The organism is Nocardioides sp. NBC_00850 (assembly GCF_045207335.1).
GTDB lineage: Bacteria > Actinomycetota > Actinomycetes > Propionibacteriales > Nocardioidaceae > Nocardioides.
Map to the genome: position 1 here is coordinate 3,327,123 of NZ_CP108845.1, position 224,359 is coordinate 3,551,481.

General features: G+C 69.4%; 221 protein-coding genes and 1 riboswitch (2 of these 222 only partly in view). Of the genes, 134 read left to right on the forward strand and 87 right to left on the reverse strand.

Translation table 11 applies throughout. The annotated features are described in order from the left end of the window. The 3 genes in view from OH802_RS16125 to OH802_RS16135 are tightly spaced (each overlapping or abutting the next) and all read left to right on the forward strand, a layout consistent with a single transcriptional unit that may run on beyond the window. On the forward strand, window positions 1–247 hold the end of the coding sequence (locus OH802_RS16125) for a PPK2 family polyphosphate kinase (protein ID WP_406020071.1). 596 nt of this gene lie to the left of the window's left edge; only the last 247 of its 843 coding nucleotides appear in the window; its start codon lies beyond the left edge, outside the window; the stop codon is at window positions 245–247. Next, on the forward strand, window positions 244–1,056 hold the full coding sequence (locus OH802_RS16130; protein ID WP_406020073.1) for a HipA family kinase: 813 nt from the start codon (window positions 244–246) through the stop codon (window positions 1,054–1,056). Before OH802_RS16125 ends, OH802_RS16130 begins: the two co-directional genes overlap by 4 nt. Then, on the forward strand, window positions 1,056–1,466 hold the full coding sequence (locus tag OH802_RS16135; RefSeq protein WP_406020074.1) for a DUF3037 domain-containing protein: 411 nt from the start codon (window positions 1,056–1,058) through the stop codon (window positions 1,464–1,466). Before OH802_RS16130 ends, OH802_RS16135 begins: the two co-directional genes overlap by 1 nt. A gap of 85 nt (window positions 1,467–1,551) precedes the next feature. On the opposite strand, the gene OH802_RS16140 is transcribed toward OH802_RS16135, so the two are convergent. From OH802_RS16140 to OH802_RS16155, 4 genes are read right to left on the reverse strand one after another with little or no spacing between them, the layout of a single operon-like run. Beyond that, complete coding sequence (locus OH802_RS16140; RefSeq protein ID WP_406020076.1) at window positions 1,552–2,295, reverse strand: sirohydrochlorin chelatase; 744 nt, start codon at window positions 2,293–2,295, stop codon at window positions 1,552–1,554. A 46-nt stretch (window positions 2,296–2,341) separates the two neighbouring features. Further along, window positions 2,342–3,085 carry a phosphoadenylyl-sulfate reductase gene (locus tag OH802_RS16145; RefSeq protein WP_141792939.1) on the reverse strand — a complete coding sequence of 248 codons (744 nt, stop codon included), beginning with the start codon at window positions 3,083–3,085 and terminating at the stop codon, window positions 2,342–2,344. Beyond that, window positions 3,082–3,252: a hypothetical protein gene (locus OH802_RS16150; protein WP_350659041.1), complete on the reverse strand. Its 171-nt coding sequence runs from the start codon at window positions 3,250–3,252 to the stop codon at window positions 3,082–3,084. The genes OH802_RS16145 and OH802_RS16150 overlap by 4 nt, the downstream gene beginning before the upstream one ends. Beyond that, window positions 3,249–4,973, reverse strand: a complete 1,725-nt coding sequence (locus OH802_RS16155) for a nitrite/sulfite reductase (RefSeq protein ID WP_406020080.1) — start codon at window positions 4,971–4,973, stop codon at window positions 3,249–3,251. The genes OH802_RS16150 and OH802_RS16155 overlap by 4 nt, the downstream gene beginning before the upstream one ends. Before the next feature lie 463 nt (window positions 4,974–5,436). Here OH802_RS16155 and OH802_RS16160 point away from each other — a divergent pair, with 463 nt between their 5' ends. From OH802_RS16160 to OH802_RS16180, 5 genes are read left to right on the forward strand one after another with little or no spacing between them, the layout of a single operon-like run. Further along, a complete protein-coding gene (locus tag OH802_RS16160; RefSeq protein ID WP_406020082.1) occupies window positions 5,437–6,879 on the forward strand; it encodes a glycine hydroxymethyltransferase in 1,443 nt (480 codons plus the stop codon). Between the two features lie 4 nt (window positions 6,880–6,883). Next, window positions 6,884–7,420: a GNAT family N-acetyltransferase gene (locus OH802_RS16165; RefSeq protein ID WP_406020083.1), complete on the forward strand. Its 537-nt coding sequence runs from the start codon at window positions 6,884–6,886 to the stop codon at window positions 7,418–7,420. A gap of 5 nt (window positions 7,421–7,425) precedes the next feature. Then, window positions 7,426–8,196 carry a hypothetical protein gene (locus tag OH802_RS16170; RefSeq protein WP_406020085.1) on the forward strand — a complete coding sequence of 257 codons (771 nt, stop codon included), beginning with the start codon at window positions 7,426–7,428 and terminating at the stop codon, window positions 8,194–8,196. A 9-nt stretch (window positions 8,197–8,205) separates the two neighbouring features. Beyond that, on the forward strand, window positions 8,206–8,499 hold the full coding sequence (locus OH802_RS16175) for a hypothetical protein (RefSeq protein ID WP_378840331.1): 294 nt from the start codon (window positions 8,206–8,208) through the stop codon (window positions 8,497–8,499). Further along, complete coding sequence (locus OH802_RS16180) at window positions 8,496–8,810, forward strand: hypothetical protein (protein WP_406020087.1); 315 nt, start codon at window positions 8,496–8,498, stop codon at window positions 8,808–8,810. Before OH802_RS16175 ends, OH802_RS16180 begins: the two co-directional genes overlap by 4 nt. On the opposite strand, the gene OH802_RS16185 is transcribed toward OH802_RS16180, so the two are convergent. The 3 genes from OH802_RS16185 to OH802_RS16195 form a co-directional block, all read right to left on the reverse strand. Continuing rightward, window positions 8,780–9,523 carry a class I SAM-dependent DNA methyltransferase gene (locus OH802_RS16185; protein WP_406020089.1) on the reverse strand — a complete coding sequence of 248 codons (744 nt, stop codon included), beginning with the start codon at window positions 9,521–9,523 and terminating at the stop codon, window positions 8,780–8,782. The genes OH802_RS16180 and OH802_RS16185 overlap by 31 nt on opposite strands. A 63-nt stretch (window positions 9,524–9,586) precedes the next feature. Then, complete coding sequence (locus OH802_RS16190) at window positions 9,587–10,279, reverse strand: response regulator (RefSeq protein WP_406020091.1); 693 nt, start codon at window positions 10,277–10,279, stop codon at window positions 9,587–9,589. Next, the gene (locus tag OH802_RS16195) at window positions 10,276–11,880 is read right to left on the reverse strand and encodes an ATP-binding protein (protein ID WP_406020093.1); all 1,605 of its coding nucleotides are present in this window, start codon (window positions 11,878–11,880) and stop codon (window positions 10,276–10,278) included. Before OH802_RS16195 ends, OH802_RS16190 begins: the two co-directional genes overlap by 4 nt. 142 nt (window positions 11,881–12,022) lie before the next feature. On the opposite strand from OH802_RS16195, the gene OH802_RS16200 reads away from it, so the two are divergent. After that, window positions 12,023–13,372, forward strand: a complete 1,350-nt coding sequence (locus OH802_RS16200; protein ID WP_406020095.1) for a cation:dicarboxylate symporter family transporter — start codon at window positions 12,023–12,025, stop codon at window positions 13,370–13,372. A 58-nt stretch (window positions 13,373–13,430) separates the two neighbouring features. Here OH802_RS16200 and OH802_RS16205 read toward each other — a convergent pair whose 3' ends face one another. Next, window positions 13,431–13,778 (reverse strand): hypothetical protein, encoded by a 348-nt coding sequence (locus tag OH802_RS16205; protein WP_406020097.1) that lies wholly within the window; start codon window positions 13,776–13,778, stop codon window positions 13,431–13,433. Between the two features lie 257 nt (window positions 13,779–14,035). Here OH802_RS16205 and OH802_RS16210 point away from each other — a divergent pair, with 257 nt between their 5' ends. From OH802_RS16210 to OH802_RS16220, 3 genes are read left to right on the forward strand one after another with little or no spacing between them, the layout of a single operon-like run. Then, the gene (locus OH802_RS16210; RefSeq protein WP_406020099.1) at window positions 14,036–15,337 is read left to right on the forward strand and encodes an ABC transporter substrate-binding protein; all 1,302 of its coding nucleotides are present in this window, start codon (window positions 14,036–14,038) and stop codon (window positions 15,335–15,337) included. Then, the gene (locus OH802_RS16215) at window positions 15,334–16,332 is read left to right on the forward strand and encodes a carbohydrate ABC transporter permease (RefSeq protein WP_406020101.1); all 999 of its coding nucleotides are present in this window, start codon (window positions 15,334–15,336) and stop codon (window positions 16,330–16,332) included. The genes OH802_RS16210 and OH802_RS16215 overlap by 4 nt, the downstream gene beginning before the upstream one ends. Further along, entirely contained in the window at window positions 16,329–17,168 is an 840-nt protein-coding gene (locus OH802_RS16220; protein ID WP_406020103.1) for a carbohydrate ABC transporter permease, read from the forward strand. Before OH802_RS16215 ends, OH802_RS16220 begins: the two co-directional genes overlap by 4 nt. 71 nt (window positions 17,169–17,239) lie before the next feature. Here the strand turns inward: OH802_RS16220 and OH802_RS16225 are convergent, their stop codons facing one another. Further along, window positions 17,240–18,889 (reverse strand): acyl-CoA dehydrogenase family protein, encoded by a 1,650-nt coding sequence (locus tag OH802_RS16225; protein ID WP_406020105.1) that lies wholly within the window; start codon window positions 18,887–18,889, stop codon window positions 17,240–17,242. 38 nt (window positions 18,890–18,927) lie between these two features. Here OH802_RS16225 and OH802_RS16230 point away from each other — a divergent pair, with 38 nt between their 5' ends. From OH802_RS16230 to OH802_RS16240, 3 genes are all read left to right on the forward strand, one after another. Next, on the forward strand, window positions 18,928–20,022 hold the full coding sequence (locus tag OH802_RS16230; RefSeq protein ID WP_355227668.1) for a potassium channel family protein: 1,095 nt from the start codon (window positions 18,928–18,930) through the stop codon (window positions 20,020–20,022). A 201-nt stretch (window positions 20,023–20,223) separates the two neighbouring features. Then, window positions 20,224–20,508 (forward strand): DUF3263 domain-containing protein, encoded by a 285-nt coding sequence (locus tag OH802_RS16235; protein ID WP_160022554.1) that lies wholly within the window; start codon window positions 20,224–20,226, stop codon window positions 20,506–20,508. 327 nt (window positions 20,509–20,835) lie between these two features. After that, window positions 20,836–23,172 (forward strand): M4 family metallopeptidase, encoded by a 2,337-nt coding sequence (locus tag OH802_RS16240; protein ID WP_406020108.1) that lies wholly within the window; start codon window positions 20,836–20,838, stop codon window positions 23,170–23,172. A gap of 90 nt (window positions 23,173–23,262) precedes the next feature. On the opposite strand, the gene map is transcribed toward OH802_RS16240, so the two are convergent. From map to OH802_RS16255, 3 genes are read right to left on the reverse strand one after another with little or no spacing between them, the layout of a single operon-like run. Further along, on the reverse strand, window positions 23,263–24,036 hold the full coding sequence (gene map, locus OH802_RS16245) for a type I methionyl aminopeptidase (protein WP_406029317.1): 774 nt from the start codon (window positions 24,034–24,036) through the stop codon (window positions 23,263–23,265). Between the two features lie 48 nt (window positions 24,037–24,084). Further along, on the reverse strand, window positions 24,085–25,365 hold the full coding sequence (locus OH802_RS16250) for an RNA polymerase sigma factor (RefSeq protein ID WP_406020110.1): 1,281 nt from the start codon (window positions 25,363–25,365) through the stop codon (window positions 24,085–24,087). Next, window positions 25,362–25,805 (reverse strand): YciI family protein, encoded by a 444-nt coding sequence (locus tag OH802_RS16255; RefSeq protein ID WP_406020112.1) that lies wholly within the window; start codon window positions 25,803–25,805, stop codon window positions 25,362–25,364. The genes OH802_RS16250 and OH802_RS16255 overlap by 4 nt, the downstream gene beginning before the upstream one ends. Before the next feature lie 114 nt (window positions 25,806–25,919). Here OH802_RS16255 and OH802_RS16260 point away from each other — a divergent pair, with 114 nt between their 5' ends. Continuing rightward, complete coding sequence (locus OH802_RS16260) at window positions 25,920–26,693, forward strand: GNAT family N-acetyltransferase (protein ID WP_406020114.1); 774 nt, start codon at window positions 25,920–25,922, stop codon at window positions 26,691–26,693. Here OH802_RS16260 and OH802_RS16265 read toward each other — a convergent pair whose 3' ends face one another. Both OH802_RS16265 and OH802_RS16270 read right to left on the reverse strand, forming a co-directional pair. After that, a complete protein-coding gene (locus OH802_RS16265) occupies window positions 26,694–27,404 on the reverse strand; it encodes a transporter substrate-binding domain-containing protein (protein WP_406020116.1) in 711 nt (236 codons plus the stop codon). Next, window positions 27,397–28,347 carry a D-2-hydroxyacid dehydrogenase family protein gene (locus OH802_RS16270; protein ID WP_406020118.1) on the reverse strand — a complete coding sequence of 317 codons (951 nt, stop codon included), beginning with the start codon at window positions 28,345–28,347 and terminating at the stop codon, window positions 27,397–27,399. The genes OH802_RS16265 and OH802_RS16270 overlap by 8 nt, the downstream gene beginning before the upstream one ends. A 98-nt stretch (window positions 28,348–28,445) precedes the next feature. Between OH802_RS16270 and OH802_RS16275 the strand changes: the two genes are divergently transcribed. Both OH802_RS16275 and OH802_RS16280 read left to right on the forward strand, forming a co-directional pair. Beyond that, window positions 28,446–29,078, forward strand: a complete 633-nt coding sequence (locus tag OH802_RS16275) for a ClpP family protease (RefSeq protein ID WP_378840260.1) — start codon at window positions 28,446–28,448, stop codon at window positions 29,076–29,078. A gap of 79 nt (window positions 29,079–29,157) precedes the next feature. After that, window positions 29,158–29,763: a ClpP family protease gene (locus OH802_RS16280; protein WP_378840255.1), complete on the forward strand. Its 606-nt coding sequence runs from the start codon at window positions 29,158–29,160 to the stop codon at window positions 29,761–29,763. A gap of 25 nt (window positions 29,764–29,788) precedes the next feature. Here OH802_RS16280 and OH802_RS16285 read toward each other — a convergent pair whose 3' ends face one another. Next, window positions 29,789–30,109: a helix-turn-helix transcriptional regulator gene (locus OH802_RS16285; protein WP_355227684.1), complete on the reverse strand. Its 321-nt coding sequence runs from the start codon at window positions 30,107–30,109 to the stop codon at window positions 29,789–29,791. Between the two features lie 263 nt (window positions 30,110–30,372). Between OH802_RS16285 and OH802_RS16290 the strand changes: the two genes are divergently transcribed. Then, window positions 30,373–30,840, forward strand: a complete 468-nt coding sequence (locus OH802_RS16290) for a hypothetical protein (RefSeq protein ID WP_406020121.1) — start codon at window positions 30,373–30,375, stop codon at window positions 30,838–30,840. Window positions 30,841–30,950: 110 nt separating this feature from the next. Next, the gene (locus OH802_RS16295; RefSeq protein ID WP_406020123.1) at window positions 30,951–31,430 is read left to right on the forward strand and encodes a hypothetical protein; all 480 of its coding nucleotides are present in this window, start codon (window positions 30,951–30,953) and stop codon (window positions 31,428–31,430) included. Here OH802_RS16295 and OH802_RS16300 read toward each other — a convergent pair whose 3' ends face one another. Beyond that, on the reverse strand, window positions 31,431–32,114 hold the full coding sequence (locus OH802_RS16300) for an MBL fold metallo-hydrolase (protein ID WP_406020125.1): 684 nt from the start codon (window positions 32,112–32,114) through the stop codon (window positions 31,431–31,433). 150 nt (window positions 32,115–32,264) lie between these two features. Here OH802_RS16300 and uvrA point away from each other — a divergent pair, with 150 nt between their 5' ends. Together uvrA and OH802_RS16310 are read left to right on the forward strand one after the other, a co-directional pair. Then, on the forward strand, window positions 32,265–35,231 hold the full coding sequence (gene uvrA, locus OH802_RS16305; RefSeq protein WP_406020127.1) for an excinuclease ABC subunit UvrA: 2,967 nt from the start codon (window positions 32,265–32,267) through the stop codon (window positions 35,229–35,231). A 75-nt stretch (window positions 35,232–35,306) separates the two neighbouring features. Further along, a complete protein-coding gene (locus OH802_RS16310; protein ID WP_406020129.1) occupies window positions 35,307–35,735 on the forward strand; it encodes a Rieske (2Fe-2S) protein in 429 nt (142 codons plus the stop codon). Window positions 35,736–35,824: 89 nt separating this feature from the next. Here OH802_RS16310 and OH802_RS16315 read toward each other — a convergent pair whose 3' ends face one another. Next, entirely contained in the window at window positions 35,825–37,108 is a 1,284-nt protein-coding gene (locus tag OH802_RS16315) for a pyridine nucleotide-disulfide oxidoreductase (RefSeq protein ID WP_406020131.1), read from the reverse strand. A gap of 96 nt (window positions 37,109–37,204) precedes the next feature. On the opposite strand from OH802_RS16315, the gene uvrC reads away from it, so the two are divergent. The 9 genes from uvrC to OH802_RS16360 all read left to right on the forward strand — a co-directional run bounded on the left by uvrC (window position 37,205) and on the right by OH802_RS16360 (window position 46,102). Beyond that, a complete protein-coding gene (uvrC, locus tag OH802_RS16320) occupies window positions 37,205–39,181 on the forward strand; it encodes an excinuclease ABC subunit UvrC (RefSeq protein WP_406020133.1) in 1,977 nt (658 codons plus the stop codon). A gap of 3 nt (window positions 39,182–39,184) precedes the next feature. Continuing rightward, on the forward strand, window positions 39,185–40,051 hold the full coding sequence (gene rapZ / locus OH802_RS16325) for an RNase adapter RapZ (protein WP_091041005.1): 867 nt from the start codon (window positions 39,185–39,187) through the stop codon (window positions 40,049–40,051). Window positions 40,052–40,053: 2 nt separating this feature from the next. Next, window positions 40,054–41,034 (forward strand): uridine diphosphate-N-acetylglucosamine-binding protein YvcK, encoded by a 981-nt coding sequence (gene yvcK / locus OH802_RS16330; RefSeq protein WP_406020135.1) that lies wholly within the window; start codon window positions 40,054–40,056, stop codon window positions 41,032–41,034. 60 nt (window positions 41,035–41,094) lie between these two features. Then, window positions 41,095–42,081, forward strand: coding sequence for a DNA-binding protein WhiA (gene whiA / locus OH802_RS16335; RefSeq protein WP_045547796.1), 987 nt, complete (start codon window positions 41,095–41,097; stop codon window positions 42,079–42,081). Between the two features lie 185 nt (window positions 42,082–42,266). After that, complete coding sequence (gene gap / locus OH802_RS16340) at window positions 42,267–43,265, forward strand: type I glyceraldehyde-3-phosphate dehydrogenase (RefSeq protein ID WP_406020138.1); 999 nt, start codon at window positions 42,267–42,269, stop codon at window positions 43,263–43,265. A gap of 38 nt (window positions 43,266–43,303) precedes the next feature. Then, window positions 43,304–44,527: a phosphoglycerate kinase gene (locus OH802_RS16345; protein WP_406020140.1), complete on the forward strand. Its 1,224-nt coding sequence runs from the start codon at window positions 43,304–43,306 to the stop codon at window positions 44,525–44,527. Further along, window positions 44,527–45,336, forward strand: coding sequence for a triose-phosphate isomerase (gene tpiA / locus OH802_RS16350; protein ID WP_350840483.1), 810 nt, complete (start codon window positions 44,527–44,529; stop codon window positions 45,334–45,336). Before OH802_RS16345 ends, tpiA begins: the two co-directional genes overlap by 1 nt. A 43-nt stretch (window positions 45,337–45,379) precedes the next feature. After that, on the forward strand, window positions 45,380–45,610 hold the full coding sequence (secG, locus tag OH802_RS16355; RefSeq protein WP_008357155.1) for a preprotein translocase subunit SecG: 231 nt from the start codon (window positions 45,380–45,382) through the stop codon (window positions 45,608–45,610). Between the two features lie 132 nt (window positions 45,611–45,742). After that, entirely contained in the window at window positions 45,743–46,102 is a 360-nt protein-coding gene (locus OH802_RS16360) for an RNA polymerase-binding protein RbpA (protein WP_160022595.1), read from the forward strand. 107 nt (window positions 46,103–46,209) lie between these two features. On the opposite strand, the gene OH802_RS16365 is transcribed toward OH802_RS16360, so the two are convergent. From OH802_RS16365 to tkt, 5 genes are all read right to left on the reverse strand, one after another. Continuing rightward, entirely contained in the window at window positions 46,210–47,394 is a 1,185-nt protein-coding gene (locus tag OH802_RS16365; protein WP_406020143.1) for an endonuclease, read from the reverse strand. A gap of 117 nt (window positions 47,395–47,511) precedes the next feature. Beyond that, window positions 47,512–48,252 (reverse strand): 6-phosphogluconolactonase, encoded by a 741-nt coding sequence (gene pgl, locus OH802_RS16370; protein ID WP_406020145.1) that lies wholly within the window; start codon window positions 48,250–48,252, stop codon window positions 47,512–47,514. Continuing rightward, window positions 48,249–49,928: a glucose-6-phosphate isomerase gene (gene pgi / locus OH802_RS16375; RefSeq protein ID WP_406020146.1), complete on the reverse strand. Its 1,680-nt coding sequence runs from the start codon at window positions 49,926–49,928 to the stop codon at window positions 48,249–48,251. The genes pgl and pgi overlap by 4 nt, the downstream gene beginning before the upstream one ends. Then, a complete protein-coding gene (gene tal, locus OH802_RS16380) occupies window positions 49,925–51,031 on the reverse strand; it encodes a transaldolase (RefSeq protein WP_406020148.1) in 1,107 nt (368 codons plus the stop codon). The genes pgi and tal overlap by 4 nt, the downstream gene beginning before the upstream one ends. A 3-nt stretch (window positions 51,032–51,034) precedes the next feature. Then, window positions 51,035–53,089 carry a transketolase gene (gene tkt / locus OH802_RS16385; protein WP_406029319.1) on the reverse strand — a complete coding sequence of 685 codons (2,055 nt, stop codon included), beginning with the start codon at window positions 53,087–53,089 and terminating at the stop codon, window positions 51,035–51,037. A gap of 299 nt (window positions 53,090–53,388) precedes the next feature. On the opposite strand from tkt, the gene OH802_RS16390 reads away from it, so the two are divergent. Then, window positions 53,389–54,270, forward strand: coding sequence for a heme o synthase (locus OH802_RS16390; RefSeq protein ID WP_406029321.1), 882 nt, complete (start codon window positions 53,389–53,391; stop codon window positions 54,268–54,270). 153 nt (window positions 54,271–54,423) lie between these two features. On the opposite strand, the gene OH802_RS16395 is transcribed toward OH802_RS16390, so the two are convergent. From OH802_RS16395 to OH802_RS16405, 3 genes are read right to left on the reverse strand one after another with little or no spacing between them, the layout of a single operon-like run. Further along, window positions 54,424–55,326, reverse strand: a complete 903-nt coding sequence (locus tag OH802_RS16395) for a COX15/CtaA family protein (protein ID WP_406020150.1) — start codon at window positions 55,324–55,326, stop codon at window positions 54,424–54,426. Further along, window positions 55,323–56,114: an ABC transporter permease gene (locus OH802_RS16400; protein WP_406020152.1), complete on the reverse strand. Its 792-nt coding sequence runs from the start codon at window positions 56,112–56,114 to the stop codon at window positions 55,323–55,325. The genes OH802_RS16395 and OH802_RS16400 overlap by 4 nt, the downstream gene beginning before the upstream one ends. Further along, a complete protein-coding gene (locus OH802_RS16405; protein ID WP_406020154.1) occupies window positions 56,107–57,069 on the reverse strand; it encodes an ABC transporter ATP-binding protein in 963 nt (320 codons plus the stop codon). The genes OH802_RS16400 and OH802_RS16405 overlap by 8 nt, the downstream gene beginning before the upstream one ends. 247 nt (window positions 57,070–57,316) lie before the next feature. Between OH802_RS16405 and OH802_RS16410 the strand changes: the two genes are divergently transcribed. Both OH802_RS16410 and OH802_RS16415 read left to right on the forward strand, forming a co-directional pair. Then, entirely contained in the window at window positions 57,317–57,958 is a 642-nt protein-coding gene (locus OH802_RS16410) for a glyoxalase (protein ID WP_406020156.1), read from the forward strand. Further along, on the forward strand, window positions 57,924–58,394 hold the full coding sequence (locus tag OH802_RS16415) for a PPOX class F420-dependent oxidoreductase (RefSeq protein ID WP_406020157.1): 471 nt from the start codon (window positions 57,924–57,926) through the stop codon (window positions 58,392–58,394). The genes OH802_RS16410 and OH802_RS16415 overlap by 35 nt, the downstream gene beginning before the upstream one ends. Window positions 58,395–58,426: 32 nt before the next feature. Here the strand turns inward: OH802_RS16415 and OH802_RS16420 are convergent, their stop codons facing one another. Beyond that, on the reverse strand, window positions 58,427–59,023 hold the full coding sequence (locus OH802_RS16420; protein ID WP_406020159.1) for a methyltransferase domain-containing protein: 597 nt from the start codon (window positions 59,021–59,023) through the stop codon (window positions 58,427–58,429). A gap of 116 nt (window positions 59,024–59,139) precedes the next feature. Here OH802_RS16420 and OH802_RS16425 point away from each other — a divergent pair, with 116 nt between their 5' ends. The 8 genes from OH802_RS16425 to OH802_RS16460 all read left to right on the forward strand — a co-directional run bounded on the left by OH802_RS16425 (window position 59,140) and on the right by OH802_RS16460 (window position 65,896). Then, window positions 59,140–59,523, forward strand: a complete 384-nt coding sequence (locus OH802_RS16425) for a hypothetical protein (RefSeq protein ID WP_406020161.1) — start codon at window positions 59,140–59,142, stop codon at window positions 59,521–59,523. Between the two features lie 119 nt (window positions 59,524–59,642). Next, the gene (locus OH802_RS16430; protein ID WP_355227730.1) at window positions 59,643–60,374 is read left to right on the forward strand and encodes a metalloregulator ArsR/SmtB family transcription factor; all 732 of its coding nucleotides are present in this window, start codon (window positions 59,643–59,645) and stop codon (window positions 60,372–60,374) included. Beyond that, window positions 60,371–61,789 (forward strand): Fe-S cluster assembly protein SufB, encoded by a 1,419-nt coding sequence (sufB, locus tag OH802_RS16435; protein ID WP_091041037.1) that lies wholly within the window; start codon window positions 60,371–60,373, stop codon window positions 61,787–61,789. The genes OH802_RS16430 and sufB overlap by 4 nt, the downstream gene beginning before the upstream one ends. Beyond that, entirely contained in the window at window positions 61,789–62,973 is a 1,185-nt protein-coding gene (gene sufD, locus OH802_RS16440) for a Fe-S cluster assembly protein SufD (RefSeq protein WP_406020163.1), read from the forward strand. The genes sufB and sufD overlap by 1 nt, the downstream gene beginning before the upstream one ends. Then, entirely contained in the window at window positions 62,970–63,728 is a 759-nt protein-coding gene (sufC, locus tag OH802_RS16445) for a Fe-S cluster assembly ATPase SufC (RefSeq protein WP_406020165.1), read from the forward strand. The genes sufD and sufC overlap by 4 nt, the downstream gene beginning before the upstream one ends. A 1-nt stretch (window position 63,729) precedes the next feature. Next, entirely contained in the window at window positions 63,730–64,983 is a 1,254-nt protein-coding gene (locus OH802_RS16450; RefSeq protein ID WP_406020167.1) for a cysteine desulfurase, read from the forward strand. Next, the gene (gene sufU, locus OH802_RS16455; RefSeq protein ID WP_331907108.1) at window positions 64,983–65,435 is read left to right on the forward strand and encodes a Fe-S cluster assembly sulfur transfer protein SufU; all 453 of its coding nucleotides are present in this window, start codon (window positions 64,983–64,985) and stop codon (window positions 65,433–65,435) included. Before OH802_RS16450 ends, sufU begins: the two co-directional genes overlap by 1 nt. Window positions 65,436–65,560: 125 nt before the next feature. Then, window positions 65,561–65,896 (forward strand): metal-sulfur cluster assembly factor, encoded by a 336-nt coding sequence (locus OH802_RS16460; RefSeq protein WP_160028798.1) that lies wholly within the window; start codon window positions 65,561–65,563, stop codon window positions 65,894–65,896. A 60-nt stretch (window positions 65,897–65,956) separates the two neighbouring features. Here the strand turns inward: OH802_RS16460 and OH802_RS16465 are convergent, their stop codons facing one another. Then, complete coding sequence (locus OH802_RS16465; protein WP_160022637.1) at window positions 65,957–66,298, reverse strand: WhiB family transcriptional regulator; 342 nt, start codon at window positions 66,296–66,298, stop codon at window positions 65,957–65,959. Window positions 66,299–66,608: 310 nt separating this feature from the next. Between OH802_RS16465 and OH802_RS16470 the strand changes: the two genes are divergently transcribed. From OH802_RS16470 to OH802_RS16495, 6 genes are read left to right on the forward strand one after another with little or no spacing between them, the layout of a single operon-like run. Next, window positions 66,609–67,874 carry a dicarboxylate/amino acid:cation symporter gene (locus tag OH802_RS16470; protein ID WP_406020170.1) on the forward strand — a complete coding sequence of 422 codons (1,266 nt, stop codon included), beginning with the start codon at window positions 66,609–66,611 and terminating at the stop codon, window positions 67,872–67,874. Window positions 67,875–67,886: 12 nt separating this feature from the next. Then, the gene (locus OH802_RS16475; RefSeq protein ID WP_406020172.1) at window positions 67,887–68,537 is read left to right on the forward strand and encodes a maleylpyruvate isomerase family mycothiol-dependent enzyme; all 651 of its coding nucleotides are present in this window, start codon (window positions 67,887–67,889) and stop codon (window positions 68,535–68,537) included. A 25-nt stretch (window positions 68,538–68,562) separates the two neighbouring features. Next, window positions 68,563–69,408: a GNAT family N-acetyltransferase gene (locus OH802_RS16480; RefSeq protein ID WP_406020174.1), complete on the forward strand. Its 846-nt coding sequence runs from the start codon at window positions 68,563–68,565 to the stop codon at window positions 69,406–69,408. Window positions 69,409–69,433: 25 nt separating this feature from the next. Further along, window positions 69,434–69,982, forward strand: coding sequence for an ASCH domain-containing protein (locus tag OH802_RS16485; RefSeq protein WP_406020176.1), 549 nt, complete (start codon window positions 69,434–69,436; stop codon window positions 69,980–69,982). A 24-nt stretch (window positions 69,983–70,006) separates the two neighbouring features. Further along, on the forward strand, window positions 70,007–70,369 hold the full coding sequence (locus OH802_RS16490) for an MmcQ/YjbR family DNA-binding protein (RefSeq protein ID WP_406020178.1): 363 nt from the start codon (window positions 70,007–70,009) through the stop codon (window positions 70,367–70,369). A gap of 9 nt (window positions 70,370–70,378) precedes the next feature. Next, window positions 70,379–70,993: an acVLRF1 family peptidyl-tRNA hydrolase gene (locus OH802_RS16495; RefSeq protein WP_406020180.1), complete on the forward strand. Its 615-nt coding sequence runs from the start codon at window positions 70,379–70,381 to the stop codon at window positions 70,991–70,993. 10 nt (window positions 70,994–71,003) lie between these two features. Here the strand turns inward: OH802_RS16495 and OH802_RS16500 are convergent, their stop codons facing one another. Further along, window positions 71,004–71,432, reverse strand: a complete 429-nt coding sequence (locus OH802_RS16500; protein ID WP_406020182.1) for a hypothetical protein — start codon at window positions 71,430–71,432, stop codon at window positions 71,004–71,006. A 102-nt stretch (window positions 71,433–71,534) separates the two neighbouring features. Here OH802_RS16500 and OH802_RS16505 point away from each other — a divergent pair, with 102 nt between their 5' ends. Beyond that, on the forward strand, window positions 71,535–72,452 hold the full coding sequence (locus OH802_RS16505; RefSeq protein WP_406020184.1) for a phosphotransferase: 918 nt from the start codon (window positions 71,535–71,537) through the stop codon (window positions 72,450–72,452). A gap of 120 nt (window positions 72,453–72,572) precedes the next feature. Here OH802_RS16505 and OH802_RS16510 read toward each other — a convergent pair whose 3' ends face one another. Then, window positions 72,573–73,526, reverse strand: a complete 954-nt coding sequence (locus tag OH802_RS16510; RefSeq protein ID WP_406020186.1) for a neutral zinc metallopeptidase — start codon at window positions 73,524–73,526, stop codon at window positions 72,573–72,575. A gap of 63 nt (window positions 73,527–73,589) precedes the next feature. On the opposite strand from OH802_RS16510, the gene OH802_RS16515 reads away from it, so the two are divergent. Next, window positions 73,590–75,188 carry an ABC-F family ATP-binding cassette domain-containing protein gene (locus tag OH802_RS16515; protein ID WP_378820726.1) on the forward strand — a complete coding sequence of 533 codons (1,599 nt, stop codon included), beginning with the start codon at window positions 73,590–73,592 and terminating at the stop codon, window positions 75,186–75,188. Window positions 75,189–75,191: 3 nt separating this feature from the next. Here the strand turns inward: OH802_RS16515 and OH802_RS16520 are convergent, their stop codons facing one another. From OH802_RS16520 to OH802_RS16540, 5 genes are all read right to left on the reverse strand, one after another. Continuing rightward, window positions 75,192–76,424: a hypothetical protein gene (locus tag OH802_RS16520; protein WP_406020187.1), complete on the reverse strand. Its 1,233-nt coding sequence runs from the start codon at window positions 76,422–76,424 to the stop codon at window positions 75,192–75,194. A gap of 33 nt (window positions 76,425–76,457) precedes the next feature. Further along, entirely contained in the window at window positions 76,458–76,979 is a 522-nt protein-coding gene (locus tag OH802_RS16525; RefSeq protein WP_406029323.1) for a GTP-binding protein, read from the reverse strand. A 73-nt stretch (window positions 76,980–77,052) separates the two neighbouring features. Continuing rightward, on the reverse strand, window positions 77,053–77,412 hold the full coding sequence (locus OH802_RS16530; RefSeq protein ID WP_406020189.1) for a DUF742 domain-containing protein: 360 nt from the start codon (window positions 77,410–77,412) through the stop codon (window positions 77,053–77,055). A gap of 14 nt (window positions 77,413–77,426) precedes the next feature. After that, the gene (locus tag OH802_RS16535; protein WP_160022665.1) at window positions 77,427–77,813 is read right to left on the reverse strand and encodes a roadblock/LC7 domain-containing protein; all 387 of its coding nucleotides are present in this window, start codon (window positions 77,811–77,813) and stop codon (window positions 77,427–77,429) included. Further along, window positions 77,803–79,347 carry an ATP-binding protein gene (locus OH802_RS16540; protein WP_406020191.1) on the reverse strand — a complete coding sequence of 515 codons (1,545 nt, stop codon included), beginning with the start codon at window positions 79,345–79,347 and terminating at the stop codon, window positions 77,803–77,805. The genes OH802_RS16535 and OH802_RS16540 overlap by 11 nt, the downstream gene beginning before the upstream one ends. A gap of 230 nt (window positions 79,348–79,577) precedes the next feature. On the opposite strand from OH802_RS16540, the gene OH802_RS16545 reads away from it, so the two are divergent. After that, window positions 79,578–81,461 carry an ABC transporter ATP-binding protein gene (locus OH802_RS16545; RefSeq protein ID WP_406020193.1) on the forward strand — a complete coding sequence of 628 codons (1,884 nt, stop codon included), beginning with the start codon at window positions 79,578–79,580 and terminating at the stop codon, window positions 81,459–81,461. A 4-nt stretch (window positions 81,462–81,465) separates the two neighbouring features. Here OH802_RS16545 and OH802_RS16550 read toward each other — a convergent pair whose 3' ends face one another. Next, window positions 81,466–82,350, reverse strand: a complete 885-nt coding sequence (locus OH802_RS16550) for an SURF1 family protein (protein ID WP_406020195.1) — start codon at window positions 82,348–82,350, stop codon at window positions 81,466–81,468. Between the two features lie 66 nt (window positions 82,351–82,416). Here OH802_RS16550 and moaA point away from each other — a divergent pair, with 66 nt between their 5' ends. Continuing rightward, on the forward strand, window positions 82,417–83,436 hold the full coding sequence (moaA, locus tag OH802_RS16555; protein ID WP_406020197.1) for a GTP 3',8-cyclase MoaA: 1,020 nt from the start codon (window positions 82,417–82,419) through the stop codon (window positions 83,434–83,436). Between the two features lie 102 nt (window positions 83,437–83,538). Here the strand turns inward: moaA and OH802_RS16560 are convergent, their stop codons facing one another. The 3 genes from OH802_RS16560 to OH802_RS16570 are packed head-to-tail and all read right to left on the reverse strand — an operon-like array spanning window position 83,539 to window position 85,019. Then, window positions 83,539–84,477, reverse strand: a complete 939-nt coding sequence (locus OH802_RS16560; RefSeq protein WP_406020199.1) for a nucleoside hydrolase — start codon at window positions 84,475–84,477, stop codon at window positions 83,539–83,541. 24 nt (window positions 84,478–84,501) lie between these two features. Beyond that, on the reverse strand, window positions 84,502–84,696 hold the full coding sequence (locus tag OH802_RS16565) for an acetone carboxylase (RefSeq protein WP_141805036.1): 195 nt from the start codon (window positions 84,694–84,696) through the stop codon (window positions 84,502–84,504). Beyond that, entirely contained in the window at window positions 84,696–85,019 is a 324-nt protein-coding gene (locus OH802_RS16570) for a DUF3099 domain-containing protein (RefSeq protein WP_141805035.1), read from the reverse strand. The genes OH802_RS16565 and OH802_RS16570 overlap by 1 nt, the downstream gene beginning before the upstream one ends. A gap of 140 nt (window positions 85,020–85,159) precedes the next feature. Between OH802_RS16570 and fabG the strand changes: the two genes are divergently transcribed. The 3 genes from fabG to OH802_RS16585 are packed head-to-tail and all read left to right on the forward strand — an operon-like array spanning window position 85,160 to window position 87,194. After that, window positions 85,160–85,894: a 3-oxoacyl-ACP reductase FabG gene (gene fabG, locus OH802_RS16575; RefSeq protein ID WP_406020202.1), complete on the forward strand. Its 735-nt coding sequence runs from the start codon at window positions 85,160–85,162 to the stop codon at window positions 85,892–85,894. Window positions 85,895–85,896: 2 nt separating this feature from the next. After that, window positions 85,897–86,670 carry an enoyl-ACP reductase FabI gene (gene fabI / locus OH802_RS16580; protein ID WP_350658951.1) on the forward strand — a complete coding sequence of 258 codons (774 nt, stop codon included), beginning with the start codon at window positions 85,897–85,899 and terminating at the stop codon, window positions 86,668–86,670. Between the two features lie 17 nt (window positions 86,671–86,687). After that, the gene (locus OH802_RS16585; RefSeq protein WP_406020205.1) at window positions 86,688–87,194 is read left to right on the forward strand and encodes a SixA phosphatase family protein; all 507 of its coding nucleotides are present in this window, start codon (window positions 86,688–86,690) and stop codon (window positions 87,192–87,194) included. 32 nt (window positions 87,195–87,226) lie between these two features. Here OH802_RS16585 and serB read toward each other — a convergent pair whose 3' ends face one another. Both serB and OH802_RS16595 read right to left on the reverse strand, forming a co-directional pair. Next, window positions 87,227–88,471, reverse strand: coding sequence for a phosphoserine phosphatase SerB (gene serB, locus OH802_RS16590; RefSeq protein WP_355021359.1), 1,245 nt, complete (start codon window positions 88,469–88,471; stop codon window positions 87,227–87,229). A 34-nt stretch (window positions 88,472–88,505) separates the two neighbouring features. Continuing rightward, on the reverse strand, window positions 88,506–89,288 hold the full coding sequence (locus OH802_RS16595; protein ID WP_406020207.1) for a hypothetical protein: 783 nt from the start codon (window positions 89,286–89,288) through the stop codon (window positions 88,506–88,508). A gap of 53 nt (window positions 89,289–89,341) precedes the next feature. Between OH802_RS16595 and OH802_RS16600 the strand changes: the two genes are divergently transcribed. The 5 genes from OH802_RS16600 to OH802_RS16620 all read left to right on the forward strand — a co-directional run bounded on the left by OH802_RS16600 (window position 89,342) and on the right by OH802_RS16620 (window position 93,271). Then, window positions 89,342–90,139 carry an ABC transporter ATP-binding protein gene (locus OH802_RS16600; protein WP_406020209.1) on the forward strand — a complete coding sequence of 266 codons (798 nt, stop codon included), beginning with the start codon at window positions 89,342–89,344 and terminating at the stop codon, window positions 90,137–90,139. Between the two features lie 69 nt (window positions 90,140–90,208). Then, window positions 90,209–90,670 carry an NfeD family protein gene (locus OH802_RS16605; protein WP_406020211.1) on the forward strand — a complete coding sequence of 154 codons (462 nt, stop codon included), beginning with the start codon at window positions 90,209–90,211 and terminating at the stop codon, window positions 90,668–90,670. A 47-nt stretch (window positions 90,671–90,717) separates the two neighbouring features. Then, window positions 90,718–91,797 (forward strand): SPFH domain-containing protein, encoded by a 1,080-nt coding sequence (locus OH802_RS16610; protein WP_355021366.1) that lies wholly within the window; start codon window positions 90,718–90,720, stop codon window positions 91,795–91,797. Next, on the forward strand, window positions 91,798–92,559 hold the full coding sequence (locus OH802_RS16615) for a sulfite exporter TauE/SafE family protein (protein ID WP_406020212.1): 762 nt from the start codon (window positions 91,798–91,800) through the stop codon (window positions 92,557–92,559). A gap of 43 nt (window positions 92,560–92,602) precedes the next feature. Further along, window positions 92,603–93,271, forward strand: a complete 669-nt coding sequence (locus OH802_RS16620) for a nitroreductase family protein (RefSeq protein WP_378820679.1) — start codon at window positions 92,603–92,605, stop codon at window positions 93,269–93,271. Between the two features lie 74 nt (window positions 93,272–93,345). On the opposite strand, the gene OH802_RS16625 is transcribed toward OH802_RS16620, so the two are convergent. Further along, window positions 93,346–95,061 (reverse strand): BCCT family transporter, encoded by a 1,716-nt coding sequence (locus tag OH802_RS16625; RefSeq protein WP_406020214.1) that lies wholly within the window; start codon window positions 95,059–95,061, stop codon window positions 93,346–93,348. A 315-nt stretch (window positions 95,062–95,376) separates the two neighbouring features. Between OH802_RS16625 and OH802_RS16630 the strand changes: the two genes are divergently transcribed. Genes OH802_RS16630 through OH802_RS16640 form a run of 3 tightly spaced genes read left to right on the forward strand, consistent with a single transcriptional unit; the run spans window position 95,377 to window position 99,126 of the window. Then, on the forward strand, window positions 95,377–96,777 hold the full coding sequence (locus OH802_RS16630; RefSeq protein WP_406020215.1) for an ethanolamine ammonia-lyase subunit EutB: 1,401 nt from the start codon (window positions 95,377–95,379) through the stop codon (window positions 96,775–96,777). Continuing rightward, window positions 96,774–97,556 carry an ethanolamine ammonia-lyase subunit EutC gene (gene eutC / locus OH802_RS16635; RefSeq protein ID WP_406020216.1) on the forward strand — a complete coding sequence of 261 codons (783 nt, stop codon included), beginning with the start codon at window positions 96,774–96,776 and terminating at the stop codon, window positions 97,554–97,556. Before OH802_RS16630 ends, eutC begins: the two co-directional genes overlap by 4 nt. Before the next feature lie 40 nt (window positions 97,557–97,596). Then, on the forward strand, window positions 97,597–99,126 hold the full coding sequence (locus OH802_RS16640) for an amino acid permease (protein WP_406020218.1): 1,530 nt from the start codon (window positions 97,597–97,599) through the stop codon (window positions 99,124–99,126). A 16-nt stretch (window positions 99,127–99,142) separates the two neighbouring features. Here the strand turns inward: OH802_RS16640 and OH802_RS16645 are convergent, their stop codons facing one another. The 3 genes from OH802_RS16645 to OH802_RS16655 are packed head-to-tail and all read right to left on the reverse strand — an operon-like array spanning window position 99,143 to window position 102,866. Then, complete coding sequence (locus OH802_RS16645) at window positions 99,143–100,084, reverse strand: alpha/beta hydrolase (protein ID WP_406020220.1); 942 nt, start codon at window positions 100,082–100,084, stop codon at window positions 99,143–99,145. A gap of 12 nt (window positions 100,085–100,096) precedes the next feature. Then, window positions 100,097–101,512 (reverse strand): hypothetical protein, encoded by a 1,416-nt coding sequence (locus OH802_RS16650; RefSeq protein ID WP_406020221.1) that lies wholly within the window; start codon window positions 101,510–101,512, stop codon window positions 100,097–100,099. 1 nt (window position 101,513) lies between these two features. Then, window positions 101,514–102,866 carry a hypothetical protein gene (locus tag OH802_RS16655; RefSeq protein WP_406020223.1) on the reverse strand — a complete coding sequence of 451 codons (1,353 nt, stop codon included), beginning with the start codon at window positions 102,864–102,866 and terminating at the stop codon, window positions 101,514–101,516. Between the two features lie 315 nt (window positions 102,867–103,181). Here OH802_RS16655 and OH802_RS16660 point away from each other — a divergent pair, with 315 nt between their 5' ends. From OH802_RS16660 to OH802_RS16670, 3 genes are read left to right on the forward strand one after another with little or no spacing between them, the layout of a single operon-like run. After that, window positions 103,182–104,567 carry a condensation domain-containing protein gene (locus OH802_RS16660; protein WP_406020224.1) on the forward strand — a complete coding sequence of 462 codons (1,386 nt, stop codon included), beginning with the start codon at window positions 103,182–103,184 and terminating at the stop codon, window positions 104,565–104,567. After that, entirely contained in the window at window positions 104,564–106,024 is a 1,461-nt protein-coding gene (locus OH802_RS16665; RefSeq protein ID WP_406020226.1) for a condensation domain-containing protein, read from the forward strand. Before OH802_RS16660 ends, OH802_RS16665 begins: the two co-directional genes overlap by 4 nt. Beyond that, window positions 106,005–107,378, forward strand: coding sequence for a condensation domain-containing protein (locus tag OH802_RS16670; RefSeq protein ID WP_406020227.1), 1,374 nt, complete (start codon window positions 106,005–106,007; stop codon window positions 107,376–107,378). The genes OH802_RS16665 and OH802_RS16670 overlap by 20 nt, the downstream gene beginning before the upstream one ends. A gap of 12 nt (window positions 107,379–107,390) precedes the next feature. On the opposite strand, the gene OH802_RS16675 is transcribed toward OH802_RS16670, so the two are convergent. From OH802_RS16675 to OH802_RS16685, 3 genes are read right to left on the reverse strand one after another with little or no spacing between them, the layout of a single operon-like run. Continuing rightward, on the reverse strand, window positions 107,391–108,368 hold the full coding sequence (locus OH802_RS16675) for an ATP-binding cassette domain-containing protein (RefSeq protein ID WP_406020229.1): 978 nt from the start codon (window positions 108,366–108,368) through the stop codon (window positions 107,391–107,393). Window position 108,369: 1 nt separating this feature from the next. Then, on the reverse strand, window positions 108,370–109,179 hold the full coding sequence (locus tag OH802_RS16680; protein WP_406020231.1) for an ABC transporter permease: 810 nt from the start codon (window positions 109,177–109,179) through the stop codon (window positions 108,370–108,372). Then, complete coding sequence (locus tag OH802_RS16685) at window positions 109,172–109,993, reverse strand: ABC transporter permease (RefSeq protein WP_406020233.1); 822 nt, start codon at window positions 109,991–109,993, stop codon at window positions 109,172–109,174. Before OH802_RS16685 ends, OH802_RS16680 begins: the two co-directional genes overlap by 8 nt. 138 nt (window positions 109,994–110,131) lie before the next feature. Here OH802_RS16685 and OH802_RS16690 point away from each other — a divergent pair, with 138 nt between their 5' ends. The 3 genes from OH802_RS16690 (at window position 110,132) to OH802_RS16700 (ending at window position 112,741) form a co-directional block, all read left to right on the forward strand. Then, window positions 110,132–111,322 carry an LLM class flavin-dependent oxidoreductase gene (locus tag OH802_RS16690; RefSeq protein ID WP_406029325.1) on the forward strand — a complete coding sequence of 397 codons (1,191 nt, stop codon included), beginning with the start codon at window positions 110,132–110,134 and terminating at the stop codon, window positions 111,320–111,322. Continuing rightward, window positions 111,319–111,960 (forward strand): FMN reductase, encoded by a 642-nt coding sequence (locus OH802_RS16695; protein WP_406020235.1) that lies wholly within the window; start codon window positions 111,319–111,321, stop codon window positions 111,958–111,960. Before OH802_RS16690 ends, OH802_RS16695 begins: the two co-directional genes overlap by 4 nt. A 118-nt stretch (window positions 111,961–112,078) precedes the next feature. Further along, the gene (locus OH802_RS16700) at window positions 112,079–112,741 is read left to right on the forward strand and encodes a response regulator (protein WP_406020237.1); all 663 of its coding nucleotides are present in this window, start codon (window positions 112,079–112,081) and stop codon (window positions 112,739–112,741) included. A gap of 38 nt (window positions 112,742–112,779) precedes the next feature. Here the strand turns inward: OH802_RS16700 and OH802_RS16705 are convergent, their stop codons facing one another. Further along, a complete protein-coding gene (locus OH802_RS16705; protein WP_406020239.1) occupies window positions 112,780–113,307 on the reverse strand; it encodes a YbhB/YbcL family Raf kinase inhibitor-like protein in 528 nt (175 codons plus the stop codon). A 69-nt stretch (window positions 113,308–113,376) separates the two neighbouring features. Between OH802_RS16705 and cobA the strand changes: the two genes are divergently transcribed. Then, the gene (gene cobA / locus OH802_RS16710; protein WP_406020240.1) at window positions 113,377–114,603 is read left to right on the forward strand and encodes a uroporphyrinogen-III C-methyltransferase; all 1,227 of its coding nucleotides are present in this window, start codon (window positions 113,377–113,379) and stop codon (window positions 114,601–114,603) included. Window positions 114,604–114,606: 3 nt separating this feature from the next. Here cobA and OH802_RS16715 read toward each other — a convergent pair whose 3' ends face one another. After that, on the reverse strand, window positions 114,607–115,548 hold the full coding sequence (locus OH802_RS16715) for a LysR family transcriptional regulator (protein ID WP_406020242.1): 942 nt from the start codon (window positions 115,546–115,548) through the stop codon (window positions 114,607–114,609). Window positions 115,549–115,663: 115 nt separating this feature from the next. Between OH802_RS16715 and OH802_RS16720 the strand changes: the two genes are divergently transcribed. The 6 genes from OH802_RS16720 (at window position 115,664) to OH802_RS16745 (ending at window position 120,264) form a co-directional block, all read left to right on the forward strand. Continuing rightward, a complete protein-coding gene (locus tag OH802_RS16720) occupies window positions 115,664–117,016 on the forward strand; it encodes a CitMHS family transporter (RefSeq protein WP_406020244.1) in 1,353 nt (450 codons plus the stop codon). A gap of 22 nt (window positions 117,017–117,038) precedes the next feature. After that, a complete protein-coding gene (locus OH802_RS16725; RefSeq protein WP_406020246.1) occupies window positions 117,039–118,364 on the forward strand; it encodes an acyclic terpene utilization AtuA family protein in 1,326 nt (441 codons plus the stop codon). After that, window positions 118,351–118,665 (forward strand): hypothetical protein, encoded by a 315-nt coding sequence (locus tag OH802_RS16730; protein WP_406020248.1) that lies wholly within the window; start codon window positions 118,351–118,353, stop codon window positions 118,663–118,665. Before OH802_RS16725 ends, OH802_RS16730 begins: the two co-directional genes overlap by 14 nt. Before the next feature lie 135 nt (window positions 118,666–118,800). After that, on the forward strand, window positions 118,801–119,127 hold the full coding sequence (locus tag OH802_RS16735; protein WP_406020250.1) for a type II toxin-antitoxin system RelE/ParE family toxin: 327 nt from the start codon (window positions 118,801–118,803) through the stop codon (window positions 119,125–119,127). Between the two features lie 10 nt (window positions 119,128–119,137). Next, entirely contained in the window at window positions 119,138–119,458 is a 321-nt protein-coding gene (locus OH802_RS16740) for a helix-turn-helix domain-containing protein (RefSeq protein ID WP_406020252.1), read from the forward strand. A gap of 2 nt (window positions 119,459–119,460) precedes the next feature. Then, entirely contained in the window at window positions 119,461–120,264 is an 804-nt protein-coding gene (locus tag OH802_RS16745) for an RNA methyltransferase (protein ID WP_355021391.1), read from the forward strand. A 173-nt stretch (window positions 120,265–120,437) separates the two neighbouring features. Here the strand turns inward: OH802_RS16745 and OH802_RS16750 are convergent, their stop codons facing one another. Genes OH802_RS16750 through OH802_RS16765 form a run of 4 tightly spaced genes read right to left on the reverse strand, consistent with a single transcriptional unit; the run spans window position 120,438 to window position 125,235 of the window. Further along, a complete protein-coding gene (locus OH802_RS16750) occupies window positions 120,438–122,048 on the reverse strand; it encodes a glycoside hydrolase family 13 protein (protein WP_406020254.1) in 1,611 nt (536 codons plus the stop codon). 14 nt (window positions 122,049–122,062) lie between these two features. Then, window positions 122,063–122,941 (reverse strand): sugar ABC transporter permease, encoded by an 879-nt coding sequence (locus tag OH802_RS16755; protein ID WP_406020256.1) that lies wholly within the window; start codon window positions 122,939–122,941, stop codon window positions 122,063–122,065. Continuing rightward, window positions 122,925–123,923, reverse strand: coding sequence for a carbohydrate ABC transporter permease (locus OH802_RS16760; protein WP_406020258.1), 999 nt, complete (start codon window positions 123,921–123,923; stop codon window positions 122,925–122,927). Before OH802_RS16760 ends, OH802_RS16755 begins: the two co-directional genes overlap by 17 nt. A 43-nt stretch (window positions 123,924–123,966) precedes the next feature. Further along, window positions 123,967–125,235: an extracellular solute-binding protein gene (locus OH802_RS16765; protein WP_406020260.1), complete on the reverse strand. Its 1,269-nt coding sequence runs from the start codon at window positions 125,233–125,235 to the stop codon at window positions 123,967–123,969. A 208-nt stretch (window positions 125,236–125,443) separates the two neighbouring features. Here OH802_RS16765 and OH802_RS16770 point away from each other — a divergent pair, with 208 nt between their 5' ends. After that, window positions 125,444–126,433 (forward strand): LacI family DNA-binding transcriptional regulator, encoded by a 990-nt coding sequence (locus OH802_RS16770; protein WP_406020262.1) that lies wholly within the window; start codon window positions 125,444–125,446, stop codon window positions 126,431–126,433. Between the two features lie 41 nt (window positions 126,434–126,474). Next, a complete protein-coding gene (locus OH802_RS16775) occupies window positions 126,475–127,446 on the forward strand; it encodes a GNAT family N-acetyltransferase (RefSeq protein WP_406020264.1) in 972 nt (323 codons plus the stop codon). On the opposite strand, the gene OH802_RS16780 is transcribed toward OH802_RS16775, so the two are convergent. The 4 genes from OH802_RS16780 to OH802_RS16795 all read right to left on the reverse strand — a co-directional run bounded on the left by OH802_RS16780 (window position 127,433) and on the right by OH802_RS16795 (window position 131,297). Beyond that, a complete protein-coding gene (locus OH802_RS16780) occupies window positions 127,433–128,125 on the reverse strand; it encodes a Pr6Pr family membrane protein (RefSeq protein WP_406020265.1) in 693 nt (230 codons plus the stop codon). The two genes, OH802_RS16775 and OH802_RS16780, sit on opposite strands and share 14 nt — an antisense overlap. A gap of 22 nt (window positions 128,126–128,147) precedes the next feature. Next, on the reverse strand, window positions 128,148–129,734 hold the full coding sequence (locus OH802_RS16785) for an ABC-F family ATP-binding cassette domain-containing protein (RefSeq protein ID WP_406020267.1): 1,587 nt from the start codon (window positions 129,732–129,734) through the stop codon (window positions 128,148–128,150). Window positions 129,735–129,900: 166 nt separating this feature from the next. After that, a complete protein-coding gene (locus OH802_RS16790) occupies window positions 129,901–130,299 on the reverse strand; it encodes a YciI family protein (RefSeq protein WP_406020269.1) in 399 nt (132 codons plus the stop codon). 98 nt (window positions 130,300–130,397) lie between these two features. Next, a complete protein-coding gene (locus tag OH802_RS16795; RefSeq protein ID WP_406020271.1) occupies window positions 130,398–131,297 on the reverse strand; it encodes a patatin-like phospholipase family protein in 900 nt (299 codons plus the stop codon). A gap of 263 nt (window positions 131,298–131,560) precedes the next feature. Between OH802_RS16795 and lhgO the strand changes: the two genes are divergently transcribed. Further along, window positions 131,561–132,748, forward strand: coding sequence for an L-2-hydroxyglutarate oxidase (gene lhgO / locus OH802_RS16800; protein WP_406020273.1), 1,188 nt, complete (start codon window positions 131,561–131,563; stop codon window positions 132,746–132,748). 13 nt (window positions 132,749–132,761) lie between these two features. Here the strand turns inward: lhgO and OH802_RS16805 are convergent, their stop codons facing one another. After that, window positions 132,762–133,136, reverse strand: coding sequence for an ArsR/SmtB family transcription factor (locus tag OH802_RS16805; protein WP_406020275.1), 375 nt, complete (start codon window positions 133,134–133,136; stop codon window positions 132,762–132,764). A gap of 108 nt (window positions 133,137–133,244) precedes the next feature. Here OH802_RS16805 and OH802_RS16810 point away from each other — a divergent pair, with 108 nt between their 5' ends. Then, window positions 133,245–134,198, forward strand: coding sequence for an NmrA/HSCARG family protein (locus OH802_RS16810; protein ID WP_406020277.1), 954 nt, complete (start codon window positions 133,245–133,247; stop codon window positions 134,196–134,198). On the opposite strand, the gene def is transcribed toward OH802_RS16810, so the two are convergent. Next, window positions 134,195–134,809 (reverse strand): peptide deformylase, encoded by a 615-nt coding sequence (gene def, locus OH802_RS16815; protein WP_406020279.1) that lies wholly within the window; start codon window positions 134,807–134,809, stop codon window positions 134,195–134,197. The genes OH802_RS16810 and def overlap by 4 nt on opposite strands. 95 nt (window positions 134,810–134,904) lie before the next feature. On the opposite strand from def, the gene OH802_RS16820 reads away from it, so the two are divergent. The 4 genes from OH802_RS16820 (at window position 134,905) to OH802_RS16835 (ending at window position 139,034) form a co-directional block, all read left to right on the forward strand. Further along, window positions 134,905–136,269 carry an acyl-CoA dehydrogenase family protein gene (locus tag OH802_RS16820; protein WP_406020281.1) on the forward strand — a complete coding sequence of 455 codons (1,365 nt, stop codon included), beginning with the start codon at window positions 134,905–134,907 and terminating at the stop codon, window positions 136,267–136,269. Then, entirely contained in the window at window positions 136,269–137,483 is a 1,215-nt protein-coding gene (locus OH802_RS16825) for an acyl-CoA dehydrogenase family protein (RefSeq protein ID WP_406020283.1), read from the forward strand. The genes OH802_RS16820 and OH802_RS16825 overlap by 1 nt, the downstream gene beginning before the upstream one ends. A gap of 19 nt (window positions 137,484–137,502) precedes the next feature. Next, window positions 137,503–138,039: a nucleosidase gene (locus OH802_RS16830; RefSeq protein ID WP_355232513.1), complete on the forward strand. Its 537-nt coding sequence runs from the start codon at window positions 137,503–137,505 to the stop codon at window positions 138,037–138,039. Window positions 138,040–138,113: 74 nt separating this feature from the next. Then, window positions 138,114–139,034, forward strand: coding sequence for a patatin-like phospholipase family protein (locus OH802_RS16835; protein ID WP_406020285.1), 921 nt, complete (start codon window positions 138,114–138,116; stop codon window positions 139,032–139,034). Between the two features lie 13 nt (window positions 139,035–139,047). Here OH802_RS16835 and galK read toward each other — a convergent pair whose 3' ends face one another. From galK to OH802_RS16855, 4 genes are all read right to left on the reverse strand, one after another. Next, a complete protein-coding gene (galK, locus tag OH802_RS16840) occupies window positions 139,048–140,208 on the reverse strand; it encodes a galactokinase (protein ID WP_406020287.1) in 1,161 nt (386 codons plus the stop codon). A 47-nt stretch (window positions 140,209–140,255) separates the two neighbouring features. Beyond that, window positions 140,256–141,086, reverse strand: a complete 831-nt coding sequence (locus OH802_RS16845) for a hypothetical protein (protein ID WP_406020289.1) — start codon at window positions 141,084–141,086, stop codon at window positions 140,256–140,258. Continuing rightward, window positions 141,073–142,755, reverse strand: a complete 1,683-nt coding sequence (locus OH802_RS16850; protein WP_406020291.1) for a VWA domain-containing protein — start codon at window positions 142,753–142,755, stop codon at window positions 141,073–141,075. Before OH802_RS16850 ends, OH802_RS16845 begins: the two co-directional genes overlap by 14 nt. Window positions 142,756–142,880: 125 nt before the next feature. Next, a complete protein-coding gene (locus OH802_RS16855) occupies window positions 142,881–143,456 on the reverse strand; it encodes a LysR family substrate-binding domain-containing protein (RefSeq protein WP_406020293.1) in 576 nt (191 codons plus the stop codon). 104 nt (window positions 143,457–143,560) lie between these two features. Next, window positions 143,561–143,624: riboswitch (guanidine-III (ykkC-III) riboswitch) on the forward strand. Between the two features lie 10 nt (window positions 143,625–143,634). Between OH802_RS16855 and OH802_RS16860 the strand changes: the two genes are divergently transcribed. Both OH802_RS16860 and OH802_RS16865 read left to right on the forward strand, forming a co-directional pair. After that, window positions 143,635–143,949: a multidrug efflux SMR transporter gene (locus OH802_RS16860; RefSeq protein WP_355232519.1), complete on the forward strand. Its 315-nt coding sequence runs from the start codon at window positions 143,635–143,637 to the stop codon at window positions 143,947–143,949. 123 nt (window positions 143,950–144,072) lie between these two features. Further along, window positions 144,073–144,756 carry a helix-turn-helix domain-containing protein gene (locus OH802_RS16865; RefSeq protein ID WP_355232520.1) on the forward strand — a complete coding sequence of 228 codons (684 nt, stop codon included), beginning with the start codon at window positions 144,073–144,075 and terminating at the stop codon, window positions 144,754–144,756. 21 nt (window positions 144,757–144,777) lie between these two features. Here the strand turns inward: OH802_RS16865 and OH802_RS16870 are convergent, their stop codons facing one another. After that, window positions 144,778–145,602: a cation diffusion facilitator family transporter gene (locus OH802_RS16870; protein ID WP_406029327.1), complete on the reverse strand. Its 825-nt coding sequence runs from the start codon at window positions 145,600–145,602 to the stop codon at window positions 144,778–144,780. A 79-nt stretch (window positions 145,603–145,681) separates the two neighbouring features. Here OH802_RS16870 and OH802_RS16875 point away from each other — a divergent pair, with 79 nt between their 5' ends. The 3 genes from OH802_RS16875 to OH802_RS16885 all read left to right on the forward strand — a co-directional run bounded on the left by OH802_RS16875 (window position 145,682) and on the right by OH802_RS16885 (window position 148,343). Then, a complete protein-coding gene (locus OH802_RS16875) occupies window positions 145,682–146,539 on the forward strand; it encodes an isocitrate lyase/phosphoenolpyruvate mutase family protein (protein WP_406020296.1) in 858 nt (285 codons plus the stop codon). Window positions 146,540–146,547: 8 nt separating this feature from the next. Beyond that, entirely contained in the window at window positions 146,548–147,309 is a 762-nt protein-coding gene (locus tag OH802_RS16880; RefSeq protein ID WP_406020298.1) for an MOSC domain-containing protein, read from the forward strand. Between the two features lie 74 nt (window positions 147,310–147,383). Next, window positions 147,384–148,343: a lipid kinase gene (locus OH802_RS16885; protein WP_406029329.1), complete on the forward strand. Its 960-nt coding sequence runs from the start codon at window positions 147,384–147,386 to the stop codon at window positions 148,341–148,343. A 10-nt stretch (window positions 148,344–148,353) separates the two neighbouring features. Here the strand turns inward: OH802_RS16885 and OH802_RS16890 are convergent, their stop codons facing one another. The 10 genes from OH802_RS16890 to OH802_RS16935 form a co-directional block, all read right to left on the reverse strand. After that, window positions 148,354–149,247, reverse strand: coding sequence for an SMP-30/gluconolactonase/LRE family protein (locus tag OH802_RS16890; RefSeq protein ID WP_406020300.1), 894 nt, complete (start codon window positions 149,245–149,247; stop codon window positions 148,354–148,356). Between the two features lie 153 nt (window positions 149,248–149,400). Further along, on the reverse strand, window positions 149,401–150,588 hold the full coding sequence (locus OH802_RS16895; protein WP_406020302.1) for an ABC transporter permease: 1,188 nt from the start codon (window positions 150,586–150,588) through the stop codon (window positions 149,401–149,403). After that, window positions 150,585–151,466: an ABC transporter ATP-binding protein gene (locus OH802_RS16900; RefSeq protein ID WP_406020304.1), complete on the reverse strand. Its 882-nt coding sequence runs from the start codon at window positions 151,464–151,466 to the stop codon at window positions 150,585–150,587. The genes OH802_RS16895 and OH802_RS16900 overlap by 4 nt, the downstream gene beginning before the upstream one ends. An 86-nt stretch (window positions 151,467–151,552) precedes the next feature. Further along, complete coding sequence (locus tag OH802_RS16905; protein WP_350714919.1) at window positions 151,553–152,224, reverse strand: response regulator transcription factor; 672 nt, start codon at window positions 152,222–152,224, stop codon at window positions 151,553–151,555. After that, the gene (locus OH802_RS16910) at window positions 152,221–153,588 is read right to left on the reverse strand and encodes a sensor histidine kinase (RefSeq protein WP_406020306.1); all 1,368 of its coding nucleotides are present in this window, start codon (window positions 153,586–153,588) and stop codon (window positions 152,221–152,223) included. Before OH802_RS16910 ends, OH802_RS16905 begins: the two co-directional genes overlap by 4 nt. A gap of 216 nt (window positions 153,589–153,804) precedes the next feature. Continuing rightward, a complete protein-coding gene (locus OH802_RS16915; RefSeq protein WP_406020308.1) occupies window positions 153,805–155,103 on the reverse strand; it encodes a DEAD/DEAH box helicase in 1,299 nt (432 codons plus the stop codon). Between the two features lie 144 nt (window positions 155,104–155,247). Next, window positions 155,248–156,402, reverse strand: a complete 1,155-nt coding sequence (locus tag OH802_RS16920) for a zinc-binding dehydrogenase (protein WP_406020310.1) — start codon at window positions 156,400–156,402, stop codon at window positions 155,248–155,250. 27 nt (window positions 156,403–156,429) lie between these two features. Beyond that, entirely contained in the window at window positions 156,430–157,425 is a 996-nt protein-coding gene (locus OH802_RS16925; RefSeq protein ID WP_406020312.1) for a hypothetical protein, read from the reverse strand. A gap of 177 nt (window positions 157,426–157,602) precedes the next feature. Beyond that, the gene (locus OH802_RS16930; protein WP_406020314.1) at window positions 157,603–157,914 is read right to left on the reverse strand and encodes a DUF86 domain-containing protein; all 312 of its coding nucleotides are present in this window, start codon (window positions 157,912–157,914) and stop codon (window positions 157,603–157,605) included. A gap of 19 nt (window positions 157,915–157,933) precedes the next feature. Beyond that, a complete protein-coding gene (locus OH802_RS16935) occupies window positions 157,934–158,485 on the reverse strand; it encodes a nucleotidyltransferase family protein (protein WP_406020316.1) in 552 nt (183 codons plus the stop codon). Window positions 158,486–158,843: 358 nt separating this feature from the next. On the opposite strand from OH802_RS16935, the gene OH802_RS16940 reads away from it, so the two are divergent. The 6 genes from OH802_RS16940 to OH802_RS16965 all read left to right on the forward strand — a co-directional run bounded on the left by OH802_RS16940 (window position 158,844) and on the right by OH802_RS16965 (window position 166,941). Further along, window positions 158,844–160,079, forward strand: coding sequence for a PQQ-binding-like beta-propeller repeat protein (locus OH802_RS16940; protein ID WP_406020318.1), 1,236 nt, complete (start codon window positions 158,844–158,846; stop codon window positions 160,077–160,079). Between the two features lie 103 nt (window positions 160,080–160,182). Beyond that, window positions 160,183–162,171 carry a threonine--tRNA ligase gene (thrS, locus tag OH802_RS16945; RefSeq protein ID WP_406020320.1) on the forward strand — a complete coding sequence of 663 codons (1,989 nt, stop codon included), beginning with the start codon at window positions 160,183–160,185 and terminating at the stop codon, window positions 162,169–162,171. 195 nt (window positions 162,172–162,366) lie between these two features. Beyond that, window positions 162,367–163,362, forward strand: a complete 996-nt coding sequence (locus tag OH802_RS16950; RefSeq protein WP_406020322.1) for a diiron oxygenase — start codon at window positions 162,367–162,369, stop codon at window positions 163,360–163,362. A gap of 37 nt (window positions 163,363–163,399) precedes the next feature. After that, the gene (locus OH802_RS16955; RefSeq protein WP_406020324.1) at window positions 163,400–165,082 is read left to right on the forward strand and encodes an FAD-dependent oxidoreductase; all 1,683 of its coding nucleotides are present in this window, start codon (window positions 163,400–163,402) and stop codon (window positions 165,080–165,082) included. A gap of 41 nt (window positions 165,083–165,123) precedes the next feature. Continuing rightward, the gene (locus OH802_RS16960; RefSeq protein ID WP_406020326.1) at window positions 165,124–165,831 is read left to right on the forward strand and encodes a TetR/AcrR family transcriptional regulator; all 708 of its coding nucleotides are present in this window, start codon (window positions 165,124–165,126) and stop codon (window positions 165,829–165,831) included. Between the two features lie 57 nt (window positions 165,832–165,888). Continuing rightward, window positions 165,889–166,941 (forward strand): M36 family metallopeptidase, encoded by a 1,053-nt coding sequence (locus tag OH802_RS16965; protein WP_406020328.1) that lies wholly within the window; start codon window positions 165,889–165,891, stop codon window positions 166,939–166,941. Window positions 166,942–166,944: 3 nt separating this feature from the next. Here the strand turns inward: OH802_RS16965 and OH802_RS16970 are convergent, their stop codons facing one another. From OH802_RS16970 to OH802_RS16985, 4 genes are read right to left on the reverse strand one after another with little or no spacing between them, the layout of a single operon-like run. Then, window positions 166,945–167,709, reverse strand: a complete 765-nt coding sequence (locus tag OH802_RS16970) for a polyprenol monophosphomannose synthase (protein WP_406020330.1) — start codon at window positions 167,707–167,709, stop codon at window positions 166,945–166,947. Between the two features lie 36 nt (window positions 167,710–167,745). Further along, on the reverse strand, window positions 167,746–169,194 hold the full coding sequence (locus tag OH802_RS16975; protein ID WP_406020332.1) for a sensor histidine kinase: 1,449 nt from the start codon (window positions 169,192–169,194) through the stop codon (window positions 167,746–167,748). Continuing rightward, on the reverse strand, window positions 169,191–169,877 hold the full coding sequence (locus OH802_RS16980; protein WP_406020334.1) for a response regulator transcription factor: 687 nt from the start codon (window positions 169,875–169,877) through the stop codon (window positions 169,191–169,193). Before OH802_RS16980 ends, OH802_RS16975 begins: the two co-directional genes overlap by 4 nt. Further along, window positions 169,874–171,310, reverse strand: a complete 1,437-nt coding sequence (locus OH802_RS16985) for a hypothetical protein (RefSeq protein ID WP_406020336.1) — start codon at window positions 171,308–171,310, stop codon at window positions 169,874–169,876. The genes OH802_RS16980 and OH802_RS16985 overlap by 4 nt, the downstream gene beginning before the upstream one ends. A 221-nt stretch (window positions 171,311–171,531) precedes the next feature. Here OH802_RS16985 and OH802_RS16990 point away from each other — a divergent pair, with 221 nt between their 5' ends. Genes OH802_RS16990 through OH802_RS17005 form a run of 4 tightly spaced genes read left to right on the forward strand, consistent with a single transcriptional unit; the run spans window position 171,532 to window position 174,639 of the window. Beyond that, window positions 171,532–172,185: an MGDG synthase family glycosyltransferase gene (locus OH802_RS16990; RefSeq protein WP_406020338.1), complete on the forward strand. Its 654-nt coding sequence runs from the start codon at window positions 171,532–171,534 to the stop codon at window positions 172,183–172,185. Window positions 172,186–172,202: 17 nt separating this feature from the next. Then, the gene (locus tag OH802_RS16995; RefSeq protein WP_406020340.1) at window positions 172,203–172,643 is read left to right on the forward strand and encodes a glycosyltransferase; all 441 of its coding nucleotides are present in this window, start codon (window positions 172,203–172,205) and stop codon (window positions 172,641–172,643) included. Continuing rightward, on the forward strand, window positions 172,640–173,368 hold the full coding sequence (locus OH802_RS17000) for a polysaccharide deacetylase family protein (protein ID WP_406020341.1): 729 nt from the start codon (window positions 172,640–172,642) through the stop codon (window positions 173,366–173,368). The genes OH802_RS16995 and OH802_RS17000 overlap by 4 nt, the downstream gene beginning before the upstream one ends. Next, a complete protein-coding gene (locus OH802_RS17005; RefSeq protein WP_406020343.1) occupies window positions 173,365–174,639 on the forward strand; it encodes an MFS transporter in 1,275 nt (424 codons plus the stop codon). The genes OH802_RS17000 and OH802_RS17005 overlap by 4 nt, the downstream gene beginning before the upstream one ends. A 13-nt stretch (window positions 174,640–174,652) precedes the next feature. Here OH802_RS17005 and OH802_RS17010 read toward each other — a convergent pair whose 3' ends face one another. The 3 genes from OH802_RS17010 to OH802_RS17020 form a co-directional block, all read right to left on the reverse strand. Continuing rightward, complete coding sequence (locus OH802_RS17010; protein ID WP_406020345.1) at window positions 174,653–175,612, reverse strand: IS481 family transposase; 960 nt, start codon at window positions 175,610–175,612, stop codon at window positions 174,653–174,655. A 104-nt stretch (window positions 175,613–175,716) separates the two neighbouring features. Further along, window positions 175,717–176,379, reverse strand: a complete 663-nt coding sequence (locus OH802_RS17015) for a response regulator transcription factor (protein ID WP_045552031.1) — start codon at window positions 176,377–176,379, stop codon at window positions 175,717–175,719. After that, window positions 176,358–177,629 (reverse strand): sensor histidine kinase, encoded by a 1,272-nt coding sequence (locus tag OH802_RS17020; RefSeq protein ID WP_406020348.1) that lies wholly within the window; start codon window positions 177,627–177,629, stop codon window positions 176,358–176,360. Before OH802_RS17020 ends, OH802_RS17015 begins: the two co-directional genes overlap by 22 nt. A gap of 110 nt (window positions 177,630–177,739) precedes the next feature. Between OH802_RS17020 and OH802_RS17025 the strand changes: the two genes are divergently transcribed. The 3 genes from OH802_RS17025 to OH802_RS17035 are packed head-to-tail and all read left to right on the forward strand — an operon-like array spanning window position 177,740 to window position 181,035. Beyond that, the gene (locus OH802_RS17025) at window positions 177,740–178,531 is read left to right on the forward strand and encodes an ABC transporter ATP-binding protein (RefSeq protein ID WP_406020350.1); all 792 of its coding nucleotides are present in this window, start codon (window positions 177,740–177,742) and stop codon (window positions 178,529–178,531) included. A 29-nt stretch (window positions 178,532–178,560) separates the two neighbouring features. Next, window positions 178,561–180,444, forward strand: a complete 1,884-nt coding sequence (locus OH802_RS17030; RefSeq protein WP_406020352.1) for an FtsX-like permease family protein — start codon at window positions 178,561–178,563, stop codon at window positions 180,442–180,444. 54 nt (window positions 180,445–180,498) lie between these two features. Then, window positions 180,499–181,035, forward strand: coding sequence for an HIT family protein (locus OH802_RS17035; protein WP_406029331.1), 537 nt, complete (start codon window positions 180,499–180,501; stop codon window positions 181,033–181,035). A 182-nt stretch (window positions 181,036–181,217) separates the two neighbouring features. Here the strand turns inward: OH802_RS17035 and OH802_RS17040 are convergent, their stop codons facing one another. Further along, window positions 181,218–181,895 carry a TetR/AcrR family transcriptional regulator gene (locus tag OH802_RS17040; RefSeq protein WP_406020354.1) on the reverse strand — a complete coding sequence of 226 codons (678 nt, stop codon included), beginning with the start codon at window positions 181,893–181,895 and terminating at the stop codon, window positions 181,218–181,220. Between the two features lie 451 nt (window positions 181,896–182,346). Here OH802_RS17040 and OH802_RS17045 point away from each other — a divergent pair, with 451 nt between their 5' ends. Then, entirely contained in the window at window positions 182,347–183,744 is a 1,398-nt protein-coding gene (locus OH802_RS17045) for a helix-turn-helix transcriptional regulator (protein WP_406020356.1), read from the forward strand. A 9-nt stretch (window positions 183,745–183,753) separates the two neighbouring features. Here OH802_RS17045 and OH802_RS17050 read toward each other — a convergent pair whose 3' ends face one another. Both OH802_RS17050 and OH802_RS17055 read right to left on the reverse strand, forming a co-directional pair. Next, window positions 183,754–184,605: an inositol monophosphatase family protein gene (locus OH802_RS17050; protein ID WP_406020358.1), complete on the reverse strand. Its 852-nt coding sequence runs from the start codon at window positions 184,603–184,605 to the stop codon at window positions 183,754–183,756. A gap of 51 nt (window positions 184,606–184,656) precedes the next feature. Further along, entirely contained in the window at window positions 184,657–186,846 is a 2,190-nt protein-coding gene (locus OH802_RS17055) for an acyltransferase family protein (protein WP_406020360.1), read from the reverse strand. A gap of 191 nt (window positions 186,847–187,037) precedes the next feature. Here OH802_RS17055 and OH802_RS17060 point away from each other — a divergent pair, with 191 nt between their 5' ends. The 3 genes from OH802_RS17060 (at window position 187,038) to OH802_RS17070 (ending at window position 190,247) form a co-directional block, all read left to right on the forward strand. Beyond that, the gene (locus tag OH802_RS17060; protein WP_406020362.1) at window positions 187,038–188,156 is read left to right on the forward strand and encodes a sugar ABC transporter substrate-binding protein; all 1,119 of its coding nucleotides are present in this window, start codon (window positions 187,038–187,040) and stop codon (window positions 188,154–188,156) included. Then, complete coding sequence (locus OH802_RS17065) at window positions 188,153–188,902, forward strand: ATP-binding cassette domain-containing protein (protein WP_406020364.1); 750 nt, start codon at window positions 188,153–188,155, stop codon at window positions 188,900–188,902. The genes OH802_RS17060 and OH802_RS17065 overlap by 4 nt, the downstream gene beginning before the upstream one ends. Before the next feature lie 76 nt (window positions 188,903–188,978). Then, window positions 188,979–190,247 carry a sugar ABC transporter permease gene (locus OH802_RS17070; RefSeq protein ID WP_406020366.1) on the forward strand — a complete coding sequence of 423 codons (1,269 nt, stop codon included), beginning with the start codon at window positions 188,979–188,981 and terminating at the stop codon, window positions 190,245–190,247. Window positions 190,248–190,347: 100 nt separating this feature from the next. On the opposite strand, the gene OH802_RS17075 is transcribed toward OH802_RS17070, so the two are convergent. Beyond that, window positions 190,348–191,376 (reverse strand): LacI family DNA-binding transcriptional regulator, encoded by a 1,029-nt coding sequence (locus tag OH802_RS17075; protein ID WP_357354082.1) that lies wholly within the window; start codon window positions 191,374–191,376, stop codon window positions 190,348–190,350. Between the two features lie 159 nt (window positions 191,377–191,535). Here OH802_RS17075 and OH802_RS17080 point away from each other — a divergent pair, with 159 nt between their 5' ends. From OH802_RS17080 to OH802_RS17095, 4 genes are all read left to right on the forward strand, one after another. Further along, window positions 191,536–192,816, forward strand: a complete 1,281-nt coding sequence (locus tag OH802_RS17080; protein ID WP_406020369.1) for an ABC transporter substrate-binding protein — start codon at window positions 191,536–191,538, stop codon at window positions 192,814–192,816. Window positions 192,817–192,859: 43 nt separating this feature from the next. Next, window positions 192,860–193,801 carry a carbohydrate ABC transporter permease gene (locus tag OH802_RS17085; protein WP_406020371.1) on the forward strand — a complete coding sequence of 314 codons (942 nt, stop codon included), beginning with the start codon at window positions 192,860–192,862 and terminating at the stop codon, window positions 193,799–193,801. Next, the gene (locus OH802_RS17090; RefSeq protein WP_406020373.1) at window positions 193,798–194,649 is read left to right on the forward strand and encodes a carbohydrate ABC transporter permease; all 852 of its coding nucleotides are present in this window, start codon (window positions 193,798–193,800) and stop codon (window positions 194,647–194,649) included. Before OH802_RS17085 ends, OH802_RS17090 begins: the two co-directional genes overlap by 4 nt. An 86-nt stretch (window positions 194,650–194,735) precedes the next feature. Next, window positions 194,736–197,078: a glycoside hydrolase family 3 N-terminal domain-containing protein gene (locus tag OH802_RS17095; RefSeq protein ID WP_406020375.1), complete on the forward strand. Its 2,343-nt coding sequence runs from the start codon at window positions 194,736–194,738 to the stop codon at window positions 197,076–197,078. Here the strand turns inward: OH802_RS17095 and OH802_RS17100 are convergent. Continuing rightward, the gene (locus tag OH802_RS17100; RefSeq protein WP_406020377.1) at window positions 197,075–198,268 is read right to left on the reverse strand and encodes an ROK family protein; all 1,194 of its coding nucleotides are present in this window, start codon (window positions 198,266–198,268) and stop codon (window positions 197,075–197,077) included. The two genes, OH802_RS17095 and OH802_RS17100, sit on opposite strands and share 4 nt — an antisense overlap. Before the next feature lie 139 nt (window positions 198,269–198,407). Between OH802_RS17100 and xylA the strand changes: the two genes are divergently transcribed. The 17 genes from xylA to OH802_RS17185 all read left to right on the forward strand — a co-directional run bounded on the left by xylA (window position 198,408) and on the right by OH802_RS17185 (window position 214,283). Continuing rightward, window positions 198,408–199,562: a xylose isomerase gene (xylA, locus tag OH802_RS17105; protein WP_406020379.1), complete on the forward strand. Its 1,155-nt coding sequence runs from the start codon at window positions 198,408–198,410 to the stop codon at window positions 199,560–199,562. 10 nt (window positions 199,563–199,572) lie between these two features. Continuing rightward, window positions 199,573–200,967 (forward strand): xylulokinase, encoded by a 1,395-nt coding sequence (gene xylB, locus OH802_RS17110; RefSeq protein ID WP_406020381.1) that lies wholly within the window; start codon window positions 199,573–199,575, stop codon window positions 200,965–200,967. A 242-nt stretch (window positions 200,968–201,209) separates the two neighbouring features. Then, window positions 201,210–201,830: a phosphatidylinositol phosphate synthase gene (gene pgsA, locus OH802_RS17115; RefSeq protein ID WP_350658856.1), complete on the forward strand. Its 621-nt coding sequence runs from the start codon at window positions 201,210–201,212 to the stop codon at window positions 201,828–201,830. Beyond that, window positions 201,827–202,600 carry an inositol monophosphatase family protein gene (locus OH802_RS17120; RefSeq protein ID WP_406020383.1) on the forward strand — a complete coding sequence of 258 codons (774 nt, stop codon included), beginning with the start codon at window positions 201,827–201,829 and terminating at the stop codon, window positions 202,598–202,600. Before pgsA ends, OH802_RS17120 begins: the two co-directional genes overlap by 4 nt. Window positions 202,601–202,692: 92 nt before the next feature. Then, window positions 202,693–203,589 carry a pyridoxal 5'-phosphate synthase lyase subunit PdxS gene (gene pdxS / locus OH802_RS17125; RefSeq protein WP_160022862.1) on the forward strand — a complete coding sequence of 299 codons (897 nt, stop codon included), beginning with the start codon at window positions 202,693–202,695 and terminating at the stop codon, window positions 203,587–203,589. Next, complete coding sequence (gene pdxT, locus OH802_RS17130) at window positions 203,586–204,158, forward strand: pyridoxal 5'-phosphate synthase glutaminase subunit PdxT (RefSeq protein ID WP_406020386.1); 573 nt, start codon at window positions 203,586–203,588, stop codon at window positions 204,156–204,158. The genes pdxS and pdxT overlap by 4 nt, the downstream gene beginning before the upstream one ends. A 107-nt stretch (window positions 204,159–204,265) precedes the next feature. Continuing rightward, window positions 204,266–205,033: a YebC/PmpR family DNA-binding transcriptional regulator gene (locus OH802_RS17135; RefSeq protein WP_378829627.1), complete on the forward strand. Its 768-nt coding sequence runs from the start codon at window positions 204,266–204,268 to the stop codon at window positions 205,031–205,033. A 170-nt stretch (window positions 205,034–205,203) separates the two neighbouring features. Beyond that, window positions 205,204–205,728, forward strand: a complete 525-nt coding sequence (gene ruvC / locus OH802_RS17140) for a crossover junction endodeoxyribonuclease RuvC (RefSeq protein ID WP_355231131.1) — start codon at window positions 205,204–205,206, stop codon at window positions 205,726–205,728. After that, window positions 205,725–206,324 (forward strand): Holliday junction branch migration protein RuvA, encoded by a 600-nt coding sequence (gene ruvA, locus OH802_RS17145; RefSeq protein WP_160022872.1) that lies wholly within the window; start codon window positions 205,725–205,727, stop codon window positions 206,322–206,324. The genes ruvC and ruvA overlap by 4 nt, the downstream gene beginning before the upstream one ends. Window positions 206,325–206,329: 5 nt before the next feature. Further along, window positions 206,330–207,427, forward strand: a complete 1,098-nt coding sequence (gene ruvB, locus OH802_RS17150) for a Holliday junction branch migration DNA helicase RuvB (protein WP_406020389.1) — start codon at window positions 206,330–206,332, stop codon at window positions 207,425–207,427. 87 nt (window positions 207,428–207,514) lie between these two features. Continuing rightward, window positions 207,515–207,883 carry a preprotein translocase subunit YajC gene (gene yajC / locus OH802_RS17155; protein ID WP_406020391.1) on the forward strand — a complete coding sequence of 123 codons (369 nt, stop codon included), beginning with the start codon at window positions 207,515–207,517 and terminating at the stop codon, window positions 207,881–207,883. A gap of 7 nt (window positions 207,884–207,890) precedes the next feature. Continuing rightward, window positions 207,891–209,603: a protein translocase subunit SecD gene (secD, locus tag OH802_RS17160; protein WP_406020393.1), complete on the forward strand. Its 1,713-nt coding sequence runs from the start codon at window positions 207,891–207,893 to the stop codon at window positions 209,601–209,603. After that, window positions 209,603–210,844: a protein translocase subunit SecF gene (secF, locus tag OH802_RS17165; RefSeq protein WP_406020395.1), complete on the forward strand. Its 1,242-nt coding sequence runs from the start codon at window positions 209,603–209,605 to the stop codon at window positions 210,842–210,844. Before secD ends, secF begins: the two co-directional genes overlap by 1 nt. Beyond that, window positions 210,841–211,407, forward strand: coding sequence for an adenine phosphoribosyltransferase (locus tag OH802_RS17170; RefSeq protein ID WP_406020397.1), 567 nt, complete (start codon window positions 210,841–210,843; stop codon window positions 211,405–211,407). Before secF ends, OH802_RS17170 begins: the two co-directional genes overlap by 4 nt. 75 nt (window positions 211,408–211,482) lie before the next feature. Next, window positions 211,483–213,798, forward strand: a complete 2,316-nt coding sequence (locus OH802_RS17175) for a bifunctional (p)ppGpp synthetase/guanosine-3',5'-bis(diphosphate) 3'-pyrophosphohydrolase (RefSeq protein WP_355020150.1) — start codon at window positions 211,483–211,485, stop codon at window positions 213,796–213,798. A 15-nt stretch (window positions 213,799–213,813) separates the two neighbouring features. Next, entirely contained in the window at window positions 213,814–214,017 is a 204-nt protein-coding gene (locus OH802_RS17180; RefSeq protein WP_406020400.1) for a hypothetical protein, read from the forward strand. Window positions 214,018–214,121: 104 nt separating this feature from the next. Next, window positions 214,122–214,283, forward strand: coding sequence for a hypothetical protein (locus OH802_RS17185; protein WP_406020401.1), 162 nt, complete (start codon window positions 214,122–214,124; stop codon window positions 214,281–214,283). Window positions 214,284–214,426: 143 nt separating this feature from the next. Here OH802_RS17185 and OH802_RS17190 read toward each other — a convergent pair whose 3' ends face one another. After that, entirely contained in the window at window positions 214,427–215,665 is a 1,239-nt protein-coding gene (locus OH802_RS17190) for a DUF349 domain-containing protein (RefSeq protein ID WP_406020403.1), read from the reverse strand. A 188-nt stretch (window positions 215,666–215,853) separates the two neighbouring features. Here OH802_RS17190 and OH802_RS17195 point away from each other — a divergent pair, with 188 nt between their 5' ends. The 7 genes from OH802_RS17195 to OH802_RS17225 all read left to right on the forward strand — a co-directional run. Continuing rightward, a complete protein-coding gene (locus tag OH802_RS17195) occupies window positions 215,854–216,549 on the forward strand; it encodes an MBL fold metallo-hydrolase (protein ID WP_406020405.1) in 696 nt (231 codons plus the stop codon). Further along, entirely contained in the window at window positions 216,546–217,895 is a 1,350-nt protein-coding gene (hisS, locus tag OH802_RS17200) for a histidine--tRNA ligase (protein ID WP_406020407.1), read from the forward strand. The genes OH802_RS17195 and hisS overlap by 4 nt, the downstream gene beginning before the upstream one ends. Beyond that, complete coding sequence (gene aspS, locus OH802_RS17205) at window positions 217,892–219,676, forward strand: aspartate--tRNA ligase (protein ID WP_406020409.1); 1,785 nt, start codon at window positions 217,892–217,894, stop codon at window positions 219,674–219,676. The genes hisS and aspS overlap by 4 nt, the downstream gene beginning before the upstream one ends. Before the next feature lie 255 nt (window positions 219,677–219,931). Next, window positions 219,932–220,945 carry an ABC transporter permease gene (locus OH802_RS17210; protein WP_406020411.1) on the forward strand — a complete coding sequence of 338 codons (1,014 nt, stop codon included), beginning with the start codon at window positions 219,932–219,934 and terminating at the stop codon, window positions 220,943–220,945. Window positions 220,946–221,041: 96 nt separating this feature from the next. Continuing rightward, window positions 221,042–222,748, forward strand: a complete 1,707-nt coding sequence (locus OH802_RS17215; protein ID WP_406020413.1) for an ABC transporter substrate-binding protein — start codon at window positions 221,042–221,044, stop codon at window positions 222,746–222,748. Window positions 222,749–222,910: 162 nt separating this feature from the next. Beyond that, window positions 222,911–223,927 (forward strand): ABC transporter permease, encoded by a 1,017-nt coding sequence (locus tag OH802_RS17220; RefSeq protein ID WP_406020415.1) that lies wholly within the window; start codon window positions 222,911–222,913, stop codon window positions 223,925–223,927. Between the two features lie 14 nt (window positions 223,928–223,941). Beyond that, window positions 223,942–224,359, forward strand: partial view of an ABC transporter ATP-binding protein gene (locus tag OH802_RS17225; protein ID WP_406020417.1) — the 5' end (the start) only. It continues 668 nt past the right edge of the window; 418 of the gene's 1,086 nt are visible here — the first part of the coding sequence; it begins with the start codon at window positions 223,942–223,944; its stop codon lies beyond the right edge, outside the window.

Sequence of the window (224,359 nt, forward strand, 5' to 3'; positions counted from 1 at the left end):
CCCCGGCGACATCGACGAACGCCAGCTGTGGGACAGCTACCAAGAGGCGTACGAGATTGCGCTGGAGCGCACCAACACCGAGTACGCTCCGTGGTACCTCGTGCCGAGCGACAAGAAGTGGTACCGCAACCTGGCCATCGGCGAGCTGCTCCTGGAGACACTGGACCGGCTCGACCTCGACTGGCCCGCGCCTCGCTTCGACATCGCCGAGGAGAAGAGACGACTGGAAGAGGACACCATCTCGTGAGTCTTGAGACGGTGCGGGTGACGCGGTATGTCACCCCGCTCCGGGAAGGCGGTAGCCTGCCCGGCATCGTGGAGGCCGATGACCTCGGCACCTATGTCTGCAAGTTCCGTGGCGCCGGACAGGGGCTGCGGGTGCTGGTCGCGGAGGTGATCGTCACCGGCCTCTGCCGGGCGCTCGATATCCCCACGCCCGACCAGGTCGTGCTCGACCTGGATCCCGAGATCGCCCGCTACGAGGCCGACGAGGAGGTCCAGGACCTCCTCAACGTGAGCGCCGGGCTCAACCTCGGCATCGACTTCCTGGCGGGTGCCTTCGGCTACGACGCCGCTTACTCGCCCGACCCGTCGCTGGCCGGGCGGATCCTGTGGATGGACGCGCTGATCGCCAACGTCGACCGCTCCTGGCGCAACCCCAACATGCTGCTGTGGAACGGCGCGCTCTACGTCATCGACCACGGCGCATCGCTCTACTTCCACCACGTATGGCCGACGCGGAGCCCAAGGCAATCAGGACTGCCCGGCGGAGGCGGCGACCCGGCCCGCTATGCGGCGCAGCCGTTCGACACCTCCGAGCACATCCTGCGGGCCTACGCGGACGAGGCGATCGCCCAGAACGACGACCTCGCCGCGCGGCTCGACGACGCGGTGCTGGAGAAGGTGCTCGCCGACGTACCCGACGAGTGGCTCGAGCCCGTCCCCGGCTACGACACCCCGGAGTCGCTGCGCGAGCGCTACGTCGCGTTCCTGCGGGCGCGCCTCGACGGCGAGCGTCCGTGGCTGCCCGCGGCCGAGCCCGCCCAGGAGGCGTGATGGACGCCTACCAGTACGTCGTGCTCCGCTGCGTACCCCGCCCCGAGCGGGAGGAGTTCCTCAACGTCGGCGTCGTCCTCCACTGCCCCGAGCAGAAGTTCCTCGCCGCCCGGTGGGCCCTCGACGAGCAACGCCTCGCCGCCTTCGCCCCAGGCCTCGACCTGACCCTCGTACGGGCCGCCCTGGAATCGGTTGACCTGATCTGCGCCGGCGCCGCCCACGCCGGCTTCGGCGCGGGCGTCCGCGCCACGGCGTACGGCCTCCGGTCGCTCTCCGACAACGAGTCCGCCCGCTTCGGCCTCCTCAAGGCCCCGAAGAGCACGGTCCTCCAGCCCGGCCCCGTCCACGGCGGGGTGACGGCGAACGCTCCAGCCGAGCTGGACCGCGTCTTCAGCCACCAGATCACCTGAAATCCCGCCGAGTCGGCGCGTCATGACGCGCCGACTCGGCGGGGATTGTTGTCAGGATGCGCCGACTCGGCGCGGGCGGGTCGGATCAGACCGGGACGAGCTCGACGGCACCGACGGCGTAGCGGGCCAGGATGGTGCGGGCGACCTCGGGGTGGGCGCCCATCGGGTCGCTGACCGCGACGGCGCCGGCCTCGAGGGCGAGCTCCTGGGCTCGGTCGGGCAGCTGCCCGGGAGCCAGGAAGAGCATGCCGACGGCGATGTGGCGGCGGCCCTCGGCTCGGAAGGCACGGACTGCCTCGCCGGTGGCCGGCGGAGCAGCGGAGGCGTACGCAGCCACGACCGGGAGCTTGTGGTGGGCACCCCAGATCCGGGCCAGGCGGGCGACCGACTGGTTGGCCAGCGAGTCCGAGGAGCCGGCGGCGGCCAGGACGAGCGCGTCGAGCTCGCGCACCCGGGCGGCCTTCAGCGATGCCCGCAGCCGCTCGTCGAGCACCTGCAGGAAGACGCTCTCGAGGCCGAGGATCTCGCTGGTGTGGATGCGCAGGCCGGAGTGGCGCGCGGTGGCCTCGGCGATGACCGAGGGTACGTCGACGCGGGCGTGGAACGCCTCGGTCAGGAGCAGGGGAACGACGACGATCTCGTCGTGGCCGGCCTTGACCAGCTTGTCGATGACGGCCTGGAAACGCGGCCGGGAGTGGTCGAGGAAGGCGGCTTCGATGCGGAGGTCGGGGCGCAGGGCGCGTACCTCGGCAACGAGGGCGTTGATGGTCGCGGCGGACTGCGGATCGCGGCTGCCGTGAGCCAGGGCTACCAGTGCAGGAGCTGCCATTGTCTTCATCCTTCGGTGTTGCGGGGAAAGTCTGTGGTCTGGGGGATCAGGCGTGGATGCCGCACTCGGTCTTGCCGGTGCCGGCCCATCGCCCGCTGCGCGGGTCCTCGCCGGGGGCTACCCGGCGGGTGCACGGCGCGCAGCCGATCGAGGGATACCCGTCGTAGACGAGCGGGTTCACGAGCACTCCGTTGTCCTCGATATATCGCTCGACCTGCTCGTCGGACCATCGCGCCATCGGCGATACCTTGACCTTCTGGCGCTTGGCGTCCCAGCCGATGACCGGTGCGATGACCCGGTTCTTCGTCTCCGCGCGGCGAAGGCCGGTGGCCCAGGCGTCGTAGGAGGCGAGCGAGTCGGCCAGGGGCTTGACCTTGCGCAGCGCGCAGCACAGGTCGGGGTCGGTCCGGTAGAGGTCCTTGCCGTATTCGGCGTCCTGCTCCGCCACGCTCTGCACGGGCGTGATCGTGAGGAGGTTGACCGGCATCGTCGCCTCGACGGCGTCGCGGGTGCCGATCGTCTCGATGAAGTGGTAGCCGGTGTCGAGGAAGACCACGTCGATCCCGGGTACGACCTTCGAGGCGAGATGAGCCAGGACCGCGTCACCCATGGAGGACGTGATCGCGAACCGCTCGCCGAAGGTGGCGGCGGCCCACTCGATGATCGTCTCGGCCGGGGCGAGCTCGAGCTCGGCTCCCCAGTGGGAGACGATCTCGCGCAGTTCCTCGGGCGTACGTCCCTCGGTGTCCACCGCGCGGTTGGCCCGGGCAGCTGCTGTGCTGACGCTCATCGGTGCGCCTCCTTCGTGGTTGCCCGAGAGATCTGTCCAAGTGACTTCAGCTGGAAGGCGCGCAGGCAGGCGCGGCATTCCCAGGACCCGTGCGTGGCCTCGTGCGGCCACAGGTCGGTCTCGCCACAGAACGGGCAGTGGAACGGGGTGCTTGCGCGCTCGCTCATGCGGTCACCTCATCCAGGGTCTTCTCGCCGCGCAGCAGTACCTCGTCGGCCCGGGCGGTCCAGGCCGAGAAGGTCTCGCCCTGCTCGCGGTCGGCGAGGTAGTTGACGACCAGCGCGGAGATGTAGTCGTCGAGCCCGGCCGAGGTGACCTTGTGCGCGCGCAGCTTGCGCCCGAAGTTGGCGGTCAGCCCGGTCGCGCCGCCCAGGTGCACCTGGAAGCCCTCGACCTGGTTGCCCTCGTCGTCGAGGACCAGCTGGCCCTTGAGCCCGATGTCGGCGACCTGGGTCCGTGCGCACGCGTTCGGGCAGCCGTTGACGTTGACGGTGATCGAGGCGTCGAGCTCCGGGAACCGCGACTCGAGCGAGGCGATCAGGTCGCGCGCCCGGTCCTTGGTGTCCACGATCGCGAGCTTGCAGAACTCGATGCCGGTGCAGGCCATCGTGTTCTGGCGCCAGTTGGAGGGCCGGGCCGAGAAGCCGATGGCGTCCAGCGCGGCGACGAGGTCCTCGACGACCGCGGGGTCGACACCGATCAGCACGATCTTCTGGTACGGCGTGAGCCGGGCGCCCTCGACGGCGAACTTCTCCATGACGCCGGCGAGCTCGACCAGGTGGGTGCCGGAGATGCGACCGGCGATCGGTGCCAGGCCGACGTACTTCTTGCCGTCCTTCTGGTCGTGGATGCCGACGTGGTCGCGGTGGCCCACGGGCGACTCGGGCGAGGGGTTGGAGACGAGCTGACGGTCGAGGTACTCGTTCTCGAGGACCTCGCGGAACTTCTCCTTGCCCCAGTCGGCGACCAGGAACTTCAGCCGGGCCCGCGAACGGAGCCGGCGGTAGCCGTAGTCGCGGAAGATGCCCGCGACACCGGCCCACACGTCGGCGACCTCGTCGATCGGCACCCACACGCCGAGCTTCTCGGCCAGGCGCGGGTTGGTGGAGAGACCGCCGCCGACCCAGACGTCGAAGCCGGGGCCGTGCTCGGGGTGGACGGTGCCGACGAAGGCGATGTCGTTGATCTCGGGCGCCACGTCGTGGGACGGGTGGCCGGTCAGCGCGGTCTTGAACTTGCGCGGGAAGTTCGAGAAGGCGGGGTCGCCGAGGTAGCGGGACTCGATCTCGCGCAGCGCCGAGGTGCCGTCGATGATCTCGTCGGCGGCGACGCCGGCGACCGGCGAGCCGAGGAACGGACGCGGCGAGTCACCGCAGGCCTCGGTCGAGTGCAGCCCGACCTCCTCGAGGCGCGACCAGATCTCCGGGACGTTCTCGATCTCGATCCAGTGGTACTGGATGTTCTCGCGGTCGGTGATGTCGGCGGTGTCCCGCGCGAAGTCGACGCCGATCTGACCCAGGGTGCGCACCGCGGCGGGGGAGAGGAGCTTGCCGTCGGAGCGTACGCGCATCATGAAGTAGCGGTCGTCGAGCTCCTCTTCCTCGAGGATGGCGGTCTTCCCGCCGTCGATCCCGGGCTTGCGCTGGGTGTAGAGGCCGAACCAGCGGAAGCGGCCGCGCATGTCGGCCGGGTCGATCGAGTCGAACCCGCGCTTGGAGTAGGTGTAGAGGATCCGGTCGCGAACGTTGAGCGGGTCGTCGTTCTTCTTCGACTCCTCGTTCTTGTTCAGCGGCTCGGTGTAGCCGAGGGCCCACTGGCCCTCGCCCTTCTTGGGGCGGGGGATCTCGGTTCGGGTGGCGCGCTTGGCCTGAAACCGGTTGTCGCTCATGTCAGAGAAACCTTTGCGTCGGTCGTGGACGCACGGCGGAGCAGGGACGTGCTCGCGGCGGGCGCCCGGGATGTCTGTCGGGCGGCGGGCCAGCGGCTCGACGCGGGGGATGCGGAGCGCTGGGCGTCAGTGGCGCCAACAGATCGAGCTGCGGATGCGGCAATAGTCCACGTGGCGTCGAACCACGAGGTGCGCATGTGTTGCAGCAGTGACCATGTCAAGGAGTCTCAGGTAGCGGACGGCCCTCACGCAATCTGGAATCCCGATATATGAGACATCGGTCCGTTATATGGGACGTTCCCGCTTGTTCACGCGGGCGGTGTGGCCGAGGTCACCATCTGGTCACGGTCTCTTAACCAGGCTGAGCAGTCGGTCATTCCCGCGGGCGGTGATAGAGGACGTACGCAACGCACCGGGCGACCACGATGCTGCTCTCGTCCGCGCGGCTGACTACGCTGTGACCATGAGCGATCTGTCCGCCTTGACGAGTTCTGCCTACAACCAAGCCCTCGAGGTCATCGCCTCCGTGGAGCCCCGCATCGCCGAGGCGACCAAGCAGGAGCTCGCTGACCAGCGCGCCAGCCTCAAGCTGATCGCGAGCGAGAACTACGCGAGCCCCGCCACGCTGATGACGATGGGCACCTGGTTCTCCGACAAGTACGCCGAGGGCACCGTCGGTCACCGCTTCTACGCCGGCTGCCAGAACGTCGACACCGTCGAGCAGATCGCCGCCGAGCACGCCAAGGAGCTCTTCGGCGCGGAGTACGCCTACGTGCAGCCGCACTCCGGCATCGACGCCAACCTGACGGCGTACTGGGCCATCCTCGCCCACCGGGTCGAGGGCCCGTGGCTGGAGAAGATGGCCGTCAAGAACATGAACGAGCTCTCCGAGGCCGACTGGGAGACGCTGCGCGGCGAGCTCGGCAACCAGCGCCTGCTGGGCATGTCGCTGGACGCCGGCGGCCACCTCACCCACGGCTTCCGCCCGAACATCTCCGGCAAGATGTTCCACCAGAACCAGTACGGCACCGACCCGGAGACCGGGCTGCTCGACTACGACTCGCTGCGTGCCAAGGCCAAGGAGTTCCAGCCGCTGATCATCGTGGCCGGCTACTCCGCCTACCCGCGCCGGGTGAACTTCGCCAAGATGCGCGAGATCGCCGACGAGGTCGGCGCCACACTGATGGTCGACATGGCCCACTTCGCCGGCCTCGTCGCCGGCAAGGTGTTCCAGGGCGAGGAGAACCCGGTTCCCTACGCCCACGTCGTCACGAGCACGTCGCACAAGTCGCTCCGCGGCCCGCGCGGCGGCTTCATCCTGGCCACCGAGGAGTACGCCCCGAGCGTCGACCGCGGCTGCCCGATGGTCCTCGGCGGCCCGCTCTCGCACGTGATGGCCGCGAAGGCCGTCGCCTTCGCCGAGGCGAAGCAGGAGAGCTTCCAGATCTACGCCCAGGAGGTCGCCGACAACGCCAAGTCGCTCGCCGAGGGCTTCCTCAAGCGCGGCGCCAAGCTGGTCACCGGCGGCACCGACAACCACCTCGTCCTGCTGGACGTGACGAGCTTCGGCCTCACCGGCCGCCAGGCCGAGTCGGCGCTGCTCGACTCCGGTGTGGTCACCAACCGCAACTCGGTCCCGTCCGACCCCAACGGTGCCTGGTACACCTCGGGCGTCCGCCTCGGCACCCCGGCGCTGACCACTCGCGGCTTCGGCGCCGACGAGTTCGACCGTGTCGCCGAGCTCATCGTCGACGTGCTCTCGAAGACGACCCCGGGCACCACGAAGGCCGGCGGCCCGTCCAAGGCCTCCTACGCCATCGAGGACTCGGTCGCCGACAACACCAAGGCCGCCGCGGCGGAGCTGCTCGCGAAGTTCCCGCTGTACCCCGGTCTCGACCTCGCCTGATCCCGTGCCTGCTCCGAAGCGACCCAGCTCGATCCCCGGCGTCGGGGCCCCTGAGAAGGTGGTCCCGACGGCGCAGGTGCGTGTCGTCGTCGAGGACGAGTGGCCGGCGCTCAAGAAGGTGCGCCTCGCGGCTCTCCAGGACACTCCGCGTGCGTTCTGGGCGTCCTACGACGAGGTCGTCACCTGGCCCGACGAGCGTTGGCGCCTGTGGGCCGCCTCCGGCGCCGCCTACATCGCCTGGCTCGGCGAGAAGCCCTCAGGGCTCGCTGCCGGGATCATCCATGACGACGAGCACCACCTGATCAACATGTGGCTCGCCCCGGAAGCGCGGGGTCACGGCCTCGCCGAGGGGCTCATCCTGGCCGTCGCCGGCTGGGCGCGTCGTGACGGTGCCTCGGTGCTGACGCTGTGGGTCGTCGATGGCAACGAGTCCGGGCGCCGCCTCTACGAGCGTCTCGGCTTCGAGCTCACCGGTGAGACCCAGCCGTTCCCCGAGGGCGACCCGCGCACCGAGTCGAAGATGGCGCTCCGCCTCACCTGACCGCGATGGCCGACCCGCGAGAGGGCGTGACCCCCGACGGTCTGATCGTCACGGGGGCGCACCGCGACCGGGTGCCGTCCGCGTATGAGCCGGTCCTGGCGTACGTCCTCGGGCGGGTCGCGCCGGAGGTGTCGGTTCACGTCTACGGCTCGGTCGCCAACGGCACGGCCACCGTGCCCACCTCCGACGTCGACCTGCTGACGATCGGACTCCCGGTGGCCGACGCCTCCGCCCTGGGCGCCGAGGCGTCGGCGGCCTTCGCCGAGGTCTGCCGCGGCGTGGAGATCGCCGCTGTCTCCTCCGACGACTACACCGGGGAGGGCGACGAGGCCTACGGCAACCGGGTCTTCCTACGCCACTACTGCGCCCATCTCACCGGCCCCGACCAGGGCGCCGGCCTGCCCGGGTTCCCGGCGGACGCCCGTGCCGCCCGCGGCTTCAACGGCGACATCGAGCGTTCGCTGCGCAGGTGGCGCGCCGCCCTCGGCCGCGACGACCCGAGCGACCTCTCCCGCCGGATCGCGCGCAAGTCCCTCCTGGCCCTGGCCGGCCTGGTCAGCGTCCACGACGGCACCTGGACCACCGACCGCTCCGCGGCCGTCGCTCGTTGGAGCGAGATCGAACCGGTCCGCGCGCCCGAGTTGGCCAGGCTCCGGACTCTGTGCGACAGCGCCGGCGCGTCCGCCGACGAGACCGAGGCGCTGCTCGCCGCCGGGGGCCTGATCGAGACCATCGTCGCCCGGTTCGCGGCGGAGATCGGGCTGTGGCAGCCCTAGACTCGGCCCGTGACGAGTGATGAGGTCGAGGTCAGCGCCCTGGCGATCAATGTCGCTGTTCCCGAGGCACTGCAGTGGACGGACACCCGTCGCGACGTGGTCTTCCGGCTCAGCACCCTCAACGTACGTCTCCTGCCCGACGGGCGCCTCGCGGCCAAGGCCTACGGTCGTCCGGTCGAGGGCGGCCGCAGCGCCTACACCTCGTTCCCGGTCCCGGACCGGCCCGAGCTGACCGCGCTGATCGGCGAGGCCGCGCAGGTCGCTGCCGAGCGGTGGCGGACGGCGTACGCTCCGGAGGCATGACTCCGGACGAGGTCGACGCCTTCGTGTCCTCGCTGGAAGGCTGCCGCCACAAACCGCGCGGCTGGTACGTCCACGACCGCCTGGTCGCCAGGCTGGTCGACGCGACGACCTTGCTCGTCCGGGTCCCGATCGAGCGCCGCGAGGAGCTGATCGAACGCTGGCCGGACGCCTTCGGCATCCCGCCGAGGCTGGAGGCCCACCACAAGATCGAGGCCTACCTCGACCGCGCCCCGGCCAGGGCCGTGGAAGCGGCGATACGACTCGCCTGGGAGTTCCAGCGCTACTCCGGCTTGCGCCAGACCGACACGTGACTGGTTGAGTCGCTGGTGAACTCGGAGCGGTCCCAGCCGGCGTACCTCGCCTCCAGCGTCATCCCGGCCAACCGTGCCATCAGGTCGAGCTCGGAGGGCCACACGAACCGGAAGTTGTGTGGCCCGTACCGGAAGCGGCCGTCGGCCTCGCGGGTGTAGTGGTGCGAGATCGCCTGCTGGGTGACCAAGTCGTAGGTGTCGAACCCGAGATGCGCTGCGGAGACGTCGAACGGGATCGCCGGGCTGCCCGGGGGAAGCCGTCGCAGTCCGGGCACGCCGACCTCGACCAGGAACCGCCCTCCCGGCGCCAGATGACGAGCGGCATTGGCGAAGCAGGCGACCTGCTCGTCCTGCTTACGCAGGTTCCCGATCGTGTTGAAGACCAGATAGACCAACGAGTACGTCCCCACCCCGGGCACCTCGGCGGAGGCCATGTCGCCGATCACGACCGGGATCTCCTCCTCGGTGACCTTGCGCCGTAGGACGTCGACCATCGGCTGGGACAGCTCGATGCCGGTGACCGGCACACCCAGCTCCCGCAGCGGTACGCCGATCCGGCCCGTCCCGATGGCGAGCTCGAGCGCGGAGCCGCCGCCGGCGAGCTCGGCGAGGAAGCGCGCCACCGGCCCGGTCACCTCGGCTGCGTTGACCCAGTCGTCGGGGTCGTCGTAGCGCTCGGCGTCGTCGCGGGTCCACAGGTCGCTGCTGGTCATGGGCATCGACTCTGCCCGGCGACACATGCGGGGCGCGAACGATTTAAAAGCCTGTCGTCCTGTTCAGAGCCAGGAGTAGCCGACCTCGGGGCGGCCGCCGCTGGGCCCGTAACGGACCCCGCGGGCGGCCAGGCCCTTGTCGGCGAGGTGCTCGAGGTAGCGCCGGGCGGTCACCCGCGACGCGCCGACAACCGCGGCGACCTCGCTCGCGGACAGGTCGCGCTCGGCCTCGCGCAGCGCGGCCGTGACGGCCCGCAGGGTCTCCGCGCTCATGCCCTTGGGCAGCGGTGTGCTTCCGGTGGGTCGCAGCGACCCCAGCAGCTGGTCGACCTCGTCCTGGACGACCTCCTCGGGGGCGGCGTCCAAGCGGGCACGGTAGTCGGCGTACTGCTCGAGCTTGTCCCGGAACGTCGCGAACGTGAACGGCTTGAGCAGGTAGAGCACGACCCCCTGCACGACGGCCTGCCGCACCACCTTGGTGTCCCGTGCCGCGGTCACCGCGATCACGTCGCACAGATGCCCGGCGGCGCGCAGCCTGCTGAGCAGCCCGAGCCCGTGCCCGTCGGGCAGGTTCATGTCGAGCAGGATCAGGTCCACCGGAGTGCCTGCGTCGCGGGCCGCATCGAGCGCGCGAACAGCCTCGCGCGCCGACCGCGCGATCCCGGCCAGGGCGAAGCCCGAGACCCGCCCGACGTACGCCGCGTGGGCCTCGGCGGCGAGCGCCTCGTCCTCGACGACCAGCACCCTGACACTCATTCCGCCACCTCTGTCGCGAGGGTGACGATGAACTCGGCCCCGCCGAGATGCGAGCGGCCGATGACGACCTCGCCACCATGACGCCGGGCGATCTGCCCGACCAGCGCGAGACCCAGGCCGCGGCCCGTGCCGGGTTCGGCCTTCGTGGTCCAGCCGCGGTCGAGGACGCGCGCCGAGTCAGCGTCGTCCAGGCCAGGTCCGCTGTCGCCCACGCGCACCGTGAGGGTGTCGTGGTCACCGGTCAGGTGGACCTCGACCTGGCGGGACTCGAAGCCGGAGACGGCATCGAAGGCGTTGTCGACGAGGTTGCCCAGCACCGTCACCAGGTCGCGGGGCGGGATGCCCGTGCCTGGCGGAACCTCGCCGACGATACGGAACTCGACGCCCTGCTCGGCCGCCTCGGCCGACTTGCCGAGCAGGAGCGCGGCCACGACGGGATCCTCGACCGCGCCGACGACCCGGTCGGTGAGGAGCTGGGCGACCTGGAGCTCCTCGGTGGCGAACTCGACCGCGTCCTGCTCGCGGCCCATCTCGATGAGGGAGACCACGGTGTGGAGCCGGTTGGCGGCCTCGTGGTTCTGCGACCGGAGCGACTCGGTGAGGCGGCGTACGACCTCGAGCTCGCCGGTCACCGAGCGCAGCTCGGTGTGGTCGCGCAGCGTCACCACGGCGCCGACCTCGCGGCCGTCCCACAGCGCGGGCGCTGAGGAGACGACGAGGATCCGCTCGCCGGCGAGGTAGAGGTCGTCGGACTCGGCGGTGCGGCCGCGGGCGGCGGCGACCAGTCCGGGCGCCAGGTCGAGGTCCTCGATCCGGGTGCCGATGACGTCGTCCGGCAGCGCCAGCAGGCGCCGCGCCTCGTCGTTGACCAGCTGCACGCGCCCCTCCCCGTCGAGCAGGAGCAGACCTTCGCGGACCGAGTGGAGGACGGCGGAGTAGTACTCGTACATCCGGGCCAGCTCACGCTCGCCCATGCCATGGGTCAGCCGGTGCAGGCGTCTGCTCAGCAGCCAGGCACCGGTCAGCCCGACGGCCAGCATCAGCGCGCCGCACAGCAGCACGATCGTAACGTCGCGCCTGAGACCGCGGTTGATGTCGCTGACCGTGATGCCGACGGACACGAGCGCGACGACCTCGTCGCCGTCCTCGACCGGCACCACCGAGCGGACCGACGGGCCGAGCGTCCCGGTGTACTGCTGGGTGAAGACCTCGCCGTCGGGCGCGCCGCCGAGGTCGCCGACGAACTTTCCGCCGATCTGACGTGGATCGGTGTGGGTGTAGCGGGTGCGGTCCAGGTCCATCACCACGACGAAGTCGGTGTCGGTGTCGCGGCGTACCTGCTCGGTCCAGGGCTGGAGGGTCGCGGTCGGGTCCTCCCCGCGCAGCGCCGTGCTGACGGTGGGGGAGTCGGCGACCGTCTGGGAGACGGCCACCGCGCGCTGGGTGGCGCGGCTGTAGGAGTCGCGCTGGGCGTCGTAGGAGGCCATCAGGATGCCGGTGACGACGAGCAGCAGCACCGTGCCGAACTGGAGGAGAAGCACCTGCTGGGCCACCGGCCGATCGCGGAGAACGCGGGGGCGGAACGGGTGGACACGGGGCACGACAACATTCTGGACCACCACCGTTGCGTGGATGTGATCGCGGCCACGAACACAACGAACACAACAGTGACGGTCGTCACGTTCTCCCGGAGAGTTGCCCGAGTTGCCCCGGAGGGCAGGACACACCGGACCAGGAGGAACGATGAGTACGACCACCACTGAGACAAGACCCAAGAAGGACCGGACACACTATCTCTACATCGCGGTGATCGCTGCGGTGGTCCTCGGCATTCTGGTCGGGTTGATCGCCCCGTCGTTCGCGGTGGAGCTGAAGCCGATCGGCACGGCGTTCGTGAACCTGATCAAGATGATGATCCAGCCGATCATCTTCTGCACCCTGGTCATCGGCGTCGGCTCGGTCGCAAACGCGGCCAAGGTCGGCAAGGTCGGTGGCCTGGCGCTGGCCTACTTCATCGTGATGTCCACGGTGGCCCTGGCGATCGGCATGATCGTCGGCAACATCATCGACCCGGGCACCGGCCTCCAGCTGAGCTCGGACGCGTCCAGCGCGGGCCAGGAGGCTGCCTCGGAGGGGCACGCGAGCACGACCGACTTCCTCCTCAGCATCATCCCGACCTCGCTCTTCTCGGCGCTGACCTCCGGCGTCGTGCTGCAGACCCTGCTGGTCGCGCTCCTGGTCGGCTTCGCGCTGCAGCGGATGGGTGAGTCGGGCAAGCCGATCCTCAAGGCGATCACCATGATCCAGAACCTGATCTTCCGGGTGCTCGCGATGATCATGTGGGCCGCCCCGGTCGGCGCCTTCGGCGCCATCGCCGGTGTGGTGGGCGAGACCGGCATCGACGCCCTGAAGAGCCTCGCCGTCATCATGATCGCCTTCTACATCACCTGCGCGATCTTCGTCTTCGGCATCCTGGGCGTGCTTCTCAAGCTGGCGACCGGCGTCAACCTGTTCAAGCTGCTCAAGTACCTCGCCCGCGAGTTCCTGCTCATCCTCTCCACCAGCTCGTCCGAGTCGGCCCTCCCGCGCCTGATCGCGAAGATGGAGCATGCCGGTGTCGAGAAGGCGACCGTCGGTGTCGTGGTCCCCACGGGCTACTCGTTCAACCTCGACGGCACCGCGATCTACCTGACGATGGCCTCGATCTTCATCGCCGACGCGATGGGTGACCCGCTGAGCATCGGCGAGCAGATCGGCCTGCTGCTGTTCATGATGATCGCCTCCAAGGGTGCCGCCGGTGTCACCGGTGCCGGCCTGGCGACCCTGGCCGGCGGTCTGCAGTCCCACCGCCCGGAGATGGTCGACGGGGTCGGGCTCATCGTGGGCATCGACCGGTTCATGTCCGAGGCCCGCGCGCTGACCAACTTCGCCGGCAACTCGGTCGCCACCGTCCTGGTCGGCCACTGGACCAAGACCGTCGACCACAGCCAGCTCGACCGTGTCCTGGACGGTCAGGACCCGTTCGACGAGACGACGATGGTCGACGACCACGCAGCCCCGCCTGCGGCGGAGACCGACAAGGCGCTCGTCTAGACCCCACGACGACAGGCCGTACGCCGCGCGGACACGCGCGACGTACGGCCTGTCGTCGTCATCGGTTGCGGTAGAGGATCCGCGCCAGCTCGAACGGCGCGACGCGCCACGAGCCGATCGGCTCGTCGTCGAGCCCGATCCGGCCCAGGGCGGCGACGATCCAGGAGAACGCGAAGCAGCCGAGACCGGCGACGGCCCAGATCCCGACCGTACGCCAGGCCAGGTCGCCGCCGAAGGCACGGAAGATGCCGATGACGGCAGCGATCACGGCGATCGCTCCGATCAGCCAGAAGAGGATCGAGCAGATGACAGCGGCCAGCCGGCCGGCCACGGCCAGCGGGTCGCGAGGCGGCTGGTGATGGGGCCCTTGACCGGGGCCTTGATGGGGAGGGTGCGGATAGTTCATTTGGGCGCTGATTCTGGCCTAACTCCGCCGCCGGAGCCACACCGGGATGGCGGGTCGTCATGGTGCCGGAGTGCGTGACAGGTATCGTCCTGCGCGTTCTCGGGTGAGTGTTCGACAATTTGCCCGGGACATCGATGGACCATAACGACTAATGTTATGGAGATCACATAACGAGGCGCTGCCTCGTGGACCCGACGCGGCCTGCGTGGCACGACTCCGTGGATCAAAACGACGATGGAGGGTGCAATCAGATGCACGTGCGAAAGTGGCAAATCGGAGCAGTAGTCGCAGGTCTGCTCGCTGTGACCGGCTGCGGCGTTCCCGGTGGCGGAGGCAGCAACGATGCCGGCGACACCGAAGAGGGAGACGGCAGCATCCAGATCCTCGGCGCGATCCCCGAGGGCGAGGCAGTTGGGCTCAACGCAGCCCTCGACACGTTCACCAAGGAGACCGGGATCGAGGTGACCTACACACCCTCCACGGACTTCACCACCGAGATCCGCACCAAGGTCAACGGAAACGACGCGCCCGACATCGCGCTCTTCCCGCAGCCCGGTCTGGTCGGTGACCTGACCGAGTCGGGTGACACGCTCCCGCTCGACGACCTCATCGACGTCGGCTCGCTCGACGACACCATGATCCCGGGCCTGATGGACTCGGTCGAGATCGACGACAAGACCTACGGCGTCCCGATCCGCGTCTCGATGAAGTCGCTGGTCTGGACCCCGAAGAACTTCGAGCAGTCCGGCTACAAGGCGCCCGAGACCTGGGACGAGCTGCGGGGCCTCGAGGACCAGATGATCGCCAAGGGCCAGACCCCGTGGTGCCTCGGCGCCGAGGCTGGTGCCGACACCGGCTGGGTCTACACCGACTGGGTCGAGGAGATCGTCCTGCGCCAGGAGGGCCCGGAGTTCTACGACGAGTGGGTCTCCCACGAGGTCCCCTTCAACGACCCGAAGATCGTCGAGGCGATCGAGACCATGGGCGACATCATCAACAAGCCGAAGAACGTACGCGGCGGGGCCGACGGCACCCTGAGCGAGCCCTTCGGCGACTCTCCGCTCCCGCTCTTCGACGCGAAGCCGGGCTGCCAGATGCACCGTCAGGCCAACTTCATCACCACCTTCTTCCCGAAGGACGTCCAGCAGGACCTGGCCGGCAACGTCGGCGTCTTCGCGCTGCCGGGCAGCATGGAGGGCGGCTTCGAGGGCAACCCGGTGCTCGGCGGCGGTGACATGGCGACCGCCTTCACCAACGACACCGATGTGGTGGAGCTGATGGAGTTCTTCGCGTCCCCCGACTTCGGTGCCGAGTGGGCCAAGGCCGGCGGCTGGCTCTCGCCGAGCGTCGAGTTCGACAACTCCAACTACGCCGACCCGATGTTCGGAGAGATCGCTACCCTGCTGCAGGACGCCGACACCTTCCGCTTCGACGGTTCGGACCTGATGCCCGCGCAGGTGGGCGCCGGGACGTTCTGGAGCGAGATGAACGCCTACGTCGGAGGTGAGAAGAGCGCTCAGGAGGCGGCCGACGCGATCGAGGAGAGCTGGCGAGGATGAGCGATGATCCTTACCTGAAGATCCTCAACGGCCTGATAGCGATCGTCCTCGGGGTCGGCGGCACCGCCGCCCTCTACTGGCTGCTCAACTTCCTCTCGGGCCTCCTGCCCGGCAAGTGGGACAGGCGCGTCAAGCCGTACGTCTTCATCGGCCCGGCCATCCTGGTGGTCACCGTCTTCCTTGTCTACCCGGCCGTGATGACGGTGATCTACAGCTTCGCCGATGACAACAGCATCAACTGGGTCGGGTTCGGGAACTACACGGCGCTCTTCCGGGACGATGAGTTCATCGGCACGTTGGTCAACAACCTGCTCTGGATCCTCATCGTCCCGGCGGCCAGCGTCATCGTCGGCCTGCTCGTGGCGGTGCTGGCCGACCAGCTCAAGGCGTTCCCGGAGCGGGTCGCGAAATCGGTCATCTTCATGCCGATGGCGATCAGCTTCGTCGGGGCGAGCACGATCTGGGGCTTCGTCTACGCGACCAGGTTCGCGCAGGGCGACAAGCAGATCGGGCTCCTCTCGGCGATCTCGACCAGTCTCGGGTTCGAGCCGGTCGCCTGGCTCCGCATCCAGACCGGCAACCTCAACGACCTGCTGCTGATCGTCATCATGATCTGGTTGCAGGCGGGGTTCGCGATGGTGCTGCTCTCCTCAGCGATCAAGGGTGTCCCCGACGACACCGTGGAGGCCGCGCGCATCGACGGAGCCAGCGAGGTCCAGATCTTCTTCAAGGTCGTCGTACCGCAGATCTGGCCGACGGTGATCGTGGTCTTCGTGACCATCCTCATCCTGGTGATGAAGGTTTTCGACATCGTCTACGTGATGACCGGTGGTCGGTCCGGCACCTCGGTGCTGGCCAACACCTTCGTCCTCGAGCTCTTCGAGTTCGGTGACGCCGGACGTGCGGCCGCGGTGGTCGTGGTCCTGATGGTCGCCGTGATCCCGGTGATGATCTACCAGATGCGCCAGTTCAAGAAGCAGGAGGCCGGTCGATGAGGAGCTTCACCCTCGGCAGCGTCGCTGTCCGTGTGGGCATCGTCCTGCTGTGCGTCCTGTGGTTCATCCCGACGCTGGGTCTGCTGATCTCGTCGTTCCGCGACGAGGCCGACGTGAAGTCGTCGGGCTGGTGGACGGTCATCACCGACCCGTTCTCCCAGTGGACCCTCGACAGCTACTCGCAGGTCCTCGAGAGCGGGATGGCCAACGCCTTCGTGAACTCGATCGTCGTCTCCGTCCCCGCGACGGTGCTGCCGATCATGATCGCCGCGTTCGCTGCGTACGCGTTCACGTTCATGCGGTTCCCGGGGCGCAACGTGCTGTTCATGGTGATCGTCGGGTTGCTGGTGGTCCCGCTGCAGGTGGCGTTCGTGCCGCTGCTCAACCTGTTCGGGCTATACGACCTCAACGGCAGCTTCCTCGCGGTGTGGCTGGCCCACACGGCGTTCGGGATGCCGTTGGCGGTCTTCATCCTGCGCAACTACATGGCGACCCTGCCGCAGGAGATCATCGAGTCCGCCGAGATCGACGGGGCCTCCCACTACCAGACCTTCTGGAGGCTGATCGTGCCGATGTCGGTGCCCGCGCTGGCAGCGTTCGCGATCTTCCAGTTCCTCTGGGTCTGGAACGACCTTCTGGTCGCGCTCATCTTCCTCGGGGCAGGTGACAACGAGGTCGTCACGATCACGTTGCGCGACCTGATCGGCGACCGTGGCCAGGAGTGGCACCTGCTCACCGCGGGTGCGTTCATCACGATGACAGTGCCGCTGATCGTGTTCTTCTCGCTGCAGCGCTACTTCGTCCGTGGGCTCACGGCCGGGTCCGTCAAGGGCTGAGTTCGGTCCGCAAGCGGCGGGCGTCATGTCTCCTCCGGGGGCATGGCGCCCGTTTCGCGTCCGGGGGGCCTCTACAGGGTCGGAGTCGCGCGCTGTACGACCGCCAACTGGTCGCCGCCGGCGAGCATGCCGTATGTCCCGCCGTGGCCCGGCAGGCGGCTGGCGCAGAAGATGTCGGCCACCTCCTCGGGGCCGTGCTGGACCAGGAGGCTTCCCTGGAGGAGGGTCGCCATGCTGCCGGCCAGACGCCTGGCTGAGCGCTCCAGCTCCTCGGGACTGGTCATCGACTCGCCCAGGAGGGAGAGGGTTGCGTCGACGGCCCGGTCGTAGCGCCGGTCGGCGCCCTTGGCCTTGCCGACCTCGGTGATCCACGCGTCGAGGACCCCGGGTTCGCGCTGGATGGCGCGCAGGACGTCGAGGGCGTTGACGTTGCCGGAGCCCTCCCAGACCGAGTTGAGCGGGGACTCGCGGAAGAGCAGCGGCATCACCGACTCCTCCACGTAGCCGTTGCCACCCAGGCACTCCAGCGCCTCCGCGACCATCGCCGGGGTGCGCTTGCAGACCCAGAACTTCGCCAGCGGCAGGCCGATGCGGCGCAGAGCCCGCTCGTGCTCGTCATCCGGTCGGTCGACGGCGGCGGCCAGGCGCATCGCCAGGGTCGTGGCCGCCTCGGACTCGACGGCCAGGTCGGCGACCACGTTCTGCATCAGCGGCTTCTCGGCCAGGGTGGCGCCGAACGCGGAGCGGTGGGCGACGTGCCAGCTCGCCTCGGCCACGGCCCGTCGCATCAGGGCGGCCGAGCCCAGCACGCAGTCGAGGCGGGTGGCGGCGACCATCTCGATGATGGTGCGTAGGCCGCGGCCCTCTTCGCCCAGCCGGTAGGCGGTGGTGCCGCGGAACTCGAGCTCGGAGCTGGCGTTGGAGCGGTTGCCGAGCTTGTCCTTGAGTCGCACCACGTCGAGGCGGTTTCGCTCTCCCGAGGCAAGGACGCGGGGGAGGAGGAAGCAGGTGAGGCCGTTGGGCGCTTGGGCGAGGATCAGGAAGACGTCGTTCATCGGGGCCGAGGTGAACCACTTGTGCCCGTGCAGCTCGTAGACGCCGTCGCCGACGGGATGGGCCTCGGTGATGGTCTCGCGCACGTCCGAGCCACCCTGCTTCTCGGTCATCCCCATCCCCGCCAGGGCGCCGAGCTTCTCGGCGGGGTCGCGGAGACCGAAGTCGTAGGTCGTGGAGGCGAGCCTCGGCACCCACTCCTCGGCGAGGGACTCGTCGGCGCGCAGCGCGGGGACTGCGGCGTACGTCATGGAGATCGGGCACAGGTGGCCGGGCTCGGTCTGGGACCAGGCCAGGAACCCGGCGGCGCGGCGTACGTGGGCGTGCTCATCGCCCTTCTCGGCCAGCGTCCAGGGCGTGGCCGCCAGACCATGGCCGACGGCCCTGTCCATCAGCCAGTGCCAGGAGGGGTGGAAGGCGACCTCGTCGATCCGGTTGCCGTAGCGGTCGTAGGGGACCAGCTCGGGGTGGAAGCGGTTGGCGAGGCGGCCGTGCTCCTGTGCCTCGGCGGTGCCGGCCTCGGCGCCCAGGGAGACGAGCGAGTCGAGGGTCTCCTCGCCTGCGTGACGCAGGACCGCCGCCGACAGTGCGGCATCCCCGGTGACCACGTTGTGACCCGCGAGCGCGGGCGCCTGGTTGGTGACACGGCGGATGTCGGAGGCACTCATGCAACAGACGATAGAGCGCGGCGGATAGGGTCACAGATGTGTCCGAGACATCTGCATACGCCCCGAAGTGGGCCGGTGTCGAGCAGGTCGCTCTTCCCGAGACGGTGCGGTCGCCTTGGTGGCAGCTCGGGCGCCGGCTGCTGGCCGCGCTGGCGATCCTGGTCGGGACGGTCCTGCTGGTCTATCTCGACCGCGACGCGTACGCCGACAACAACGATCCCACCGGCCAGATCAGCCTGGTCGACGCGATCTACTACACGACGGTGACGCTGAGCACGACCGGCTACGGCGACATCGCCCCGGTCGAGGCGCACGCGCGGATGATCAACGCGTTCATCATCACGCCGGCCCGCATCGCCTTCCTGGTGCTGCTGATCGGCACCACCCTCGAGGTCCTCACCAAGCAGGGCCGAGACCTCATCCGAGTCGCTCGCTGGAGGAAGAAGATGTCCCAGCACATCGTCGTCGTCGGTTACGGCACGAAGGGCCGTAGCGCCGTGGAGACGCTGCTCACCAGCGGAGCGGATCCCGAGGAGTTCGTCGTGGTCGACCCGGACCCGGTGGCGCGCTCGGATGCCCACTCCGACGGGATCGCGGTGGTCACCGGCGATGCGACCCGGCGCGAGGTGCTGATGCGGGCGGGCGTCAAGGACGCCGAGCAGGTCATCATCACCACCAACCGTGACGACTCCAACGTGCTCACGATCCTGACGGTGCGGCAGATCAACCCCGAGGCGTGGATCGTCGCTGCCGCGCGCGAGCGCGAGAACGCGCCGTTGATGAAGCAGTCCGGAGCCGACTCGGTGATCACCTCCGCCGACGCGGTCGGCCGGCTGATGGGTCTGTCCACCATCTCGCCGACCCTGGGGTCGGTCATGGAGGACCTGCTCAACTCCGGCACCGGCCTGGAGGTCGCCGAGCGCGACCTGCTGGTCAACGAGGTCGGCAAGCAGCCGCAGCAACTGGCCGACCAGGTGATCGCGGTCGTACGCGACGAGAAGGTCTTCCGCTACTTCGACCCGGTCGTCGGCACCCTGTCGCGCGGGGACCGGCTGGTCGTCGTGCGGGCCGCGAGGGAGCTGCCCTGGGCGCCGCGTCCGGGGACGCACGGCGAGGACACCGCGGAGGCGTAACACCCGCCGAAATAGAAGTCAGCCGCTGGCGTCTCGGGTCACCAGCGGCTGACATGGAAGAGATTAGCGGACGGTCCGGTGGGCTTCAAAGAGTTGATCTGCACTTTTATGAAGATGGCCCAGATGGGCTATGCCGGGTAGTTCGAGGCGGTGGTGCGTGGCGGTTTCGAGGCCGCTCGTCATGCCTGGGATGATGTACGCATGACCGAGGCGCCCCACAGCCCCGGGTCTGCCGACGGGCAGCCGGGCCTTTCCGAGAACGAGAAGCAACTGCTGGACTTCGAGCGCTCCTGGTGGTCGGCCGGCACCGGCCGCGACGAGGCGGTCCGAGAGCAGCTCGGGATGAGCGCCGCCGAATACCATCGAGCCGTCAACGACCTGATCGACAAGCCCGAGGCGCTCGCCTACGACGGCGTCCTGGTGCGCCGGCTGCGACGGCAGCGCGACGCGCGGCGTACGCAGCGCTCGAAGAACCCGCGCTCATAGCCCTCTTGGGTGGTCTGAGTAGCCCGGTCGGGTCATTTGCAGTCTTATGCATTGCAGATGCTTGCACGTGTTCGGGTTCGTCGGCTAACGTTCTTCTTGTCAGCCGCTGGTGACCCGAGACGCCAGCGGCTGACTTCTGTTTTGCCGCGCGAACTGACGCATCCGTCATGTTCCCATGGGTATTCATATGTTGTCGTAAATACGACTCCGTGCATTGCGCGGTTATGAACCACTAACCTGATTGACCGGCTGCGCGGCCGATCGCCACTGTCCATGGGTCAGCATCGGCTGCTCCGCTTCGGCGGGGCCGGCTCAAGGAGAGTCTGCGTGAACAACAGACGCGTAGCGCAGGGCCTGACCATGGCCCTCATTTCGGCAGTGGCCGCCATCAGCATGCCCACAGGCGTGCAGGCGGCCAGTGACCCCAAGCCCGGCAAGGAAGCCGCGGCGTCCCAGGAGACCGACGACGGCCGCGCGGTCGTCAGTGGCAAGGAGGCCAGGACCAAGGCGGAGAAGTCGGCATCGGCCTTCGTCGCCGCCGACCCCGCGGCGCTGAAGCTCGGCGCCAAGGACCAGGCCGTCAGGCTGAAGACGTACCAGTCCTCCGGACTGCAGTATGTCTCCTACGACCGCAACCACCAGGGCCTGCGCGTCGTCGGCGGTGACTTCGTCGTCGCCGCGGACGCCGAGGGCAACCTGCTGGGCACCTCGGTCGCCCAGGACGCCCCGGTCAAGGTCTCCACCACGAAGCCCGCGATCACCGAGGCGAAGGCCGAGAAGGTCGCCAAGGGCCAGGTGACCAAGCCGGCGGTCGAGTCCAGCGAGCTGGTCATCGTCCAGGGCGAGTCCGGTTCGGACCTGGCGTACGAGACGATCGTGACCGGCACCCGAGCGGGCGAGCCCTCCCGGCTCTCGGTGTTCGTCGACGCCGCCACCGGCAAGGTGCTCTCCACCAAGGAGCACGTCGTCGAGGGCACCGGTAACTCGGGCTACTCCGGGTCCGTGTCGATCTCGACGCAGCTCTCCGGCTCGACGTACTCCATGACCGACCCGTCCGCGACGACGCTCAAGTGCCAGAACTCGAGCGGCAACGTCACCTACACCGGCACCGACGACTCCTGGGGCAACGGCGACCCGACCAACCGGGAGACCGGCTGTGTCGACGCGTTCTACGCCGCCCAGCAGGAGAAGGGCATGCTGACCTCGTGGCTGGGTCGCTCGGGCATGGACGGCTCGGGCGGCTGGCTCCCGATCCGGGTGGGTCTGGCCGACGTGAACGCCTACTACGACGGCACCCAGGTGCAGATCGGCCACTCGCAGTCCGGCTCGCGCTGGATCGGCTCGCTCGACGTCGTCGCGCACGAGTTCGGCCACGGCATCGACGACCACACCCCCGGTGGGATCTCGGGTGGCAACACCCAGGAGTTCGTCGCGGACACCTTCGGTGCGGCCACCGAGTGGTACGACAACCAGACCGCCAACGACACCCCTGACTACACCGTTGGTGAGGAGGTCGACCTGGTGGGCGCCGGCCCGATCCGCAACATGTACAACCCATCGCTGGTCGGTGACGACAACTGCTACTCGTCCTCGACGCCGGGCGACGAGGTCCACGCCGCGGCCGGACCGGGAAACCACTGGTTCTACCTGCTCGCCGAGGGCTCCAACCCGACCAACGGCCAGCCGACCTCGCCGACCTGCAACTCGTCCACCGTCACCGGTGTGGGGATCCAGAAGGCGATGAAGGTTATGTACAACGCGATGCTGCTGAAGACCTCGTCGTCGTCGTACCTGAAGTACCGCACCTGGACGCTCACCGCGGCCAAGAACCTGTACGGCACCACGACCTGCACCGAGTTCAACGCGGTCAAGGCCGCCTGGAACGCCGTCTCGGTTCCGGCCCAGACCGGTGACCCGACCTGCACCCCGGGTGGCGGCAGCAGCCCCGTCACGGTGGCCTCGCCGGGCTCGAAGACCGGCACTGTCGGCACCGCGATCTCGTCCTTCACGGTCACGGCCTCGGGCGGCACCTCGCCCTACACCTACACCGCGACGGGCCTCCCGGCGGGCGTCTCGATCTCATCCTCGGGCGCGGTCTCCGGTACGCCGACCACGGCCGGCACCTACACGCCGACGGTCACCGCGACCGACGCTGCCGGTGTGACCGGCAGCGTGCAGTTCACCTTCACGGTCTCCGGCACCGGTGGCGGCACCTGCTCGGGCCAGAAGCTGACCAACCCGGGCTTCGAGTCCGGCGCGACCGGCTGGACCGCCTCCTCGGGTGTGATCGACAGCTCGACCAGCGCGCCGGCGCACGCCGGGTCGTACAAGGCCTGGCTGAACGGCTACGGGTCGGCTCACACCGACACGCTCTCGCAGTCGGTCACCATCCCGTCTGGGTGTGCGGCGACGCTGACGTTCTGGCTCTACGTCGACTCCGATGAGACCACCACGACCTCGGCTTACGACAAGCTGACGGTCAAGGCGGGATCGACGACCCTGGCGACCTACTCGAACCTGAACAAGGGTTCGGGCTACGTCCAGAAGTCGCTCAGCCTCAGCGGCCAGGCGGGTTCGACGGTCACCCTCACCTTCACCGGTACGGAGGACTCCTCCCTCGGGACGAGCTTCCTGATCGATGACACGGCAGTGAATCTGTCGTAGGGGAGACAGAGCACGGCGCCCCGCCTCCTGAGAGGGAAGCGGGGCGCCGTCGCGTTCGTCGTACGTCAATCGCGCGCCGTGAGGCTCTGCTTATGCTGCTCCCCTGGCGGTGAGCACGAGCGGCCCGTCCTCGGTGATCGCGACGGTGTGCTCCATGTGGGCGCCGCGGGAGCCGTCGGCGCTGCGCAGGGTCCAGCCGTCGGGGTCGGTGAAGATCTCGTCGGTGGTGTGCAGGAACCACGGCTCGATCGCGATGACGAGACCGGGCTGCAGCTTGAAGCCGCGGCCGGGGCGACCGTCGTTGGCGATGTGCGGGTCGCCGTGCATGGTGCGGCCGACGCCGTGGCCGCCGAACTGGGTGTTGATCTTGAGACCCTTGGCGCGCGCGACGGTGGCGATCGCGTGGGAGATGTCGCCGACCTTGTTGCCGACGCGCGCGGCGTCGATGCCCGCGGCGAGCGCCTGGGTGGTGGTCTCGATCAGATCGAGGTCCTCCTGGCGGGGCGTGCCGACGACGACGGAGAGGGCCGAGTCGGAGACCCAGCCGTCGACGCTGGCCGCGAAGTCGACGCTGAGCAGGTCGCCGTCCTGCAGGTTGTAGTCGAAGGGCAGGCCGTGCAGCACGCCGTCGTTGACCGAGGTGCAGAGCACCTTCCCGAACGGCATCGCGCCGAAGCTCGGGTGGTAGTCGATGTAGCAGGACTCCGCGCCACGGTCCTTGATCATCTTGTGCGCCAGCTCGTCGAGCTCGAGCAGGTTGACACCCACGGCAGCGTGCTCGCGGAGTGCGGTCAGGACATCGGCCACGAATCGGCCGGCGGGCTTCATCTGCTCGATCTGGGTCGGGGTGCGCAGTTCGATCACAGGCACAGCGTATCCTGAGAACGGTTCTCACTAGAATTCAGCGGTGCGTCAGCAGCGAGCATCGCGCAGCGCGGCCGCCTTCGACGTCAGGAAACGGCGCTCGGCGAGGTTGGTGGCCCGCACCGAGGCCAGATCGTACGCAGCGGCAGCACCGTCCAGGTCGCCGGCGAGCTCCAGCAGATGAGCGCGCACCGCCGGCACCCGCGGATGGTCGGCGAAGCCGGCGGCGCCGTTCTGAGCACAGTCACGCAGGAGCTCGTCGAGCAGCGCGAGCGCAGGGCCCGGGCCGTCGGCGTACCCGACCGCGACGGCCTTGTTGAGCGTCACGATCGGCCCCGGCGCGACCTTCTCCAGCAACCCGTAGAGCGCGGTGATCTGCAGCCAGTCGGTCGCCTCCGCGGTGGGTGCGCGATTGTGGAGCGCGGCGACGGCGGCCTGGATCTGGTAGGTCCCCGGCCGGCCGGTGCCGATGACGGTGTCGACAAGCGCGATCCCCTCGCGGGTGGCCTCGTGGCGCCACAGACTCCGGTCCTGGTCGGCCAGCGGCACCACGGCGCCGTGCGAGTCGATCCGGGCGGGGCGGCGAGCATCGAGCAGCAGCATCAGTGCGAGCAGACCGCCGAGCTCGCCGTGCGCGCTCCCCGTCATCCGGGCGAGCGCGGTGCGGGCGAGGCGGGTCAGCCGGATCGCCTCGGCGCACAGGTCGACCCGCTGCAGCTGGTCGCCCTCGGTCGCCACGTACCCCTCGTTGAAGAGCAGGTAGAGCACCTTCATCATCGCCGGGATCCGCGCGGCAAGGTCGGCGGCGCCGTCGATCCCGAGCGAGCGCCCCTTGATCGTCGCCTTCGCCCGAGAGATCCGCTGCGCCATCGTCTTCTCCGGGACGAGGTAGGCGTTCGCGATCTCCCGGGTCGTGAGCCCGCCGACCGCCCGCAGGGTCAGCGCCACCGCCGAGGCCGGAGTCAGGCTGGGATGACAGCAGAGCAGGAGTACGTCGAGGGAGTCATCTGCTGAAGCGGGGCCCGAAGCGGTCGGGTCAGCTCCGGAGGCCTCCTGCCCCTCGGGCTCGGCGAGAAAGTCGGCCTGCTCGCGGTCGCGGCGGCGCGACTCGCTGCGCTTGGCGTCGACGAGGCGGTGCATCGCGGTGGCGATCAGCCAGCCGCGAGCGTTCTCCGGGACGCCGCGATCCGGCCAGGTGCGTACCGCCTCGACGAGCGCCTCCTGCACGGCGTCCTCCGCGGTGTCGAAGTCCCCGCAGCGCCGGGTGACGACGGCGACGACCTGCGGAGTGAGGTCGCGCAAGAGGTCACCCGGCAACGCCTCGGTCACTCGATGCTCGCCTCGCCGAAGGCGATGGTGTCCTCGACGGCGGAGCCGTCGGTGCCGTGGTACATCCGGCGCACCTGGATCGGCTGCTGGACCGGCCGCCCGCCGGCGCCAGGAGCCGCGGAGTAGAGCCCGGCGATCTCCAGGCCACGCTCCTCGGTCTCGGCGTCGATGATCATGTAGCCGGCGACCCACTCCTTGAACTCCTGGAACGGGCCGTCGGTGACGGTCTTGTCGGCGCCGTCGGAGGTCACCACGAACGCCTGGTTCGGCGGCGTCAGGGCCTCGAGGTGCACCAGCTCGCCGGACTCGGTCAGCGCCTTGTTGAGCGCTTCGTAGTAGTTGGCATGGCCCTGCAGCTCATCAGCGGTCCAGCCGGCCATTCCACCGGGAGTCTCGTCGACACCACCGGAGTAGTTCAGGATCATCAGGTAGCGAGGCATGTCCTCACCCTTCCATTTCGAGCGCTCCTTGTAAGCGCCATTCACGAAGGGAACGGAGCCGGCTGCCCGATAACTACATGCTTCGGCGTACGACTTCGGCGTAGGTTTCTCGCCGTGCTGAAAGCCTATGACGAGCAGTTGCGAACCGATGCCGAGACCACCCGGGCGGTGTCGGTGACCCGGCACGGGCCGCTGCGGCTGGCCACCTTCGACGGTGGTCGAGGATTCATCTCCTACCAAGACCTCGACGGGGCCGACGAAGCCGCGATCGAGGAGCTGGTCGTCGCGGCGGTGGCGCACTTCGATGCCGACCGGACGGTCGAGGAGGTCGAGTGGAAGACGCGCGGGCACGACCACGCCCCCGGACTGCACGAGACGCTGCTGCGCCACGGGTTCGAGCCCGAGGAACCCGAGTCGATCATGGTCGGCGAGGCCCGGCTGCTGGCCGTCGACGTCCCGCTGCCCGACGGGGTCGGTCTGCGCACCATCACCGGAGAGGAGGACGTACGCGCCGCCAGCACCATGCAGGACGGTGTCTTCGGCTCCCCGGTCCTGGAGGCACGCGTGGACAGCCTGCTGCGCGGGCTCGCGGCGGGCGAGTCCGAGATGTGGGTCGCGGAGGCAGGCGGAGAGATCGTCAGCGCCGGCCGGATCGACATGGTGCCGGGAACGGAGTTCGCCGGCATCTGGGGCGGTGCGACGCTGGAGAAGTGGCGCGGCCGCGGCATCTACCGCGCCCTCACCGCCGCTCGCGCCCGCACCGCCATCGCCCGAGGCAAGCGCTACATCCACAGCGACTCCACCGAGTTCTCCCGGCCGATTCTCGAGCGCTCGGGGCTGGCGAAGGTCGGCACCACGACGCCCTACGTCCGGCGCAGCCCTCGCTGATCAGGGAGCGACCGACGCGTCCTGCCCCGAGGTGGCCAGCGACTCGGCGATCCGGCCGCTGGCTTTCAGGTCCTCGACCAGCTCGTGCAGAAAGCTCACAGTGGCAGGACGATGGTCGCGCGCGATCGCCACGGCCTGGCGGATCTGCATGAACCGCGGTTCGACCAGCCGCAGGCCGGGGTCGGCGGCGACGTGCCGGCTGAGGGGCTGGCGGATCCCGGCGGCGACCTCGAGCCCGAGCTCGCGGAAGGCGTCGATCCCGTCGGTGCCTCGTACGACCTCGGCGTTCTCCAGTGTGCGGGTCAGGAAGAGGTCGTAGGCGGAGCCCTCCTTCACACCGACCCGCACGCCGGGGCGGTCGACGTCGTCCGCGGTCCGGATCGGGGAGTCGGCCGCGACGGCGTAGACCCCCTCGATGAGGACGTACGGCGCGGTGAACTCGACCTCGGCGGCCCGGGCGGGCTCGACCGCGAGGAAGGCGACGTCGGCGGCCCCGGTCCGCAGCGCCTCGAAGGACTTGCGGGCGGCGTCGAAGCACTGGAAGGAGACCGGTACGCCGAGCCGGCTCGCCAGCTCCCGGGCGATGTCCACGGTGACCCCGCTCGGCGCCTCGGGGGTGCCCTGGGCGAGGACGGGATTGCCGAGGTTGATCGAGGTGCGCAGGGTTCCGGTCGGTGCCAGATCGGCGGCGAGCTGGATCGGGTCAGGCATCAGGGTCCTTCGGCAGGAGAGTACGGATCGGGTCACCGGCCAGCCAGGCGGCGATGTCCTCGACGGCGCCACCGTAGAAGCGGCGGTAGTTGTCCTCGGTGACGTAGCCGAGGTGCGGCGTCGCGACCACGTTCGGGAGGTGGCGCAGCGCATCGTCGGCGGGAAGCGGCTCGACGTCGAAGACGTCCAGGCCCGCTCCGGCGATCGTGCCGGAGCCGAGGTGGGCGATGAGCGCCTCGGTGTCGACCAGGCCGGCACGCGAGGTGTTGACCAGGTGGGCGGTCGGCTTCATCGAGGCCAGATCGGCGTGTCCGACGATGTGTCGCGTCGTCTCCGAAAGCACGAGATGGAGCGAGACGATGTCGCTGGTCTCGAACAGGATGGCCTTGTCGACCGCGCGCACGCCGAGCGGCTCGGCGCGCTCGGCGGTGAGATGGGGGCTCCAGGCGATCACCTCCATCCCGAACGCCTGCCCGACGGCCGCGACCCGGGCGCCGATCTTGCCGAGCCCGAGCAGGCCGAGGGTCCGGCCATGGAGGTCGCTCCCGACCGTCCGCTGCCAGCCGTGACCGGTCGCCTCGGTGACGACGTGGCGGGTCAGCGCGTGGATCAGCGCCCAGGTCAGCTCGACCGGTGGGTGCGGGCTCGACGGGGTGCCGCACACGGTGACCCCGAGCCGGGCCGCCGCAGCGAGATCGATCGAGGCGTTGCGCATCCCGGTCGTGACCAGCAGCTTCAGGTCGGGCAGCCGTTCCAGGACGGCGGCAGGGAACGGCGTACGCTCCCGCATCGCCACCACGATCTCGGCACCATCGAGCGCCCGGACCAGCGCGTCCGGCCCGAGATGCTCGGTCAGCGAGATCACCTCGACCCCGTCGAGAGAGTCCCATGCGGCGTACGTCCTCGCCACGTCCTGATAGTCGTCGAGAATCACGCAGCGCACGATCGCAACCTATCGGGTGGCTGGTGTTCTGCTGTGGGCAGATCTGCCTGCGGCAGATTCGCTGGAATCCGGCGTACGCCTGGATCAGGCTCGACAGCATGACCCAGACACCCATCACGGCCGGGCCGCTCGATGAGCAGCTCACGGCGCGACTGCAGAACCAGAGGATCATCGTGCTCGGCCAGGAGGTGGACGACGCGATCGCAAACCGGATCTGCGCGCAGCTGCTCCTGCTCAGCGCCGAGGACCCGCACCGCGACATCTCTCTCTACATCAACTCACCCGGCGGCTCGGTGACGGCCGGGATGGCGATCTACGACGTGATGCACCTGATCCCCAACGACGTCTCCACGCTGGGGATGGGGATGGCGGCGAGCATGGGGCAGTTCCTGCTCACCGCCGGCACTCCGGGCAAGCGCTACGTCCTGCCGCACACCGAGGTGCTGCTGCACAAGGGGTCCGCGGGGATCGGCGGCTCGGCGGCCGACATCGAGGTGCAGGCCGCACGGCTGGCGCGGATGACCGAGCAGATGCTCCGGATCACCGCCGAGCACACCGGTCAGAGCGTCGAGCAGATCGACCAGGACTCGCTGCGCGACCGGTGGTTCACCGCCGAAGAGGCGCGTGAGTACGGATTCGTGGACGAGGTGCTCAACGACGTGCAGTCGGTGACGCCGGTCCAGCAGCGCAGTGCCGCCTTCGGTCTCTCCGCGGCTGGGGGTGCCCGATGAGCGAGCGTCAGCGAGCGAACATTGGATCTTTCATCGGGCCGCGTCCGTATTCTGGCGCTTGCGCTACGGAGGTGGCCCGATGAGCTCGTACACGATTCCCTCGGTCATCGAGAAGACCCCACGTGGCGAGCGGGCGCTCGACGTCTACAGCCGCCTGCTCTCGGACCGGATCGTCTATCTCGGTACGCCGATCGACGACGGGGTCGCCAACGTGGTCATCGCGCAGCTGATCCACCTGGAGTCGGACGCGCCCGACACGCAGATCGAGCTCTATCTCAACTCTCCCGGCGGTGACCCGACCGCGATGCTGGGTATCTACGACACGATGCAGTTCCTGCGTTCTCCGGTGGCGACCACCTGCGTGGGCCAGGCGGCGGGCTCCGCGGCCGTGCTGCTGGCCGCGGGGGAGCCGGGGCGGCGTACGGTCCTCCCGCACGCGCGGGTCGTGCTGCAGCAGCCGGGCCAGGACGGTCAGCGGGGCGATGTCACCGACCTGCAGGTCGCGGCGAAGGAGATCGGCCGGGTGCGAGCCGAGATGGACGCGCTGTTGGCGCGCCACACCGGTCAGAGCACCGACCAGATCCACGCCGACACCGAGCGTGACCTCGTCCTGGGGGCCGAGGAGGCGGTGGCGTACGGGCTGGTGGACGCGGTGCTGGAGAGCCGCAAGCTCGCCTCGGTGTGACCTGGGGTGACCTGGCCGGCGGAGGTCAGGCGGCGAGAGCCATGGGGCCGGACGGGCGGGCGCCCGCGCGCAGCGTGCGGGTGACCCGCTCGGTGAGGTCGACGAGGCCGAGGCCCAGCGCACCACCGACCGCCTCGAGCACCTCGGAGCTCGGCTCCTTGCGGCCGCGCTCGATCTCGGAGAGATACTGCGTCGAGACACCGGCATCGCCGGCGACGTCGGCGAGCGTGCGCTCCTGGCGGGACCGCTCGTCGCGGATCACCTGGCCGGCGGCCTCACGCCACAGCGGTGCCGGCTTGTCGTGGTCCGGCAGCGGATGGCCGGGAAACCTGATCACTTCGCCCATGCCAACACAGTAGCGCTCCACACGAGGGCCGAACGGGCCGTTCGCGCCGGGCGAACAGACCTCTTACCAGGGGTTATATCGGTCGAACGATAGATGACAAGGACTTGCCAGCGAGGCCCGACACCCCGATAGTGGTCGCACAGTTTCGATCTTTGTAGGTCTACTGTGCACGACCAGAGAACTTGTCGAGTCGTTGGTATCACGGGGGAATCGTGTTGCATCGCAAGCAGATCGCCTTGGCTGGAATGGCAACGGGGCTGGCCATGACGAGCATCGGGATTGGTGGCCTGATCGTCGGCAACGCCGGAGCGGAAGAGCCAGGACACAGCTACGCCACGGACGAGTCCGGGGTCAGCCTGATCTCGCCGGTCTCGCCGGTGGCACCGTTGGAGAAGTCGTCCTCGACGCCGTCGCAGGCCGGTCCACCCAGCCAGATGGGTCCGGGGAGCGAGGTTCCCGAGGTTGCCGAGCCGGTCCCGGCGAGCCCGCGGTCGGTCGAGGAGTCGGCAGACAGCTCGATGTCTCCGCTACCGGCGCGCCCCACTCAGGTGCCGTCGGAGCCGAGGCCTTCGGGCAGGCCGACCGAGTCGCCGAGCGAGCCCAGCCAGTCGCCGAGCGAAAGCCCGAGCGACCCGAGCGAGTCGCCGAGCGAGCCCAGCGAGTCGCCGAGCGAGCCGACCGAGTCACCGAGCGAGCCCAGCGAGTCGCCGAGCGAGAGCCCGACCGACTGACTCCGGCTCCTCGAGCGCCGGCCGCGATGCCCCCGGGTGGGTAACGCTCGCGGCGGCGCTGCCCTACGCTGTGCGCCACACCAGGCGCGGGGCGGGTACAGGGAGTCGAGTTGCAGAGCAAGCAGGTCGCCGTGGCAGGCATCCTGACCGGCGCGGTCATGACCGGTCTCGGGGTGGTCGTCCTACTCGCCGGCCTGGCGGAGGCCGAGCGACCCGATCGTGACCCGGTGACGGGTTTCGAGGACGTCGGGAACGCCTATCCCGATGTGGATCCGCTGCCGCCGGCGCCCGGATCGAAGCTGTCCGACGAGCCCTCGGACGGCTCGCCGGCGCGCCCGCCTGGTTCGGCGGCCGATCGTGACGGCGCGACGCACGAACCGGGGGAGGCCGAACCCTCCACGGCTGGCGACCCGGACCGGCCGACGGCGTCGCGTGAGCCGGAGGAGCCAGCCGAGACCAGTGGCTCGACGCCCACCTCCAAGCCCACGCTCACGACGGAACCGGAGCCGACCGCCGAGCCGACCGAGTCAGCCGATCCGACCACGGATCCGACGCCGACGGAGACCGCGACCCCGACTACGGAGCCGTAGTCACCATCCTCGCTCGCGCCACTCGGCGAGGTGCGGACGTTCGGCGCCGAGCGTGGAGTCGTCGCCGTGGCCCGGGTAGAACCAGGTCTCGTCGGGCAGGGTGCTGAAGATGCGCTCCTCGACATCGTCGAGCAGCTGGGTGAAACGTACGGGATCCTGCTGCGTGTTTCCGATGCCGCCCGGGAAGAGACTGTCGCCGGTCCACAGATGAGGCGTGCCCTCTGGGTCGCGGTAGACGAGAGCGACCGACCCGGGTGTGTGCCCGCGCAGCGCGATGACCTCGAGCGTGCAGTCGCCGACGGCGACCGTGTCTCCGTGGGAGAGCATGCGAGAGACCGGTACGCCGGTGGCCTCCGTGATCGCGGCGGCATCGGGCTCTCCGGCGAGCGTGGCGGCGCCGGTCGCGGCGGTGACGTCGGCCAGGGCTCGGTGGTGGTCCCAGTGCTGGTGGGTGGTGACGACGGTGGCCAGCTCCTCGCCGATGAGGGGGATCAGGGTCTCCGGCTCGGCCGCGGCGTCGATGAGAAGCTGCTCGCCGGTCGTTCGGCAGCGCAGCAGGTAGCAATTGTTGGACATCTGCGCGTCGACGGCGACCTTCGTGATGGTCAGCCGGCCGAGCTCGCGTACGTCGGCCGGGCCGCCCGGTTTCACCGCGCCTGTATAAGTGGTAGGTGCATCGCTCATACGTCTATGCAAGCACGTCGGACACGACTAGAAGTAAAATGTCGGTGCTCCGTGAGAGGGTGCCGTCTGGGAGTCTTCCCGGCGTCGTATGATGCGAACATCTGTTCGACGCAGTAGCGCGATGCGATAAGCACTGGACGAGGAAAGAACGTGGCGGAGCAGCAGCTGATCATCCGGGGAGCCCGGGAGCACAACCTGAAGGATGTCTCCCTCGACCTGCCTCGGGACTCGATGATCGTGTTCACCGGCCTGTCCGGAAGTGGCAAGTCGAGCCTCGCGTTCGACACCATCTTCGCGGAGGGCCAGCGTCGCTACGTCGAGTCGCTCTCGGCCTACGCTCGACAGTTCCTCGGTCAGATGGACAAGCCCGACGTCGACTTCATCGAGGGGCTCTCCCCGGCGGTGTCGATCGACCAGAAGTCGACCTCGAAGAACCCGCGCTCGACGGTCGGCACCATCACCGAGGTCTACGACTACCTGCGTCTGCTCTACGCGCGCGCGGGCCGTCCGCACTGCCCGACCTGTGGTGCGCCGATCGAGCGGCAGACGCCGCAGCAGATCGTCGACCACGTGCTCGCGCTGGAGGAGGGGCGTCGCTTCCAGGTGCTGAGCCCGGTGATCCGGGCGCGCAAGGGGGAGTACGTCGAGCTCTTCAGCCAGCTGCAGCAGCAGGGCTACTCCCGGGTGCGGGTCGACGGCGAGACCCACCAGCTCGACGCCCCGCCGAAGCTCGAGAAGCAGAAGAAGCACACCATCGAGGTGGTCATCGACCGGCTCGCGGTCAAGGAGTCCTCCAAGCGGCGGCTGACCGACTCGGTCGAGACCGCGCTGGAGCTCGCCGGCGGGCTGGTCGTCTTCGACTTCGTCGACACTGGCGAGCAGATGAAGTTCTCCGAGCGGATGTCGTGCCCCAACGACCACCTGCTCGACACCGACGAGCTCGAGCCGCGGTCGTTCTCCTTCAACTCGCCCTTCGGCGCCTGCCCGGCCTGCACGGGCCTCGGCACCCGGATGGAGGTCGACCCCGAGCTGGTCGTCCCCAACCCGGCAGCCACGCTGGCCGAGGGCGCGCTGCAGCCCTGGTCCCAGGCCCACGTCGCCGAATACTTCCTGCGCCTCCTGGAGGCTCTCGGCGGTGAGCTCGGCTTCGACCTGGACACTCCCTGGGACGACATCCCGGCCGCCGGGCAGAAGGCGATCCTCGATGGTCACGGACGCAAGGTGCACGTGGTCTCGGTCAACCGCTACGGCCGCCGCCGCTCCTACGACGCCGAGTTCGAGGGCGTACGCCGCTGGGTGGAGCGGCGCCACAAGGAGGCCGAGTCCGACACCACCCGGGAGCGCTTCGAGGGCTACATGCGCCAGGTGCCGTGCCCGACCTGCAAGGGCACCCGGCTCAAGCCGGTTTCGACCTCGGTGACACTGGGGGAGCGGAGCGAGGGCGGTCTCAACATCGCCGAGCTCTGCGCGCTGCCGATCAACGAGGCCGCGGAGTGGCTCGACCAGGTCGAGCTCAGCGGCCGGGAGCGGCAGATCGCCGAGCAGGTCCTCAAGGAGATCCAGGCGCGGCTGCGCTTCCTCCTCGACGTCGGCCTCGACTACCTCTCCCTGGAGCGACCCTCGGGATCGCTCTCCGGCGGTGAGGCGCAGCGGATCCGGCTGGCGACCCAGATCGGGTCCGGCCTGGTCGGCGTCCTCTACGTGCTGGACGAACCGTCCATCGGCCTCCACCAGCGCGACAACCACCGGCTGATCGAGACCCTCGAGCGGCTCAAGCGGCTCGGCAACACCCTGATCGTCGTCGAGCACGACGAGGACACGATCAAGGTCGCCGACTGGGTCGTCGACATCGGCCCCGGCGCCGGTGAGCACGGCGGCCAGGTGATCCACTCCGGCACGGTCGAGGAGCTGCTCGCCAACGAGCAGTCGGTGACCGGTCAGTATCTGGCGGGCCGTCGTGAGATCGCCGTCCCGGCCGTACGCCGCCCCCGCACCGCCGGGCGCGAGCTGACCGTCCACGGTGCCAAGGAGAACAACCTCAAGGACATCGACGTCACCTTCCCGCTGGGGCTCTTCCTCGCGGTCACCGGCGTCTCCGGCTCGGGCAAGTCGACGCTCGTCAACGACATCCTCTACACCGCCCTGGCCAAGGAGTTCTACCGCGCCCGCACCGTTCCGGGCCGGCACACCAAGATCTCCGGCCTGGACAACGTCGACAAGGTGATCCACGTCGACCAGTCCCCGATCGGGCGCACGCCGCGGTCCAACCCGGCCACCTATACCGGCGTCTTCGACCACATCCGCAAGCTCTTCGCCTCCACCCCGGAGGCCAAGATGCGGGGCTACCTGCAGGGCCGGTTCTCGTTCAACGTCAAGGGCGGCCGCTGCGAGGCCTGCTCGGGTGACGGCACGATCAAGATCGAGATGAACTTCCTGCCCGATGTGTACGTCCCGTGCGAGGTCTGCCACGGCGCGCGCTACAACCGCGAGACGCTCGAGGTGCACTACAAGGGCAAGTCGATCGCCGAGGTGCTCGACATGCCGATCGAGGAGGCGGTGGAGTTCTTCGCCGCGGTGCCCGCGATCGCGCGCCACATGAAGACCCTGGTCGAGGTCGGCCTGGGCTACGTGCGGCTGGGGCAGCCCGCGACCACGCTGTCCGGTGGTGAGGCACAGCGGGTCAAGCTCTCCGCTGAGCTACAGAAGCGCTCGACCGGGAAGACGCTCTACGTCCTCGACGAGCCGACCACCGGCCTCCACTTCGAGGACATCCGCAAGCTCATCGGCGTGCTCTCCTCGCTGGTCGACAAGGGCAACACGGTGCTGGTGATCGAGCACAACCTCGACGTGATCAAGACCGCCGACTGGATCATCGACATGGGTCCGGAGGGCGGCAACCGCGGCGGCACGGTGATCGCCGAGGGCACTCCCGAGACCGTGGCCGAGACCCCTGGCAGCCACACCGGTGGCTTCCTCGCCCCGCTGCTCGACGGCAAGGCCGCCGAGCAGCCGCCGGACAAGCCGGTGAAGGCGAAGGCGGAGCCGGCCAAGACCGCAGCCAAGAAGACGGCGGCCAAGAAGAAGCCGGCGACGCGGAAGAAGGTCAGCGCGTCCTGACCCGAGATCGAGATTTGCCCGAAGGTTTACACACGGCGAGGGACGCGTGTTGCCGACGTGCCTATTCTGGGCGGCATGAGTGAATCTCGAATCACCCGGCGGAAGGTCGTCACAGGCACCGCGATGACCGCGGTCGGCGTGCCTCTCCTGGCGGCCTGCGGCAGCGGTGACGGCGACACGGGCACCGGCTCCTCGGGTGACACCGGTTCAGGTGGCAGCGGCCCGCTGGTCGCGACCAGCGAGGTCCCGGTCGGCGGAGGCGTGATCGTCGCCGACCGCAACCTGGTCGCCACCCAGCCGACCGAGGGCACGTTCAAGGTCTTCTCCGCGATCTGTACCCATCGGAGCTGCCCGGTCACGAAGGTCGCCGGCGGCACCATCGACTGCCCATGTCACGGCAGCCGGTTCTCGATCGAGGACGGCTCGGTGACGCAGGGCCCGGCGACGAGTGCGCTGGAGGAGGTCGCCTTCGAGGTCACCGACGGCGAGATCGTCCCCAGCTGAGCTGGCCTGGTCGAGGCGTCGCCCCCGCAGGCCGAGGCGTCACGTGCTGCCCACTCGACCTGCAGAAGTGACGTTTCGGCAGGATTGGATCAGGCTCGCGCGAGGGCCTGTGCCCGCCACAGCTCGTCGCGCGGCGAGCGACGGCGGTCGAGACGAGCGTCGAGCAGCACCCGGGCCTCGTCCCAGCGGTCGGCGCGGAGCAGGGCGGCGATGCGGGCCTCCTCGATGATCTCCCGCTGCGCGTCGGAGCCGCCGAGGCGGCGGATCGACGGCGCGAGTGCCGCGAGCCGGTCGGCGGCGGCCGAGTTCTCGTCGCGAGCCATCAGCCCGAGCGCCTCGGCGAGCGGAGAGACGACGGTGGCCATGGTCGGATGTACGTGCCCGGCGGCCCACGACCTCAGCTCGTCAAGCGCACCGGCGTCACCGGTGGCGAGGTGAGTGACCGCGGTGTGCATCGCCAGGAACGGGGTGGCCGGCCGGATCATCGTCTCGCGGCCGGTGACGCGTACGACCTCGGCGATGTCGGGCACGTCGTGAGCACCCGGCGTGAGCGCCCACCGGAAGAGCAGCGAGCCGGAGTCGACCAGCGCCCGGCAACCCAGCGCATGGCCGGGCTGGAGCTGGGTCTCGTAGCGGCGGCGTACGGCTTCCAGGTCGCCCAGTGAGAGCTCGTGCAGCGCGGCGTGCCAGGAGAAGTGGGAGAGCGAGTCGATCTGGGCGCCGTCGCCGAGCACCCACGACGACATCCACGTGAGTCCCGCCTCGTGGTCGCCGGTCTCGTAGTGCGCGTGCGCACGGGCATGGGCGGAGTGGCCGGCGCCGGGCTCCACCGCCAGCGAGGCACAGGAGAGCGACATCGCGTCGTCGAAGCGGCGCTGCTCCTGGCGTACGAAAGCGAGCAGGCCGGCGAACCACCAGTCGTCACCGTAGGCGGGCCTGGCGCGTTCGACGATCGCCCACGCCTCCTCGGGCACCTCGGTGGCCCCGGCGAAGGCGATGGTCGGCACCGCGGTCGAGAGCAGCAGCGCGTCTCGCGGGAAGGCCGCCAGGTGGTCGATCAGTGGCCGCGGGTTGCCGCCGATGTGGGCATCGACCGCGTGGACGTGGCTGCGTTCGCGCTCGGTCGCCCGCCGGGCGTGCAGGCGAGCCTGCTTCAGGCGAGCGCCGACGTCGACGGGCGCGCACATCTCATGGCCGAGCAGTGCCAGCGCGGCGTGTCCGAGCGCGAACGTCGGGTCGAGGACGATCGAGGCCGCGAAGGAGGCGAGGGCGCCGTCCCGTAGACGGAGCACGTCGAGCAGCCCCTGGGAGTAGGCCAGGGCAGCTTCGTCACTGGTGGTCAGCGAGTATCCGTAGCGGTCACGACAAGGCACATAACCATACTAGACCACTAGACTTTAAAACCCAGGCCGGCGCGGCAGATTTCCCCAGACTCAGGGAGTGTCGGTGCCCGCCACTAGGGTTGGAACGTGCCCGATCCGCAGAGCTATCGCCCGAAAGCTGGGAGCATCCCCACCCAGCCGGGGGTCTACCGGTTCCGCGATCCCAAGGGGCGGGTGATCTACGTCGGCAAGGCGATCAACCTGCGTCAACGGCTCGCGAACTACTTCCAGCCGATCCCCAGCCTCCACCCGCGCACGGCCACCATGGTGACCACCGCGGCCAGCGTCGAGTGGACCACGGTCAACAACGACATCGAGGCGCTCCAGCTCGAATACACCTGGATCAAGGAGTTCGACCCGCGGTTCAACGTCAAGTACCGCGACGACAAGTCCTACCCCTGGCTCGCGGTCACCGTCGGCGAGGAGTTCCCGCGGGTCATGGTCGGTCGCGGGGCCAAGCGCAAGGGCACCCGATACTTCGGCCCCTACGGTCACGCCTGGGCGATCCGCGAGACCGTCGACATCCTGTTGCGGGTCTTCCCGATGCGCTCGTGCAGCAACGGCGTCTTCAAGCGTTCGCAGCAGATCGGCCGCCCCTGCCTGCTCGGCTACATCGACAAGTGCACCGCGCCGTGCGTCGGCAACATCTCGCCCGAGGAGCACCGCGAGATCGTCGACGACTTCTGCGACTTCATGGCCGGCCACACCGCGACCTTCACCAAGCGGATCGAGAAGGAGATGTACGCCGCGTCCGAGGCCCTCGACTTCGAGAAGGCCGCGCGGCTGCGCGATGACCTCGCCGCGATGCACCGTGCCCTGGAGAAGCAGGCGGTGGTGCTCGGCGACGGTGCCGACGCCGACGTGATCGCCCTGGCCGAGGACCCGCTCGAGGTCGGCGTGCAGATCTTCTACGTACGCGGCGGCCGCATCAAGGGCCAGCGCGGCTGGGTCGCGGACCGGATGGACGACGCCGACACAGCCGGCCTGGTCGAGCACTTCCTGCTCCAGCTCTACGCCGGCGAGGACGCCGAGGCGATCCCGCGCGAGATCCTGGTCCCTGCGCTGCCGCCCGACCACGAGACCTTCGAGGAGCTGCTCTCGGACGTACGGAAGGCGAAAGTCAGGATCCGGGTCCCTCAGCGCGGCGACAAGAAGACGCTCCAGGAGACCGTCGCCAACAACGCCAAGCAGGCCCTCGCGCTCCACAAGACCAAGCGCGCCAGCGACCTGACCATCCGCAACCGGGCGCTCGAGGAGATCCAGGAGGCGCTCGAGCTCGACGAGGTGCCGCTCCGGATCGAGTGCTACGACATCTCCCACCTGCAGGGCACCGAGATCGTGGCCAGCATGGTGGTCTTCGAGGACGGGCTGGCCCGCAAGTCCGAGTACCGCCGGTTCATCATCAAGGGCCAGGACGGCTCCGACGACGTGCGGGCGATGCACGAGGTGATCACCCGGCGGTTCAAGCGGCTTCTCGACGAGCAGTCGACGTCGATCGTGTCGACCGAGGTGGAGGGTGCCAGCGGTCCGATGCTGGTCGACCCGGAGACCGGCCGTCCCCGCAAGTTCGCCTATGCCCCCGGCCTGGTCGTCGTCGACGGCGGGGCACCCCAGGTGGCGGCCGCGCAGCGGGCCCTGACCGAGCTCGGCATCAACGACATCCCGGTCGTCGGTCTGGCCAAGCGCCTCGAGGAGGTCTGGGTCCCCGACGAGGAGGACCCGGTGATCCTGCCGCGCAGCTCCGAGGGTCTCTACCTGCTCCAGCGCCTCCGCGACGAGGCGCACCGGTTCGCGATCACCCACCACCGCGGCCGCCGGTCGAAGTCCATGGTGGAGAGCCTGCTCGACGACGTACCCGGCCTCGGCGAAGTGCGCCGCAAGACGCTGATGAAGCACTTCGGCTCGCTCAAGAAGCTCAAGGCGGCGACCGTCGAGGAGATCGCTCAGGTGCCCGGCATCGGCCCCGGCACCGCGACAGCGATCAAGACCGCTGTGGAGCAGACCGCGAAGAATGGCAAGGTTAGCGCCATCAACGTCACCACCGGCGAGATCATCGAGGAGTAGGTCATGCACAAGGGGGAGGTCGTCGTCATCACCGGCATGACCGGTGCCGGGCGGAGCACCGCCGCCAAGGAGCTGGAGGATCTGGGCTACTACGTCGTCGACAACCTGCCGCCGAGCCTGCTTCCGCAGGTGGTCGAGCGGGTCGACGCGGCCCGCGGCCCGGAGCAGCCGGTGGCGGTCGTGACCGACGTACGTTCCGGGTCCTTCTTCGCCGAGCTCGAGGAGATCGTGGCGAAGGGCGCCACCGGGCGGCGTACGACCCTGGTCTTCCTCGACGCCGCCGACGACACGCTGGTCCGCCGTCAGGAGGCCGCTCGGCGGCCCCACCCGATGCAGCGGGGCAACGAGCGGCTGCTGGACGCGCTCGAGCGGGAGCGGGTGGTGCTGGCCAACCTGCGTGGCGCCGCCGACCTGGTCATCGACACGACCCAGCTCAACGTGCACCAGCTCACCGCGAGGATCGCGGAGGCGTTCGGCACCCCGGAGCGCACCACCCTGAAGGTGTCGGTGGTGAGCTTCGGGTTCAAGTACGGGATCCCGGTCGACGCCGACTTCATGGCCGACATGCGTTTCCTGCCCAACCCCCACTGGGTGCCGGAGCTGAAGGACGGCAACGGACGGGACAACCCCGACGTCGCCGCCTACGTCTACTCGCGCCCTGGTGCGGAGGAGTTCCTGAGCGGGTATGTTCCGGTGCTCATCGGAGTGACCAAGGGCTACCTCCACGAAGGAAAGAGGTTCATGCGCGTGGCGATCGGGTGCACGGGCGGCAAGCACCGCAGCGTGGCGATGGCGGAGGAGATCTCCAGGCGGCTGCGAGATGCCGGCCTGGATGCGAAGGCGATCCACCGAGACCTCGGGCGGGAGTGAGAGTGGCCGGGGCCGACCGACCCGGGGCAGATGCCCAGGCCGTCGTCGCCCTGGGGGGAGGGCACGGACTGCATGCGTCGTTGAGCGCGCTGCGGCTGCTGGTCGACGACCTGACCGTCGACCAGCTCACTGCGATCGTGACGGTCGCCGACAACGGCGGCTCCAGCGGCCGGCTCCGACGGGAGTTCGGCGTGCTCCCGCCGGGCGACCTGCGGATGGCGCTAGCCGCGCTGTGCGGCGCGGACCGCTGGGACGACACCTGGGCGCAGGTGCTGCAGCACCGCTTCGCGGGCGAGGGCGAGATGCGCGGCCACAACCTCGGCAACCTGCTGATCGTGGGCCTGTGGGAGCAGCTCGGCGACCACGTCGAGGCCCTCGACTGGGTCGGCCGTCTGCTGGGCGCCAAGGGCCGGGTCCTGCCGATGGCGCTGGTGCCGATGGACATCGTCGCCGAGGTCAGCGGACTGGTCCCGGGCGACCCGGAGGCCAGGCTGGAGATCAGCGGGCAGGTCGAGGTCGCCACCACCGACGGCCGGATCGAGTCGATCCAGCTGGTCCCCGACAACCCGCCGGCCGCCCCCGACGCGGTCAAGGCGATCTGCGAGGCCGAGTGGGTGTTCCTGGGACCCGGCTCCTGGTTCACCTCGGTTTTGCCGCACCTGATGGTCCGCGCCCTGCGCGAGGCCCTGGTTGCGACCTCCGCGAAGATCGTCGTCGTGCTCAACCTCGGCGAGCAGCCGGGGGAGACGACCGGCTTCGGCCCCGCCGAGCACCTCTCCGTCCTCCTCGAGCACGCCCCCGACCTCCGCATCCACACCGTCCTCGTCGACTCCTCCCTCGACGGTCTCGACGAGCTGTCGAGGGTGGCCGAGACGTGCGGTGCGCAGGTCGAGGTCGCCGATGTCGCCGTCGGCGACGGGACTCCTCGCCACGACCCGGAGCGGCTGGCCGCTGCGTACGCGAGGGTGATCGGGGCGGGTTAGCGCGGGCTCCGACGTGGAACCGATTCGAGGGTCGTTGACATCAATGAAAGACTCTCCGGCATGGCGATGACGGGACAGGTGAAGGCCGAGCTGGCCTCCACTCAGATCACCAAGACATGCTGCCGGAAGGCAGAGGTTGCCTCGACGTTGAGGTTCGCTGGGGGGATCCACATCGTGGCAGGCAGGATCGTGGTCGAGGCTGAGCTCGACACCGGTCTGGCCGCCAGGAGATTGAAGCGAGACATCGCCGACGTCTTCGGTCACGAGGCAGAGGTGGCTCTCATCCAGGCGAGCGGGCTTCGTAAGGGCAGCCGCTACATCGTGCGCGTGGTCAAGGACGGTGAGGCGCTGGCGCGTCAGACCGGCCTTCTCGACCAGCGTGGCCGGCCGGTGCGGGGTCTTCCGCCTGCCGTCGTCTCGGGCGGAGCCTGCGACGCGGTGGCCGCCTGGCGCGGTGCCTTCCTGGCCCACGGCTCGCTCACCGAGCCGGGCCGCTCCTCCTCGATGGAGGTGACCTGCCCGGGCTCGGAGTCGGCTCTCGCCCTCGTCGGCGTCGCCCGTCGTATCGGCATCTCGGCGAAGCCGAGGGAGGTACGCGGCGTGGACCGTGTCGTGATCCGCGACGGTGACGCGATCGGCCAGCTGCTGACCCGCCTCGGCGCCCATGAGTCGCTGATGGCCTGGGAGGAGCGCCGGATGCGTCGCGAGGTCCGCGCCACCGCCAACCGGCTCGCCAACTTCGACGACGCCAACCTGCGCCGTTCGGCCCGTGCGGCCGTCGCTGCCGGCGCCCGCGTCGAGCGCGCCCTGGAGATCCTCGGCGAGGACATCCCCGACCACCTACGCCAGGCCGGCAAGCTCCGCCTGGAGCACAAGCAGGCCTCGCTCGAGGAGCTCGGACAGCTCCACGACCCGGTGCTGACCAAGGACGCCATCGCCGGCCGCATCCGCCGCCTGCTCGCGATGGCCGACAAGCGGGCCGAGGAGCTCGGCATCCCCGACACCGAGGCGTCGCTGACCGCGGAGATGCTCGCCGAGGACGCCTGAGAGCAACATCCACGACCTGAAACCGGCCCGAGCCCCTCGACTGATCGAGGGGCTCGGGCCGTTTGCTACTCGTCCGTCTTTTGGAACGATCCAACCCAGTCTCCCGCTGTTCAGAGGCGCTGGGTAGTGTCGGCGTCAGCGGGTGATCCCGCGCACAATCTTTTCGACGCGAACCAGGAGTCCACGTGACAGTTCGAGTAGGCATCAACGGATTCGGCCGGATCGGCCGCAACTTCTTCCGCGCGGTGCGCGCCTCCGACCTCGACATCGAGATCGTCGGGGTGAACGACCTCAGCGACAACGCAACCCTCGCGACGCTGCTGAAGTTCGACTCGATCCTCGGCCCGCTCGGCGCCGACGTGTCCGCCACCGAGGACGCGATCGTCGTCGACGGCAAGGAGATCAAGGCGTACGCAGAGCGCGACCCGGCCAACATCCCCTGGAAGGACCTCGACGTCGACGTCGTGATCGAGTCGACCGGCTTCTTCACCGACGCGACCAAGGCACGCGCCCACATCGACTCCGGCGGTGCGAAGAAGGTGATCATCTCCGCGCCGGCGAAGAACGAGGACGCCACCATCGTGATGGGCGTCAACGAGTCGATCTACGACCCTGAGGCCCACACGGTGATCTCCAACGCCTCGTGCACGACCAACTGCCTGGCGCCGCTGGCGAAGGCGCTCAACGACGGCGTCGGCATCAACCAGGGCCTGATGACGACGATCCACGCCTACACCGCCGACCAGAACCTTCAGGACAACATCCACAAGGACATGCGCCGGGCCCGTGCCGCCGCGCTCAACGTCGTGCCCACCTCGACCGGCGCCGCCAAGGCGATCGGTCTGGTGCTGCCGGAGCTGAAGGGCAAGCTCGACGGCTACGCCCTGCGGGTTCCGGTACCGACCGGCTCGATCGTCGACCTCTCCTTCGAGGCCTCGCGCGAGACCTCGGTCGAGGAGATCAACTCGATCATGGAGAAGGCCGCGGACGGGAAGTACCTCGTCTACTCGACCGACCCGATCGTCTCCTCCGACATCGTCACCAACCCAGCGTCGTCGATCTTCGACGCCCCGCTGACCAAGGTGATCGGCAACCAGGTCAAGGTCGCGGCGTGGTACGACAACGAGTGGGGCTACTCCAACCGACTCGGCGACCTGGTGGCGTACGTTGGCGCGAGCCTGTGACCCAGCGACCTGCCTCACAGGTTAGGGTCTAGCCCGTTATGTCTCTGAATCTCACGCAGCTCATCGAGCAGGGTGTCGCGGGCAAGCGAGTTCTCGTGCGCTCCGACCTCAACGTCCCGTTGGAAGGCACCACGATCACCGACGACGGTCGCATCCGTGCCTCGGTGCCCACGATCAAGGCGCTTGCCGACGCCGGCGCCAAGGTCGTGGTGGTCGCCCACCTCGGTCGGCCGAAGGGAGAGCCGGACCCGGCCTACTCGCTGGCCCCCGTGGCGACCCGCCTCGGTGAGCTGCTCGGTGCCGAGGTCGCCTTCGCGACCGACACCGTCGGCGACTCCGCCAGCTCGGTCGTCGGCGGACTCGCCGACGGCCAGGTCGCGCTGCTGGAGAACGTGCGCTTCAACGCCGGTGAGACGAGCAAGGACGACATCGAGCGGGCGACCTTCGCCGCCGAGCTCGCCGCCCTGGCCGACGCCTTCGTCTCCGACGGCTTCGGCGTGGTCCACCGCAAGCAGGCCTCCGTCTACGACGTCGCCAAGCTGCTCCCGAGCGCGCAGGGCGGCCTGGTCGCGACCGAGATCGAGGTGCTCAAGCGGCTCACCGAGACCCCCGAGCGCCCCTACGTGGTCGTCCTCGGCGGCTCGAAGGTCTCCGACAAGCTCGGCGTGATCGACAACCTGCTCGGCAAGGCGGACAAGCTGCTCATCGGGGGCGGCATGGTCTTCACCTTCCTCAAGGCGCAGGGCTACGAGGTCGGCCAGTCGCTGCTCGAGGAGGACCAGATCCTCACCGTGCTCGGCTACCTCGAGCGCGCCGAGGAGATCGGCGTCGAGATCCTGCTGCCGACCGACGTCGTGGTCGCCGACTCCTTCGGCGACGAGGCCTCCGCCCGCGTGGTCGCGGCCAACGCGATCCCGTCCGACTCGCTCGGGCTCGACATCGGTCCGGAGTCGGCCCAGACCTACGCCGCCGCGCTCGAGGGCGCCAAGACGGTCTTCTGGAACGGCCCGATGGGTGTCTTCGAGCAGGCCGCCTTCGCCGAGGGCACCCGCGCGGTCGCCCAGGCGCTCACCACGATCGACGGCCTCTCGGTCGTCGGTGGTGGCGACTCCGCCGCGGCGATCCGCCAGCTCGGGTTCGCCGATGACCAGTTCGGTCACATCTCGACCGGCGGCGGTGCCTCGCTCGAATACCTGGAGGGTAAGACCCTTCCGGGCGTCGCCGTGCTGGACGAGGCGACCGTCGTCGGGGGACTGGGCTGATGGCGGCCAAGAAGCCGGCCACGGGGCGCACCCCGCTCATCGCCGGCAACTGGAAGATGAACCTCAACCACCAAGAAGCGGTGGTCCTGGTCCAGAAGCTCGCCTGGACGCTCTCCGACAAGCGCCACGACTTCGCTGCCGTCGAGGTGGCGGTCTTCCCGCCGTTCACCGACATCCGTTCGGTGCAGACGCTGGTTGATGGCGACAAGATGCGCATCACCTACGGTGCCCAGAACGTCTCCACCCAGGAGTCCGGCGCCTACACCGGCGAGGTCTCGGCCGCGATGCTGGCCAAGCTCGGCTGCTCCTATGTGATCGTGGGTCACTCCGAGCGTCGTGAGCACTATGGCGAGACCGACGAGATCGTCGCGCTCAAGGCCAAGATCGCGCTCAAGCACAACATGATCCCGATCGTCTGCGTCGGCGAGGGCCTCGAGGTCCGCCAGGCAGGCAACCACCTCGACCACTGCACCGCGCAGGTCGAGGGCTCGCTGGCCGGGCTCACCGACGCCGAGGTCGGCCAGGTCGTGATCGCCTACGAGCCGGTCTGGGCGATCGGCACGGGGGAGACCGCCACCGCGCAGGACGCGCAGGAGGTCTGCGCCGGCATCCGGGACCAGCTCGAGAAGAGCTACGGCGCGGAGATCGCCGATGGCGTACGCATCCTCTACGGCGGCTCGGTGAAGCCCAACAACGTGGCCGCGCTGATGCAGGAGGCCGACGTCGACGGGGCGCTGGTCGGCGGGGCGAGCCTCTCGGTCGAGGACTTCGCGGCCATCTCGCGCTACTACGACCTGCCGGTCCTCTAGGCCAGTGCTGTAGGTTTCGGGCTCTCCAGATAGGATTTCAGACGTGGAACTTCTCTTCACCATCATCCTGGTCATCGCGAGTGCGCTGATGATCCTGCTCGTGCTGCTTCACAAGGGCCGCGGTGGCGGACTCTCCGACATGTTCGGTGGCGGTGTCTCGAGCTCGCTGGGTGGATCGTCGGTTGTCGAGCGCAACCTCGACCGACTCACCATCGGCATCGGTGTCATCTGGTTCGCCTGTGTGATCGCGCTCGGCCTGCTGATGGCCTACTGAAACATTCCCCTTCAGCGCACGCGCGATAGCGTCTAAACTCATCGACGCTGGACGGAGATTTTGCCGTCCGATTCCCCCAAAGTGGCCTCTCGGGGCTGCGAAATTTAAGTTGAGAGAGGACACCGCAGCACCATGGCAGGTGGAGGGAACGCGATTCGGGGCTCCCGAGTCGGTGCTGGGCCGATGGGTGAGGCGGAGCGCGGCGAGGCAGCGCCGCGGAAGGCCGTCACCTACTTCTGCACCAACGCACATCGCTCGGTCATCACCTTCGCCGTCGAGGCGACGCCACCGGACTCCTGGGACTGCCCCAAGTGTGGGCTCCCAGCCGGTCTGGACGAGGAGAACGCGCCCCCGGCGCCGAAGATCGAGCCTTACAAGACCCACCTCGCCTACGTGAAGGAGCGCCGCTCCGACGCCGAGGCCGAGGACATCCTGGAGGAGGCAATCGCCCTCCTCCGCTCCCGCCGCAAATCCGGCGAGATCATCTTCTGACACCCGCCGAGTCGGCGCATCTGCTCCAAGCAGAGGCGCCGGCTCGGCGCATTCTGACCAAAACCCGCGCCGAGCCGGCCCGTTATGACGAGCCGACTCGGCGGGGGTCAGCAGGCGGCGCCGAAGATGGACTCGGCGTACTCCGGGTGGTCGATGAACGGGTTCCGGTTTCGCTGGTAGGTCGAGTAGATGGTGTTGTTGCGGGTGCGTTCGGCCGTGGTGACCGGGTCGGCGTTGTGCCAGCCGAGCAGGACGCAGACCTTGCCGAGGTAGTTGGTCGAGCCGTTGATGGAGTTGTTGACCTCCAGGTCGGCGAAGCCGTCGTCACCGTTGTAGCGCACGGCCATGTAGAGGATGCCGCGGGCGAGGTCGCCCTTGACGCTGTCGCGCGGCTCGAAGGAGTCGGCGTCGGTCCAGCAGTCGCTGCACTCGGAGACTGCCGATCCGCCCAGGTCGAAGTCCTTGTTGCCGCGGGTGGAGTTGACGGTGACGTCCTCGGGCCGCAGGTGGTGCACGTCGGTGCCGGGACCGTTGCTGGTGCCGAAGTCGCCATGGCTCTGCGGCCAGGTGTGCTCACGGTTCCAGTTGTTGGAGTCGCCGCCGTTGTTGGTCTTCGGGGTGGAGACCCCCGAGTAGAACTCGATGACGTTCGCGGAGTTGTTCGGGTCCTGGTCGAGGACCTTCAGCGCCTCCCAGACCGCGCTGTAGGACAGCGTGGTGTGGCCGTCGATGATGTTGTGCAGCGCCGACTTCAGCGACGAGCCGGACAGGCCGGCGGCCGAGTCGTAGTAGCCCGCCGGAATGTTCGGGTCCGCGGTCGGGGTGGCTGTCGGAGTCGGGGTCGGGGTCGGCGTGGAGCCGGCGAACGCGAAGGCGGTGGCGTTCTTGTGGCCGGGATGGGAGAAGTACGCCGTCAGGGTGCCGGTCACGTCGATCTGACGCCCCTTGAGGCCCGGGTTGGACCGAAGGCCCCATGCGCTGCGGAACGCGTCGGGGATCTGCACGTAGAGCATCTTGGACGTGCTGGTCTCAGACGCCGAGTCAGCGATCGCGAGAGCGTAGTCGTTGGGGTAGTTGCTGGTCACGACCGTGCTGGTCGCTGTGGGCTGGCCGACGACGTAGCCGCGCACGGTGGCCGTCGAGCCGTTCTGGGTGGCGATCGCCGTGGTGACGTTGATCGTGGCCGCCTGGGCCGGGGCGGTCGTGATCACGACCGCCATGAAGCTCGCCAGGGCGAGGGCAACGAGGCTGGCCAGGGTCAGGCCGAGCCGCCGAGAGGCGCTGAAGGACATGCTCGGATGGTGGCAGGTCCGCAGGGGTGCGCGGCACCCGATGCGGGAAAGATTTACCCGGCGTTAGCATGCTGGGTAACTGAATTCCCGAGACGTTCGCGCCGACTCGGCGTTCGGTCAGAGCTTCGAGGCGGCGGCCCGGTCCAGGAACCAGGTGGTCTCGGTGGTGCCGGTGACGCCGGTGGCGGGGATCTCGGTGATCGGAGCGCCGGCATGTGCCTTGGCCACCGCTTCGGCCTTGCCCTCGCCGCTGACCAGGAACCAGACGGTCGTGGACCGGCGCAGCGCCTCGAAGGTGAAGGTGATGCGCTCGGGCGGGGGCTTGGGGGAGCCGGTGACTCCGACGGCGATCGCGTCCTTCGCCTCGAGCTGCGGGAAGCCGGGGAAGAGGGAGGCGATGTGGCCGTCGGGGCCGACGCCGAGCATCAGGATGTCGAAGCCGCCGGAGCCGTGGCTGCGTACGTCCTCGGAGAACTGTGCCGCGGCCTCGTCGACGCTCAGGCCGGAGTCGGTGGCGGGCATCTCTTGGATGCGGTGATCCGGGACGCCGACCTCGGTCAGGAAGGCGGCGCGGGCCTGGCCGGCGTTGCGGTCGGGGGAGTCGGCGGCGACGTAGCGCTCGTCGCCGAAGAAGAACTCGACCGCGCCCCAGTCGACACCCGACTCGGGTGCGAGACGGGCGATCTCGCGATGGATCGCCTCGGCGATCGTGCCACCGGTGAGGCCGATGGTGGGAACGTCGCCGGCCGCCTGCAGGTCGGCAAGGCGGCTGAGGAACTCTCCGGCGACCGCCGAGGCCAGGGCCTCAGCGGTGTCGTGGACCTCGATGAGTGACTCGGGATGACCGTCGCTGGTCACTTGCGCTTCTCTCTGTAGTAGGCGATGAGGGATTGGGTGGAGGTGTCCTGCTGCTTGGCGGTGTCGGCGTCACCGGAGACCGCCGGACTGATCTGGACGGCGAGCTGCTTGCCGAGCTCGACGCCCCACTGGTCGAAGGAGTCGATGCCCCACACCACGCCCTGGGTGAACGTGATGTGCTCGTAGAGGGCGATCAGCTGGCCCAGTACGCCGGGGGTCAGCGACGGCGCCATGATCGAGGTGGTCGGCCGGTTGCCGGAGAAGACCCGCGCGTTGACGATGTTCTCCGCGGTGCCCTCGGCGCGCACCTGCTCGGCGGTCTTGCCGAAGGCGAGCGCCTGGGTCTGGGCGAAGAAGTTGGCCAGGAACAGCTCGTGCACGTCGACGCTCTGCCCATCGCTGGCGTCCGCGAGCGGATAGGCGGGGTTGGCGAACGCGATGAAGTCGGCCGGGATCACCCGCGTGCCCTGGTGGATCAGCTGGTAGAACGCGTGCTGTCCGTTGGTGCCGGGCTCGCCCCAGAACACCTCGCCGGTGTCGGTGGTGACCGCGGTGCCGTCCCAGCGGACCGACTTGCCGTTGGACTCCATCGTCAGCTGCTGGAGGTACGCAGGGAACCGGTGAAGCAGCTGGGAGTAGGGCAGCACGGCGTGGGTCTGAGCGTCGAGGAAGTTGACGTACCAGACGTTCAGGAGACCCATCAGCGCCGGCACGTTCTGCGCGAGCGGCGTCTTCGCGAAGTGCTCGTCGATCGCGTGGAACCCGCCGAGGAACTCGGCGAACCCCTCCGGCCCGATGGCGATCGCCAGGGAGGTGCCGATCGCGGAGTCGACGGAGTAGCGGCCGCCGACCCAGTCCCAGAAGCCGAAGGCGTTCTCCGGGTCGATCCCGAAGTCGGCGACCTTGTCCAGAGCGGTGGAGACCGCGACGAAGTGCTTCTTCACGGCATCGGCGGAGTCGACCTCGCTGTGCCCGTTCTCGGCAAGCGCGTCGAGCAGCCAGGTGCGCGCGAGGCGGGCGTTGGTCAGCGTCTCCAGCGTCGAGAAGGTCTTCGAGGAGACGACGAACAGGGTGGTGGCGGGGTCGAGCCCCTTCAGCTTCTGGCCGGCGTCGGTGGGATCGATGTTGGAGATGAACCGGCACTCGATCTCCGGGTGACGGAACGGCTCGAGCGCTTCGTAGGCCATCACCGGGCCCAGGTCGGAGCCGCCGATGCCGATGTTGACCACGGTGTGGATCCGCTCGCCGGTGACGCCCTTCCACTCACCGGAGCGGACCCGGTCGGCGAAGGCGTACATCTTCGCCAGGGTCTCGTGGACGGCGGGCACGACGTCGGTGCCGTCGACCTCGAGGGAGGCGTCGGCGGGAAGCCGCAGGGCGGTGTGGAGCACCGCGCGGTCCTCGGTGACGTTGATGTGCTCGCCGGCGAGCATCGCGTCCCGCCGCGCCTCCAGGCCGACCTGCTCGGCTAGAGCGAGCAGGCTGGCCAGGAGGTCGTCGGTGATGAGGTCCTTGGAGAGGTCGACGTGGAGGTCGGCCGCCTCGAAGGTGAAGCGTGAGGCCCGGCCGGGATCATCGGCGAACCACGAGCGCAGGTCTGGCTCGAAGCCGGCCCGCAGCTCGGTGAGTGCCTTCCAAGCGTCCGTCGTCGTCGCGTCGACCGGGCCTTCACTCACTTCTTGACCGCCTCGATCTGGGCGACGACGGTGTCGACGAGCTCGGTCCAGGAGACCTTGAACTTGTCCACGCCCTCGGTCTCCAGCACCAGGAAGACGTCGTCGAGGTCGACTCCGACCGAGCGGAGCGACTCGAAGACCGTCGCGGCCTCGGCGCCCTTGCCGGTGACGACGTCGCCCTTGACCTCGCCGTGGTCGGCGAAGGCCTCCATCGTCTTCTCCGGCATGGTGTTGACCGTGTCGGCCACGACCAGGTCGGTGACGTAGAGGGTGTCGGGGTAGGCCGGGTTCTTGACCCCGGTCGAGGCCCACAGCGGCCGCTGGGCGTTGGCGCCCGCACCGGCCAGGGCGGTCCAGCGCTCGCTGGCGTGGACCTCCTCGAAGGCGGCGTAGGCGGCGATCGCGTTGGCCACCGCGGCCTTGCCGAGCAGCGCGCTCGCCTCAGGGGTGCCGATCGCCTCGAGCCGCTTGTCGATCTCGGAGTCGACGCGGGAGACGAAGAACGACGCCACGCTGCGGATCGTGGACAGGTCCTTGCCGGCCGCCTTGGCCTGCTCCAGACCGGTCAGGTAGGCGTCCATCACGGCCCGGTAGCGCTCGACCGAGAAGATCAGGGTCACGTTGACCGAGATGCCCTCGGCGATCGCGGCGGTGATCGCCGGGAGCCCCTCGACGGTCGCCGGGATCTTGATCAGCGCGTTGGGGCGGTCGACCGCGGCCCACAGCGCCTTCGCGGAGGCGATGGTCGCCTCGGTGTCGTTGGCCAGGGTGGGCTCGACCTCGATCGAGACCCGGCCGTCGTCCTTGGTGGACTCGGCCACCGGCGCGAGGATGTCGCAGGCGTTGCGTACGTCCTCGGTGGTGAGGCCGAAGATGACCTCGTCGACGGACTTGCCGTCGGCCACCAGCGAGCGCAGCTGCTCGTCGTAGCGCTCGCCGTTGGCGATCGCGGCGGCGAAGATGGTCGGGTTGGTGGTCACCCCGACGACGGACTTCTCCTTGACGAGGTCGGCGAGGTTGCCGGTCTCGATCCGTTCGCGGGAGAGGTCGTCGAGCCAGATGGATACGCCGGCCTCGGCCAGCGCCTTGAGACGGTCAGACATATTTCATGCTCCCTTGTTGATGGCGGCGAGGCTCTCCTTGGCGGCCGTGACGACCGCCTCGGGGGTGAAGCCGTACTCCTTGAACAGCAGCGCACCGGACGCCGAGGCGCCGAAGTGCTCGAGCGAGACGATCCGGCCGGCGTCGCCGACGTACTCCCGCCAGCCCTGCTTCACGCCGGCCTCGACGCTGACGCGCGCCTTGACGTTGGGCGGGATCACCGAGTCGCGGTAGTCCTGCTCCTGGGCCTCGAACCACTCCAGGCACGGCAGCGAGACGACGCGGGCACCGATGCCCTCCTTCGCCAACTCGTCGCGGGCGGCGACCGCGTACTGCACCTCGGAGCCGGTGCCGAGCAGCACGACGTCGACGGTGCCGGTGGGGGAGTCGAGGAGTACGTAGCCACCCTTCGCCACGCCGCTGGTGTCGGCCCAGTGCTCACCAGTTTCGGCGTCCTTCCCGCGGGGGAAGGTCGGCAGCGCCTGGCGGGTCAGGATGAGCGCCGAGGGGCGGTCGTGGTGCTTGAGTACCTCGAGCCAGGCGGCGGCGGTCTCGTTGGCGTCGGCGGGGCGGACCACGTCGAGGCCCGGGATGGCCCGGACCGCGGCGAGGTGCTCGACCGGCTGGTGGGTCGGACCGTCCTCGCCCAGACCGACGGAGTCGTGGGTCCAGACGTGGATGACCGGCAGCTTGGACAGCGCCCCGACGCGTACGGCGCCTCGCATGTAGTCGGAGAACTGGAAGAACGTGCCGCCGAAGGCCTTGGTCGGCGAGTGGGCCACGATGCCGTTCAGGATCGCGCCCATGGCGTGCTCGCGGATGCCGAAGTGGAGCACGCGGCCGGCGTAGGGGTCACCCTTCCACTCATCGGTGGAGCGGTCCTCCGGGACGAAGCTGGGCGCACCGGCGATCGTGGTGTTGTTGGAGCCGGCGAGGTCGGCCGAACCGCCCCACAGCTCGGGCAGCACCGGCGCCAGCGCGTTGATCACCTTGCCGGAGGCGGCACGCGTGGCGATGCCCTTGGCGTCGGCCTCGAAGAACGGCAGTGCGTCGGCGATGTCGGCGGGGAGTTCCCCGGCCTGCAGCCGCTCGAGCAGCTTGGCGCCCTCCGGGTTGGCCTCGGCCCAGGCGGCCTCGTCGGCGCGCCAGGCCTCCTCGGCCTTCTCGCCGCGCTCGATGAGCTTGCGGGTGTGGGCGAGCACCTCGGGGTCGACGTCGAAGGACTTCGCCGGGTCGAAGCCCAGGATCTCCTTGGTCGCCGCGACCTCCTCGGCGCCGAGCGCCGAACCGTGGGCCGCCTCGGTGTTCTGCGCGTTCGGGGCGGGCCAGGCGATGACGGTGCGCAGCACGATCAGGGACGGCTGGTCGGTGACCTCGCCGGCGGCGTTGATCGCGTCGAACAGCGCCGGGACGTCCTCGGAGTAGCCGGTGCCGTCGTGGGTCCAGTCGACCTCCTGGACGTGCCAGCCGTAGGCCCGGTAGCGAGCCGCGACGTCCTCGGTGAACGCGACGTTGGTGTCACCCTCGATCGAGATCCGGTTGGCGTCGTAGATCATCGTGAGGTTGCCGAGCTTCTGGGTGCCGGCGATCGAGCTCGCCTCGCTGCTGACACCCTCCTGCAGGTCGCCGTCGCCGGCCAGGACGTACGTCTTGTGGTCGAACGGGCTCGGCTGGTCGACCGGGGTGTCCGGGTCGAGCAGGCCGCGCAGCCGGCGCTGGGCCATCGCGATGCCGACGGCGTTGGCGACACCCTGGCCGAGCGGGCCGGTGGTCACCTCCACACCGCGGGTGTGGCCGCGCTCGGGGTGACCCGGGGTCAGCGAGCCCCAGGTGCGCAGGCTCTCCAGGTCGCCGAGCTCGAGACCGAAGCCGCCGAGGTAGAGCTGGATGTAGAGGGTGACGCTGGAGTGGCCGACGGAGAGCACGAACCGGTCACGACCGAGCCAGTCGGTGTCGGCCGGGTTGTGCTTCATCACCTTCTGGAAGAGCAGATAGGCAGCCGGGGCCAGGCTCATCGCGGTGCCAGGGTGGCCGTTGCCGACCTTCTGCACGGAGTCCATGGCGAGTACGCGGACGGTGTCCACGGCCTTGCTGTCCAGATCGGTCCACTCGAGTACAGGTTTGGTGCTCACGAGGTGCCTTTTCAAATTCGTAGAGTCCACTTGGGAAGTTCTTGGGCTGGCCGTGGGGGCTGCCGAATCCGAGCCTACTCACGCCCCGGGTTAGACTGCGAGCCGCATGCTGTGAACTGCCTGTATGAGCCGCATGTGAAGCCTCAACCCGATCGAGAAGGATCTTCTCAGTGACGCACGTCGAACAGCCGGTCCCCGACCTCGACCAGCGTAGCGACCGCGCGTCAATGCGCGATGTCATCTCGGCGTACGTCTCCTTGACGAAGCCCCGCGTGATCGAGCTGCTGCTGCTCACCACCGTGCCGGTGATGTTCTTCGCCGCCCAGGGTGTCCCGGGCGTCGGCCTGGTCGCGGCCACGGTCGTCGGCGGGATCTTCTCGGCCGGCTCGGCCTCGGTCTTCAACTGCGTCTACGACCGCGACATCGACGAGCAGATGAGGCGTACGCGACGCCGGGCGCTGCCGCGCCACGTGGTCACCCCGCGGGCGGCCCTGATCTTCGGGTCGGTCCTGGCGGTCCTGTCGGTGGTCGTGCTCGGCCTCTTCGTCAACTGGCTCTCCGCGGGCCTGTCGCTGGCCGCCAACGCGTTCTACGTCTTCGTCTACACGATGCTGCTCAAGCGGCGCACCACGCAGAACATCGTCTGGGGCGGCATCGCGGGCTGTTTCCCGACCCTGATCGGCTGGACCGCGGTCACCAACTCGGTGAACTGGGAGCCGCTGATCCTGTTCATGGTCGTCTTCTTCTGGACCCCGCCGCACACCTGGGCCCTGGCGCTGCGCTACCGCGAGGACTACGCGCAGGTCGACGTGCCGATGCTGCCGGTGGTCAAGTCCGCCCGCCACGTGGGCGCTCAGATCGTGGCGTACTCCTGGGTCATGGTCGCCACCTCGCTGCTGCTGTGGCCCCTCGCCTCCACCGGCTGGCTCTACCCGGTCGCAGCCATCGGCCTCGGCGCCGTCTTCCTCGTCCAGGCCCACCAGCTGCACGCTCGTGCCAAGGGCACCGAGGACCTCACCAAGATCCGCCCGATGCAGCTCTTCCACTCGAGCAACCTCTACCTGAGCCTGCTCTTCGTCGCCCTCGCGGTCGACCCGCTCATCGGCTGACGGCCTCCCGCCGAGGCGTCAGCTACGTCGGCCCAAGCGTCAGTGGCGTCGGTCGAGTCGGCAGCACACTGCCCGCTCGGCCGACGCGCGTGACGCTTCGGGCAGCGGGAGCGACTTCTCGGCCGACCGGGGTGACGCCTCGGCGAGGGTGAGTCAGGCGGTGTGGGCTCGGGTGGAGACCAGGACGCGGGCGAGGCCGGCGGAGACGAGGGCGGCGCCGAGCATGTGGAAGCCGACGAGGAGGACGGGGAGGTCGGTGAGGTACTGGACCCAGCCGATCAGGCCCTGCGCGAGCTCGATGACCAGCAGGACGATCGTGACCCGGCGGACGTACGCGTTCTTGCGGCCGAGCCACAGCGTGACCAGGGTCGCGGCGATGAGCGCGTAGACGGCATAGGCGTGGATGTGGGACATCAGGGCCGGGTCGAGGCCGGTGCGGCGGGACTCGAGGTCGCCGGAGTGGGGGCCGGAGCCGGTCACGACGGTGCCGAGCCAGAGCGTGACCCAGCCGACGACGAGGGTGACGACGGAGGCGATGCGTACGCTGCGCGGCGCGGCCTCGCGCACCGGCGAGCGGAGCTCGTCGAGCAGCCAGACGCACACGCCGACCATCGCCATCGAGGCGAGCAGGTGCAGCGCGACGACGTAGGGGTTGAGCTGGCTGAGGACGGTGATCCCGCCGAGGACCCCCTGGAGCGGGACGCCGAGGGCGATGACGACCGCCAGGTTGCGGACGACGCCCCGGCGCCTCCACACCGCGATGACGACCGTGATCGCGATGGCGGCCAGGACGTAGGTCAGCAGCCGGTTCCCGAACTCGATGACGCCGTTGATCCCGAGCGCCTCGTGAGCCACGTAGGACTCCTCGGTGCACTTGGGCCAGGTGGGGCAGCCGAGGCCGGAGCCGGTCAACCGGACCACTCCGCCGGTCACCACGATCCCGATGTTGGCGATCAGGTTGGCGATGGCCAGGCCGAACGCGTGGGCGCGGAGCCAGGCGAGGACCTTGTCCTTGGCCGTGGGGGCCGGGCCGGTGGCGGGTTCGGTGGACGTCATTCCCACTTGAAGGTCCTAGCTGTGAGGGTGGAGCCGAGAACGGCCCAGATCAGGAGTACGCCGAGGTCTCGCCAGGCCGGGACGCCGTCGAGGAACGCGGTGCGTACGGCCTCTCCGAGCGCGCCCGAGGGGAGCCAGCGGGCGACGTCGCCGTAGGCGCCGTAGGCCGTCAGAGGCAGCACCACGGCACCGCCGGCCAGGAGAAGCAGGTAGATGAGGTTGGCCGCGGCCAGGGTCGCCTCGGCGCGCAGCACGCCGGCCACGAAGAGCCCGAGCGAGGCGAAGGCCAGCGTGCCCATCGCGATGGCGAGGAAGAAGGCGAGGACGGTGCCGAACCCCGCGGCGGGGGTCCAGCCGAGGATCTGGCCGACGCCGCCGATGACGAAGAGCTGGACGAGCTGTACGCAGCCGAGCGCGAGCACCTTGCCGGCGAGCAGGCCGATCCGGGGGAGCGGTGAGGCCCCCAGGCGCTTGATCACGCCGTAGCGCCGCTCGAACCCGGTCGCGATCGCGAGGCTGGTGAACGACGTCGACATGATCGCCAGGGCGAGGACACCGGGGGTGAGGAGGTCGACGAGTGGCCGGTCGGTGCCGAGGTCGAGGTCGATCGCGTTGCCCGCGGTGACTCCGCCGACCAGCACCATCACCGGGATCACGACGGCGAGGAGGAGCTGCTCGCCGTTGCGGAGCATCAGCTTGGCCTCCATCAGCGCCTGGGCGACCACCTGCCGGGTGATCGGGGCGCCGCCGGGCTTGGGGGTGAAGGTCCCCGTGGCCACCTCAGACATGCTCGACCCCCTCGGTGAGATGGAGCCCTCCGGTGAGGTCGAGGAAGACGTCCTCGAGGCTCCTGCGACCCAGGGTCAGCGACTCCGGGAGGACGTTGTTCTCCTCGCACCAGCGGCTCACCTTCGAGAGCGTGGTCGGGTCGGCCTTCCCGGTGACCCGCATCGAGCGCTCGTCGAGCAGGGTGACCTCGGTGTCCTCGCCGAGCGCCTTGCGCAGCGACTCGCGGGCACCGGGCGGGAACGGCTTGGTCACGACCAGTCTCACCGTGGCGGTCGCACCACCCCTGGTGAGCTCGAGCGGACTGCCCGAGGCGATCATCCGGCCGCGGTCGATGATGTGCACGTGGTCGGCCAGCTCCTCGGCCTCCTCCAGGTAGTGCGTCGTGAGCACGACGGTGACGCCGTCAGCGCGCAGCTCGCGCAGCAGCTCCCAGGTCATACGCCGCCCCTGCGGGTCCATCCCCGCCGTCGGCTCGTCCACGAACACCAGCTCCGGACGGCCCACCAGCGCCATCGCCAGCCCGAGCCGCTGCTGCTGCCCGCCGGAGAGCCGCCGGTAGGGGGTGCGACCGCACTCGCCCAGGCCGAGCCGCTCGGCCAGGTAGTCGACGTCGAGCGGATGCGCGTGCAGCCGGGCGATGTGCTTGAGCATCTCCATGGCGCGTACGCCGCTCCAGGCGCCCTGCCCCTGCAGCATCACCCCGATCCGGGGGAGCAGCTGCTTGCGGTCGGCGATGGGATCGAGCCCGAGGACGCGTACCGTCCCCTGCTGGGGCTTCCGGTAGCCCTCGCAGGTCTCCAGGGTCGTCGTCTTGCCGGCACCGTTGGGCCCGAGAACGGCCGTGATCGAGCCCTCCGCGACGCTCAGCGTGAGTCCGTCGACGGCCGTCTTGTCGCCATAGGTCATGCGCAGGTCGCGTACCTCGACAGCAGGCCTGGCGACGGAAGAGTCCACGGCGGCAGTCTAAGAAGGCGTACGCCACCGGCCCAATCGCGTAGGTGCGATCCTGTGGATTCTTAGGTGCCTGTAAGGACGTTGGCCGCCCAACTCCCACCGAAGGACGGCCAACGCGGGGATGAGACGCGATGCCCCTAGGCCTATGACGCGGTGTCTCAGACACAATTTCTGCTCAGAAGATCAACAGGCAAGGCGGTCAGGAATCGAGAAGCCTCAAAGGCCCCGGGATTCCTAAGGTCGAGACATGTTCACACTTGAGACCATCACCCTCGACGCAACCGACGCCACGGACGCCCAGGCGTTCTACGAGAAGGCCTTCGGGCTCACCGACCAGATCTCCGTACGCCAGGGCCCGGGCACCGGCACCGGCCGCCCGTTCACGATCTCCCTGGTCGTCAGCCAGCCCTCGACGGTCGACAGCCTCGTCGACTCCGCACTCGCGGCCGGCGCCACCTCGCTCAAGCCGGTAGAGAAGTCGTTCTGGGGCTACGGAGGCATCGTCCAGGCTCCCGACGGCTCGATCTGGAAGATCGCCACCTCGGCGAAGAAGGACAACGGCCCCGCCACCCGCGAGATCGACGACATCGTCCTGCTCCTCGGCGTCGCCGACGTCAAGGCGACCAAGCGGTTCTACGCCGAGCGCGGGCTCGGCGTGAAGCGGAGCTTCGGAGGCAAGTACGCCGAGTTCGAGGCAGCTCCCGGTGCCGTCCAGCTCGCTATCTATCCCCGGCGCGCCCTGGAGAAGGAGACCGGTGTCGCGGTCGACCCGGCCGCTGCGTACGGAATCCTCCTGGGCGGCGGCAGCGAGGCCTTCACCGACCCGGACGGGTTCACCTGGCAGGCTGGGGACCATGGCACATACGATCGCGACGAACACGACCGTTGATCTCGAGGGGCTCCTGGAGTTCGTACGTCCCCGCCACCAGATGATCCTGGTGACCAGCCGAGCCGACGGGTCCCCGCAGCTCTCGCCGGTCACCGGCGGGGTCGACGACGACGGGCGCATCGTGATCGCGACCTATCCCGAACGGGCCAAGACCCGCAACGCTCGCAGCCGCCCGCAGGTGAGCGTGATGGTCCTCTCCGAGGAGTGGAACGGCGCGTGGGTGCAGGTCGACGGCGAGGCCGAGGTGCTCGACGCGACCGCGGGGGAGGAGGCCCTGGACGCCTTCGTCACCTACTTCCGCAACATCTCCGGCGAGCACTCCGACTGGGACGAGTACCGCCAGGCCATGGTCGACCAGGGCAAGTCCCTCCTCCGGATCACCCCGAAGCGCTGGGGCCCGGTCGCCACCGGCGGCTTCCCGGCCCGCCTGGCCTGAGACCGAGCGGCCGCTGGCTTCTGCTGGCGGGTTCAGCGTCGCTGCCAGATCCCGAGGCGGTGGTTCCACGGCAGCCGCGGGCTCAGCTGGCGCGGCTCGGAGAGGTGGACCAGGTCGAAGTCGGGGCCGAGCGCGCGGGTCATGTGCTCGGGGACGTACGTCCATGGCGGGCCCGCCTCCTCGCTCGGCCGGTCGATCGGGAAGACCCCCGACGCGACCCGCCCGCCGGGGCGTACGACCGTGCGGGCCAGGTCACCGACGCGGCCGCGCCAGGCGGGCGGCAGCGCGCAGAAGAAGGTGTGGTCCCACATCAGGTCGACCGGTCCGCCGGTCGCGGCCAGGACGACGTCGACGTCGAATGCGTCGCCGACCACGTAGGTGAGGTCCGGGTAGTGCTCTGCTGCGTGGGCGGCCGCCGTGGGCGAGACGTCGACAACCGTCGTACGCCATCCGGCAGCCGCCAACCCCGCCGCGTCGTGTCCCCGGCCGGCCCCTGGCGCGAAGGCGGTTCCGGGCTCCCCGAACAGCGCCGCGTCCTCCTCGATGTATGCCAGGGGAGCGCCGAGGTCCCAGCCGGTCGTGCCGCGGACGTACGCGGTTTCCCAGTCTGTGGGGTCATTGACGGTCATGGGCCACAGTCTCTCGGACCGGCGCAGGGTGGCAGAGCAGGGCGCCCGGGCGAATCCGCGATTCCGCGATTCCAGGGCGGTTCCGTGTGCCGTCGTTGACCGGTACGCTTTCGAACATGAGATCGACTGGCGGCACGTCCCGGCGCGACGTACCGCTGCCGTTCGACATCGCTCCTCATGCGTTGCCAGCGCCCATCAAGCGATCATCGGCACCTGCGCCTGAAGAGGGGACGCAGGTCTACCGTCTTGTCGGCGCCCACCTCACCTCTCGCGGCCTCCCGCCGGGCTCCGACCTGATGATCAACCCCCGCCGACCCAAGCGCGGCGAGGTGGCGGTCGTACGCTCCGGCGGCCGCACCAGAGTCGGTGTCTTCGACCTCGAACGCGGTCGCGCGGTCCTGCGTTCAGACCGCGGCACCCGCTGGCTGCCGCCCGACGCCGTCTACGTCGGCGTCGCCGCGCTCGCCTCCCCGACCCTTGACGGGATGCCGACAGGCTGATCAGTGCTTCGCTGCTGATCGGGATGCGGTGGTGACGTACGACACGTTGTCGCTGCCCAATGAGCAAGTAAGGGTTGCCTTCGTTGAATCGCCTGGGGGAATAACGTCACAATGGTGTTGTGAAATTCGACGAGAGCACTCTGCAGCCCGCAGAGACCAGCGAGGAGAGCACCCGCCAGCGGGTCGCTCGGTCGCTGCTTGTCGACGGTCCGCAGACCGCTGCGACGCTGGCCAAGCGGCTCGATCTCACCCCGGCCGCGGTCAGGCGCCACCTGGACGCCCTGGCCGAGGAGGAGGCGGTGGAGCAGCGTGAGCCGCGCACCGCGTCCACGCGTGGGCGAGGCCGCCCGGCCAAGCTCTTCGCGCTCACCGACCAGGGTAGGGACGGCTTCGAGAAGAAGTACGACGACCTGGCGGTCGAGGCGCTGCGGTTCCTCTCCGAGGTGGCCGGCGAAGAGGCCGTGCGGGAATTCGCGGAGCGCCGCGCGGCGTTCATCAAGCAGGGACTGGACCGGATCGCTGCCAGCGAGACGGATCTCAGCCCCGCGCAGGTGCTTGCGAATGTGTTCACGGCCAACGGCTATGCGGCCTCCGTCAGGGAGCTGCCGCTGATCAACGGCCATGACGCAGGTGAGCAGCTGTGCCAGCAGCACTGCCCGGTCGCCCACGTCGCCCAGGAGTTCCCCGAGCTCTGCGAGGCGGAGACAGAGGCGATCGCGAAGCTGCTCGGCACCCACGTACAACGCTTGGCCACCATCGCCCACGGCGACGGAGTCTGCACGACGCACATCCCTCCTGGATCCTCCGGTCCCGGCGAAGTTTCGAAGAAGAAGGAGCAGGTCACGACATGACCTCCATCGAGGAGCTCAACCCCGAGCTGAAGGGCATCGGCAAGTACGAGTTCGGCTGGTCCGACTCGGATGTCGCCGGCGCCGCGGCACAGCGCGGTCTCAACGACGCCATCGTCCGCGACATCTCCGGCAAGAAGTCTGAGCCGCAGTGGATGCTCGACCTGCGCCTGAAGGGCCTCAAGCTCTTCGGCCGCAAGCCGATGCCCACCTGGGGCTCCGACCTCTCGGACATCGACTTCGACAACATCAAGTACTTCGTGCGCTCGTCGGAGAAGCAGGCCACCTCGTGGGAGGACCTGCCCGAGGACATCAAGAACACCTACGACCGGCTCGGCATCCCGGAGGCGGAGAAGCAGCGCCTCGTTGCCGGTGTCGCCGCGCAGTACGAGTCGGAGGTCGTCTACCACTCGATCCGCGAGGACCTCGAGGCCCAGGGCGTGCTCTTCCTCGACACCGACACCGCGCTCAAGGAGCACCCGGAGATCTTCCAGGAGTACTTCGGCACGGTGATCCCGGTCGGCGACAACAAGTTCGCCGCGCTGAACACCGCCGTGTGGTCGGGTGGCTCCTTCATCTACGTGCCCAAGGGTGTCCACGTCGACATCCCGCTGCAGGCCTACTTCCGGATCAACACCGAGAACATGGGCCAGTTCGAGCGCACCCTGATCATCGCCGACGAGGGCTCCTACGTTCACTACGTCGAGGGCTGCACCGCGCCGATCTACCAGTCCGACTCGCTGCACTCCGCGGTCGTCGAGATCATCGTGAAGAAGAACGCCCGCGTTCGCTACACGACCATCCAGAACTGGTCCAACAACGTCTACAACCTGGTCACCAAGCGCGCCGTCTGCGAAGAGGGCGCGACCATGGAGTGGGTCGACGGCAACATCGGCTCCAAGGTGACCATGAAGTACCCGGCGGTCTACCTGATGGGTGAGCACGCCAAGGGCGAGACGCTCTCCATCGCCTTCGCTGGCGAGGGCCAGCACCAGGACGCGGGCGCCAAGATGGTGCACGCCGCTCCGAACACCTCCTCGTCCATCCTGTCGAAGAGCGTGGCGCGTGGCGGTGGCCGCACGTCCTACCGCGGCCTGATCCAGATCAACGAGGGCGCGCACGGCTCGAAGTCCAACGTGCTCTGCGACGCGCTCCTGGTCGACCAGATCTCCCGTTCGGACACCTACCCCTACGTCGACATCCGTGAGGACGACGTCTCGATGGGTCACGAGGCCTCGGTCTCGAAGGTCTCCGACGACCAGCTGTTCTACCTGATGTCCCGCGGCATGGCCGAGGACGAGGCGATGGCGATGATCGTGCGCGGCTTCGTCGAGCCGATCGCCAAGGAGCTCCCGATGGAGTACGCCCTCGAGCTCAACCGCCTGATCGAACTGCAGATGGAAGGAGCGGTCGGCTGATGACCGCAGCTGTGCAGGAGGCTCTGGAGCTCGACAAGGTCGAGTCCCACCTCCACCCGGAAGGCTCTTTCGACGTCGAGGCGCACGAGGTACCGAAGGGTCGCGAGGAGATCTGGCGGTTCACCCCGCTCAAGCGCCTCAAGGGCATCCACAACGACGCCCCGTTCGCCGACGGTGCGACCAAGGTGGAGGTCGAGGCGGCCGCGGGCGTGACCGTCGAGACCGTGGCGGCCGACGATGCCGTACGCGGCAGCTCGGGTCTGATCCCGACCGACCGCGTCTCGGCGCGGGCCTGGGCGGCCAGCACCGGCGCGACCGTCGTGCGAATCCCGACCGACACCGTCGTCGAGGGCGCGACCGTGATCCGCCACCACGGCACCGGCTCGGAGACCGCCGGCGCCGGTCACGCGGTGATCGTGGCGGAGAAGTTCGCCAAGGCGACCGTCGTGCTGGTCTTCGAAGGCTCTGCCGTCGTGGCCGACAACATCGAGATCGTCGTCGAGGACGGCGCCGACCTCACCGTCGTCTCCGTCCAGGACTGGGCCGACGACGCCGTCCACCTCTCCACCCAGCACGCCAAGGTCGGCCGCGACGCCAACCTCAAGCACGTCTCGGTGAGCTTCGGCGGCGACGTGGTGCGCCACGACTTCTCGGCGGAGTACTCCGGCCCCGGTGGCTCCGTGGAGTCGCTCGGCCTCTACTTCGCCGACGCCGGCCAGCACATCGAGCACCGTCTCTTCGTCGACCACACCGCCCCGAAGACCAAGTCCCACGTGGTCTACAAGGGCGCGCTGCAGGGCGAGAAGGCCCACGCGGTCTGGATCGGCAACGTGCTGATCCGCAAGGAGGCCGAAGGCATCGAGACGTACGAGGAGAACCGCAACCTCATCCTCACCGACGGTGCCTGGGCCGACTCCGTGCCCAACCTGGAGATCGAGACCGGCGAGATCGAGGGCGCGGGTCACGCGTCGGCGATCGGCCGGTTCGACGACGAGCAGCTCTTCTACCTGCAGAGCCGCGGCATCTCCGAGACCGAGGCCAAGCGTCTGGTCGTGCACGGCTTCTTCAACGACCTGATCCGTCAGATCGGTGTCCCCGAGCTCGAGGAGAAGCTGACCAGCACGGTCGAGGCCGAGCTCGCCAAAAACATCAACATTCTTATCGAGAAGGACGCAATCGCATGAGCACGCTTGAGATCAAGGACCTCACGGTCTCGGTGAGCACCGAGGACGGTGCCAAGGAGATCCTCAAGGGCGTGACCCTGACGATCAACTCCGGCGAGACCCACGCGATCATGGGCCCCAACGGCTCGGGCAAGTCGACGCTTGCCTACTCGATCGCCGGCCACCCGAAGTACACCATCACCGGCGGCACCGTCACCCTCGACGGTGAGGACGTCCTGGAGATGTCCGTCGACGAGCGGGCCAAGGCTGGTCTGTTCCTCGCGATGCAGTACCCGGTCGAGGTCCCCGGCGTGAGCGTGGCCAACTTCCTGCGCACCGCGAAGACGGCGCTGGACGGCGAGGCCCCCAAGCTGCGTACGTGGGTCAAGGACGTCAACGGTGCGATGAACAAGATGCACCTGGACCCGACCTTCTCGCAGCGCTCGGTCAACGAGGGCTTCTCCGGTGGCGAGAAGAAGCGCCACGAGATCGCCCAGCTCGATATCCTCGACCCGGCCTTCGCGCTGCTCGACGAGATCGACTCCGGCCTCGACATCGACGCGCTCAAGGTCGTCTCCGAGGGGATCAACGACTTCCGCGCCCGCGATGGCAAGTCGGTCCTGCTGATCACCCACTACACCCGCATCCTGCGCTACATCAAGCCTGACCACGTGCACGTCTTCGTGGCTGGCCGGATCGCGGAGTCGGGTGGCCCGGACCTGGCCGAGGAGCTGGAGGCCAACGGCTACGAGAAGTACGTCGCGGCAGGGGTCTGACATGAAGGGTCTGCTGCCCGACCTGGATCTGGTCCGCAAGGACTTCCCGATCCTGGAGCGCACCTTCGACGGCGGCGAGACCCCGCTGGTCTATCTCGACAGCGCCAACACCTCGCAGAAGCCGCAGATCGTGATCGACACCATGGTCGACCACCTGGAGCGGCACAACGCCAACATCGCCCGGGCGATGCACCACCTGGGTGCCGAGGCCACTGAGGCGTTCGAGGGGGCGCGCGACACCGTCGCGCGCTTCCTCGGCGCGCCCGAGCGCGACGAGGTGATCTTCACCAAGAACGCCTCCGAGGCGCTCAATCTGGTCGCCAACACCGTGCCCCTGGCCGCCGGCGACGTGGTTGTCACCACCGAGATGGAGCACCACTCCAACATCGTTCCGTGGCAGCTCGCCACGCAGCGCGCGGGTGCGACGTTGAAGTGGTTCGGGCTCACCGACTCCGGTGACCTCGACCTGTCGAACATCGACGAGCTGATCACGCCGGCGACCAAGATCGTCGCGCTGACCTGGGTCTCCAACATGCTCGGCACGATCAACCCGATCGCCGAGATCGCCCGCAAGGCTCACGAGGTCGGTGCGCTCGTCGTCGTCGACGCCGCGCAGGCCGCCCCGGTGCTGCCGATCGACCTGGCCGGCATGGCCGAGGAGGAGCGTCCCGACTTCCTCGCCTTCACCGGCCACAAGGTCGTCGGCCCGACCGGCATCGGCGTCCTGTGGGGCCGGCGTGCCGCGCTCGAGGCGCTGCCGCCGTTCCTCGGCGGTGGCGAGATGATCGCCACGGTCACGATGGAGAAGTCGACCTACGCGCCAATCCCGCACAAGTTCGAGGCCGGAACTCCGCCGATCGCCGAGGCAGTGGGTCTCGGTGCGGCGCTGGAATACCTCATGCACGTCGGCATGGAGAACGTCCACGCCCACGAGCAGGCGATCACGGCCTACGCGCTCGAGCGCCTCGCGACCGTGCCGGGCGTGACCGTGCTCGGCCCGTCCGACGCGGCCAAGCGCGGCGGCGCGATCTCCTTCGAGCTCGACGGGGTGCACCCGCATGACGTGGCCCAGGTCCTCGATTCCAAGGGCGTCGCCATTCGCGCCGGGCACCACTGCGCCAAGCCTGCCCACCAGCGGTTCGGCGTACAGGCCTCCAACCGGATGTCGTCCTACCTCTACACCACGCCCGCCGAGATCGACGCGCTGGTCGAGGGGTTGGAATACGTACGCACGTTCTTCAAGTTGGACAAGTGATGACTGCCGCGAACCTCGAGAGCATGTACCAGGAGATCATCCTGGACCATTACAAGAACCCGCACGGGAAGGGTCTTCGCGACCCCTTCGAGGCGGAGGTTCACCACGTCAACCCCACCTGCGGTGACGAGATCACCCTGCGGCTCCACGTGGCCGGCGGCAAGATCGAGGACATCTCCTACGACGCCCTCGGCTGCTCCATCTCGCAGGCGTCGGCCTCCGTGCTCAACGACCTGGTCGTCGGCAAGACGGTGGATGAGGCGATGGTCATCCACGAGGAGTTCCTGCGGCTGATGCAGGGCAAGGGCCAGGTGGAGCCCGACGAGGACATTCTGGAGGACGGCATCGCCTTCGCGGGCGTCGCCAAGTTCCCCGCCCGGATCAAGTGCGCGCTGCTGTCGTGGATGGCCTGGAAAGATGCCGCCGCGAAGACTGTCGCTGAGGAGAACTGATGACTGAGACCGACCACGCTGAGCACAATCACGCGGGACACGACCACGCGGGTCATGACCACTCCGGTCATGACCACTCCGGCCACGGCCATGGCCACGGTCACGAGGCCCCGGAGTGGCAGGGGATGCGTACGTCCACGGTCGAGGGCGCGAGCCTGAAGATCGAGGACGTCGAGGAGGCGATGAAGGACGTCGTCGACCCCGAGCTCGGCATCAACGTCGTCGACCTGGGCCTGATCTACGGTCTGCACATCGAGGACCACTCCAACGTGGTCATCGACATGACGCTGACCTCGGCGGCCTGCCCGCTGACCGACGTCATCCAGGACCAGACCTCGCAGGCCTTGGAGGGCATGGTCAACGACGTACACATCAACTGGGTCTGGATGCCGCCGTGGGGCCCGGACAAGATCACCCCCGACGGCCGCGAGATGCTGCGCGCTCTCGGGTTCAACGTCTGAGGGTTCGCCCGACGTGGGAGTCCTGAGGTCACTGGGTGACCTCAGGACTCCCAGGTCATTTCAGGCAACTCTTCTAGCCCTCGCGATCGCTTCCTGGCTGCGCTTGTAAGGCTTCCGGCCCGGAGTTCTGGGGGTGTCCCGCGGCTTGCCGCTCTCCAGGAGAACACCGCCCCAGACTCCCCACTCCCGCCGGGCGGTCCCGAGCTCGAGGCAGGTCTGCCGCATCGGGCAGTCGGCGCAGACCTGCTGCGCCTCGGCGAGCTGGGTGAGGTCCTCGGGATGAAAGAGCTCCGGGTCCTCGCCCACGCAGGCCCACTCGTCGGTCCGGGGAGTCGGGTGCTTCAGCGTCAGCTCGTAGGTCTTCGAGCTGTTGCCCTCTCCGAAGAGTGTGATGATCTCCATCTCGTTCACCTCCTGGTGATGCTGCTGGACATGAGAAGGGCCGCTTCCGATTCGATCGGAGCGGCCCTGGTGGATGCGGTGAGCACCTACGTTCGTTGCGGCTCCGAGCGCGCAAACTCCACGTCCTGGACCGGTCGGCCCAGGTGGTTGCAGATCGTGGTCTCGCGCATGACATCAATGGTATTCACCCCGCCCCAGCCGGGACCACTGGTTTGTCGTGGGAAACGTGCCGGTGACGACGGCTTAACCGGCGGCGTACGCGGCCTCGCTAGCGTCCGGGATCCACCGTCCCCGACGCTTAGGAGACCCGATGAAGGTCTTGAAGTCCCCAGCCGTCCTGATCCTCGTCGGTGCGGTCGCCGGCATCGTCTTCGGCCTGGTGGTGGGGGAGTGGGCGGCGAACCTCAAGTTCGTCGGTGACATCTTCATCCGGCTGATCCAGATGTCGATCGTCCCGCTGGTCGCCTCGTCGGTGATCGTCGCGACGGGCGCGATGACCGGGGCGGGTGCCGGCAGGCTGGCCGGGGCGACCTTCGGCTGGATGCTGGGGTTCGCGGTGGTCGCCGCCTTCGTCGGCTGGGGGCTCGCCGAGCTGATCCAGCCGGGCTCGGGGATGCGCTATGACGGCGAGCTCGACCCGACCCTGACAGACTCGGCCGCGGCGACCGCGGTCGGCTGGCAGCAGACCGTGACCGGGTTCGTCTCCACCAACGTGGTCGAGGCGATGGCCACCGGGGCGATGGTGCCGATCATCGTCTTCGCCCTGATCTTCGGCCTCGCGCTCAACCGCTACACCGCGATGAACGGCCCGACCGTCGTGCTCACCTTCTTCGAGCAGATCCAGGCGATCGTCCTGCTGATGATCAGGTACGTCATGTTCCTGGCGCCCATCGGCGTCTTCTGCCTCCTCGCCGACCTCGCCGGCCGCGTCGGCTTCGGGGTGGTCACCACCGCGCTCGCCTATCTGGGCACGACCCTGGCCGGCGTGGTGATCATCTCCGCCCTCTACGTCGTCGTGGTCGTCGCCGTCACCCGGCTCAACCCGCTGCGCCTGCCTGCGAAGCTCGCCGAACAGACCGTCGTGGCCGTCACCACGACGTCGTCGGCAGTCACCTTCCCGACGGTGCTGAAGAACGCGGTCGAGAAGTTCGGGATCTCGAAGCGGGTCGCGGACTTCACGCTCTGCCTGGGGATGACGATGGGCTCGTGCGGCGCGGTGCTCAACTACACGATCGTGGTGCTCTTCCTCGCCCAGGCCTCCGGCGTCTCGCTCTCCCCGGGCGACATCGCGCTCGGGATGGCGCTCGCGGTGCTGCTCAACATCGGCACGATCACCGTGCCCGGTGGGTTCCCGGTCGTCGCGATCTTCCTGGCCACGTCCCTGGACCTGCCCATCGAGGCCGCCGGGCTGCTCATCGCGGTGGACTGGTTCACCGGGATCCTGCGTACGTTCCTCAACGTGAACGGAGACACCATGGTCGCTCTGCTGGTGGCGCACGGCGCGGACGAGATCGACCGGGACGTGTACGCCGGGACGAAGCCGGTGGTGGAGCCTGTCGCGGAGGCGGCGGCCTGACACGATGGAGGCATGGACGTAGCCGCCCGCACCGCAGCCAACCGCCGCCTGCTCGCCGACTTCTTCGACGGCCTCGACGAGTCCCAGCTGGAGACGCAGAGCCTCTGCTCGGCCTGGACGGTGAGGGAGGTGCTGGGGCACAGCGCGATGCCGTTCTCGGTCGGGATCGGGCGGCTGCTGTGGCGCACGCTGCTGGCCCGAGGCTCCATCGACCGGGCCTCGGCCGCGATCGCCGAGGAGCAGGCGCGTCGGCCGGTCGCCGAGCTGACCGGGATGCTGAGGACGTACGCCACCAAGCGGGTGCCGGCGCCCGGCGTCGGTCCGATGGGGCAGTTCACCGACCACTGCATCCACCTGCGTGACTGCACCCGGCCGCTCGGTCTCGACACCGACGTCCCGCTCGAGGACTGGCGCGCGGTGCTCGACTGGCTGCCGACCAAGCAGGCCTCGCTCGGGGTGGTCCCGGCCGGACGGCTCGACGGGCTCGCGCTGCGCGCGACCGACCAGGACTGGTCCTGGACTGCGGCCGACGGCTCGGCCGAAGAGGTCGCCGGTCCCAGCGAGGCCCTGGCCATGGCGCTCTCCGGCCGGTCGGTCGCGCTGGCGGATCTCGATGGACCAGGGGTGGCGACGTTGCGGGAGCGGATCGGCCCAGCCAGGTAGACCCAGCCGGGTAGGCTCCGCGGACGTGGAGGCTCCTGGTCGGATCTGGTTCGGGTACATCGCCGCGGTGGGACTCGCGGTGATCGGGCTGTTCACCCTGGATCCGCTGGCGTTCGGCTTGGCCGTCGCCGTGCTGGTCGCGACGGTGCTGGGGGAGTGGTACCGCGGCCGTCAGGCCGCGCTTTCCGCTGCCGCGGGGGACACCGACCTTGCGGACCTGGTCTCCCGGTGGGCCCGCGGCTGGGCCTACGCGCGGGGTTTCCCACGCCCTGCGGCGGTGCCCGGAGGCGTACGCGTGGAGGTGGGGGAGCCAGGGCGGCGGGTCGAGTGGGTGGCGACCGACGACGCGGACACGCTCGCCGGGCTCGTCGACACCGCCCGGGCCACGCCCGAGGCGTGGTTATCAGTGGTGACCGAGTCGCCCGCGGGCGTACGTCCCTGGTTCGTCGAGGCCGGGCTGGTGGCCAACGATGGCGAGGAGACGCTGATGTCGATCGACCTCGCGGACCACGCGTCCAAGCGGCTTCCGGAGGGTTACCGCGCCGAGGTGGAGCGCGACGGCGGCGTCATCACCGTGACGGTCAGCGCGGGCGATGCTGTCGCGGCCGGCGGGCGGATCGCCGTCATCGGCGCCGACGCCGTCGCCGACCGGATCCAGACCGAGCCCGACCACCGACGCCGCGGTCTCGGCGGCGCGGTGATGAGCCTGCTCGTCGCTGCCGCCCGGGAGGCCGGTGCCATCCATGGTCTTCTGGTCGCCAGCGAGATGGGCGAGCCCCTCTACGCCGGCCTCGGCTGGCGCGTCGAGGCACGCCTGGTGACCGCGCGATCAGCCACGCCGCGTACCTCCGTCGAGTCCCGGCACGGCTAACGCGAACTGTGATTGAGTGTCGCCTATGAGCGACGACGCCACGATCCCTGAGCCTGAGGCCCCCGTGTCCGACTCCCAGCAGGAGGCTGACATCGCCGCGTTCTGGGACGACGTGAAGCACCACGCCCACCTCAGCGCCGCGCCCGGCTACTTCGGGGCATCGCCGCTGGAGGCGCTGCAGCCGCCGGCCTGGGCCTTCGGTGGTACGCCGGAGGAGGCCGACGGTCTGCTCGAGCTCGTTCTCGAGGGGGTGAAGACCGCGACGGCCACTGCGCAGTGGGACTTCGAGAACGGAGACGAGCCGCTCCCGACCGTCGGTGGCATGAGCATCATCCTCGACGGTTCCGGTCACCCGCGGGCCCTGATCGCCACCACCCAGGTCGACGTCGCCCCGTTCCGGGACGTCCCTGAGGAGTTCGCCCGGCTGGAAGGCGAGGGCGACCTGTCGCTCGACTACTGGCGCGAGGTGCACGAACGCTTCTTCACCGAGTTCGCCGGTCCCGACCACGAGTTCAGCGAGGACATGCCAGTCGTGATGGAGCAGTTCGAGCTCGTCTGGCCGAAGCCTGAGTGATCCGAGAAGTCGGATGATGGGCACATGACACCGACCGAGCTGACCGAGCGGGTCCGGGAGATCTGCCTCGGGTTCCCGGACAGCGCCGAGCGGGTCACTCATGGTTCGCCCGGGTTCTTCGTGAAGAAGCAGTTCGTGATGCTGTGGCCGCAGGGACATCACGGGCGCGACGAGCCGCATCTGTGGGCGGCGGCTGCAGCGGGGGTGCAGGCCGAGGTCGTCGGTGACGATCCCGAGCGGTTCTTCGTGCCTCCCTACGTCGGTGGCCGCGGCTGGGTCGGCATGCGGCTCGACGGTGACGTCGACTGGGACGAGGTCGCCGAGATCTGCGAGGACGCCTACCGGCACATTGCGCCGCCTCGACTGCTGCGTGGCCTGGACCGGTAGCGTACGGACATGCCCAACGTCGCCGTCCCGGTCGCTCGGATCCAGCGCTGGGTCGACAACTTCGCCGGGCGCCACGGCGAGACCCGGCTCGCGGTCGACTCCGGTGCGCTGACCGGTGCCGCGGCCGACGGTTCCTCGTTCATCGCGGCGCTGCCGTTCGAGAAGTCCTACGCCGGGCCGGCCGAGGTCGAGGCGTTCATCGCCGCCGCGGCGGCGCCGCGGGACTGGGGCCTGCTGCTGGTGCGCAAGGGCGGCTTCGCGATCGCCCGGATGAGCGGCGGCGAGATCGCCGACCACAAGATCGGGCGGCGGCACGTCCAGGGGAAGACCAAGGCGGGCGGCTGGAGCCAGCAGCGCTTCGCCCGGCGCCGGGCCAACCAGGCCAGCGCTGCGTACGAGGCGGCGGCCGAGCACGCGGCCCGGATCCTGAACGGGCTGCGCGGCCCGCTGGTCACCGGCGGCGACCACGGCGGTGTCGACGACGTGCTCGAGGACCGGCGGCTGGCGTCGCTCGAGGTCACCGGACCGTGGCTGGCCGTGCAGGACCCCAACCGGGCGGTGCTGGATCAGGCGATCGAGGACGCCCAGAAGGTGCGGATCGAGGTCCTCAACGCCGACAGCTGACGCCTCCGCGTCAGGGGAGCTGCCAGACTCCCGGCGAGCCCTTGACCATCGATCCGTCGGTCAGGAGCGTCTGGCGGGCGCGTCGCGCTGCGTATCGCCAGCGGAGCTCGCCTTCCGGGGTGGTCTCGAAGTCGCCGGGGAGGAGGCTGTCGCCCAGCTGGCTCTCGAGCTCGTCGAGGACGGCGTCGGCGGACATCGAGCCGCCCGCGTTCTCGAGGATCTCGAGGATGAGCGGCGCGAAGGCGGCCGGCGGGGTCCACTTGCGGGGAGCGGACTTGGTGACGACCTTCGGCGCGGCGGCCGTCGAGCTCGTCGTGGTCTTGCGCACCCGGGTTGTCGGCTTCTTCACTGGAGCCGGAGCGGGCGGGGCCGGGGGCCGCCCATGGATGCACTGTGACTTCGGCAGGTCACACAGCTCGCAGTAGTCAGTCTCGGACATCGGCTCAACCATATCGGCCCCAGGATCAAACTCAGCATCCCGTCGTCGCATCCCGGCGGTGAGTGCCGCTGCGACCTGCGAGGATGCGCTACTTTGGCAAGCATGTGGCAGCCCGACCCAGGGTGGCTCGTCCTTCCCGGCGGCACCGGACCCTCCACGCTGGGGGTCTGGCGCACTGCTGTGGGCGAGGAGCAGGAGCCGGTCGTGGTCAAGCGGCTCGCGCAGCCGGGGGCTTACGATCCGGCCGAGCTGAGCCGCCGGCGGCACTTCGCCTACTGGCGGCGGGCGGCGGACGTCGCCACCTCGGGGCTGGTCGACGACACCCAGGGCATGATCGGCGCGCGTACGAGCGTCGCCGAGGACGACGAGGGCATCACCCTGACCAGCGACTGGGTCGAGGACGCCGCCAACTCCGGGCTCTTCGCGGCACTATCGATGGGCCGCTTCGCCGGCGCGGACCTGGGTGAGGCGCGCTGGCTGGCGCGCGACCAGTTCCGCGACCGGATCGCGCGGGTGGAGTACAACGGCGGCTGGCCGACCATGATGCGTACGACCGCCGCGGACATCGCCCACACCCTCTGGGAGCGACGCGGGCGCTTCACCAATCTCCTCGACGAGCTCCCCCAGGTCGCCCAACACGGGGACCCGGCGCCGCAGAACCTCCTCGGCCGCACCGACGACGGCGAGCGGCTGATCGCTATCGACTGGTCGAGCCTCGGACACGGCCCGGTCGGTGGTGACCTCGGGCTCTATCTGCTGCACGCCCGGGAGTCGTTCGAGCCGCTGCTGGAGGCGTACGTCCTGGGGCTTCCCTCCGGCGTCGCGACGCGCGACGAGGTGACGCTCGGTGCGCAGATCAGCGCCGTCTACACCGCGCTGAGCCGCGCCGAGTGGGCGCTGAGCCGGATCAAGCCGGGGGAGGGACCGCTGCTCGCGAAGTTCCGCCACCCCGCCGTCGCGCCTCACCTGCGGACCCTGCAGAAGCAGGCGCCATTGGTTGAGGCGCTGCTCGAGATGTGAGCCGCGCGGGTCACATGCGTCACATCTGCAACACGACTCAGGCAATCCCTGCACTTCTCGGGTGTTGCAATGCCTGAGAAGTGCGGGGATACCCGGTTAACCGGGTATCCCGCCCGGGGCCTACGGGTTGTCGAGATCCCGAGCCTTGAACGTGTCGCAGCCGGCGATCGAGTCGGGGGTGGTCAGGCCCTTCCTGAACCAGGCGATCCGCTGCTCGGAGGAGCCGTGGGTGTACTGCGAGGTGTCCACGCGGCCGGTGGTCCGGGACTGGATGTGGTCGTCGCCGACGGTCTTGGCGGCCGAGATGCCCTCGGAGATGTCCTGGTCGGTGATGTCCTCGATGAACTCGTCGCTCTCCGCGGCGGCGGTCCACATGCCGGCGTAGCAGTCGGCCTGCAGCTCGAGGCGCACCGCGTCGGACTCGGGACCCTGCTGGGTGCGCACCTGGCCCATGGTGCCGAGCAGGTTCTGGATGTGGTGTCCGTACTCGTGGGCGAGCACGTAGGCGCGTACGAAGGTGGTGTCCTGCCCGCCGAGCTGCTCGAAGATCGAGTCGAAGAATGTCGGGTCGAGGTAGATCGTCTGGTCGGCCGGGCAGTAGAACGGGCCGACGGAGCTCGACGCGGAGCCGCAGCCGCCGGTCTGGACCTGGTCGGAGAAGATGACGACCGCCTGCTCGGGCTGGAACCGGCCGGCGAGGTCGCGCTGGGAGTCCCAGTAGCCGGTCATCGAGTTCTCGAGGGCGACGAAGGCGCAGTTCTCGTCGTTGTTGGCGTCCTCGCCGGTCTGGCACGACCCGAAGTCGCCGGTCTCGCCGCCGTCGGCCGCCTGCATGCCGCCGAAGGTGCCGGTGCCCACCGAGGTCGAGCCTCCGCTGTCGCCGAGGACCTGCGGGCCGACGCCGGTGCACTGGGTGATGAGGAAGAAGAGCAGCAGCACGATGACGGTGCCGATGCCGCCGCTCGCCTTGCCGCCGGGGATCGGGATCCGGCCGCCACCCCCACCGAACCCGCCACCGCCACCGCCGCCAGAGGTCCGGCTGGTGTCGAGTCTGGCCTTCGGGTTGAACCGCATCTTGTCCCCCTGGAGGTGGTGATGTGTGGGACCGAGTGCCCCGCCCATACACTAGTGACGGAGATGATCACTGCCCATGACCTAGAAGTCCGCGTCGGCGCCAGACTTTTGATGGAGAACGTCACATTCCGAGTCGGACCCGGCGACAAGGTCGGGCTCGTAGGCCGCAACGGCGCTGGGAAGACGACCCTGACGAAGGTGCTCGCCGGCGACCACTTGCCTGCCTCCGGAACGGTGTCCAACACCGGTGAGATCGGCTATCTGCCCCAGGACCCGCGGGTCGGCGATCCCGAGGTGATCGCCAAGGACCGCATCCTCTCCGCAAGAGGGCTCGATGATGCCGTACGCCGCATGCGGATCGCCGAGGAGGAGATGGGCTCCGAGGATCCGAACGTCCGCGAGAAGGCGATGAAGCGCTATCAGCGCGCCCACGACGAGCTCGACGCGGGCGGTGGCTACGCCGCCGAGACCGAGGCTCTGCAGATCGCCCAGTCGCTCGGCATCCCCGACCGGATCATGACCCAGCCGCTGAAGACGCTCTCCGGTGGTCAGCGACGCCGGGTCGAGCTGGCGCGCATTCTCTTCTCGTCGGCCGAGGTGCTCATCCTCGACGAGCCGACCAACCACCTCGATGCCGACTCGATCATCTGGCTGCGCGACTGGATGAAGTCCTACAAGGGTGGCTTCATCGTGATCTCCCACGACAACGACCTGCTCGCCCAGACGGTCAACAAGGTCTTCCACCTCGACGGCAACCGCGAGGTGATCGACATCTACAACATGCCGTGGAAGCAGTACCTGACCCAGCGCGAGACCGACGAGGCCCGTCGCAAGCGCGAGCTGATGAACGCGCAGAACAAGGCCAAGACGCTCACCGACCAGGCCAACAAGATGCGCGCCAAGGCCACCAAGGCGACCGCCGCGCAGAGCATGCTCAAGCGCGCCGAGAAGATCATGGCGGGCGTCGAGGGCGAGCGGCAGCAGGAGAAGGTCGCGGCGATCAAGTTCCCCTCACCCGCGCCGAGCGGCAAGACGCCGCTCACCGCCAACGACCTGTCGAAGTCGTACGGCGCGCTCGAGGTCTTCACCGCCGTCGACCTGGCGATCGACCGCGGGACCCGGGTGGTCATCCTCGGGCTCAACGGCGCCGGCAAGACCACGATGCTGCGCATCCTCGCCGGCGTCGACCAGCCCGACACCGGGCAGGTCGTGCCGGGTCACGGGCTCAAGGTCGGCTACTACGCCCAGGAGCACGAGACCCTCGACACCAAGCGGTCGGTGCTGCAGAACATGCAGTCCGCGGCGCCGCAGCTCACCGACACCGAGGCGCGCACCGTCCTGGGGGCGTTCCTCTTCAGCGGTGACGACGTGCACAAGCCGGCCGGGGTGCTCTCCGGTGGCGAGAAGACCCGGCTGGCGCTGGCCTCCCTGGTCGTCTCCGCCGCCAACGTGCTCCTGCTCGACGAGCCCACCAACAACCTCGACCCGGCCTCCCGCGAGGAGGTGCTCAACGCGATCCGCCGCTACGAGGGCGCGATCGTGCTGGTCACCCACGACGAGGGCGCCGTGCACGCGCTGGAGCCCGACAAGGTGCTCATCCTCCCTGACGGCGTCGAGGACCTGTGGAACGAGGAGTACGCCGACCTGGTCTCGCTCGCCTGACGCTCAGGTCAGCGTTCGGACGAACGTCACCGACATCGAGGTCGGGTAGCGGTAGGAGAGCGAGTCGGTGTTGCGCTCGACCTGGTCGGCCGGCACCGCGAGGGAGACCTCGGGGAGACGCTCCAGGACGGTGCGTACGGCCGCCTGGACGATGATGGTGCCGGGCCGCTGGGCGGGGCAGGAGTGGGGGCCTGCGCTCCACGACATGTGGGCGCGGTTGCCGATCTCCAGCCACGGGTCGCCGCCCGTCATCAGCGGGTCGACGTTGGCGGCCGCGATGCACGGCACCACGGCGTCGCCCTTACGGATCAGCTGACCGCCGAGCTCGACGTCGCGCAGCGCGAACCGCGGGGTGATGTTGTAGCAGGGTGGGTCGCGCCACATGACCTCCTCGATGGCCTGATCGACGTCGAGGCGGCCGCCGCGCAGCCGGCCGGCGAAACGCTCGTCGGAGAGCATCAGCAGCAGGGTCTGGGTGATGGTCGCGATGGTCAGCTCGTTGCCGGCGATGATCATCACGATCATCGCCTCCATGACCTCGTTGTCGTCCCACAGGCCCGGGTCGTCGATCAGGTGCGAGGTGACGTCGTCCTGGGGCTCCCTGCGGCGCTTGGCGATGTGGTCGACGATCTCCACGGCCAGCTCGATCACCCCCTCCTGGGCGAGCTGGCCGCCACCGAGGACCTTGTGGGCGGCCTTGCGCATCGAGTCGCCGACCTCGTGGCCCATGCCGAACATCGCGGCGACCGACAGCAGCGGGATCAGGACGGCGTAGTCCTGGACCAGATCGGCCTCGCCGCGCTCGAGCATGTCGTCGACGAGTTCGTTGCAGATGCTGCGTACCTTCGCGGCGTAGCCGTGCTCGTCGACCCGCGAGAGCGCCCGGTCGACCGGCGAGCGCAGCCGCCGGCGGAGCTCGCCGTCGTTGTGGAATGAGTTCTGCCGGGTGGTCACGAAGGGGTAGATCGGCATGTCCGGCAGGATCTTGCCCTCCTGCACCGCGCTCCAGTTGTCGCCGTTGCGGGAGAAGACCTCTTCGTTGCGGATGACCTCGCTGAACTCGGCGTAGCCCATCGCGAACCAGAGGCGTACGCCGGGGGAGAGCTCGCCGGGGGCGACCGGGCCCCACTCGGCCCGGAGCCGTTGATGCACCTCTCGCGCGCGGGGCCCGACGGTCTCGGGCGCCTGGACGAGGTCGGTGAGGTCGGCGAGACGTACGGTGCGGGTGGGAGTCATCGCGAGGAGTGCCTGTCGGTCGTAGATCGGGGGTCAGTGCGTCTTCAGGGCGTGGCGCACGAGCGCGGCGAGCGCTCGGGCGCAGGCGTTGCGGTTCTTGGCGTTGCACACCACGATCGGGGTCTCGTCATCGAGGTCGAGCGCCGTGCGGATCTGGTCGGGCTCGTAGTTCGGCGCGCCGGGGAACTGGTTGATCGCGACCACGAACGGCAGGGACGTACGCGTCTCGAGCTGGTCCAGCACCTCGAAGGAGTCGGCCAGCCGGCGGGTGTCGACCAGGACCAGGGCACCCGCGGCGCCCTCGGCGAGGCCGGACCACAGGTCCCAGAAGCGGCGCTGCCCAGGGGTGCCGAACAGGTAGAGCGCGATCTCGTCGGTCAGGGTGATCCGGCCGAAGTCCATCGCGACCGTGGTCGTCGTCTTCTCCGGCGTCGCCGCGACCTCGTCGATCCCCTCGCTGGCCTGGGTGATCGTCTCCTCGGTGCGCAGTGGCTCGATCTCGCTCACCGAGCCGATCAGCGTGGTCTTGCCGACTCCGAAGGAGCCGACCACCAGGATCTTGACCGACTCGACGACCGTCGGCGCCAGATAGTGCTGATCGCCTCGGGCTCCGCTTCGGCCGTGGCTGTCAGAGGTGGTTGAGAGCATGCAGGACCTTCTGGAGGGTTTCGCGGGAGGGGCCGGCGGGGGTGTCGCTGTCGGGACGTACGCCGATCAGGCCGGCGTCGATCATGTCCGAGGCGATCACCGCCAGGACGCTGACCGGCTGGCCGAGATGGACGGCCATCTCGGCCATGGAGATCACGCCGAGGCACTGGGAGAGGACCTCGCGCTCCTGACGGCCCACCGACGAGTCCGTGGCCGCCGGGCTGGTGTGGCCGATCAGGAGCGTCGCCGGCGTCAGCCGATGGGACGGGCGGGCACGACCGCCCGTCCGGACGTAGGACCGGATCGGGTGGTCGACGTAGTCGTCAGAAGCCTCGGGCATCGGCTCGGATCTGCTCAGATCGAGCGTCTCGGGGTGCTCATGGCGCGCTCCCCGAGCATCAGGACGGTCGCCTGCATCTGCTGAGCGACCAGCGCCGGGTCGATGCTCATCTCGGTGACCACCGCGAGCCGGGAGCCGTCGCCGGCGCCCCGGATGAACAGGAAGCCGCCGTTGAACTCGACCATCACCTGACGAGGGTGGGCGTCGGCGCCGAACTGGCGGCTGATCCCGTGACCGAGCGAGGTCAGCCCGGCGCACGCCGCGGCCAGCTTGTCGGCCTCCTCGCGAGGGGTGTGGCTCGTGCGGACCCGGACGAGCCCGTCGGCGGAGAGGACCACGACATGACGTACGCCGCGTACTCCCGCGACCAGCTCCAGCATCCAGCTGTTCTCATCGGTCATGGTTCCTCCAGTGGTTCTCGGATGCGGAATCGGTCTCCGCGGCGGTGCTGCCGTCCATGGGGTCGACGGCCTGGTGGGGGATGGTCGTGCCGGCCGCGGGTGTGGCCGGGGTGCTGAGGAAGCTGCTCATCCAGGCGCCCGCCTGCTCGGCGGTCGGCTCCGGGCGCGCGGGGACGGGCTGGCTCGCCGCGAGCTGCTGTCCGGTCGCGAAGCGCTGGCCGCGCTTCGAGCGGCGCTGCGGCAGGCCGTCGGAGGTGAACAGCGACGGCTCGCGCTGCTCGCTCTGCTCGTGGTCCGGGACGGGATCGGGTGCGTTCGGGATGCTGTGGACGGGCCAGGCCGGCGGGGTTGTTGATGGGGGTGGTGCCTTCGGCGCCTTCGTCAGGAGCGCGGCGGGGACCGGGGTCGAGGTCGGCGTACGCGGCGCGACGGGCTCGAGCGCGGCCGGGCTCAGCGGGGTGGTCATCGCCTCGGGGACAAGCACGGCGACCCGCAGGCCGCCGTGGACGGACTCGGTCAGGTCGACGCGGAACCCGTGGCGGCGTACGTAGGTGCCGACCACCGCCAGGCCGGTCTGCGGGATCTCGCCGAGGTCGTGCAGGCGGACCTGCCGGGTGCCCGAGGCGATCTCACGCATCCAGGCCAGGTTGGTCTCGTCCATGCCGACGCCCGCGTCGTCGATCTCGAGGGCCGCGCCGCGGCGTACGGAACGGATCGTGACCAGCACCTCCGTCGCCGGCGGCGAGGACTGGGTCGCATTGGCGAGGAGCTCGGCCACGAGGTGGATCAGCGGCTCGACGTACGCACCCTGGACCGCGACCGGCGGGTCACCCTCCACCCGCACCCGGCGGTAGGCCGTGATCCGGCCGGCCGCGCCACGTACGACGTCGGCGATCGCGAGCGGGTCACGCCAGTGCTGCCCGGGCTGCTCCCCGCATAGGGTGGCGATGCTCTGTGCCAGCCGCGCCTGCTGCGCCGCCGCATGGTCGACCCGCATCCCCGCCTCGAGCACGTCCGGCTCGGCCGGGAACTTGGCCACCATCCGCGTCGACTCCTCCTGGATCCGGTGCGCCGACGCCTGCACCTTGCGCGACAGCGACAGCACCGCCACCCGCATCCCGGCATCCCCACCCCTCCCTGCCGAGACGTCAGGTACGTCGGTCGAGACGTCACCTGCGTCGGCCGAAAGGTCAGGTACGTCGGCCGACACGTCACTCACGTCGGCCGAGGTGTCATCCGGTGCCGCCTCGGCCGACGTAAGTGACGCTTCGGCCTGGGCGCCGGACTCTTCGACCGACGGGGGTGACGCCTCGGCCAACCGGGGTGACGCCTCGGCAGGGGTGTCGTAGGCCATCGCGGTGAGCCACAGGGTGAGGGCGACGACGGGTACGCCGGCGAGGATCCACGGCCAGAACCACTGGTCACCGGAGGCGGTGACGAAGATGACGGGGGAGAGCGCGACGAAGAGGAGGATCGCGGTACTGCAGAACCATGGACCGGCTCGGTGGAGTCGGGCCAGGAGTGGTCGGGTCATGTCAGGGCACCTGGTGTGGGGGTGAACAGTCAGGGCATGAACCCGCGGGTTCAGGGCAGTCTGGACGAATCCTGATCCAGCCCCCGGAGACCGGCGCACACACGCGCTCCACTTCATACCACCAACAGAGCGCTTGGTCACCTACCTGAGGTGATTTTGACCATATTTCGACGAACCGTCCCGAGGCGGCCGAACGTGGCCGGGCGAACTAAGGTGACGGGGTGTCACAAATGGGTCCAGGCTTCGGTGCGAGCGGCGGGGCGATGGGCGGCGGCGGAATCATGCGCAACCTGCGTGCCGACCGGACGGTTCTCCAGCGCGGGCTGCCGAAGGGCACGCTGAAGCGCGTCATCTCCTACGCCGGGCCTCACCGGGCCCTGATCAGCGCGTTCCTGGTGTTCACTGTCTTCGACGCCGCGCTCGTGGTGGTGACCCCGCTGCTGACCCAGCGCCTCATCGACGACGGTGTGCTCAAGCAGAACGTCTCGCTGGTGGTCTGGCTGGCCGCGGCGATGGCGTTGGTGGCCGTGGTCGACATGTGCTTCGGGATCGTCTCGGGCTGGCTCTCGACCCGCATCGGCGAGGGACTCATCTTCGACCTGCGCACCCAGGTCTTCGGCCACGTCCAACGCCAGTCGCTGGCCTTCTTCACGCGGGCACAGACCGGCGCGCTGGTCAGCCGCCTGAACACCGACGTGCTCGGCGCGCAACGGGCCTTCACCTCGACCCTGTCCAACAGCGTCTCCAACCTGATCTCGCTGGTCGTGGTCGGTGCCGCGATGCTGGTGCTGTCGTGGCAGGTGACGCTGATGTGCGTCGCGCTGTTCCCGATCCTGTTCCTGACCTCGCGCTGGGTCGGGCGCCGGCTGGCCGGCCTGACCCGCGAGCAGATGGACGGCAACGCGGCGCTGGCGACGACGATGACCGAGCGGTTCAACGTCGGCGGGGCCCTGCTGCTCAAGCTCTTCGGCCGGCGCGAGGAGGAGGACGCCGCCTTCGCTGAGCGCGCCGATGTCGTACGCCGCCTGGGGATCCGGATCGCGCTGCTGACCCGGCTGTTCGGGGCGACCATGCAGGTGGTCCCGGCGCTGGCGACCGCGCTGGTCTACGGCGTCGGCGGCTGGATGGTGATCCAGGGCGACGTCACGCTCGGCACCCTGACCGCGCTCGGTCTGCTGCTGGTGAGGCTGCTGGGGCCGCTGCAGGCGCTCTCCAACGTACGCATCGACGTGATGACCGCGCTGGTCAGCTTCGACCGCGTCTTCGAGGTCCTCGACCTGCCCTCTCTGATCAAGGAGAAGCCGGACGCGGCCGAGGTGTCGGCCGACGCTGCGTCGGTGCGGTTCCGCCATGTCGCCTTCACCTACCCGCGTGCCGACGAGGTCTCGCTCGCCTCCCTGGAGACGATCGCGCGCCCGGAGAGTCGGGAGGTGCGCGAGGTGCTGTCCGACATCGACTTCGCGGCTGAACCGGGGGAGATGGTCGCCCTGGTCGGACCCTCCGGCGCCGGGAAGTCGACGATCACCCACCTGATCGCGCGGCTCTACGACGTACGCTCCGGCTCCGTCGAGGTCGGCGGCCTCGACGTGCGCGACGTGACCCTGGAGTCGCTCGAGGCCGCGGTCGGCTACGTGACCCAGGACACCCACATGTTCCACGACACCGTGCGCGGCAACCTGCTCTACGCCCGCCCCGGCGCCTCCGACGACGACATCTGGGCCGCTCTGGAGGCCGCCCAGGTCGCGGGCGTCATCAAGGGCCTCCCGGACGGCCTCGACACCGTCGTCGGCGACCGCGGCTACCGCCTCTCCGGCGGCGAGCGCCAGCGGCTCGCGATCGCCCGGCTGCTGCTGAAGGCGCCCCACATCGTCGTGCTCGACGAGGCCACCGCCCACCTCGACTCCGAGTCCGAGGCCGCGGTGCAGACCGCTCTGGACGCCGCGCTGGAGGGACGTACGTCCATCGTCATCGCCCACCGGCTCTCCACCATCCGCGCCGCCGACCGCATCCTGGTCGTCGAGGACGGACGAGTCGTCGAGTCCGGCACCCACGAGTCGCTGCTCGCCGCGGGCGGGCTCTACGCGGAGCTCTACGAGACGCAGTTCCGCCGTTAGGCGGTCAGCTCTTCTCGCTGCGTTCCTTCTCGTACGCCGCCAGGTAGGCCGCCTTCACGGCCTGCTTCTGGGCGAGCTTGGCGGCCTTCTTGCGGGCGCGCTCATCGACCTCGTCGTCGGTCGGCGTGTCATCGGCCTGGGCGGGCTCGTCCTGGCGCTGCGTACGTCGCTCGTCGTACATCAGGTAGAAGAACCCGGCGATGGCGAGGACGCCGAAGAACCACCACTGGAGGCCGTAGAAGAAGTGAGGACCGTTGTCGAGCTCGGGGAGGTCGGCCTGACGCAGTTGGGTGGCGGGTTCGGGGGACTCGGTGTCGAGGTGGAGCCAGCCGGTCAGGAGCGGCTCGTCGACCACCTTTGCGACCTGGGTCGAGGAAAGCGCGCGGGTGGCGTGGTAGCCATCGACCTGGGCGACGTCGGTGGAGTCGCCGGTGCCGTCGGCGCGCACCCAGCCGGTGATGGTGACCTCGCCCGTCGGCGGTGCGGGGATGTCGTCGAACTTCTCCTGGGTCTCGGTCTGCACCCAGCCGCGGTCGACCAGCAGCGCGGTGCCGTCGGCGAGCACCAGCGGGACGACGACGTCGACGCCCTTCGCGTCGTCCGGAGTGCGGTAGCGCCAGATGATCGTGTCGTCGACCGCGTACGTCCCGGTCGCCGTCACCCGCCGCCACTCGTCCTTCTCGGCGACCTCCTGACCCGGGGCCAGCACGTCGGAGACTGGCGCGGGCTCGGCGTGCTCGTTGACGCGGACGATCTGGTTGCTGGCCTTCCGGTCCTCGAGACGGTCGAACTGCCACTGGCCCAGCCACCAGGTCCCGTAGGCCAGGATCAGCACGAACACCGTGAAACCGGCCCAGCGTCGGCTGAGCAGGAAACGGAACGAACTCACCCTATGAGACTAACTGGCATGCGGTCCTCACTCACGATCCGGGTCGAGCCTGCCTAGACTGGTGTGATGACGACCTCCCCGACAGATCAGACCCAGCAGAGGCTCGTCGACCGGTTCGACCGGGTCGCGACGGATCTGCGGGTCTCTCTGACCGACCGCTGCAACCTGCGGTGCACCTATTGCATGCCGGCGGAAGGGCTCGACTGGCTGCCCGGTGACGAGGTGCTCACCGACGACGAGGTGGTGCGGCTGATCGGCGTCGCCACGGGTCGGCTCGGCGTACGCGAGGTGCGGTTCACCGGTGGGGAGCCGCTGGTGCGGCGAGGGCTGGTTTCGATCGTCGCGCGCACCCGCGAGGTCGCTCCCGATGCGGAGCTCTCGATCACCACGAACGCGCTGGGGCTGGCCAAGATGGCCGGGTCCCTCGCCGAGGCCGGGCTCGACCGGGTCAACGTGTCGCTGGACTCGATCCGGCCGGAGATCTTCGCTGAGATCACCCGCCGCGACCGGCTGGCCGATGTGGTCGCCGGGCTCGAGGCCGCAGCCGACGCCGGCCTGGGGCCGATCAAGATCAACGCGGTCCTGCTGCGGGGAGTCAACGATGACCAGGCGGCCGAGCTGCTCGGCTGGTCGGTCGAGTGTGGCTACGAGCTGCGGTTCATCGAGCAGATGCCTCTCGACGCCCAGCACGGGTGGTCGCGCGACAAGATGGTGACCGCCGACGAGACCCTCGCGGCGCTGTCGGCGGCCTTCGAGCTGACGCCCGCGGAGGAGCCCCGCGGCAGCGCCCCTGCCGAGCTCTTCCACGTCGACGGTGGCCCGGCCAAGGTCGGCATCATCGCCTCCGTCACCCGCCCCTTCTGTGGCGACTGCGACCGGGTGCGCCTCACGGCCGACGGGCAGGTGCGCGACTGCCTGTTCGCGCGCTCCGAGTCTGACCTGCGTACGCCACTTCGTGCCGGCGCCTCCGACGACGATCTCGCCGCCCGGTGGGTCACCGCCATGGCCGGCAAGCGCGCCGGCCACGGCATCGACGACCTCGGCTTCCTCCAGCCCGACCGCCCGATGAGCGCCATCGGCGGCTGACCACCAGCCGAGACGTCACCCGCGTCGGTCGAGTTGGCGCCGCGTTGACGCCTCGGTCAGCGGGAGTGACGCCTCGGCCGACGTACCTGACCTCTCGGCAGGTCAGGAACCGACGCGGTCGACGGCGTCCAGGACGAGGTCCCAGTAGCCCTCGACGTCGAGGGTGATCGCGACTTGGGCGTTGGGCGGCTCGTCGAGGCGCCCATGGAGGTCGACGACGGTGGCGCCGCGGGTCCAGCGGCCCGCGGTCTCGGCAGCGACGAACGACTTGTGCCAGGTGATCAGGCCGGGGTCGATGAGGGCCGCGATGGTGCATGGGTCGTGGACGGGGGGAGAGGCGAAGTCGAAGACGTCGGAGTAGGTGCCGCCGAAGAAGCCCATCAGGTCGGCGCATGCCCGGCCGACCGGATGATTCATGGCCCGCATCCGCGCGACGACCTCGGGAGTGGCCAGCGCCTGGTGGGACAGGTTGAGCCCGACCATCCGGATCGGGAGGCCACTGGTGAGGACGAGGTCGAGTGCCTCGGGGTCGGCGTAGGCGTTGAACTCGGCGGCCGGCGTGGTGTTGCCGCGCTCGGTCGAGCCGCCCATGAAGACGATCTCGGCGACCTTCGCACCGACCTCGGGATGGTCGCGCAGCAGCACCGCGACGTTGGTGATCGGTCCGGTGGCGACGACGGTGACGGGCTCGGGGGCAGCCAGAAGGGACGTACGCAGGAACTCGACCGCCCCCAGCGCGACCGGGGGAGCGAGCGGCTCGGGAAGGTCGGGACCGTCGATCCCCGTCGCGCCGTGGATGAAGTCGCCGATGTGGATCTCGCCGGCCAGCGGCCCGGCGGCACCGGTGGCGACCGGGACATCGGGCCGGCGCGCCAGCGCCAGGATCCGCTGGGCGTTGTAGGTCGCCTTCTCCACCCGGCAGTTGCCGAACGTGGTGGTGATGCCGAGCAGGTCGACGTGCGGACTGCCCAGCGCCAGCAGGATCGCGATGGCGTCGTCGTGGCCGGGGTCGCAGTCGAGGAGCACAGGGATCGGGTTCATCGCACGACCTCTCCGGGGGGACGGCTAGTGAGGGACGACGTCCTTGAGGAATCCGCGCGCTCCCAGGAAGTCGCTGAGCGACTCCTTGTGCGTCTCGCACGCGAGCCAGATCTTACGCCGATCGGCCGTGTGGATCTTCGGATTGTTCCACTGCAGCTCCCACGAACCGGCGTCCTGGCAGCCCTTGGCCGAGCACAGGTCGGAGTCGAGCGCGCCCATCAGTCCTCATCCTTCTCACGCAGCTGCTGCTCGCGTCCGCTGGTGAGCTGACGGGGGCCGTAGGGCGAGTCCATCAGGTTCATCTCGTCGCTCTTGGTGTTGGTCGCGTTGGCCATGACGACGGCGATGTAGGGCAGGATCAGCGCCCCCGCGATCAGGATCGGCCACAACCAGCCGATGCCGGCCAGACCGGCGATCACTGCACCGATGAAGCACAGCGAGCGGATCGACATCGAGATGGCGTAGCGCTTCTGGCGGATCGCGATGTCCTCGGCGCGGCTACGCCCGGCGGTGGTGATCCTGATCGGTTGCGCCTTGGACATACCGCCAGTCTAGGTCGTGGCCGATGGCATCCGGTCAATGGTGTGGTCCCAACAGGGGCGCTCCGATGGGCTTTGGATGGTTCTCACAAGCAAATCCAAGACATTGGTCGTACGCCGAAGTAATCGCTACCGTCGCGCCTGTGACTGACAGTGAAAACCCCACAAGGCAGAGTCCATCGCCTCGCTCGGTGCTTGTCACCGGCGGCAGCCGCGGCATCGGCCGGGCGATCGCCGAGGCCTTCGTGGCCAACGGCGACAACGTGGCCGTGACCTCCCGCAAGGGCGGGGCCCCGGAAGGCGCCCTGGACCTGGTGTGTGACATCACCGACCCGGCCGCCGTCGAGGAGGCGTACGCCGCCGCCGAGGCCGCCCACGGACCCGTCGAGGTCCTCGTCGCGAATGCCGGGATCACGAAGGACACCCTCGTGCTCCGGATGTCGGAGGAAGACTTCACCTCCGTGATCGACACCAACCTGACCGCGTCCTTCCGGCTCGCCAAGCGGGCTTCGAAGGGCATGCTGCGGCTGCGCCGCGGGCGGATCATCTTCATCTCCTCGGTCGTCGGGCTGATGGGCAACCCGGGCCAGGTCAACTACGCGGCGTCGAAGGCTGGGCTGGTCGGCATGGCGCGCTCGCTCGCGCGTGAGCTCGGCTCGCGGGGCATCACTGCCAACGTGGTCGCGCCGGGGTTCGTGGAGACCGAGATGACCGCGGTCCTCACCGATGAGCAGCAGAAGGCGATCACGGAACGGGTGCCGTTGGGGCGCTACGCGTCACCGGACGAGGTGGCCTCGGCCGTGACGTGGCTGGCTGATGCGGGTTATGTGACCGGGGCCGTGATCCCGGTCGACGGCGGACTTGGAATGGGGCACTGATCATGGGTTTGTTGGACGGCAAGACTGTTCTCGTCGCGGGGGTCACGATGGACTCCTCGATCGGCTTCGCGGTAGCCAAGGTGGCCCAGGAGCAGGGCGCCCGCGTCCTGATCTCCAACTTCGGCCGCGCGCTGTCGATCACCAAGCGGATCGCGAAGCGGCTCCCTGAGGAGCCGCCGGTCCTCGACCTCGACGTGACCAACCAGGAGCACCTCGACGGCCTCGCCGACGCGCTCCGGGCCGAGGGCGTCGAGCGGCTCGACGGCGTCGTGCACTCGATCGCGTACGGCAACCCCGAGACGCTCCTCGGCGGCAAGTTCCTCGACGGGCCCTGGGAGGACGTCTCCCAGGCGGTCCAGGTCAGCGCCTACTCGCTGAAGTCGCTCGCGATGGCGACCAGGCCGCTCCTGTCTCCGGGCTCGTCGATCGTGGGGCTGACCTTCGACGCGACGATCGCCTGGCCGGCGTACGACTGGATGGGTGTCGCCAAGGCCGCGCTCGAGTCGACCTCGCGCTACCTCGCCCGTGACCTCGGTCCCGACGGGATCCGCTGCAACCTCGTCTCCGCGGGGCCGCTCAAGACCCTCGCCGCCAAGGCGATCCCGGGCTTCGAGGAGCTCGACGAGGGCTGGGGCAGCCGCGCGCCGCTGGGCTGGGACAACACCGACCAGGGCCCGACCGCGAAGGCCGTCTGTGCGCTGATCTCGGACTTCTTCCCGGCGACCACCGGCGAGATCATCCATGTCGACGGGGGCTATCACTCGCTGGGTGCGTGAGGTCATAGGGTTGCCGCATGCGGACCCTTGTCATCATGCGGCACGCCAAGGCGGAGTCGTCGGCACCCACCGACTACGAGCGTCAGCTGACCGAACGCGGCCATGCCGACGCGGTCGCAGCGGGGGAGTGGTTGGCCGAGCAGGGCGTGGTCCCGGACTACGTGCTGGTCTCGGCGGCCGACCGCGCCACCCAGACCTGGGAGGACGTCGCGCTCGGTGCGTCGTGGGACCTGACGCTGGCGGAGTACGACCAGGGTCTGTACGCCGCCGGCACCTCCACCGCCCTCGACCTCATCCGCGGGATCGACGACGGCATCTCGACGGTCGTGGTGATCGGTCACAACCCGACCGTGTTCTCGCTCGTGCAGCTCCTGGACGACGGCGAGGGCGACGACGAGGCCGGTAACGAGCTCGCCCTCGGCTTCCCGACCTCCGCCGTCGCCGTACTCACCTACGACGGCGACTGGTCCGAGCTCGACGAGGCCGAGGCCTCCGTCACCGCCTTCCACGTCGCACGAGCCTGACCCCGCCGACTCGGCGGAGTTTCGGTCAGGACTCAGATGAGGGGCGGGGCGGGGGTGACGATGCCGGCTTCGGCGTCGGCGGCCTCGATCTCCTCGCGGGAGATCCCGAGGAGATACATGATCGTGTCGAGGTAGGGGACGTTGATGGCGGTCCCGGCGGCCGAACGTACTGCGGGCTTGGCGTTGTAGGCGATGCCGAGGCCGGCGGCGGCGAGCATGTCGAGGTCGTTGGCGCCGTCGCCGATGGCGACGGTGGCGGCCTCGGGGATGCCGATCTCGGCGGCGAACTCGCGAAGCGCGCGAGCCTTGCCGGCCCGGTCGACGACCTCGCCGACGACCTCACCGGTGAGCACGCCGTCGACGATCTCGAGCTCGTTGGCGCGGGCGTAGTGGATGCCGAGGTCGGCCGCCAACCGGTCGGTGATCTGCGAGAAGCCGCCCGAGACGATGGCGAAGCGGTAGCCGAGGCGGCGCAGGGTGCGGACCATCGTCCGCGCTCCCGGGTTGAGCTGCAGGCCGGCGTACACCTCGTCCAACGCGGTCGCGGGGACGCCCTTGAGGTACTTCACCCGCCCCCGGAGGGAGTCCTCGAAGTCGAGCTCGCCGCGCATGGCCGCCTCGGTGACCGAGGCGACCTCCTTCTCGTAGCCCGCGTGGGCGGCGATCATCTCGATCACCTCGCCGTCGATCAGCGTCGAGTCGACGTCCATGACGATCAGGCGCATGCCACGACGGACGAGGTTGGCGGGCTGCACCGCGATGTCGACGCCCTGGGCGGCGGCCTCGGCCGCCAGCGTGACGCGCAGCTCGTCGGGAGAGGCGCCGGAGACGTGCAGGTCGAAGGCGGTGACCGGGTAGCGGGCCAGCCGGATGATCCGGTCGATGTTGCCGCCGGCCGAGGCGATAGTGCGCGTCACCGACGCGAGCGCGGCGGCCTTCAGCGGCAGACCCAGCACCGTCACCCGGGCGCGATCGGACGGCTCGCGCGGGGTGTCGCCGACGCCCTCCTCGATCTCGACGGTCATGTCGAGGGCGTGGGCGGTCTCCTCGATCGCGTGCTTGAGCGCGTCGGTGCTCGCCGCGTCGGCCGGCGCGGTCACCAGGAGCCCGAGCACGAGCCGCGCCCGCAGCACGATCTGCTCCAGGTCGACCACGTCGACCCCTGCCAACGCGAGCGTCGCCAGGGTGGCCGAGGTCAGCCCGGGACGGTCGTTTCCGGCGAGGGTGATCAGCAGGGTGTCGGGACGGCGCTCGAGCGCGTCGAATTCCTCGGTCATCGCTGCAAAGGATAGTGGAGCCGAGGCCCGCGTCTCAGTTCGGCGGCCACACCTCGGGCGATCCCGCCGCGGTGAGCGCCCTCCGCGCGGCGCGGCCGAGGCCGACCAGCGCCTCCCGCCGCCGCAGCATCTCCGCGGCGGACACGGCGCCGCCCTCGTCCTCGAGCGCCACCGCGACGATCTCGCGGGCCTGTACGCCACGAGCAGCGAGCTCCACGCACCGCGGCGGCACTCCGGGAGCCCCGGCCAGCGAGGGCCGGTGGCGGAGGTTCATCAGCCGGTCGGCGACCTCGGGCCGCCACCGCGCGACGTCGAGCTCGGCGAGCGCTGTCGCGGACTCGGTCAGCGCGAGCCGGAGGGCCCGGTCGGCCTCGCCGACGTCGGGGAGCTGACGGCGCTCGGCCGGGTACGCCTGCCACTCGACGACCGCGCCGACCCGGACCGGCACGAGCCCGATCCCGGCGTCGCTCACCACCGCCTCAGCCGCCTCCATCGCGGCCGTGTTGAAGGCCCGGGGTCCGCCCAGCCCGACCGGGTCGCCCTCGGCAGGGAAAGCGACCCCGACACAGGTCGCCCCCTCCGTACGCAGCCGTCCCATCCCGCTGACGAATGTGTCCGCGACCCCGTCGGTGCCACCGAGCCCGAGCGCGGCGAGCCCGCTGACGGTGTGGGTCGCGTCGGGCCCGATCACCGCATCGAGCACCAGGTCGGTGACCGCCTCACCGCGCAGCCACGCCGTCACCCACCAGGCCAGGCGCAGGGCCTCGGGGGTGGTCTCGACCGACCCTGAATTCAGCTCCGCATCATCGACACTCACAGCCGCCTACCCTAACCCCGGGCCAGCCAACCCCTGCCGATAGATTTGCCGCCATGGCAGCCGTGCTGGAGTTCAACGACGTCACCGTACGCCGCGGGGGCAACGCCCTTCTCGACTCTGTGAGCTGGGTGGTCGAGGAGGATGAACGCTGGGTCATCCTCGGCCACAACGGCGCCGGCAAGACCACGCTGCTCCAGGCCGCTGCGGCCCAGCTCCACCCGACGTCGGGTGTCGTGAAGATCCTGGGCGAGCAGATCGGCCGCATCGACGTCTTCGAGCTGCGCCCGCGCATCGGCCTCACCTCCGCCGCGCTGGCCGACCGGATCCCGCGCCACGAGCTCGTCCGCGACGTCGTGGTGAGCGCCTCCTACGGCGTGGTGGGGCGCTGGCGTGAGCGCTACGACGACCTCGACCACGACCGTGCCCAGGCGCTGCTGATCGAGGTCGGCATCAAGCACCTCGGCGAGCGGAGGTTCGGCACGCTGTCCGAGGGCGAGCGCAAGCGGGTCCAGCTGGCCCGGGCACTGATGGTCGACCCCGAGATGCTGCTCCTCGACGAGCCCGCCGCCGGGCTCGACCTGGGCGGCCGCGAGGACCTCGTCTCGACGCTGTCGACGCTCGCCTACGACCCCGACAGCCCGGCCACCGTGCTCGTCTCCCACCACGTCGAGGAGATCCCGCCCGGCTTCAGCCATGTCCTGATGATGCGCTCCGGCCGGATCACCGCTCAGGGGCTCATCGAGGACACGCTGACCTCGGCCAACCTCTCCAAGACCTTCGGCATGCCGCTCGAGCTCGAGGCGAGCGATGGCCGTTTCTGGGCCAAGCGTCGCGCCCGCCACACCCGGTAGGCCCAACGTTAAGAAGTCGGTACCCAAACCTCCCCACAACGCGTGGCCCGTCTGGATAGGGTGACGCCCATGGACTGGCAGGACTGGGACTGGGCGATCTGGACGGCACTCGGAGCGCTGCTCGTCGTCGGAGAGCTCTTCAGCCTCGACCTGATCCTGCTGATGCTCGCCACCGGCGCCTTCGCGGGCGCGTTGACCGGCGCGTTCACCGACAGCTTCGTGATCCAGGCGATCGTTGCGCTGGCGGTCTCGGTCTCCATGCTCGCGGTCGTACGCCCGGGGCTGGCCAGGCGGCTCCACAACGGCCCGGAGATCCAGATCGGCGCGCAGAAGCTGATCGGCGTCCAGGCCATCACGCCGGTCGAGATCAGCGCCCACAAGCCTGGGCAGCTCAAGCTCGAGGGCGAGCTCTGGACCGCTCAGCCCTATGACGAGACGCTCGTGATCGCGGCCGGCACGCCGGTCGAGGTGCTCGAGATCAGAGGAGCGACGGCGTACGTCCATCCTCTTCCGGAGCTCGGGACTCCGTAGTTTCCGGGCAACCTGACGCACAACGAATAGACAAGGACTGATTGGCAATGGGTGGCATCATCCTGGCCCTCCTGGTCATCTTGGCGGTGCTGGTGATCACCACGCTGGCCAAGACGATCAAGATCATCCCGCAGGCGCGGGTCGGCATCGTGGAGCGCTTCGGCAAGTTCCAGTCGAAGCGTGACCCCGGCCTGAACGCGGTGATCCCGTTCGTCGACAAGGTGCGCTACATGATCGACATGCGTGAGCAGGTCGTCGCGTTCGCACCGCAGCCGGTGATCACGGAGGACAACCTGACCGTCTCGATCGACACGGTCATCTACTTCCAGGTCAACGACCCGGTGGCGGCGACGTACGAGATCGCCAACTACATCCAGGCCGTCGAGCAGCTCACCATGACCACCCTGCGCAACATCGTCGGTGGCATGACCCTGGAGGAGACGCTGACCAGCCGCGAGCAGATCAACTCCGGCCTCTCGATCGTCCTGGACGAGGCCACCGGTCGCTGGGGCATCAAGGTCAAGCGTGTCGAGATCAAGTCGATCGACCCGCCCATGTCCATCAAGGACGCGATGGAGAAGCAGATGCGCGCCGACCGCGACAAGCGCGCCGCGATCCTCACCGCCGAGGGTCAGCGCCAGTCCGCGATCCTCTCCGCCGAGGGAAACAAGCAGTCCGCCATCCTCAACGCCGAGGGTCAGCGCGAGTCGCAGATCCTCGCGGCGCAGGCCGACCGTGAGGCCGCGATCCTGCGCGCCCAGGGTGAGGGCCAGGCCATCCAGACCGTCTTCCAGGCGATCCACGACGGCCGCCCCGACCAGTCGCTGCTGGCCTACCAGTACCTCCAGATGATGCCGAAGATCGCCGAGGGCGACGCCAACAAGGTGTGGATCGTCCCGAGCGAGATCGGCAAGGCCCTCGAGGGCCTCGGCTCGACGATGAACAGCCTCCAGGGCATCCCGGACGAGGTCGAGGGCCCCGTCAAGCGCGTCGACATGGGTTCGGCCGAGCCGACGGTCGACCTCGAGCAGTCCTCCGCGGCCGCGGCCGTCCAGGAGGCGCTCGCCGAGGCCAAGCAGGCAGAGGCCCCCAACCGGCCGAAGCCTCCTGCCGAGCCGACCGCCTAGGTGGATCCTCTTCAGTCCGCCCTCATCCTGATCGCCGGGGTGGGGGCGGGCACCATCAATGCTGCCGTCGGTTCCGGGACGCTGATCACGTTCCCGACGCTGCTGGCCTTCGGCGTACCTCCCGTCGTCGCCAACGTGTCCAACACGATCGGCCTGGTGCCGGGCTCGCTGGCCGGCGCCTGGGGCTACCGTCGCGAGCTCGTCGGGCAGCGCGGGCGGATCCTGCGGCTCGGGGTCGCGGCGCTCATCGGTGGCGCGGTCGGCGGGATCCTGCTGCTGGTGCTGCCGCCGGGTGCCTTCGAGGCGATCGTCCCGGTGTTGATCGGGCTCGGTGTGGTCCTGGTGATCACCGGCCCGCGCATCTCCCGGTGGGTCGCCAAGCGGCACGGCGACCTGCCCGATGACGGTAGCGAGCGCTGGTGGGTCTGGCCGGCGATCGCGATGCTCGGCGTCTACGGCGGTTACTTCGGTGCCGCTCAGGGCGTGCTGATGATCGCCATCATCGGCATCGGGGTCGCCGAGACGCTGCAGCGTCTCAACGGGCTCAAGAACGTCCTGGTCGCCATCACCAACGGCATCTCCGGGCTCATCTTCGCCCTCGTCGCCGACGTCGACTGGAAGATCGCCGCCCTGATCGCCGTCGGCGCGACGATCGGTGGTCTCCTGGGTGCCAGGATCGGCCGCCGGCTGCCGCCCAACGTGCTCCGCGGTGTGATCGTCGTGGTCGGCATCACCGCACTGGTCATGTTTCTAATGGGCTGAGCCTGGTGGGCTGAGCCTGGGCTGAGTCTGCTGGGATGGAGCCATGGAGCTCTACGAGGCGATGCGGACCACCCATGCCGTACGCGACTTCACCGACGACCCGTTGCCCGACGAGATCCTCGCCAGGATCCTCGACAACGCCCGGTTCGCGCCCTCCGGCGGCAACCGGCAGGGCGGCCACGTCGTGGTCGTACGCAGCCAGGAGACCCGCGAGCGTCTGGTCGAGCTGACCGCGACGGGTGCCCGCAGGTACATGGCGCAGCAGAAGGCGGGGGAGATGCCGTGGAACACGGTGCACCCGACGGCGGTGACCGACGAGCAGATCGCCGCGACCCGGGTCCCGCATGCGATGACCGAGCCGCTGCGTACGGCTCCGGTGGTGCTCGTCTTCCTCGTCGACCTCGGCGCGGTCGCCTCCATCGACTCCCAGCTGGACCGGGTGGGTGTCGTCTCCGGCGCCTCGGTCTATCCGCTGGTGTGGAACACGCTCCTCGCCGCGCGCAACGAGGGCTTCGGTGGGGTGATCACCACGATGGTGGTGGCCGAGGAGCCGGCGGTGCTCGAGCTGCTCGGCGCCCCTGAGGGGTACGCCGTCGCCGCGGTCGTACCGCTGGGCAAGCCGGTCAAGCAGCTCACCAGGCTGCGCAGGCAGCCGGTCGAGGAGTTCGTCACCCTGGAGACGTACGCCGGGACCCCGCTGACAGACGACTGATGGCGGGGTCCCGGAGGACCCCGCCATCAGCTGCAGTGCCTATCGCTTCGGGCTCCGCTTCAGCAGCTCGAGGATCAAGCCTTGTCGGAAGGAACCGCGGTGACAGTGCCCTCGGCCGAAGCCGACTCGCCGCCGTTGCTGTGGTCGTCCTCGACGACCGCGAGCGCGAAGTCGTCACCGTGCTCGGTGACGCCGGTGATGACGGCCTGCTCGACCGCCTCTGCGGCGTACTGACCACGCACGATCAGCGGGTCATGGGCCAGGTCGCGCTGCAGCGAGACCGCCAGCCCGACCATGATCACCGCGAACGGCAGTGCTGCCACGATCGTGATCGTCTGCAGACCGGACAACGCGTCCGCACCACCGGCGATCAGGCCCAGGATGGCCACGACACCGGTCGCGACACCCCAGAAGACCACCGTCGGCCGGCTCGGCTCCTCGGAGCCACGCTCGGAGAGCGTACCCATCACGATCGAGGCCGCGTCGGCTCCGGAGACGAAGAAGATCGCCACCAGGACCATGACCAGGATGCTCATCACGGTGGCCAGCGGGAACTGGTCGAGCGTGGTGAACAGCTGCGACTCGACCCCGCCGAGACCGGCGATGTCGACGGTGCCGTCGCGCTGCAGGTCGATGGCGGTGCCGCCCATGATGCAGAACCAGATCACGCTGACGACGCTCGGGACGAGGAGCACGCCGGCGACGAACTGCCGGATGGTGCGCCCACGCGAGATCCTCGCGATGAACATGCCGACGAACGGCGTCCAGGAGATCCACCAGGCCCAGTAGAAGACGGTCCAGGAACCGAGCCAGGCCGAGGTCTCTTCGCCGCCGACACCGGTGCGGGCCGACATCTGGGCGAGGTCGCCGATGTAGGTGCCGAGCGAGGTCGGGATCAGGTCGAGGATGAAGACCGTCGGGCCGACCACGAACAGGAACAGCGCCAGCAGGAACGCCAGCACCATGTTGATGTTGGAGAGCCACTGGATGCCCTTGGCGACGCCCGAGACCGCGGAGATCACGAAGCAGACCGTCAGGACCGCGATGATCCCGATGAGGACGTTGTTGCCGACCTCGCCGAGCCCGGCCACGATCTGCAGGCCGCTCTCGATCTGGATCGCGCCCGTGCCGAGCGAGGTGGCGGAGCCGAACAGGGTCGCGAAGATCGCGAAGATGTCGATCGCCTTGCCCGTAGGTCCCTCGACGGTCTTCTTGCCGAGCAGCGGCGTGAAGGCCGAGGAGATCAGGCTGACGCGGCCCTTGCGGTAGGCGCCGTAGCCGATCGCCAGACCCACGACCGCGTAGATCGCCCACGGGTGCAGCGTCCAGTGGAACATCGTGGTCGCCATCGCATGCTGGATGGCTTCGGGGTTGCCCGCCTCGCCGGTGCCCGGCGGCGGGGTGACGAAGTGCGAGATGGGCTCGCTGACGCCGTAGAACATCAGACCGATGCCCATACCGGCGCTGAACATCATCGCGATCCAGGAAGCCGTCCTGAACTCCGGCTTCTCGTCGTCACGGCCCAAGGGGATGTTGCCGTACTTACTGACGGCGAGCCAGATGATGTAGATGACGAAGCCGCTGGCGGTCAGGACGAAGAACCAGCCGGCCTTGTCCAGCACCCAGGTGAGGGCGTTGCCTGCGACCTTGCCCATGCCGTCGGTGTTGATGAAGCCCCAGGCCATGAACGCGATGGCGATGGCCGCCGCGATGCCGAAGACGATCCAGTCGATTCCCTTGCGTTGGTCCTGTTCGCTCGAGATCGGCAGGTCCAGCGCGGGGTGGGGCACGACGTCGCCCGTGGGAGACTTGATGAGGCCAGAGGGGTGGTGCCCAGAGGGATTCTGGTTGGCGGATTTCGGACTGTCTGTCTTCTTCTCAGAAGTCACACTGTTGTCCTTCCGGTTGGGTTCGGGACCACAGCACCCTAACGCGCACTGTCTTTGCCTTCTGTTCACCGGGGTGGCGCGCCAGCCGATTGAAAACGAGTTCTGGATCGACTGTGTCTGGCTGGTTCGTGTGTTGTTCTGGCGCTGTGGTCCGCCGTGCTGCACTGGTGCCTGAGCCTCACACCGTGGAAATATTGCGGCTCTACCGTTGATCTCATGCGATACCGGCAGAGTCTCCACGGGCACGGCTTCGAGTTCGACGGTCTGGTGGAGGTGCTGGCGCGGGCGACGCCGCTGCGCTCCGGCGACGTCCTGGCCGGATGCGCCGCGCGGTCCGACACCGAGCGGGTCGCGGCGAGGATGGTGCTCGCCGACCTGCCGCTGAGCGTCTTCCTCGAGGAACAGGTGGTTCCGGCCGAGTCCGACGACGTCACCCGGCTGATCCTGGAGACGCACGACAAGGACGCGTTCGCGCAGGTCAGCGGCTTGACCGTGGGGGCTCTCCGGGAGTGGCTGCTCGCCGCCGCCGCGCGGCGTGACACCGCCGCGCTGACCGCCGTCGCGCCGGGGCTGACCCCCGAGATGGTCGCGGCGGTCTCCAAGATCATGCGCAACCAGGACATGATCGCGGTGGCGGCGGCGACCGAGATGGTGACCGGCTTCCGCACGACGATGGGCCTGCCCGGACGGCTGGCGACCCGGCTCCAGCCCAACCACCCCACCGACGACCCGGGAGCCATCGCGGCATCGATCCTGGACGGCCTGCTCCTGGGGTCCGGGGACGCGCTGATCGGTATCAACCCGGCCTCCGACAACCCGCGTACGGTCGCGGACCTGCTCCGGCTCGTCGATGACGTACGCCTCCGCTACGAGATCCCGACGCAGAGCTGCGTCCTGACCCACGTCACCACCACGATCGACCTGATCGAGGCGGGGCTGCCGGTCGACCTGCCGTTCCAGTCGATCGGCGGCACCCAGGGCGCGAACGAGGGCTTCGGGGTGACGCTGGCGATGCTGGCGGAGGCCGACGAGGCGGCCCGGTCGCTGGCGCGCGGCACCGTGGGGAACGAGGTGATGTACTTCGAGACCGGCCAGGGCTCGGCGCTCTCCACCGATGCCCACCTCGGCAGCGGCGGCAGGCCTGTCGACCAGCAGACCCTGGAGGCCAGGGCGTACGGGGTGGCGCGGGCGTTCAAGCCGTTCCTGGTCAACACGGTGGTCGGCTTCATCGGCCCCGAGTACCTCTACGACGGCAAGCAGATCATCCGCGCCGGGCTCGAGGACCACTTCTGCGGCAAGGTGCTGGGCGTGCCGATGGGCGTCGACGTCTGCTACACCAACCATGCCGAGGCCGACTCCGACGACATGGACAACCTGCTGACCCTGCTCGGCGTCGCCGGGTGCACGTACGTCATGGCCGTCCCGGGCGCCGACGACGTCATGCTCGGCTACCAGTCGACCTCCTTCCACGATGCCCTCTACGCCCGCCAGGTCCTCGGCAAACGCCCCGCGCCGGAGCTCGAGGAGTGGCTGGCCTCGGCCGGCCTGCTCGACCCGGACGGTTCCGTACGCGACATCGACCCGGCCGCCACGGTGCTGAAGGAGCTGGCCCGATGAGCGATTTCTGGGAGCCGTTGCGCCGGTCCACGCCGGCGCGGATCGGGCTCGGCCGGGCCGGCAACTCGGTCCCGACCGCCGAGGTCCTCGCCTTCGGCGCCGCTCATGCCGCGGCTCGCGACGCGGTCCATCTCCCGCTCGACGTCGAAGCGCTCGTCGAGGCGCTCGACGGCCTGGGACTGGGTACGCCGCGCGTGGTCGCCTCCGCGGCACCGGACCGGGCCACCTACCTGACCCGGCCGGACCTCGGCCGGGTGCCCGGCGCCGACCTGGAGCTCGGGCCGGGTGAGGCCGAGGTCGCGGTCGTCGTCGCCGACGGCCTCTCCGCCGAGGCGGTGGCGAAGCACGCGGTGCCGCTTCTGGAGCACCTGGTCCCGCTCCTCGACAACGCCACGACCCTCGCCGCGCCGGTGGTCGCGACCCAGGCGCGGGTGGCGCTGGGCGACCACATCGGCCGGGCGCTGGGCGCGCGGCTGGTCCTGGTGCTGATCGGGGAGCGGCCAGGGCTCTCCTCCAGCGACTCGCTCGGCGCCTACCTCACTTGGGACCCACAGCCGGGCGTCATCTCGACAAGCTCGATACATCGCCTCGACTCGGCCCGCAACTGCGTCTCCAACATCCGTCCACCCCACGGCCTGGACCATGCGACCGCCGCGCGCACCATCGCGAGCCTGGTCGCCGGCGCCCGGGCGCTCGGCGCGACCGGGGTGGCGCTCAAGGACGGATCTTTCACAGCGCCGTTACCTGGCGCGACCACGACCGCCACGGACCGTTTCTAGCCTCAGGCACATCCACCCCCACGAAATCCGGAGGCGTGCCATGCCCGAGGCACCTGAAACCGTCGAGCCGACCCAGCTCGACGACGAAGCACATCTCGCCCGTCTCGGCTACAAGCAGGAGCTGTCGCGCACCTGGTCGGGGTTCTCGAACTTCGCCATCTCGTTCTCGATCATCTCGATCCTGGCCGGGTGCTTCACCACGTTCGGCCAAGCCTGGAACAACGGCGGACCGGTGGCCATCTCGTGGGGCTGGCCGATCATCGCAGGCCTCATCCTGATCATCGGGTTCACCATGTCCGAGCTGGTCTCGGCGTACCCGACCTCGGGTGGCATCTACTGGTGGGCGGCCAAGCTCGGCGGCCCGGCAGCCGGCTTCTTCACCGGGTGGCTCAACCTGATCGGGCTGCTCGCGGTCACCGCGAGCGTCGCGTACGGCGCCGCCACCTTCCTCGACCTCACCCTCTCGACCCTGAGCGAGAGCTGGGCCGCGGGCTACTCCCTGGGCCGGGTCTATCTGATCTTCCTGGCCATCCTGGTGCTGGCCGCGCTCGCCAACATCTACTCGAGCCACCTGCTGGCCGTCATCAACAACATCTCGGTGTGGTGGCACGTCGCCGGCGCAGCGATCGTGGTCCTGGTGCTCATCATCGTCCCGGACGACCATCAGAGCATCAGTTACGTCTTCACCGAGCGGATCAACAACTCCGGCTATGCCGACGCGAAGTACTGGTTCCTGGTGCTCCCGCTCGGGTTCCTGCTGACGCAGTACACGATCACCGGGTTCGACGCGTCCGCGCACCTCTCCGAGGAGACCCAGGGCGCCGCCGACGGCGCCGCGAAGGGCATCTGGCGCTCGATCTTCTACTCCGCCGTCGGCGGGTACGTCCTGCTGCTGGCCTTCCTCTTCGCGGTCCAGGACCCCGATGGTGTGAGCGCGGGCGGCGGCGCGGTCGACGTGATCTTCGGCCAGGCGCTACCCGACTCCTGGCACTTCGTGGTGCTGCTGATCTCCACCGCCGGCCAGCTCTTCTGCGCCACCGCCTGTCTCACCAGCGCCTCCCGGATGACGTACGCCTTCGCCCGCGACGGGGCGGTGCCCGGCTCGTCGCTGTGGGCGAAGGTCAGCCCGACCAGGAAGGTCCCGGTGAACGCGGTGCTTCTGGTGGCGGTCGTCGGCGCGGTCATCACCCTCCCCGCGCTGTGGGGCGTCGGCGGCATCCCGCTGGCCTTCTACGCGATCACATCGGTCGCGGTGATCGGCCTCTACCTCGCCTTCGCCATCCCGATCTTCCTGCGCTGGCGGGCCGGGGACGCCTTCGAGACCGGGCAGTGGACCCTCGGTCGGCACTACAAGTGGCTCAACCTGGTCGCCGTCGCCGAGATCGCGATCATCTCGGTCTACTTCGTCCTGCCGTTCGTGCCGTCCGGCTGGATCACCAGCGACGACTTCTCCTGGGCGTCGGTCAACTACGCGCCGATCCTCACGGTCGGCTCGCTGGTCGTCCTCGGCCTGTGGTGGAGGCTGTCCGCGCACAGGTGGTTCAAGGGCCCGAAGACGACCCTCGACTGACCCGGCTCAGCCGGGCTCAGACGCCGTACGCCGCCAGCCACCGCTCGATCTCGGCGTAGGCCTGCTTGCGGACCTCGGGGCGCGACAGGATCACGTCGTGCTTCGCCCCGGGGACCGCGATGTAGGTGACGTGGCTGCCGATGGCGGTCGACCAGCGGCGGATCTGGCGCACGTCGAGGACGATGTCGGTCGAGTGCACGAGCTCGCCCATCGTCTTCGGCTTGCTGGAGCGGTCGGAGGAGAGCACCAGCACCGGAGCCTTCACGTCCAGACCGCGGTGGAGCCGGGCGTGGCCGTCGCGGATCGCCTTGAGCCAGCCGAGCCGGATCGGGTAGGAGCCGACCGGCTTGAGACCGAGGTCGAACTCCCACTCGCCGTCGTGCTCGACGTGGAGCGACATGGTGTAGAAGCCGCTGACGTCGCGGCCGAGCTCACGCATCGGGGCCCGGTGGCCGACCCGGCGCACGACCGGGGTGGCGACCGAGCGCAGCAGGAACGAGCCCTGCAGGTCGAGCCACGGGGAGTTGAGCACCATCCCGGCCAGCGCGTCGGGCTGGCGGTCGTCGGCCCACAGCGAGACCGTCAGCCCACCGGTGGAGTGGGCGCTGAGCATGATGTGCGAGTGGCCGTCGCGCTCGGTGATCCGCTCCCAGGCGGCATCGATCTCGTCGAAGTACTCGACGAGGTCACCGACGTACGTCCCCGACTGGTGCTCCCGCAGCGAGCGACCGTACTTGCGCAGGTCGAGGCCGTAGAAGTCGTAGCCGCGGGCGGTCCACCACTCGGCGTACTCCTTCTGGAAGAAGTAGTCGGAGAAGCCGTGGACGTAGAGGACGGCGCCCTTGGCCTCGCCGTCCGCCGGCCGCTTGACCAGCGTGGCCACGACCGTGCCCTCGAAGTCGTCCGCGAGCTCGATGGTCTCCACGGTGTAGGGCTCACCGAGTACGTCGATCGTCATGAAGGCATCTTCTCACCAGAAGGCGGGAACCAGGCCCCAGCGTCCGTAGACGGTTGTCACGATCTCCTTGAGCCGCTCGGAGTCGGGGACCGCGTCGGGGTCGAGCGCGCGGATGCCGAAGCTGCAGGTTTCCCCGACCTCGCACCACCACGACGTCACCCCGCCGCGCATCCGGCGCAGCTCGCCGCGGGTCGCGCCGAGCGCCAGGGCGCGGAAGACGATCGAGTCGGCGGGGACGCCGAACGGCGCCACGAAGTCGGGGTCGGGCCGGCCCAGGTTGGAGGCGAGACCGAGTGGCGTGACGACCCCCTTGAGCAGCGGCTTGGCGAGCTTGTCCGGGATCATCTGGGCCAGCGGCGCGATGTGGGCGATCGGGTCGGGGCGGGTGCCCTTGAAGAGCGCGGAGAACTCCCTCTTCGACCGCTCCCGGATGTGAGCCAGGTCGGTGACCCGGCCCACGCCGTCGCGCAGCTCGGTCTCGACCGCGATCGAGACGCCTGAGGTGGCGTTGGAGCGTAGGTCGCCCTCGCCGCGCAGCGAGACGGGCAGCGACATCTTGACCGGCTCGCCGGGGCGTACGATCCCTGCCTCGAGGAGCACCTCGACCGAGATCGCGACCTGCAGTGCGTTGGCGGTGCCACCGGCCCGCTCCGCGGCCGCGTTCCACTCCTCGACGGGGCAGTCGGCAGAGGCGTTGGCGACCTCGTGGACGACGCCGTCGTCGGGCTGCTGGGCCGGCACCGGCCGCTTCTCGGAGGACTGCGCCTCCAGGGCCGGGAGCTTCCCGGCCTTCCGGGCTTCCCGCAGGCCGCGAACGGCGGCGCGTGCCATCGTGCGTGCGTCGCGCCAATCCTCCTTGCGGGTGACCTCCGGCTCCGCTTCGGGGGCGGGGAGCTGCGGCAGGTGCTGGCGGCGTACGGCCGCGATCACGGCGCCGAGCTTCATCCCGCCGTCGCAGACGATGTGGGAGGCGTTGTAGGCGACGACCGTGCCGCCGTCGGTGGTGTAGGCCATGAAGAACGCCCACAGCGGGCCCTTCACCGGGTCGAACGGCACCTCGTCGGCGGTGGTGTCGAGCCAGCCCACCACCTGGTCGGTCTTGATCCGGTCGGAGTGCAGGCGGACCGGCTCGGCGGTCGTCGCCGGCACCCAGCGGGAGCGCGCGCCGATGACCTTGGGACGTACGACGAGGCGGTTGAGCGGGCCCTTGGCCAGCTCGTCGACCAGGTCCTGGACCGCCTCGACCGGGATCTCGGTGGGGAACCGCCAGGCGGTCTGGGCAACGACCGGGACACCGATCACGGTCGTGGAGCGGAGGAAGACCTCGTCGTCGTACGTCAGCCGGTTGGTGCGCTCGGGAGCGAACGGTGCCGGGCGGGCACCGAGGCTCGCGGGCGGCAGGGAGGTCAGCATCTCGGGCTCGGGCACGTCACCACACCTCGGCGGTCAGACCCCACGAGCCGAGCTCCTCTACGACCAGGTTCGCCAGGTTGTCCAGGTCGGGCACGCGGTCGGGCTCGGCGGCGACGAGGTTGAGCGTCGTACGCGGCCCCGACTGGATCAGCCAGGAGATGATCCCGCCGCCGACGTCGTAGGCGTCCTGGGCGGTCGCGTTCTGGTAGCCGGCGAGGCCGGCCACGAGGCGTACGTCCTGACCCATCGCGTAGCGGTAGTCGTCGGGGAGCTGGGGAAGGTTGGAGGCCATGCACGCCGCGGCCGGCGGCTGCGGGAGCTTGTCGAGCACGGCGTCGGGCAGCATCTGCATCATCGCCAGCGGCACCGGGACCAGCCCCGGTCCGGCTTGGCCGAGGCGGATGTAGGCCGCCTTGGAGAGCTTCTTGATCTCGGCGAGATCGCGCTTGTCGAGCACGTCACGGGGCACTTCGACCATGGCCACGCGCGTCGAGTTGGAGCGTACGTCCCCGGGCTGGAAGTCGCTCATCGGCAGCGAGACCGGGACGTCGCCCCGGTCGACCGGCACGTGGTCGATGCGGACGAGCAGGTCGGCGACGACGTTGATGAACCAGGCGTTGGTCGAGCCGCCGTGCTCGGCGGCGATCTTCGTCATCGTCTCGGTGTCGAACTCCGAGATCATCCGCGGCATCCGCCAGGCCTCGGGCGTCGGGTTCGGGGTGGCCTCCGGGTAGACGCGGGGCGCCTTGGTGGCCAGGGCCGCGGTGCCGTCCTTCTTCGCCTGACGGCGGGCCTTGGTCCAGTCGCGGACGGCGCGCCACTGCGCGCGACTGTCGGCGGCCTCGGCACGGAGGCGGTCCCAGCCCTTGGCGGGCGCGGGCGGCAGCCGCAGCGGCTCGCCGCGGGAGGCCCGGGACACGGCGTCGAGGACGGAGCCGCCGTCGCCGACCGCGTGGGCGAGCAGCATCGAGACCACCGAGGTGCCGTCGTCGAGGTTGATCGCGGTGAGCCGGTAGGTCAGACCCTCGTGCGGGTCGAGGTGGTCGCTGTGACGCTCCTGGAGCCAGTCGGTGATCTCGGCGACGGGGAGGATCTCCTCGTAGAGCTCGAGCGACGGCTCGCGGTCGGCGTTGGTCCACAGGTCGCGGGCTCCGGGGAACTTCGCCCGGTGCAGCTTCCGCGACAGCCCGCCCTCGGCCAGGCCGGCCGCGATGTAGCGCAGCCGGTCGGCGTCGTAGGGACTGTTGAGCCGCCAGATCCACTGGTTGGCGATCGGACTTCCGAGACCGCGATGGCGCCTGGCGAAGAGGTCGTCGGCGAACTGCAGGCGGCCGGAGTTGTCGATCGGTGCACGGGTGGCAGCGGGCATGGGGGAGTCCTCGAGATAGAGCGGGCAGCCGGGTGAAGGCGTATGGATAGCGCGCGCAGGGGGAGGAGTCAATCGGAGTTGATACGGCATGTAAACCCCCGGGGGCAATAAAGAAGTGTGGCGATTCCCACGTCCGGGGGCGGTCGAATTCGGGTGCGGACCTGTGTGCACAATAGGCCGCGACGTGGGACGACATCGCTGTCGTCCCAGGCTGGTCGCCTTCTCGGGCTACGGCGTTCTTGAGGTTCGTTCGGGTCCCCGAGATGGCGTTTTGCCGCAACGAGCCCCCCACCTCAGAGAGGAACTCCACCTCCGATGGAGTACACCGAGCTGTCCGCGTACGACGTACCCCCGGGCGAGGTGACCGCGTGGATCCCCACCGCGGAGCCGAGCGCCTGGGCCGACGACGACCGCAGACTGTCCCACAACCACGAGCTGCACCTCGACACCGCCGAGGCGGGCTCCTGGATCGGCTCGATCATGCGGTTGCACGGGCAGCTCGACACCGAGGCGCTCGGCCTCGCGCTCCGGGCCTGGATCGGGCGTCACGAGGCGCTGCGCGGGACCGTCGAGGAGACGCCGGCCGGCCGGCGGCGCCGCGCGGTCGCCGCTGCTGACGTGTCGGTGACCACCACCGTTCTCGGCCGGTTCGACGGCGAGGACGCCCGGGGCTGCCTCTCGGACTTCCTCGCCGATCACATCGACCCCTCGGCCTGGCCCTACGTCGTCTTCGCGACCGTGGCCGACGCCGACGGCTTCACCCTGGTCTTCGGTGCCGACCACGGCGTCATGGACGCCTACTCCCAGCTGCTCTGGTTCGAGGAGATCGCCTCGCTCTACGAGCGGGCCCTGGCCGGCGAGCCGTTCGCGGAGCTGTCCGCGGCCACCACCGGCAGCCACGTCGACCACGCCGCCGAGGAGCGGGTCACCGGCGGGGCGATGTCGCTGGAGAGCGACTCTGTGCGGGTCTGGCGTGACTGGCTGACCGGTCCTGACGGCACACTGCGGTTCGCGGACTTCCCGGTCACGGGCATCACCGACGTACCCGCCTCGGCGGAGCCGCTGCCGCAGGCCAGCCTCTCGCAGTGGCTCGGCGACCCCCGCCAGGCCCGGGCCCTGGGCGAGCTGTGCAAGGGTGCCGGCGTCTCCTTCCAGGCCGGGATGATGGGCGCGATGGCGTACGTCCTGCGGGCCCAGCACGGCGTGGAGCGGATGCGTTTCGTGGCGCCCATGCACACCCGCTACACCGCCGAGCACGCCGCCGCGGTCGGCTGGTACGTCGGCCTAGTCCCGATCACCCTCGACATCACCGGCGCGACCACGCTGCCCGAGGTCGCCGGCCGCGTCCAGGCCGCGCTCGCCGCGGCGAAGCCGCTGGTCCCGCAGCCGTTCGCGCGGGTCGCCGACCTGCTCGGGGTCGACGACGCCCCGCACTTCGTGGTCACCTTCGTCGACACCCGCTTCATCGCCGGCGCCGAGCGCTGGAACGACTGGGACGCCCGTACGCTGCGGGCCCCCGTCCGCGCCGACGACGAGGTCTACCTGTGGCTCGTGCGTGACCGGGACGGTCTCAACGTCTCGACGCGCTACCCCGAGACCGTCGCCGCCGAACGGGTCGTGCGCGACCTCATCGGCGGGATGAGCGGGCTGTTGGAGGAGATCGCGCAGCCCGAGACCGCCGAGCTGGAGGGGACCGCATGAGGATCGGGGCGCTCGCGGAGCTTTCCCCGGCTCCGGGCCGGGTGGTCGTGCTGCGCCCGACGGCGGAGTGCCGGGCCGCGGCCGATGCCGCGCCGGTCTCTCCCGGAGCCCCGTCCTTCCTGCAGGCCGACCATCTCAACGCCTACCGCGCCAAGGTCGCCTCCGGCGGAGTGCACCGGGCCTGGACCGGGACCTGCGGCGAGTTCGACGTCGCCTTCGACGAGGCGGCCTACATCGAGGCGCTGACCTCGTTCGTCGGTCGTCACGAGGGCCTGCGCACCTGGTTCGACCTCTCCGGCGCCACGCCGGTGCGACACCTCGTGCCCGCTGACGCGATCGCCTTCGAGGCCGTCGAGGTCGAGGCGCCGGCCGACTGGTCCGGTGGCTGGCAGGACCTGCTCGTCAGCCTGTGGGACGAGCAGTGCCGCCCCGACTCCTGGACGCCGTTCCTGCTCGGCGCGATCGTGCGCGATGAGGGCTTCACCTACTTCTGGGGCTGCGACCACGCCTTCACCGACGGCGCCTCGCAGTTGATGGTCCCGGCCGAGCTCGGCGCCGCCTACGCCGCGGCCCTGGGAGCCCCGTCGCGGGAGCTGCCGGAAGCCGACAGCTTCGTGACGTACGCAGCCGCCGAGCAGCAGCTCGCCGCCGAGTGCGACGCGGAGACACCGGCGGTGCGCGAGTGGGCCGACATCGTCTCGCGTCACGGCGGCCGGCTGCCGCGGTTCCCGGTCGACCTGGGGCTGGCCCCGGGCGAGACCGCGCCGGTCCGGATCCGGTCCTGGACCGCGCTCGATGGCGAGGCGGTGGACGAGCTCGAGGAGCTCTGCCGTGCCGCCGGTGGCCGGTTCACCAGTGGCGTCTTCGCGCTCCTGGCCCACGCCGAGCAGCGCCTGACCGGCAGCTCGGACTACCTGGGGATCACCGTGCTCGGCACCAGGTCGCAGCAGACCGCGATGTCGCACGGCTGGTTCTGCAACTTCGCCCCCGTCTCGATGCCGCTGGGGGAGACCTTCCCCGAGACCGTGCTCGCGGCGGAGAAGGCCTTCGGCACCGCCCGCGAGCTGGCCCGCACCCCGGTCCACGTTGCGCTGGGCGCGATGGTCGCCGGCGGCGTGCTCGCGCCGACCGAGCTGGCCAGCCCGCAGATGGTCTCCTACCTCGACGTACGCAAGTTCCCCGGTGCCGGGGCCACCCCGTTCGACACCGGGCTGCACTTCACCGGCGAGGGTCGCACCGCCAACGCGAGCCTGTGGGTCAACCGCTTCGCCGACCGCTTCGAGCTGGCCACCCAGAGCCCCGACACCGAGCAGGGCGGACGGGCGGTGGCGACCTTCTTCGAGGCGCTCCACGACGTGCTCGCTGACCTCGGCCTGGCGGTGCGCCCCGTCACTGTGTCGATCGCGCAGACCGGCGACCAGATCATCGGGACCGGACATGCTGGTCACGACCGCTGACCTGTGGGAGCCCCGGCCGGGCACGCTGCTCCGCTGGGACCTCTCCGCTCCCGCCCACGGCGCGCCCGCCGAGCTCTCGCTCAACCAGCGCAACCACCTCGCCGGCGCGATGGCCGGGGCGCCGACCGTCTGGCTGGCGGCCGCCTTCGACGTCGACGGGCCGATCGAGCCGGTCGCGCTCTCCCGCACCTGGCGCGCCTTCCTCGCCCGCCACGGCAGCCTGCAGCTCGAGGTCGTCGCCGGGTCCGAGGGGCTCCAGGCCCGCCGGCACCACCCCGGCACACTCACTTGGTCGGTGACCTCCGTCGGCCACACCAGCACCGTCGAGGAGACCCGCGCCGCGTTGCACGCCGCCCTCGACGAGCGGTGCGGGCCGTTCGCCTACCCGGCCTTCCTGCCGGCCGCGATCTCCCGCCCCGACCGCTCCACGATCGTCCTCGGCATGGACCACCTGCACTGCGACGCCCACTCGGTCGCCGTCGCGGTCGAGGAGCTCGCCCACCTGTACGCCACCTTCACCGAGGGCGGCGACGAGCCGTCGCTGCCGCCGGTGAGGTCGTTCCTCGAAGCCGTCGCCCACGGAGCCGACGGCCCCGCCCGGGTCGCCGCCGATGACCCGCTGCTGCGCGGCTGGGGTGAGTTCCTCGGCGGCCGCGGCCACCGGCTGCCGACCTTCCCGCTGCCGCTCGGCCTCGAGCCGGGGGAGCGGGCCGCCCAGGCCACCGCCGTGGTCCCGCTGGCCGACGCCGACCTGATGGACCGCATCGGCGTCCGCGCCCGCAACAGCGGCGCCTCGACGTACGCCGCCGTGCTCGCGGCCCTCGCCACCGCGATCTCCGACCTCGGCGGCGGTGACCGGCTGGACACGATGGCGCCGGTCTCCACCCGCTCTGCAGAACCGCTGACCCACTCGATCGGCTGGTACACCACCACCGTCCCGCTCACCGTGCCTGCCTCGCTCACCGATCTGGGCCTGGCCGAGGCCGGCGACGCGGTCCGTCATGGCGTACGCCTCGGGTCGGTGCCGCTCGACCAGGTCCTCGGCTCCCTCACCGAGCCGCTGGTACAGACCCGCGGCGACGTCTTCGTCGTCTCCTGGGTCGACTACCGCCACGTCCCCGGCGGCTCGGCCCACCTCGACCGCGACGCCCAGCACATCTCCGCCTCGACGCTGGCCGACGACGTACAGATCTGGTTCTCCCGCACCCACACCGGCCTCGCCGTCCGCGTCCGCTACCCCGACACCGTGGTGGCAGCGGCGTCCGTCGACGCCCTCCTGGACCGCCTGCGCCAGACCCTCGCCGAGCTCTCCCGTCAGCCCGACGACCTCGCGGTCCTGCGTGCCGAGTCCTGAGTCCCGCCAGGGTCAGCGCGAGTAGAGCTGCCGGATGACGTCCTCGATGTCGGGCTCGTGGATGGAGAGGTCGGCGACGTCGTACGCAGCGGCGACCTGCGCGACCAGCGGGGCGGCGGAGGCGCCGGCGGGGAAGGAGAGCCACTGGCGGGGGCCCTCGACCTTCACGACCCGAGCGCCCTCGATGGCGATGGGGGAGGCCTCGTCGACGAGGTCGACGACGAGGGTGCGGGAGGCGTCGCCGTTGGCTCGCAGGGAGGGCAGGGGGCCGTCGAAGACGGCGGTGCCGTGGTCGATGACGATGACCCGGTCGCACAGCGCCTCGATGTCCTGCAGGTCGTGCGTGGTGAGCATCAGGGTCGTCCCACGCTCGTGGTTGAGGGCGCGCAGGAACTCCCGCAGGCGGCCCTTGGAGATGACGTCGAGACCGATCGTCGGTTCGTCGAGATAGAGGATCTCGGGGTCGTGGAGCAGCGCCGCGGCGATGTCGCCGCGCATCCGCTGTCCCAGGCTCAGCTGCCGCACCGGGGTGTCCATCAGGTCGCCGAGGTCGAGCAGCGCGACGTGGTCCTCGAGGTTGCGGCGGAAGGTCTTGTCGGGGATCCGGTAGATCCGCCGCAGCAGCTCGAACGAGTCGCGCAGCGGCAGGTCCCACCACAGCGACGTACGCTGCCCGAAGACCACCCCGATCCGCCGGGCCAGCTCGCGGCGCTGGCGGGAGGGCTCCAGGCCCGCCACCCGCGCCGACCCGCCGGAGGGCACCAGGATCCCGGTGAGCATCTTGATCGTGGTCGACTTCCCGGCTCCGTTGGGTCCGATGTAGCCGACCATCTCACCGGCGTCGATCTCGAAGGAGAGGTCGTGGACGGCGTGCTTCACCACCGACGTACGTCTCAACGGACTGAGCCCATTGCCTCGGGCTTCGCTTCGGCGGACCTTCTTGCGGATCGTGAACTCTCGGGACAGGTCCCGCACCTCGATCAGTGCCACATCAGCTCCCGGTGGATCGATAACGACGAAGCCCCTGCCGCCACACGAGCGAGGTCAGACCGACCAGTACCAATGCGGCGAGGGGCGAGGCGAAGCGGAACCAGTCCGGGGCGCCGAACGGGTCGGTGCGGCCGAGCAGGAACAGGCACGGGTACCAGTTCACGAACGCCAGCGGCAGCAGGTAGGTCAGCGACCGGACGACCTCACGCGGGAAGATCGTCATCGGATACTGCATGATCGTGTTGCCGCCGTAGGTGAAGGCGTTGGCGAACTCCGAGGCGTCCGTGGTCCAGAACTGGATCGTCGAGAAGATCACGAACACGCAGAAGTAGATGACCACGCCCGAGACGAGCGCCACCACGAGCACCAGCAGCCGCTGCGGGTTCCAGTCCACGATCGGTGCCGCCCAGGCGAAGACCGCGATGCCCTGGGCGATCTGGCCGAGCCGGCGCAGCTCGAACCGGTCGGCGCACAGCTGCACCAGCACCGGGACCGGCTTGGTCATCATCGCGTCGAGATCGCCGCTGCGTACGTATCGGCCGATCTTCTCCACGCTCCCGACCAGCATGTCGGCGACCCGGAACGCGATCGAGGTGACCCCGTAGAGCAGGGCGATCTCGCGCAGCGTGAAGCCCCCGTAGGTGTCGATGTGGCTGAACATCAGCCAGATCGCCACGAAGTCGAGGAAGGTGATCAGTACGCCACCGACCGTCATCGTCCAGAACGAGACCGGATAGGCCATCGCCGCCCGGATCCACAGCGCCGCGATGAGCCAGTAGGCGCGCACCGCGTGAGCAACGTGCTCAACCACCCTGGACCACCACCTTGCGGGTCGCGGCACGCAGCACGAGCGCGCAGACGCCCAGAAGGACGACCGCCCACAGGACCTGCAACCCGATCGCGGCGAGCATGTCGAGCCCGGTGTGACGCCCCAGCCAGATGTCGGCCGGGGTCTGGATGTAGGAGGCGAACGGCAGCGCCAGCGCGACCTGGCGCAGCCCGTCGGGGAAGAGGTTGAGCGGCAGCGTCAGCCCGCTGAAGAAGGTGGCCAGCACGCTCAGCAGGACCCGCGGGCCGGTCGCGTCCAGGAGCCAGAACGCGCTGGCGGCGAAGAGGAAGCGGACCGCGAAGCTGACCACCACCGCGAGCGTGACGCTGACCAGGAACCCGACCGCGCCGGCGGGTGAGGGCATGACCAGACCGAAGAGCAGCGCGCCGACGATCGTCGGCGCCACGCCCCGGGTCGCGAAGTGGTAGAGCCCCCGGCCGAGGTCGGCGGCGAGATACCAGCCGAGGACGCTGACGGGACGGTAGAGGTCGACGGCGATGTCGCCGTTGCGGATCCGCTCGGCGAGGTCGTCGGTCGAGCCGCCGCTCCACAGCGCGATCGTCATCAGCAGCGCCTGCCCGATCCAGACGAAGGTGACCGCCTGGTCGGCCTGGTAGCCGCCGGCCGACGGGTTCTGCTCCCACAGCGCCAGGTAGGCGAAGCTGAGGATGATCCCGAAGACCGAGTTGGTGAAGATCCCGGCGAGCGTGGCCGCGGTGTAGGTGGAGTAGCGGCGGAACGAGCTGGTCGCGATCGCGGCGTACAGACTCAGCTGTGAATGCAGTGGCCCGGACACCTGACGTACGTTGGCACAACAGGGCCTGCGTACGCCAAGGGGTTTCCTGGAATAACGTTGATGCAGCAACTGTTTGCCGAGTAGTTCGGATTTCAACTATCGTGGAAGAGTCCACGAAAGGGGCAGGGAACCATGGGTATGCAGTTCGGCATCTTCACCGTCGGTGACGTCACGATGGACCCGACGACCGGTAGGACCCCGACGGAGCACGAGCGCATCAAGGCGACCGTCGAGATCGCCAAGCACGCCGAGGAGGTGGGCCTGGACGTCTTCGCGACCGGTGAGCACCACAACCCGCCGTTCATCGCATCCAACCCGACCGCCACGCTGGCCTACATCGGTGCCAAGACCGACAACATCATCCTGAGCACCGCGACCACGCTGATCACCACCACCGACCCGGTGCTGATCGCGGAGGACTACGCCAAGATCCAGCACCTCACCGACGGCCGCGTCGACCTGATGATGGGCCGCGGCAACACCGGCCCGGTCTACCCCTGGTTCGGCAAGGACATCCGTCAGGGCATCAACCTGGCGATCGAGAACTACGCCCTGCTGCGCCGCCTGTGGAGCGAGGACGTCGTCGACTGGTCCGGCCGGTTCCGTACGCCGCTGCAGGGCTACACCTCGACGCCGCGGCCGTTGGACGGCGTCGCGCCGTTCGTCTGGCACGGTTCGATCCGCTCGCCCGAGATCGCCGAGCAGGCTGCGTACTATGGCGACGGCTTCTTCCACAACCACATCTTCTGGCCGGCCTCGCACACCAAGCAGATGGTGCAGCTCTACCGGCAGCGCTTCGAGCACTACGGCCATGGCACCGCCGACCAGGCCATCGTCGGGCTGGGCGGGCAGTTCTTCATGCGCCACAACTCCCAGGACGCGATCAACGAGTTCCGGCCCTACTTCGACAACGCCCCGGTCTACGGCCACGGCCCCTCGCTGGAGGACTTCAGCGAGGCCACCCCGCTGACCGTCGGCTCGCCGCAGCAGGTCATCGAGCGGACGCTCTCGTTCCACGAGTACGTCGGTGACTACCAGCGTCAGCTCTTCCTGCTCGACCACGCCGGGCTGCCGCTGAAGACGGTGCTGGAGCAGCTCGACCTCTACGGCGAGATCCTGCCGACCCTGCGCGCGGAGTTCGCGAAGCTGCGCAAGCCCGGCGTCCCGGACGCCCCGACCCACGCCTCCCTGGTGGAGAAGGCCGGCGGTGCGAAGGACTCGACTGTCTACGCCGAGGGCGACTCCGCCACCGGCTCGTCCGACCGCACTGATCTCGATTTCGGGGCGACCGACCCGGAGGTCGCCAAGGTGCTCGAGGGGGAGCTGTGACCCGGATCGTCGTCGTCTCCGCGGGCCTGTCGGTCCCGTCCTCGACCAAGCTGCTCGCCGACATGCTCGGCGACGCCACGACCCGGGCCGTGCAGGCCCGGGGCGCGGAGGTCGAGGTCGAGCACGTCGAGCTGCGCGGCCTCGCCCACGAGCTGACCGACAACCTGCTCACCGGGTTCGCCAAGCCGGCGCTCCAAGCGGCCATCGACCAGGTGCGGCGTGCCGACGCCGTCATCGCGGTGACCCCGGTCTTCTCCGCGTCCTACTCGGGTCTGTTCAAGACGTTCTTCGACGTACTCGAGCAGGGCGTCCTCGACGCGAAGCCGGTCCTGATCGCCGCGACCGCCGGCACCGCCCGGCACTCGTTGGTGCTCGAGCACGCGCTCCGGCCGCTCTTCGCCTACCTGCGCGCGGTGGTCGTCCCGACCGGGGTCTTCGCCGCCACCGAGGACTTTGCCGGTGGCCCGGAGCTCCCCAAGCGGGTCGATCGTGCCGCCACGGAGCTGGCTGCCCTGCTGGCCGTGGGTGGCACGCCCACCCCGGCGCCGCATCGGACACTGGTGGAGGACGAGTTCGCCAACCCGACGTCCTTCGAGACGCTGCTCAAGCGAGCCTCCGAAGGGCCGCCGGAGTTCTGACCGGGCGGGGGTTTCGTTCGGCTACCGATGTGAACACGGACCCGAGATACCGGGGGTTTGCGAGGAAGTGCGACAGAATGCGTCTCGACCGCTACCCCCAGCACCGAGCGGAGCCGTTGTGCCCAGCTATGAGCCGAGCGTCGTCGTTGCCGACGAGTCGCCTCTTCTTCGTGCTGGACTCACGGCCCTGCTCGCGCGTGGTGGCTACCAGGTGGTCGCCGACGCCGGTGACGCCGAGGCGCTCGTCCAGGCCGCGACCGACACGCTGCCCACCTTGGTCGTGACCGACGCCCGGCTGGGCCCCGACGACGAGGGCATCAGCGCCACCCTCCGGCTGCACGAGAAGGTGCCGGAGATGGGCATCGTCGTGCTCGCCGACTCGGTCGACACGGCCTACGCGGCCGCCGTCTTCGCCAGCACCGGCACCGGCGGTCTCGGCTACCTGCGCAAGTCCCGCGTACGCACCGTTCCGCACTTCCTCGACGTCGTCGGCCGGGTGGCGTCGGGTGAGGTCGTCGTCGACCCGGAGGTCATCTCCCGGATGGTCGAGGCCTCGCCCGACGCCGATCCCGATGCGATCGCGAGGCTGACGATGCGCCAGAGCGAGGTGCTGGGCCTGATCCACGCCGGGTTCCCCGACCGCGCGATCATCAGCAGGCTCTTCAGCGGCAGGCGGCAGTTCGAGCGGTGCCTGAGCGAGATGTTTCTGGCGTTCGGGCTGTCCGGCGACGTCGAGCATCGTCGTACGCCGACGCTGCTGACCCACCTGGCATCCGGCTGAGGGTGGGAGCCCTGGGGTGACCCCAGGACTCCCATGTCTCAGTGCTGGTAAGTGCCCACCACGACGGCGCGGGCCAGGGCCTTGAAGGCCAGGTTGAAGGAGACGACGGCCGGGGTGACCCCGTCGTCCACACCCAGCGTCTCCTCGCCGACCGCGTGCACGACGAAGTAGTAGCGGTGGACCTGGTCACCGGCCGGGGGAGCGGCGCCGCCGAAGTCCTTGGTGCCGAAGTCGGTCGCGACGTGGAACGCCTTGCCCGGGAGCTCGGCGGTGCCGGCCCCGGCACCAGCGGGAAGCTCGGTCACGTCGGCGGGGACGTCAACCAGGGCCCAGTGCCAGAAGCCGCTGGGGGTGGGCGCGTCGGGGTCGAAGCAGGTGATGACATACGACTTCGTCCCCTCGGGCGCGCCGCTCCAACTGAGCTGCGGAGAGGTGTTGCCGCCGTCGTAGACCTGGTCCTGCTTCAGCGGCTGGCCGTCGGTCACGTCCTCGCTGGTCAGCGTGAAGGAGGGCAGGGCGGGCATGAGCGAGTAGGGATCCGGCTTCACCGGACGATCGAGTGCCATGGCCACCAACGTAGTCCGCGAATCGACCCGTTGTCAGGCTGCGCCCCGGTGTTGGGCGAGGATGTACCCATGAGTTCTGAGCATGCCGTTCCCTATCCCGCCGGTCTCATCCTGGAGGGGCGGAGGGTGGTCGTCGTGGGTGGTGGCCGGGTGGCGCAACGGCGCGTGCCGGCGCTGATCGCCGCGGGCGCGCGGGTCGAGGTCGTCTCGCCGTCGCTGACCCCTGCCCTGGAGGGCCTGCTCGGCTCGGGCGAGATCACCTGGCACCAGGCCCGCTTCTCGGCCGATGTGCTCGACGACGCCTGGTACGTCATCGCCGCGACCCAGAACGCCGACGTCAACGAGGAGATCTCGGCCGCCGCCGAGGAGCGACGGATCTTCTGCGTACGCTCCGATGATGGCACGCAGGCCACCGCCTGGACCCCGGCGACCGGACAGGACGGCGACCTGACCATCGCCGTGCTGGCCAACCGTGACCCGCGGCGCTCGGCGGGCGTACGCGACCGGATCCTCGACGGGCTGCGCTCCGGTGACCTGATCGCTCCGCACGAGCGTCAGCGCGTGCCCGGAGTGACCCTGATCGGTGGCGGCCCCGGTGACCCCGGGCTGATCTCGGTCGCCGGCCGCAAGGCCCTGATGGAGGCCGACATCGTCGTCGCCGACCGGCTGGCGCCGCGAGAGCTGCTCTCCGAGCTGCCCGCCGACGTCGAGCTCGTCGACGTCGCCAAGCTGCCCCGCGGCCGCTCGGCCCAGCAGGAGGAGATCAACCGGATCATCGTCGAGGCTGCCCTGGAGGGGAAGGCGGTCGCGCGCTTCAAGGGCGGCGACAACTTCATCTTCGGCCGCGGCTTCGAGGAGGTGCTCGCGTGCCGTGAGGCCGGCGTCCCGGTCCACGTCATCCCCGGCCTCACCTCGCCGGTGACCGTGCCCGGCGTCGCCGGGATCCCGGTGACCCACCGCGGCGTCGCGCACGAGTTCACCGTCATCTCCGGCCACGTCCCGCCGGGCGACCCCACCTCGCTGACCAACTGGTCCGCCGTCGCCGGCCTGGGCGGCACCCTGGTCCTCCTCATGGCCGTCCAGAACGCCCCCGCGATCGCGACCGCGCTTCTCGATGGCGGCCGCGAGCCCGGCACCCCCGTCGCGGTCATCTGCGACGGCACGATGCCCACGGAGCGTACGGTCCTGGCGACCCTCGAGACCCTCGAGAAGAAGTTGGCCGACGAGAACGTCCAGCCCCCGGCGATCATCGTCGTCGGCGAGGTCGTCCGCGTCGCCCACCCGGACGCGTTCTGAGGCTCAGGGACGATTGACGCGGCCGAGCCAGGTGGCTCCGGGCGGCAGCCTCAGGCCTGACTTCTTGGCCGTTGCGATCAGCTCGAGGAACGCCTGGCTCGCCTTGGCGAGGGGGCGGTCGGGATCCAGCACCACCCCGACCGTCCGCGTCATGACCGGCTCCACGAGAGGCCGGTGCTCGAGCCCGGCGAACGAGAGCAACGGGAGCACGAGGCTCGGCACCGCGGAGACGCCCTGACCGGCCGCCACCAGGCCGCCTACCGAGGCGATGTTGCGCGCCTCGGTCATCGATCGCGGCGTCACGCCTGCGCGTGCGAACGCGTCGTCGACGTGGGTGCGTACGCTGCTGGTCGGGTGGAACCCCACGAAGTCGACGTCGCGCAGATCTGACCAGGCCACCTGATCCTGGGTCGCGAGAGGGTGGCCGGGCGGAAGCACGCACACGAACTCGTCGGCGGCGATCGGACGCACCCACCCCGAGTCGGTCTGGGCGGCGCAGCGGGTCACCGCGAAGTCGACCTCTCCGGTCCGAACCTGTTCGAGCCCCTGCGCCAGGAGGCCGTCCTCGATCTGGACCGTCACACCCGGATGGGCCTCGCGAAAGCGGGTGACGAGCGGTGGAAGGAGCGTCGCGGCCAGGGACGGAAGAGTGGCGATGCGTACGGTGCCTGAACTGCCGTCGAGGAAGCCACGGAAGTGGTTCATCCCGCGGTCGAACGAGGCGACGACCTCTTCAGCCACTTTGGCGAACGCTTCGCCCTCCGGGGTGAGTACCACCCTCCGCGTGGTCCGCTCGAAGAGCCGCACGCCGAGCCGCCGCTCGACGTCGGCGACCGCACGGCTCAGCGAGGACTGGGCAAGGGTGAGTGAGTCGCCGGCCGCGGTGAACGAGCCGGTGCGGGCGACCGCCAAGACGATGCGCAGCTGGTGAACGGTCAGGTCCATCGTAGGCCTCCTGGTATGTGCGAAACACATTAGTTCAAGCCTGATTGGTATTGGACATGCAAAAGTGGCCGCGATCACAATCGAGGGACCCCATGACCTTCGGAAGGTGACAACGATGCTCGCTCTGCTCGGATTCGCGACGATCGGCGTGTTCCTCGCGCTGACGATGACCAAGCGGCTGTCGGTGCTGATCGCTCTGGTCCTGGTTCCCGTGATCGCGGCCCTCGTCGGCGGTTTCGCCGGCGACCTCGGCACGTTGATCGCCGAAGGCATGCTCACGGTGGCGCCGGTGGCGATCATGATCACCTTCGCGGTCCTCTACTTCAGCCTGATGGTCGACGAGGGGTTGTTCGACCCAGCCATCTCCCGGATCACGAGATGGGCCCACGGCGACCCGGTGAAGATCACCGTCGGCACCGCGGTCCTGACGCTGCTGGTGGCGCTGGACGGCGACGGCGCCTCGACGTTCCTGATCACGGTCTCGGCGATGCTGCCGATCTACCAGCGACTGGGCATGCGGCCGCTCGTGCTCGCCGGAGTGGTGTGCCTGGGGGCCGGGGTCATGAACATGGTGCCGTGGGGTGGGCCCACCGCGCGGGCCATGGCCGCTCTCGACGCCAACAGCTCCGACATCTTCGTGCCGCTGCTTCCGGCGATGGCGGCCGGGATCGTCTGGGTGCTGTTCGCGGCGTACGTCATCGGCCGGCGGGAGCGTTCCAGGATCAGCCTCGAGGGGGTGGCTGTCGCTGACGACGCCGCGGGTACGTCGGGTGGTGCCGTGCCTCACGGTGGCGCCGTCGCCGACACGATGACCGATGTCGACACCAGCACGGCGACGTCGCGGGGGCAGCGCGTTAGGTTCTGGTTCAACGCCTTGCTGACGGTTGCGCTCGTCGTCGCGTTGCTGATGCAGCGTATGCCGCTCGAGGTGCTGTTCGCGGTGGCCTTCGCGATCGCCCTGCTGGTCAACCGGCCGACGTGGCCGGGACAGCAGGCGCTGTTGGAGCGGCACGGCTACAACGTGCTGCTGGTGACCTCGATGATCTTCGCGGCCGGCGTCTTCACGGGCGTGCTGAACGGCACCGGCATGATCACGGCGCTGGCCGAGACGCTGGTGTCGACGATCCCGCAAGGTGCGGGCGGGGCGCTCCCGGTCATCACGGCGATCACCAGCATGCCGATGAGTCTGGTGTTCACGCCGGACGCCTACTACTTCGGCGTCATGCCGGTGCTGGCCGAGACGACCGCGGGCCTGGGTGGTGACCCGCACGAGATCGCGCGGGCGGCGATCCTCGGGCAGATGACCACCGGTTTCCCGCTCAGCCCGCTGACCGCGTCGACCTTCATCCTGGTGGGCATGACCGCGGTCAACTTCGGCGACCATCAGCGCTTCATCTTCGGGTGGGCATTCGGGACGACCCTGGTGATGACGGCCGTGGCCCTCCTGACCGGCGCGATCTCGATCTGAGGCCGACATGAAAGGACAGAGCTTGAGAATCGGAAGCGGTGCCGGATTCGCCGGCGACCGGATCGGCCCGGCGGTCGAGCTGGCCGAGCGTGGCGGGCTCGACGACCTGGTGCTCGAGTGCCTCGCCGAGCGCACTATCGCGGCCGGGCAACTGCGCCGGATGCGGGACCCTCAGCACGGTTACGATCCGCTGCTGCGGCGGCGCCTGGAGGCGCTGCTGCCGATCACCGCGGCTCAGGGAACCCGCGTGATCACCAACATGGGAGCCGCGAACCCGCTGGCCGCTGGGCAGGTGGCGCGAGACATCGCAGGCGAGCACGGGCTCGCGCTGCGGATCGGCGTGGTCACCGGCGACGATGTGCTGGAGAACATCGACCTCGACGCTCCGGCGCTCGAGGACGGCCGCCCGATCGCAGAGCACGGGGAGGTCATCTCCGCCAACGCCTACCTCGGTGCCGATGCGATCGTTCCGGCTCTCGTCAGTGGGGCGGATCTGATCATCACCGGCAGGGTCTCTGACCCCTCGCTCTTCCTCGCTCCGCTGGCGGAGCGGCTGGGTTGGGATCTCGACGACTGGCAGCTCGCGGCTCGCGGCACCATGATCGGACACCTCCTCGAGTGCGCGGGCCAGATCACGGGCGGCTACTTCGCCGACCCCGGTCGCAAGGATGTCAGCGACCTGGCGCGCCTGGGATTCCCCTTCGCCGACGTGCGGGCGGATGGATCAGCGGAGATCAGCAAGCTGGCCGGCACTGGTGGGCTGGTGAACCGATCGACCGTCCGAGAGCAGCTCCTCTACGAGGTGACGGACCCCTCGGCGTACCTCACCCCCGACGTCCAGCTCGACCTGCGGCAGGCATCCGTACGCGAGATCGGCCCGGACCGAGTCGCGGTCGAGGGAGCCATGGGGCGGCCGCGCCCGGACCAGCTCAAGGTCAGCGTCGGCTATCACGCCGGGTTCCGGTCAGAGGCGGAGATCTCCTACGTAGGCCCGAACGCGCTCGCCCGAGCCCGTCTCGCCGGCGAGATCGTGGCTCAGCGGCTGCGGGGTGTCGGCATCGACGTACGCCTTGACGTGGTCGGGAGCATCGGGATCGATGAGCAGGGGATCGACGACCTGCGCAACCATGAGTGCCGTCTTCGGGTCGCCGCGTTGGGCGACCGGGCCCAGGCCGACGACGTCTGCCATGAGGTCGAGGCGCTCTATACCAACGGGCCCGCGGGCGGGGGAGGCGTACGCACCTCCGTCACCGAGGTCATCGGCATCGTGTCCACCTACATCCACCGTGCGGCCGTCACCCCGCGGCTGACGCTGCTCGAGAGCGGAGACACCAATGCTCCTGCATGACATCGCCCACGCCCGCGCCGGCGACAAGGGCGACACCTCCACGTTGACCGTCATCCCGTTCAACGACGACGACTACGACCGGCTGGTGCGCGAGCTCACCGCGGAGCGCGTACGCGCCCATCTTGCTGGGTTCGTCAACGGAGAGGTCGTCCGCTACGAGCTGCCCCGCCTGTGTGTGCTGCAGTTCGTCTGCCGCAGCTCCCTGGGTGGTGGCGTCACCACCTCTCTCGCGGTCGACACCCATGGCAAGGGCATGAGCTCGAGGCTGCTGGCATTGGAGTTGGCCACGCGTAGCGAGTGAAGCGGTGGCTTCATTGGTTCGGCGCGGTGTCGGATCATTGCAATGAGTTGCCTCAACGTTCGTATGCATGAGGAATTGCAGGCACGCCGGGAGAGACGATGATCGCACTTGTGCGATCATCGCGCGGATGCGATCATGAGTATCGAGGTCGAGCTTCATGACGAGGTCATGAAGTGGCTGGATGCTCTGAGCGATGAGGAGTGGGGTCGAGGCGTGGTGATCGTGGATCGGTTGGCCGATCTGGGATTCCGCGCTCGGATGCCGCTCTCGCGGAGCCTGGGGGAGGGCCTGTTCGAGTTGCGTTTCACCCTGGGGTCGACTGCCCGGAGGATCACCTACAGATTCACGAACGATGCTCGGATCATCCTTCTGACGACGTTCCACAAACAACGAGACAACGAGCGCGGCGAGGTGGCCAGGGCCCGCAAGGCAGCGGCCGAGTGTGCCCGGCGCTATCCCTAGGGGGACAACTATGGCGAACTACTCACGCTGGTCCGAGGTCCGGGCCGAGCGCCCCGCCCCGTCCGAGGAGACGAGGGTCAGCGTCGAGCAGGATCTCGCCCTCGGGCAGTTGATCTACGACTTGCGTACGGAGGCAGGACTGAGTCAACGCGAGCTGGCCTCGCGGATGGGTACGACGCAGTCGGTGATCTCCCGCCTCGAGGAGGGCGGAGGGGCGCGCAACCGGATCGATACCCTGGCGCGGGTCGCGACAGCGTTGGGGCGACACCTGGTCCTTTCGTTCCCCGAGGAAGTGCCGGGGGACATGAAGGACTCGGTGCAGGTCGCCTGACCATGGCTGAACTCATCGAGATCTCCGACCCTGACGATCCCCGGCTCGCGGACTACCGCGACCTGCGCGACGTCGAGCTGCGCAAGTCCCTCGAGACGTCGGAGGGGCTGTTCCTGGCCGAGGGGGAGAAGGTCGTACGCCGCGCCGTGGCCGGTGGCTTCGAGCCGCGCTCGTTCCTGATGGCACCCAAGTGGCTCGACGGGCTCGCCGACACGCTCGCCACGACCGACGCACCGTGCTACGTGATGAGCGAGAAGGCCGCCGAGGAGGTGACCGGGTTCCACGTGCACCGCGGCGCGCTGGCGTCGCTGAAGCGTCGACCGCTGCCGTCGGTCGAATCGGTGCTCGAGGGTGCCCGCTCGGTCCTGGTGCTCGAGGACATCGTCGACCACACGAACGTCGGCGCGATCTTCCGGTCGGGCGCCGCGCTGGGGTTCGACGCCGTACTGCTGGCACCGCGTTGCGCCGACCCGCTCTATCGGCGCTCGATCAAGGTCGCAATGGGAGCGGTCTTCGCGCTCCCGTGGACCCGCCTGCCGGACTGGTACGAAGCGCTTCCGTCCCTCTCGGCAGCCGGCTTCACCACTGTCGCGCTGACTCTGGCCGACGACGCCGTCGACATCGAGAAGGCCGTCGAGGGCGTCGACAAGGTCGCCCTCGTCCTCGGGTCGGAGGGCCACGGCATCTCCCCGCGCTGGCAGCAGGCCGCCGACCGCCGCGCCATCATCCCGATGTCAGCCGGCATCGACTCCCTCAACGTAGCCGCCGCCACTGCGGTCGCCTGCTACGTCACCGCCCGCCGCTAGCGCGCCGAGGCGTCAGCCGCGTCGGCCGAGCCGTCACGTACGTCGGCCGAGTCGGCATTGATGTGCCAACTCGGCCGACGGGGGTGACTTCTCCGCGCTTCGCGCGGTTACTCCCTCGCTCGGCGCGAGCGGACGAGCAAGCTCGCCGCTCGACCTCGCTCCGGTCGTCTCGGCTAGAGCTGCCACCAGACGGTGGTGTCGCCGGGGAGGGCGGTGGCGCCGTCGGTGACGGGCACGGGGCCCGAGGAGGAGAGGAGTACGCGGCCGGGGGCGGTGATGCGTACCGGATCCTTGGTGGTGTTGACCGTGCAGGCGAAGCCGTCGCGCTCGAACCAGAGGACCCCGGCGGGGGCCTCGTCGTGCCAGGTCACCGCGTCGCCGGCGCCGAGGCCGGGGACCTCGCGGCGGGTGCGGATGGCGGAGCGGTAGAGCTCGAGGGTCGAACCCTCGACACTCGTCTGGGCCTCGACGCTCAGCTCGCCCCACTCCGACGGCTGCGGCAGCCACGAGCCACCGTCGCCGAAGCCGTAGGACGAGCCCGACCGGGCCCACGGCAGCGGCACCCGGCAGCCGTCGCGGAAGCCGTCCTGGCCGTTGGCGCGGTGGAACGACGGGTCCTGGCGGACCTCGTCGGGCAGGTCGGTGACGTCGGGCAGGCCGAGCTCCTCGCCCTGGTAGACGTACGCCGATCCCGGAAGCGCGAGCATCAGCAAGGTGGCCGCGCGAGCCCGCCGCAGCCCGAGCTCACGATCGCCCGGCGTTCGGATCTGGGTCCCCGACCCCGGCGGGTTCGCGAACCGGGTGGCGTGCCGGGTGACGTCGTGGTTGGACAGCACCCAGGTCGCCGGAGCGCCGACCGGGCGCATCGCGTCCAGGGAGCTGTCGATGACCTTGCGCAGCGCCGCGGCGTCCCAGGCCGTGTCGAGGTACTCGAAGTTGAAGGCCTGGTGCAGCTCGTCGGGGCGTACGTAGTTGGCCGACCGCGCCACCGTCGGGGTCCACGCCTCGGCGACGAAGATCCGGTCCGGGTAGTCCGCCAGGACCCGGCGCCACGAACGGTAGATCTCGTGGACGCCGTCCTGGTCGAAGAACGGCATCACGTCGTTGCCGAGCAGATGGAGCTGGTCCGAATGGCCGATGGAGGGCAGGCCCTCGGCCTTGACCAGGCCGTGGGCGACGTCGATGCGGAAGCCGTCGATGCCGAGGTCGAGCCAGAAGCGCAGGATGTCGAGGAACTCGGCGTGCACCTCGGGGGAGTTCCAGTTGAAGTCGGGCTGCTCGGGGGCGAAGAGGTGGAGGTACCACTCGCCGTCGGGCACCCGGGTCCAGGCGGGACCGCCGAAGATCGAGTCCCAGTCGTTGGGCGGCTCCTCGCCGTTCTCACCGCGTCCGGGCAGGAAGTGGTAGCGCGACCGCATCGGCGACCCGGGTCCCTCCGCCAACGCCTGCTGGAACCACACGTGCTCCGAGGAGGAGTGGTTGGGGACGATGTCGGCGATGAGCTTCAGGCCGAGCTCGTGCGCCGAGGCGATCAGCGCGCGGGCGTCGTTCAACGTCCCGTAGCGCGGGTCGACAGCCCGGTAGTCGGACACGTCGTAGCCCCCGTCGGCCTGAGGCGAGGCGTAGAACGGGCTCAGCCAGACCGCATCCACCCCCAGATCGCGGAGGTAGGGGAGTCGGGACCGAATCCCGGGAAGGTCACCGGTGCCGTCGCCGTCGCTGTCGGCGAAGCTGCGTGGGTAGACCTGGTAGATGACGGCATCACGCCACCACTCGGAGGACATCAACAGAAAACCTTTCAGCCCTTGACGCCGCCGGCGGTCAGACCGGTGACGACGTGTCGTTGGACGAGATAGAAGAAGACGGTGACGGGGATGGCGATGAGGACCGCGGTGGCGGCCATCAGGTTCCACTGCGCGTCGTGCTCGCTGACGAAGCTCTGCAGCCCGACCGCGAAGGTGTACTTCGAGTCGTCGAGCAGGAACGTCGAGGCGAACGCGACCTCCGCGAAGGCGGTGATGAAGGCGTAGAACGCGGCCACCGCGAGACCCGGGCGAGCCAGCGGCAGGATCAGCCGCCAGAACGTACCGAACGGGGTGAGTCCGTCGATCATGCCGGCCTCGTCGAGCTCGACCGGGATGGTGTCGAAGTAGCCCTTCAGCAACCAGGAGCAGTAGGGGACGATCGTGGTGCAGTTGACCAGGATCAAGCCGAAGTGCGAGTCGACCAGGTGGAGCTGGGAGAAGATCTCGTACATCGGCACGATCAGCACCGCGATCGGGAACGCCTGCGTCAGCAGCAGGACCCACATCAGCGGCCGGTGGCCGGGGAACCTCATCCGGGAGACCGCGTAGCCGGTCGTCGCCGCCGACATCACGCCGAACAGGGTCGTGCCCCCGGCGACCACCAGCGTCGACCACAGCCAGTTGAAGAAGGCGGTGTTGGTCAGCACGAACGAGTAGTTGTCCAGCGTCGCCTTCGCGAAGATCCCGCCGGGGTGGAGGTAGTCGTCCTTGTCCGGCCCCAGGGACAGATAGACGAGCCAGACGATGGGGAACAGCGCGATCAGCGACGCCACCGTGAGCGTCACGTGCGTGCCCACCCGCGCGACCGGGCCGAGTTCTCCGCGGCGGCGCTGATTCGTCCTGGGCGCGTTGAGGCTAGGCGAGCTGGTCATTGCGTTTCAACCACCGGTAGTAGAAGGACGTGAAGACGATCAGGATCGCGAGAAGGAGCACGCCGTACGCCGCCGACATGGCGAAGTCGCGAGGCTGCTGCCCGAATCCGAGTCGATAGGCCCAGGTGACCAGGATCTGCGCGTCAGGCGCGGTGTTGCCGAAGAGCAGGAAGATGATCGCGAACTGGTTGAAGGTCCAGATCACGCCGAGCAGCACGACGGTCGAGCTCACCGACGACAGCCCCGGCAGGGTGACGTGGCGGAACCGCTGCCAGGCGTTGGCGCCGTCGATCTCGGCAGCCTCGTAGAGGTTCTCGTCGATCGACTGCAGCCCGCCGAGCAGGGAGAGCATCATGAACGGCACGCCGCACCAGGTGTTGACCATGATCGCGGCCGTACGCTGCCAGGTCGGGTCCTCGAGCCAGCTCGGCTGAGCGAGACCGATCGTTTCGAGCATCGAGTTGATGACGCCCGCGTCCGCGAGCATGATCCGCCAGGCGAAGACGGTGACGAACGTCGGCACCGCCCAGGGCAGGATCAGCAGCAGCCGGTACGCCACGCGCCCGCGCAGCCGCTGGTTGAGCATCATCGCCAGCCCGAGGCCGATCACGTAGTGCAGGACGACGCAGGTGACGGTCCAGACGATGGTCCACACGAAGTGGGACCAGAAGCGGTCGTAGGCCGCCGGACCCCACAGGATCTCGGCGTAGTTGTCCAGACCGATGAACTTGTACGTCGCATCGATCGTGTTGACGCCGATGGTGCGTGCCGAGTTGAGGCTGTTGGCGTCGGTCAGGGTCAGGTAGAAGCCGCGCAGGAGCGGGTAGCCGACGAGCACGCCGAGCACGATCACGACGGGCGCGACCATCGCGTAGGCGTACCAGTAGCGGCGGTAGGAGTCTCGCGCGCGCTGGAGGGGGCGGGGCGCCCGCCGCCGAGACCGCGGGGTCTCGGCGGCGGGCGCTGGTGCTGTCAGAGTCATCGGATGACGTGGTCTTCCTGGCTCAGGTTCACTTCGAACTGGATCACTTGGAGAAGGCGGGCAGCAGGTCCGCGAAGGCCGTCTCCAGCGTGGCCAGACCCTTGTCGAGGGTCTCGGCGCCGGAGGCGATCTTCGGCAGCTCCTGGTCCATCGGACCCCACAGCGAGGAGTACTCGGGCAGCTCGGGTCGCGGCTGGGCGGCCGGGAGCACCGTCTGGAAGCCGGCGATGCCCGGGTCGGCCTTGACCTCGTCGGTGTAGGCGTCGTCGCGGGTCGGCAGGGTGGAGTTCTTCAGCGCGATCTGGGCCTGGGTGTCGGCCGAGGTCATGAACTTCACGAACGCCGCCGAGGCCTCCTGGTGCGCCTCGTCCGAACCGGCGTAGATCGACAGGTTGTGGCCGCCGGTCGGAGCGCCGGCCTCGCCGGTGGAGCCGGCCGGGACGGTGGCGATGCCGAGGTTGTTCTTGTCCTGGAACGCCGAGCCCTTGTAGAAGTTCGTGATCTCCCAAGGACCCTGGATGATCGCTGCGACCTTGCCGTTGACGAAGGCGTCCTGGATGTGGGCGTACGCGTCGGCGGTGGTGTCCGCCTTGTGCAGGCCCTCGCCGTTGAAGAGACCCTGCCAGGTGGTCAGGCCCTTCTTGGCCTCCGGGGAGGAGATGGTGATCTTCTTCGCCTCGGCGTCGACGGTGTCGGTGCCCTCGCCGTAGAGGAACGGCTGCGCGTAGTAGGCGGAGGTGGAGCCCCAGTAGCCGTCGACACCGGTCTTGGACTTGATCGTCGCGGCGTCGGCCTTGAGCTCGTCCCAGGTCTTCGGGGCGTCGGTGATGCCGGCCTTCTCGAAGAGCGCCTTGTTGTAGACCAGCGCGAGGGTGTCGGTGACGAACGGGACGCCGTACGTCTTGCCGTCGAACTCGGCCTGCTTGATCAGGTTGGGCTGGAAGGCGTCCTTCTCATCGAGCGCCTCGGTGTCGTCGAGGGGAGCGAGGAAGCCCTTCTGCGCGAACGCAGGGGTCCAGCCGACCTCGGCGCGCAGTACGTCGGGAGCGCCGCTGGCACCGGCCGCGGTGTCGAACTTGTTCTGTGCCTGGTCGAAGGGCACGTTGACGTACTTGACCTTGATGTCCGGGTTGGCCTTCTCGAAGTCCTTGACGAGGGCCTGGTACGTCGGCGCCTCGTTGGTTGCGTTCGAGGTGTCCCACCAGGTGATGGTGACCGGGCCGTCGCTGCTGTCGCCGCTGCCACCGCCACATGCCGTTGCCGCCAGGGCGAGCGATGCCGCCACTGCGGTGGCCACGATGCCACGTCGCATGAGTTCTCCTTCGATATGGGGCCGGGCGCGGAGTCCGCCCGGTGGTGTGACGAAGGTAACCCCGCGTCGAGGAGAATGTAAGAGTCTTTCAGCAAAAGTTGCAAACTTGCTGAAAGTTCTTGCAGGCCGTGTGAGGAGGGGGCATGATGTGACCGTGCCCATAACACCAGCCTCAGCCCGTCTTGCTGACATCGCGGCCCATGCGGGCGTGAGTGAGGCGACGGTCAGTCGCGTCCTCAACGGCAAGCCCGGGGTCGCCGCGGCCACGCGGGAGGCGGTGCTGGCGGCGATCGACGTCCACGGCTACGAGCGCCCGGTGAAGCTGCGCCAGCGCAGCGAGGGGCTGGTCGGCCTGATCACGCCCGAGCTCGACAACCCGATCTTCCCCGCGCTCGCGCAGGTCATCGCGCAGGGACTGACCCGCCAGGGCTACACCCCGGTGCTCGCCACGCAGACCCCCGGCGGCTCGACCGAGGACGAGCTCACCGAGATGCTCGTCGACCGCGGTGTCACCGGGATCATCTTCGTCTCCGGTCTGCACGCGGACACCACCGCCGACATGACGCGCTACGAGAAGCTGCGCGCCCAAGGCGTGCCGTACGTCCTCCTCGACGGGTTCACCCCCGACATCAAGGCGCCGTTCATCTCGCCCGACGACCGCGAGGCGATGCAGTTGGCGGTCACCCACCTCGCCACGCTCGGCCACTCCAAGATCGGCCTGGCCGTCGGCCCACGCCGCTTCGTCCCGGTCCAACGCAAGATCGAGGGCTTCGTGTCCACGATGGCCGACCGCTTCGGGCTGAGCGCCGAGGAGATCGAGAAGGGCCACATCCGCGACTCCCTCTTCACCCTCGAGGGCGGCCAGGCCGCGGCCTCCGCGCTTCTCGACGAGGGCTTCACCGCGATCGTGTGCGCGAGCGACATGATGGCGCTGGGCGCCATCCGTGCCGCCCGCTCGCGCGGCCTGCGGGTCCCCGAGGACGTCTCCGTGGTCGGCTACGACGACTCCCAGCTCATCGCGTTCACAGACCCGCCCCTGACCACCGTCCGCAAGCCCGTCCATGCGATGGGTCAGGCCGCCGTCCGCGCCATCCTCGACGAGATCGCCGGCACCGGAACGCCGCATTCGGAGTTCGTCTTCCACCCCGAGCTGGTCGTCCGCGGCTCCACCGCGTCTGGTCCGCGCGTCAACCCCTGACCGCCCGGAGCGGGCCGGCACGCGGCTGGCAGGATGGGCGCGTGACGATTGTGGCTGCTGCTGACGGTTCGGCGCTCGGGAACCCGGGGCCCGCGGGGTGGGGTTGGTATGTGGACGAGTCCACCTGGGCCTGTGGCGGGTGGCCGCACGGGACCAACAACCAGGGCGAGCTGACGGCGGTCCTCGACCTGCTGCGGCAGACGGCGCACACCGGCGAGCCGCTGCTGGTCTACTGCGACTCCAAGTACGTCATCAACTCGGTCACCAAGTGGATGGCCGGCTGGAAGCGCAAGGGCTGGAAGAAGGCCGACGGCAAGCCCGTCCTCAACGTCGAGATCATGAAGGATCTCGACGCGGCGATGCAGGGCCGCGACGTCCGGTTCGAGTGGATCAAGGGCCACTCCGGACACCCGCTCAACGAGGCCGCCGACAGGCTCGCCAACGGCGCCGCCCTGGCCTACCAGCAGGGCCGTACGCCGGACCCCGGTCCGGGTTTCGCGGGGGCCGTAGAGGCGCCCGCCGTCGCGCCGCAGGTCACGCGGCCCGAGCCCGAGCCGGACGACCTGCTCGGCCTGCTGAGCTCGGAGCCGGCGACGAGCGAGAAGCCCGCGGCGTACTCCTTCTCCGCAGACCAGAGCCGGATCGACCCCGACTGGGTGCACCGGATGCTCGCGCAGTCCTACTGGGCAAGCGACCGCACGCGGGAGGTGCAGGACGCGGCCAACAAGGGGTCGCGCTGCTACGGCGTCTACGACGCGGCCGGTAACCAGGTCGCCTTTGCCCGAGTGGTCAGCGACTTCGCCGCCTTCGCCTGGCTGTGCGACGTGATCGTCGACCCGGGCGCCCGCGGCCAGGGGATCGGCAAGCTGCTCATCGAGGGCATCCTCGCCGACCTCGAGCCCTACCGCATCCGCCGGACCCTGCTCGCCACCGAGGACGCCCACGAGCTCTACGCGAAGTACGGCTGGGAGCCGCTGCCCGCGCCCGAGCGCTGGATGATCAGGCAGGGCTGAGCCCGGCGTCCTTCTCGTCGGCGATGGCCTCGGGGGAGCGCCGTCGCCCGACCGCGACGACACCCCAGGCGACCAGGGTGAACGCGGCGGCGATGCCGACGACGTACGCGAACACGACCCCGTAGCCGTGCAGGTGGTTGTTGAGGAACGGGTAGGGATACCACCATGGGTCGCCGGTCAGAGGACTGACGACGTGCTCGCCGCGGACCAGGGTGTAGATCGCCCACACGATCGGGAACGCGATGACGGCCCCGACCGCCCGCCACGGCAAGCGGCGGCGCGGGGGAGCGACGAAGAGGTCGACGACCAGGAACAGCGGGCCGATGAGGTGCAGGATCTCGTTGGCCCACGGGTACGCCGCCGGAACGAGGCCGCGCAGGAGCAGGTTGTAGACCAGGCCGGTGATGGCCATGAACGTCGTTGCCGCCGCCATCAGTACCGCCATCCAGGTCGGTTCCTGGGTGTTGCGGGTCAGCGCCCAGACCCCTGCCGCGATGAGCGCCGCCGCCGCGAAGAGGTTCGACTCGATCGTGAAGTAGCTGAAGTAGTTCACCACCACCGTCGCCATGCTGGAGCCCGCGGCGGGCGTGGTGCCCATCGCTCCCCGGAACTCCGCCGTCATCGCGGCGAGGATCAGCACGGCCATCACGAGTCGAAGGATCGACCAGGTCCTAGTCACGAGGTCACCGTAGCTGTCGAGATCACCAGAAGAGGCCGTTCTCGAGGTGAACGAACGTGTCGATGCCCAAACGAGCGAGGAAGGCGTCGTCATGGCTGACCACGACGAGCGCGCCCCCATAGGCATTCAGTGCAGAGATCACCTGCTCGACGGTGTTGATGTCGAGGTTGTTCGTCGGCTCGTCGAGGACCAGCAGCTGGTGGGGCGGGTCGACGAGGAGCATGGTGGCCAGTGCGACCCGGAAGCGCTCGCCGCCCGAGAGGTCACCGACCTTCCGGTTCACGACGTCGCCGCGGAAGCCGAACCCGGCCAGCATCGCGCGGACCTCCTCGGGCTCCGCTTCGGGCTGGGTGCGGCGTACGGTCTCGAGGATCGTGCTGGCGTCGTCGAGGTGGTCCAGACGCTGCGGAAGGTAGCCGATCCGGGCGGTGAGGGCGGTCGCGTAGGGCTCCTGGCCAGCCGGAGGCGGATGGATGAGGGTCTCGACGAGCACCGTCTTGCCGGCGCCGTTGCGACCGGTGATCGCGAGGCGCTCGGGACCCTGGACGACGATCGTGCGGCCGCTGCGGTCGTGCATCTCGGCCACCCGTCGACCCGCGGGCAGGCTGGGAGAGGGAAGCTCGATCGCGACCTGAGGATCGCGGCGTACGCGCTCGGCCGTCCGGTCGCGCAGATCGCGCGCCCGGTCGACCGATCGGTCGAGCTCGCCTCGCAGCTTGCCGGCTGAGACCTCGGCCTCGCCGGCTCGCGTCTTCATGATGGACTTCGGGCGGCGCTTGTTCTCGTAGTCGGTGCGGGCATAGCGCTGCCGACGGGCGAGCTTCGTCTGGGCCTCGACCCGCTGCCTCTTCTCCGTACGCAGCTTCTGCTCCGCCGTGGACAGAGCCTGCTCCGCCGCGACCTGCTCACGTTCGACGTGCTGGCGGAAGGCGGAGTAGGGACCGCCGTAGACAGTCAGCGAATCCTCGCGCAGCTCAGCGGTCTCGTCCATGAGCTCGAGCAGCTCCAGGTCGTGGCTCGCCACCAGCAGCGTCCCGCGCCAGCTCGCGATCAGGTCGTAGAGCCGCTGCCTGGCCTCGCGGTCGAGGTTGTTGGTCGGTTCGTCGAGCAGAGCGATCTCCGCCTCCGAGAGGCTGATCCCGGTCAGGGCCGTCGCCACGGTCTCGCCCCCGGACAACGTCGCGACGCGGCGGTCGAGATCGAGGTTCGGCAGTCCGTTGGACCCGAGCGCTGCTCGCGCCCGCTCCTCGACGGCCCAGTCGTCGGCGAGAACGTCGAAGTGACGCGGATCGGCGTCCCCGGACTCGATCGCCCGAAGCGCGTCCAGACGATCGCGCACGCCGAGCAGGTCGGCCACCGTGGCGCCGGTCTGCAGGGTGACGTGCTGGGGCAGGTAGCGGACCTGGCCCCTGACCGAGACCGAGCCTGCGGCGGGCTCGAGCTCGCCGGCGACGACCTCGAGCAGCGTCGTCTTGCCGGCGCCGTTGGTGCCGACCAGGCCGGTGCGCCCGGGGTTGAAGGCCGCGTCGAGGCCGGCCAAGGCGGTTGCGCCGTCGGGCCAGCGAAACGTGAGGCCGTCGAGAACGACGGCTGGGTGCTGCGTACTCATGGAGCTCCTGGGGTGTGTCAGCGGGACGCTGACATCGGAGCCCGAGGGATCTACGACGTCAGCGCACGAGGGCGTTGAGCGGGTCGCGGATCAGCATGATGAGTTCCTTGGGTTCGGGGACGGTGCAGGAACAGTCTCCGGTACGTCCCGGGGCGGCCGCAAAGGGTTATGACCTGCGCGCGCGGAAGTTCTCGATCACACCCTCCGGAATCGGGTCGTCCTCCGTCGGCTCGGGGAGGAACTCCCGAACCTCCTGCGCACAGCGACAGGCGGCAGCGCACTTGGCCGCCCACTCGAGTGCCTCCTCGCGGCTGGCGACGTCGACGACGATGAAGCCGCCGATGTGCTCCTTGCTCTCGGGGTAGGGCCCGTCGGTGACCACGCCGTCCATGCCGACGACGCTCGCATCCTCGTGGTCGCCCTTCAGCCCGCCACCGAAGACCCACACGCCTGCCTCCATGGCCTCGCGGGTCATCGCCGAGGCAGCCTTGGCGACCTCCGCCAGCTCCTCCTCGTCACGGAAGTCCATCGCCCCTTCGCGGAACGAGATCAGGTACTTGGTCATCTCAGCCTCCTGTTTTCGGACAGCGACCATCGCTACCCTCCACCTACTCCACGAACGGGTCCAACCACTTTCGACAGGAACGTACGTCCGGGAAGCCCTCACCGGTGCCAGAACCCGGCCAGCTGCCCTGCGACGTGTTGACCTTGGGCGTAGCCGGCTCGAGCTGCGGGGGCACGCGTGGCCAGGCTCATCATGTTGTCACCGAAGGCGGCGAGCGAGTCGGCGTCGGGAAGGATCGTCTCGACGCTGCTGCCGCTCACGCGCAGCTCGTCGACCTGCACGGCGAGATCGGTGCGCCACGAGCGTGGATGCCGGGTCCTGCCGCCGAGGGGCGAGAGCACGAGCACCCGTTCGTGCCCACCGGCAAGATCCGCGTTCTCGCTGGAGCGCCGGTAGCCCCCGTCGATGTACCACCGCTCCCCGATCCGGTACGCAGGGCCGCCCGCGCAGCTGGCGGCTACCGCGTCGACCAGGTCGATGCCACTGTTTCGGTCGAACACGACCGGGTCGCCGGTGTCGGCGTCGACCGCGGTGAGGTGCACCGGGTGCTTCGGCCACTCCAGGCTGGGCAGGCGCGCGGCGACGGTCTCGCGCCAGCGAACGAGTGCGGAGTCGCCTGCTTCCGCGGCCAGCTCGATGGCATCAGCGCCGGAGCGGCGGCGCATGTCGGCAAGGTCTGCGGAGGCGGCGATGATGGCGTTGGTCCGCTCCAGATGGTTCCTCCACGATGCTGCACGGCCGTCGGGGCGTACCGCATCGATCCGCTGTGGCGTTGGCGCGTCGAGGATCGCGGCGAGCAGGTCGGTGGGACTCGCGCCGGCGATCTGCGCTGCGGCCGTCGCTCCGGCGGAGGTGCCGATGACCAGGTCCGCCTCGGTCACATCGAGTCCGCCGTCGCCCAGCCCGGCGATCACGCCGATCAACCAGGCGTTGCCGGCCGATCCGCCACCGCCGAGGACCAGTGCACGCTGCGGTCGTGAGACAGATGTCGTGTTCATGGGAGTGCCTTTCGGGATTCGAGTCGGCGCTCCCGGCGGCGATCAGCTCGGTCGCCGGATCGTGGACTGCAGGGGAGCACCCGCTGTGGACGCTGCGTACACGGGACTCACCTCCTGCCGAAAGATCACGATCGCCGCGACGCTAGCACGGAGACGGCACGGTGTGCCCCGGATATTTCGAGTGCTCCCGATCGCATCCAGCACTCGGGTCGAGCGTCTAACGTGTCGCTTGCAGCAGGTCCGCGAGCATCCAGGAGCGCACCATGACATCCAGCCGCGTCGGTGTGGTCGGAGGAGGCATCGTCGGGCTTGCGGTGGCCCGCGAGATCCTGCTGCGTCGTCCTGAGGACACCGTTGTGGTGTTCGAGAAGGAGAGCAGCCTCGGGGCTCACCAGACCGGGCACAACTCGGGTGTGGTCCATGCGGGGATCTACTACAAGCCCGGCAGCCTCAAGGCCCGGCTCTGCACACGCGGGCGTGATCTGCTCGAGGAGTTCGCCGCCGAGCACCGGATCCCCTACGAGGAGTGCGGGAAGCTCGTCGTCGCGGTCGACGAGTCCGAGATGGGGCGCTTCGACGCGCTGGAGAAGACGGCGACGGAGAACGGCGTGCCGGGCCTGCGACGAGTCGGCCCCGAGGAGATCGTGGAGATCGAGCCGTACGCGGCGGGGCTGGCCGCCCTGCACTCCCCGAGAACGGCGATCATCGACTACGTCGCCGTCGCCGAGGCGCTCGGCCGGAGCGTCACGGAAGCCGGGGGAGAGGTACTCCTCGGCGAGGAGGTGACCGGCGTCCACCGCGTCACGGGCGGGATCGAGGTCGAGACGCCCGCCGGCCGGACCCGGGTCGACCACCTGGTCGTCTGCGGTGGCCTGGAGTCCGACCGGCTCGGTGAGCTGACCGGCGGTCCGAAGGCGCCGCGGATCATCCCGTTCCGTGGTGAGTACATGCAGGTCAGCGCCGCGAAGCAGGATCTCGTCCGGGGCATGGTCTATCCGGTGCCCGACCCGCGCTACCCGTTCCTCGGGGTGCACTTCACCCGCCGGGTGAACGGTGGCCTCGAGGTCGGCCCGAACGCCTTCCTGGCGCTCAGCCGCCGGCACTACGGCCGGACGTCCCTGACCCCGCGCGACCTCGTCGACACGCTGGCCTGGCCGGGGTTCTGGCGGTTCGCCGCCGAGCACTGGCGCACCGGAATCACCGAGCTTCGCGGCGTACTGTCGAAACAGGCCTACATGCGTGAGGCCCAGCGCTATGTGCCCGAGATCGGCGCGACAGACGTCACCCGCGCGGGGCTGGGGCTGCGCGCCCAGGCCGTCGAGCGCGACGGCTCGCTGGTTGACGACTTCGTCATCCACCATGCCGACGGCATCACCTCGGTGCGCAACGCGCCGAGCCCGGCCGCGACCTCCAGCCTCGCCATCGCCGAGTACGTCGTGGACCGGATGTGACCAACAGGTCGCGTCAAGGGCGCTGCGTACCGCGGAGCGCCTCTGCGAGCTGGGACATCATGTCCTCGTCACGCTTGTAGTGGATCCACTTGCCGATGCGCGTGGACCGTACGAGACCCGCTCGCTCCAGCGTTGCCATATAGGACGAGACGGTTGACTGGGCCAGCCCTGACTTGGCCTGGATATGGCTGACGCAGACCCCGACCTCGTCCCGATCGGCGATGGGTTCCCACTGTGAGAACTCGCCATGTGGGTCCAGCAGCCAGTTCATGATCTGCAGCCGCGCGGGGTTGGCCAGAGCCTTCAGGGCCTCGACCGTCTCCAGGGGGTCGGCGTTCGCCGGGTCTGTTGTGCGCGCCATCGCCACGGCCTCCTCCTTGTCATTCACACATCATCATATCCCGATGTGACGTACTGAGGCTGCACTATGTATTTACATATCGCGATGTGGCGATATGATCGTCTCCTAATCACGCCTGATGTGAGGGAAAACACGATGTCTGATGCCAGCAAGCCCTTGATCGTCGTCGCCGGTGCGACCAGCAAGCAGGGCAGGAGTGTCGTCACGTCCCTGCTCGACAGCGGGCGGTTCCGCGTGCGAGCGCTGACCAGATCCGCCGACTCCGTCCAGGCCAAGAGCCTCGCGGAGATGGGCGCTCGGGTCGTCACGGTTCCCCTGGAGCCGGGGCATCAGCGCGAGTTCGTGCAGGCGTTCGGGTCGGCTGATGGGGCCTTCCTCATGACGCCGCCGATCGCGCCGCCATCGACCGACGAGTTCGTCCTCGGATGCCAGCTCGCCGATGCCGCGGTCGAGGCCGGGGTGGGGCACGTCGTTTTCAGCGCGCTCGAAAACGTCGAGGAGAGGGCCTCGGGCACCAAGTACGCCCCACACTTCACGGACAAGGCACTCGTCGCCGAGCACATTCGGACCCTGCCGATCGGGCACACCATCGTGATGCTCTCGTTCTTCTACACCAACGCGCTGGAGTACTACGCCCCGCGCATCGAAGGCGACAAGGTGCTCATGCCCTTCTATCTCCCCGAGGACTTCCGTGCGCCGTTCGTGGACCCGCTCACCGCGACTGGCCCCGCAGTCCTAGAGGTGTTCTCCGATCCCGGCGCCTACCTGGGTGCCGTGCTACCGGTCGTCGGTGAAGTCATCTCGCCGAGAGAGATGGTCGATGCCTTCTCGCGCGTCACCGGCCTCGAGGCCGAATACCGCAGCGCCTACTCCCGGGAGGGCTTGCTGACGTACTTCCCCGAGCTCGGAGAGAACCCGCTGCTGGTCGACGAGACTCTCGGTATGGTCGAGTACGCGGTGGAGTACGGATACTTCGGCGACGGTCGCGACCTGGAGTGGAGCCGACGGATCGACGCTGGCGCGCTGAGCTGGGAGCAGTTCCTCCGTAGGACCGACTGGCGCGGCGAGCGAACTTCCTTCGGCGGCTAGTCGACGGCTTCGCCGACGGGCCACTCGGCGGGGAACTCCTTGGCCAGGCGGTCGTGCTCCTTGGTGAGCTTCTTGCGGGCCTTGGCGGAGATGCGGTCGCCGAAGACGGTGCCGTTGGTGTGGTCGGTCTCGTGCTGGAGGCACCGGGCCAGCAGGCCGTTGCCCTCGAAGTGGACCGGCTCCCCGTCGAGGCCGAGACCGTCGACCGCGGCCCAGTCGGGGCGGGCGCAGTCAACGAACGCGCCGGGGAAGGAGAGGCAGCCCTCCAGGTCGACGTCGAGCTGGCGGTCATCTCCCTCGGGCAGGGTCAGGACCGGGTTGCAGACGACGCCGACGGTGCGCTGCCCGGTGGCGTCGGGGCAGTCGAAGACGAAGATCGCGACGTCCTCGCCGATCTGGTCGGCGGCCAGGCCCACGCCCTCGGCGGCGTACATCGTCGCGACCATGTCGGCGGCCAGCTCGGCCAGCGCCGCGTCGAAGACCTCGACCTTCTTCTTGGGCCGGTGCATGACCGGGGTGCCCCAGCGCGTCATCGGACGCACCTTCCCGCCCTCGGGCAGGGCGCCGTGGGGCGCGAGCGGAGCACGGGATTCGAGCGAGGAGTCGGCCATGTGCCAAGCCTATAAATAAGTCGTTCGTCGTTTGTTACCGCCGTCACCACCCCGAACTGTAGACCGCGTTGTAACTCCCAGTTACAGTTCTACCCATGAGTATCCTCCAAGGCCTACGGGGCGGGATCGCGAACGGCGTCCCGTCCGGCGAGTCGCGCGATCCGATCGGGTTCGCCGTGGCCGGTCTGCGCAAGCTCTCGCAGAGCCCCGCGCTCGACCGGCTCGGTGTCCGCAAGCAGACCGAGCAGGTCGTCTTCACGGTGACCCGCGGCGGGTTCAAGACGATGGCGGCGACCAGCCGGGCGTTCAAGAAGAAGGGCAAGCGGGGCGCCCCGGGCGTACGCGTGCCCAACGCCATCCCCAAGGGCGTCTTCGACCTGACCCCGTCCGAGGACGAGCAGATGCTCGTCGACGTGGTCACCGAGTTCGCCGCCGAGGTCGTACGTCCCGCCGCGGCGGAGGCCGACGAGGCCTGCGCCGCGCCGGATGAGCTGCTCAAGTCGAGCCTGGAGATCGGGCTGCCGATCCTGGGTGTCCCCGAGGAGCTCGGCGGCATCTCCGAGACCCGCTCCGCGGTCGCCGGCACCCTGGTCGCCGAGGCGCTCGCCAAGGGCGACCTCGGTCTGGCCGTCGCCGCTCTCGCGCCTGGCTCGGTCGCGACCGCGCTGGGCCTGTGGGGCACCGACGAGCAGCAGCAGACGTACCTGCCGCCGTTCACCGAAGGGTCGGTTCCGGCCGCGGCCTTCGCCCTCAACGAGGACAAGGTCCTCTTCGACGTGCTCTCCCCGTCGACCACGGCGACCCGGACCGCCGACGGATTCGTCATCAACGGCGCCAAGTCGCTGGTCGCCCGCGGTGCCGAGGCCGAGCTCTTCGTGGTCGGCGCCGCCCTGGACGGCAAGCCGGTCCTGTTCCTCATCGAGTCCTCGACCGATGGCCTGATCATCGAGTCCGAGCCGGCGATGGGCGTCCGCGCCGCCTCGCTGACCAAGCTGACCCTGACCGACGTGAAGGTCCCGGCAACGGCGGTCCTCGGCGAGACCGACGGCTCGACCTACACCGAGGCCGTGCGGCTGTCCCGCCTCGCCTGGTGCGCGCTGTCCCTCGGCGTCGGCCAGGCCGTCCTCGACTACGTGACGCCCTACGTCAAGGAGCGCGAGGCCTTCGGTGAGCCGATCGCCCACCGTCAGTCGGTAGCCTTCATGGTCGCCAACATTGCGATCGAGCTGCAGGCGATGCGCCTGGTGACCTACAAGGCCGCCAGCCGGGTGGCCCAGGGGATCGACGCGACCCGCGAGATCGCGCTGGCTCGCAAGCTGTGTGCCGACAAGGGCATGCAGATCGGCCTCGACGGCGTCCAGCTGCTCGGTGGCCACGGCTTCGTCAAGGAGCACCCGGTGGAGCGGTGGTACCGCGACCTGCGTGCGATCGGGATCATGGAAGGCACGGTGCTGGTCTGATGGCCATCAATCTGGAAGACCCCAAGAAGCTCAAGCCGCTGCGCGAGCAGGTGCACCAGGTCGCGATGAACATGCTGCGACCGATCTCGCGCAAGTACGACAAGGCCGAGCACGAGTACCCCACCGAGCTCGACATGCTCGCCGCCATGGCCGACGGCCTGTCCGAGTCCGGCCAGGGCGAGGGCGCGGGCGCCACCGGCGTACGCCGCGACTCCAAGCCCGACGACGGCAAGGTCAAGAACGGCGCCAACATGTCCTCGGTCCTCTCCGTCTCGGAGATGTGCTGGGGCGACGTCGGGCTCACCCTCGCGATGCCGCGCCAGGGCCTGGGCAACTCGGCCATCGCGTCGGTCGCCAACGACGAGCAGCACGAACGCTTCGACGGCATCTGGGCCTCGATGGCGATCACCGAGCCCGGCACCGGCTCCGACTCGGCCAACATCAAGACCACCGCCACCCTCGACGGCGACCACTACGTGCTCAACGGCGAGAAGATCTTCGTCACCTCCGGTGACCGCTCCGACGCCGTGGTGGTGTGGGCGACGCTCGACAAGGAGCTCGGCAAGGCCGCGATCAAGTCGTTCGTGGTCGAGAAGGGCACGCCGGGGATGAAGGTCGAGCGGCTCGAGCACAAGCTCGGGATCAAGGCCTCGGACACGGCCACGATCACCTTCACCGACTGCCGGGTGCCTGCGGAGAACCTTCTCGGCAGCCCGGAGATCAACGTCAAGGAGGGCTTCGCCGGTGCGATGGCCACCTTCGACAACACCCGTCCTCTGGTCGCCTCGATGGCGGTCGGCTGTGCCCGCGCGGCGCTCGACTACACCCGCGACCTGCTCGAGAAGGCCGGCGTCGAGATCGACTACGACCGGCCCGCTCACCTGCAGTCGGCGGCCGCGGCGAAGTTCATCCAGCTCGAGTCGGACTACGAGGGGGCCTATCTCCTCATGCTCCAGGCCGCCTGGATGGCCGACAACCGCCAGCCCAACTCCAAGGAAGCGTCGATGGCCAAGGCCAAGGCCGGCCGGATGGGCTCGGACGTGACCCTGTCCTGCGTCGAGCTGGCCGGCACCATCGGCTACTCCGAGGGTGAGCTGCTGGAGAAGTGGGCCCGCGACTCGAAGATCCTCGACATCTTCGAGGGCACCCAGCAGATCCAGCAGCTGATCGTGGCGCGACGGGTTCTCGGGCTCTCGTCGGCGGAGCTCAAGTAGGTCAGTAGGGTTCGGCGCCATGAGTGTTCTCGTGGTGTCGGCGACCAAGGCCGAGGCGGCCCATGTTCCTTCCGGGCTCAAGGTGGTGATCACCGGGATGGGGAAGGTGGCGTCCGCCTCGGCCGTCTCGCGTGTGCTGGCGGCCGACAAGACCATCCGTCAGGTCGTCAACATCGGCTCCTGCGGCGCGCTGCGCGACGGTCACACCGGGATCTACGAGGTCGGGACCGTGCTCAACCACGACTTCTCGTCCGCCGCCATCCGGGCGCTGGGTCACCCGGTCGAAGACGTGCTGGAGGTCGGGGAGTCGGACATCGTCTGCGCCACCGGCGACCTCTTCGTCACCGACACGGTAGTACGCGCCGAGCTCGCCCAGCGCGCTCACCTGGTCGACATGGAGGCCTTCGCCGTCGCCTGGGCGTCCCGGGAGGCCGGCGTCCCGGCACGCGTTGTCAAGCACGTCTCCGACAACGCCGACGAGACCGCCCTCGACTGGGCCAATGTCGTCGACCGCTCGGCCCGCGATCTGGGAGCCTGGCTCGCCGCCAACGTGTGACCTGCGCCCCTGTCCGGGCGTGTCGGAGCGACCCGATGCCACGCCCTACTCGCCAGTAGCGTCACAATCCAGATGTGGACGCATTGCAATCGGGAGTGGTCGAGCTGCTCCGGTCCCGTCTGAACGGGAACAGTGATGATGAGGCGACGCTGGCTCTCGTGGTCGAGGGTGGCGGGATGCGAGGGATGCTGTCGGCGACGATGGCCGCGGTCCTCGCCGACCAGGGCCTGGTGGATGCGGTCGACCTGGTGGTCGGCACCTCCGCCGGTGCTGCCAACGCGACCGCGGTGGCGGCCGGGACCATCGGCGCCTTCAGCGAGTCGTACGCCTCGGTGTTCGCCTCACCCGAGTACATCGGCGCCGGGCGGATGCTGCGGCGCAAGTCGATGGTGGACACCCGGGGGATCACCGCCCGCTCGGCGGAGCTGTTCGAGTGGTCGCTCGCGCTGCGTGACGGCGCGCCGCGGCTGGCGGCGGTGGCCACCGACGTGGTGACCGCGAAGGCGGTCCCGCTCACCGACTTCACCGATCCAACCGACCTCGCCGACTCGGTGATCGCCTCGAGCCAGCTGCCCCTGGCCGGAGGACTCCCGGTGACCGTACGCGGCCGGCGCTGGCTCGACGGCGGGCTGGTCGAAGCGGTGCCGGTCGCCTCGGCGGCGGCGCTCGGGGCGACGCACGCGATCGTGCTGGTGACCCGGCCCTTCGGGACGGCGCCCACCTATGGGCCGGCCGACCGCGTCATCGAGCGCTACCTGCGCCGGGTCAACCCCGAGCTCGGCGATCTGTACCACAGCCGGCCGGACCGCTACCGCGCCTCGGTCGCCGAGATGAGGGCCGGGAACTATGCGGACGTGCACACGCTCACGTTCGCGCCCGATGCGGACGACCCGATCCCGGGTCGTACCGAGACCGACGTCGATCTGCTTCGCGCGGCCCGTCAGGCTGCGACCGGCACGGCGACCCGGATGCTGGCCGAGGCAGGCCTGATCTGAGTCCGGGCGATGCTCACCGAGTCACGTCGGTGAACATCGCGCCCGCCGACGGGCTGGCGATCAGGTGCCCCGGCGCGCCGTGGCCGGCCTCGGCGAAGGCCTTGTCGATGGCCGCGCTGACCGCCTCGACGGCGTCGGTGGGGAGGATCGAGACGATCGAGCCGCCGAAGCCACCACCGGTCATCCGGGCACCGTCGGCGCCGGCGTCGACCGCGGTCGCGACGGCCAGGTCGAGCTCGGGGACGGAGATCTCGAAGTCGTCGCGCATCGAGGCGTGCGAGGCGGCGAAGAGCTCACCGATCGCGGCCCAGTCACCACCACCGAGCGCGGTCACGGTCGGCTCGACGCGGGCGATCTCGGTGACGATGTGGCGGGCCCGGCGGCGTACGACCTCGTCGTCGAGGGACTCGACCTGGTCCAGGGTGGCCTCGCGCAGCGAGCGCAGCCCGAGATCGGCGGCGGCCTTCTCGCACTGGGCGCGCCGGGAGGCGTAGCCGCCGTCGGTCAGCTGGTGCTTGACCCGGGTGTCGGTGACCAGGATCGTGCGCTCGCCGAGGGCCAGCGGGACGTTGCGGTGCGCGCCGGAGTCGAAGTCGATCAGCAGGGCGCCGTCGGCCTCGGCGAAGACCGCGACCGACTGGTCCATCCCGCCGGTCGGCGCCTTGGCGACCTCGGTCTCGGCCCGGATCCCGGCCGCGACGACCGCCCGCTGCAGCTCCTCGTCGAGAGCGCGGCCGGCGATGCCCAGCGCCGCTGCCGCGGTGGCGCACTCGACCGACGCCGACGAGGACAGGCCGGCACCGAGCGGGACCGACGACTCCAGGTGCATGTCCAGGCCACCGGTGACGAGGCCGGCCTCGCGCAGCGTCCAGAGCACCCCCGCGACGTACGCGGCCCAGCCCTCGATCTCCGGACCGAGCTCGTCGATGTGGCCGGTGAACTGCTCCGGCTCCTGGCCCGAGGCGATCCGGATGACGCCGTCGGTGCGCGGCGCGGCCGCGGCGTAGGTGGCGTGGGGGAGTGCGACCGGCAGCACCAGCCCGGCGTTGTAGTCGGTGTGCTCGCCGATCAGGTTGACCCGTCCCGGCGCCCTCCCGACCACCGTGGCCTCGGCGCCGAAGGTGGTACGCAGCGCCTCGATCGCGCGCGCGGTGAGGTCGGTCGGTTCGAGCATGGTGCAAAGTCTGCCGCGTGCGTGCGGCCCGTGCGGACCCGGGTCGCTCAGTAGACCGCGATCACCCGGACGGTCGCGGTCCGGTCGGCGGTGCTGAGGTTGCGGAGTACGCCGACCACGACCACGTTGTCGCGGTGCTCGAGCTCGTCGAAGTCCTCCTGCTTCCCGCGACTGCCCACGTGCATGGTGATGGCGAGCCCATGGCTCTTCTGCTCCAGCGTGCCGGTGTTGTCGCGCCCATCGGTCGCCGGCGCGGGGACCGCGAGGATCGCCTGGCGCACGTCCGGTCCGGCGACGGTGAACTGGAGGAACTGGTCGTCTGAGGCGGTCTGCGCGACCAGGCCGGCGACCCGGTCGAGCTCGCCGTCGGGTTCGTGCAGCAGCCCGCGCTGCTGCAGTTCGGCCAGCACGTCGCCGACCAGGGTCTCCCGGGTGGGCCGAGCCTCCTGGGCGTACTTCCTGGCGACGTCGCGGACGTACTTGGTCACCGCCTTGACCGGCGGCACGTCGAGCCCGGCCTCCGCGCTGCCGGACGAGCTCCTGACGACCTCGCGAAGAACGGTTCCGACCTCGCCGCGAAAGAGCTGGGCGTGCAGCATCGCGATGCGGGTCTCGGAGAGGAAGTAGTAGGTGTGGATCGGTCGCCCCTCGATCCCGCGCGGTGGCGGCGGCCTGGATCCCGGCCGCTCGCGGCGGTTCGCGCGGACGGCAGCGGAGCCGGCGCCGATCGCGAGCGCGCCGACCGCACCGACGGCCCAGCCCCACGCGCTCGTGGCGACGGCGGCACCGGCCAGCGGCACGGCGAGGACCGCTCCGGCGGTGGTGAAGCCGGAGTTGATGATCGTGGTGAGCGTCGACTCGGGCCTACTGGTAGTCACGGATCTCCTGGAAGATCTTGCGGAGGTCCGCGGCGTCCTTGGCGACGACCTCGCGGCCGCCGGCGTGCTCGGCGAAGCCGACCAGCTGTTCGATGCTCGCGTCGGCCGAGGTGGCGGCATCGCCGACGAGCACCACGTAGAGCGGCACCCCGAGATCGCGGTAGGTCGCCTCGTACTTCTTGCTGAGCTGGGCATAGGACTGCCCGCCGTTCTGCTCGCCGTCGGTCATCAGCACGATCGAGGTGGTGGCGCCCTCCTCGGGCGAGGCCCTGATGTCGGCGTACGCGGTGTCGATGGCGTCGTAGTAGGCGGTGCCGCCGTGGCCTGACAGCTCGCCGACGCGGTCGATGAGACCGTTGAGCGCCTCGTCCCGCTCCGGCTGGTCCTCGACGACGAGGGACCCGAGGGACTCCGTCTCGTCGGCGTAGGTGTAGACCGAGAGCCGCTCGCCCTTGCGGAAGCGCTTGAACTGGCCGCTGATCGAGGTGTCGTCGCCGGCCAGCCCCTCGAAGGCCCGCCGCAGCTGGTTCATCTTGATCTCGTCCATCGAGGCGGAGGTGTCGAGCAGATAGGTCGTCCTCGTCTTGGGTGCGAACTCGTCGAAGTAGGTGAAGATCAGCTCGTCGATGGTGCCGAGATCATCAGGCAGCGGGAGCGTCTTGACGTCGTTGTCGGGTACGCCGGGTGAGGGCGGCACGCTCGCCCGACCCGGGCGGCGACCGCTCTTCTCACTCAGTTCCTCCTGGACCTCGACCGTGCGCAGCCACGCGACCGCCGTCTCGTACGCCTTCTGCTTCTCGGCGTCGACGAGCGTGAGCGGGTAGGTGGCTTCTGTGGTGCCGTCGCTGGGATAGACGATGTCGAGATCCTCGACCTGCTCTGCGAGCGTCAGCAGCTCGGACTCGTAGTTGAAGATCGCGTCGTAGGCGGTCGGATTCTCGCGGAACGTGTCCGAGAGCCATCCGGAGCTGGCCGCGCGGCCGAGCTGGCCGCTGAAGAGCTGGCGTACGTCGTCCTGGACCAGGCCGACGTCCTCGCTCTGCAACGGTGGCTCGGCATCGAAGGCGGTGGCCACACCGGCGAGCGTGGACAGGCCGGAGTTGGAGGAGGCAGGGCTGGTCATCAGGAAGCCGAGCTCGCCGTCGCCGGCGCGGCGGGCGATCTCCTCCCAGGAGACCTCGGCGTCGCCGGTCCAGCCCAGCCGGGTGGTGACATCGTGGTGCACGCCGAGCACAACCGGTGAGCGCATGATGGGGTCGGAGGAGGTCAGGTCGTCGGTGCCCTTGGCCGCCAGCGCGAGGCGCAGGTAGTCGTCGGAGGCGAACCAGGCGGCGTCGTAGCGGTCCGGGTCGGCGACGATCGCGTCGGCCGCCTCGAGGGTGCCGATGAACTCCGGCTCGAGCGCGACGTTGGTCTCCTCCCGGAGCCGCTTCACGAGTGCGCTCGGCTCACAGCGCACCGGCGTGCCGGTCGACTCTTCGGCCTTGCTGGTGCCGCCGGCGCAGAGGACGTCGTCGAGCTCCGAGCCGGCCGCGACCTTCAGGGTCACCGGGTCGGCCAGCCTGTCCGGCCCGGAACCGCCCGGGAGCGCGTTGGCGACCAGGAACCAGGCGAGCAGGACCAGCCCCAGACTTCCTGCGACGACGGTCGTCCACCCCGTGCGGTTCACCTGAAAACGCCTGCCTTCTGTCTGGATCGGGCAGAGTCTAGGGACGAGCGCCGAGACCGCTGGGCGGAATGGGACCCAGGCGAGGCAGATGTCGCCAGGCGTTCACCCGGCATTTGCCGAGGGCCTCAGTGGCGTGAGGAGTTCCGCGAGCGGCCGCGGACGATGCCGATGAAGGTCTGCACCCGCTCGTCGTCGTTGTCGATCAGCCAGGCCAGCCCGACGGTGGTGGGCTCGATGCCGGTCACGGGCCGGGAGACGGCGTCCTTGCGGTGGTACAGCCGCGCGATCGACATGGGCACGATCGCGATCCCGGTGCCGGCCGCGACCGTCTCGACCGCGTCTTTCTCGCTCATCGCGGGCCACTTCATCTGCTCCGCGGACGGCTTCCAGCCGCCGCGCTCGGGGAGGACCAGCTGCTCCTCGGCGAGGTCGTCGAGGGTGACCTCCTCGAGCAGCGAGAGCAGGTGCTCGTGGCCCATCACCGCGACCGGCTGCTCCTCGTAGAGCGGGATGCAGTGGAGGCCGTCGCGGTCCACGGGGAGGCGTACGAGACACATGTCGAGCTCGCCCTCGCGCAGCAGCCGCTCCTGGTCCTCCTCGGTGACCGGGACCAGCTCGAGCCGCTCACGGCTGCGCTCTCGCCAGGTACGGGCCCACTTGTCAGGGGTGGCTCCGGTGACGAAGCCGACGGTGAAGGTCACCTGCGCATCCTCTCATCGATCGGTGCTGAATCCCGTGCTGAAGAACGCAGCGTTCCTCGTTGCCGGGAAGTTTCTATCGTGTGACAGGTTTGCTAAGGTCGAAGACGTCAGCCGAGACCGGCTGCCGGACGAGGGAGCCGTACCCGGAAGCGCGACAAGACGGCCGTCTGGAGTGGTCATGTCCTGGCTTTTTCTTGTGGTATCCGGCGTTCTCGAGGCCGTGTGGGCACTCGCTCTGGGCCGCACTGAGGGGTTCTCGCGGCTGGTCCCGTCGATCGTCTTCGGCGTCGCCCTGATCGGCAGCCTGGTGGGTCTCGCGATGGCCATGCGCACCCTGCCGATCGGCACCGCCTACGCGGTCTGGGTCGGGATCGGCGCCGCGCTCACCGTCGGCTACTCGATGGTGGCGGGAGAAGAGGCGATCAGCCCCGTACGCGTCGTGCTGATCGTCGCGCTCGTCGGCTGTGTCGTCGGGCTCAAGCTCACGCACTGACCCCAAGCGCTGGTCAACCCGCGAGGGTGGACACGTCCTCTGGCGCTTGACTCTTTCGATATGAGTGCGAAACTTACCCTCTCCAATGTTATCTATCGCACGACAGAAAAAGGCGATGCCACGGTGTCACAGATCTCGCCGCGTCCGGGTCGCGGCCGTCCACGGCTGCTCCCAGGAAAGATTGCGGCGAACCCCCGAGATCAGATCCTCGCTGCCGCTGCCGAGCTCTTCGTGAGCCGCGGCTATGCCGGCACCACCACCCGCGAGATCGCGGACGGTGCCGGGCTGCGACAGGCCTCCATCTACTACCACTTCGGCAGCAAGGAGGAGATCCTCGCGGTGCTGCTCGAGCGCTCGGTCCAGGACCGGGTCGAGCAGGCCGGGAAGATCGAGGCCGGGATGGGGTCGGTCACGCCCGACGTCGGCCTCTACGCCCTCGCCGTCAGCGACATGAGCGCCCTGGTCGCCATGCCCTACAACATCGGCATGCTCTACCGCCTGCCCGACGTCATCGCCTCACCCGTCTATGACCGCTACGGCCATCTCCGCGGTGACCTCGTCGCCGGCTACAGCCGGGTCGCGGAGCGGGCCGCGGGGGATCGGGTCTCGGCGAGCAGCGGCGAGCCCGGGCTCGGCGAGCTCCTCGTGCAGATGGTCGAGAGCGTGGTCAGCCTCCGCCGCGAGGACCGGGTCGGCAGCACGACCGTCGCCACGATCGCCTCGGCGTGCCTGCGACTGTGCGGGGTCGCCGAGGACGCGATCGAGCAGGCGCGGGAGGCGGCACTCACCGCGCTCGCGCGGGCCTGACCTGTCCTCGGCGGGCCGGGGTCAGTGCATCCCCGGCTCGTGGGCCAGGTGCGTCTCGGGCTCGAGCTGGAAGGTGGAGTGCTCGACGTCGAAGTGACCGCTCAGGCAGGCCTGGACCCGGTCGAGGACCTTCGGTGCGCTGCCGTCGAGGAAGCACTCGGGAAGCAGGGTCAGGTGGGCGGAGACCGCGGGCAGGCCCGAGGTGACCGTCCACGCGTGCAGGTCGTGCACCTCGACCACATGGTCGACCCCGAGCAGGTGCCGGCGAAGGTCCTCGACGTCGACCTCGGCCGGCGCACCCTCGAGCAGGATCCGGCCGCTGTCGCGGAGCAGGCAGACACCGGCGTACGTCATCAGGGCGACGACCACGAGCGAGGCCACCGGGTCCGCGCGGGTCCAGCCGGTGAGCAGGATGACGATCGCGGCGACGAGGGTGCCGATGAAGCCGTAGAGGTCGGAGAGGACGTGCTGGTAGGCGCCCTCGACGTTGAGCGAGGTGCGGTTGGCGCGCGCCATCAGGGCGGCCGCGAGGATGTTGACGGCGCAGCCGACGAGCGCGACCACGAACATCGGCCAGCCCTCGGCGTCGGGCGGGTCGATCAGGCGCCGGATCGCCTCCACAGCCACGACCGCGGCGAAGACGAGGAGGGTGATGCCGTTGAGTGCCGCGGAGAGGATCTCGGCGCGCTTCCAGCCGTAGGTCCACTGGCCATGAGCAGGGCGCGCCGCCAGTCTCATCGCCCACAGCGCCGCCGCGATCGCCCCGACGTCGGTCAGCATGTGGCCGGCGTCGGCCAGCAGCGCGAGCGAGTCGGCGAGGATCGCGACCGTCACCTCGCCGATCAGGAACACACCCAGGAGCGACATCGCGGCGATCAGGTATCGCCGGTCCGCCGCGGGTGAGATGTGTTCGTGATCGTGGCCCATGTTCATCGATCCTAAGCCGGAAATCCGGTTCTCGGCTGCGCCGTCCCGTGGCATGGTGACCGGCATGTCGCTCGCCGAGAACTTCCTGTCGCTGCACCTGCCCGGACGCCCGCTGCTGATGCCCAACGCCTGGGACGCGGGCTCTGCCAAGGTCCTGGCCTCGCTGGGTTTCCCGGCGCTGGCCACGACCAGCAGCGGCTACGCCGCGACCCTGGGCCGTCTCGACGGCCAGGTCACCCGCGACGAGGTGATCGCGCACGCCACCGCGCTGGTCGAGGCGGTCGAGGTGCCCGTCTCGGCCGACCTGGAGGCGGGCTTCGCAGGCACCACGGCCGAGGTCGAGGAGACGTTCCGGCTCGCCGTGGCCGCCGGTCTGGCGGGCGGGTCCATCGAGGACTACACCGGGATCGAGAAGGACACGATCTACTCCGTCGAGGAGGCCGCCGAGCGGGTCGCCGCAGCGGCCGGAGCCGCCGGTGACGGCTTCGTCCTCACCGCCCGGGCCGAGAACCACATCCGCGGCCGCGACGATCTGGACGACACGATCGCCCGCCTCCAGGCCTATCAGGAGGCCGGCGCCGATGTGCTCTTCGCGCCCGGCGTCATCGCCGTCGAGGACGTACGCCGCCTGGTCGACTCCGTCGACCGCCCGGTCAACGTCCTGCTGCTCCCGGGCGGCCCGTCGGTCCCGGAGCTGGCCGAGGCGGGCGCGGCCCGCATCTCGGTCGGCGGCGCGTTCGCCTTCGCTGCCCTCGGTGCGGTCAAGCACGCGGCGGAGGAGCTGCTCGGCGCCGGCACGACCGGTTACTCGGAGCTGGCGGCCGAGGGTGCCAAGGCGTTTCGCAACGCTGGTTGACTGGGCCCGTGATCGATGAGCTGAGGGTCGTGCGCGCGGGGTTCGCGCCGATCAAGGGGACCAGACACCTGCCCTACAGCCGCGTGGTGCTCGACGCCCAGGGGGTCGTGGGGGACCGTGGCTTCGCGCTGGTGTCGGTCGACGAGACCGACCCGGGCCGCGGGCGAGTGCTGCGGACCGTGCAGCACCCCTCGCTGGTCGCGGTGCGCGCCGAGCTGGCCGGCGACCGGCTCGAGGTCGAGCTGCCCGACGGGGAGACCGCGTCGGCGGAGCCGGTCGCGACAGGCGAGCGGCTCACCTGCGACTACTGGGGCCGGGAGGTCGAGCTGGAGCTGCTCGGCGGCCCGCACGCGGCGCTGTTCTCGAGGTTCCTCGACCGGCCGGTGCGGCTGGCCCGTGCCCGTCGCGGTGACGTCGTGTTCGCGGGCGCGGTGTCCGTGGTGACCACGGCGTCGCTGCACGACCTCGCCCGGCAGGTCGGTCAGGACGCCTTGGACGCGGCGCGGTTCCGGCCGAACCTGGTGGTCGAGACCGACGAGCCCTACGCCGAGGACACCTGGCTCGGCCGGGAGATCCGGGTCGGTGGGGCGACGCTCCGGATCGGCGTACCCATCCCGCGCTGTGCCGTGATCGACAGCCATCCGGAGACGGGGGAGCGGGACATACGACTGCTGAAGACGCTCGCCTCGCACCGCCCGCTCAACCGGGCCGGCGAGCCGGCGTTCGGGGTCTTCGCCGAGGTGGTCACGCCGGGGGTCGTGGGCCGATAGCCGGCGGCACAGGCCACGCACAGGAACGCGCCAGCGCGGACTCAGGTGGAGTGCGTACGCTCCTGAGGGTGGATATGCAATCGCTGTTGTCGCGCGACTCCGTGAAGGTCGCCCTCGTCGTCAACGCCGGCTCACGCCGGGGACAGGACGCGCTGGCCTCGTCGGAGGAGATGCTGCGGTCCGCAGGGATCGAGGACGTGCGCTCCTACGCGGTCCACTCGGGGGATGAGCTGGAGGCCACTCTCGACGAGGTCGCTGCCGACAAGCCCGACCTGCTCGTCATCGGCGGCGGCGACGGCTCGGTGGGTGCCGCCGCGGCCCGGATCGCCGGCAGCGACGTCGTGCTGGCGGTGCTGCCGCTCGGCACCGCCAACGACTTCGCCCGCACGCTCGAGCTCGACCAGGACCCGCAGACCGCGGTCCAGCAGATGCTCGAGGGAAAGGTCATCAACGTCGACATCGGGCGGGCCAACGGCCACACCTACCTCAACGTCGCCTCCTTCGGTCTCTCCGTCGCGGTGACCGAGGCCCTGAACCCGCGCCTGAAGAAGCTCATCGGGCCGGCGGCCTACCCCGTGGCGACCCTGCAGGCCTACCGCCACCACAAGCCGTTCACCGCCCGGCTGGAGTTCCCCGACGGCGACCACGACACGGTCGAGCTCCACGACCTGCTCCAGGTCGCCGTCGGCAACGGCCGCCACTACGGCGGCGGCAACACCGTCTCGCCCACGGCCTCGGTGGACGACGACCTCCTCGATGTCTACGCCATCGTCCGGGGCCGTATGCGCGACCATGTCTCCATCGCGCGGCTGCTCAGGAGCGGCCACTTCATCGAGCATGACCACGTGCACCACGTGACCACCTCGGCGGTGCGGATCACGACCGACGAAGCGATGCCGGTCAACCTCGATGGCGAGATCCTCACCGAGACGCCGACCGACTTCACCCTCGAGAGCAACGCGCTCCACGTCGCAGTGCCGATCCGCAGCCGCGCCGGCCGCCTCGACGGTCCGCCGCCGGACGTCCAGAGCTGAGAGCGTCCCGCTAGGGGCGTCCCGCCCGGGGCACGTCGACCCGGATGGCCAGCAGCCGTGCCTCGGTGTTGGCCTTGCGTGCCTCCTCGAAGAAGTCGGGCGCGGCGCAGACGTACAGCGTCTTCCCGTCGCTGCCGCCCAGCATGCAGGCGAAGACGCCACCGCCCGGCTCGATCTGCTCGAGGATCTCGCCGCCCTCGGCGACCCTCACCAGCCGGCCGAAGACCGCGTCGGCGGTCCACACGGCGCCCTCCGCGTCCAGGCAGCAGCCGTCGGGCGCGAGCACGGCATCGCCCATCGCCTCCGCGAACGCGGTGTGCGTGCTGAGCTCACCGAACTTCGCCCACGTACGCCGGTTGCTCAGCGACCCGTCCCCCGCGATGTCGAAGGCGCTGATCCGGTTGCCGCAGGTCTCGTCGACGATGAGCGTGCCGTCGTCGGTGATCACGCTGCCGTTGGGGAACCACATGTCGTCGGCGACCTCGGTCACGGTCCCGTCCGGGTCGACGCGCAGCAGCACCGTCGGCGCCACGTCGGCACCGGCCATGATGTCGAAGCCGAAGTTCCCGACGTACGCCCTGCCCTGCTCGTCCACCACCATGTCGTTGAGGTGATGGCTGACATGGCCGCTGAGGTCGGCATGGGTCACCAGCGAGCCGTCCGACTCACGACGCAGGATCCGGCGATCGCGCATCGAGACGACCAGGAGGTGGCCGTCCGGGAGCCAGCCCAGCCCCGACGGCTGACCCGGCACGTCCGCCTCGACCCGGAGGTCGGACCCGTCCTCCTGCGCCGAGTAGACCTTGTGGGAGTAGAAGTCCACGAACCAGATCCGGTCCTGGTGCCACCGCGGGCACTCCAGGTAGTGCAGGTTCTCCACAACGGTGCTGATCTCTCGGGCCATCGCAATTGCTCCTCGGGTCGTCGTCGACTGCACCCATCATGCCGAGAAGTCAGGTACGTCGGGCGAGAAGTCACTGACGCGAATCGAGTTGGCACCGAGGTGGCATCTCGGCCGACGAGCGTGACGTCTCGGCCGACGGGGGTGACGCCTCGGCTACTCCTCGAGTCGCCAGGCCGCCTTGAGGGAGAGCTGGCCGCCGGTCTGGAGCAGGGCGCGGCTGTAGAGGCGCTCGGCGAGGCGTACGAGAGCTACGCCGAAGGCGAGGAGCAGGACCACGGCGATGATCGGCTCCCACCAGGCCGCGGTGCCCTCGACCAGGCGCATCGGCATGAGGACGGCCGAGAGCGGTGGGACGTACGAACCGATCTGCTCGCCGACGCCGTCGAGGTAGAGGGCGCCGAAGAACATCACCATGAGCAGCATCGTGATCGGGGTGGAGGAGGACTGCAGGTCCTCGGTGCGGGAGGCGAGCGCGCCCGCGACCGCCCACAGCGTCGAGAGCACCACGAAGCCGATCAGGAAGAAGACCACGAACCAGCCGATAGCGCCGGACAGGGCCGGTAGGGCGAAGCTGAAGTCGGTCAGGCTCAACCCGACCAGTCCGACGGCCACATAGATGAGCATCTGCCCGACGGCGATGACGGCGTTGCCGATGATCTTGCCGGCGAGCAGCTGCCGCAGCGGTACGGCGGCGGCGATCATCTCCACGATCCGCGACTGCTTCTCCTCCACGACGCTGTTGGCCAGCGTCATCCCGAACATGATCGAGGCGAAGTAGAAGACGATCGCGAGCGCGTACCCGACGACGTAGCGGATCGCGGACAGCTCGCTGTCGCCCTCGAGCTGCTCGACTCCGACCGCCGAGCCCTCGGTCAGCTCGTCCGCGGTGGTGCCGGCCGCGTCGGCGTTGCCGGCCAGGACGATCGCCTCGACCGACTGGCTGACCACGTCGCGCAGCTCCGAATCGGCGTCCTCGAGCGTTACCAGCGTCCAGCCGTCGGTGTCCGGGCGCAGATAGGCGTCGGCCTGCTCCTCCTCGAGCGCGTGCCGGGCGGCGTCCGCGTCGTCGACGGCGACCGGCACGATGCGTACCTTCTCGTCGATGTCGGAGGCGCGCTCGGCGATGCCCTCGACCATCGCCTGCGAAGCCGTGGAGGAGTAGGCGAGGTCGTAGGTCTTCTCGCGGCTCTCGCTCCACGCGGTGAAGCCGAGCACGCCCACGATCACCGCGAGCATCACCGCGGTGCCGATCAGCGTCGACTTGTCGGTGGCGCGGACCGCGATCTCGCGGCGGGCGACGATCTGCCACACGGGCTGGTTCGTGGTCTTCACAGTGGTCATGCGGTGACCTCCCGGTAGATCTCGGACAGACGGGGTACGACGCGGTGGAAGTCGAGCACGTTCCCGCGAGTGGTGGCCTCCGTGAGCAGCTTCTGCTCGGCACCGGTGGAGACGACCTCGATCTCGGCCTCGGGGCCGGAGACGTCGCGGACGTGGAGCCCCGGCAGGTCGCGTACCCAGCCGGCGTCGCCGTCGAGCACGAGCCGGTAGCGGAGCGCGGCGTCGGCGCGCAGCTCCTCACCCGTCCCCTGGGTGACCACCCGGCCGCGGGCCATCACCACCAGTCGGTCGCACAGCCGGTCGACGAGGTCGAGCTGGTGGGAGGAGAAGACGACGGGTACGCCGTCGCGAGCATGCTCGCGCAGCAGGTCCGCCATCGCGTCGATGGCGTCGGGATCCAGTCCGGAGAAGGGCTCGTCGAGGATCAGCGCCATCGGCGTGGGGACGAGCGCGGCGATGATCTGGACCCGCTGCTGGTTGCCCAGCGACAGCTTCTCCAGCGGATCCTTCATGCGACCGCCGAGGCCGAACCGCTCCAGCAGCACGGTGATCTCCCGGCGCGCGTCGGCGGTGGACATGCCGCGCAGCCGCGCCAGGTAGACCAGCTGGTCCAGGATCGGCTGCTTCGGGTAGAGGCCGCGCTCCTCGGGCATGTAGCCGAACCGCCGCCGGTCCTCGCGGGTGACCTCGTGCCCCTGCCAGGACACCGTCCCGGCGTGCGCGGCCAGCACCCCCATGATCATCCGCATGGTGGTGGTCTTCCCGGCACCGTTGCCGCCCACGAACCCGGTGAGCCCACCGGACGGGACCGGGAAGGACACGTCGTCGACGGCGACCATCTCGCCGAAGCGGCGGGTCAGCCCGCTGACCTCGAGCATCGAATCTCCTCTGCGTTGGGAACGAACAGGACCCACGCTATTTCAGCAGCGCGCCGGGCGGATCCGTCGCGAGGATGAGCTCGGCCTCACCCGTTGGGCGGGCCGGCCGGGAGCAGTCCGTGACGATGGATGAAGACCACGGTCTGCACCCGGTCGCGCAGCTGCAGCTTGGCCAGGCAGGCGGACACATGGGTCTTCACGGTCGCCTCGGTGAGGAACAGCCGGCGGGCGATCTCGTTGTTGCTCAGTCCCTCGCCGATGAGGAGCAGCACCTCGCGCTCGCGGGCGGTGAGCAGGTCGAGCTCCCGGGGCGGCTTCGGTCTCGGCGCCGACGGGGCGTTGTCGCTGGTCACCCGGCCGATCACGCGCATCGTGACCTCCGGGGCGAGCAGCGCATGCCCGTCGGCGGCGGCCCGCACCGCCTCGGCCAGGGAGTCGGGGTCGGCGTTTTTGAGCAGGAAGCCGCTCGCGCCTGCGGCCAGCGCGTCGAAGAGGTAGTCGTCGCGGTCGAAGGTGGTCAGGATGATCACCTTGGCATGCCCCTCGGCGACCACCGTGCGTGTCGCCTCGATGCCGTCGGTGCCGGGCATCTGTACGTCCATCAGCACCACGTCGGGCCGCAGCTCGCGCGCCTTGGCGATCGCGTCGGCGCCGTCGGAGGCCTCACCGACCACCGAGATGTCGTCCTCCATCGAGAGGATGAGACGGAACCCGGAGCGCACCAGCTGCTGGTCGTCGGCGAGCAGCACCCGGATCATCGCGCCGCTCCCGCCGACGCGACGGGGGAGTCGAGCGGGAAGCGCACCCGCACCCGGAACCCCTGCACGGCCCTGGGCCCGATGTCGACCTCCGCCTTCCGGACGGCCGCCCGTTCGCGTACGCCGAGCAGACCCAGGCCGCTGCCGGATGTGCCGTGCCGGGGTCGGCCGTTGTCGGTGATCTCGACCTCGGCGTACGGCGCGGCCGCCGCCCGGTCGACGCGGAGGACGACCTGCGCGCGGTCGGCGGTGGAGTGGCGGCGTACGTTGGCCAGCGCCTCCTGGACGATCCGGTAGACCGAGTGCGCCAGCGGCAGCGAGAGCTCCGCTACCGGCCCGACGGCCTCGTAGTCGACCCGCAGCCCGCTCTCGCGCACCTCGTCCAGGAGCGCGGGCAGGTCCTCGAGGCGCGGCTCCGGGCGGCGTACGCCTTCGGCTTCCGTCTCCGCGTCGCCGGCCGGGTCGCGCAGGGTGCCGAGCAGCGAGCGCATCTGGGTGACCCCCTCGCGGGCGGAGGCCTCGACGTTGCCGAGCGCCTCGGCGGCGCCCTCGATGTCATCGGGACGGCCGCGTTCGAGCAGCTTGCGCCCGGCGGCGGCCTGGACGCCCACGACCGCCACATGGTGGGCGACGACGTCGTGCAGCTCGCGGGCAATCCGCAGGCGCTCGTCGATCACTGCGCGGCGCTGGAGCTGGCCGGACTGGGCAGCGATGGTCGCGGCCTGCTCGGCGAGCTCGGCCTTCTGCCGTGCGCCGCGCCAGGCAACCTGGCCGCCGACGATCGCACCGGCGAAGTAGAGAAGATTCATCATCGTGGTGAGCAGCACGTAGGCCGTCACCGGACCGATGAGCGAGGAGCCCTCCGCGTCGGCGGTCGCCTCGCGGATCTCGTCGATACCGCTGCCGACCGCGAACTGCCAGGAGAGCCAGGCGAACATGAACAGGGTGATCAGCCCCATCACGACCACCATGTCCCGCCGGCGCCGTGCCCAGGCGGCTCCGGCGAAGAAGGCGACGAAGTAGATGATCTGCATCGGCAGCAGCCCCATCACGGTCGGGAGCCACACGCCGGTGACGAACATGTGCAGCCCGGCCAGAAGCGCGATCGTGAGCGGGAAGCGCCGCCTGAAGACGAGCAGCGCCGCGCCGATCACCACCGCCGTCCACTCGACCCAGGTCGGTGCGTCGCTGGAGTCGAGCGACCCGACTCCCCGGATCAGCTCCAGGGTGACCAGGCTCGCGACCAGCACGACCGCGCCGACCAGCCAGTCGCCGAGCGTGATCGAGCCTTCCCGCTCCCAGTCGTCGTCGGTCGCGAAGAAGGTCGCCAGCCGGCCGGAGGAGCCGTCGTCGTGCACAGTCACCCGGCCAACCCTAGTTCCAGGGTCGGGCGCCGTCCTCAGTCTGAAGTCGGAGTACGCCCCGCTGGTCGAGCCGTGAGCGCCAGCGAGCGTGTCGAAACCAACACAGTCCTATCGAGCGCGACGTCGCCCGTGTTGGTCTCGACACGGATTCGTTCGTTCCTCACGAATCCGGCTCGACCGGCGGTGGACGTGTGGCTCGACCAGCGGTGGCTGGGGTCAGCGGGCGCCGGTGGCGCGCTGACGCTTGCGGGCGCGCGAGCCGGGGCGGCTCTTCCGGTTGCCGGTGCCCTCGCCGGCGGGGCGGCGCGGGGGCTGGGCGACGACGGGCACGAACGGGCCGGGCCGGGTGCGCTCGCCGGGAGCCAGCTCGACCAGGATGGGGTGCGAGGGCCCGTCGAGACGGGTGGTGGTCGGCTTGATCCCGGCGGCGCGGGTGAGCGTACGGACGTCCTTGACCTGGTCGGGCAGCATCAGGGTGACCACGGTGCCGGAGGCACCGGCGCGCGCCGTACGGCCGGAGCGGTGCAGGTAGGCCTTGTGCTCGGCGGGCGGGTCGGCGTGGACGACGAGGGTGACGTCGTCGACGTGGATGCCGCGGGCGGCGATGTCGGTGGCCACCAGGGTGGTCGCCCGGCCGGAGTGGAAGGCCTCCAGGTTGCGCACGCGGGCGTTCTGGGAGAGGTCGCCGTGGAGCTCGACGGCCGGGATGCCGGCGCGGCCGAGCTGGCGGGCGACGCCCTTGGCGCCGTGCTTGGTGCGGGTGAAGACGACGGTGCGGCCGGGAGCGGCGGCGAGGTCGGCGAGCACGGGGATGCGGTGCTCGCGGGCGGAGAGGTGGAGCACGTGGTGCTCCATCTCGGCCACCGGCGACTGCGCGGAGTCGGCCTCGTGGACGACCGGCTGCTGGAGGAACTGCTTGACCAGCACGTTGACGCCCTTGTCGAGCGTAGCGCTGAAGAGGAGGCGCTGGCTGCCCTTCGGCGTCATCGCCAGCAGGCGCCGCACGGCAGGCAGGAAGCCGAGGTCGGCCATGTGGTCGGCCTCGTCCAGGACGGTGACCTCGATCGAGGACAGGTCGGCGTGACGCTGCGCGATCAGGTCCTCGAGCCGGCCGGGGCAGGCGAGGACGACGTCGGCACCCTTGCGCAGGCCGATGACCTGCGGGTTCTGCCCGACACCACCGAAGACGGTCTGCATGCTGAGGCCGGCCTCCGCGGCGAGCGGACGCAGCGCTTCCTCGATCTGGCGGACCAGCTCACGGGTCGGGGCGAGCACGAGCGCCCGCGGCTTGCCGGACTTCGCCCTGGCGCCACCCGCGAGGCGGGCGACGAGCGGAAGCAGGAAGGCGTACGTCTTGCCCGACCCGGTCCGCCCACGGCCGAGCACGTCGCGCCCGGCGAGGGAGTCCGGCAGGGTCGCGGCCTGGATCGGGGTGGGGGTGGTGATGCCGTGGTGATCGAGGACGGCGGTGAGGTCTGCGGGCACGCCGAGCGCGCTGAAGCTCTGCTGAGACAAGGAGTCAACTTTTCAAGCGATGTGTCTCGCCATAATGAGTTGATACCGAGAGCGGCCGGGGGCAAGACCGGAACGGGCCGCTGATGGATCAGATACTACTGGTAGGTGATCCGTCCACCAGAATCGTCGGTGCCGTGTCTCATGTCACGCCCACGGATCGACGAGGATCTTCGCGTGCGTCTCCGGGTCGGCCAGGTCCGAGAACGCCTGGGCGACCCCGTCGAGCCCGACGGTGCCGGTGTGCAGCGGCGAGGGGTCGACCTTCCCGCCGGCGATGAGCTCGAGCGTGCGCGCGAACTCGGCGGGGTCGTAGCCGAACACGAACCGCAGATCGATCTCCTTGTGGATCGCGATGGCGGGCCGGATCGTGTCCGGCTCCATGCACACCCCGACCACCACGACGCGCGTGTGCAGCGGCGCCGCGGTCATGATCTGCTCGAGCATCCCCGGCACACCGACGCACTCGAAGACGACCGGGCCCGTCGGCGACTGGCCGAGACGGTCGGCGTTGAGCAGCACCGTCTCCCAGGGGAGCAGCGGGATGCGGCGTACGACCTGCATCGCGTCGATCCCGAAGCCCAGGTAGTCGGTCAGCGAGCTGACCGGGCCGCGCTGCTTGTAGGCGTCCCACGGCGAGGACTCGCGCGGGTCGACGACCACGTCGGCACCGCACTGCACCGCGAGCGCGCGCCGCGCGGGGGAGAGGTCGGAGGCGACCACCGTCTTCACCCCCTGCGCCTTGAGCATGAGGATGACGGCCAGCCCGATCGGGCCACAGCCGATGACCACGGCCGGGCGCCGTGCGGAGACCGCCCCGCGGCGTACGGCGTGGAAGGCGACGGCCAGCGGCTCGGTGAACACGGCCTGGTCGGGCGAGACGCCGTCGGGCACCGGGAAGGTGAAGGCCTCCTGGACGACGCAGTACTCCGCGAAGCCACCGGGGGAGTCGACGTCGAAGCCGACCATGTGGACCGCCCCGTCCGTACGCAGCACCGGCAGCGCCGTCACCGAGGTGCCCGGCTCCCAACGACCGCGGGTCTCCGGGCCGTAGGCGACGACCGAGCCCAGGATCTCGTGGCCCAGGACGATCTCCTGCTCGGGCTTCATCGCGGTGGTGTAGCCGATCTCGGTGACCACCTCGTTGAGCTCGTCGGCGTGCTCTCGGACGTGCAAGTCGGAGCCGCAGATCCCGGCGCGCAGCACCTTGATCAGCAGCTGTCCTGGCCCGGGCGCGGGACGCGGGACCGACCGCACGGAGAGCTCGCCCTTGTGGACCACGGTTGCGCGCATCTGGTTCATCGGCGCCGACGCTACCTCACCCTGTCCTCATCCCGTCGGCAGTGATCCGGACGCGATCCGGTGCAGGTGAGCGGTGAACGAGTGCTGGTGGTCGACGCGCGGCAGCCGCAGCGCGGCGCCGGTGACCAGGTGCAGGGTGACGTCGATGCGCGGGTTGGCCTTGCGCTCGTCGACGACACCGGTGTCGATGCTGGTCACGTCCTCCCAGAGGATGACGTCGGTGTGCCGGGCATACTCCAGGACCAGGCCGCCTTCGTAGAGCCCGAGGTCCACCGCGAACGGGCGCCGCAGCCCGAGCCAGGCCAGCCGGAACCCCAGGATCAGCCCGCTGAGCGCAACCAGCCCCCCGGCCAGCACGAGCACCATCGGCAAGTGTGGCCGAGTGGCGACCCAGGCGCCGAGCGCGATGAGCGCCGGGCCGAGGACCAGTCCGACCGGCGCCAGCCGGGCCCGTCCGTGCGCGGGGTGGGTGCTCAGCCGGATGTCGAGGTCCTCGCTGAGCGTCTCCTCGCCCGGCGTACGCAGCCACGCCCGCCGCGTCGGCAGCACCACCAGCCCGAGCAGGGTCAGCGCGATCCCGCCCCAGAGCACCGGGTCTCGGCCCATCCCGACGATGCGGGCCGGCCACGGGTTGATCGCATGCTCTCCGTAGGCGTCGGAGTCGACCACCCACATCCGGAAGGTCGCCTTCGACGGGTCGGGGTCGCGGCCGATGTCGCGCAGCGTGCCGTGGATGCTTCCGGTGACCCGTTCGCCGTCGACGCGCCATTGGCCCCGGCAGGAGTTGATCTCGCCGGTGCCGCTGTCGAACTCGCACCGCTCCACCACGCTCACCTCCGCCCACTGCCCGCTGTTCCACCGGTCGGCGGCGTGCTGTGCCACGACGGTGGCCGGGAACAGCATCGCCAGCGCGCCGAGGCCGAGGGTTATCAGGACGGTCGCCATCGACGTACGTCGCTGTAACCGGAGGACCCGGCGAGACGGGTCGATGAGACGGGACTTGGGGCCGGTGGTGGGGAGCACGAGGCCTTTCACATGAAGGACTGGGAGGGACGTCGATCGAGGCGTCGGAAGTCTAGTCGGATGCCCATACGGGTTCACACGAACCGAGCCTGACCCCGCATCGTGCCTGACATCGCGTGACCCAGCGGCCCGGACCGTGGCCGGGGCAGGCGCCCGGCGCCGTGGTGGGCGCAGACGCTACTCGTCCAAGTCCCGGACGAGGCGTTCGAGGGCAGTGATCATCGCCGGTAGATCGTTGGCTGCAGTCGCCACCAGGGTCTCGATGTCGACGTCCCAATAGCCGTGAACGATGCGGTTCCGCATCCGAGTGGCACCGCGCCAGGCGATCTCGCGATGAGCGTCGCGCGTCTCGGCAGGGACTTGGGTCGCCGCTTCACCCAGCACGGTGAAGTGCCAAAGCAGCGCAGCGCGGCGGACGCTGTCGGACTCGATCGCCTCGGCTGTGTCTTGGCCGACGAGGTCGCGGATCGTCGAGGCTGCGTCGCGCATCTCTCGCAGCAGCAGAAGCTCACGCCGCATACAGTTCCCGAGCGTCGGCGAGGACCTGCTCGCGAAGGTACTTGTTGATCGCTCGGCGGCTCACCAGATCGACCTTGCGTCCGAATACCTCGGCGAGGTCATCCTCCAGGCCGAAGAGGTCGAAGCCCAGCCGAACCCCAGGCTTGAGCACGTAAAGGAGATCGACGTCGCTGTCGGGGCCGTCCTCGCCGCGGGCAACTGACCCGAACACTTCCAAGGACGCAACGCCATAGCGTACGCACACCTCGCGCAAACGCTCGATGTCCACTTCGGTGAGGTCCATGTCCGGAATTCTACTGGGAACACGGATTCGTTTGTGACTGCCGGACCCGGCCTCGCCGAGGCCGTGTCCTGGCTTGTCGAGGGGCTGCCGAGGGTTCGGGCAAATACCGATGAGCGTCGCGCGCTGCTGCGGAGACGGCTCCGCGGCGTACGGCATGAAGGGCAATGCCACGACTGATCCCAGGATCTCGTGTCCCAGGACGATCTCCTGCTCGGGCGTCATCGCGGTGGTGTAGCCGATGGTGAACAGAACTTTCACAGGTTCGACCCATCTCATAGCCAAGAGATGGAGCGTTTCGGAAGCAAAGTGATGGATACGTCTGATCCATGATGAAAACATGACCCAGACGCCTCAACCGACCTGCCTGCGCTGCGGTGCGCACCTCGCTGCCGGTGTGACCACCTGTCCCACCTGTGGGGATCCGCGATTCGGCCCGCCCACGCCGCCGGGACCGGGCATTCATGACGAGCCGACCCTGGTGCCGGGCTCATGGGCCCCGCCACCCCCGCCACCCCCGCTGCCTGCCCAGTGGGTGGCGCCGGGAACTCCTCTGCCAGGCTTCCCTGCGCCACGCCCCAAGAAGCGGACAGGACTGTGGATCGGTCTCGCTGCCGGTGTGGCGCTGCTCCTCGTCGCCGGCATCGGCATCACTGCATTCCTGCTCCTACGTGACGACGAGGGCGAGGAGCTGACCGCGGGGCCGGTGGCGACCGAGCCGCGCCAGAAGTGGTCGTGGGAGTCCGACGAGCCGGTCGCGTACGTCTACCCCGGGCCGGGGCTCAACCTGGTCAAGCTGGGTGGCGAGGAGTCCGGGCTCGTTGCCCTGGACGAGGACGGCAAGGAGCTCTGGCGTGACGAGCGGCATCCCTACAACTACGTCACCTTCTACGAGGACCAGAAGCTGATCACAGCGAGCTGGTACGTCGCCACGGCCTCCAGCGCGGGTAGCGACAGCGACAGCGGCGACGTCGTGTTCGCCTATGACGGCGAGGTCGTCTGGGAGAACATCGATCCGGAGGTCAGTCTCCACGACATCGCCGATGACGGCGACTACATCGTCCGCGCCGGGGAAACGCTGACGAAGCTCGATCCTGAGAGCGAGGAGGAGGACTGGAGCATCACCGGGCAGGACTTCGCCTACGCAGACGACGCGACCTTCGCCCTCGACGGCGACCAGCTGACCCGCTACGCCGAGGAGAGCGACGAGCAGCAGTGGAGCACTGAGCTGCCCGCGGGCCATGCCGAAGGTCTGGCAGAGGAGTATCTGCTCGGGGTTCACGCCAACGACGACTTCGTTCTGGTGGCGTCCGGCAGCCTGTTCGCCTTCGACCCGAAGACGGGTAAGAGCCTGTGGACCGACGACACCTCCGGTGACGTGAGGAGCATCGCGGGCAACAGGTACGCACTTTCGCAGCCGTACTCCTACGACGAGGCCACGGGCGTGTCGGTGAGCCCCAAGCCGCCCTTCCCGATCTACGGCAAGGAGGGCGAGGCGGGGAGCCTTGACATCGTCGAAGGCGGCTTCGGGTGGATGGCGGTCGAGGTCGTCGCGGTCGACGGGAAGGAGATGACTCTGCAGAGGTCGAGCGGCCGCCTCTACGACATCGACGGAGCCTTGGCCGAGGGCGGCTACGACCACGTCGCGGACACGCTCGACGAAGGTGTCTACACTGTTGACGGCGCGACGATCGGATACCGGGAGTGGGGCAGTGACGCGCCGGAGTGGACGCTCACGCTCGACGAGGTTGATTCGCTGGCGACGGAAGACGACCCGGGCCAGGATGTCGAGGTAGCCGCCGGGGCGGGCGCGATCCTCGTCAACGACGAGCACACCGTGTGGCGCTATGAGTGAGTCGGTCCGGCTGGCGGCAAGCGGCGCTTGATGCACGGTGTGCGCCACCATCTGGATACGATCGGCGTGGCCAAAGCCCACCCGAACGATGCCAGGAGAAATCGTGTCCGAGATCAAGATCGCCGTACTCACCCCCGACGGGCGCGAGGAACGGGCGGTCACTACGGGCACGAAGGCGTGGGAGCTCTTCGCGGACAACCCCGACGTGATCGCGGCCAGGGTCGGCGAGGACCTGAAGGACCTCTCCTACGAGCTGGTCGACGGCGACGCCGTCGAGGGCGTCCTGATCGACTCCAAGGACGGCCACGACATCCTGCGTCACTCGACCGCGCACGTGATGGCGCAGGCGGTGCAGGAGCTCTTCCCGGAGGCCAAGCTCGGCATCGGCCCGCCGATCACCGACGGGTTCTACTACGACTTCGACGTCGAGACCCCGTTCCGCCCGGAGGACCTGGTCAAGATCGAGTCCCGGATGAAGAAGATCATCAAGGCCAACCAGAAGTTCTCCCGCCGGGTCACCACCGACGACGACGCCCGCGTCGAGCTGGCCGACGAGCCCTACAAGCTCGAGCTGATCGGCCTCAAGGGCTCGGCTGCCGACGCCGCCGAAGGCGCCAGCGCCGAGGTCGGCGGCGGCGAGCTGACCATCTACGACAACCTCGACCGCAACGGCGAGATCGCGTGGAAGGACCTGTGCCGCGGGCCGCACCTGCCGACCACCAAGCGGATCCCGGCCTTCAAGCTGATGCGCAGCGCCGCGGCGTACTGGCGTGGCGACGAGAAGAACAAGCAGCTCCAGCGCATCTACGGCACCGCCTGGGAATCCAAGGAGGCGCTCGACGCCCACCTGGTCCGGATCGAGGAGGCCGAGCGCCGCGACCACCGCAAGCTCGGCCGCGAGCTCGACCTGTTCTCCTTCCCGGACGAGATCGGTTCCGGCCTCCCGGTCTTCCACCCCAAGGGCGGGATCATCAAGCGGGAGATGGAGGACTACGTACGCGCCAAGCACATCGAGCACGGCTTCGAGTACGTCGGCACCCCTCACATCGCGCGTGAGCAGCTCTTCCACACCTCGGGTCACCTGCCCTACTACGGCGACGGCATGTTCCCGGCGCTGGACGTGGACGGCCAGGACTACCGACTCAAGGCGATGAACTGCCCGATGCACAACCTGATCTTCCGTTCGCGCGGGCGCTCCTACCGCGAGCTGCCGCTGCGGCTGTTCGAGTTCGGGTCGGTCTACCGCAACGAGAAGTCGGGCGTCATCCACGGGCTCACCCGCGTGCGTGGCTTCGCCCAGGACGACTCCCACTCCTACTGCACCAAGGAGCAGGCGCCGGCCGAGGTCAAGCACCTGCTCGACTTCATGCTGACCGTGCTCAAGGACTTCGGCCTCGACGACTTCTACCTGGAGATGTCGACCCGCGACGACTCCAACAAGGACAAGTTCGTCGGCAGCGACGAGGACTGGGCTGAGGCCACCAAGATCCTCGAGGACGTCGCGAGCGAGACCGGTCTCGACCTCGTGCCAGACCCGGGCGGCGCGGCGTTCTACGGGCCGAAGATCTCCGTCCAGGCCAAGGACGCGATCGGCCGGACCTGGCAGATGGGCACGGTGCAGTACGACTTCAACCAGCCCGCCGCGGACCGGTTCAACCTGGAGTACCAGGCCGCCGACGGCACCCGCCAGCAGCCGGTGATGATCCACTCGGCGAAGTTCGGTTCGATCGAGCGGTTCCTGGGTGTGCTGGTCGAGCACTACGCCGGCGCCATGCCGCCGTGGCTCGCCCCGGTCCAGGTCGTCGGGATCCCGGTCGCCGACGCGTTCGACGACTACCTCTACGAGGTCGCCGCCAAGCTGAAGGCCAAGGGCATCCGGGTCGAGGTCGACGAGTCCGACGACCGCTTCCAGAAGAAGATCCGCAACGCCCAGCTCCAGAAGATCCCGTTCATGCTGATCGCCGGTGGCGAGGACGTCGAGAAGGGCGCGGTCAGCTTCCGCTACCGCGACGGTCACCAGGAGAACGGCATCCCGGTCGACGAGGCCATCGAGCGGATCGTCGCTGCCGTGGAGTCGCACGAGCAGGTCTGACCCGAAACCTCCCGAGGGCGGTGCGTGACATGTCACGCACCGCCCTCGCGGCATTTCCGGGCGGTCCTCGAGCGGCGGAAAGATAAACGTGACACGAAGTCGCGCGTACTCTTGTTATCGGGACGCGTGTCCGGGTAACGTGGGTCACGTCGTTAGCAGCTCAACGTAGAACTCAACGGTGAAGGAGCGATCGTCATGACCGCCGTTCAGGATGAGAAGTCCACTGGATACGTCCGCCAGGGCAAGCAGGCCTACCTCGACACGCTTCGTACGCTGTCCGAGGCCTCGGTGGAGGTGCACTTCGACCCGTTCAAGGACATCGACTGGGACTCCGACGAGCTCGCTGTGTTGCCCGATGACGAGCGTTGGATCCTCAACGACGCCGACGAGATCGGTGCCCACCCGTGGTACAAGGCGCTGCCCAAGCAGCGCCAGATCGAGATCGGGATGTACCGCTGGGCCCAGGTCGCCAAGGTCGGCCTGCAGTTCGAGCAGCTGCTCATCGGCGGCGTCATGAACCACCTGGTCTGGTCGAAGAACAACAACCCGGAGTTCCGCTACGCGACTCACGAGGTGACCGAGGAGACCCACCACACCCAGATGTTCCAGGAGTTCGTCAACCGGGTGAACCCGGACGTGGCGGGCGCGCCGACCTACTTCAAGGTCCTGGTGCCCTTGATGGCCTCGGCGGGCGCGTTCTTCCCGGAGGCGTTCTTCACCGGCATCCTCGCCGGGGAGGAGCCGATCGACCACCTGCAGAAGGGCGCGATGCGCTCCGGCGGCAGCCACCCTGCGGCCAACCGGATCATGCAGATCCACATCGCCGAGGAGGCCCGCCACATCGGCTTCGCCCACCAGTACCTCGAGCAGCACGTGCCCGAGCTCGGCCGGGTGAAGAAGACCCTGCTGGCCTACATCTTCCCGATCATCATGCGCCTGCTCTGCGACGTGATCATGGTCCCGAGCAAGCAGGCCCGCCACGACATGGGCATCCCGGGCGAGGTCGCACGCGAGATCTGGTGGAAGTCGGAGGAGTCCGAGAAGCTGCTGCGTGACCTCTTCGGTGACGTACGCCTCCTGGCCGACAACCTCGGCATCCGCAAGGGCCCGGCCAAGCTGCTGTGGAGGATGACCGGCATCGACGGCCGCGCCTCGCGCTTCCGCGCCGAGCCGCGCGCGGCGTCCTACTGATCCCCTGAGTCCGACGCCCTAGAACGGTAGTCACAAAGTGCCTCATGTCGTCACTCAGTCGTGCTGTGCGGACGCCTCGTGCGTGGTCGCCTGCCCGGTCAACTGCATCCATCCCGCCCCGGGCGAGCCCGGCTTCGGCGAGGCCGAGATGCTCTACGTCGACGCCAAGAGCTGCGTCGACTGCGGAGCCTGCGTCACGGCCTGCCCGGCCGACGCGATCGTCCCGCACACGACCCTGACGGCCGCGCAGACGCCGTTCCTGGCGATCAACGCGGAGTACTTCGAGGTCTTCCCGCACAAGGACCGCACCCCGCTCGCCCTGGTCCACCCCCAGCGTCGGCTGACCCGCACCGGACCATTCCGGGTCGCGGTGGTCGGCGCCGGGCCGGCGGGGATGTACGCAGCCGACGAGTTGCTCAAGCACCCCGAGATCTCCGTCGACGTCTTCGACCGGCTGCCGACGCCGTACGGTCTGGTCCGGGCCGGCGTCGCGCCCGACCACCAGAACACCAAGCAGGTCGAGAAGCTCTTCGCGCAGATCGAGTCGCAGCCCGGGTTCCGCTACTTCCTGGGCGTCGAGGTCGGCAAGGACGTCTCCCACGCCGAGCTGACCGCCCGTTACCACGCGGTCGTCTACACCGTCGGCGCGGCGAGCGACCGCGCTCTCGGGATCGAGGGCGACGACCTGCCCGGATCGCTGAGCGCGACCGACTTCGTCGGCTGGTACAACGGCCACCCGGACAAGCAGGACCTGCCCGTCCACCTCGACCCGGAGTCCCTCCCGTCAGGGCGGGTCGTCCTGGTCGGCAACGGCAACGTGGCGCTCGACTGCGCCCGGATCCTCGCCGAGGACCCGGAGCGGCTGGCCGGCACCGACATCGCCGAGGGACCGCTGGCGGTCCTGCGCGACAGCGCGGTGAAGGAGGTCGTCGTCCTCGGGCGCAGGGGGCCCGGGGAGGCGGCCTTCACCGTCCCCGAGCTGGTCGGGCTGATGGGTCACACCGGTGTCAACGTCGTGGTCGACACCGGTGACCTCCCGCTCGAGGAGGCGCTCGCCGGGGGCGACACCACCACCCGGCTGCTGCGCGAGCTCGCCGGCCGCGAGGTGCGTCCGGAGCTGCGTACGATCGTTCTTCGCTTCCTCAGCTCGCCGGTGCGCGTGCTGGGCGAGGACCGGGTCACCGGGGTCGAGGTCGGCCGCAACCGCCTCCAGCGCGGCGAGAACGGCGTCGTCCGAGCGGTTCCCACCGGCGAGACCGAGGTCCTCGAGACCGGGATGCTGCTGCGCGCGGTCGGCTACAAGGGGCTGCCCGTGGCCGACCTTCCCTACGACGCCGCGACCGGCACCGTGCCCAACGAGCGCGGCCGGGTGCTCCCGGGCGTCTATGTCGCGGGCTGGGTCAAGCGTGGTCCCAACGGGTTCATCGGCACCAACAAGTCCGACGCCGAGGAGACGGTCGAGCAGGTGCTCGACGACCTCGACACGGACCGCATCCCTGCTCCGGTCGGTGACGCCGGCGAGATCACCGCGGTCGTACGCAGCCGCCAGCCCGGCATGGTCGACCTGGCCGGCTGGCAGGCGATCGACCGCGAGGAGAAGCGACGTGGCGCCGAGTCCGGGCGTCCGCGGGTGAAGATCACCGATGTCGAAGAGATGCGGGGCATCGCCGCGAAGTCGCGGAAACCCCGATACTCTCTTGGGCGTCGCAAGGAGCGCTGAGACGCTCTCGACAAACGTCACGGGAGCAGGGGGAGAAGCGGGTGGCCGGGGAGAAGCGCGATGGTCGGCAGGACCGGTGGAGCAAGCACAACGAGCAGCGCCGCCAGCAGATCATCGATGCCGCCATCGCGGTGATCGAGGCCGGTGAGCCCGGCGCCGACGTTCAGGTGCAGCAGATCGCGGTTCGCGCCGGGCTGTCCCGCACGGTCATCTACCGCCACTTCGAGGACCGCGCCGACCTCGACCGGGCCGTGCAGCAGGCGATCCTCGACGGGCTCTGGTCCGACCTGATGCCCGGGATCACCCTCGACGGCACCGTGCCGGAGATCATCGAGCGGATCATCGGCACCTACGTCCGCTGGGCCCGGGCCCATCCGGCGCTCCACCTCGCCGCCGACCACGACATCGACGGCGGCGACGACGGCCCCTTCCAGCAGGGGATGGAGCAGCTCGCCGGCCGGATCTCGGCGATCGTCGGCACCGCCGTCCTCGCTCTCGGGGGCAACCCCACCGAGGAGGAGGCCGAGGCCCTCGACCCGCTGATCTACGGCCTGGTCGGCGCGGTCTTCGGTGCCGTACGCCGCTGGCTGACCCGCACCGGCGAGCGCCTGCCGGCCGAGACGCTGGAGCGGCTCACCGCCCAGTCCATCTGGTTCGTCATCGACGGCCACGCCCGCGGTTTCGGCATCGAGCTCGACCCCGAACTTCCTCTGGAAGAACTCCTGTCCAAGGACATCCTCGCGGTATAACCTCCCGGTATCACCCGGCCACTTGGCCGTTCATTCCAGGAGAAGACCATGCCCCACATGCGCAGACTCTCGATCGCCGTCACCGCCGGCCTGGCGGCCACCGCCGGGTTCGCCGTCCCGCTGAGCCCGGTGACCGCGGCTCCGGGCAGCGGCTCCTCCGAGGGCACTGCCCGCGTGTTCATGGTGAACCCGGTCCAGTCCAGCAACGACCAGGGCCTGACCGACCAGAAGGATGCCGCCAGCGCCGTCCCGGACAGCGCCTACGCCCAGGTGCCGCTCACCCACCTGGACGGCTCGGGCTACCTCCGCGGCGACTACGCCGTCGTCGAGTCGAGCACCGGCACGCCGGCGTACTCCACGACCAACAGCTACTCCTACGACCGCCACCAGGACCAGTTCGAGCAGGTCATGGGCTACTTCTGGGTCACCCGGGCGCAGACCTACCTGCACACCCTCGGCTTCGGCGAGACGCTGCCGGGCGTCCTGAACCAGCCTTTCTCGGTCAAGATCAACCAGTACGGCGGCGACAACTCCTACCAGACCGACAAGCCCTACCGGATCCGGCTGGGCAAGGGCGGTGTCGACGACGCCGAGGACGCCGAGGTGATCGTCCACGAGTACGGCCACGCCGTCCACGCCAGCCAGGTGCCCGGCTACGGCAGCAGCCTCGACGCCGGCGCGATCGGGGAGTCGTTCGGCGACTACCTCGCCGTGACCGTCGGGCTCGACGCCGCCTCGGAGTACGGCTGGCCGGTCGCCGCCGACCCCTCCTGCCCGATGGACTGGGACGCGACCTCCTACACCGCCGCCCCGCACTGCATCCGCAGCTTCCACCTCGGCCTGACCCTCGAGGACCGCCGCAACCAGGTGCACTACGACGGCCAGATCTGGAGCCAGGCGCTGTGGGAGATCCGGGAGGGCTACCAGGCCCTCGGCCTCTCCACCCGCGACTGGGACACGACCCTGATCTACTCCCAGTTCTCCTACGCCCCGGACACCAGCTTCCAGGCCGCGGCCGCCGAGACGTACGCCGCGGCGGCGGCTCGCGACGGCCAGGTCGCCGCCGACCTTGTCCGCGACCGGTTCGCCGCCCGGGGGATCACCTTCTGATCCTCACCCGCGCGGTCCAACCAGCGCCTTGGACCGCGCGGGTGAGGGCATCGCGCGCTCGCCGATACGCCACCGCAGCACGAGAGCGGCGGCTTCGGCGGCGACTGCTGGGCTCATCTTGGACACGCCGGCGGTGCGCTCGGTGAAGGTGATCGGATGCTCGACGACGCGCAGGCCGAGTCGTTCGCAGCGCCAGGTGTTCTCGATCTGGAAGCCGTAGCCGTTGGAGGTCGTCCGAAGGACTCCGGCGTCGATGAGCGCCTCGGTGCGCCAGGCGCGGAAACCCGCGGTGGCGTCACGCGTGGACAGCCCGAGCATGCGACGCGCGTAGGCGTTGGCGCACCAGGACAGGACGCGCCGACGGAGCGGCCAGTTCACGGTGGCGCCCCCGCGGACGTACCGGGACCCGAGCACGACGTCGTGGGTGCCTAGCAGCGCGAGCATGGCCGGGATCTCGGCGGCGGGATGGGAGCCGTCCGCGTCCATCTGCACGACCGCGTCGTAGTCCCCGGCGAGCGCGGCTGAGGAACCGGCCCGGTACGCCGACCCGAGTCCTTCCTTGGAGGTGCGGACGAGCACGGAGAGCCAGTCTCCGAATCCCTCGTGGGCACGGACCACGTCTGCGGTGCCGTCGGGGCTGTTGTCGTCGATGATCAGGACGTCGAGAGCCGAGCTCTCGACCACGGGCCGGAGAGCGGAGAGCGTCGAGAGCAGGCCCGCGAGCGTGGCGGCCTCGTTGTAGGTCGGGATGAGGATCAGGCAGCGCATGTTCCGCACCGTAGGTCGGGGTGGATGAAAGCAGGATTAAGCCGACCCGTCGGGCTGCACCGAGGCAGTGGGCAGCAGCACGGTGACCGTCATCTCCGGCCCGTGAGCACACGCGATCGGCGTGGGCGAGCCGTGCGTGGTGTGCCGGCCGCCGTGACACAGCCTCAGCTCGCCGCCGGCCCGGGTGACCAGGGTGCTGACCAACGACAGTCCCAGCCCTGAACCGGGCCGCGAGCGCGCCTCCTCGGCCCGGGCGAAGCGCTGGGTCGCCGTGCTCAGCAGTCCGGCAGGCATCCCGGGTCCGGCGTCGGCGACCAGCAGGCGAGCCCACCCGATGGCGGGCTCGTCGACGCACACCTGGACGGGCGCGGCACCGTGGGCGACCGCGTTGTCGAGGAGGTTGGTGACCACCCGCTCCAGCTCGAAGTCGGCCATCGGGACCGGAACCGGCCCTTCGGGGACCGCGACGGTGAGAGCGGTGGCATGGTCGGGATCGGCGAGACGCCGCTGGTTGACCGTACGCGTCGTGACGGTCACCAGGTCGCCGCGGCCGGCATGGTGGCTGCCCTCGGCACGGCCGAGCTGCAGCAGCTGCTCCGAGAGCGTGGCGAGCCGGTCCAGGTCGACGGTGAGCTCGGAGAGGATGCGCTCGTGCTCGACCGCGCTGCGCGGTCGCCGCAGGGCGAGCTGGATGCGGCTGGTCAGCAGCGTGATCGGGGTACGCAGCTCGTGGCTGGCTTCGGTCACGAACTGCCGCTCGCGGTCGAGCGCGGCCTCGAGGCTGGTGAGCATGTCGTTGAAGGTGTCGCCGAGGCGCGTGATCTCGTCATCGCGCTGGGGCGGCACGTCCAGCCGGAGGCTGGTGTTGCCGGCGGTGATCGCGGCGGCCTGGCGCCGGTAGCGCTCGACCGGGCGCAGGGCGGCGCGGGCCAGCCGGTCGCCGACCAGCGCGGTGACGCACAGGGCGCCGATCCCGGCCAGACTGAGCTGGACGAGAAGCTCACGCAGCGCCTCGTCGCGGTGGTCGCGCCGCACCCCGACCAGCAGATAGAGCCGGGGGGAGGCCGAGAGCCGGACCACCTGGAGGCGGTAGGGCTTGGCGGCGACCGGCAGGAAGCGGCCGATGTTGAAGGTGCGTGGGGTCGTGGTGACCCGGTCGATCCGGGACGGGGCCAGCAGGGGAGTGTTGCCTGCGGCTCCGCCGCGGTCGATGACGGTGCCGTCCGCACTCAGCACCTGCCAGGGGACACCGGTGGCGTCGGCGGCGGACCGGCTGCCCACACGGCCGTCGGGTCCGACCAGGGGCTCGAGCGCGTGACGGGCCTGGGTGAGCTCGGTGTCGAGTCCACGGTCGAGCGCGTAGTCGACGCGCCAGTAGACGAAGATCCCGGCCGCGACCAGGACGACCAGGCTCGCGACGGAGAAGCCGGCGACGAGGCGTACGCGCAGCGGCAGCCGGGAGACGCGTGCCCTCAGGGCGCTCATCGTGTCGCCGGCGTGGTCTCGAGCCGGTAGCCGGCTCCGCGCAGGGTGGTGATCGTGTCGGTGCCGAACGGCTTGTCGATCTTGCCGCGGATCGCGGCGACGTGGACGTCGATGACGTTGCTGCGCAGGTCGGTCTCGCCGTCCCAGACTTCGTCGAGGATCCGCAGCCGCGTGACCACCTGGCCGGCGTGCGAGGCCAGCAGGTAGAGGATGTCGAACTCGCGGGTCGACACGGTGATCTCGACACCGCCGCGAGTCACCCGGCGGGCCCCGGGATCCACCACCAGGTCGCCGACCTGCGCGGGTGCCTCGCCGCTGAACCCGCCACGCCGGTAGAGCGCGCGCAGGCGGGCCAGGAGCTCGTCGAGATCGAAGGGCTTGGGCAGGTAGTCATCGGCGCCGGCGTCGAGGCCGTCGATGCGGTCGCGTACGTCGCCGCGGGCGGTGAGCATCAGGATCGGTGTGGCCAGCCCGAGGTCCCGCAGTCGCCGGGCGACGGTGACGCCGTCCGTCCCGGGCAGCATCCAGTCGAGGAGCGCGACGTCGAAGCCGGCGTCGCTGAGGAGGCGGTCGTAGGCATCCCGGCCGTTGTGGACCACCTCGACCTGCCAGCCGGCCTCGGCCAGTGACTGCTCGAGCAGGCCGGCGAGGCGTACGTCGTCCTCGGCGACCAGGATCCTCATCGCCTCGTCCCCCTGCTCGTTCCCTCGGCACTCCGGCGCTGCCAGACGTGCCAGTTGTCGTAGCTCACCCGTTCAACGTAGTGCCGCACGAGGTACTGCTGCGCGTTGTCGGCCTCCAGCCCCCACGTGTCGAGGCTGCCTCCGTCGACGACGACCCACCGCGGGGCCGACGGTCCGGCGAGCACGCCGCGCAGCCGGACGAGGTCGGGGTCGCGGACCCGGACGGGCAGGCTCCACAGGTAGTCGTACGGGCTGCTCAGGCCGCTCGCGGCGACGATCTCGGCGTGCCCGAACCCGACCACGACGCCGTCCTCGGAGTTGTGCGAGTGCTCGCGCAGGTAGGTGGAGACCTGCGCCTCGGGGGAGGGTGGGATCGGGGCGGCGACCCGATAGGTCCACATGGTGAGGGTGGCCGCGACGGTGTAGGCCACGGCCCGTGTCAGTGCACGCCCCGACCGCGGCGGAGCGGCGGCCACCAGCAGCACCAGGCCGGGAACGATGCCGGTCAGGTAGTGCAGCCAGTAGCTGCCTCCCGCGGCGACACCGACCAGCTCCCAGGCCGTCAGGGCGAGTACAGGCCAGGCAAGCGGGGTCGTCCGCCTGAGGATCGCCGCAGCCGCGACGACGAGAACGACGCCCGCGCCGGTACAGACGGCCGCCGCGGCGAGTTCTGCCCCGCGTACGAGGGTCGCGCCGGAGGCGGAGGCGTCGATCACCTCGGAGGCCTGACCGCGGAAGAGCACGACGGCTTCCCACAACCCGGTGACCGAGGTGCCGTGCGCCCAGGCTCCGGCAAGCGCCACGCCGAGGACGGTGATCGCGCCACCGGCGAATGCGGGGATGCGCCAGCCGAGCCGAGCCATCCGTCCGTGCGAGACCACGACGAGGACGGTCGCGAACACGAAGACGTCGACGACGTTCTGCTTGACCAGCGCCGCGGCCATGCCGGCGGCGCCGGCACTGACGGCGAGCCCGGCCGTACGCCATCCCCATGCCCCTCGTAGCGCCGCGATCAGGCACACCAGACCGCCCAGGACGAACGGCACCGCGAGCAGTTCGCCGTCGACCTCCGGCGTCCCGAACAACGGGCTGGACAGCAGCGCCGCGGCCAGCACGGCGGTCAGCACGACACGCGTACGGCGGCCGCGGCCCGCAGGCGCGACGAGCGTGGCCAGGACGCCGGTCAGTCCCACCGTCAACCCGCTGGCCACGGTGCCGAGTACCTTGAGGCCGGGCGCCACGAAGCCGGCCGTCGTCGCACCGCTCGAGCCGAGGTGTCCCGCCATGGCGAAGAGCCAGATCAGCAGCGGCGGCCGGTCGACCCAGAAGTCGCCGTACAGCGAGTGTCCCGGGCCCCACTGCTGCGCGAGCAGCATGAACCCGCTCTCGTCCGCGGTCAGCGGCCTGTCGAGAAACGGCAACCATGCGGCCATCGCCACCAGCGTCGCGAACACGACTCCGGCTGCCGCCCACCGTCGGGTTCGTCGGGTCCGCGTAGACGGCACGGTCGCCGGTGGCGCGGACGCCGGAGCACTGACGGGGAGGGTCACACCAGCACGCTAGGGAGCGGTGCATGAAGCCTGCATGAAGGCCTGATGCCGGGGGATCACGGTCTTCACCCTGTCTTCATCCGGCGGGAGCCATCCTCGCCGCCATGACGACTCAGACCATGCCCATCGCGACGGCGCCGCTGCTAGAGCTCACCCCGGGGACACCTCGGGTCGCGGTGATCACCGGCAGCTACGGCGCGGGCCACAACTCCGCCGCCCGCGAGATCGCTCGTGTCCTGACGGCCGCCGGCTGTGAAGTCGAGACCCACGACATCGTGACCCTGCTGCCCTGGCGGCTCGGCCCGATCCTGCGCGCCGTCTACTACGCGCAGCTGCGCCGCAGCCCCCGCTCGTGGGGCAGTACGCTGCGGCTGCTCGAACCGGGTCGACTGGCCTACCGGCTGGTGACCTGGCTGCTCGGGTGTGTCGCTGCCGGCACCGTCGAGGCGACGCGAGAGTGCGACCTCGTGGTCACCACCCATCCCTTCGGAGCGCAGGTGCTCGGACACGCCCGCCTGACCGGCGCGCTCGAGGTGCCGGTGGCCACCTACCTCACCGACGCGTCCGTTCACGCGCTGTGGATCCATCAAGGGGTCGACCTCAACCTCGCCATCCATGAGATCGCCGCGGCCGAGGGGCGAGCATGGGGCGGACGTACGGAGGCGGTGCGGCCGCTCATCCCGGAGCGTCCGCCGGCGTCGGCAGCTCTCTGTGGCGAACCGTGCCCCGGCGATATCGAGGGCCCCTGGTCCTGGTGACCGGCGGTTCCCTGGGCATGGGACAGCTGGAGGCCACCGCCCGTGACCTCCTCGCCCACACCGGGATGACGCCGGTGGTCCTGTGCGGGACCGACGCCCGGCTGCGACGACGCCTGAGCCGGATCCCGGGTGTGGTCGCGCTCGGCTGGCGCGACGACATCCCGGACCTGATGGCTGCCTGCGACTGCATCGTGCAGAACGCGGGCGGATTCACCTCGTTGGAGGCGCTGGCCTCCGGTACGCCCGTGGTCACCTACCGGCCGCTGCCCGGCCACGGTGTCGCGAACTCGGTCAACCTCGAGGCGGCGGGGCTGATCCCCTGGGCGCGTACGCCGGAGGAGCTGTCGGTGGTGCTGGCCGGCGCCCGCCTCGGCGAACGTCGAAGCCGCCTTCCGCAGGACGCCCCGGAGGTCGTCGACCTGCTGCTGGGGCGCGTGTCCGCGAGCGTGGCGGCATGAGCCCCCTCACGGCGGTCGGTGTGGGCGCCGCCATCGCCACGGCCGGGCCCGCGCTCACCGCGGTCGGTCCGCTGCGCCGCCGGTGCAACCCGAGGCTGTCGGGGGTCAGCAGCCGAGAGCACATCGCGCTCACCTTCGACGACGGTCCGGACCCGGCCAGCACCCCGGCCTTCCTCGATCTCCTCGCCGAGCACGAGCGGCATGCGACCTTCTTCGTGCTCGGCGAGCAGGCGGTCGCCCACCCTGGCCTGATCCGGCGGATCCGGCAGGAAGGACACGAGCTGGCCATCCACGGCTGGACCCACCGCTGCACGCTGGCAGCGCCACCTACCCGGCTCGTACGCGACCTCCGCGATGCGCGCGATGCTCTCGAGGACATCTGTGGAACCGTCCTCACCTGGTTCCGGCCGCCGTACGGCGTGCTCAGCGGAGAGGCTCTTCTCGCGTGCCGCGCCCTCGACCTGAGACCCGTGCTGTGGACGGCCTGGGGGCGGGAGTGGGAGCGCGACGCCTCGCCGGCCACGGTCGTCGCCACCGTCCTGCGTACGCTGCGACCTGGTGGGACGATCCTGCTCCACGACACCGATCGCCATGCGCCGCACGGCGACTGGCGGCGTACGTTGGAGGCGACCGAGCAGCTCCTGGCCGGCCCGCTGGCCTCGGCGAACCTCGGCCCTCTCGGTGACCACTGGCGTGACGGCCCCTGCGAGGATGGGTCCATGTGAGGCAGACATCATCACCCGAGGAGACGCCCGCGCTCGGGCCCCAGCCCTGGACCCCCTGGCGAACGGTCTTCGCCTTCGGCCTCGTCAGCCTCTGCGCCGACATGGTCTACGAGGGCATGCGGGCGATGGCAGGACCCTTTCTGGGCAGTCTCGGAGGCTCCGCGCTGACCGTCGGCCTGATCACCGGCGCCGGCGAGGGCATCGCGCTCGTGCTCCGGCTGGGGACCGGGGTGTGGGCCGACCGCAGCCACAACCACTGGCGGCTGACGGTGATCGGCTACGCCATGACCGCCGTCTGCGTCCCGTTGCTGGCGGTCACCCCGTTCATCGGCAGTGCTGGGCTCGCCGTCGCGGCAGCACTGATCCTGCTCGAGCGCACCGGAAAGGCCGTGCGAAGTCCGGCGAAGTCGGCTCTGCTCGCGCGGATGGCCGCCTCCACCGGCCGTGGCAAGGGCTTCGCCATCCACAAGGCGCTCGACCAGGTCGGCGCCTTCTCCGGACCGCTCCTGCTCGCCGGCGTCGCCGCCGTGACCGGGCTGATCTGGCCGGGCTTCGCCCTGCTTGCCGTCCCTGGTGCGCTCTCGCTCCTGCTGCTGGCCCAGCTGCGCCGCCGGGCGCCGATCGTGACCGAGCCGGAGGCCGAACCGGCCGATGGCGCCGAACCCGCCGCCCCGGCGGCGAGCGCGCTCGTCGCGCTCGGCAGAGCGGTGACGGGCAGTGACCTGCCGCGTACGTTCCAGCTCTTCTCCCTGGCCGCCGCGCTGATGACCGCCGGGCTGATGACGTTCGGCGTCATCTCCTTCCGAATGGTCGACGACGGTCTCCTCCTCGCGGCCGCCGTCCCCCTCGTCTACGCGCTCGCGATGGCGGTCGAGGCCGTCGCGGCGCTCGGCACCGGGCACCTCTTCGACCGCCGGGGCAGCCGCATACTCCTGATCGTTCCGGTCCTCGTCGCGCTGGTGCCGATGTGTGTCTTCGCGTCCCAGCTCTGGCTGGTGCTGGCCGGCGTCGTGGTGTGGGGCGTGGCCTACGGTATCCAGGACTCGACGGTCAAGGCGTACGTCGCCGACCTCGTCCCGGCGCCTCGCCGGGCCACGGCCTACGGGGTCTTCGCCGCTGTCCAGGGTCTCGGCGCGCTCGCCGGCGGCGGCCTGGCCGGTGCGCTGGTCACCGGCCACGTCCCGGTCCTGGCCGGGGTGATCGGCGGGCTGCAGGTCGCCGCCTTCGCGCTGCTCCTTCACGTCACCCGTCGCCGGACCAGCCCGGTCTAGGTGTATCCGGCCATCAGGTTGGTAGCAGGCGGCTGATCGGTGGTTTTCCTCCGAGTGCGCTGTGGCGGCGTTCAGTGTTGTAGTGCTGGATCCAGGGTGCAAGGGCGGCGGCTCGGGCGTCGTTGCTGGTGAAGGCCTGGCGGTAGGCCCACTCGGTTTGCAGGGTGCGGTTGAGGCGTTCGACCTTGCCGTTCTGCCAGGGGCAGTGGGGGCGGATGAACTTGTGTTTGGCGCCGAGTGCCGTGATGGCGTCGGCGACGTCGCGGGATCGTCGGTAGCTGAGGTGGTTGTCGGTGATGACCCGTTCGATCCGGCCGATCCCGTGTTCGGCGAAGTAGGCGGCTGCTCGGATCAGGAACGCTGCGCAGGTGGGGCCCTTCTCATCGGGAAGGATCTCGGAGTAGGCCAGCCGGGAGTGGTCATCGACTAGTGAGTGGATGTAGTCGTAGCCGTTGCCCCGGCCGCGGACCTCTTCGCTGCGGCCGTGGGCGCGCCAGCCGCCACCGTTGGGGATCTTGCCGAGTTTCTTGACGTCCATGTGGACCAGCTCGCCCGGCTTGTCACGTTCGTAACGCCTGCTGGTTGCTTGTGAGGCGCGGATGACCTTGCCGGTGATCGGGTCGCACTGGGCCAGGTAGGGCACCTGATTGCGGCGCAGGATCCGCGACACCGTGCGGGGTGGGATGCCGAGCTCAGGTCCGATCCAGTCCTGCCCGCGACGCTGGCGACGGCGTAGCTCCAGCACCTGCTGCTCGACCTCGTGGCTGGTCCGAGTCGGGCTGGTACGGGGACGCGAGGACCTGGTTTGAAGGCCCCGATCGCCTTCGGTGGCGTAGCGGTCGATCCAGGTCTTCACGCACTTGCGTGAGACACCCATCGCGGCAGCGATGTGGGCCTGTTTCCAGCCTGCCTGATGACGCTGGACGATGAGTCGCCGACCATGAACGGTCAGCCGGGCACTACCGTGGAACACGAGAACCTCCGGGTGGAAGTGGGCCTTAGACAAGCCACATCCCAACCGGAGGTTCTCCTTGGTTCAACCAGGCACGCCGCTACCAACGTCCTGGCCGAATACATCTAGGCCTCGCGCAGGTAGGCGAGGACGGCGGAGACGCGTCGGTCCGTGGTGGGGTCGAGCCGGAGCTTGGCGAAGATGTTGCCGACGTGCTTGCGTACGGCGGCCTCGGAGACGAAGAGCGCGGTGGCGATGCTGCCGTTGGTGCGGCCCTCGGCCATCAGCGCCAGCACCTCTCGCTCGCGCTCCGAGAGCACGTCGAGCGGACCGTCGGGCTGGTGCCGGTTGAGGAGGCCGCGTACGACCTGGGGGTCGACGACCGTCTCGCCGCCGGCCACCCTGTCCAGGCTGTCGAGGAAGTCCCGGACGTGGCCGACCCGGTCCTTGAGCAGGTAGCCGATGCCGCCGCCACCTGTGGTGTCGAGGAGCTCGGCGAGGTAGGCGTCGGCGACATAGGCCGAGAGCACCAGGACGGCCAGGTCGCGGTGCCGCCGCCGCAGCTCGGCGGCGGCACGCAGCCCCTCGTCGGTGTGGGTCGGCGGCATCCGGATGTCGGTGATGACCACGTCGGGCCGGGTGTGGTCGGTGAAGGCGAGCAGGGCGTCCGCGTCGCCGACCGCGGCGATGACCTCGTGGCCTGCTCGCTCGAGGATGGCGAGGAGGCCCTCCCGCAACAGCGCGGCGTCCTCGGCCAGGACGATCCTCAGGGGAGCACGGTCGGGCACGTCATCCTCACTTCCGTCGGTCCGCCCGGTGGGCTGGTGACCTCCAGGTGGCCGTCCAGAGCGGCCAGACGCGTGGCCAGACCGGCGAGACCGCCCCCGGGACGCACGGTGGCGCCGCCGGCCCCATCATCGCGTACGCCGACCTCCAGCCGGCCACTGGTGACCTGCCCCCGCACGCTGGCCGAGCGGGCCCCGGCATGGCGGACCGCGTTGGTGAGCGCCTCGGCGACCACGAAGTACGCCGCGGCCTCCACCGGCGCCGGCAGCCGGCCGCCCACCTGCAGGTCGACCGAGACCGGCAGCCCGGCGGCGTCGGCCAGCTCGCGGACGGCAGCGGTGAGCCCGTGATCGACCAGCACCCGCGGGTGGATCCCGCGGACGGTGGCCCGCAGCTCGGCCAGCGCGGTCTCGGCCTGGGTGTGAGCCTGCCGGACGAGGTCGAGCCCGGCACCCTCGGGCACCTCCAGCTCGGCCAGGCCGAGGGTCATGGTCAGCGCGACCAGCCGCTGCTGCGCGCCGTCGTGGAGGTCGCGCTCGATCCTGCTGCGTTCGGTCTCGAAGGCGTCGACGAGGTCCACACGGGACCGGCGCAGATCGGCGACGGCCGCGGCCATCCGGGTCTGGGCCGGTTCGAGGAGGAGCCGCGCCAGGCTGGCCTGGGCGGCGGCGAGGAGGGTGGCGGCGTACAGCCCGGCGATCAGCAGCACCAGCCCCGGGGCCACGGCGATCCAGGCCTCGGTGGGTGTGGTGAGCTGCCAGGGTCCGAAGGCGACGGGACCGTCGAGCTGGACCAGGACCGGAGCGAGTACGAGCACACCTGGGATGGTGATGATCAGGTTGAGCATGACGGCGTCGACCAGCCACATGACCGTGGCGAACAGCACGGTGTAGCCGACCTCGGGTCCGGAGACGCGCAGCCGGCGCAGTGCCCGGAGGCGGTCGCTCCAGGCGATCGGCGGAGGCTCGGCCGATCCCGGACGGGCCCCGGGCAGGACCAGCCGGAGGCGTACCCGCTCCACGTCGGCGACGAGCGCCGCCAGCAGCGGGATCCCGGCGAGGACCAGCACACCGACGAGGAGGACCAGGGTGAGCAGCCCGACGCCGACCAGCACGAACAGCAGGAACGCGACGACGAGACCGATCAGAGCGCCGGAGGCCAGGTAGGCCAGGGCGCGCCAGGGCCAGCTGGAGGCGAGCAGTCGCCAGGGGGAGGAGCGCAGCGCGGCCCAGACGTCGGGTGGAGGTCTCATCACCCTCGAGCCTAGGCACTCACGACCCCGCGGTGGGGTAGCGCACGCGCTACCTCGCCGTGGCGTCTGCGCCCGGGTGCGCGCCGCGTACGAGGCGTTTGCTGGAAACCATGACCGCCACCATCCCGGACGCCGTCCACGCGCCCCGGCCGCCCGGCCCGCCCGCCGTCGTGCTCGACGACGTCACCCGCACCTATCGCTCCCGCTCCGGCAAGGTCGACGCCCTGCGGGGCGTGAGCCATGCCTTCGCCTCCGGGACGTTCACCGCGATCATGGGTCCGTCGGGATCGGGCAAGTCCACGCTGATGCAGATCGCCGCCGGCCTCGACCGGCCCACCAGGGGCAGCGTCCGGGTCGCCGGCACCGCCCTGGCCGGCCTGAACCGGACGACGCTGACGAAGCTGCGCCGACAGATGATGGGCTTCGTGTTCCAGCAGTACAACCTGCTCGACGCTCTCACCGCGTACGACAACGTCGCCCTTCCCGCCCGCCTCGCCGGGCGGCGCCCGGATCGCGCTCAGGTGATCGGGGCGCTCGATCAGGTCGGCCTGCACGGGCTCGCCCGGCGGCGGCCGCCGGAGCTCTCCGGCGGCCAGCAGCAGCGCGTCGCCATCGCGCGTGCGCTGCACGCCCGGCCGGCGGTGCTCTTCGCCGACGAGCCCACCGGTGCGCTGGACCGGCACGCCGGGCGCGACGTGCTCGAGTTGCTGCGGAACCTCGTCGACGCTCCGGTGACCCACGGGCCGGCGCAGACGGTCGTGATGGTCACCCACGACCCGCTCGCCGCCTCGTACGCCGACAGTGTGCTGTTCCTGGCCGACGGCCGGGTCGTGGGGCAGATGGAGCGCAGCGACCCGGCCCGGATCGGCGCCCGCATGGCCGAGCTGGAGCCCGTGCGATGAGCGAGCGTCAGCGAGCGACCGTTGGCCCGATGAGCCCCGTCGCGATGGTCGCGCACAGCCTGAAGAGCCTGCGCCAGTCCTGGCCTCCGTACGCCGGGGCCGCCGTCGCCCTCGCCGGCGGCATCGCCCTGATCACCCTCGCCACCAACATGCTGGGAGCGCTCGGCACCGCCACCGACGGGCTGGACCCGCAGACCCGGACGCAGATCGACGACCTCGGGTCGTTGTTCGGGATCATGGCCGGCATCTCGCTCTTCCTGGCGCTCTTCGTGGTCTCCTCGACCTTCGGGTTCGTGGTGGCCACCCGGCGCCGCGAGCTCGGCCTGCTCCGCCTGCTCGGCGCCACCCCGCGCCAGGTGCGGACCCTGCTGCTCGGAGAGGCGCTCGCCGTTGCGGCTGTGGGCACGGTCGCGGGCTGCCTGCTCGGCACCGCAGTGACGGTGCCGGTGCTGCGCATCCTGCACCAGGCCGGGGTCACTCCGGTCCTGCTCGCGATGCCGAGCCAGGGCACCGGATGGGCGATCGCCGCCTCCTGCGGTGTCGGCGTCGCCCTGGTCGGGGCCTGGCGCGCGGGCGCCCGGGCGGGACGTACGCAGCCGGTCGAGGCGCTCCGCGACGCGGTCCTCGAGCGGCGACGGCCGACGGTGGTCCAGGGGCTGGTCGCGCTCACCGCGGCCGGCGCACTGGTCGCGACCGCCGTGCTCGCTCCCGAGATGCCGCTGCTGTTCGCCCTGCTCGTGGGCATGTTCCTGCCCATCGTCGCCGTGATCGGGGCCAACGCGGTGGGCGGCCTGCTCTACACCGAGCTCGCGGCGTACGCCGGTGCCACGGTGGCGCGACGCGACCCGGCGGCGCACCTGGCCCGCGACCTCGCCCGCACCAGCAGCCGGATGACCGCCGCGGTGGCGGCGCCGGTGGTGGCCATCATGGCGGTGGCCGGCTCGATGGTGCTCGCGGTCGGTGCGACCGCCGACTGGAGCGAGGGTGCCGACCGGGCCGCCCTCAGGTCGGAGCTGGTCGTCGAGCAGGCCGAGCGCCCCGAGCGGATCCAGGACGTGCCCGGGGTGGGTGTGAGCGACGTACGCCGCACTGCGCAGGTCGGGTTGGGGGGCGGTCCTGAGGACGTCGAGGTCGTCGATGTCTCCAGCGCTGCCGCGACGCGCAGCCTGCAGGCGACGCAGGGGAGTCTCGCCGACCTGCACGGCCGGGCGATGGCGGTCACCGCCTCCTACGTCACCGATCTCGGCGGCCGGATCGGCCAGACCCGCCGGATGCGCATCGACGGCCGGACCGTCGAGGTGCGACTGGTCGCGGTCGTCCCCGACGCCCCGAACCTGTGGAGCGACATCATCGTGCCCGACGACCTGCCACGCATCGACAGGGTCGCCCGCGACACCGGAACGGTCTTCGTGCGCACCGACGCCGGCGCGGACGTCGCCGGGACCGCACGGTCGATCCGGGAGACGGGGGCCGAGGTGAGCACAGGCGAGGAGTGGGTCGGAGCGGTCTCGGCGGAGGCGCGCGAGATGAACACGGTCGTGCTGTGGGTGATGCTCGGCCCGGCCGGGGTCTACGCCGCGATCGCGGCCGTCAACGCGGTCCTGATCGGGGCGAGCCAGCGCCGCCGCCAGACCGCCACCGCCCGGCTCGTCGGCGCCACCTCGGCGCAGGTGCGCCGGACCGCGCTCTGGGAGACGGTGTTCACCGGCGCCGGCGCTCTGCTGGTCGGCGGCGCGGTCACCGGGTTCACCGGCTGGCTGATGCGGCAGGCGGTCGTACGCGACGTGCCCGAGGCGCCGCTGACGTTCCCCTGGCAGGCACTGTCCGGGATCACGGCGGCCTGCCTGGTCGTGCTGCTCGCCGCAGCCGTCGCCGGGGCGTACGCGCTGCGGGGCGGGGAAGCGCCCGACTGAGCCTGTCCTGAATGGGCCTGTGAGGGGTTAAGTAGTGTTTGCCGCGTGACAGAGATGGACGGCGTACTCACCCAGGACGGCATCGGCGAGGGCGACGGTCTGGAGCGGCTGTGGACGCCCTACCGGATGGCCTACATCCGCGGCGAGAACAAGCCCACCGACCCCTCGGAGACGGAGTGCCCGTTCTGCCGGGTGCCGACGCTCGAGGACGCCGAGGGCCTGGTCGTACACCGCGGCGAGACCTGCTTCGTGGTGCTCAACCTCTATCCGTACGCCCCGGGCCACATGATGGTCTGCCCCTACCGCCACATCGCCGGCTACGTCGAGACCACCGACAAGGAGGCCGCCGAGATGGCGGTGCTGACCAAGCAGGCCGTACGCACCCTCGCCGGCGTCTCGCGGGCCGAGGGCTTCAACATCGGGATGAACCAGGGCACCGCGGGCGGCGCCGGCATCGCCGCCCACCTGCACCAGCACATCGTGCCCCGCTGGGTCGGCGACCAGAACTTCATGCCGATCATCGGCCGCACCAAGACCCTGCCGCAGCTGCTGACCGACACCCGCGACCTGCTCGCGAAGGCGTGGGCCTAGCCGGCTCGAGACCAACACAGTCGCCTCCGCGTGCCGGTCTCGCCCACGCCAGCACCGTTCCGCACGGCGTGACCATCGCTGATCTCTCGCAGACCGTAGGCGTCACCGGCCTGGCAACGTGGTTGCAGTCGCCGACCCACCACGTCGGGATGGGCCAGCGACCGGTCCATAGGATCGGGCTTCTACTCGAGAGACCCGATCAGGTTGGCCGCACGTCTAGCGGCCTCATCGATGCTGGCTTGGTCGGCCAGACAACTTCGCAGGCAGGCGGCCGCGATGATGGCCTCGATGGTCGGAGTGATCGGGTGCCCCTCAGAGCGCATCCCGATCACGACCTCGACCTGTTGCAACAGCAATCTGCTGATGAGGCTGCTGTCTGGGGTCATCGCCACCTCTGGTCGTGAGGCGGCCACCTCTGAGCCGAGTCGTGAGTACGCGGCCCGCAGCTCCTCCCGCGCGGTCCCGAATGGTTCGAAGACGTCCTTGCGCTGGACTTCTGGCAGTCCAGGCAGCACCCCGGCGTTGCGTGGGGCATCGGCGAGCGTGCGAACGTCGAGCACGACCAGCAGATACAACAGGACCTCGGGTCCGGCGTCGGTCTCGGTGCCGAGGACCTCGATCTTCTCGATCTTGTCGAGGGTGGGCCGGACAGAGCGCTGGAGCAGCTCGGCGAGCATCTCGTCCTTCCCAGAGGGAAAATGGTAGTAGATCGAGGCTTGCCGAATCCCGACCGCGTCGGCGATGTCCCGCGTCGAGGTCGCTGCGATACCGCGGTCCACGAACAGGCTGGCCGCGATGTCGAGGATCTCCTCACGCGGCTCCGTCCATGCCCGCCGCTCACGGGCGGTCTGTGGCAGCACGCGCGGGCGTCCTGCCCGGCGAGTAACGTGGTCACCGCGCTGGGCACGCGATCGATCATGCTCCCTCATCGCGGGCCGCCGTCCGAGTCGAGACTGCGGAGACCATCGAGAACCGCAACCAGGAGGTCCGGGCGAGGCGGTGACGTCACCGGACGGTCAGGGGCGGGCCAGAAAGAGGCGCCGACGGTGCGTGTCGGTAGGAGCGCCGCCACCCGCCTTTCCTGTGCCGAGTCCGCAGCACATCCGTGCACTCCGAGCCCGCGAGCCGGGGAGCGGGTCGTGTTGTCGCTGGTCATGGCCACGTTCCTTCGTTGTCTGAGTCGTAGGTAAACCCTTAATCTGTAGACAACCGCCAGAGGCGGTCGGGAACCAGAGCAGGACTGATGCAGCAATGGCGCATCAACGGTGCGAGATGGCGTTGACCTGCGGAAACATGTCAAGGGAGTGAGCAGTGGGGAAGACGACTCGGCGCCCCGCGCTGACGAAGCGCCGCAAGGCCGTCGGACACACGCAGGAATCGCTCGCAGAGTTGTTGGGAATCGATCGGTCCACGATCGTTCGCTGGGAGTCCGGAGTCACTGAACCCACCCCGGTGTACCGCCCCAAGATCGCCGATGCCCTTGGCCTATCGCTCGACGAGCTGGACCGCATCCTGACTGAATCCGCGGGGCTTCGAGCTCCAGTGGAACCCCGACAGCCGGTCGCGGTGTTCACGGCGCAGAGAGCGGCGAGCTGGTCGGTAGCGCCGTTCGCTGACGAGGCGGCGTCAGCGACGCACATTGCCTGGCTCATCGACAATTTGGGCGCCGCGAAACGGTTCGATGCAGAGCTGCTGGACCAGGGCATCTCCTCCGCCTGGCGCGTGATCTCCAGCGGTGACGCTAAAGCGATCCTGGCGGCGTTGACGCGCCACGCAGAGCTTGCGGAAGGCGTGGCCGACAGCAGACAGCTACAAGCCCTCGCGCTCCTCAGCATTGCGGTAGCTCGACGGCAATCCGACAGACGAGCGCTGGACAGTGACCTTCATCGTCCGTCGTTCAGGAGTGACTCCGCCGAGTCGGTCCTGTTTCAACTAAGGTTTCGCCGAGAGCGGCTCCTGCTCGCCAGCCACCACAATCCAGGGCGGGATTGGCGTCAGGAGCTCTCGGGCATGAGCGAGTTGCTCGTCGCCAGAGGCCGTCTTCTTCCGAGTGACGACGCCCGCCGTATGAAGAAGGTGTATCTGCACCTTCAGCAAGGAATCCATCTCCGGCAGGCGCGCGAGCTGACCGCAGCCGGGCAGCCGATGGATGTGGTTCCTAAGTCCCTGACCGACGCTCAGATCCAGTTGGCGGTCCACGCAGTCGATGGCTTGGTTGCGTCGTTACGAGACAGCTTCGACATTGCTGACCACGATGGCGACGACGTCACGTTCGTCAATGCCCACCGTCGCAAGACCGAAGCCGAGGGTGTCTTGCATCTTCTCAGCCGAGTGCGTCACCCGGATGCACTCGGCAACGCTCGCCGACTGCAACGCGACCTCAACCGGCTTGAAGATATCTACTTCGATGAACACGCCGACCTCCGATCGGACGTCTCTGTGCTGTGGTTGCTTGCGATGGCCGACCAGTGCGTGCGCCGAAACGAGACCGAACAGGCCAGGCACTACGTAACGATGGCGCTCCACTCGCTCCCCGAGGGGATCCCTCATCTGGCGATTCGGGCGGCCAACGTGGCGGCCAGCGTCGGAGATGTCGAGCTTGCGATACGACTGGTGCAACGAGTTCCGGGCAGCCACACCTGGCCCTCATACGTGAAGCACCTCGCGGGACGACTACAAACTGTGGACGGCCAGCAAGCCGACGGTTAGGCGGCCTGGTCAACCTTTCTGCGCCACGATCGCGGTGGCGTCGGGGTCTGAGGCAATCAGCGTGCTGTCGAACTGGGGCTCGGCGACGTCGAGGGCGATGTCGATGGTGGTGCGCTCCTCGCCGGTACCGTCGCCCACGAAGAGGCCCCCCGTGGCGTTTGCCAGACATATGCCCGCAGAACCGTCCCAGACTTTCTGCCGCTCTCGGTAGAACAGACCGAACGACTCAAGCGCAGGGTCGGTGAACGGAGCAAGGTCGACGCAGGTTCGTACCATGTCCAGTGTCTGTGAGGTGGTGCGAGTCTTGAGGTGATAGCCCCGAGCCAGGAGGCTCTCCTCGTAGCCGCGTGGCTGGGTCCCAGAACTCCTGGTCACCGATACCTGCTGCGGCCGTGCGGACGTCGATATGCCGGTGACGCCTTCACCGTTGATCTCAATCGGCTTGCCCCGCCCCGTGACGCGAACCGTCACGGGGCTACGGTCAGGTCCGATCTCCGGAGCCAGCACGAAAGCGGCAACGGGCTCACGATCCTCGATCAGGCACACCACAGTGCAAAACTCGCGGCCATCGGGTGCGACAAACTGCGACGTACCGTCGATCGGATCGATGATCCACACGCGACCGTTGGCCTCGGGCGGTGACCCGAGCAAGTGAGCACTCTCCTCGGCCACGATGAGCCCATCCGCGTCGACCGCCCGAATGCAACGAATGATCTGCTCTTGCACCGCGAGATCGGCCTCGGACAACAGTGTCCGGTCGGCCTTCTCCTCTACACGAAGTGATCCGAGTCTCGACCGAAACCCCCTGAGCGTGGGTAGCAGCACGGTCTCCAGCTCTTGCCATAGCGACTCGACATCCACACGCCGATCCTATGGTCGCCACCTGCGCGACGGCGACCTCGCAGTGGCCCGTTAATCGACGACCCGAGCGAGCTCCTGGCTGAGGTAGGGCGCCAGGGTGCGGGCGTAGCGCGAGGTGATGTGGTTGCCGTCGCGGTAGACGATGACGTTGCCGATCACCGCCGGGCAGACCTCGTCCCCGCAGAACAGGTGGGTCAGGTCGACCAGGTGCGCGTTGGGGTCGCGGGCGACCGCGTCGCGGTGCGGGTCCTTGACGAGTACGTCGGTGCGCGGCCGCCCGCACGCCTGGCCGGCGGTCTCGGGGGAGTGTCGCTGGATGCAGCCCAGCGTGGTGCGGAGGTAGGCGGCGTTGTCGGGCTCGAACATCGGGTTGTCGACGAGCGCGATCACCGGGACGTCCTTCGAGGGCCGGTGGCTCCAGGCCTCGACCAGACCGTTGACCGTGGACTCGTACGGCGTCTCGCCGCCCAGCGGCTGGGTCGTCTTGCGGGCCGAGTGGGTGACGATGATCGCGTCGAGGTCCTGCTGCTCGGGAGCGCGCAGGTAGGCCTCGAGTTGCCGGTTCCACTCCGCGCAGGCGGGGCGGTTGTCGGCGATGTTCCGGCCGAGCGGCCGGGTGTTCCAGTGGCAGGCGGCACGGGCGGCGACGTCGATGCGCCAGTTGCGCCGGTCGCCGATCAGGTCGAGCGCGCCGACCGGAGCCACGGCGTGCGAGTCGCCGACCATCAGCAGCCGCTTCTGGTAGCCCTCGACTGACCCGTTGGGGCAGGCGCTGAAGCGCACCGGACGCTCCTCGAAGGACCAGCACTGGCCCCGGTTCTCGTCGTCCGCGCCGATCGCGGCCACCGCCGGGATCAGCTCGCCTCGAAGGTCGGGGTTGGCGCACGAGCCTCCCGCGGAGCTCACCGCCAGCGCGGACGCACCGAGGCACTCGGTCGTGAACGGGTCGGCGGTGGCGAGGCGGGCCGCCGCCGCGATCGCCCTGTCCTCGGAGTGGTCGATCGCGGCCAGGCCGCTCCAGCCGGCGCCGACGGCGACCACGAGAGCAGCCAGGGTGGCGACCAGGGCGCGCGGGCCGCCGGGCCTGATGACGTACGTCTGGACCTGGCGGGTCACCAGCCGGTTGGTCGCCCAGGCGAGCAGCGTCGAGACGACCAGCACGCCCGCGGCCGAGGCGACGGTGAGTCGCTCCCCGCCGGTGTAGTAGAGCCACGCGATCAGCAGCGGCCAGTGCCACAGGTAGAGCTCGTAGGAGATGTCGGCGACGAACCGCAGCGGGCGGGTCTCCAGCAGGCGCCGCGGCCCGCGTGGCGACGGGGTGGAGCCGACCATCACCAGCAGCGCCCCGGCGACCGGCCACAGGGCCAGCGGCCCGGGGAAGTGGTCCGCGCCGTCCATCACGAAACCGCAGGTCACGACCAGGGCGAGGCCGGTCCACGCGGCGTACGGCTTGATCTTCTCGGGCAGGCTCAGGCGTCGCAGGGCGAGCGCGGTGAGGGCGCCGGCGGCGATCTCCCAGAAGCGGGTGACGGAGTTGAAGTACGCAGCCGCCTGGTCGGATCCGGAGACCTTGATCGCATAGGCGAAGGAGAGAACGAACGCCGCCGCGGTCAGCGCGAACAGCACCCGCGCGAGGCTGAGCCGCCCGCGGAGCCGGCCGGGCCCCACGACGCGAAGCACCAGAGCCAGCCCGACGACCACCAGCGGCCACAGCAGGAAGAACTGCCCCTGCACCGCGAGCGACCAGAAGTGCTGCACCGGCGTCGAGGACGGCCCCGCGGCGCCATAGGAGAGCTGGCTGGCGATGAGCTCCCAGTTGAGCGTGTAGGTCGCCGCCGCGATCAGCTCGCGGGTCGTCTGCGTCCACAGCGTCTGCGGGATGAAGACCACCATCAGCGCGGCCGTCGCGGCCAGCACGATCAGCGCCGGCGCGGCGAGCCGCGCGAACGTACGTCCGTAGTGCTCGCCGAGCCTCACCCGGCCGCGTTCGGCCCTGCCCACCAGCGACCGGGTGGCGAGGAAGCCGGAGATCACCAGGAAGACGTCGATCCCGCCCGAGACCCGGCCGTTGCCGAAGAGATGGAAGGCGACCACGAGCGCCAGGGCGATGCCGCGCAGGCCGTGGATCTCGCTGATGTGCCCGGAGTTCCGTCGGGCGGGGCTTTGCCCAGATTTGGGGCTGTTGGGATCGCTGTCTGCCCGGCTGGTCGTGGGCGTGCGGAAATCCGAGGTGGCGGTCACGTGATCGCTGTTCTAGTGGACGTGGGCGGGTGGGAGCCGTCGCAACGTAACGAGCATTGGTGACCTGAAGGCATACGGCCGTTATCAATCCGCTGTCGAGATCTCCTCAGAACCGCTTCACATCGCCGCTGAAGGAGATAGGTTGCACCCCGACGTGACTTAGATCACACCCAGGACTGAGGAGTTCGACGATGAACACGCACAAGATCGGCCGCCTGATGGCGGTCGCAGCGGTGGCGACCCTGTCGACCGCATCGCTCGTGGCATGTGGAGGCTCGGATGACGGTGGCGACTCGGGAGACTCGGGCGGCACCGACGTCGGAGTGATCCTCCCCGACGCGACCACGTCTCCCCGATGGGAGTCCCAGGACCGGCCCAACCTCGAGAAGGCGTTCGCCGACGCCGGCCTCGAGGCCACGATCCAGAACGCTCAGGGCGACACCGCCAAGTTCGGTCAGCTGTGCGACAGCATGATCAACGAGAACGTCAAGGTCATCATCATCACCAACCTCGACTCCGAGTCGGGCGCGGCCTGCCTGAAGAAGGCCGCCGACGCGGGCGTGACGAGCATCGACTACGACCGGCTGACGCTCAACGGCGGCGCCTCCTACTACGTCTCCTTCGACAACGTGAAGGTCGGCGAGCTGATGGGCACGGGCCTCGACGAGTGCATCACCGCCGCGGGCAAGAAGGGCGGCAACATCGTCTACGTCAACGGCGCGGCCACCGACAACAACGCGGCCCTGTTCAAGTCGGGCTACGAGAAGGCGCTCGAGCCGAAGATCGCCGACGGCACCTACAAGCTCGTCGGCGACCAGTCGGGGGAGTGGGACGCCACCAAGGCCGGGAAGGTCTTCGACCAGATGTACACCGCCAACGGCGGAAAGATCGACGGCGTGGTCTCGGCCAACGACACCATGGCCGGCGGCATCATCGCCCGGCTGAAGGCCAACAACGCCCAGGGCAAGATCCCGGTGACCGGCCAGGACGCCTCGGTCGAGGGCCTGCAGAACATCCTGCAGGGCTTCCAGTGCGGCACCGTCTACAAGAACACCGCGCTCGAGGCCAAGGCCGCCGCGGACCTGGCGATCGCGCTGATCGAGGGTGACAAGGACGCTGCCGAGGCGCTGGCCACCGGCAGCGTCGAGGACACCGAGGCGGGCACGGACGTGCCGTCGGTGCTCGCCGAGCCCGTCTGGGTCACCAAGGAGACCGTCGGTACGGTCATCGAGGACGGTCAGGCCGACGCCGCCGAGGTGTGCGCCGGGGCGATCGCCGACCTGTGCACCGAGAACGGCGTGCCTCAGTGAGTCCGCTGCTGGAGCTGCACGGCGTCGAGAAGTCCTTCGGCGCCGTGCAGGTCCTGCGCGGAGTGGACCTCACGGTGCAGGCGGGCCGGGTCACCGCGCTCGTCGGAGACAACGGTGCCGGCAAGAGCACCCTGGTCAAGGGGATGGCCGGGATCCATCTCTTCGACGCCGGTGACTACCTCTTCGAGGGAGAGCCGGTGAAGGTGACCAGCCCCAAGGACGCCGCCGCGCTCGGGATCGAGGTCGTCTACCAGGACCTCGCGCTGTGCGACAACCTCGACGTCGTCCACAACATGTTCCTCGGCCGGGAGATGAAACGGCTGCGGCTGGTCGACGAGGACACCATGGAGCAGCGCGCTCGCGAGACGCTCGACGGTCTCTCGGTGCGTACGCTGAAATCGGTGCGTACGCCGGTTGCCTCCCTCTCCGGCGGCCAGCGTCAGACCGTGGCGATCGCCCGGGCCGTGCTGTGGAACTCCAAGCTGGTCATCCTCGACGAGCCGACCGCCGCTCTCGGCGTGGCACAGACCGAGCAGGTGCTCCGGCTGGTGCGGCGCCTGGCCGACCGTGGCCTAGGCGTCCTGCTGATCAGCCACAACCTCAACGACGTCTTCGAGGTCGCCGACGACATCGCGGTCCTGTATCTCGGCGGCATGGTCGGCCAGATCGAGGCCGCCTCCACGACGCGCGAGCGGGTCGTGCAGGCGATCACCACGGGTGTGGTGCCTGAAGGAGGAGCGGCATGAGCGAGCGCCAGCGAGCGACAACAAGCCTCAGGTCGCCACTTCCGTATTCTTCGCCTTCCACTACGGAGGTGGCGGCATGAGTGTCGACGCCGATGACCCGACGATCGCCGCGGCACCGGATCCGGAGCCCGACAACTCGCTGGGCGGGATCTTCCGGGCCTACATGGCCAAGCTCAGGGGTGGTGAGGTCGGCTCGCTGCCCGCGGTGCTGGGCCTGATCGCGCTGGTCCTGGTCTTCTCTGCGCTGCGTCCCGAGCAGTTCACCAACTCGTTCAACTTCGCCAACCTGATCGGCCAGTCGGCGGGGGTGACCGTGCTCGCGATGGGCCTGGTCTTCGTGCTGCTGCTGGGCGAGATCGACCTGTCCGCGGGATTCGCGGGCGGCACGTGCGCCGGGGTGCTCGGCGTCTGCCTGACCCGGCAGGAGTGGCCGCTGATCCCGGCGCTGCTGGCGGCACTGCTCACCGGAGCGGTGATCGGCCTGACCATCGGGCTGCTGGTGGCCCGGCTCGGGATCCCGTCGTTCGTGGTCACGCTGGCCGCCTTCCTCGGGCTGCAGGGCGTACTCCTGACGATGATCGGTGAGGGCGGGACGATCCCCATCCGCAACGACTTCATCAACGGCCTCAACAACGCCAACCTGCCGGTCTGGCTCGGCTGGGTTCTCGGCATCGTCTGCATCGTGGGCTATGCGGGCTCGACGTACATCACCGATGCGCGTCGCCGCGCCAAGAACCTCACCGTGCAGCCGATCCTGCTGTGGGCACTGAAGACCGGGCTGCTGACGGTCGTGGTGCTCGTCGTGGTCGGCTACCTCTCCGTTGAGCGCAGCCGCAACCCGGCGCTGACCTCGCTCAAGGGGGTGCCGGTCTCGCTGGTGGTGATCGTCGGCCTGCTGATCCTGCTCACCTTCACGCTGACCCGCACCGCCTGGGGCCGGCACGTCTACGCGGTCGGCGGCAACGCCGAGGCGGCACGCAGGGCCGGGATCAACGTGTTCCGGGTGCGCCTGTCGTGCTTCGTCCTCTGCTCCACCATGGCGGCGGTGGCCGGCATCATGATCGCCAGCCGGACCAACTCGGTGAACCCGAACACGGGCGGCGAGACGACCCTGCTGTACGCCGTGGGCGCCGCCGTCATCGGCGGCACCTCGCTCTTCGGCGGCAAGGGCCGCGTCATCGACGCCGTCATCGGCGGCACCGTCGTGGCCGTCATCGACAACGGGATGGGCCTGCTCGACCAGCCCCAGGGCACCGTCTGGATGGTCACCGGCCTCGTCCTCCTGGTCGCGGCCAGCGTCGACGCGCTCTCCCGGCGGAGAGCATCGGCGACAGGGCACGTGTAGCGGGCGCGTTCCTCCGTCAAGGTATGCAGGCGAAAGGCGCACATCCCCAGCGGAGCTCCGCACGGGATGTGCGCCTTTCGCTGCATACCGTGATGAAGTCTCACGCCGGCGGAGCGGTGCTGCTGCGCTCGACCAGCTCGGCGGGCAGCCGCAGGTGACGCTCGGTCTGCTTGCCCTCGAGCAGTTCGAGCAGGAGCTCGAGAGCGGCCCGGCCCATCTCGTGGAGCGGCTGGGCGACGGTGGTGAGCGGGGGAGTGGCGTCGCGGGCCTCGGGTACGTTGTCGAAGCCGATCACCGAGAGGTCCTCGGGCACGCGCAGGCCCAGTGAGCCGGCGACCTCGATGACCTTGATCGCGGAGATGTCGTTGGCGGCGAAGATGGCAGTGGGGCGCTCGCCGGCGGGGAGCGAGAGCAGCTCGCGGGCCGGTGCCTCGGCGAGCTCGGGGTGGTAGCCGCCCACCCGGATCAGGTCGGGGGAAACGCTGAGGCCGGCGTCGTGGAGGGCCTCGCGGTAGCCCTGCTCGCGCAGACCTGCGGAGCGGAGGTCGGGGCGCCCGCCGAGGAACCCGATGCGCCGGTGGCCGAGCCCGACCAGGTGGTCGACGGCGAGCCGGGCGCCGGTGATGTTGTCGGCGTCGACGGTCATCGGGCCGTCCGGCCCGGTGTGGGGGTCGATCGCGACGACCGGGATGGTGGTCTCGTCGGTGATGATCATCGACGGCGTGACCACGATCGCGCCGTCGATCAGGGTGTGACCGAGGCGGGAGAGCGAGCGGCGCTCCCAGCCGGTGTGGTTGTGGGCGCCGGTGCGTCCGGCGTGGGCCAGCAGCTCGTAGCCGGTGCCGTCCAGGGCCGCCGAGATGCCCTTGAGGAGCTCGGCGGAGTAGGGCTCGAACTCGGCCACGAGGACGCCGATCACGCCGGTGGACTTGCGGCGCAGGCTCGAGGCGATCAGTGACGACTGGTAGCCGAGCTCGTCGATGACCGCGAGCACCTTCTCCGCTGTCGCCTCGCTGACACCGTAGCGCTCGTTGATCACCTTGGAGACGGTGGCCACCGAGACGCCGGCCTCGCGGGCCACGTCGGTGATGGTCACCCGGCGGGGGCGTGGCTGATCGAGCGTGCTCATGGCCTGACAGTAGCCCACTCGGGCCAAGTTCGATAACCATCTACGAAAACGTTATCGACAACGATTGACACGAGCATCTGGACGCGCCATGCTCGACCCCGACGATGTGGCGGCAGTCACATACCCATACATCCATAGCTGTGACGAAGAGGTCCCAAGATGTCGAGGAAGACACAAGCGCTCGCCGCGCTGTGCGCCGGATTGATGATTGCCGCCACCGGTTGTGGCGGCTCGGGCGACTCCGGTGGCGACGACAAGACCATCACCTGGTGGCATAACTCCAACAACGACCCCGGCAAGGGGTACTACGAGCAGGTTGCGAAGGACTTCGAGAAGGCCAACCCCGGCGTCGACGTCAAGGTCCAGGCCTTCGCCCACGAGGACATGCTGACCAAGCTCGACGCCGCCTTCCAGAGTGGCGACGTCCCGGACGTCTACATGGAGCGTGGCGGCGGCGAGCTCGCCGACCACGTCGAGGCCGGGCTCACCCGCGACCTCTCCGAGGACTCCAAGGACATCATCGACCAGATCGGCGGCAGCGCCGCCGGCTGGCAGGTCGACGGGAAGACGTACGCCCTGCCGTTCTCCATGGGCGTGGTCGGATTCTGGTACAACACCGAGCTCTTCGAGAAGGCCGGGATCACCGCGCCCCCGACGACGATGGAGGAGCTGTACGCCGCGTTCGACAAGCTCGACAAGGCCGGCATCACCCCGGTCTCGCTGGGCGCCGGCGACGGCTGGCCGGCCGCGCATTACTGGTACTACACCGCGCTGCGCGCCTGCTCCCAGGACGTGCTCGAGAGCGCGGTCGCCGACCTGGACTTCTCCGACCCGTGCTTCATCGAGGCGGGTGAGACGGTCGACGAGATCGTCGCCCAGAAGCCGTTCAACAAGGGCTTCCTCTCCACCCCGTCGCAGACCGGGCCGACCTCGGCCAGCGGCTTGCTGGCCACCGGCAAGGTCGCCATGGAGCTGGCCGGCCACTGGGAGCCCGGCGTGATGCAGGGCCTCACCGAGGACAAGAAGGGGCTCGGAGACAAGACGGGCTGGTTCCCGTTCCCGGCCGTCGAGGGCGGCGCGGGCGACCCGGCCGCCCAGCTCGGTGGCGGTGACGCCTGGGCGGTTTCCGAGGGAGCGCCCGACAAGGCCGTCGACCTGGTGAACTACCTGCTCTCCGACGAGGTCCAGAAGGGCTTCGCCGAGAACGACATGGGTCTGCCGACCATCCCGGCGGCCGGCTCCTCGGTCAAGGACCCGGCACTCGCCGAGCTCCTGAAGGTGCGCGACGAGTCGCCGTTCGTGCAGCTCTACTTCGACACCGCCTTCGGTGAGTCCATCGGCGGTGCGATGAACGACGAGATCGCGCTGCAGTTCGCCGGCAAGGCCACCCCTGAGGACGTCGTCGAGGCGACCCAGGAAGCCGCGGACAAGGAGAAGTGAGCATGGCTGACCGAAGCACGTTCTCGGGAGGCACGGTCGCCTCGTGAGTCTTGAAGCAACTACCGGTGCGGTCACCTCGGGGCGACCGCACCGGTCACGAGACGGCTGGCGTCAGTGGGCGGAGATCGCGTTCTTCGTCACTCCGGCCCTGGCCCTGATGGCCCTGTTCGTCGCCTGGCCGATCCTCACGGCGGCACGGTTCTCCCTCTACGACTGGAAGGGCCTCGGTCCGCTCGACGACTTCGTCGGGTTCGAGAACTACGCCGAGGTGCTCGCCGACAGCGTCTTCCGGGACGCGGTCGCCCACAACATGATCATCGTGGTCGGCTCGATCGTCGTGCAGCTGCCGCTGGGCGTGGCCATCGCGCTGCTCCTCAACCGCCAGATGGCGGGGCAGGGGGTGCTGCGGACGCTGATCTTCGTCCCGTACGTCCTGGCCGAGGTCATCGCCGGCGTCATCTGGTTCCAGCTGCTGCAGCCGCAGTACGGCCTGGTCGACGCCCTCATGAACGGGATCGGACTCAGTCCGCCCGAGGAGGGCTGGCTCGGCACCCCCGAGGTCGCCCTGTGGGTGGTGCTCGCGGTGCTGACCTGGAAGTACCTCGGCCTGGCGGTCCTGCTGTTCCTCGCCGGCCTGCAGGGTGTCTCCGAGGAGCTCTACGAGGCGGCACAGCTCGACGGTGCCAGCTGGTGGCAGACGCAGTGGCGGATCAGCATCCCGCTGCTCGGCCCGACGATCCGCACCTGGTGCTTCCTGTCGATGATCGGCTCGATCCAGTGCTTCGACATGATCTGGGTCCTCACCGGAGGTGGGCCCGCCGACGCGACGACCACGATGGCGACGTACCTGATCGACGAGGGCACCAACCGGCACAACTACGGCATCGCCGGGGCCGCATCGGTGGTCCTGTTCGCGATCGCGTTCGTGATGGCGCTGGTCTACCAGCTGGTCGTGCTGCGCCGTGACACCAAGGAGGCGGCATGAGTGTGACGACCAACCTGGCACCGCGCGCCAGGCGCGGTGGCAACAACGTGCTGGTCTATCTGGTCTCGCTGATCGTCGTGGCGATCACCGTCGGGCCGGTGCTCTACGGCGCGATGGGCGGCTTCCGCACCAACGCCCAGCTGGCCGAGAAACCGACCGGGCTGCCCGACCCGTGGGTCTGGACGAACTACGCCAGCGTGCTGAGCGGCGGGTCGTTCTGGACGTACGCGATCAACTCGACCGTCATCGCGGTCATCACCACGGTGGTCGCGGTGGTCTTCGGGGTGATGGCTGCCTACCCGCTGGCGCGCTACCGCTTCAAGGGGCGCGAGGCACTGTTCATGGTCTTCGTGCTGGGTCTGCTCTTCCCGGCGGCGGTGGCGGTGATCCCGCTGTTCATCCTGGTCACCCGCGACCTCGGGATGGGCAACACCTGGTGGGGCGTGGCGCTGCCGCAGGCGGCGTTCGCGCTGCCGCTGACGGTGGTGATCCTGCGGCCGTTCCTGATGGCGCTTCCGCGCGAGCTCGAGGAGGCGGCGCTGATCGACGGCGCCTCGCGGATCGGTGTCTTCTGGCGGATCATGCTGCCGCTGTCGATGCCGGGGGTGATCACGGTGGCGGTGCTCGCCTTCGTGACCTCCTGGAACGCCTACATCCTGCCGCTCCTGCTGCTGCAGGACGACATGCGCACGCTACCGCTCGGGGTGGCCGACTTCTCCACCGAGCACTCCGCCGACACCGCCGGTGTCCTGGCGTTCACGACGATTGCGATGATCCCCGCGCTGGTGCTGTTCCTGGCCCTGCAGCGCCGGATCGTCTCCGGACTGCAAGGAGCGGTGAAGGGATGACGGAAGCCCAGAAACGAGTCCAGGAACGAGTCCAACCGCGTGCATGGCCGCAGGTATCCACGCGGGTACGCGAGCTGCACGCGCGGATGAGGCTCGAGGAGAAGCTGGCGCAGCTCGTCGGCTTCTGGATCGACCACGGCGACGAGGTCGTCGCGCCGCTGGCCGACGAGATGACTGACGGTGCGCCCGAGCGGCTCGCCGAGGTCACCGAGCACGGCATCGGCCACTTCACCCGTGTCTACGGCACCCGTCCGGTCGAACCGGCCGAGCGGGCGGCGTGGTTGTGGGAGGAGCAGCGCCGGCTGCTGCGCGAGACCCGGCTGGGCATCCCGGCCCTGGTCCACGAGGAGTGCCTCACCGGACTGGCCGCCTGGAAGGCCGCCTGCTTCCCGACGCCACTGGCCTGGGGTGCTGCCTTCGACCCCGATCTCGTCGAGGAGATGGCGGCGCTGATCGGCTCCTCGCTGCGTACGTTGGGGGTGCACCAGGGTCTCGCTCCGGTGCTCGACGTGATCCGGGACCCGCGCTGGGGGCGCACCGAGGAGGCCATCTCCGAGGACCCCTACGTGGTCGGGACGGTCGGGACCGCGTACGTCCGGGGTCTGCAGTCCGCCGGCGTCCAGGCGACCTTGAAGCACTTCGTGGGCTACTCCGGCTCGCGGGCCGGCCGCAACCATGCCCCGGTCGCCGCGGGCCCGCGTGAGCTGGCCGACGTCTTCCTGCCGCCCTTCGAGATGGCCGTCTTGGACGGCGGTGCGAGGTCGGTGATGAACGCCTACAACGACCTCGACGGGCTCCCGCTGGCGGCGCACACCGAGCTGCTCACCGGGCTGCTGCGCGAGGAGTGGGGCTTCGACGGGACGGTGGTCGCCGACTACTTCTCGGTCGCCTTCCTCGCCCTCATGCACGGGGTCGCGGCTGACCGTGGCCACGCCGCCGCGATGGCTCTGGAGGCCGGGATCGACATCGAGCTGCCCAGCGGCGACGCCTTCCTGGGGCCGCTGGCCGGGCTGGTCCGGGCCGGCGAGGTGGACGAAGCGGTCATCGACCGTGCCGTCCTGCGAGCGCTGTCCGCGAAGGAGGAGCTGGGGCTGCTCGACGAGGAGTTCACCGCCGAGCCTCCGACCGACATCGACCTGGACACGCCGGCCCACCGCGACGTGGCCCGCCGCCTGGCCGAGGAGTCGGTGGTCCTGCTGGCCAACGACGGCACCCTCCCGCTCGCTCCGACCGCCGCCAGGCTCGCGCTGATCGGTCCGAACGCCGACCGCGCCGAGGCGCTGATGGGGTGCTACTCCTTCCCCAACCACGTCCTCGCCCACCATCCCGATGTCGCGCTCGGGATCGAGGTGCCGACGATCGCGGAGGCGCTGCGGGCCGAGCTGGACGGTGCCGAGATCGAGGTGGTCCGGGGCTGCGAGGTCGAGGGCACCGACACCGCCGGGATCGCGGCAGCCGTCGAGGCGGCCAGCCGGGCCGAGGTGGCCGTGGTCGTCGCCGGCGACCAGGCGGGCCTGTTCGGCAAGGGCACCGTGGGGGAGGGCAACGACACCGAGTCCCTCGACCTGCCCGGCGTCCAGCGCGAGCTGGTCGAGGCCGTGGTCGCCACCGGGACCCCGACGATCCTGGTCCTGGTCACCGGCAGGCCGTACGCCATCGGCTGGGCCCTCGACGGCCGAAGCGGAGCCCGAGGCGATCAGAATGGTCCCAACCGTCCCGCGGCGGTGCTGCAGACGTTCTTCCCGGGCGAGGAGGGCGGAGCCGCGATCGCCCGCGTCCTCACCGGCGCCGTCAACCCCTCCGGGCGGCTGCCGGTGACCCTGCCGCGCTCGGCCGGGGCCCAGCCCTACACCTACCTGCACCCCATCCTCGGCGGCCCCTCCGGGGTGACCTCCGCGGACTCCACGCCGGTGCGGCCGTTCGGCTTCGGGCTCTCCTACACGACCTTCTGCTACAGCGGGCTCTCGGCCGACCGTTCGGTCGAGGCCGGTGGCACGTTCGGGGTGGAGGTGACCGTCACCAACCTCGGGGATGTCGCCGGTGTGGACGTGGTCCAGCTCTACGGTCGCGACCTGCTGGCCTCGGTGGCCAGACCGGTCTCGCAGCTGCTCGGCTACCAGCGGCTCGCGCTGCAAGCGGGCGAGTCGGCGACGGTGCGCTTCGAGGTGCCCACGACCCGGCTGGCCTTCACCGACCGCGGCCTCGTCCGGATCGTCGAGCCCGGTGAGGTCGAGGTCTGGGTCGCGGCCTCGGCCGGCGAGAAGGTCGCCACCGGAGTCGCCGAGGGCATCGACGAGCTCTCCGACGTCGAGGTGGCCTCTGCCGCCGGCGAGTCGGGCATCGACAAGGCGCTGGTCACGGTCACCGGTGACGTCCACCGGGTCAGCACCGCTGACCGGCGGATCACGACGGTGACGGTCTCGCGCTAGGAGCGTTGGGCGGCTTGCCGGGCGAGGTGGGCGGCGGGATCGGCGATGACGCGGCGTACGACGGTCCCGGCCGCTCCGCGCACGGCGGCGTCGCTGCCGAGCCCGGAGACCAGCAGCCGGGGCGGTTCGACGGCACCGGTGTGGTGGCTGAGCGAGGCCGCGGTCGCCGCGGTCAGCCAGGGCGCGAGCGTGGCGAACGCGCCACCGAGCACGATCGCGGTGGGGTCGAGGAGGGTGATGACCGAGGCGAGCGCGACGCCGAGGTGCCGGCCGGCGCCGGCGACGGCATCGAGCGCCGTCTGATCGCCCGCCTCGCAGGCCCGGGTGAGGTCGGCCATCGTCGCCACCTGCGCGCGGGCGAGGATCTCCTGCTGCCCGGCCATCCGCTCCAGGCAGCCGTGGCCGCCGCAGCCGCACCGCGGGCCGTCGGGGGCCACCACGACATGGCCGAGCTCGCCGGCGCCCGCATGCGCGCCGCGGAAGACCTCGCCGCCGATCACGATGCCGCCACCGATGCCGATCTCGCCGGAGACGTGCACGAAGTCGCGCAGGGGAGCGCCGTCGTGCTCGTGACCGCCGAACCACATCTCGCCGAGAGCCGCCAGGTTGGCCTCGTTCTCGACATCGACCTCGAGCCCGGTGCCCTCGCCGACTGCGTCGGCGAGGTCGACCCGGGCCCAGCTCAGGTTGGGGGTGCGTACGACGGCGCCCTCGACGGTCAGGCCGGGCACCGCCACGCAGGCCCCTGACAGCGGCAGACCCTGGGTGGCGGCGCTGCGGGCGGCAGTGCGGGCCAGATCGATGAGGTCGGCGACCACCTCGTCGACCTCGCGGCCGCGGTTGTCGCGGCGTACGACATGGTGGTAGCGCGGCACGCCGGTCAGGTCGGTCACCACGGCGGCCAGGTAGTCGACGTTGACCTCCAGGCCGAGGCCGGCGACGCCTCCGGGAGCGAGGTTGAGCGCCGTGGCGGGCCGGCCACGCTCGGTCGCGGCCGGCGCGCTCTCCTGGATCAGGCCGGCGGAGATCAGATCGGACACCAGGCCGGATACCGACGACTTCGTCAGGCCGGTGCGCGCAGCGACCTGCGCCCGGGAGACCGGGCTGGTGCGGGCGACCTCGCCGAGCACGAGCGCGAGGTTGCTCGCCCGCATCCCGGCATGCTGGGCAGGCTCGCTTCTGACGGTCATGCACGGGATTAGACCAAGTTCTGAACTTTAGGTCAAGCGACCCGCTTACAGGTGTCCAAAGGGTTGACAATGTGACGGCCGTCGCGTTTCATGATGATCATATAGTCCGAGTCATGAACTAATGTGAGGAAGCAAGGCTATGACGGATTACACCCCCACCTCCGAGGACAAGTTCACCTTCGGGCTGTGGACCGTGGGCTGGAACGGGCAGGACGTGTTCGGCTCGGCGAGCCGGCCTCACCTCGACGTCGCCCACTCGGTGCACAAGCTGGCCGAGCTCGGTGCCTACGGCATCACCTTCCACGACAACGACGTCTTCGCGATCGACGCGAGCGACGCCGAGCGTCAGGCGGAGATCGACAAGCTCAAGGCCGCGCTGGACGAGACCGGCCTCAAGGTGCCGATGGCCACCACCAACCTCTTCGGCCACCCGGTCTTCCGTGACGGCGGCTTCACCTCGAACGACCGCGAGGTGCGCCGCTACTCGATCGCCAAGGTCGCGCGCAACATCGACCTCGCCGCCGAGCTCGGCGCCACGACGTACGTCATGTGGGGTGGCCGTGAGGGCGCCGAGTCCCACGCCTCCAAGGACATCGCGGCGGCGCTGGACCGCTACCGCGAGGCGGTCAACCTGCTCGGCGACTACGTGACCGAGCAGGGTTACGACATCCGGTTCGCCATCGAGCCGAAGCCCAACGAGCCCCGCGGCGACATCCTGCTGCCGACCATCGGCCACGCGCTCGCCTTCATCAACACCCTCGACCGCCCCGAGCTGGTCGGCCTCAACCCGGAGGTCGGTCACGAGGAGATGGCCGGGCTCAACTTCGCCTCCGGCGTCGCCCAGGCGCTGTGGCACGGCAAGCTCTTCCACATCGACCTCAACGGCCAGCACGGCCCGCGCTTCGACCAGGACCTCCGCTTCGGCGCCGGCAACCTGCGCGGTGCGTTCAACCTGGTCGACCTGCTGGAGTCCAAGGGCTACGAGGGCCCGCGCCACTTCGACTTCAAGCCGCCGCGCACCGAGGACGAGGATGGCGTGTGGGCGTCGGCCGCGGGCTGCATGCGCAACTACCTCGTGCTGCGTGAGCGGGCCAAGGCGTTCCGGGCGGACCCGGAGGTCAAGGCTGCGCTCGAGGCCTCGCAGGTCGAGGAGCTCTCCGTGCCGACCCTGGCCGAGGGCGAGACGCTCGAGGACATCCGCAAGGCGAACTACGACATCGAGAAGCTGGACCACGGCTACGCGTTCGAGCACCTCGACCAGCTGGCCATGGACCACCTCCTCGGGCTTCGTTAGGTTGCAGGGCATGCCGCTCGTCGCCGGGGTCGACTCCTCGACCCAGTCCTGCAAGGTCGTCGTCCGGGACGCGGAGACCGGGGCGCTGGTGCGCTCCGGCTCCGCGCCGCACCCCGAGGGGACGGAGGTGGACCCGGCGGCGTGGTGGACCGCCCTCGAGTCGGCCGCCGAGGCGGCCGGCGGGCTCGACGATGTCGCCGCCGTCTCCGTCGGCGGGCAGCAGCACGGGATGGTCTGCCTGGACGAGGCGGGAGAGGTCGTACGCCCGGCCCTGCTGTGGAACGACACCCGCTCGGCTGGCGCCGCCGCCGCGCTCAACACCGAGCTGGGTGCCGCGGCCTGGGCCGATGCCGTCGGGTCGGTGCAGGTGGCCAGCTTCACGGCCACCAAGCTGCGCTGGCTCGCCGAGCACGAGCCGGAGTCGGCGGCTCGGGTGGCGGCGGTGTGCCTGCCCCACGACTGGCTGACCTGGAAGCTCGCGGGCGCCCCAGGGCTGGAAGCGCTGCGTACGGACCGGAGCGACGCCAGCGGCACCGGCTACTACTCGGCCGTGACCGGCGAATACCGTCGCGACCTGCTCAAACGCGCGCTCGGGCGTGACGACGTCGTGCTGCCGGAGGTGCTCGCGCCCTCGGCCTCTGCGGGACGTACGCCGGCCGGGGCGCTGCTCGGCCCCGGCTGCGGCGACAACGCCGGCGCGGCCCTGGGCGTGGGCGCCAGGCCCGGCGACGTCGTCGTCTCCATCGGCACCTCCGGCGTCGCCTGCGCGGTCTCGGAGACACCCACCTCGGACGCGTCGGGCACCGTGGCGGGCTTCGCCGACGCCACCGGCCGCTACCTGCCGCTGGTGGCGACCCTCAACGCCGCGCGCGTCCTCGACGCGACCACCCGGTTGCTCGGGGTGAGCCACGAGGAGCTCTCCAAGCTGGCGCTCGAGGCACCCTCGGGCTCCGGCGGCCTGGTCCTCGTCCCCTACCTCGAGGGCGAGCGCACCCCCGACCGGCCGTCGGCTCGTGGCGTGATCCACGGGCTGACCCTCGCCACGGCCGAGCCCGCCTACCTGGCCCGCGCGGCCGTCGAGGGACTGCTCTGCGGCCTCGCCGACGGCATCGATGCGCTGAAGTCCCAGGGCGTCGCGGTCAACCGCGTCCTCCTCGTCGGCGGCGGCGCCCGCTCCGAGGCCGTACGCCGTCTCGCCCCCGTCGTCCTCGGTCACCCCGTCCTCGTCCCCGAGCCGGGGGAGTACGTCGCCGACGGCGCCGCCCGCCAGGCCGCCTGGATCCTCACCGGCGGCGCGGAGCCCCCGACCTGGGAGCTCGCCGGCACCCAGACCTACGAGGCCGACCCCGACCCCGCCGTCCGCTCCCGCTACGCCGAGGTCCGCGATCTGACCGAAGGAACCTAGCCGAGACGTCAGTTACGTCGGCCGAGACGTCACCCCGGTCGGTCGAGGCGTCACCTAGGTCGGTCGAGATGTCACCCGCTGACCTCTCGGCCGACGGGAGCGACACTTGGGCCGACGCGAGCGACGCCTCGGCAGACGTGAGCGACACCTCGACCGACGTGAGTGACGCCTCGGCAGAATGTGAGTGACGTTTCGGCGCGCGGGAGTGACGCCTCGGCGGGATCCGATAGCGTGGCCGCGCCATGTTGGATCACATCAAAGGCTTCGTTCAGGGAGTCGTCCTCGCGCCCATCGTCCGGCTGTTCGTGGCGCTGAAGATCAGCCCAGATGTCGTGACGCTCGTCGGCACCATCGGAGTAGCGGTCGGAGCGCTGGCGTTCTACCCGCGCGGCGAGCTGCTGGCCGGCACGATCTTCATCACCTGCTTCGTCTTCAGCGACCTGATCGACGGGGCGATGGCGCGTGCCGTCGGTCGCACGTCGAAGTTCGGTGCCTTCTGGGACTCCACCCTCGACCGGTTCGGCGACGGCGCGGTCTTCGGTGGCCTGGCGCTCTACTTCGCCGGCCCGGGTGACTCCGACCTCTATCTCGCACTGTCCCTGTGGTGCCTCGTCATAGGTGCGGTCACGTCCTACGCCCGCGCCCGCGCCGAGTCGCTGGGCTTCACCGCCAACGTCGGCATCGCCGAGCGCGCCGATCGTCTGGTCCTGGTCCTGGTGATGACCGGCTTCGCCGGCATCTTCTCCCTCGACCTGCTCATCTACATCGCGCTGTGGATCCTCGCCGTCGCCTCGACCGTCACCGTCGGCCAGCGCATCTGGACCGTCCGCAAGCAGGCCCTCGCCGAGGAGGCGGCCTCGTGACCGCGCCGACCGAGGCAGACGTACGCCTGGCCGCGGAGCTCGTCCGCGGCGCCGGCTCGCTCGCCGCGAAGATGCGCATCGAGGGCATCGGTGACTCGATCGAGACCAAGACCTCGGTCTCCGACCTGGTCACCGCCGCCGACAAGGCCGCCGAGAAGGCGATCGTCGAACGGCTGACAGTCGAGCACCCCGGCGACGGCATCCTCGGCGAGGAGGGCTCGGCCCGCGAGTCGACCACCGGCCGGGTATGGACCATCGACCCGGTCGACGGCACCTACAACTTCGTACGCGGCCTCGACTGGTGGTGCTCCGCGCTGGCGCTCACCGACGGCGACGGCATCATCCTGGGTGCGATCTACTCACCCGCGGAGGACGCGGTCTACGTCGGCGGCCCCGAGCTGCCCACGACCCGCAACGGCGTCCGGCTCGACGCGATGCCCGACACGCCGCTCGCCCTCGCCTGCCTCACCACCTACCTCCACCCCTCGAAGCTGAAGCACCCGGTCGGCGAGGCGTACGTCCGCGTCGCTAGCGGCGCCGCCTCGATCCGGATCCTCGGCTCCGGCTCGATGGATCTCACCGCCATCGCTCAGGGCAAGCTCCACCTCTTCTGCCAGCACTCCGTCCCCGACTGGGACCGCCTCCCCGGCGCCGCCCTCGTCCTGGGCGCCGGCGGAGCCACGACCCAGGTGGAAGCCGGTGGGGTCACCTGGTCGCTGGCCGGCACCCCCACCGCGGTGGCCGAGGCCGCCGAGGCGTTGGCCGGGTAGCAGTCCACTTGGAGCAGTCCACTTTGGGAACAGTGGCCTGACCAGGGCTTTCCGAGGGTGGCGTACGCCTTGTCCCGACCTACGATCGCCCCATGGCAACAAGCATGAATGAGACGGGAACCTCGCGGGTCAAGCGCGGGATGGCGGAGATGCTCAAGGGCGGCGTGATCATGGACGTGGTCACCGCCGAGCAGGCGAAGATCGCCGAGGACGCCGGGGCGGTGGCGGTGATGGCGCTCGAGCGCGTTCCCGCCGACATCCGCGCTCAGGGCGGCGTGAGCCGCATGTCCGACCCCGACATGATCGACGGCATCATCGAGGCCGTCTCCATCCCGGTCATGGCCAAGGCCCGGATCGGCCACTTCGCCGAGGCCCAGGTGCTGCAGAGCCTCGGGGTGGACTACATCGACGAGTCCGAGGTGCTGACCCCGGCCGACTACGAGAACCACATCGACAAGTGGGCCTTCACCGTGCCGTTCGTGTGCGGCGCGACCAACCTCGGCGAGGCTCTGCGCCGTATCACCGAGGGCGCGGCGATGATCCGCTCCAAGGGCGAAGCCGGCACCGGCGACGTGTCCAACGCGGTCACCCACATGCGTACGATCCGCCGCGAGATCCGCCGTCTCGGCGCCCTCGCCGAGGACGAGCTCTACGTCGCCGCCAAGGAGCTCCAGGCTCCCTACGAGCTGGTCAAGGAGGTCGCCGAGAACGGCAAGCTCCCGGTCGTCCTGTTCACCGCCGGCGGCATCGCGACCCCGGCCGACGCCGCGATGATGATGCAGCTCGGCGCCGAGGGCGTCTTCGTCGGCTCCGGCATCTTCAAGTCCGGCAACCCGGTCCAGCGCGCCGAGGCGATCGTCAAGGCGACCACCTTCCACGACGACCCCGACGTCGTCGCCAAGGTCTCCCGCGGCCTCGGCGAGGCCATGGTCGGCATCAACGTCGACGAGCCGGCCAGGTCGATCCAGTTCGCGGAGCGCGGCTGGTGACCACCGTCGGCGTACTCGCCCTCCAGGGCGACGTCCGCGAGCACTTCGCCGCCCTCGACCGCCTGGGGGTGAAGGGGACGTCCGTACGCCGCCGGGAGGAGCTCGACGCGTGCGACGCGCTCGTCATCCCCGGCGGTGAGTCGACGACGATGTGGCGCCTGGCGCGTACGTTCGAGCTGCTCGACCCGCTCCGCGAGCGGGTCCGGGGCGGGATGCCGGCGCTCGGCACCTGCGCCGGGATGGTGCTCCTGGCCGACCGGCTGCTCGACGCGGCGCCGGGCCAGGAGACCATCGGCGGGCTCGACATCACGGTCCGGCGCAACGCCTTCGGGCGGCAGACGGAGTCGTTCGAGACCGACCTGGAGCTCACTGGCCTCGACGGCACGATCCACGGCGTCTTCATCCGGGCGCCCTGGGTCGAGGAGATCGGCCAGGGCGTGGAGGTCCTGGCGAGCGTGGGGGAGCACCCCGTCGCCGTACGTCAGAACCAGCTCATGGCGACGAGCTTCCATCCCGAGGTCAACGCCGATGACCGGCTGCACCGGCTGTTCCTGGATACCTGCTGCTGACGGTGACGCACCGCACGTAGTTAGAATGGACACCTGCTGCCCTGTGACGTCTTCCGGTGGTGGCACGACAGCATCAGCGACGACGCGGGGCAAAGGACGGTTTCCAGATGAGCGGCCACTCCAAGTGGGCAACGACGAAGCACAAGAAGGCGGCGATCGACGCCAAGCGCGGCAAGCTCTTCGCCAAGCTCATCAAGACGATCGAGATCGCGGCCAAGACCGGCGGTCCCGACCCGTCGGGCAACCCGACCCTCTACGACGCGATCCAGAAGGCCAAGAAGCAGTCGGTCCCCAACGACAACATCGACCGCGCGGTCAAGCGCGGTGGTGGGCTCGACGGCGGCGGGGTCAGCTACGACACGATCATGTACGAGGTCTACGGCCCCCAGGGCGTCGCGCTCCTCATCGAGTGTCTGACCGACAACCGCAACCGGGCGGCGATGGAGGTGCGCACCGCGGTCACCCGCAACGGCGGCACCATGGCCGACCCGGGCTCGGTCTCGCGACTCTTCGACCGCAAGGGCGTCGTCGTCGTGGCCAAGGCGCAGGAGGGCAAGGAGATCTCCGAGGACGACCTCCTCGAGGCCACCCTCGACGCCGGTGCCGAGGACGTCAACGACCTCGGTGAGTCCTTCGAGATCGTCTCCGACCCGTCCGACGTCGTCGCGGTCCGCACCGCGCTGCAGGACGCCGGCATCGACTACGACTCCGCCGAGGTCCAGTTCGTCGCGAGCATGGACATCCCGGTCGCCGACGCCCCGTCCGCCGAGAAGGTCTTCAAGCTCATCGACGCCGTCGACGACCTCGACGACGTACAGAACGTCTTCTCCAACGCCGACATCCCCGACGAGGTCATGGAGACCGTCGACGCCTGAGCACCACCGGCCGAATCGGTAGTTTCGGCGGGTCGAATCGTTGGTTGTGGGCGACGAAACTCTACTTTCGTCGCCCACAACTGCATTCTCGGCAGGGCGTGTCAGGGCTGGGGAGACAAGCCCTAGTCTGTACGCTACGAACAGGCGTTCGATCGGACGAAGGAGTGGGCGTGCGGGTGCTTGGGATCGACCCCGGCCTGACCCGGTGCGGGATGGGCGTGGTCGACGGGTCGCTCGGCCGGCCGCTGTCGATGGTGGACGTCGGAGTGATCCGTACGTCCTCCGATCTTCCCGTCTGGGAGCGGCTGGTGAGCATCGAGAAAGGCATCGACGCCTGGATCGAGGAGCACCAGCCCGACGCGGTCGCGATCGAGCGGATCTTCGCGCGCTCGAACGTCTCCACGATCATGGGTACGGCCCAGGCCAGCGGCCTCGCCATGGTCTGCGCCGCCCGGCGCGGTCTGCCGGTCGCCCTGCACACGCCCTCGGAGGTCAAGGCCGCCGTCTCCGGCAACGGCCGGGCCGACAAGCAGCAGGTGACCGCGATGGTGACCCGCATCCTGCGGCTCCCGACTCCGCCGAAGCCTGCCGATGCCGCCGACGCGCTCGCGCTGGCCATCACCCACCAGTGGCGCGGAGGCGCCCAGAACCGCATCGAAGCCGCGGTGGCCGCGGCCGGAAAGGTACGCAGATGATCGCGTCCGTGCGCGGCAAGGTCGCCGCCGTCAGTCTCTCCACCGCCGTCGTCGAGGTCGGCGGCATCGGGATCGAGCTGCTCTGCACGCCCAACACGCTGGCCACGCTCCGGACCGGCGAGGAGGCGCACCTGCCGACCAGCCTGGTCGTGCGCGAAGACTCGCTGACCCTCTTCGGCTTCACCGACACCGACGAGCGCACCCTCTTCGAGCTGCTCCAGACCGCCTCCGGCGTCGGCCCGAAGCTCGCCCAGGCGATGCTCGCCGTCCTCTCGCCCGACGGCATCCGCCTGGCCATCGCGGGCGAGGATGCCAAGACCCTCACCAAGGTTCCCGGCATCGGCCAGAAGGGCGCCCAGCGGATCATCCTGGAGCTCAAGGACAGGATCGGCGCACCGACCGGCACCGCTTCCGCCCCAGCGCGCGCCACCGCAGCGGCGCCGTGGCGCGACCAGGTCACCGAGGCCCTCGTCGGCCTGGGCTACAACGCCCGGGACGCCGACAAGGCGGTGACCGCGATCGAGCCCGAGGCCGGCGACCAGGCCAACATCTCGTTGCTGCTCCGGGCAGCTCTACGCACCCTTTCGAAGGCGTAAAAACAATGCACGAGGACGACCTGGACCGGGCCGAGGAGGACTCCCGCTTTGATGGGTACAGCTCCTCGCTCACCATCGCCGAGGCCGACGGCGACGACCGGGCCGTCGAGGCCGCGCTGCGCCCGAAGACCCTCGACGAGCTGATCGGCCAGCAACGCGTCCGCGAGCAGCTCGGCCTCGTCCTGGAGGCGGCCCGGCAGCGTGAGCGGGCCCCCGACCACGTACTCCTGTCCGGGCCGCCAGGCCTCGGCAAGACCACGCTCGCGATGATCATCGCGGCCGAGATGTCGGCGCCGCTTCGGATCACGAGCGGCCCGGCGATCACCCATGCCGGCGACCTGGCCGCGATCCTGAGCGGGCTCAACGAGGGCGAGGTGCTCTTCGTCGACGAGATCCACCGGATGAGCCGACCCGCCGAGGAGATGCTCTACCTGGCGATGGAGGACTTCCGGGTCGACGTGGTCATCGGCAAGGGCCCGGGCGCGACCGCGATCCCGATCGACCTGCCGCCGTTCACCCTGGTTGGCGCAACCACGCGCGCCGGCCTCCTTCCCGGCCCGCTCCGGGACAGGTTCGGCTTCACCGGCCATCTCGAGCTCTACGACCCGGCCGATCTCGAGCTGATCGTGCGCCGTTCCGCGGGCCTGCTCGAGGTCACTCTCAAGGACGACGGCGCCGCCGAGATCGCCGGCCGCTCCCGCGGCACCCCGCGGATCGCCAACCGGCTGCTGCGCCGCGTACGCGACTATGCCCAGGTCAAGGCCGACGGCACGGTCACCCAGCAGATCGCCGAGAAGGCGCTCGATCTCTACGAGGTCGACCCGCTCGGTCTGGACCGCCTCGACCTGGCCGTCCTCGACGCCCTGTGCCGGAGGTTCGGTGGCGGGCCGGTGGGCATCTCCACCCTCGCCGTCGCGGTGGGGGAGGAGCGGGAGACGGTCGAGGAGGTGGCCGAGCCGTTCCTGGTGCGTTCCGGCTTCCTGGCACGTACGCCGCGTGGCCGGGTCGCGACCCCGGCAGCATGGGAGCACCTCGGCCTGCCGGTGCCGGCCAACGCCGAGGCTGCGGCCTGGTCCAAGGAAACGCTCTGGGATGAGGCCTGATTCACAGTCTCAACCAGGTGCCTGGTTAGACTTGCACGTCGCCGTGCGCCTGCCGGTGACCACTCAGACTGTCGGAGCCGAACCCCCGTGGAATTCCTTCCTTTTATCGTCATCATCGTCCTGTTCTACTTCCTGTTGATCAGGCCGCAGCAGAAGCGTGCGAAGCAGGCTCGTGAGCTCCAGCTCAACCTCCAGCCGGGTGACCGGGTGATGCTGACCGCCGGGTTCTTCGGCACGGTGACGGAGGTCGAGGAGACCACGACGAACATCAAGGTCGAGATCGCCGACGGCGTCGTCATCCAGGTGGTGCGCCAGGCCGTGGCCCAGAAGGTCACCGAGGCGCCTGCGGAGGAGTCCGACGAGGAGACCGGCGAGGAGCGCGAGGTCGAGGCTGCGGCCGACGAGACCTCCGCCGACGCCGAGAACGTCATCGTGGACCTCGACAAGAAGGACTGACCAACACATGGCACGCAAGACAGCGCGCCCCGGCCGGACACTCGCACTGCTCTTCTTGGCCATTGCGATCATGTTCGGCGGCATCGCGTTCGCCGGCACCTGGAAGCCCGAGCTGGGCCTCGACCTGCGCGGCGGCACCGAGATCTCGATGACCGCGGAGAACTCCGAGGGCGGATCGGTCCCGAGGGAGAGCCTCGACGAGGCCAAGTCGATCATCGACCAGCGGGTCAACGGCTCCGGCATCACCGGCGGCCGAGTGACCACCGAGGGCAACGACGTCATCAAGGTCTCCATCCCCGGCACCGGCAAGGTGCAGCAGGAGACCGCCGAGCGGGTCCGCCAGACCGCGAAGCTCCGCTTCCGCCTGGTCGCCTGCAGCCCGCAGAAGACGTGTGGCGCCGCCGACCCCAGCGGCTCGATGGTCCAGGACCCCTCGACCGGCACCGTGCCGGGCACCTCGCCGCGCGCGGCGTTCGGTGGCGAGACCGCCAGCGCCTCCGAGACCGCGAGCGCGTCCGACAAGGCCTCCGAGAAGGCGTCCGAGAGCGCCGACCCGAGCGCCAGCCCCTCGGCCTCGGCGGGCGCCAAGCCGGAGAAGCAGAACGAGAACAAGGTCGTCAAGGTCGACGACGCGGTCGAGTTCATGCGCAACGTGCCTCAGGAGTGGGCGACCGCCTACAACTCCTTCACCTGCCCCGCCCCGGGCGCCGAGCCGGCCGAGGACATCCCCGGTAAGCCGCTGCTGACCTGTGACGAGGACGGCGTCCCCTACCTGCTGACGCCTGCCGTCATCGAGGGCACGGAGATCAGCGAGGCCTCCTACGGCATCCCGCAGCAGCAGGCCAACTACGTGGTGACCCTCGACTTCAAGTCCGAAGGCAACAAGGTCTTCGCCGACACCACCGGCGCCATCGCCGGCACCGGCGAGCAGTTCGCGATCGTCCTGGACGCCAAGGTGATCTCGGCCCCGACCGCCGACTCGCGGATCAGCGGAGGTGCCCAGATCAGCGGCGACTTCACTCAGGAGTCCGCCGCCGCGCTGGCCAACAACCTGAAGTACGGCTCACTGCCGCTCGACTTCCCCGAGGACGGCATCCAGACCCGGGTCATCGGCCCGACCCTGGCCGGCAACCAGCTCACCGCCGGACTCTGGGCCGGTCTGGTCGGCCTGATCCTCGTGGTGATCTTCTCGATCCTCTACTACCGCGCGATGAGCATCGTGGTGATCGGCTCTCTGCTCGTGGCGGGCGCATTGACGTACGGGATGATCCTGCTGCTCAGCGAGACCGCCGGCGTCACCCTGGACCTTCCGGGCGTGGCCGGTCTGATCGTCGGTATCGGCATCACCGCCGACTCCTTCATCATCCTCTACGAGAGGATGCGTGACGACATGCGTGAGGGCCGCTCGATGCGGGTGGCCGTCGACACCGCCTGGGTCCGGGCCCGCAACACCTGCCTGGCCTCCGACGGCGTCTCGTTCCTGGCCGCGTTCGTGCTCTACGTCTTCGCGACCAACGAGGTCAAGGGCTTCGCCTTCATGCTCGGCCTGACCACGATCATCGACGTGCTGGTGTTCTTCTGGTTCACCCACCCGATGACCAAGCTGATGGCCGGCTGGGGCTTCTTCAACAAGGGCCACGTGCTCTCCGGCATGGACAAGCGCGCTATCGGCACCGTCGACGCCCCCACGGGCACCACTCTGGTCGGAGGCAAGGCCTGATGAGCAAGTTCTCCTTCTCCCGGCTCGGCAAGGAGCTCTACACCGGCGAGAAGTCCTTCGACTTCGTCGGTCGCCGGATGGTCTGGTACGCCGCCTCCGCGGTCGTGCTCGTCGCGGTCGTCCTCGGTGTCTGGCTCCAGGGCATCAACCTCGGTATCGACTTCACCGGCGGCACGCGCTACACCGTGACCGTCGCGCAGGCCGACCAGGAGCTCGCCGACGACCTGCGTACGGCGGTCGGTGACACGGCGGTCGAGGCGGCCGACGGCGCCACGGTGCGCACGGCCGGACCCAAGTCGATCGTCATCGAGACCAAGGCGATCGCTGATGGGTCCGAGGCCGACGACTCGATCATGGGGGCGATCACCAAGACCGCCGACGTGGCCGAGGACGACATCAGCCGCACCGGCATCGGCCCCAGCTGGGGCCAGCGGGTCGCCTCGAAGGCGGCCCTCGCGCTGGGCATCTTCCTCGTCGGCGTGGTCCTGTTCATCTGGATCTACTTCAAGGAATGGAAGATGTCGGTCGCGGCCGTCGTCGCCCTGGCCCACGACGTGGTGATCACGGTCGGCGTCTACGCGATCGTCGGCTTCGAGGTGACCCCGGCAACGGTCACCGGGTTCCTGACGATCCTCGGCTACTCGCTCTACGACACCGTGGTGGTCTTCGACAAGGTCAAGGAGAACACCCGCAACCTGTCGCAGAAGAAGCAGACCTACGCCGCCGCGGCCAACCTGGCGATCAACCAGACCCTGGTCCGCTCGATCAACACCTCGATCATCGGTCTGCTGCCGGTCGTCGCGATCCTCTACGTCAGCACCGTCCAGCTCGGCACCTCCTCGCTGAAGGACATCTCGCTGGTCCTCTTCATCGGTATGGCCGTCGGCACCTACTCCTCGATCTTCATCGCCACCCCGCTGCTGGTGCACCTGAAGTCGAAGGAGAAGGACGTCGTCGACGCCGAGAAGCGTGCCGCCGCGCGGATGAAGGAAGCCGACAAGTACGCCGCGGTGCCGGTCTTCGACGAGGGCATGCCGGTCGCGGAGGGCGACGAGCCGGACGAGCTCCGTGACGCCCCCTCCGAGGACCTTCACGAGGCCGGCGTGAGCCGGGGCACCAGCCCCAACCGCTCCGCGACCGGCCGAGGCCGCAACGTACCCGACCAGCACCGTGAGGTCTCCGACAGCGGCGCCGCCGGGCGTCCGCAGCCGAAGCGCGAGTCGAGGTCGAAGCGGAAGTGACTGTCTCCGAGACGGCCGCTGGTGGCCGGTCGCTCGAGGAAACCCTCGAGCGGCTGGTCGCCGACGTTCCCGACTTCCCGGAGCCGGGTGTCGGGTTCAAGGACATCACCCCGCTGCTGGCCGACCACGCGGGCTTCACCCAGGTGGTCGAGGCGCTCGCCGCTCCGGCGCGTGACGCCGACGGCAACGTGACCGTGACCAAGGTGCTCGGCATGGAGTCGCGAGGCTTCATCCTCGGCGCCCCCGCGGCCCTGCACCTCGGCGTGGGCTTCGTGCCCGTCCGCAAGGCCGGCAAGCTGCCCCGCGAGACCCACGCGGTCTCCTACTCGCTGGAGTACGGCGAGGCCACCCTGGAGATCCACACCGACGCAGTCGCGCCGGGGGAGCGGGTGCTGGTCATCGACGACGTCCTCGCGACCGGTGGCACCGCGGCGGCCACGATCGAGCTCGTCGAGCGCTGCGGCGGTGTCGTCGCGGGCGTCTCGGTTCTGCTCGAGCTCGGCTTCCTGGACCCGCGCAGCAAGCTGCCGGACACGCCGGTGCACGCACTGCTCACCAGCTAGCAGGTGGCCCGCAAGTGTCCAACCCGCAAGTGTCGTCCTAGCCAACGCTCCGGGTCGGGCCGGTAGACTCTGGCTATGGCAGAGGATCGCATCGTCGCGCAGCCTCGTGCGCACAACATCGAGGCGCGGGAGAGCAGTGGCCCGGCCCCGTCGGGCCGCAGTGTCCGTGCGCGCCTGGCCCGGATCGGCGGCCGCGGCACGCCGGGCAATCCTGTGCTGGAGCCGCTGTTCCGGGCGGTGAGGTCCAACCACCCGAAGGCCGACCTGGCGCTACTGGAGCGGGCGTACGTCACCGCCGAGCGCCTTCACGGCACGCAGATGCGCAAGAGCGGCGATCCCTACATCACCCACCCGCTCGCGGTGACCACGATCCTCGCCGAGCTCGGCATGACCGAGCCGACCCTGGTGGCGGCGCTGCTGCACGACACCGTCGAGGACACGCCCTACACGCTCAAGGAGCTCACCCGGGACTTCGGCGAGGAGGTCGCCCACCTCGTCGACGGCGTCACCAAGCTCGACAAGGTCACCTACGGCGACTCCGCGCAGGCCGAGACGATCCGCAAGATGGTCGTGGCGATGTCCCGCGACATCCGGGTGCTGGTGATCAAGCTCGCCGACCGCCTGCACAACATGCGTACGCTGCGATACGTCCCGCAGAAGAGCCAGGAGCGCAGCGCCCGCGAGACCCTCGACATCTACGCGCCGCTGGCCCACCGGCTCGGCATGAACACCATCAAGTTCGAGCTCGAGGACCTCGCCTTCGCGACCCTCTACCCGAAGATGTACGACGAGCTCGTCCGCCTCGTCGCCGACCGCAACCCGTCACGGGAGAAGTTCCTGGCTCAGGTCATCGACCAGGTCGAGCGCGACCTGCACGAGGCCCGGATCAAGGCGACGGTCACCGGCCGACCGAAGCACTACTACTCGATCTACCAGAAGATGATCGTCGGCGGTAAGGACTTCTCCGACATCAACGACCTGGTCGGCATCCGGATCCTGGTCGAGGACGAGCGTGACTGCTACTCCGTCCTCGGCATCCTGCACTCGCGGTGGAACCCCGTCCTGGGCCGCTTCAAGGACTACATCGCGATGCCGAAGTTCAACATGTACCAGTCGCTGCACACGACCGTGATCGGCCCGCAGGGCAAGCCGGTCGAGCTGCAGATCCGCACCTTCGCGATGCACCGCCGCGCCGAGTTCGGCGTGGCCGCGCACTGGAAATACAAGGAGGACGGCCGCGCCGGTGTCGACACCGACCGGCCGATGGACAACGACATGAGCTGGGTCAAGCAGCTCATGGACTGGCAGTCGGAGGTCAACGACCCCGGCGAGTTCCTGGAGTCGCTGCGCTTCGAGATGAAGCGCACCGAGGTCTACGTCTTCACGCCCAAGGGCGACGTGATCGCGCTGCCCGCCGACGCGACCCCGGTCGACTTCGCGTACGCCGTCCACACCGAGGTCGGCAACAAGACCATCGGTGCCCGAGTCAACGGCCGTCTGGTGCCGCTGGAGTCGACCCTGGAGAGCGGCGACGTCGTCGAGGTCTTCACCTCCAAGTCGCCCAACGCCGGTCCGTCGCGGGACTGGACCTCCTTCGTCAAGTCCAACCGGGCGAAGGCGAAGATCCGGCAGTGGCACACCCGCGAGCGCCGCGACGAGGCCATCGAGAAGGGCCAGGACGCGATCGCCCGGCTGATGCGCAAGGAGGGCCTGCCCCTCAAGCGGCTGATGTCGCGCGAGTCGCTCATGCTCGCCGCCGACCACTTCGACCTCGCCGACGTCGACGCGCTCTACGCCGCGGTCGGCGAGAGCCACCTCTCCGCCCAGGCGGTCGTACGCCGCGTCATCGAGGACCACGGCGGCGACGACGGTGCCGCCGAGGACCTCGCCGAGGCCATCAACGTCGGCCGCAGACGCCACGGCAAGGTCTCCACCGCCAACTCCGACGCCGGCGTGATCGTCAAGGGCTCCCCGGACGTCTGGGTCAAGCTCGCCAAGTGCTGCACACCGGTGCCTGGCGACGACATCCTCGGCTTCGTCACCAAGGGCGGGGGAGTCTCCGTCCACCGCACCGACTGCACCAACGCCGCCGAGCTCCGCTCCCACCCCGAGCGCCTGCTCGAGGTCGAGTGGGGCTCAACGTCCAACTCGGTCTTCCTGGTCAACATCCAGGTCGAGGCACTCGACCGGGCCCGGCTCCTGTCCGACATCACGATGGCGCTCTCCGACGCCCACGTGAACATCCTCTCAGCCCAGCTGACCACCACTCGCGACCGCGTCGCGAAGTCCCGCTTCTCCTTCGAGATGGCCGACTCCAAGCACCTGGACACCGTCTTGAAGCAGGTACGCACAGTCCCCGGCGTCTTCGACGCCTACCGCGTCACCCAATGAGAAAGTGAGCAGTCGATGGACCCGTTCACCTGGTTTCTGATTGCCGTAGGCGTCGTGATCGTCGGCGCCGTCGTGTGGCAAGCGGTGAGAAAGTCATCTCGAGGCGTCGACGAATCTGTGGCCAACCGGAACAGGGGTCAGGCTCTGGGCAACGCCGAATACTACGGCGGCAAACACCATGGCAGCTCCGACGGCGGCTCTGGCGGCCTCGGCTTCTGAGCCCTCCGCCGACTGATGTCCCGATCATGGGACATCAGTCCCGACTCGATCGTTATCAGTGAAACAGCTGCGTCGACTCGGGCGCCTGAGAGAGGGAGCACAGCATGTTCACCTGGATCCTCATCATCGGCGGCGTACTTCTCCTCGCAGGCATCGTCTGGACCGCCCTGGGCAAGGGAGGGAAGCCCGTCGACCACAACGACGTGCGCCAATCGAAAATCCGCAACTCCGGGAAGGGCGACTACTACGGCGGCGCCGGCCTGTAACCCCATGCCGAGTCGGCGCGTCATGACGAGCCGACTCGGCGGATATTTCCGTCAGGACGAGCCGACTCGGCCGGATTCTGCGTCAGAACGCGCCGACTCGGCGCGCCTGAGTGGGACAGACGCGCCGAGTCGGGGTTGGGTCGTCAGCTGAAGTCGGCGCTGGCGCGCTTGGCCATCTCGAGGAACTGACGACGCGACTCGAGGTTCTCCTCGAGGCTCTTGATCTTGCGGGCGTCACCCGAGGCCTGGGCCTTGGCGAGGTCGCTCTCGACCTGGGCGATGGCCTCCTCGAGCTTGGCGATCATGTCGTCGGCTCGAGCGGACTTCTCCGGGTCGGACTTGCGCCACTGGTCGTCCTCGGCGGACTTGATGGCCTGCTCGACCTTACGCATGGCGCCCTCGAGCTCCTTGATGCGGTCGCGCGGGACCTTGCCGGCCTCGTCCCAGCGGTCGGCGATGTCGCGGAAGGACCGCTTGACCGCGTCGAGGTCGTCGCCCTTCTCCAGCAGCGGGAGAAGCTCCTGTGCCTCGGCGAGCAGACCTTCCTTGACCACGGCGTTCTGCGCGAACTCGGCGTCGAGCGCCGCGTTGGCGGCGTCACGGGCACCGAAGAAGACGTCCTGGGCGGCCCGGAACTGCTTCCAGAGCTTGTCGTCGACGTCCTTCGGGGCCGGCCCGGCGGCCTTCCAGTCGCGCATCAGGTCGCGGTAGCGCCCGGCGGTGGGGCCCCAGTCGGTGGAGGTGGAGAGCTGCTCGGCCTCGACGATGATCCGCTCCTTGATCCCCTTGGCGTCCTCGCGCCGGGCGTTGAGCTCGGCGAAGTGGGCCTTGCGGCGACGCGTGTAAGCGGTGCGCGCCGTCGAGAAGCGTCGCCACAGCGCGTCGTCGGACCCGCGGTCGATGCGGGGGAGAGCCTTCCACTGGTCGAGCAGCTCACGCAGCCGGTTGGCACCGTTGCGCCAGTCGTTGCTCTGGGCCAGCTTCTCGGCCTCGTCGACGAGAGCCTCCTTGGCGACCTTCGCCTCGGCCGCCTTCGCGGCCCGCTCGGCCTTACGGGCCTCGCGCTGGGTGGCGATGACTGGCGCCAGAGCGTCCAGCCGTGCCACCAGCGAGGCCAGATCACCGACGGCGTTGGCGTCGGTCACCTTCTCCACGACGGTCTTGACCGCCGCGGTCGCCTCGTCGGGCGACGTCTTGCCCGCATGCACGCGCCGCTCGAGCTGCTCGACCTCGAAGGCGAGCTGGTCGAACCGGTTGGTGAAGAAGGCAAGCGCCTCCTCTGGCGTGCCTTCCGGGTATTGCCCCACGGAACGCTCGCCCTCAGCGGTCTTCACGTAGACCGTTCCGTCTTCCTCGACCCGACCCCACTGCTCGCTGGTCACAATGTCCCTACTCTTCGCATGAGGCGCTAACCTCTTATGAAATCTCCCCCGCCGGACACCGTGCTCGTCACAGTCCCGGTCGGCTCAACTTGCAGGTCCCCGTGGCGTCCCGGCACACCTCGGGATGCCCATCGTAGTCAGACGCCACGATGCGGCGCTGCACTGTACCGCTGGATAGGGTGTTTCTCGTGTTGATCGCAGGCTTTCCCGCCGGTCCGTGGGGCACCAACTGCTACGTCGCCGCCACCGGTCCGGGCACCGAGTGTGTCGTGATCGACCCCGGGAAAGACGCCGCCAAGGGCATCGAGGAGATCGTCCGGGAGCAGCGTCTCAAGCCGGTCGCCGTGCTCCTCACCCACGGCCACGTCGACCACATGTGGTCCGTGACCCCGGTGAGCAAGACATACGACTCGACGGCCTGGATCCACCCCAACGACCGTCACCTCCTGGCCGATCCGCTCCAGGGCATCTCGCCGGAGTCGGCGCAGATGCTGCTCGGCATGCCGCAGGGGACCTACGACTTCGTGGAGCCTGACGACGTCCGCGAGCTCGCCGACGGCCAGGCCATCGACCTGGCCGGGATGAGCTTCCTGATCGACCATACGCCCGGGCATACCGAGGGGTCGGTCACCTTCCGGACCCCCTACCCCGATCACGCCGAGGTCAGTGACGTGATGTTCTCCGGCGACCTGCTCTTCGCGGGCAGCATCGGGCGTACGGACCTCCCCGGTGGTGACCACGCCACGATGCTGCAGTCCCTGACCACCAAGGTGCTGCCCCTCGCCGACGACATCGTGGTGCTCCCCGGACACGGCGAACAGACCTCCATCGGTCGCGAGCGTGCGACGAACCCATTCCTTCAGGACCTGATCACCACACCATGAACAAGCCAACACCGCTCTCCGGGTTCCCGGAGTTCCTGCCGAGCCAGCGCACCGTCGAGCGCGAGGTCATCGCGACCCTGAGCCGCACCTTCGAGCTGCACGGCTTCGGCAACATCGAGACCCGTGCCGTCGAGCCGATGGACCAGCTGCTGCGCAAGGGCGACACCTCCAAGGAGGTCTACGTCCTGCGCCGCCTGCAGGAGGAGGACAACGCCAGGGACAAGGGGATGGGGCTCCACTTCGACCTGACCGTCCCCTTCGCCCGCTACGTGCTGGAGAACGCCGGCAAGCTGGAGTTCCCCTTCCGCCGCTACCAGATCCAGAAGGTCTGGCGAGGCGAGCGTCCGCAGGAGGGCCGCTTCCGCGAGTTCGCGCAGGCCGACATCGACATCGTCGGACGCGACACGCTGCCGTTCCACCACGACGTCGAGGTCGCCCGGGTCATGCTCGAGGCGCTCGGCAAGCTGACCTTCCTGCCCGGGTTCACGCTCCAGGTCAACAACCGCAAGCTGATCCAGGGCTTCTACGCCGGTCTCGGCGCCCCCGACGTCGAGGAGACCATGCGGCTCATCGACAAGCTCGACAAGATGCCCGCAGAGGAGGTCGGCAAGCTGCTGGTCTCCGAGGCTGGGCTGACCGACGAGCAGGCCGCCAAGTGCCTCGAGCTCGCCACGATCACCGCCACCGACGACTCGTTCGTGGAGAAGGTCCGTGCCCTCGGTGTCGAGAGCGAGCTGCTCGAGGAGGGCCTGACCGAGCTGGCCACGCTGATCACCGCCACCGCGCCGCTCAACACCGACTCCGTCCGCGTCGTGGCCGACCTGAGCATCGCCCGGGGCCTGGACTACTACACCGGCACCGTCTTCGAGACCCGCCTCGACGGCTACGAGTCGCTGGGCAGCATCTGCTCCGGTGGCCGCTACGACGCGCTCGCCAACGATGGGAAGACCACCTACCCGGGCGTCGGGATCTCGCTCGGCGTGAGTCGCGTCCTGGTGCCGCTCGTGCAGAAGGGCGTGCTCGACGGCGACCGCAAGGTCCCGAGCACCGTGCTGGTCGCCGTCTCCGACGAGGAGAGCAGGGCCGAGGCCGATTCGGCGGCCCAGCAGCTGCGCGCTCACAATGTTGCCTGCGAGGTCTCGCCCAACGCCGCCAAGTTCGGCAAGCAGATCCGCTTCGCGGAGCGCCGCGGCATCCCGTACGTCCTCTTCGCGACCGAAGGCGGCTACGAGATCAAGGACATCCGCACCGGCGACCAGGTCCCGGCCGACCCGGCCACCTGGACGCCGCAGAACGAGAGCGACCTGAAGCCCCAGGTCGTCGCGAACAACGAGGAGAAGAAGTGATCCGCACCCACGACGCCGGCACCCTGCGTGCCGAGAACGTCGGCCAGACTGTGACCCTCGCCGGCTGGGTAGGCCGTCGACGCGATCACGGCGGGGTCGCCTTCCTCGATCTGCGTGAGGCCAGCGGCGTGGTCCAGGTCGTCGTCCGCGACGAGGAGATCGCCCACGCGCTCCGCAACGAATACTGCATCAAGGTCACCGGCGAGGTCGTCGCGCGCACCGAGGAGAACCGCAACCCCAACCTCGCCACCGGCGAGATCGAGGTCGTCGCCAAGGAACTCGAGGTCCTCAGCGCCGCCGCGGCCCTCCCGTTCCCGATCGACGACCATGTGGAGGTCGGCGAGGACGTACGTTTCAAGCACCGCTACCTCGACCTGCGCCGCACCGCGCCCGGCGCCGCCATCCGCCTGCGCTCGAAGGCCAACAAGGCCGCGCGCGACGTGCTGGCCGGTCACGACTTCGTCGAGATCGAGACCCCGACGCTGACCCGCAGCACCCCCGAGGGCGCCCGTGACTTCCTGGTCCCGGCCCGCCTGCAGCCGGGCTCGTGGTACGCGCTGCCGCAGTCCCCGCAGCTGTTCAAGCAGCTGCTCATGGTCGGCGGCATGGAGCGCTACTACCAGCTCGCCCGCGCCTACCGTGACGAGGACTTCCGCGCCGACCGGCAGCCGGAGTTCACCCAGCTCGACATCGAGATGAGCTTCGTCGAGCAGGACGACGTGATCGCCCTCGGCGAGGAGATCGTCGCGGCGCTGTGGAAGCTGATCGGCTACGACGTGCCGCTCCCGCTGCCGCGAATGACGTACGCCGACGCGATGGCCAAGTACGGCTCCGACAAGCCCGACCTGCGCTTCGGCATCGAGATCACCGAGTGCACCGACTACTTCTCCGAGACCACGTTCCGCGTCTTCCAGGCGCCCTACGTCGGCGCCGTGGTGATGCCGGGCGGCGCGAGCCAACCGCGGCGTCAGCTCGACGGCTGGCAGGACTGGGCCAAGCAGCGCGGCGCCAAGGGCCTGGCGTACGTCCTGGTCCAGGAGGACGGCTCGCTGACCGGTCCGGTCGCCAAGAACCTCTCCGAGACCGAGGCTGCCGGACTGGCCGCTCATGTCGGCGCCAACCCCGGGGACTGCATCTTCTTCGCCGCCGGTGCGCCCAAGTCGAGCCGCTCCCTGCTGGGTGCCGCCCGGCTGGAGATCGGCAACCGCCTCGACCTCCGCAAGGACGGCGCGTGGAGCTTCCTGTGGGTCGTCGACGCGCCGCTCCTCGAGCCGGCCTCCGAGGCCGTCGAGTCCGGTGACGTCGCTGTCGGTGCGGGGGAGTGGACCGCGGTCCACCACGCCTTCACCAGCCCGCAGGACGTCGAGGGCTTCGACAAGGACCCCGGCAACGCGCTCGCGTGGGCCTACGACATCGTCTGCAACGGCAACGAGATCGGCGGCGGGTCGATCCGTATCCACCGCGAGGACATCCAGAAGCGGGTCTTCGACCTGATGGGGATCGGCGAGGAGGCGGCCGAGGAGAAGTTCGGCTTCCTGCTCGACGCGTTCAAGTTCGGTGCCCCGCCGCACGGCGGCATCGCCTTCGGCTGGGACCGCGTCGTCGCCCTCCTCGCCGGCACCGACTCCATCCGCGACGTGATCGCCTTCCCGAAGACGGGTGCCGGTTACGACCCGCTCACCGCCGCTCCGGCGCCGATCACCCCCGAGCAGCGCAAGGAGGCGGGCGTCGACGCACGGCCCGCTCCGGCGGCGTCCGCCGAGGGCGAATCGGCGAACTGAGCGCGCTTCACGTAGAGCCAACGTAGAGCCAACAGAGTCTCCGGGACCGGTCCGCCGGTCCCGGAGACTCTCGTCGTTCAACGGTGAATGGCAAGAATCCCTCCCGATCTGCCGTATCACTGGTTGAAATCGGATCGTTACCGGTACGGGGCGCATCCGGGCAAAAGGATCACATAGAGTTCCATCCGTCGACCTCGTGGGTCGGACGCTGCCGTGCGACGGCGGCACCCACAAATACGACTAGACAGAGGAACCATGAGCGAATCGGCCACCGTGTTCGAAGGTGAAGAACTCTCGGGTGGATCGACACCTTCTGCTTCGCCTGAGGAGGCGAAGAAGTTCGCCGGCAAGTCACCGATGAAGCTGGCATGGATGCGGCTTCGCAAGGACAAGCTGACGATGGTGTCGCTGACGGTGGTCATCCTGGTGGTCTTGGCCGCTGTGCTGGCCCCCCTTCTCGTCAAGATGGGCGTGCTGGACCCGTTCAGCTACAACCAGGATCTGCTCGACGCCAACACCATCCCCGAGGGCAGGTTCAGCGGCGCGAGCGCCGCACACCCGCTCGGCGTGGAGCCCGGCACCGGCCGCGACGCGATGTCCCGGTTCTGGTACGGGATCACCTTCTCGCTGGCGATCGCGCTGACCGCGGCGATCCTCTCGGTGGTCATCGGCGCGGTCGTCGGGATCGTCTCCGGCTTCAGCGGTGGCTGGATGGACGCGGGCCTGAGCCGCTTCACCGACCTGACCCTCTCCTTCCCCTCGACGCTGATGCTGCTGGCGCTCTCGGCCCTCGGCCTCGAGCTCGTGCAACAGGTGACCGGGCTGCCCAACGGGCCACTCGCGCAGGGGATCTACTGCACGGTGGTGCTGGCTATGTTCGGCTGGACCAGCACGGCTCGGGTGGTCAGAGGTCAGGTGCTCTCGATCAAGCAACGTGAGTTCGTGGAGGCCGCGATCGTTCTGGGTGCCTCCAAGTCGCGGATCTACTTCAAGGAGATCCTGCCGAACCTGTGGGCTCCGCTGCTGGTCCTGGTCACCTTGATGATGCCGGCCTACATCTCGGCCGAGGCGGCGTTGAGCTACCTCCAGGTCAGCGTCAAGCCACCGACGCCCACGCTCGGAAACGTCCTCGCGGACTCTTTGAAGTACGCGCAGGTCGACCCGTTCTACTTCTTCATGCCCGCGATCCTGATCGCGACCATCGTGATCTCGTTCAACCTTCTCGGGGACGGGTTGCGAGACGCCCTTGACCCCAAGGGTGACAGGTGAGCCTCGGGGCTCCGAACACACACAGGTGACCCGTCCGGGACACCGATACGGCGTCAGTTGTCAGAGGCTGACGGCGACCACACCAAGGAGAAACGAATGCTCAAGAAGCGAGCGAAGTACGTTGCGGTCAGTGCCGCCGGCGTGCTCGGGCTTTCGCTGGGCCTGGCTGCCTGTGGCAGCGGCGGGGACGGCGGTGGCTCGGACGCCAAGGGCCTGACCATCGTCAGTGAGGACCCGTGGGACCACCTGGACCCGCAGCGCATCTACGTGGGTGAGACCATCTCGCACACCACGCGACTGGTCTACCGCAAGCTGCTCTCGAACCCGTCATCGACCGACCCCAAGGTTTCGAGCAAGCCGATCCCCGACCTGGCGACCGACGAGGGCACCTCGAGCGACGGCGCCAAGACCTGGTCGTTCACCATCAAGGACGGCGTGACGTGGGAGGACGGCTCCGAGATCACGTGTGAGGACTTCGCCTACGGCGCCTCGCGCAACTTCGCCGCCGACGAGCTCACCGGTGGTCCGGGCTTCTACCTGACCGCGAAGCTCGCGCTCAAGGGTGAGTACCCCGGTCCCTACACCGCGACCCCCGAGCAGCAGGCCGACTTCGACCAGGCGGTGACTTGCGATGGCAAGACCATCACCTACAAGTTCAAGTCGCCGTGGCCGGACTTCCCGCTGGCGATCTCGTCGCTGCACATGATGGACCCGTACAAGAAGTCCTTCGACAAGGGTGCCAAGAACGACGACAAGATCTTCTCCAACGGCCCCTACAAGGTGAAGGACTGGAACGCCCAGAAGGGCGGCACCCTGGTCCGCAACGACGAGTACGACCCGGAGACCGACGACAAGTCGCTCCGTGAGGCTCTTCCCGACTCGATCACCGTCAAGTTCGGTGAGAAGGCGACGACCAGCTACGAGAAGCTGTTCTCGGACAGCCCCGACTCGCAGACGACCATCGTCAGCGGCTCGCGCGTCCCGCCGGAGTTCTACCCGCGTCTCACCGAGGCCGGCGTCAAGGACCGCTACGTCCAGGTCCAGTCGCCCTACGTCGACTACCTGGTGCCGAACCAGAACCAGATGAAGGACCCGAACGTCCGCAAGGCGCTGGCCCAGGCGACCGACGTCGAGTCCTGGATCGCCGCCGGCGGTGGCGAGAAGGCCTACACCCCGGCCGACTCGATCGTGAACCCGGCCGTTCCGGGCTACGTCGCCAACCCGGCGTACAAGGACCGCAACCTCAAGGGCGACCCGGCCGCGGCGAAGAAGACCCTGGCTGACGCCGGTGTCAAGACGCCGTACCCGATCACGTTCACCTACCCGCAGAGCGACACCGCCGACAAGCAGGCGTCCGCTCTGGTCGAGGGCTGGGAGGCCGCCGGCTTCAAGGTCACCCTGGACCCGCTGGGCGACGTCTACTACTCCAACATCCAGAAGCCTTCCAACAAGGCCGACGTGATGTGGGGCGGTTGGGGTGCCGACTGGGGCTCCGCGATGACCGTCACTGCCGCGCTGTTCGACAGCCGTCAGATCGAGAAGACCACCAACGGTCAGAACTACGGCAACTACAAGAACCCTGCGGTCGACAAGCTGTTCGACCAGGCCGCCAACTCCGCCACCATCGAGGAGCAGAACAAGTTCCTCCAGGAGGCAGACGCGGTCATGGGTGAGGACGTCGCCTACATCCCGCTGGAGATCGCGACCTTCAACTGGGTCTACGGCTCCAAGGTGAAGGGCTTCGTCACGACCGATGCCTCCTCGTCCTACCCGGACCTGGCGACCATCGACGTCGAGGACTGATCCTTCAGCTCCGCAACACCGTCGGACGGCCCTGAGCCGTTCCGACCTTGGAGGCGGGGCTCGCCAGAGCCCCGCCTCCCCCCTTGTACCTGGACACGATTCCCCCCGGACGACACCCCACGACGGTGGTCCGGCCGATCCCAATGAAGGTGAGACCCACCGATGGTCGCCTACATCATCCGGCGCGTGATCGTCGGCTTGCTCATGCTGGTGGCGATGAGCTTCATCGTCTTCGCACTGTTCATGAAGAACCCGGTCGACCCGGCACAGTTCTCCTGCGGCAAGAACTGCCCCCCTGAGCGCATCGAGGAGACCCGTCAGGCCCTCGGCTACGACCAGCCGCTGTTGGTCCAGTGGGGCAACTTCGCCAAGGGCGTCGTCGTCGGCCGCGAGTACCCCGCCGACGAGGCGATGCGCGAGGCCAACCCCGAGCTGGTCACCGAGTGCGCGGCGCCCTGCCTGGGCTACTCCCAGCAGCTGCAGATGACGGTCAACGACGAGATCGCCGAGGCAGCGCCGATCTCGATCTCGATCGCCATGGTCGCGGTCACCATCTGGGTCGTCTTCGGTGTTCTGTTCGGCGTGCTGGCCGCGATCGTCAAGGGCTCTCTCCTCGATCGTGGCGTCGTCGGAGCAACGCTGGCGCTCTATGCGTTCCCGACGTTCTTCGTGGGAGCACTGCTGATCAACTTCGTAGCCATCAAGTGGGGGATCTTCCCCGCGCCGGGATACGTGTCGATAGCCGAGGGTGGTGTCTGGCAATGGCTGGTCCAGCTCACGCTGCCCGGATTCACGCTCGCGGTGGTCTACATGGCGGGCTACGTACGCATGACCCGGGCGTTCGTGCTCGAGTCGATGAGCGAGGACTACATCCGCACCGCGAAGGCCAAGGGCGTCAAGAGCGGCAAGGTGCTGTTCAAGCACGCGCTGCGCGCGGCGCTGACCCCGCTGGTGACGATGTTCGGTCTCGACTTCGCTGCCGTCCTCGGCGGCGCGATCATCACCGAGGACGTCTTCAACTACTACGGTCTCGGAAAGCTCGCGGTGACCGCGAACGAGACCTTCGACCTTCCCACCATCGTGGGCCTGGTGCTGCTCCTCGGGGCTCTGGTGATCCTCGCCAACATCATCGTCGACGTCCTGTACGCCTTCATCGATCCGCGCGTGCGCGTCGCCTGAGGAGGATCTGATCCATGACTGACCTTTCCATGACGCCCGAGACGACGCCCGCCAACGATGGCGCGTTCCTCTCGGTGCGGGACCTGAAGGTCCACTTCTCCACCTCCGACGGCATCGTCAAGGCGACCGACGGCCTCTCCTTCGAGCTCGAGCGCGGCAAGACCCTCGGCATCGTGGGTGAGTCCGGCTCCGGCAAGTCGGTCTCCAGCTCGGCGATCATGGGGCTGCACCGCGGCACCAACGCCATCCTCAGCGGCGAGATCATGCTCGACGGGGTCGACCTGCTCAAGGTGAGCAACGAGGACATGCGTAAGCGCCGCGGAAGCGACGTGGCGATGATCTTCCAGGACCCGCTCTCCGCGATGCACCCCTACTACTCGGTGGGCAACCAGATCATGGAGGCCTACCAGGTCCACAACAACGTGACCAAGC

Excerpts from the sequence above, each read along its gene's own strand:
- OH802_RS16135 (WP_406020074.1), top strand. The coding sequence starts at position 1,056 with ATGGACGCCTACCAGTACGTCGTGCTCCGCTGCGTACCCCGCCCCGAG.
- OH802_RS16140 (WP_406020076.1), bottom strand. The coding sequence starts at position 2,295 with ATGGCAGCTCCTGCACTGGTAGCCCTGGCTCACGGCAGCCGCGATCCG.
- OH802_RS16145 (WP_141792939.1), bottom strand. The coding sequence starts at position 3,085 with ATGAGCGTCAGCACAGCAGCTGCCCGGGCCAACCGCGCGGTGGACACC.
- OH802_RS16150 (WP_350659041.1), bottom strand. The coding sequence starts at position 3,252 with ATGAGCGAGCGCGCAAGCACCCCGTTCCACTGCCCGTTCTGTGGCGAG.
- OH802_RS16155 (WP_406020080.1), bottom strand. The coding sequence starts at position 4,973 with ATGAGCGACAACCGGTTTCAGGCCAAGCGCGCCACCCGAACCGAGATC.
- OH802_RS16160 (WP_406020082.1), top strand. The coding sequence starts at position 5,437 with ATGAGCGATCTGTCCGCCTTGACGAGTTCTGCCTACAACCAAGCCCTC.
- OH802_RS16170 (WP_406020085.1), top strand. The coding sequence starts at position 7,426 with ATGGCCGACCCGCGAGAGGGCGTGACCCCCGACGGTCTGATCGTCACG.
- OH802_RS16180 (WP_406020087.1), top strand. The coding sequence starts at position 8,496 with ATGACTCCGGACGAGGTCGACGCCTTCGTGTCCTCGCTGGAAGGCTGC.
- OH802_RS16185 (WP_406020089.1), bottom strand. The coding sequence starts at position 9,523 with ATGACCAGCAGCGACCTGTGGACCCGCGACGACGCCGAGCGCTACGAC.
- OH802_RS16190 (WP_406020091.1), bottom strand. The coding sequence starts at position 10,279 with ATGAGTGTCAGGGTGCTGGTCGTCGAGGACGAGGCGCTCGCCGCCGAG.
- OH802_RS16200 (WP_406020095.1), top strand. The coding sequence starts at position 12,023 with ATGAGTACGACCACCACTGAGACAAGACCCAAGAAGGACCGGACACAC.
- OH802_RS16205 (WP_406020097.1), bottom strand. The coding sequence starts at position 13,778 with ATGAACTATCCGCACCCTCCCCATCAAGGCCCCGGTCAAGGGCCCCAT.
- OH802_RS16215 (WP_406020101.1), top strand. The coding sequence starts at position 15,334 with ATGAGCGATGATCCTTACCTGAAGATCCTCAACGGCCTGATAGCGATC.
- OH802_RS16220 (WP_406020103.1), top strand. The coding sequence starts at position 16,329 with ATGAGGAGCTTCACCCTCGGCAGCGTCGCTGTCCGTGTGGGCATCGTC.
- OH802_RS16225 (WP_406020105.1), bottom strand. The coding sequence starts at position 18,889 with ATGAGTGCCTCCGACATCCGCCGTGTCACCAACCAGGCGCCCGCGCTC.
- OH802_RS16235 (WP_160022554.1), top strand. The coding sequence starts at position 20,224 with ATGACCGAGGCGCCCCACAGCCCCGGGTCTGCCGACGGGCAGCCGGGC.
- OH802_RS16255 (WP_406020112.1), bottom strand. The coding sequence starts at position 25,805 with ATGCCTCGCTACCTGATGATCCTGAACTACTCCGGTGGTGTCGACGAG.
- OH802_RS16265 (WP_406020116.1), bottom strand. The coding sequence starts at position 27,404 with ATGCCTGACCCGATCCAGCTCGCCGCCGATCTGGCACCGACCGGAACC.
- OH802_RS16275 (WP_378840260.1), top strand. The coding sequence starts at position 28,446 with ATGACCCAGACACCCATCACGGCCGGGCCGCTCGATGAGCAGCTCACG.
- OH802_RS16280 (WP_378840255.1), top strand. The coding sequence starts at position 29,158 with ATGAGCTCGTACACGATTCCCTCGGTCATCGAGAAGACCCCACGTGGC.
- OH802_RS16285 (WP_355227684.1), bottom strand. The coding sequence starts at position 30,109 with ATGGGCGAAGTGATCAGGTTTCCCGGCCATCCGCTGCCGGACCACGAC.
- OH802_RS16290 (WP_406020121.1), top strand. The coding sequence starts at position 30,373 with ATGACGAGCATCGGGATTGGTGGCCTGATCGTCGGCAACGCCGGAGCG.
- OH802_RS16300 (WP_406020125.1), bottom strand. The coding sequence starts at position 32,114 with ATGAGCGATGCACCTACCACTTATACAGGCGCGGTGAAACCGGGCGGC.
- OH802_RS16310 (WP_406020129.1), top strand. The coding sequence starts at position 35,307 with ATGAGTGAATCTCGAATCACCCGGCGGAAGGTCGTCACAGGCACCGCG.
- rapZ (WP_091041005.1), top strand. The coding sequence starts at position 39,185 with ATGCACAAGGGGGAGGTCGTCGTCATCACCGGCATGACCGGTGCCGGG.
- whiA (WP_045547796.1), top strand. The coding sequence starts at position 41,095 with ATGGCGATGACGGGACAGGTGAAGGCCGAGCTGGCCTCCACTCAGATC.
- OH802_RS16345 (WP_406020140.1), top strand. The coding sequence starts at position 43,304 with ATGTCTCTGAATCTCACGCAGCTCATCGAGCAGGGTGTCGCGGGCAAG.
- tpiA (WP_350840483.1), top strand. The coding sequence starts at position 44,527 with ATGGCGGCCAAGAAGCCGGCCACGGGGCGCACCCCGCTCATCGCCGGC.
- OH802_RS16360 (WP_160022595.1), top strand. The coding sequence starts at position 45,743 with ATGGCAGGTGGAGGGAACGCGATTCGGGGCTCCCGAGTCGGTGCTGGG.
- OH802_RS16365 (WP_406020143.1), bottom strand. The coding sequence starts at position 47,394 with ATGTCCTTCAGCGCCTCTCGGCGGCTCGGCCTGACCCTGGCCAGCCTC.
- tal (WP_406020148.1), bottom strand. The coding sequence starts at position 51,031 with ATGTCTGACCGTCTCAAGGCGCTGGCCGAGGCCGGCGTATCCATCTGG.
- tkt (WP_406029319.1), bottom strand. The coding sequence starts at position 53,089 with ATGGACTCCGTGCAGAAGGTCGGCAACGGCCACCCTGGCACCGCGATG.
- OH802_RS16390 (WP_406029321.1), top strand. The coding sequence starts at position 53,389 with ATGCGCGATGTCATCTCGGCGTACGTCTCCTTGACGAAGCCCCGCGTG.
- OH802_RS16395 (WP_406020150.1), bottom strand. The coding sequence starts at position 55,326 with ATGACGTCCACCGAACCCGCCACCGGCCCGGCCCCCACGGCCAAGGAC.
- OH802_RS16400 (WP_406020152.1), bottom strand. The coding sequence starts at position 56,114 with ATGTCTGAGGTGGCCACGGGGACCTTCACCCCCAAGCCCGGCGGCGCC.
- OH802_RS16410 (WP_406020156.1), top strand. The coding sequence starts at position 57,317 with ATGTTCACACTTGAGACCATCACCCTCGACGCAACCGACGCCACGGAC.
- OH802_RS16415 (WP_406020157.1), top strand. The coding sequence starts at position 57,924 with ATGGCACATACGATCGCGACGAACACGACCGTTGATCTCGAGGGGCTC.
- OH802_RS16420 (WP_406020159.1), bottom strand. The coding sequence starts at position 59,023 with ATGACCGTCAATGACCCCACAGACTGGGAAACCGCGTACGTCCGCGGC.
- OH802_RS16425 (WP_406020161.1), top strand. The coding sequence starts at position 59,140 with ATGAGATCGACTGGCGGCACGTCCCGGCGCGACGTACCGCTGCCGTTC.
- sufB (WP_091041037.1), top strand. The coding sequence starts at position 60,371 with ATGACCTCCATCGAGGAGCTCAACCCCGAGCTGAAGGGCATCGGCAAG.
- sufD (WP_406020163.1), top strand. The coding sequence starts at position 61,789 with ATGACCGCAGCTGTGCAGGAGGCTCTGGAGCTCGACAAGGTCGAGTCC.
- sufC (WP_406020165.1), top strand. The coding sequence starts at position 62,970 with ATGAGCACGCTTGAGATCAAGGACCTCACGGTCTCGGTGAGCACCGAG.
- OH802_RS16450 (WP_406020167.1), top strand. The coding sequence starts at position 63,730 with ATGAAGGGTCTGCTGCCCGACCTGGATCTGGTCCGCAAGGACTTCCCG.
- sufU (WP_331907108.1), top strand. The coding sequence starts at position 64,983 with ATGACTGCCGCGAACCTCGAGAGCATGTACCAGGAGATCATCCTGGAC.
- OH802_RS16460 (WP_160028798.1), top strand. The coding sequence starts at position 65,561 with ATGCGTACGTCCACGGTCGAGGGCGCGAGCCTGAAGATCGAGGACGTC.
- OH802_RS16465 (WP_160022637.1), bottom strand. The coding sequence starts at position 66,298 with ATGGAGATCATCACACTCTTCGGAGAGGGCAACAGCTCGAAGACCTAC.
- OH802_RS16470 (WP_406020170.1), top strand. The coding sequence starts at position 66,609 with ATGAAGGTCTTGAAGTCCCCAGCCGTCCTGATCCTCGTCGGTGCGGTC.
- OH802_RS16475 (WP_406020172.1), top strand. The coding sequence starts at position 67,887 with ATGGACGTAGCCGCCCGCACCGCAGCCAACCGCCGCCTGCTCGCCGAC.
- OH802_RS16485 (WP_406020176.1), top strand. The coding sequence starts at position 69,434 with ATGAGCGACGACGCCACGATCCCTGAGCCTGAGGCCCCCGTGTCCGAC.
- OH802_RS16490 (WP_406020178.1), top strand. The coding sequence starts at position 70,007 with ATGACACCGACCGAGCTGACCGAGCGGGTCCGGGAGATCTGCCTCGGG.
- OH802_RS16495 (WP_406020180.1), top strand. The coding sequence starts at position 70,379 with ATGCCCAACGTCGCCGTCCCGGTCGCTCGGATCCAGCGCTGGGTCGAC.
- OH802_RS16500 (WP_406020182.1), bottom strand. The coding sequence starts at position 71,432 with ATGTCCGAGACTGACTACTGCGAGCTGTGTGACCTGCCGAAGTCACAG.
- OH802_RS16505 (WP_406020184.1), top strand. The coding sequence starts at position 71,535 with ATGTGGCAGCCCGACCCAGGGTGGCTCGTCCTTCCCGGCGGCACCGGA.
- OH802_RS16510 (WP_406020186.1), bottom strand. The coding sequence starts at position 73,526 with ATGCGGTTCAACCCGAAGGCCAGACTCGACACCAGCCGGACCTCTGGC.
- OH802_RS16515 (WP_378820726.1), top strand. The coding sequence starts at position 73,590 with ATGATCACTGCCCATGACCTAGAAGTCCGCGTCGGCGCCAGACTTTTG.
- OH802_RS16520 (WP_406020187.1), bottom strand. The coding sequence starts at position 76,424 with ATGACTCCCACCCGCACCGTACGTCTCGCCGACCTCACCGACCTCGTC.
- OH802_RS16530 (WP_406020189.1), bottom strand. The coding sequence starts at position 77,412 with ATGCCCGAGGCTTCTGACGACTACGTCGACCACCCGATCCGGTCCTAC.
- OH802_RS16535 (WP_160022665.1), bottom strand. The coding sequence starts at position 77,813 with ATGACCGATGAGAACAGCTGGATGCTGGAGCTGGTCGCGGGAGTACGC.
- OH802_RS16540 (WP_406020191.1), bottom strand. The coding sequence starts at position 79,347 with ATGACCCGACCACTCCTGGCCCGACTCCACCGAGCCGGTCCATGGTTC.
- OH802_RS16545 (WP_406020193.1), top strand. The coding sequence starts at position 79,578 with ATGGGTCCAGGCTTCGGTGCGAGCGGCGGGGCGATGGGCGGCGGCGGA.
- moaA (WP_406020197.1), top strand. The coding sequence starts at position 82,417 with ATGACGACCTCCCCGACAGATCAGACCCAGCAGAGGCTCGTCGACCGG.
- OH802_RS16560 (WP_406020199.1), bottom strand. The coding sequence starts at position 84,477 with ATGAACCCGATCCCTGTGCTCCTCGACTGCGACCCCGGCCACGACGAC.
- OH802_RS16565 (WP_141805036.1), bottom strand. The coding sequence starts at position 84,696 with ATGGGCGCGCTCGACTCCGACCTGTGCTCGGCCAAGGGCTGCCAGGAC.
- OH802_RS16570 (WP_141805035.1), bottom strand. The coding sequence starts at position 85,019 with ATGTCCAAGGCGCAACCGATCAGGATCACCACCGCCGGGCGTAGCCGC.
- fabI (WP_350658951.1), top strand. The coding sequence starts at position 85,897 with ATGGGTTTGTTGGACGGCAAGACTGTTCTCGTCGCGGGGGTCACGATG.
- OH802_RS16585 (WP_406020205.1), top strand. The coding sequence starts at position 86,688 with ATGCGGACCCTTGTCATCATGCGGCACGCCAAGGCGGAGTCGTCGGCA.
- serB (WP_355021359.1), bottom strand. The coding sequence starts at position 88,471 with ATGACCGAGGAATTCGACGCGCTCGAGCGCCGTCCCGACACCCTGCTG.
- OH802_RS16600 (WP_406020209.1), top strand. The coding sequence starts at position 89,342 with ATGGCAGCCGTGCTGGAGTTCAACGACGTCACCGTACGCCGCGGGGGC.
- OH802_RS16605 (WP_406020211.1), top strand. The coding sequence starts at position 90,209 with ATGGACTGGCAGGACTGGGACTGGGCGATCTGGACGGCACTCGGAGCG.
- OH802_RS16610 (WP_355021366.1), top strand. The coding sequence starts at position 90,718 with ATGGGTGGCATCATCCTGGCCCTCCTGGTCATCTTGGCGGTGCTGGTG.
- OH802_RS16620 (WP_378820679.1), top strand. The coding sequence starts at position 92,603 with ATGGAGCTCTACGAGGCGATGCGGACCACCCATGCCGTACGCGACTTC.
- OH802_RS16630 (WP_406020215.1), top strand. The coding sequence starts at position 95,377 with ATGCGATACCGGCAGAGTCTCCACGGGCACGGCTTCGAGTTCGACGGT.
- eutC (WP_406020216.1), top strand. The coding sequence starts at position 96,774 with ATGAGCGATTTCTGGGAGCCGTTGCGCCGGTCCACGCCGGCGCGGATC.
- OH802_RS16640 (WP_406020218.1), top strand. The coding sequence starts at position 97,597 with ATGCCCGAGGCACCTGAAACCGTCGAGCCGACCCAGCTCGACGACGAA.
- OH802_RS16645 (WP_406020220.1), bottom strand. The coding sequence starts at position 100,084 with ATGACGATCGACGTACTCGGTGAGCCCTACACCGTGGAGACCATCGAG.
- OH802_RS16655 (WP_406020223.1), bottom strand. The coding sequence starts at position 102,866 with ATGCCCGCTGCCACCCGTGCACCGATCGACAACTCCGGCCGCCTGCAG.
- OH802_RS16660 (WP_406020224.1), top strand. The coding sequence starts at position 103,182 with ATGGAGTACACCGAGCTGTCCGCGTACGACGTACCCCCGGGCGAGGTG.
- OH802_RS16665 (WP_406020226.1), top strand. The coding sequence starts at position 104,564 with ATGAGGATCGGGGCGCTCGCGGAGCTTTCCCCGGCTCCGGGCCGGGTG.
- OH802_RS16670 (WP_406020227.1), top strand. The coding sequence starts at position 106,005 with ATGCTGGTCACGACCGCTGACCTGTGGGAGCCCCGGCCGGGCACGCTG.
- OH802_RS16690 (WP_406029325.1), top strand. The coding sequence starts at position 110,132 with ATGCAGTTCGGCATCTTCACCGTCGGTGACGTCACGATGGACCCGACG.
- OH802_RS16705 (WP_406020239.1), bottom strand. The coding sequence starts at position 113,307 with ATGGCACTCGATCGTCCGGTGAAGCCGGATCCCTACTCGCTCATGCCC.
- cobA (WP_406020240.1), top strand. The coding sequence starts at position 113,377 with ATGAGTTCTGAGCATGCCGTTCCCTATCCCGCCGGTCTCATCCTGGAG.
- OH802_RS16715 (WP_406020242.1), bottom strand. The coding sequence starts at position 115,548 with ATGGACCTGACCGTTCACCAGCTGCGCATCGTCTTGGCGGTCGCCCGC.
- OH802_RS16720 (WP_406020244.1), top strand. The coding sequence starts at position 115,664 with ATGCTCGCTCTGCTCGGATTCGCGACGATCGGCGTGTTCCTCGCGCTG.
- OH802_RS16730 (WP_406020248.1), top strand. The coding sequence starts at position 118,351 with ATGCTCCTGCATGACATCGCCCACGCCCGCGCCGGCGACAAGGGCGAC.
- OH802_RS16735 (WP_406020250.1), top strand. The coding sequence starts at position 118,801 with ATGAGTATCGAGGTCGAGCTTCATGACGAGGTCATGAAGTGGCTGGAT.
- OH802_RS16740 (WP_406020252.1), top strand. The coding sequence starts at position 119,138 with ATGGCGAACTACTCACGCTGGTCCGAGGTCCGGGCCGAGCGCCCCGCC.
- OH802_RS16745 (WP_355021391.1), top strand. The coding sequence starts at position 119,461 with ATGGCTGAACTCATCGAGATCTCCGACCCTGACGATCCCCGGCTCGCG.
- OH802_RS16750 (WP_406020254.1), bottom strand. The coding sequence starts at position 122,048 with ATGTCCTCCGAGTGGTGGCGTGATGCCGTCATCTACCAGGTCTACCCA.
- OH802_RS16755 (WP_406020256.1), bottom strand. The coding sequence starts at position 122,941 with ATGACCAGCTCGCCTAGCCTCAACGCGCCCAGGACGAATCAGCGCCGC.
- OH802_RS16760 (WP_406020258.1), bottom strand. The coding sequence starts at position 123,923 with ATGACTCTGACAGCACCAGCGCCCGCCGCCGAGACCCCGCGGTCTCGG.
- OH802_RS16765 (WP_406020260.1), bottom strand. The coding sequence starts at position 125,235 with ATGCGACGTGGCATCGTGGCCACCGCAGTGGCGGCATCGCTCGCCCTG.
- OH802_RS16785 (WP_406020267.1), bottom strand. The coding sequence starts at position 129,734 with ATGAGTACGCAGCACCCAGCCGTCGTTCTCGACGGCCTCACGTTTCGC.
- OH802_RS16790 (WP_406020269.1), bottom strand. The coding sequence starts at position 130,299 with ATGACCAAGTACCTGATCTCGTTCCGCGAAGGGGCGATGGACTTCCGT.
- OH802_RS16795 (WP_406020271.1), bottom strand. The coding sequence starts at position 131,297 with ATGAACACGACATCTGTCTCACGACCGCAGCGTGCACTGGTCCTCGGC.
- lhgO (WP_406020273.1), top strand. The coding sequence starts at position 131,561 with ATGACATCCAGCCGCGTCGGTGTGGTCGGAGGAGGCATCGTCGGGCTT.
- OH802_RS16810 (WP_406020277.1), top strand. The coding sequence starts at position 133,245 with ATGTCTGATGCCAGCAAGCCCTTGATCGTCGTCGCCGGTGCGACCAGC.
- def (WP_406020279.1), bottom strand. The coding sequence starts at position 134,809 with ATGGCCGACTCCTCGCTCGAATCCCGTGCTCCGCTCGCGCCCCACGGC.
- OH802_RS16820 (WP_406020281.1), top strand. The coding sequence starts at position 134,905 with ATGAGTATCCTCCAAGGCCTACGGGGCGGGATCGCGAACGGCGTCCCG.
- OH802_RS16825 (WP_406020283.1), top strand. The coding sequence starts at position 136,269 with ATGGCCATCAATCTGGAAGACCCCAAGAAGCTCAAGCCGCTGCGCGAG.
- OH802_RS16830 (WP_355232513.1), top strand. The coding sequence starts at position 137,503 with ATGAGTGTTCTCGTGGTGTCGGCGACCAAGGCCGAGGCGGCCCATGTT.
- galK (WP_406020287.1), bottom strand. The coding sequence starts at position 140,208 with ATGCTCGAACCGACCGACCTCACCGCGCGCGCGATCGAGGCGCTGCGT.
- OH802_RS16860 (WP_355232519.1), top strand. The coding sequence starts at position 143,635 with ATGTCCTGGCTTTTTCTTGTGGTATCCGGCGTTCTCGAGGCCGTGTGG.
- OH802_RS16875 (WP_406020296.1), top strand. The coding sequence starts at position 145,682 with ATGTTCATCGATCCTAAGCCGGAAATCCGGTTCTCGGCTGCGCCGTCC.
- OH802_RS16885 (WP_406029329.1), top strand. The coding sequence starts at position 147,384 with ATGCAATCGCTGTTGTCGCGCGACTCCGTGAAGGTCGCCCTCGTCGTC.
- OH802_RS16890 (WP_406020300.1), bottom strand. The coding sequence starts at position 149,247 with ATGGCCCGAGAGATCAGCACCGTTGTGGAGAACCTGCACTACCTGGAG.
- OH802_RS16895 (WP_406020302.1), bottom strand. The coding sequence starts at position 150,588 with ATGACCACTGTGAAGACCACGAACCAGCCCGTGTGGCAGATCGTCGCC.
- OH802_RS16900 (WP_406020304.1), bottom strand. The coding sequence starts at position 151,466 with ATGCTCGAGGTCAGCGGGCTGACCCGCCGCTTCGGCGAGATGGTCGCC.
- OH802_RS16905 (WP_350714919.1), bottom strand. The coding sequence starts at position 152,224 with ATGATCCGGGTGCTGCTCGCCGACGACCAGCAGCTGGTGCGCTCCGGG.
- OH802_RS16920 (WP_406020310.1), bottom strand. The coding sequence starts at position 156,402 with ATGAACCAGATGCGCGCAACCGTGGTCCACAAGGGCGAGCTCTCCGTG.
- OH802_RS16930 (WP_406020314.1), bottom strand. The coding sequence starts at position 157,914 with ATGCGCGACGCAGCCTCGACGATCCGCGACCTCGTCGGCCAAGACACA.
- OH802_RS16950 (WP_406020322.1), top strand. The coding sequence starts at position 162,367 with ATGACCGCCGTTCAGGATGAGAAGTCCACTGGATACGTCCGCCAGGGC.
- OH802_RS16965 (WP_406020328.1), top strand. The coding sequence starts at position 165,889 with ATGCGCAGACTCTCGATCGCCGTCACCGCCGGCCTGGCGGCCACCGCC.
- OH802_RS16970 (WP_406020330.1), bottom strand. The coding sequence starts at position 167,709 with ATGCGCTGCCTGATCCTCATCCCGACCTACAACGAGGCCGCCACGCTC.
- OH802_RS16975 (WP_406020332.1), bottom strand. The coding sequence starts at position 169,194 with ATGAGCGCCCTGAGGGCACGCGTCTCCCGGCTGCCGCTGCGCGTACGC.
- OH802_RS16980 (WP_406020334.1), bottom strand. The coding sequence starts at position 169,877 with ATGAGGATCCTGGTCGCCGAGGACGACGTACGCCTCGCCGGCCTGCTC.
- OH802_RS16985 (WP_406020336.1), bottom strand. The coding sequence starts at position 171,310 with ATGGCCGCATGGTTGCCGTTTCTCGACAGGCCGCTGACCGCGGACGAG.
- OH802_RS16990 (WP_406020338.1), top strand. The coding sequence starts at position 171,532 with ATGACGACTCAGACCATGCCCATCGCGACGGCGCCGCTGCTAGAGCTC.
- OH802_RS16995 (WP_406020340.1), top strand. The coding sequence starts at position 172,203 with ATGGGACAGCTGGAGGCCACCGCCCGTGACCTCCTCGCCCACACCGGG.
- OH802_RS17000 (WP_406020341.1), top strand. The coding sequence starts at position 172,640 with ATGAGCCCCCTCACGGCGGTCGGTGTGGGCGCCGCCATCGCCACGGCC.
- OH802_RS17020 (WP_406020348.1), bottom strand. The coding sequence starts at position 177,629 with ATGAGACCTCCACCCGACGTCTGGGCCGCGCTGCGCTCCTCCCCCTGG.
- OH802_RS17025 (WP_406020350.1), top strand. The coding sequence starts at position 177,740 with ATGACCGCCACCATCCCGGACGCCGTCCACGCGCCCCGGCCGCCCGGC.
- OH802_RS17030 (WP_406020352.1), top strand. The coding sequence starts at position 178,561 with ATGAGCCCCGTCGCGATGGTCGCGCACAGCCTGAAGAGCCTGCGCCAG.
- OH802_RS17035 (WP_406029331.1), top strand. The coding sequence starts at position 180,499 with ATGGACGGCGTACTCACCCAGGACGGCATCGGCGAGGGCGACGGTCTG.
- OH802_RS17060 (WP_406020362.1), top strand. The coding sequence starts at position 187,038 with ATGAACACGCACAAGATCGGCCGCCTGATGGCGGTCGCAGCGGTGGCG.
- OH802_RS17070 (WP_406020366.1), top strand. The coding sequence starts at position 188,979 with ATGAGTGTCGACGCCGATGACCCGACGATCGCCGCGGCACCGGATCCG.
- OH802_RS17075 (WP_357354082.1), bottom strand. The coding sequence starts at position 191,376 with ATGAGCACGCTCGATCAGCCACGCCCCCGCCGGGTGACCATCACCGAC.
- OH802_RS17080 (WP_406020369.1), top strand. The coding sequence starts at position 191,536 with ATGTCGAGGAAGACACAAGCGCTCGCCGCGCTGTGCGCCGGATTGATG.
- OH802_RS17090 (WP_406020373.1), top strand. The coding sequence starts at position 193,798 with ATGAGTGTGACGACCAACCTGGCACCGCGCGCCAGGCGCGGTGGCAAC.
- OH802_RS17095 (WP_406020375.1), top strand. The coding sequence starts at position 194,736 with ATGAGGCTCGAGGAGAAGCTGGCGCAGCTCGTCGGCTTCTGGATCGAC.
- OH802_RS17100 (WP_406020377.1), bottom strand. The coding sequence starts at position 198,268 with ATGACCGTCAGAAGCGAGCCTGCCCAGCATGCCGGGATGCGGGCGAGC.
- xylA (WP_406020379.1), top strand. The coding sequence starts at position 198,408 with ATGACGGATTACACCCCCACCTCCGAGGACAAGTTCACCTTCGGGCTG.
- xylB (WP_406020381.1), top strand. The coding sequence starts at position 199,573 with ATGCCGCTCGTCGCCGGGGTCGACTCCTCGACCCAGTCCTGCAAGGTC.
- pgsA (WP_350658856.1), top strand. The coding sequence starts at position 201,210 with ATGTTGGATCACATCAAAGGCTTCGTTCAGGGAGTCGTCCTCGCGCCC.
- pdxS (WP_160022862.1), top strand. The coding sequence starts at position 202,693 with ATGGCAACAAGCATGAATGAGACGGGAACCTCGCGGGTCAAGCGCGGG.
- OH802_RS17135 (WP_378829627.1), top strand. The coding sequence starts at position 204,266 with ATGAGCGGCCACTCCAAGTGGGCAACGACGAAGCACAAGAAGGCGGCG.
- ruvA (WP_160022872.1), top strand. The coding sequence starts at position 205,725 with ATGATCGCGTCCGTGCGCGGCAAGGTCGCCGCCGTCAGTCTCTCCACC.
- ruvB (WP_406020389.1), top strand. The coding sequence starts at position 206,330 with ATGCACGAGGACGACCTGGACCGGGCCGAGGAGGACTCCCGCTTTGAT.
- secD (WP_406020393.1), top strand. The coding sequence starts at position 207,891 with ATGGCACGCAAGACAGCGCGCCCCGGCCGGACACTCGCACTGCTCTTC.
- secF (WP_406020395.1), top strand. The coding sequence starts at position 209,603 with ATGAGCAAGTTCTCCTTCTCCCGGCTCGGCAAGGAGCTCTACACCGGC.
- OH802_RS17175 (WP_355020150.1), top strand. The coding sequence starts at position 211,483 with ATGGCAGAGGATCGCATCGTCGCGCAGCCTCGTGCGCACAACATCGAG.
- OH802_RS17180 (WP_406020400.1), top strand. The coding sequence starts at position 213,814 with ATGGACCCGTTCACCTGGTTTCTGATTGCCGTAGGCGTCGTGATCGTC.
- OH802_RS17185 (WP_406020401.1), top strand. The coding sequence starts at position 214,122 with ATGTTCACCTGGATCCTCATCATCGGCGGCGTACTTCTCCTCGCAGGC.
- hisS (WP_406020407.1), top strand. The coding sequence starts at position 216,546 with ATGAACAAGCCAACACCGCTCTCCGGGTTCCCGGAGTTCCTGCCGAGC.
- OH802_RS17210 (WP_406020411.1), top strand. The coding sequence starts at position 219,932 with ATGAGCGAATCGGCCACCGTGTTCGAAGGTGAAGAACTCTCGGGTGGA.
- OH802_RS17215 (WP_406020413.1), top strand. The coding sequence starts at position 221,042 with ATGCTCAAGAAGCGAGCGAAGTACGTTGCGGTCAGTGCCGCCGGCGTG.
- OH802_RS17220 (WP_406020415.1), top strand. The coding sequence starts at position 222,911 with ATGGTCGCCTACATCATCCGGCGCGTGATCGTCGGCTTGCTCATGCTG.